Genomic DNA, 228373 nt, shown 5'->3' with positions numbered 1-228373 from the left:
GGTTGGTGATCACCACGTCGGCCTCCGGCACCTGCTGCATCATCCGCCGCTCGGCCATCTGCCGCTGCAACTGGCGGATCTTCGACTTGACCTCGGGCTTGCCCTCGCTGTCCTTGTACTCGTCGCGCACTTCCTGCTTGGTCATCATCAGCTTCTGCTTGGCATCCCAGAGCTGGAACGGCACATCCACGGCGGCAATCAGAATCAAGCCACAGGCCAGCCACAGGGTGCTCTGGCCGACGATCAGGGCGCCATGCAGGATGGCCGATTCGACCGGTTCATTGGCCAGCGCCAACAGATCGTCCTGATCCGCCGAGAGCACGGCCAGGCCCACCAGCAGGATGATCACGAATTTGGCCAGGGCCTTGAGCAGCTCGACCAGCGCCTTGGTCGAGAACATGCGCTTGAGCCCTTCCCAGGGATTCATCCGGCTGGCCTTGGGTTGCAGCGCTTCGATGGAGAACAGCCAGCCGCCCAGGGCGATGGGGCCGATGATGGAGGCAATCAGCAGCACGATCAGGAACGGCTGCATCATTTCCAGCGCGGCCTGGCCCGCCGCCAGCAGGTACAGCGCCATGCTGCGGTCATCCAGCAGCACCTCGCGCGGCAAGGCGAAATTGGCGCGCATGATGTCGAGCAGGGCATCGCCCATCTGCCCGCCGTACATCAGCAACGCCACGGCACCGGCGAGGGTCACCGCGAGGGTGTTGAGCTCCCGGGAACGGGCGATCTGGCCCTTCTTGCGCGCCTCTTCCAGGCGCTTACTAGTGGGTTCCTCGCTTTTGTCGGCACCGCTCTCGCTTTCAGCCATGCGTTACCTCACCCGCGCCAGTTCGCGCAGCAGTTGCAGGGCCTCGCTGGTGAACACCTGGAAATGGGCGAGGAAATCGGCGGTGCCCAGCCAGAAAATGACCAGCCCCAGCACCAGGGTCAGCGGAAAACCAATGGAGAAAATGTTCAGCTGCGGCGCCGCACGGGTCATCACGCCGAAGGCCAGGTTGACCACCAGCAGGGCGATCACCACCGGCAGCGACAGCAACAAGCCCGCAGCCAGCACCCAACTGAGCTTGCCGGCCAGTTCCCAGTAATGATCGACCAGCAGACCCTGCCCCACCGGCAAGGTGACAAAACTTTCGGCGAGCACCTCGAACACCACCAGATGGCCATTCATGGCGAGGAACAACAAGGTCACCAGCATCAGCAGGAACTGGCCGAGTACCGGTACCGACACGCCATTGGCCGGATCGACCATGGAGGCGAAGCCCAGGCCCATCTGGATAGCGATGATCTGCCCGGCCACGGCGAACAGGTGGAAGTACAGCTGCAGGATGAAACCGAACATCACCCCGATCAGCACCTGCTCGCCAATCAGCAGCATCGACTGCAGGCTCACCGAGTCGACCTGCGGCATCGGCGGCAGGGTCGGCGCCAGCACCAGGCAGATCGCCAGCGCCAGGTACAGGCGCACCCGTGCGGGCACCAGCTGGGTACCGATCACCGGCATGACCATCAGCATCGAGGCGATACGGAACAGCGGCAGGAGGAACTGCCCCAGCCAGCCGCCGATCTGGGCGTTGGTCAGTTCGAGCATCAGCCGATCAACAGCGGGATGTTCTGGATCAGGTTCTGGGTGTACTCCATCAGCTGGCGCACCAGCCAGGGTCCGGCCCAGATCAGGGTAAGCAGCATCACCAGCAGACGCGGGACGAAGCTCAGGGTCTGTTCGTTGATCTGCGTGGCGGCCTGGAACATGGCCACCAGCAGGCCCACCAGCAGGCTGGGCATGACCAGCAGGCCGACGATCATGGCAGTCAGCCAGAGCGCTTCGCGGAACAGGTCAACGGCAATTTCCGGAGTCATGTCAGCCTCGCTATAGGGTGCCGAAACTGCCGGCCAGGGTACCCATGATCAACGCCCAGCCATCGATCAGGACGAACAGCATGATCTTGAACGGCAGCGAGATGATCAGCGGCGAGAGCATCATCATACCCATCGCCATGAGGATACTGGCCACCACCATGTCGATGATCAGGAACGGGATGAAGATCATGAAACCGATCTGGAACGCGGTTTTCAGCTCGGAGGTGACGAACGCCGGGATCAGGATGGTCAGCGGCGCCTGCTCCGGCGAAAGGATGTCGGTACGCTTGGACAAACGCACGAACAGCTCCAGATCGGAGGCACGGGTCTGCGCCAGCATGAACTCCTTGATCGGCCCCTCGGCCTTGGCAATCGCCTGCTGCGCCGGCAACTGCTCGTTGAGGTAGGGCTGCAGGGCATCCTGGTTAATCTTGTCGAATACCGGGGCCATGATGAACATGGTCAGGAACAAGGCCAGGCCGATCAGGATCTGGTTCGACGGCGTCTGCTGCAGGCCCAGGGCCTGACGCAGAATGGAAAACACGATGATGATCCGGGTGAAGCTGGTCATCAGCATGACGAACGCCGGGATGAAGCTCAGCGCGGTCATGATCAGCAGGATCTGCAGGCTGACCGAATACTCCTGCTGCCCTTCGGCGTTGGTGCTCAGGGTAATCGCCTTGAGCGACAACGGATCATCGGCGCCGAACGCCAGCGGTGCCGCCAGTGCCAACAGCAGGGTCAGCAGAATGCGCCAGACGCTCATGTCTTGTCCTTGTCCTTGGGGCCCTGCTGATCCTTGCCGAGCAGCTCCATCAGGCGCTGGGCAAACTCCGGGGTGGCCGGTTCGGCCTCACTGAGCAGCACCGGCTCCTTGAGCACATGCAGCGGGGTGATGCGCCCGGCACTGAGGCCGAGGAGAATCTGCTCGCCGCCCACCTGCACCAGCAGCAAACGGTCACGCGGACCGAGTGCCTGACTGGCCACCAGTTTGATCGCCTGCCCACCGCGCGGGCCGAACTGCTGCACCCGGCGCATGACCCAGGCCAGGGCGAAGATCAGGCCGATCACCAGCAGTAGGCCGAGCAACAGTTGCACCAACTGGCCGCCGATTCCGGCGGCGGCCATCGGCGTCACCGCTGGAGCAACGGGGGTAGCCGGTGCTTCAGCCAGAGCCATCAATGGCAGGGCCAGCAGCAACCCGAAGAGTCTGTGCATGGTCGCCTCAGCGCAGCTTCTTGATGCGCTCGCTGGGGCTGATCACGTCAGTCAGGCGGATGCCGAACTTCTCGTTGACCACCACCACCTCGCCATGGGCGATCAGCGTGCCGTTGACCAGAACATCCAGCGGCTCGCCCGCCAGGCGATCGAGTTCCACCACCGAGCCCTGGTTGAGCTGCAGCAGGTTGCGGATGGAAATATCGGTGCTGCCGACCTCCATGGAGATCGACACCGGGATATCCAGGATCACGTCCAGGTTCGGTCCGTCCAGGCTGACCGGGCCATTACCGAGCTTGGGCCCGGCGCCGAATTCTTCCATCGCCACCCGCGGTGCCGCCGGTTCTGCCGCGCCACCGCCGCCCTGAGCCATCAGCGCATCGATATCGTCCTGCGCGGCGTCATCGCCGGATTCGGCCAATGCCGCAGCCCATTCATCGGCCAGTGCCTGCTCCTCGGGGGAGGTGCCTTCTTCTTCGTCTGCCATCGCTATTCCTCGGCGGGCTATTTATTAGGACAGGCCTGGTCATACCAGGCCCTGGCGCCTGCTTAACGCAAACGCTCGATAGGTTCGATTACCTGCATGGCCAGGTTGCCTTTGTGCGCGCCCAACTTGACCTTGAACGCCGGCACGCCGTTGGCGCGCATGATGATGCTTTCCGGCAGTTCCACCGGTATCACATCGCCCGGCTGCATATGCAAAATGTCGCGCAGCCTGAGTTCGCGGCGGGCCACGGTGGCGCCCAGCGGTACATTGACGTCGAGGATGTCCTCGCGCAGGGCCTTGATCCAGCGCTCGTCCTGATCGTCGACATCGGACTGGAAACCGGCGTCGAGCATCTCGCGGATCGGCTCGATCATCGAATACGGCATGGTGATGTGCAGGTCGCCACCGCCGCCATCCAGCTCGATATGGAAGGTCGACACGACCACCACTTCGCTGGGGCTGACGATGTTGGCCAGCGCCGGGTTCACTTCCGAGTTGATGTACTCGAAGTTGACGTCCATTACCGCGTGCCAGGCTTCCTTGAGGTCGACAAAGGCCTGATCCAGCACCATGCGTACCACGCGCAGCTCGGTCGGGGTGAATTCGCGGCCTTCGATCTTGGCATGACGGCCATCGCCGCCGAAGAAGTTGTCGACCAGCTTGAACACTAGCTTGGCGTCGAGAATGAACAGCCCGGTGCCACGCAGCGGCTTCATCTTCACCAGGTTGAGGCTGGTCGGCACGTACAGCGAGTGCACGTACTCGCCGAACTTCATCACCTGCACGCCACCCACGGCCACATCGGCCGAGCGGCGCAGCAGGTTGAACATGCTGATGCGGGTGTAACGGGCAAAACGCTCGTTGATCATCTCCAGGGTCGGCATGCGCCCACGGACGATGCGGTCCTGGCTGGTCAGGTCATAGCTTTTGACGCTGCCAGGCTCAGCCTCGTCTTCGGTCTCGACCAGGCCGTCGTCGACGCCATGCAGCAGCGCATCGATTTCGTCCTGTGACAGCAGGTCTTGTACGGCCATGTGTAACTCCCGCCTACTGCAACACTAGATTGGTGAACAACACCTGTTCGACCACCATTTTCCCGGTTTCCTTCTGCGCCAACTCCTGCACCGTGGTGGTGGCCTGTTGGCGCAGCATTTCCTTGCCCAGCGGGGTGAGCAAGGTAGCGAAGTCCTGACCGGAAAACATCATCACCAGACGGTTGCGCAGCACCGGCATATGCACTTTCAGGGCATCCAGTTCAGCCTGATCACGGGCCATCAGGGCCACACTGACCTGCATGTAGCGTTGCCGGCCCTGGTGGTTGAAATTGACGATGAAAGCCGGCGCTATCTGCTCATAAATAGCCAGCTTCTTGACGGGGGCAGCAGACTCGGCAGCGCCTTCCTCGGCAACCTCCCCCTCTTGCGCCTTGCTATCGCCCTTGCCCAGCAGGAACAGCGTGGCCCCCACGGACAGGCCAATAGCCAGCAGCAGCGCCACCCCGATCAGGATGATGAGCTTCAACTTGCTCTTGCCAGCCGGTTTGTCGCCATCTGTTGTAGGTTGCGGCGCTTGTTTCTTTGCCATGCCAAAAATCCGTCGCTGATCAGGGTTTTGTCTGCGGTCAAAGGCTTAGGAGCAAGTGTTATGCCATCTTGTAAACAAAATAGCTGCTCAAGCGCCCGCCGACACAGCCTGCCGATATACCAAGGCACAGACCGCGTGTCACCCGAAAACGACGGCGCCCGGTGCTTTTCTCAGCACCGGGCGCAATTTTTTACCGTGAAGCGAGGTGCAACAGGTCAGGCGTAGTAATCCACCAAACCACGCGGAGCGCTGCTAGTGGGGCTGCGAACCTCGCTGATGCCACTGAGCAATTCATCCTCGCCCTCCCCGCCGGAACCACCGGAGCGGCCGGACTGACGCTGTGAGTCCTCCCCCCCGCCCTGCCAGCCGCGAGCCAGCGACTGATCGGAAACGTTGACATCCAGTTGCCCCATGCCCTGCTGGGTGAACATGTCACGCAGGCGCTGCATCTGCCCTTCCAGCTGGTCACGCACGTTGGCGTTGGCACTGATGAAGGTCACCTGGGCGGCCTGATCCTTGTTCATCTCGATGCGCACTTCCAGGCGCCCCAGCTCAGCCGGGTCGAGCTGGATCTCCGCCGACTTGAGGTTCTGACTGGACAGCCACATGACCCGGTCGACCACCGCCTCACTCCATGCGCCTTGCTGCATGGCGACTGCCTGTCCCGGTACCAGCGGCAAACGCTGTGCACCCGTGCTCTGTTGGGAAATCGCCTGACTCAAGGCGCTGAGCTTGCTGGCCAGGGCATCGGCGCGTGCGTCCGTCTGCCCCTCACGCACACCCGGCAGGCTGCTTTCCACAGTCTCGCCCAGCAGTTCCGCCGCATCCAGCTCGCTGCCTTCGCCCTCTTCGGCGGGTACGGCGTCACCTGCCATTGCCGCCAGAGCATTGGCAAAGCCCTCACTCGGATTGACCGCTTGCTGCGCCGCCAGGGCGCCTGGGCTCAACTGCTGCTGAGCCGCCGCCTGATTTTGCGCCCCTATCTCCAGCGCCATACGCACGCCAGGCAGACTGTTGAGCATATCCAGCTCGGGATCATGACTGGCCTCGGTGAGTGTTGCCGGCGCGGCGCTGTTCACCGTCGGGGTGGTAGGCAGCAGGGTTGGCAGCGCTGTATCGCTGGCGGCCTCGCCTTCAGGGACCACCAGGCTCCCACCCTCCACCACTGTTTCTGCAACCTCCTCTACTGGTAGCTGGCCTGCCATGGCCATCAACAGCAGCGGGTCGAGGGTCGACGCTTCCTCTGCCACCCCCTCCTCCGGCAAGGCCTTGCCGCTATCGGCAACGACTGGCTGCTCCGTGACCGCCTCCTCAGCCGCTGGCTCTGCCGACTTGCCCTCGTCAGCCGACTGCGCGCCAGACTTGGCCGCTGCCTCCTTGCGCTCAGCCACCTTGCTCTGACGCTCCTTGGCATACACTTCGGCAAAGCTGGAAGCCTCATTCTTGACGGGTTCTGGCGCATTAGAAGGAGGCTTGGGCACGGCGGCCTTGGGCCGCACATCGGGCGCGGTCTGTAACAGGAAATCCGGTGCAACGGACATGGGTACTCTCCGTTTTGGTTGGGTCGTACCGGGATATAGCAAGCAGCGGGCCAGATTCTTGGTAGGCCACCGAGAACATGCCAAAGAGGGAGAAATAGAGAGCGGAAACTAGCGGTAACGCTGGCGCTCGGCGCGAAACAGGATGCGCACGATGGCGAACTCGCGCTCGACCTGCTCGATCAGCCCTGGCGCCACATCCAGTTGTTCGCGACGCGCAGCCTCTTCCAGCTGCTTGCACAGGCCAGCCAGTAGCGGCGCGCCCATGTTGCTGCAACTGCCTTTGAAGCTGTGCGCGGCCAGGCGCAGGGCCTGTGCATCTGCAGCCTGCTGGGCATGCTTAAGGCTGCGCAGGCGCTCATCGGAGTCGGCCAGAAAAGTATCCAGGAGCACCGGATACTCGTCTTCCATGACATCCTGCAGGGCTGCCAGCACATTGTTGTCGAGGTGGAGGTCGGACACCAGCTCACTCCTTGATCACGAGCGGCGATTATGCCTGAGCCGACCAGCAGAACTCCACGCTTACCCCGCGACCGTCCGCCGACCACTCGCAATGCTGGGTCAGTTGGCGCACCAGGCGCAAACCCCGACCACTGAGCCCGGCGCTCAGCTGCGTGCAATCCAGCGCACCGGCGACATCGAAGCCACAGCCACTGTCTTCGACCCGCACCCGCAAACGCCCGCCATCGGCCTGCGGCACGAGCTCCAGATGAAAGCGCACATAGCCGTCCTCCAGTGCGGCCAGGCGCGTGGCGCGCTGCTGGTAGTACCGGGCAAAGCCCTCTGCATTGCACTTGAGCGCCGAGTCCAGGCCCAGCACACCATGTTCGAGGGCATTCGAGTACAGCTCGGCCAGCACCGTATACAGCGCCCCGCCCTGGGCGCGCAGGCCCTGCACTTCGAGCAGCAGCTGCAACAGGAAAGGCAGCGGGTTGAAGCGCTTGAGGGTTTGCGCGCGGAACTCGAAACTGGCCGACCAATCCAGCGGGCTGCTCAGGCCGCTATCGGAGAACGCCAACGCTGGCCGAGTCAACCCGACCTCCTCGATCAGGCTGAGTTCGATCATGCTCACATCGTCCTGAGCCTCACCCCGGAACGCCGTCAGCGCCAGCTGGATCTCGTCGAACAGGCGCTCGGCAGGATGCTGCCCCTCGAAAACCGCCTGCAGGCGCTCCTCGCCGAACAGTTGCCCGTCCCTGTCGCAGGTTTCCAGTACCCCATCGGAGAACAGGAACAGCCGATCGCCCAAGGCCAGCGGATGCACCTCGTAGTGGTCATTGAAACTGGCAGACTCCAGCACCCCCAGCGGCAGGTGGCGCGAGACCAGGGCGGTGCGCTCGCCAGTAGCCGTGTGGTACAGATAGCCATCGGGCAAGCCACCGTTCCACACTTCCACCACCCGGCGCTGGAAGCTCAGGTTGAGCAGGGTCGCGCAGCAGAACACGCCCACCGGCAGGATGCGTTTGAGCTTGGCATTCATCTCGCGAAGGATTTCCGCCATGGAAAATCCCTTGGCGGTCATGCCGTAGAACACTTCGGCCAGGGGCATCGCACCGATGGCCGCCGGCAAGCCATGGCCGGTGAAATCGCCGAGCAGCACATGCATGCCACCCGAAGGTTTGAAGGCTGCCAGCAGCAGATCCCCGTTGAACAGGGCAAAGGGCGACTGCAGGTAGCGGATGTTTGGCGCATTCAGGCAGCCCGAATGCGCCACCTTGTCGAATACCGCCTTGGCCACCCGCTGCTCGGTGAGCAGGTGCTCGTTGTGCTTGGCGATCAGGTCGCGCTGACGCATGACCGTATCCTGCAAACGGCGCAGGCGATCCATGGCGCGGATCTTGGCTTCCAGAATGACCCGGTTGTAGGGTTTGGCGAGGAAGTCGTCGCCCGCCTCCAGACAGCGCACCAGCGCTTCGCTCTCGGTCAGCGAGGTGAGGAAGATGATCGGCACCAGTGACTCGCCGGCGCATGCCTTGATCCGCCGCGCCGCCTCGAAACCATCCATCACCGGCATCAGCGCATCCATCAGCACCAGCTGCGGACGCTCCTGCTCGAACAGCATGACCGCCTCCAGACCATTGCTGGCGGTCAGCGCGCGATGCCCCTGACGGTTGACGATGGTGGACAGCAGCATGCGATCCGCAGCGTTGTCCTCGGCAATCAGAATGGACAAACGCGTCGGCATGCGGGCTCAGCCGATCTGGAACAGCTGTTCGAAGTTGGAAATCGACAGAATCTTGCGCACGTCCGGATTGCAGTTGACCAGGCTGATGCGCGCATGGTCGCCACCGGCATGGTCACGCAGCAGCAGGAGCATGCCCAGCGCCGAACTGTCGAGGTAAGTGGCGGCCTTGAGATCCACCACATAGCGCTTGGGAGTCAGATTCACGCGCTCGTAGGCGTCGCGGAACTCCTGGTGCGCCGAAAAATCGAAGCGCCCCTGAATCTGAATGGTCAGTTCCTGTCCGTCATTCGAGGGCAGTGCGCTGATGCTCATGAAGCACTCCTTGTTATTTGTATGTGCTGTGCTGCGACAGATTTAGCACCGGCTGTCACAGCGAGCAACCGCGATCATCGTTGATCACGCATAGGCAGGCGTTGGGCCAGCTCGTCGAGCAGTTTCTGCTCGCGCTTGTCTTCAGCCAGGCGCGCCTCATCGAGGTAACGTTGCACCAGCTTGCGTAGGCCTTCCAAACGAGCATAGCGCTGTTGCCAGATGCTGCGCGCCTTGGCCAGATTTTCGCGGTGCCAGTTGACGCTCTGATGCTGCTGACCAATGGCGGTTTCCAGTTGCGAGAGGAAGCGCTGGTAGTTCATCAGCCACTGCCCGGACACGCCCTGGCGGCCTTCGGTGATCCATTGCTGCTGGTAGTCGCCACGGTAGCGTTCGAGTTCGCCGAGTTGCGCCTCGGCCTTGCCCAACAGGCCCTGGCAATGGCCCAACTGACGGGCGGCCTCGCGCTCGGCCCGCTCGGCCATCTCAACCACCGGCGCCAGGCGCGCGGCACGACTATTGGCCATTTATCAGGCCTGCGCCGTGGGATTGAAGACCTGGCTCAACTGCATGGCGCTGGCGTCGAGCCCTTCGCTCTCGTGCAGGCCCTGACGCAGATAGCGCGCCATGGCCGGTTGGCGCGCGATGGCCAGATCGGTATCGGCATCACCGCCCGGCACATAGGCGCCGACGCTGATCAGGTCGCGACTTTGCTGATAACGCGACCACAGCTGCTTGAAACGCTGGGCCTGGCGCATGTGTTCCGGACTCACCACCTGCGGCATGACCCGACTGATCGAGGCTTCGATATCAATGGCCGGGTAATGCCCCTCCTCGGCCAACCGACGTGACAGCACGAAGTGACCGTCGAGCACGCCACGGGCGGCGTCGGCAATCGGGTCCTGTTGGTCATCACCCTCGGAAAGCACGGTGTAGAACGCGGTAATCGAACCGCCGCCGGCTTCGGCATTGCCGGCACGCTCCACCAGTTTGGGCAGGCGGGCGAAGACCGAGGGCGGATAGCCCTTGGTCGCCGGCGGCTCGCCGATGGCCAGGGCGATTTCGCGCTGGGCCTGGGCGAAGCGGGTCAATGAGTCCATCAGCAGCAGGACGTTCTTGCCCTTGTCGCGGAAATATTCGGCGATCCGCGTGCAGTACATGGCGGCGCGCAGACGCATCAATGGCGCGTCGTCGGCGGGCGAAGCGACCACCACCGAGCGCTTGATGCCCTCCTCGCCGAGAATCTCGTCGATGAATTCCTTGACCTCGCGACCGCGTTCGCCGATCAGACCAACGACGATGATGTCGGCCTCGGTGAAGCGGGTCATCATGCCCAACAGCACCGACTTACCCACACCGGTACCAGCAAACAGGCCCAGACGCTGGCCGCGGCCGACGGTGAGCAGGCCATTGATCGAGCGGATGCCGACATCCAGCGGCTCGCTGATCGGGTGGCGATTAAGCGGGTTGATCGCCGGGCCGTCCATCGGCACCCAGTCCTCGGCCTTCATCCCGCCCTTGCCATCCAGGGCGCGCCCGGCGCCATCGAGCACGCGGCCGAGCATCGACATGCCCATCGGCAGGCGCCCAGCATCCGGCAGCGGCACCACCCGTGCGCCCGGGGCAATCCCCGCCAGGCTGCCGACCGGCATCAGGAAGATCTTGCCGGCAGAGAAGCCCATCACCTCGGCCTCCACCTGCACCGGGTGGTAACTGTCGTCGTTGATCACCAGGCAGCGGCTGCCCAACGCCGCACGCAGGCCTTCGGCCTCCAGGGTGAGACCAACCATGCGCAGCAGCCGCCCCTCGACCACCGGCTGGCTCGGCAGCTCGACGGCCTCGCTGTAGCCAGCCAGACGCTTGGCGAAGCTGATCCGCTCAAGGCGCATCGGCTATGTCCAGGTCCACATGGATATCCGCCTCGGGCGGGCTGGTCACTTGCGTGCGCTGCTGCTCGAAGAGCTGCTTGAGCGCCAGCGCCATACGCGTCTCGATACTGGCGTCGATGCGGCTGTGCTCGCTCTCCACCCGGCAACCGCCAGGCAGCAGGGATTCGTCCTCGACAATCCGCCAGTTTTCTTCATGGCGCTCGCGCAGGGCTTTGACCAGCTCGAAATCCTGCGGATGAATATGAATGCGAATATTACTGGCGCCCATCGGCAGCAGAACCAGGGCCTCGCGCAGCACGCTGCGAATCTGACTGGAGTCGGTCGTCAGCTCGCGCTGGATCACCTGGCGGGTCATCTGGCTGACCAGGTTGATCAAGGCCTGCTCCAGCTCCTGATCCTGGTTGGCGATCGGCTCCAGCAACTGGCTCATCAGCTGCTCCAGGCTCTTGACCTTGAGCGCCAGGGCTGCCTCGCCCTCTTGCTTGGCCTTGAGCTGGCCGGCGTGGAAGCCGTCCTTCTCGCCCGTGGAAAAACCTTCGTTATAGGCATCCTGGCGGATCGCCTCGACCTCATCGAGCGTCAGCGGTTTGACTTCCTCGATGGCGACTTCTTCCATCTGCGGCTGTGACTCCGGCTCGGCAACCGGTTCAGGCTCCGGCTCGGCCGGCACTTCCACGGCGGGATCGAAGCTGGGCAAGGCCCAGCGATCGAAACCGCCGACATCCTTGGCGCGAATCAGCTCGCTGGGGGCTTCCTTGGGGGCCATGCCGGTATCCGCCGCTTAGATCATCGCTTCGCCGCCCGCGCCGCCGAGAACGATCTCGCCAGACTCGGCCATGCGACGGGCAATGGTGAGGATTTCCTTCTGCGCGGTCTCGACGTCGCTGACGCGAACCGGCCCCTTGGCGTCCAGGTCGTCGCGCAGCAGCTCGGCTGCACGCTTGGACATGTTCTTGAAGACTTTTTCCTTGATCGCCTCGTCGGCGCCCTTGAGCGCCAGCACCAACACATCGGACGACACCTCGCGCAGCAGCGCCTGGATGCCCTTGTCGTCGACATCGGCGAGGTTGTCGAAGACGAACATCAGGTCTTCGATCTGGGTCGACAGGTCTTCGTCGACTTCGCGGATCGAATCCATCAGCTGGCCTTCGATCGAGCTGTCGAGGAAGTTCATGATATCCGCCGCCCGCTTGACCCCACCTAGGTTGGCGCGGGTGGTGTTGGAGCTGCCGGAGAACTGCTTCTCGAGGATCAGGTTGAGTTCCTTGAGCGCCGCCGGCTGTACGGTATTCAGCGAGGACACGCGCAGGACGATGTCCAGGCGCACCTTGTGGTCGAAGTGGCCAAGCACTTCGCCGGCCTGATCCGGGTCGAGGTAGGCCACCACAATGGCCTGGATCTGCGGGTGTTCGTAACGGATCACGTCGGCCACCGCGCGCGGTTCCATCCACTTCAGGCTGTCCAGACCACTGGTGCTGCCGCCGAGGAGGATACGGTCGATCAGGTTGCCGGCCTTGTCCTCGCCCAGGGCGGCGGTGAGCATCTTGCGGATATAGGCATCGGAGCCCACCCCCAGACTGGTCTGGTCGCCGACGATGTCGACGAACTCGCCCATCACTTGCTCGACCTGCTCGCGCTGGACATTGCGCATACCGGCCATGGCCACGCCGACCCGCTGTACTTCCTTCGGTCCGAGGTGACGCAGCACCTGCGCGGCATCGGTTTCACCGAGGGACAGCAGAAGAATGGCGGCTTTCTCGACCTTGCTCAGTTTGGTGAGGCGGACGTTTTCGTTACTCATCGGCGTTGATCCACTCTTTCACGACCTGGGCAACGCGGCCCGGATCTTCTGCCACCAGACTCTTGATGGCGTTCAATTGTGCATCATACCCCTCGGAGGGGCTCGGCAGCAGGATGCTCTGCGGACCACCGAGGCTGACGCGGTCGGCCGACAGTTCACCGTCCAGCCCGCCCATGTCGCCCAGATCGACATCGCCATCGGCACCAGACCCGCCTTTGTTCGGGTTGGCGATGTTCTTCATCACCGGGCGCAGGACGAACCAGACCAGGATGAAGATCAGCAGCGCGGGCACCAGCTGTCTCAGCCCACCCATGGCCATCAGGAACAGCTCGTTCTGGTACCAGGGCAGCTCGACGATATCGGCCAGGTCGGTGGTGAACGACGTGTTGATCACGCTGACACTGTCACCACGGCTGGCATCGAAACCCACGGCATCCTGTACCAGGCGGGTAAAGCGCGCCAGTTCCTCGGCACTCCAGGGCGCACGCGTGGTTTCCCCGGTTTCGCCGTTGATCTTGACCTGATCGTCGAGCACCACCGCCACCGACAGGCGCTTGAGGCGACCCTGCTGCTGCTTGGTGTGACTGATCGAACGGTCCAGCTCGAAGTTGCGGGTGGACTGCTCGCGCTTGTCCGCCGGATAAGGTGCCAGCATCGGCAGGCCGGTCGCCGGATCCATGACCTGTTGACCATTGGCATCCAGCAGTGGCTGGCCCGAGGCTATCGGACCGGGCGGCGCCGGCGCCGCTGCGGCCTGCTCCGGCGCGGCGGCGGCGCCCGGCGGCTGATTGCTCAGGGCACCCGGCACGCCTTGCGGCGGCAGGCTGCTGGAGCGCTGTTCGTTGACCTGCTGCTCGCTGCGCAGGGCCGGTTGGTCCGGGTTGAACATTTCCGAGGTCGATTCGACCGCGCTGAAATCGACATCCGCCGACACTTCCGCCTTGTAGCGCCCCGTACCCAGCACCGGCTGCAGGATGTTGTGCACGCGCTGGGTGAACAGGCTTTCCATGCGCCGGCTGTAGTCGAACTGCTTGCCGGCCATGGTCAGCTCGGACATTTCCTGCTGATCGGAGAGCAGGTTGCCTTTCTGGTCGACCACGGTGATCTGCGATTTGCTCAACTCCGGCACGCTGGTGGCGACCAGGTTGACGATGGCCATGACCTGGCTCGGTTCCAGGGTACGCCCCGGGTACAGCTCGACCAGCACCGAGGCGCTCGGCTTGCGCTCATCGCGCACAAACACCGAACTCTTCGGAATGGCCAGGTGCACGCGGGCACCTTTGACATTGTTCAGGCTGGAGACGGTGCGCGCCAGTTCGCCTTCCAGGCCGCGACGGTAACGCGTGGCCTCCATGAACTGGCTGGTACCCAGGCCCTGCTCCTGATCGAGGATCTCGAAGCCGATGTTGCCATCGCTCGGCGCTACGCCGGCACCGGCCAGCTTCAGCTGCGCGCGGCCATAGTCTTCGGACTTGACCAGCAGCGCGCCGGAGTTCGGCTCGATGGTGTAGGCGATATCGGCAGCGGCGAGGGTCTCGATGACCTGGTTGGTGTCCATCCCCGCCAAGCTGCTGAAGAGCGGCCGATAATCCGGCTGTTGCGACCAGAGCACCACGGCGAAACCGATCGCCACGCTGGCGGCCAGGCCGACCAACAGACCGATCTGCCGCAGCATCGACATGTCGGAGAGGTTTTCCAGGAACGACAAACCGAGCAAGGGTTTCTTCGGTTCTGCCGCCGTGGTGGCGGGCATATTTACAGCGACTGCTTCAGCCATGACTCAATTCCGCTCTGTTAAACCGGCATCTGCATGATGTCTTGGTAAGCCTGGACCAGTTTGTTGCGCACCTGGGTCATGGCCTGGAAGGAAACGCTGGCCTTCTGCGAGGCGATCATCACGTCGGTGATGTCGACGCCGCCCTGGCCCATCTCGAAGGCAGTGGCCAATTGGTTCGAGGCCTGCTGGGTTTCGCTCACCTTGCCCACCGCCTGACCGAGCATTTCCGAGAAACTCGGCGCACCCGGCTCCGGCGCGCTAATGGCAGGCGGCTTCTGCTTGGCCATGGCCTCCATCTGCATGGAGCGCATTTCCAACATCAGGCGATTGAACTCGACACCTTGACTCATGATCGTTCTCCGGCGGCCGCGGTTTTTTGACGCTGCGCGGCTCTGTAGAGAGGTATCTGCAACAAGGGTGCCAAAAAGAAAGGCCCGCACGGGGCGGGCCAAAGAGGGGTCTAGCGTGAAGCGTTCAGCCAGAGAACTTGCTGACTACTTAAGGGGCTATAGGCTCCTAACTGGCGAACAGATAGGCCTCGACATCCATGCCGGCATCACGCATCTGCGCGAGCTTGTAACGCAGGGTGCGCGGACTGATGCCCAGGCGCTCGGCAGCCTCCTTGCGGCGGCCACGCTCGGAGCGCAGGGTATCGATGATCATCTGGAACTCACGGCGACGCAGGTCGTCCCCCAGGGCGCCGGATGCCTCTGCCGGCGACTCCTGCTCCAGTGGGGCCGGACTGTTGATCACCAAACTGAGCGGTGGCGCAGTCATGGGCAGCGGCGCCATGCCGATGGGTGCCGTCAGACACAGGTCATGGGGCTGGATCAACCCGCCCTGCTGCAGGATCAGCGCACGCTGAATGGCGTTATCCAGTTCGCGCACATTACCCGGCCAGGGGTGGGCAATCAGGCAGGCACGCGCCTGCGGGGAAAGCTGCACGGCGCCATGATTCATTTTTTTGACGTGCTTGGCCAACAGGCGCTCGGCCAGCGGCAGAATATCGGCGGTACGCTCGCGCAGGGCCCGCCAGGCCAGCGGAAATACCGACAGGCGATAGTAAAGGTCTTCACGGAAACGCCCGGCGGCGACCTCGCCAGCCAGATCCCGGTTGGTGGTGGCCAGCACGCGGATATCCAGGTTGATCGGCTTTCGCGCCCCTACCCGCTCCACCTCGCGCTCCTGCAGAACGCGCAGGAGTTTGGCCTGCAGCGCCATGGGCATCTCGGAAATTTCATCGAGCAGGATGGTGCCACCTTCGGCCAGCTCGAACTTACCCGGCTGAGCGGCGATGGCGCCGGTGAACGCGCCCTTTTCGTGACCGAACAGCGTGGCCTCCAGCATGTTGTCCGGAATCGCCGCACAGTTGATGGCGATGAACGGCTTGCCGGCCCGTGGCGACTGCTGGTGGATGTAGCGCGCCAGCACCTCCTTGCCGGTGCCGGACTCGCCGGAGATCAGCACGGTCGAATCGCTGCGCGCCACCCGCGCGGCCAGTTCCAGCAGTTGCAGGCTGGCCGGCTCGCAGGCAATCGGGCCATCGCAGTCACTGGCACTGAGGCGGCCAAGCGCGTGACGAGCGACCAGATCCAGCAGGGCCTTGGGTTCGAAGGGCTTGACCAGGTAATCCGCGGCGCCCTGGCGGATCGCATCCACCGCGCGCTCCACGGCGCCATAAGCGGTCATCAGCAGCACCGGCAGTTGCGGGTAACGGCTACGGATCAGGCCGAGCAACTGGTGGCCATCCATGCCCGGCATATTGACGTCGCTGACCACCAGGCTGAAGGCCTCCTCGGTCAGCGCTATGAGCGCCTCTTCGGCGCACGCCACGGCGCGCAGATCATGGCCGCCGAGCAGCAGGGTGTCGGCCAGTGCCTCGCGCAACGCGCGGTCGTCTTCGACCAGCAGAATTTTGGCAGTCATGGCGTTACTCCTGAGAAACCAGATGCGCTGCGGGCAGCAGCGGCAGAACGAGGGTGGCACAGGTGCCACGCCCCACCCGCGAGCGCAGTTGCAGCTCGCCCTGGTGGGCACGTGCCACCGCCTGAACCACGGCCAGGCCGAGGCCCGTGCCGGTGGTCTTGGTGGTGAAGAAAGGTTCGCCGAGGCGCGCCAGGGTCGTCGGATCGATGCCCTCGCCGTTGTCGCTGACACACAGGCGCAAGGTGTTGCCACGGGCGTACAGGTGGATCTTCAAACGCGCCTCGCGGCCGGCCGCCTGGATCGAGTTCTGGATCAGATTGAGCACCGTGCCGACCAGGGTGTCGCGGTTACACAGCAACTCGCCGGCGCGGGCATCGCATTGCCAGCGCACACTCATGTCCTGCACATGCACTTCGGCGGCGGCGCGCAGGGCATCGAAAAATACCGACGGCGCGATACGGTTGGGTAAAGGCAACTCGCCGCGGGCAAACACCAGCATGTCGCGCACCTGGTGTTCCAACTCATGCAGACGCTCCTTGAGACGCCCGGCGAAGCGCTGCTGCTGCTCCAGAGATAAGGCCTGCTCGGTCAGATGGCTGGCATACAGCAGCGCCGCGGAAAGCGGCGTACGAATCTGATGAGCCAGCGACGCGACCATGCGCCCGAGGGCCGAGAGGCGCTCATGACGGGAGAGTTGATCCTGCAGGCGACGGGTTTCCGTCAGGTCGGTGAGCAACACCAGCTGCCCCGGCTCGCCATGCAACGAGCGGGTGGCAATGGATAGCCGGCGGCCATCCTTGAGGGAAATCTCATGGCCATCATCTTCACGCGGGGCAAAACTGCGGCTGATGACTTCACGCCAGAGCATGCCAACCAGTGGCTTCACGAGCAGAGTGCGCGCCACCGGATTGGCCTCGCGGACCACGCCCTGGCCGTCGATGACGATCACCCCACCGGGGAGCAGATCGAGCAGGCTTTGCAGGCGATGAGCCAGTCGCTCCTTCTCCGCCAGCTCCTGCATGCGCTGGGCGCTGACCAGAGCCAGCTGGCCCTTGAGCTCGGTAACCCGCGCTTCAAGCATGCTGTAGGAGGCCGTGAGCTGCGTCGACATCTGGTTGAACAGCTCGAACGCCTGCTCCAGGCTGGCGCGACTGGCCTGTTCAACCGGCGCGGCAGCAGCGGCTTGAGGATTCGGGGATGGTTGGGCAGCTTGGCTCATGTTCTTCTCTCGCTTGGCAAACCGTCAGAAGACGGTCAGTCAGAAGAGTCATAGCAATCGCCGTGCCTAAAAAAATATCGTTTATTTTCAAATACTTGAAAAATAAAGCCGGAGGCTGCGTCAAAGCTCCGGCTTTATTGGCTGGGTGAAGCGGACTTGTCAGTCCTCTTCCCCACCCTCCTCGTCCCGGCGACTCATGCCGTACTTGCGCATCTTCTCCACCAGCGTGGTACGGCGGATACGCAGACGCTCGGCAGCCCGTGCGACGACGCCACCGGCGTCATCCAGGGCCTGCTGGATCAGCCCCTGCTCGAGGTTACCCAGGTAGTCCTTGAGGTCGAGGCCTTCCGGCGGCAGCATCGCCGCCGTGGATACGCCAGGCAGTCCCGCACCAATGGCAGCACGCTCCTCGAACTCCTCGCGAAGACTGGTCGCCAGCTGTTCGTCTTCGTCATCGACATGGCGGAATTTCTTCGGCAGTTCGCCGACGCCGATCACCCCATAGGGATGCATGATCGCCATGCGCTCGACCAGGTTGGCCAGCTCACGGACGTTACCCGGCCAATCGTGGCGGCACAGCGACATGATCGAGGCCGAGTTGAAACGAATCGAGCCGCGCTTTTCGAACTCCATGCGCGAGATCAGCTCGTTCATTAGCAACGGGATGTCTTCCACCCGCTCGCGCAGTGGCGCCATCTCGATGGGGAATACGTTGAGGCGATAGTAGAGGTCCTCGCGGAAGGTGCCCTCTTCGATCATTTTTTCCAGATCTTTGTGGGTGGCAGCGATGATGCGCACATCGGCACTTTGCGTCTTGTTACTGCCGACGCGCTCGAAGGTACGTTCCTGCAGCACCCGCAGCAGCTTGACCTGCATAGGCAGCGGCATGTCGCCGATCTCGTCGAGGAACAGGGTGCCGCCATTGGCCAGTTCGAAACGCCCGGCGCGGCTGGTGATGGCACCGGTGAACGCGCCCTTCTCATGGCCGAACAGTTCGCTTTCCAGCAGTTCGGCGGGAATCGCCCCGCAATTGACCGGCACGAACGGCGCTTCGCGGCGCTTGGAGTGGTAGTGCAGATTGCGCGCGACCACTTCCTTGCCGGTGCCGGACTCGCCGAGGAGGAGCACGCTGGCTTCGGTATCGGCCACCTGCTGCATCATCTGCCGCACCTGATGGATGGCACGACTGGTGCCCACCAGGCTACGAAACAGATTGGGCTCGCGCTGCCGGCCGCGCTCGCGCGCCTGGTCGTACATCTCGCGATAGACCTGGGCGCGGTGCAGGGAATCGAGCAGCTTGTTGTAGCTGGCCGGCATCTCCAGGCTGGCCAGCACACGCCGACGCAGATCCTCCGACCAGTCGGCCGGGGCGGCTTCGCCAATCAGCAGCAGCGGCAGGTTCTCGTCCCAGGCCGTCAACTGCTTGAGCAGCTCCAGGGCACTGCCCTTGACCTGCACGTCGCCCAGCAGCACGCAGAGCACAGTGCGGCTGGAATCCAGCGGCGCTACCGCTTCACGCCATGTGGCGCTAGCGCAGGAAAAGTGCTCTTCGCCGAGAAAATTGAGGATCACCGCCAGATCACGGCGGCGCTCGCTGTTGTCGTCAATCAGCAGGATCTTGGTTTCACGCCACATCTTATTAGGGTCTGACTCGCGAGCTGAAAATGAAGTTGCTCACTAAAGTCGTGGGCAACACCGGCAATTGGCCACTAGTAAAGTCAAAAATCAGGCATGAGTCAATTTTATGACGTGAATTTTCTGCTTTTTAGCGATAAAAATTCGCTGCGCGGGGAGAAAGAATGAAAAAAGCCCGCAGAGCGGGCTGGATCAGGTGAACAGCTGGTAAACCTTGGCGCCTTGCTGTGACTGGTTGAGCTGCACCAGTTCGCCTGCCAGACGACGCTGCTCGCTCTGACACATCATCACCAGTTCGCGATAGAGGTCGAGCAACTCTTGCATGCGCTCGCGCAGCACACCTTCATCGTGCACCGCCTCGACCATGGCCTCGTCAACCGCTTGCCGGCATTGCGCATCAAGCTCACCGATAGCGGTCCAATCCTGGCGAGCCAATGCGTCACGCAAGGCACTGCCGGTAGCTTCGAGACGCTGCACAGATGAACTCATGAGATTTCCCCTCGGTTACGGAAAGCCTTAGTGGCTGATGGCATCCCAACCGGATTTCACATTACGCAGCAGCCCCGCCACTTCATCGACCAAGGCCACATCATTGTTCAGGTTAGCCTCGATCAGACGAGAAACCATGTATTCGTAGAGCCGATCGAGGTTGGCAGCGACTTCGCCACCCTGCTGCAGATCCAGCCCTTCACGTAGGCCGCCGATGATACCAATAGCCTTGCTGATCAGCTCGCCCTTGATTGCCACCTGACCATGCTGCATGGCACCACGCGCCTGTGCCAGACGCGACATGCCACCTTCCATCAACATCTGGATCAGTCGGTGCGGACTGGCATCGCCAACCTGCGCTTGGGTATTGACGGTTTGATACTGCTTGAGGGCCGCCATCGCGTTCATGATCTCTCCACTGAACATTGCCTGGATACATCAAATGTATCGGCAACACGGTGGACAGCTTTAACGCTAAAGACGCAGGAAAGGACGAAAAACGCAAATTATCCCGCGGTCGCCGCAGGCTCTACCTCGGGGCCGATAGCATCCCAAGCGGTCTTGATCTGGGTCAGCAGCGCATGCACTTCATCGAGGCTGCGCGGGGTGCTATCCAGTGCCACGCCGGCCAGCTGGCGCGTCATGTAATCGTAGAGCGCATCGAGGTTCTCGGCGATTTCGCCGCCCAGATCCTTGTCCAGACCCGCCTGCAATACCCCGAGGATGGTGATGGTGCTGCCTACCGCCAGGCCACGAATCTCGGTATCACCTTCCGCCTGGGCATGGCGCGCCAGACGAACACGCTCAAGGGCGCCATCGAGCAGCATCTGCACGGTGCGGTAAGGCGATACTTCCTGGCTGGTTTTGACCTGTTTGTAGGTATCGATGGGTTTCTTGCTCATCTATCAATCCTTTTTCACGAAGCCTGGCAGGCTCGCCAGTTGACTGGTCAGACTCTCGCTGGTCTTTTTCAAGCGCGCAACCAGACTGTCCATCGCGGAGTACTGCGCCACCAGACGCGCCTGAACTTTCTCGATGCGCATATCCAGCGCTTCGCGCTGATCATCGATATTGGACAGGGTGCTGGAAAGCGACTTGGTGCGCTGATCGAGCACCCCATCGCTCTTCAGATAATGGCTGACATTGCTCTCAAGCCGCGTCATCAAACCATTGCTGCCACTGAAGTACTCGGCCACCCCTTCGAAGTTGTTATCCAGGGCAGCACTCAGCGTCGTGTCATCGATCTTCAGCGTACCGTCCTTCTGCGTGGTGATGCCCAGTTCAGCCAGGGCCCGAGCACCATCAGGACCGGTCATCTTAACCAGCTCGCCACGGATTCCAGACATCAAGCCACGTACCGTGACATCACCCACCAACGGCCCAGTTACGGGATTTCCGTCGGTTACCGGTACCACGGCGCTCAGCTGCCCCACCGTGCTGATAAGGCTGTTATAGGCATCGACAAACTTCTGCACATTGCTTTTCACCGTGCCCTTGTCGACACCGACCGTGATATCGACGGTCTTGCCGGCCAGAAGATCGGCACTGCTTTGGGCACTGACCAGATTGAGGGTCAGACCATCGATCGCCGTGGTCACCGTGTTGCTATCACTGGTGACCTGCAGGCCGTCGACGTAAAGAATGGCGGACTGCGCCCTGCTGATTACCCCGCCTGCTCCGGTGGTGGAATCGGGCCCGGTGCTAGTCGCCGTGGCGCCAACAGCAGGATTAAGAGCGGTCAGCGCATTGGTGCCCGTCCCCCCCGTGGAGGTGGCCGCAACCGTAAGATCGTCACCATTGGTTGAGCTCAGCACCAGGCGAGCGCCCGAACTGTCGGTCTCGATGACAGCCGAAATGCCCTGCGGATTACCATTGATGTTGATCATGTCGCGAACGTCTTCGAGCGTGAAGCCATCAGCGATGCTCACGTTCAGATTGACGCCACCGGAACTGATTGCAATATCACCGGCCTGGAAAGTGGCGGTGCTACCACCGGCAATGTTGCCCAGTTCCAGGTTGACGGTGGGCTGGAACGCCTGAGTGGTCAGGGCCACAGTACCCGTAGTGACGCCATCCTCGGTAACCGCTACCTGAATATCGTTGCCCTCGCCGGTCTTGCTGGAGCTGAGCACCAGGCGCGAACCCGAGGCATCGGTGACGATGGTGGCACTGATCCCGGCACTCTTGCCTTCTTCGTTGATGCTGTCGCGAAGGCCGCTGAGGGTATTGTTGCCTGCCGTGACATCGACTTCGATACTGGACGAGCCGGCCGAGATGGTCATCTTGCCGCTATTGAAGGTGGTGCCTGAGGTGCTGGACACAGACTGCAAGGCAACCTTGCTACTGGACGCGAGCTGCTGCACCTGCATGCTGTACTTGCCGGCATCTGCCGAGGCGGCAGCTTTGGCGGTGAGCACGCTGCTACTGCTGGATGAGGCCGTACGCGTCTCGAAGACAGACGCCTTGCTCAGGCCCTGGATGGCTGTCTGCAGGCCGCTCAGCGAGCCCTTCAGGGTGCCAAGCGCAGAGAAGCGCGAGGTGGTGACCTTTTCCAGTCGATCCAGTTGCAGGGTCTTCGGAGCTTTCTCCGCGTTCACCAGCGCTGTCACGATGCTATCGATATCGATACCCGATCCGATACCCAGAATTCCAGCCATGTTACACCTCGCCAAAAATATGACTACAAACGCCTCGTGAGCGTTTAATAGTCAAAAGCCATGCCAAAACTTGACGTCAGGCTTCGGCCTTGAACAGCAGACTGCGAACCTCTTCCAGGCTCTCTGCCAACTGCAGAGCCTCTTCCGAGGGAATCTGGCGGATGATGTCGCCGGAGGTGGCGTCGGTAACTTTTACCACCACCCGCCCGGAACCATCTTCCAGGGAAAAATTGATATTGCGGCGCGCCGATTGCACGAACTCTTGAATGGTTGAAACAGCAGTTTCAACCTGTTCGCGCGAGATGCTAGCGGTTTCGCCTGGTGCTGCTTGGGCCGCTCGCTCTTCGCCGGCCGGCTCAGCACCTACTACCTGCTTGCGCGCAGCGTCCACGGAGGCGGAACGCCCTGTGGTAAGCGCCGGATTCAGCGAATTCTTGATTGAGCCAACGTCCATAAATTTCTCCTCACAATGAGGGAACGGGGAGAAGAGCTGTGCCCTTCTCCCCGCAGTCTAGCGCGTTTACCCTTACTGCAGCAGGCTGAGCACAGCCTGCGGCAGCTGGTTGGCCTGGGCCAGGATTGCGGTACCGGCCTGCTGCAGGATCTGGTTTTTAGTCAGTTCCGAAGTTTCCGCAGCGTAGTCAGTGTCGCGAATCCGGCTACGAGCAGCCGAGGCGTTCTCAGAGATGTTCTGCAGGTTCGAGATGGTGTTCTCGAAGCGGTTCTGCACAGCACCCAGTTGAGCACGCTGGCTGTCGATGTTGGAGATCGCCGCGCTGACGATACCCAAGGCATTCTGCGCGCCGATGGCAGTGCCAATGTCGATTTCATCGACCGACTCCAGGGTGCTGAACACGCTAGCTGCCTGAATGGTGGTATCGATGGTGTCGAAGTTCTCAACCTCGAAGGAGTCCGCCGACTCGAAGCGCACCTGACCTACGGCCACGGCGCCATCAGCACCGGTACCGGCCAGCGCCTGCGCTGCACCTACCGTATCACTGGCATCTTCGGTATCGGCAACCCCATTGTCGCCATTGAAAGCCATGCTTTGCAGCTCAGCCGTCACGGCCGCTCCAGCTGCATCACTAGCGGTATATCCATCGATGACAATATTGTCACCGCGCTCACTGACCATTTCCAGGGCGCCGCTGTTGGTCACCCGGGCACTGATGCCGGTACGACCGGTTTCCTTGTTGATCGCATCCGCCACACCGGACAGATCTTTCCAGTCGGTCATGGCCACGGAAATCGCCACACCATCATCTTCCTCGGCGTTATTCGAGCCGTAAAGGGTGAAGCTGATATTGCCTTCGACATCGGTATTGGTGAAGCCACCACCGTCTGAATCCTGCTGCAGGCGCACTACGGTACGCGCGGCGGAAGTCACACCGGTAGATCCAGATGCACCATTCACGGCATTGGACAGTTCACGCGCCGAGCTGCCATCTGCCAGAGAAATCGAAGCGGTACCCAGTTTACCTTTGATGGTCAGACCGTCGGTACTGGCCGGAGAAGAGGCATAGCCGATATCGGTAGAGGTCAGATCGGCGAAACCAGTAATCTGGCTAGCGGCAAGACCACTCTGGGCATCAGTGTCACTGGCGACGCTGCTGTTGAAGCGGCTGGCACCGATACGCGAGGCAGAAGCTGCACCGACGGAAACGCTGATGGTTTCGAAAGCGTTGGCGCCGACCTGGAAGCTCTGCGAACCGAAGGTACCGTCGAGGATCTTGCGACCACCGAAGGTAGTGGTTTCGGCGATGCGGTCCAGTTCCTGTTGCAGCTGAGACACTTCACCCTGGAGGGCTGCACGTTCAGTTGCGCCGTTGGAACCGTTGGCCGATTGCAGGGCCAGGTCACGCATACGTTGCAGAATGCCGGTGGACTGCTGCAGGGCGCCTTCAGCGGTCTGCGACAGGGAGATACCGTCGTTGGCGTTGCGAGTCGCAACGTTCAGGCCATTGATCTGGCTGGTCAGACGGTTGGAAATCTGCAGACCAGCAGCGTCGTCTTTGGCGCTGTTGATACGGAAGCCGGTGGACAGGCGCTGAAGCGAAGTGTCCAGGCCTTTGGCAGAAGTGTTGAGGTTACGCTGAGTGTTCAGCGACGCTACGTTGGTGTTGACTGTCAGGGCCATGGTATTTGCCTCCAAAGGACCGTACTAACTGGGTTTGCCTGAGCTTGCGAGCTTTGGGCCTGCTTTGCTCAGACGCCCCATAAAGTTCGCATTCGATCTTTGTATCGGCGCTACCCGGCGCAACTTTAGGTGGCTTTAGCGAGGAAAAACCAATTTTTTTCTTTCAGTCAAAACAACGATTTAGAAAATTTAACCAGCGAAAAGCGGGGTTTCAATGGAAGTTTGACGCGCCACAGCAGGCTAACTGCAGTGGCGCATCGCCACTTTCTATCATTTAGACCCGTTTCAACCAGGCATCCGGCCAGTGGGTGATGTTCTTGCTCAGCGTGCTTTCATTGAACGGCCAGGCCGGCTGCTCGATGACGAACTGCGGATTGGCCGCCGCGAAATCGATAGCCGCGTTGGACGGGTTGTCAGTGCCCCAGTCCTTGCCGGCACGGGGTACATCCTTGACTTCCTTCATCACCCCATCGGTAGAGACAATATAGGAGCCCTTGGTCACCAGCGGCGAATACAGACGCAGCTCTTCGGCCACATGGGCATAGGTGTGATTCGAGTCAAGGATGACCAGCACGGTCTCACCGGGTTTGATCAGCGACTTGACCTGCGCCACCACGTCATCGGCAACCGAGCTGCCTTCGATCAGCGTCAGGTAGCTGAACAGCTCATGCTCCTCGATAGCCTTGCGGTTGTGCGGGCGGATCTCGATGTCAATGCCGATCACCCGGCCCTTGCCCATGGCCTGGAACAGGCTGGCGTAATAGATCAGGGAGCCGCCGTGGGCCACACCGGTCTCGACTATCACGTCCGGTTTGACCTTATAGATCACCTCCTGCATGCGGATCATGTCTTCCGGCAGCTGGATTACCGGGCGACCCATCCAGGAGAAGGTATAGGGGTATTTCTGGTTCCAGCCGAGGTTGACCCATTGCTGGGACAGTAGCTCGAAGGCCTCGTCGGTGTAGAGCTCCAGCTCGCGAACCACTCCGTTCTCGTTCAGGGTCAGTTTTTTGTTATCGGTATCGACTGTCAGTTTCACGTCCTGCTCCTTTCTGAGTATTAAATCTGCCCACGCCACCAGGCCAGGGCATCATTCAAACCACTGTGTAGATCGAATCGCGGCTGCCAGCCGGTCGCCAACAGGCGCTGGTTGTCGGCGATCAGCAACGGGGGGTCGTTGGCCGCTACAGGCACAACCCCAAATTGCAGCAGGTGTTCGGCATCCAATTGCCTAGCCAGGTACTCGATGACCTCACGCAGGCGTGTCGGCTGTCCGCTGCCGATATTAAATGCGCCCCGGGCATCGACACGCAGCAACTGGACCAACGCTGCGGCCACATCCGCCACATGCAGCAGATCACGCAGTTGCTCGCCATGGGAGCAACGCGCCGACTCGCCTTTGAGTAGCGCACCGATTACCGCAGGCACCAAACGCGCCGGCGCTTCATACGGCCCATAGGCATGGAAGATCCGCGCCCAGGCCACTGGTATGTCATGCAACTCGCCGAACAACTCGGCCAACTCGCGGGTAGCATTCTTGCTACGCCCGTAGGGAGTTGCTGGCTTGATCGGCGTTTGGTATTCACGGCAAACACCCTCACCAGACCAGTCGTATTCCGCGCAGCTGCCTACCAGTACAGCCTGTTCGCCACCATGGTGCTGGAAGGCTTCCAGCAACTCCACGGTGGCCCGCACCCAGCTCAGATTTTCCGGCGAGGTCCAGTACCCACCCGGCTTGGCACACCAAGCCAGATGCAACAAACACTGCGGCCTTACCGTTTTGCACAAAGACTCAGCAGCCCCAGGCAACAACAAGTTCACGGCATGATGGGCTGTTTTTTCATTGTCTGCCGCGTAGGTATGACTTTGACTATAAACGGCATGCACCTCCCAGCCAGCGTCACGCAATTGACTGAGCACATGGCGGCCAATAAAACCACCGGCTCCCGTCACCAGAACACGCCTGCGAGCACTAGACATGTTCAGAGCTTAACCAGCAGGCCTTGACCGGTAGGCAACTCTAAAATGCGCTCATAATGACGCTGACTGAGCCATGCATCTTCAGCATGTTGCTGAGCCCCGTACCACAACCAGCCATAGTCATCGAAAACTATCATGCCGCCGGGCACCAGACGTTCATAAAGCTGATCGAGAACCGCTACTTCTGCGTCGGCATTATTCATATCGATATGCATGAATGCGATTTTTTCCGGCATACCCTTCACAAAGGAATCAGGCACAAGGCCTTGCACCACCTTGACTCGCGGATAATCGCGTAAGCGCTCGCAGACCTGCGTATAAAGCTGATCGCTGTGACTCGACAAAGCATGATGTTTCATATCGGGCGTGTGGTAGAAAACATCGTACAAATAGTAATCACGTGCCAGGTCATTGAAGCCCAGGTAATCACAGAGCACCTTGACAGTGAAGCCCTTATAAACACCCGCCTCAACAAAATCACCCTCTAGCCTGCTGCATTGTCGAGCCGCCCAGCACAAGGTGTGCAAGCGCCAGATAAGGGACTCCTCCTGCAAGTCAGGGTTGTTATCCTTAATCGCGGAGATGAATTTATCATCCCGCAAAAAACCCATATTTTTATTCCACGTTATAAGGTTATCACCGGCAAAAATACCATCCGACTGCAAGGTATTAAGCGCATGCGAGACGCCATCGACGAAACGCTCTTTATCGCCGACACCGTAAAACAGATCCGTAATGTAATTAGCCATGCTTCCCTCCTTAAAACTCAGCGCTGTACTGCACATCAAGCTCGCGCAACTTGGGTACAGCCACCACGAAGCGGCCACCCCATGAGCTGATTGCAGCCTGCTGTTCCCTCACCTCGGCCAGCAGGTTCCACGGCAGCACCAGCACATAGTCCGGCTTCTCAGCCGCAATGCGCGCCGGCTCGACGATTGGAATGCGGCTACCAGGCAGAAACTTGCCCTGCTTGTGCGGGTTGGCATCGGCCACCCAGGCCAGCAAGTCGCCACGCACGCCAGCGTAGTTGAGCAAGGTGTTGCCCTTGGCTGCGGCGCCGTAGCCCACCACTTTCTTGCCATCGGCCTTGGCCTGCAGCAGGAAGCGCAACAGCTCGTGCTTGATGCGTTCGGCGGCTGGCGCCAGGCTGGCGTAAAACTCTGCGGTACGCACCCCACTCGCCTCTTCCTGCGCCAGCAGCGCTGCGACCGCTGGGGCAACAGACCGGCCACCACTTACCCGTTGCACGAAGACGCGCAACGAGCCGCCGTGAGTCGGCAACTCCTCGACATCGAAGATGGCCAGGCCATTGCGCACGCAGAGGTTCTGCACGGCGGTCAGCGACAGGTAGGAATAATGCTCATGGTAAAGCGTGTCGAACTGGTCCTCGGCCATCAGCCGCAGCAGATGGGGGAACTCGAAAGTAGCCACGCCATCAGCCTTGAGCAGGGTGGCGAAGCCCTTGAGGAAATCGTTGATGTCCGGCACATGGGCCAGCACGTTGTTGGCCGCCATCAGGTCGGCGCTCCAGCCATCCGCAACCAAGCCCGCAGCCACCGCCTCACCGAAGAACAGCTCGCGGATCTCCAGGCCCTTCTCACGCGCCGCCTTGGCCGTGCTGGCCGTGGGTTCAATGCCCAGGCAGGCGATGCCGCGCTGCGCTACGTATTGCAGGAGGTAGCCATCGTTGGCGGCAATTTCCACCACCCGACTATGCGCCGTCAGCCCGAAACGCTCGACCATCTGCGCCACGTAGCGCTCGGCATGCTTGAGCCAGCTGCTGGAGAAGGAACTGAAATAGGCGTAGTCAGCATCGAACAGGCTATCGGCTGCGCGATAGTCCTCGGTCTGCACCAGCCAGCAGCCATCGCACACCAGCACCCGCAGCGGCACCCATTGCTCGGCCTGGTTCAGCTGTTCGCTACTGACATAGGCGTTCGACGGCGGCGCGGTGCCCAGGTCGATCAACGGCAGGTGCAGGTGTGCACCACAGCCTCGGCAGTTCATAGACGTACTCCTTGGAAATCTTCGCCCAGCAAGGGGTGACCGGCATCGCGCGCCGACAGGCCCAGCACCGGCAACGGCCAGTCGATAGCCAGGCGCGGATCACTGACAGACAAGCCCCCCTCAAAACCCGGGGTGTAATCGGCACTGTGCAGGTAGAGCAGTTCGGCATCCTCGCTGAGAGCTTGGAAGCCATGGGCGAATCCGGCGGGCAGCAGCAAGCTGCGACCATCGCCCGCCTCCAGGCGCTCGGCGTGCCAGCAGAGAAAAGTCGGCGAACCCTGGCGCACATCCACCGCCACATCCCACACCGCCCCGCGCAGGCAGGTAATCAGCTTGCTTTCGGTATGCGGCGGATACTGGAAATGCAGCCCGCGCACTGTGCCGCGTTGAGCGGTGCGCGAATGGTTGATCTGACGGATATGCAGCGGCTGACCGAAAGCCTGCAGGCTGCCTTCGCAGAACAAACGGGCGAAACGCCCGCGCTCGTCCTCATGCACCTTGTGCTGCAGACTGAACAGCCCGGCCAGCGGTAGCTCGCGCAGGTGCAAATCGCTCATGCCGCCCCCCAGTAGCCGGCCAGCTGCGCCAGGCTCACCGCGCGCATATCTTCGCCGCGCTGCCAGGCCTGGTGCCAGTCGAGGGTCTGCTGCAGGCAGTCATCCAGCGACCAGCGTGGCTGCCAGCCGAGCAACTGGCGGGCCCGGCTGCTGTCCAGGCGCAGCAGGCCGGCCTCGTGCAGTTCACTCTGCTCAATATTCAGGCCCGGCGCCTGCGGCCAGCGCGCCGCCATGCGCCCGACCACGTCGCCGACATTGCAGGTATCGGCATCGGCCGGGCCGAAGTTCCACGCACCGGCCACGGCCGGGCCCTGCTCATACAGGCCCTGGGCCAATTGCAGATAGCCCGTAAGCGGCTCCAGGGCATGCTGCCAGGGGCGCACGGCCTGGGGGTAACGCAGGGTCACCGGCTCGCCACGCGACCACGCAGCCAGCACATCCGGCACCAGGCGATCAGCAGCGAAATCACCGCCACCCAGCACATTGCCGGCCCGCGCGGTAGCCATGGCCAGGCCGTGCTCGGCATAGCGCGCCACAGGGAAATAGGAGGCAGCAAAAGATTTCGCCACCAGCTCGCAACAGGCCTTGCTGCTGCTGTAGGGATCATGGCCGCCCAGGGGTTCGTTTTCCCGATAAGGCCAGGCCCACTCGTGGTTGGCGTAGACCTTGTCGGTGGTGACCACCACACAAGCCCGCACACCACCGACCTGGCGCATGGCTTCGAGCAGATGCAGGGTGCCCATCACGTTGCTGGCGTAGGTACCCAGCGGATCACGGTAACCCTCGCGCACCAGGGGCTGCGCCGCCAGGTGCAGGATGATCTCGGGGCGCACTTCGGCCATCACGCGCTGCAATTCGGCAAGATCGCGCAGGTCGCCGATATGGCTGTCGATGCCCTCGCCGACCCGCGCCAGTTCGAACAGGCTCGGCTGGGTCGATGGCGCCAGGGCGAAACCACTGACCTTGGCACCCCAGTTCTGCAACCAGAGCGCCAGCCAGCCACCCTTGAAGCCGGTATGACCGGTCAGCAGAACACGCTTGCCCTGCCAGAAGGCCTGGTTCAGCTCCACTGCTTCCACGGCGCCTCCCCGCTCTGCCACAGCTGCTCGAGGTAGTTTTTGTCGCGCAGGGTATCCATCGGGTGCCAGAAGCCTTCGTGCTGATAGGCCATCAGCTGCCCCTCGCTGGCCAACCGGTCCAGCGGCTCGGCTTCCCAGGTGCTCGTGTCCTTGTCGATATAGGGCAGCACCTTGGGCGACAGGACGAAGAAGCCGCCATTGATCCAGCCACCATCGCCACGCGGTTTCTCGACGAAACCGGTGACCTGGTCACCTTCGCGGGCCAAGGCGCCGTAACGCCCCGGCGGCTGCACCGCGGTAACGGTGGCGAATTTGCCATGCTCTTTGTGGAAGGCCACCAGGGCACTGATATTGAGGTCGGAAACGCCATCGCCATAGGTGAAACAGAACGCCTCATCCTCCTCCAGGAAACGCCCGACGCGGCGCAGACGTCCACCGGTCATGGTTTCCTCACCGGTGTCTACCAGGGTCACCCGCCAGGGCTCGCTGTAGTTCTGGTGCACTTCCATCTGGTTGCTGCGCATGTCGAAGGTGACATCCGAGGTATGCAGGAAGTAGTTGGCGAAGAAATCCTTGATTGCATAACCCTTGTAGCCCAGGCAGATGACGAAGTCCTGGATACCGTGGGCCGAGTACTGCTTCATGATGTGCCAGAGAATCGGCTTGCCGCCGATCTCGATCATCGGCTTGGGCTTGAGGTGCGATTCCTCGCTGATCCGCGTGCCGAGGCCACCGGCCAGAATCACCGCTTTCATTATTGTTCTCCTTGTTCGCAATAGCGTTGCCACATCTGCCGGTAGGTTTCCTCCATCCGCCGGGTGAAGTCCACCGCATCGCAGAGTTTAGAGGCCAGCATTTCATCACGCAGACCGGCGCGGATCTTCGCCAGCGCCGGCACATCGTTGGCCAGCGCCACCAGTTTGTCGAGGTACTCCTGTACCGTATCGGCAATCCATTCGTCACGCCCCATACCGTGCAGAATCAGCGCGCCGACCCGGCCCATGGACGGACGATCACGCAGGCTGACCACCGGCAAGCCCATGTACAGGCTTTCATACAGCGTGGTGCCGGAGTTGTGCGGGAAGCAGTCCAGGGCGATATCCATCTGCGCCAACGCCTCAGTGGCAGGCGAGGTATAGCCGATTAGTAGGCGCTCGGCAGCAATGCCTTGCTCGGCAAACAGGGCAAAGTAATGCTCACGCAGGCTTTCATCGCTGAAGGCGTTGCTGTCGAGCAGCAAGCGCGAGTTCGGCACGCGCTTGAGCAACGCCGACCAGACCTCGATGACCTTATAGTTCAGGCGCACCGGGCGGGTCAGACTGCCGAAGGTGATATAGCCGTTGCTCAGCGCCGGTAACGCGCTGATCTCGACCTGCATGCGCTCCGGCGGCACATAGGCCACGGCTGGCGCGGGCATGCGCCAGAGGCTTTCGGCGAAGGATGATTCGCAGCCGACTGGCAGCATCTGCTCGTCGGCGAGGAAGTAGTCCACCTGCTCCAGGCCCGTGCCGAAGGCGAATCCCATCCACCAGCTGATCTGTACCGGCGCCGGCTTCAGGGCGAACACCTGCAGGCGACTGTTGCCGGTATGCCCGGCTAGATCGACAAGGATATCGATGCCATCTTCACGAATGCGTTCGGCGATTGCCTTGTCACTCAACCCGACGCAATGGCGCCAATGGTCGACATGGCCGATGAAGCGCTCGGTCATCGCATCCTCGCGGCGCACCAGCGAGTAGGCAAACACCTCGACCTGCTCGTGATCGTGGTGGCTGAGCAGCGGCTCAATGAATATCGCGCAGACGTGGTGACGGAAATCCGGCGACACATAGCCGATGCGCAGGCGGCGCTTCTCTGTACGCGGATTGTCGTAGTGGAAATACTGCCGGGCCGGATAGCGATCGGTAACCTCGCGGTAGAGCTGGTACACCTGCTCACCGCTCCAGTCCGGATGGTAGTTGGCAAAGAACAGCAGATTGGTGCGCGCCCCCGGCAAGTCGAGCACCTGGCGCAACAGGGCAATGGCACGGTCGAGGTTGCCAAAATGCGACTCGACACCCGCCAGGTTGATCAATACCGGCTCATAGCCCGGCATCAGCTCCTGGGTCTTGCGATAGGCAACCAGGGCTTCCTTCAGGCGCTTGTCGGCGCTGAGGATGTTGCCCAGGTTGTTCCACAGGCTGGGGTCACCGGGATTGAGCTCCAGCGCCACGTGCATGACTTTCTCGGCTTCCTCCAGCGCGCGCCAGTCCAGGTAGGTATTGGCCAGGTTGTTCCAGGCCAGGGCCTGCAGCGGCGAAATGGCCAGGGCGCGCATGAAGCAGCCCTCCGACTCATGCTGACGACCGACCGACTGGTACACCCCGCCGAGCATGTTCCAGCCCGCCTGGTAATCAGGCTTGAGTTGCAGACCGCGCATCAGGTATTCCAGCGCCTTGTGCGGGTTCTGTTCCTGCTGATAGGACTGGCCCATCCAGCAAAGGGCTTCATGATGGGACGGAGCCAGCTGCAGGGCCCGCTCCAGGTATTCACGCCCGTTTTGGAACTGCTGCATCATCACCGCCGACATGCCGCGATGGCACCAGGCATCCGCATTATCGGGGCAACGTTCGGTCCATTCGCCCATAGTCGCCAGGTCATCGTCGAGACGCATGGACTTGCGCAGGAAGTTGCTCAAGCGCTGCCAGGCCAAGGTGCAATCCGGGTTGTGCTGCAACAGCTCGCGCAAAGTCTTTTCGGACTGTGCAGGTGAACCTTGGCGGGAATGCACGGCGGCCAGTACCAGGCTGGCCCGCCACTGCCGTGGGTCGGCAGACAGGGTGGCCTCGGCCAATCGTTTCGCCTTCGCCACATCATGATCGAGTTCGAGATCGGCCAGCGCCGCGCGCAGCTCCAGATCATCCGGCCACTCGCGATACGCCGCCTTGACCAGCGGGTAAGCCGGCTCGCGCTGGCTCAACTGGTAGCGGGCCAGGGCCGTGGCTCGGCGAATCTGCGGCGATGTACCGCGCAACTCTTCACCCAAGGACACCACCTGCTGCCACTCCTGCGCGGCAAACGCCTGCTCGAAGCGCTGCAGAATCAGGGTTTGCGAGCTTTTCTCCAGGCAGCATTTCTTGTATTTCAGGCCGCTACCACAGGGACAGGGATCATTGCGCCCCGGCTGATTCGCCGGCAGTTGTTCGAGGATATTCAGGCGTTCCTGCAGCTGCGCAATCAGCGCCAGCGCTTCGTTCGCCCCGGCATGCTCGGGCTGCAGTTTAAGGACCTGATTGAAGGCGGTAACAGCAGCCGGCCAGTCCTGCGCCTGCAGGCAAGCCTGGCCGAGCTTCATCGCATGCTCGGGATTGTCGGGCTCGAGATCAACCAGATGGTCAAACGCTCGCAAAGCCGTGACAGGGTCGCGACTGGCCAGCGCCGCCTCGCCCAGCAGCGCCCAGGAGGGGGCGTCTTCCGGCACATACTGCAGCACCTCGCGGCAACTGTTGCGCGTGCGGGTGTAGTCACCCTCGTCAAAGCCCAGGCGCGCCTGCCCGCGGAAGAACTCAACCAGCCACTCGGTATCAACTGCCATGCCTGCTTCCGTCAATTTTTCAGCATCGTCTGAGCAAGTTAGCAATTAATACGCCAGAAGAAACGGAAAAAGCGCTGAACCGGTCTGAGGCCCAGCCAAGACAGATACGGCGATGTGTATCAGCGCAACTGGTTGAACAGATTGAGCCCGGAGATCTTCACATAGCTCTGCTGCGCAGCTTCCAGAATCACGGTCTGGAAAGACAGCCGGGAAAGCGCCTCGGCATAGTCCAGCTCACTCAGCTCGGCCTGGACTGCCTTGTTGACCAGGGTGACGTCTTCATTGTCGACCTCGGTGGAGTCAACCAGATTCAGGCGGGCACCGATCTCGGTCTGCACTTCCAGGACCTGGCCGATGCCGTTGTCCAGGTTGGTCAAGGCAATGGCCACCTCATCGCGGATCGCCAGGTTGCCAACCGTGGTGGTCGGTGACGACTCCAACGCCTGGCGTAACCGGGAAATGCTGTTGAGAATGCTGCGCTTTTCCTGGAACTGCGGCTGCACGCCGAACTCGTCACCGGCAGCCGCCGCCGCACTCAGACTGAAGTCCACACCGAAGACGCTGACCGTTGCCGGATACGGCCCAGGAGCCGAACCGGTGGCGATCGGCGTACTGCTCGGCCCAACCGGTTGTGAGTAGACGTCGTAGTCAGTGGCGTTGGTAAAGCGCAACACCACACCCGAGGTCGGGAACTGCGAGTTGAAGACGGCCTGGTTGCTGATGGTACCGCCGCTGATCACGGCCGTGGACGGGTTGGTCGAGGCGCGTGTCACCGCGAACTCGGTAGGCGCCGACTCCAGGGTGAAGCTGTGCGTGCCGATGCCCGGAGAGCCCGCCACGGCAGGCGGCTGGATATCCGCCAGGAGGTTATCCAGGTCCTGTTCGTTATCGCCCTCCTGCAGCACCACGTCCAGCTGGAAACGCATGCCACGGAAGTTGATCACGTTGCCACCATTGGCCAGCGGATCGATCACCCCACCACCCGGAACCTCCGAGGTTACATCCGCCCCGGCGGCGTCATAGATGCGGAACTCATTGCCGCTGACAAAGGCCAGGGAATAAGGCTCGCCCGCCCGGAAGGTGCTGTTGAAGGCATCGTTATCATTGACCAGCCCCGTCGACATGAAGACGCGCTGATCGGCACTGGCGACCGGCGGAATCGTCGTCGCCGGCAATGGCGGCACCTGACCAGCCAGAGCGGCATTGTCGATACCCCCGGTACTCAGCACACGGTTGGCGTTGGTCACATCCTCGAACAGGCGCTTGCCGTTGTCGTTGATTGCGACTGTGGTCGAACTGGCGACCTGCAGGCTGCGCTGCCCTTCGTCACCGAAATACGAGTAGGTGCCATCCGGATTGCGCACGAAAGGCTCGGTCTTGCCGAGGAAACCGGCAAACAGGTACTCACCGCGGGCGTCACGGCTGTTCATCAGGTTGAGCAGTTCACCCTCGCGCTCTTCCAGTTCCTTGGCGATCGACTGCCGATCCTCCGCCGACAGGGCACCGCCACCGGCCTGTACGGCCAGCTCGCGGATACGCTGCAGCACCGTATTGACGGAGTTGAGGGTGGTCTCTTCCTGGGTCAGGCTGTTCTTGGCCGCAGTCAGGTTTTCCTTGTACTGCCCGAGCAACGACTGTTGCTGCTGCAACTGCAACAGGCGCACCGAAGCCACCGGGTCGTCGGCCGGAGTCAGGATGCGCTTGCCGCTGCTGATCTGCTCCTGGGTGCGGATGACATTGGAATAGTTGCGGCCAATGCCGTTGACACCGTTATTGAAAGCCTGGATGGAAGAGATACGCATGACCATGATGGCTGTCCGGCTTTAGAAGGTGTTGATAAGGGTATCGAACAAGGACCGCGCGACTTGAATGATCTGCGCCGAAGCCTGGTAGTACTGTTCGAATTGAATCAGCTTTGCCGCTTCCTCATCCAGGTTCACCGCCGATACCGAATCGCGGTTGTCGGTCGCCTGCTTGAGGATTGAGGTAGTCGCCTCGCCATCGACCCGCGCCTGGCTGGTCAGGGTGCCGACCCGCTCGACCAGGTCACCGTAGGTATCAGTAAAACTCGTACCGGTGGTTGCCGGGAAGTTCGGATCGATACCGACCGTCGTCTTGTTCTGCAGATCCGCCAGTTTCAGCGCATTGCGGTTGTCGGATACGCCATTGGTGTTGAACGAGATGGTGAAGTTGTCCCCCGTCTCCGGGCGGCCGCTGATGGTGAAGTCGAAGGTGAAATCATCCGGCGCAATACCGGCGGTAATCTGTTGGGTGTTGTTCTGCCCCGGCACGATGGTGTTGCTGCTGAGCACCGCACCGGTGGTATCGACCACATCGTAGTCGGTGGTCGAGGTGAACACGATACGCAGCGGCGGCGCGGTACGCAGGCTGTTCTCCAGGCCGGCCTGGGCCACCGGATCGTAGATATTGATCTGAGTGATCAGGCTCGGTTGGGTAATGGTGCCATTGCCGATATTGGCCGGGCTGGTTTCTGCCTTCAGCGGCGAGGCGAACGCCAACTCCTGGGCGTTGGTCAGGTCGGAGCGAATGTAGCTGCCTTCGTTGCGGGTCGGCATGATGCGGAACTTGTCGCCGGCCGCGAAGGTGCCGGCTGCCACATTCATCGAGAAGCCATCGAAGATCAGCGGCGTGCCGCTGGTGATGTCGTAGGGTGCCGGCGCCGCCACCAGCGGGGTATCCGGATCGGCATCGTCGTCATAGAGGGCAGAAACCATCTGCCCGTCAGAAATGCGGCGCACCGTGTACTCGGTGGCACTGGTGAACTCCACTTCATAATCGCTGGTGGTCAGCGTGGTGGTGTCCTCGATAAGCACGTTCAGGTTGGCCGTGCCATCGCTGTTGCCAACCCGCGCCAGGCTGCGCTGGGTCAAAAGGGTCGGGTCATTGATGTCGCGAAACAGCGGCTCGCCAAAGTTGCCCTTGAGATCGAGCCCCTGCCCCAGCTGGGTATTGATCTGGTCGGCAACGGACAGCGCCAGGCGCCCCACCGAATTCAGCGTCTCGTCGAGCACGTCTTCGCGGTAGCGAATCAGCCCGCCCATCTCGCCACCGGTGATCAGCGAGGTGATGCCCTGGCGCGAGTTGCCGCTGATGAACTCGACTTCACTGCGCAGGGGGTCCGCCTGCCCTTGCACTACAGCCAGTTGCGAGGCAGTAGAACCCACTACCAGCGGCTGGCCGGAGCCAATGAACAGGTTGTAGGTATTGTCATCCTGCGGCACCACGGTGACACCGATGAACTCTGAAAGCTGGCGCACCGCCTCTTCGCGGGCATCCAGCAGGTCGTTCGGCTGCTGGCCATTGGCACCTGCGACGGCGATGGCATCGTTGTAGCCGGCAATCGAGTTGGCCAACTGGTTGACCTGATCAGTCACGGCCTCGAGCTGTTTGTTGATGAACGCATTCTGCTCATACAGGCGGTCATAAATCGTATTGAACCGCTTGGCCAGGCCTTCGGACTCGGACAGCACCAACTGCCGCGCCGGGATGTTGGCCGGGTCTTCCGCCGCCGTCTGCAACGCCGCGAAGACCCTTTGCAGCCCCGGCGTGATGCCGGTGGTGCTGCCGGCCAGCAGCGAGTCAAGTTGGTTAATTTGACTCAGGTAGGCGTTCACGTCGCTGTTCAGCGCCGTGCTGGTACGCACCTGGGTGGTGAGGAACTCGTTGTAGATACGCCGCACGTCGACCAGCGTGGTACCCGAACCGATGTAGCCGGCACCACTGAACTGCGGGACGCGCGTGGCCTGGATCGTGTCCTGTCGGGAAAACCCAGGCGTATTGACGTTGGTGATGTTGTGGCCGGTGACCGCCAGCGAAGTCTTGTTCGCCGAAAGCCCGGACAGGCCAATACTCAGTAGGTCAGCCATAACTCAGCCTCAGGTCCTCGTGGTCGAGCTGTCGACGGCAGCTACAGCTTGATAGGTCTGCATCTTGCGGGCGATCTGGTTAATCTTGCGGGCGTACTGCGGGTCGGTGGCATAACCGGCCTTTTGCAGCTCGCGCACGAAGCTTTCCGGGTTGTCCGTAGACGCCAGTGCTTCCTGATAACGGCCGTTACCCTGCAGGAAGCTCACATAGTCGTTGAAGCTGTGCTGGAAGGATTCGTAGGTACGGAACGACGCCGCTTCCTTGACCGCCTCCCCGCCCTTGTACTCGGTGGTCAGCACCCGCGCCGAATCGCCCTGCCAGCCGCCATGAGCCTTGATGCCGAACAGGTTGTGACTGCTGCTGCCATCCTGCTGGCGAATGATCGACTTGCCCCAGCCAGTTTCCAGCGCGGCCTGGGCCACCAGGTAGCGAGCATCGACGCCAATCTTCTGCGCGGCCTCTTCAGCCATCGGCAGCATGGTGGCGATGAACTCTTCGGCCGAACGGAACGCCGACTTACCCGGCGCCAGCGGCGGCTGGGCGATACGCCGACCACTGATGGCATCGCTATCTGCCAGCTTCAGCGTCTCACCCTTGGCTACCTTGCCGGTTTGCCCAACCAGCCAGTCGGCGCCCGCCAGGGGCTGCGCCTCGGCCTCGGCGCTGGCCGGGACGATGCCAGCCAGCAGGCGATCGGTGAGCTTGCTCGGCAGGCTCAGGCGACGCTGATTGAGCATTGAGGTGTCATCACGCCCAGACGCTGCCGCCTCGTTGTTGAAACCTTGGGCCGTGGCGCTCGCAGACGCCTGCTCGGCAACCTGGGCGAAGGGATTCGGGCGGGCCTTGTCGCCGCCTTTCATCTTCGACAGCTGGCGCTCCAGCACATCGGCCAGACCGATACCGCCACCACTTTTCGACATGGTCACGGCCAACTGCTGGTCGTGCATGTCCTGGTAGGTCTTGCTCTCGTTGCTGTTCATGAAGTTGCCTTCGGCGAACACCGCGTTCGCCGAGCGCATGGCCTTCATCATCTCGTTGAGGAACAGCGACTCGAACTCCTGCGCCACCTTCTTGATGTTGCCATCGCTGTCGCCGCCGACCTTGAACTGGTTGAGCCGGTTCAGGTCGGTGTAGGCGCCGCTGTCGTAGGGTTTGCCGCTGACCAGGCCGGCGGCTGCAAGTTTGGAATCCATGGCCGCCTCCTTTAGATCACGATCAGGTCAGCCTGGAGTGCGCCGGCTTGCTTGAGCGCCTCGAGGATGGCCATCAGGTCGGAAGGTGCGGCGCCTACTTCGTTCACCGCACGGACAATTTCATCCAGGGTGGTGCCGGGGCCGAACTTGAACATCGGCTTGGCTTCCTGCACGGCATCCACCTTGGAGTTCGGCACCACCGCCGTTTGCCCGCCGGAGAAGGCCTCGGGCTGACTGACAATGGGGTCTTCGCTGATGGTCACGGTCAGGCTACCGTGGGTCACCGCAGCCGGCTGTACGCGCACGTTCTGGCCGATGACGATGGTGCCGGTGCGCGAGTTGATGATGACCTTGGCCACCGCCTGCCCCGCCTCCACTTCGATGTTTTCCAGCACCGACAGGTAATCCACGCGCTGATTGGGGTCCAGCGGCGCACTGACGCGAACCGAACCACCATCGATGGCCTGCGCTACGCCTGGGCCGAGCAGACCGTTGATCTGGTCGACGATATTCTTCGCCGTGGTGAAGTCCGGGCGGTTGAGGTTGAGCGTCAGGCTGTTGCCCTGCTCGAAGCCACTCGGCACCGGCCGCTCCACCGTGGCGCCGGCAGGAATACGTCCGGCGGACGGAACGTTGACGGTAATGCGCGAGCCATCGGCGCCGCCGGCATCGAAACCGCCTACAACCAGATTGCCCTGGGCTACGGCGTAGACGTTACCGTCGATACCCTTCAGTGGCGCCAGCAGCAGGCTGCCGCCGCGCAGGCTCTTGGAGTTGCCGATCGAGGAAATGGTTACGTCGATGGTCTGCCCCGGCTTGGCAAACGGCGGTAGCTCGGCGTGGATGGACACCGCGGCAACGTTCTTCAGCTGCACGTTACCGCCACCCGCCGGCACCTTGATGCCGAACTGCGCCAGCATGTTGTTGAAGGTCTGCAGGGTGAACGGCGTTTGCGTGGTCTGGTCACCGGTACCGTTGAGGCCGACCACCAGGCCGTAGCCGATCAACTGGTTGGCGCGCACGCCCTGGATGCTGGCCAGGTCCTTCAGGCGCTCGGCCTGCACGGTGCTGGCGGCAAGCAGCAGGCAGAGGGCGGAAATCAGTCGCTTCATGATCGATACCTGGTCAGAACGGGAACAGCGGGTTCATGAAGAAACGATCGAACCAACCCGGCTGGCTGGCATCGGCAAAGGTGCCGGTGCCTGAGTAGGTGATCCGGGCATTGGCCACGCGGGTCGAGGATACGGTGTTGTCGGTGGCGATATCGTCAGCGCGGATCAGGCCGGCGATGCGTACCAGCTCATCGCCGGTATTCAGGGTCAGCCACTTCTCGCCACGCACGGCGAGGATGCCGTTGGGCAGCACTTCAGCGACGGTTACGGTGATCGAACCGGACAGGCTGTTGCTCTGGTCCGCGGCGCTGTCGCCTTCAGTCTCGCGGGTGCCGCTGTAGCTGGCATCCAGACTGAGCCTGGCAGCATCGAGTGGATTCAAGCCACTGCTGGGGTTATCAACGGACACTCCGCCGCCAAACAAAGACGTCAATCCGAGACTGGTGGTGCTGTCCTTGGACATATTCGAGCCAGCCGACTTGCTCGCCTGGGTCCGCTCGCTGAGGCTGATGGTGATGATGTCGCCCACACGATAGGCCTTGCGGTCGTCATACAGATTGGTTTCGAAACCCGCCTGATAGATCGCGCCGCTGGTTTGCGCAGCCGGCAGCGGGGTGCGCGGCAGCACCGGGGCATAGTAGGGATCGTCCGGCTTCGGTGGTGGCGACACACAGCCGCTCAGGGCGGTGGCGCTCAGCACGGTAAGAAGAATCATCAGCCGGTTCATAACCACTACCTCACGGCGTTCTTGTTGCTTTAGACGCTTGCCGAGCCAGGCCCGGAAACGCGTGTTAAAGATTCTGGGTAATAAAGGACAGCATCTGGTCGGAGGTGGAGATGACCTTGGAGTTCATCTCGTAGGCACGTTGGGTGGTGATCATGTTCACCAGCTCCTCGACCACGCTGACGTTGGAGTTTTCCAGGGTGTTCTGCAGCATCACGCCGAGACCGGTCAGGCCTGGGGTACCGACTTGCGGCGCGCCGCTTGCCGCAGTTTCCAGGAACAGGTTGTTGCCGATGGACTGCAGACCCGCCGGGTTGACGAAGTCGGCAGTCTGGATATTGCCGATCACCTGCGCCGCCGGGTTGCCGAAGGTGGTGACCGAGACAGTGCCATCCTCGCCCACGGTAAAGGTCTGCACCTCGGCCGGCAGGACGATGGCCGGCTCCAGGGCTAAGCCCTGGCTGGTAACAATCTGGCCATCGGCGTCCAGGTGGAAACTGCCGTCACGACTGTAGGACACGGTGCCATCCGGCAGCAGAACCTGGAAGAAACCACGGCCATTGATGGCCATGTCGAGCGGCTGCTCGGTGGTCTGCAGGCTGCCCTGGGTATGGATCTTCTGGGTGCCGGCAATCCGCACACCGGTACCCAGTTGCAGGCCGGTAGGCAGCTCGCTGTCCTGGCTGGACTGGCCACCGGGCTGGCGACGGATCTGGTAGAGCAGGTCCTCGAACTCGGCGCGATCGCGCTTGAACCCGGTGGTCGAGACGTTCGCCAGGTTGTTGGAAATGGTCGTCAGGTTCATGTCCTGAGCGGACAGGCCGGTTTTGCTGACCCAGAGTGCCGGAAGCATAGTGTTCTCCTCGAGTGCCGGTTTTACGGCACTTCGCGTTGGTAATTAGCTGAGTTGCATGACCCGTGCCATGGCGGTAGCGCCTTCTTCGGCGGTACGCATCATCTTCACGTGCAGTTCGAATTGGCGAGACAGCGAGAGGATCGCCGTCATCTCTTCCACGGCATTGACGTTGCTCGCTTCGAGGAAACCGGAAGTCATGCGCACGTTGGCATCGGCCAGCTGTGGCTGGGTGGCGTCCTTGACGCGGATCAGGCCATCGGTGCCCTTCTCCATGTTCTGCAGGTCCGGTTTGACCAGCTTGATGCGGTCAACCTCGGCCATCACGCTCGGCGCCTCGCCGAGGGCGCGGATGCTGATGGTGCCATCCTGACCGATCTCCACCTTCTGCTCCGGCGGCACGGCAATCGGCCCGCCATTGCCGAGAACCGGCAAACCATTGCCGGTGCGCAGCTGGCCCAGGGCATCGATCTGCAGGCTGGCGGTACGTATGTAGGCTTCGCTGCCATCGGCAGACTGCACGGCGATCCAGCCCTGGCCATCGACTGCGACATCCAGCTCGCGTCCGGTCTCCTGCAGGGTGCCCGGCGTGAAGTCGGTGCCGGGGCGCTCGCTCATGGCGAACACCCGCGCCGGGTAGCTCTCGCCGAACACCGGCATGGAACGCGCCTGCTCGAAGTCGCGTTGAAAGCCATTGGTGGAAATGTTCGCCAGGTTGTTGGCGTGGGCACGCTGGGCCAGGGTGTTCTGGCTGGCACCGGTCATGGCGACGTACAGCATCTTGTCCATGGTGTTCTCCGAGGGTCGGCGCTTGCCGCTCGCTACTCTGTTGCAAGCTATTCAGCAAACGCCGTGCCACACTCGAAAAACAATCGTATATATCTGATAACAAAGGAATTATTAAAAGCAAAAAGGCTCCCGAAGGAGCCTCTATTGAAGACAGACGGCGACGGCTTGCCGCTGGCGGCAAGCCGTCGCCCGAGCCACATCGATCAACGCAGGTTGATGATGGTCTGGGTGATGGCGCTTTCGGTCTCGATGGTCTTGGCGTTGGCCTGGTAGTTGCGCTGCGCCACGATCAGGTTGACCAACTGATCCGACAGCTCGACGTTGGAGTCTTCCAGCGCGCCGGACTGCAGGGCGCCCAGGGTGCCCGTGCGCGGCGTACCAATGACCGGCTCGCCGGAGGCAAAGGACTGCACCCAGGCAGTCTTGCCTACCGGCGTCAGCCCTTGCATGTTGGCGAAGCTGGCCAGTATCACCTGCCCTTGAACGGTGGACTGACCGTTGGTGTAGCGAGCGAAGATCACGCCCGTATCGTCGATCTCCAGACCGGACAGCTGGCCAGTGGTGAAGCCATTCTGACTGACGCTGCTGACGGAAAAGGCACTGGCATTCTGGGTCGTGCCGCGCGGATCGAAGGTGATGTTGTCGGTACTGCCCAGGGCACCGTTCCAGACAAAGCCGGTAGGTGAAGCACCGGTGGTATCGACAGTGGCCGGAATCCAGCCGTCACCCGCCGCACCCGTGGTATCGGAGAGGAAGGTGATTTCGTTGGTCAGCGGGTCAATCGAATAACCGGTGCCTGCAGTGCCGCCCACGGTGTCGGTAATGGTGCTCAACTGCCCCGAAGTATCGAACGCCACGTTGAAGGACATCGGCGTGTTGGCCGCGTCCTGCGGATCGAGCGGGTTGAGGCCATCGATCAGCACATGCATGACCCAGGTGTTCTGCCCGCCGGAGACCGCAGTGGCATCGTCCTTGACGAAGTACTGGGTCATCACGTGGGAGTTGCCCTGGCTGTCATAGATATTCAGCGAGGTCGACGAGTTGTAGGTCAGCGGATCGGACGGGTCAAAGGTCGGCGCCGCCGAGGTACCGGCATTGCCTGGGCGCACATTGGTCGAGTTGAGGTTGAACACCTGAGTAATCGACGAAGTCGCCTGTGGCTGCTGACTGGCTGTCTGGATACGCAGGTCATCCACCACGCCATTCTGCAGATTGCCATTGGCATCCACGGTATAACCCTGCAGGCGATAGCCGAAGTTGTTGACCATGTAGCCGTCGCGATCGGTGCCGAAGTAACCGGCACGGGTGTAGCTGATCTCGCCATTGTTGCTGGTCTGGAAGAAGCCGTTGCCGTTGATGGCCAAGTCCAGGGAGTTCTGCGTGTAGTTGATGTTGCCCTGGTTGAACAGCTGCGACACATCGCCCAGCAGCACGCCACTGCCCTGCGGGTTGGAGCCGCTGCCCAGCACCGAGGCGGCATACACGTCGGCAAACTCTGCCCGCGACTGTTTGAAACCCGCCGTGCCGGCGTTGGCAATGTTGTTACCGGTGACGTTGAGGTCACTGGTGGCCGCGCGCAAGCCGCTGAGACCGATATTGAAACCCATGGAAGACTCCTTTGCCGTTACTGCCGGCGCTTACGATCTGTGCGTTATTGACCGATCATCTGGACCTGCGACAGCGGCACGCTGCCCAGACCAGCGAGGTTGAGTAACATTTCACCACCGTTCTGACCGAGGGTGACGCTATCGACGTTGGCCGGCAGCAGGGTGTAGAGCCCCTTGGTGCCATCGGCATAGCTGGCCTGCGCCTCGAACTTGTAGGTGCCAGGCGGCATGACCTTGCCGCTGGCATCCTTGCCGTCCCACATGAAGGTGACACTGCCGGCCGCCTGCTGGCCCAGGTTGATCCGATTCACGCTGGCGCCTGCGCTGTCATAGACGTTGACGTAGACGTTGCTGCTGGTGACCGGCAGAACCAGGCTGGCCTTGAAGGTTTCCGCGGTATCCACCACGGCCTTGTCGGTCGGCACTATCACCTTGTGCCCGACCAACGACGAAGCCTGCAGAGCCTGCGAGGACTGATAGCCGGACAGCAGCGAGCCCATGCTGGTGTTGAGCTTCTCGATGCCCTCGACCTGGCTGAACTGCGCCAACTGGGCGATGAACTCGCTGTTGCCCTGCGGCTCCAGCGGATTCTGGTTATTCAACTGAGCCACCAGCAGATTAAGGAACTCGTTCTTGCCAAGCTCCTTGTTTTGGGTGGTGTCCTGCTTGATCTGGTATTGATCCAGGGCCGAACTGACGCCACTAACGCTCATGGTCTTGCTCCTCGTTCGCGGCTTACTGGCCCAGGGTCAGTACGCGCTGCATCATCTGCTTGGCGGTATTCATCATTTCCACGTTGGTCTGGAAGGCGCGACTGGCAGAAATCATGTCGGCCATCTCCTCGACCACGTTGACGTTCGGGTAGTACACGTAACCTTTTTCATCGGCTGCCGGATGGTTCGGCTCGTAGCGCGGCATCAGGCTGCTCTGGTCCTCGACAATGCCCAGCACCTGCACGCCGCGCCCTGCTTCGTCCTGGTCGGCAAACAGCGAACCACGGTCGCCCTGCATGCTCGACTCGAACATGGTGGCGAATACCGGGTGGCGCGCACGGTAGGTCTGGTTGATGCTGGAAGACACCGTCTCGGCGTTGGCAATGTTGCTGGAGATGGTGTTCAGGCGAGTGCTCTGCGCGCTCATGCCGGTTCCGGCAATGTTGAAGACACTGGCAAGTGACATGTTAGGTATCTCCCTTATTCGCCGCGCAGGGCGCCGACCAGCCCTTTGAATTTGCTGTTGAGCAGGGTGAAGCTGGCCTGGAACTGCACCGCATTCTCGGCGTAGCTGGCTTGCTCCTGCTGCATGTCGACGGTGTTCTGATCGATGGACGGGTGGAACGGGGTACGGAAGCGCAAGGCCGGGTCGGCCAGTTCGATGCCCGCAGCCGAAATGTGCTGACTGTCGGTACGGCTGAGACCGACCTGCTTGCGCGAGGTTTTGTCATTCTGCTCAGCCAGCACGGCGGCGAAGTCCAGATCGCGGGCTCGGTAGTTCGGCGTATCGCCGTTGGCGATATTGTTGGCCAGCACCTCGGCGCGCTGGGCGCGAAAGCCGAGTGCCTTTTCATGGATGCCGAGTGCGTTGTCGAAACTGATGCTCATGACCTTGAACCTTTGCCGTTAGGCGATCTGGTGGTGCCGTGCCAGATATTTAGCAAAGGCTATGCCAATATTTATTTCCCTTATTTATCAATAAATTAGAATAAATATGGCAATCAAAAGAGCGGCAAGCGGCAAAGCTTTTCCGCTATGGGCAAGGCAAGCGGCAATCCCGGACAGATCATTTGCCGCTCAAACGAAAACGGGAGGCCACTGGCCTCCCGCTTGCTTCCCGCTACCACTCCGCTGCTATTTCACCTTGTAGATGATCCCCGGACTGCATTGCACCATCTGATACAGATCCGGCAGAGCATTCAACGCCTCGGACGCACCGAGGAACAGATAGCCCCCTGGCTTCAGCGTGGCATGGATGCGCGTGAGGATGTCCTTCTTCACCTCGGCGGAGAAGTAGATCAGCACGTTGCGGCAGAACACGATGTCGAACTTGCCCAGTGCCGCATAGCTTTCCAGCAGGTTTAGCGGGCGGAACTCCACGCGACTCTTGATCGGTGCCTTGATGGCCCAGCGTCCCGGACCTTTAGGGTCGAAATAGCGCTGCAGACGCTCCTGCGACAACCCGCGGCCCATTGCCAGACTGTCGTATTCACCCGACTTGCAGTTGGTCAGCATCGATGGTGACAGATCGGTAGCGACAATCTGCACACCCGCCTTGAGCTGCCCCAGGTTGCTCTTCTCGAACTCATCGATGGTCATCGACAACGAGTAAGGCTCCTGCCCAGAAGAACAGGCTGCCGACCAGATGCGCAGACGCTGGTTCGGCGAGGCCTTGATCATCTCCGGCAAGACCCTGTTCTTCAGTACTTCGAAGGGGTAGGTATCACGGAACCACAGGGTTTCGTTGGTGGTCATGGCATCCACGACCTGCTCGCGCAGGCCACCGCGCGGCTGCGTCTGCATTTTCTGCACAAGCTCGCCAAGCGTCTTGATGCCTTGCTGTTCCATCAGCTTGTTGAGACGGCTGGAAACCAGGTACTGCTTATTGCTACCCAGCAAAATACCGCACGCCTTCTCCAGGAAGGTCCGGAACTGCTCGAAATCCAAATTGCCTGAAGACACTAATGCCGCCTCACCATACATAGTTACTACCGAAGGCAGCGCCCTCAGCCCCCATCTGCGACACGGATGCGTTCAACCACACGGGAAGCCAGGTCATCCGGCCGGAACTTCGCCAGGAAGTCATCCGCCCCCACCTTCTTGACCATCGCCTGATTGAACACACCGGACAGCGAAGTATGCAGAATCACATGCAGCTTCTGCATCCTTGGATCGGCACGAATCTCCGCCGTCAGGGTATAGCCGTCCATTTCCGGCATCTCGATATCGGAAATCAGCATGAGAAATTCTTTCTCCGGCTGCTTGCCCTCGTCGACCAGCTTGCGCAGGTAATCATAGGCCTGTCGCCCGTCATTGAGCGCGACCACTTCGACACCGATGCTTTCCAGGCAACGGGACACCTGCTTGCGTGCCACCGAGGAGTCATCACAGATCAAGACACGCAGCGACACCGCCTTGGCCTGAGTTTCGACATCCACCACACCCACGGAAATGGCTTCGGACATGGGCGCGACTTCGGCGAGGATTTTCTCCACGTCGATAATTTCCACCAACTGATTGTCCACGCGCGTCACTGCCGTCAGGTAATGGTCGCGCCCGGTACCCTTGGGTGGCGGATGAATTTCTTCCCAGTTCATGTTGACGATGCGCTCGACCGAACGCACCAGGAATCCCTGAACTTTAGTGTTGTACTCAGTGATGATGACGAAACTGTTCTTCAGGTCATCCAACCCGGCACGTCCGGTCGCCATGGACAGATCCATGATCGGGATAGTGCCGCCGCGGATATTGGCAACACCGCGCACCACCCGACTGGACTTGGGCATGATGGTGAGCTTGGGGCATTGCAGCACCTCCTTCACCTTGAATACGTTGATCCCATACAACTGCTGCCCCTCAAGACGGAACAGCAGCAACTCCAATCGATTCTGCCCGACTAACTGAGTACGTTGGTTAACCGAGTCCAATACTCCGGCCATGCCCAGACTCCTTTTATTGTATGTAACCGGACGCCTTGCTCTAGCGTAGCAGGCGGCACGAGCCTTGCTTTGCAGTCAGCATGAACGCGATAACGACACTTTTCCGACACCTGATGGCAAAACGCCGCACTCTTGCTGGAGTTTTACCTGCTTTGTGCCTGCTCGGCTACAGCTCGCTGCAGGCCGGGTCATACACGCTACCTGAAGAACTTATCGGCGCCAGCGAAGGCTTTCTTGAGTTCACCGTAGAAGACTATTTAGAGCGTAGCGAAATCCAGGCGCGTTATGAGATTCGTATCAATCCGCTCGACCCACGGCTACGCCTGGCAGCTTGCGACAGTGATTTGACGCAAACATTGGAAAGCCCAGCGCAGCCGGTGGGTCGCGTTACCGTCAAAGTCAGTTGCGAAGGCAGTTCACCCTGGACGGTATTCGTCCCCGCCCAGGTGCGCCTGTTCCGCCCAATCGTCGTGGCCACCCGCCCCCTCAAGCGCGATCAAGTACTGGAACCGGCGGACGTGAGCATGATGGAACAGGACATCGGACCTCTCAGCCGAGGCTATCTGACCGACGCCGCGCAGGCCATCGGCAAAAAACTGACACGCCCCCTGCAGGCCGATCAGGTTTTGACCCCTACGACCCTGGAAGTGGCTGAGTCGATTCGCCGTGGCGATCAGGTTGTGATCACCGCACGTAGTGGTACGATCAGCGTACGCATGCCTGGCGAAGCCCTCTCCGATGGGGTTCTCGGCGAGCAGATCAACATTCGTAACCAGCGCTCGCAACGCACTGTCAGGGCGCGTGTAGTGGGGCCCGGACAGGTTGAGGTAGAGATGTAGGCATGATTCTTGTAGCGCTATTGGCCAAGGGTTTCCTACACTGTTAAAAAACGCACACAAAGCACCCTAAAGTTTCGACGGGTCCAGCCGACAAGCTTGGCAAGCGTCCAGATACCGTCCGAGGTTTGAATCATGGTTATCGACTTCAACCGGCTGAACAATGCCACCACACCCGCCAATGCAGGGCGGACCGGTAGCACCCAGTCCAGCGGCCGTAACGAAGCCGTAAACAATCAGCCCACCGCCCTGCCGACTGCTGAAGAGCAGGCCAGCACGGCGAAAACCGGCGAGTCCGTACAGCTCAGCCGCGAGGCTCAGCAGTTGCAAAAAGTCAGCGACAAGCTGCGCGACCTGCCGACCGTCGATAAAGAACGCGTGGCCAAACTCAAGCAAGCGATTGCCGAGGGCAGCTACCAGGTCGACAACCAGCGCGTTGCCGGCAAACTGCTCGATTTCGAATCCCAGCGCTAGTCCAAGGGCTGCGCTGGGGAGACTGGACGCCCAATCCCCAGAGCCAGCGATGCACGACACCAATCTGCTCCAACTTGTCACCGAGGATATCGACAGCGCCCAGCAGCTGCTTGAGCTGATCGATGCCGAATACCAGGCCCTGGGTCAACGCGACCTGTCCCGCCTGCAGGAAATCCTCGCCAGCAAACTCCCACTGCTTAGCCTCCTGGATCAGCACAGCACCGCGCGCAGCAAAATTCTGCTCGATCAGCAGCTGAGCGCAGATCGCGCAGGCCTGCAGGCCCTGGCAGCACGCAGCCCGGATGGTGAGATACTGCTTGCCCGCAGCGACGCACTGAATCAGCTCCTGTCCAACTGCCGCGACGCCAACCAGCGCAACGGCCGCGTCATACGTGCCAATCAGGCCTCACTGACCAGCGTGCTCGGCATTTTGCGCGGCGGCGAGACACCGGGCCTCTATGACAGCCGTGGCGGGGCCGCTAGAATCGGCCAGCAGCGCCCGCTCAGCCAAGCCTGAACTAACGATTCAGTACGGCAGGACATACCGGCAATATGCCAGTATTCTACTGCCGCAATAATTTGTGCCTGGAGATTTTTGGACCGTGTCCAATGCATTCAACGAGGAAGATGGCCCACAACCTCCCAAGGTGCTCACCGCGCCCCTGGAAGTCTTTGCCAACCTGCGCCTGCTGCAACAGAGCCACGACCCGCTGATCATCACGTTCAAGGATCGCAGCCAGCGCTTTCAGAGCTATCTGATCGAGGTGAATCGCGAGCGCGGCGTACTGGCCTTCGACGAACTGGTGCCAAATGACGGCGAACGGTTTTTCGCTGCCGGCGAGACCTTTCACGTCGAAGCCCTCCACGACGGCGTGCGGATTGCCTGGGAATGCGAAGACCCGGTAAAGATTGGTGACCTACAAGGTGCCCGCTGTTACTGGGGGCATCTGCCAGAGCGGATCATCTACCATCAGCGGCGCAATGCATTCCGTGCCCACCTCAGCGCCGGCCAACTGCTCAGCGTAGAACTATCCGGCAGCAAGCTGACGCCAGCCCTCAAGGGGCAGGTACTGGATATCTCCGCCACCGGCTGCAAACTGCGCTTCCAGGGCGACATCACTTCACGCCTGCAACCGGGCCAGGTGTATGAAGGCTTGCGCATACAATTGCCGTTCGGCGCGATGACCACCTCGGCAGAGTTGCGTCACCTGTACTTCGATGAAAAAACCGGCATGAGCTTCACCGGCATGCGCTTCTACCGCATGAGCGGCCTGGAGCAACGCCAGGTTGAACGTTTCGTCTACCAGCTGCAGCGCGAGGCCCGCCGCAGCGACGATTAGCGGCTCTGCGCGCAGAGCCGCCAAGCGCGAACTAAACCTGCCCCGCCAGCACGCGACGCTCCCACGGGGTTATCTCATCGAGGAAGCTGCTCAGCTCCAGCGTCTTGCTGGCGATATAGCCCTCGATGAACTCCTGACCAAACCACTCCCGCGCCAACTGACTGCCTTGCAGGCGCACCAGTGCCGCATGCAGGGTGCACGGCAGGCTCTGCCCTTCCGGTACCTCGAACTCCCCCTGAATCGGCGCAGTCGGCTGCACCTGCTCGCGCAGGCCATGCAGCCCGGCAGCCAGGCTTGCCGCCAAGGCCAGGTAGGGGTTGGCATCCGCACCCGGCAGACGGTTCTCCACCCGCCGCGCCACCGGTGCGCTGGCCGGGATGCGCAAACCCGCCGCACGGTTGTCATTCGACCAGCAGGCGTTGTTCGGTGACGCGTAGGGGTGACAGAAACGCTGGTAGGAGTTCACGTTGGGCGCAAAAAGCAGGGCAAACTCGGCCAGCGCTGCCTGCTGCCCGCCAATGAAGTGATAGAACGCTGGTGTCGCCTCGCCGACGGCATCGGTGAAGATATTCCGCCCCGCCACCTGCTCGACCACACTCTGGTGAATATGCATCGAGCTGCCGGGCGTATGCGCCAGCGGCTTGGCCATGAACACCACATTGAGGCCATGCTTGAGCCCTACTTCGCGCAGCAGGTGCTTGAACAGGAAGGTCTGATCGGCGATCAGCAAGGCATCGCCATGCAGCAGATTGATCTCGAACTGACTGACGCCCATTTCATGCATGAAGGTATCGCGCGGCAACCCCAGGGCCGCCATGCTGCTGTAGACCTCATCGAGGAACGGCCGCAACCCGTTGGCAGATGACACACTGAACGCAGAGCAGCCGCTCTCGCGGCACCCATCCAGGCCCACGGGCGGCTGAAAAGGCTGACAGGGGTCGCTGTGCTTGTCGAAGATGAAAAACTCCAGCTCGGTAGCCACCACAGGCTCCCAGCCGTGCTCGGCATACGCCGCCAGGACTCGCTTGAGCAGGCCGCGGGTAGACAAGCCGGAGCTGCGTCCATCCAGCTCGTCCGCATCACAGATCGCCATGGCCCTTGGCGGATTGCTCCAGGGCAAGCAGAACACCCGCTCCGGCGCGCTACTGAGCTGCAGGTCGCCATCATCACTGCCGTAGAAGCGTGCGGGCGGGTAACCGCCCATGATGCACTGCAGCAACACCCCACGGGCCAGCTGCAGCCGACGCCCTTCGAGAAAACCCTCGGCTGTCATGACCTTGCCTCGCGGCACGCCATTCAGGTCCGGGGTTACACATTCAACTTCGTTGATGCCGGTCAAGCGCTCTAGGAGCGAACTGCAGCCGTCGGTGGTCATGACTCTGGTCCTTGTTATTCACGGGGCGTGTGTACTGCACTGCGTACAAAATACGCATCACCCGTTTTAAATATCAAGCACACAAGTGACCACGACAGAGCTAACGCAGGAAGTGCGCCACCTGCTCGGCCTCGAATGGCCAATCCAGCTCGGCGCCGTTGTCGCAGCGGCGCAACACGGGGATACGCAGACCATAGTCTTCGACCCAGTCTTCGCGATCGGCGATATCCACCAGCTCGACCAGCAGGCCGTGTTCAACGAAAGGCATCAGCACTGCTTCTGCCACCTCACAGAGGTGGCAGCCCAGGGTGCCGAAAAGTTGGCATTCGGGAATCATGGCAGGTGTCTCTTGCAGCACTCAGAGCTGCAAGTTTACACCGCCATCAGGCAACGACGGGGTCGGCCTCAGGCGACAGAAGGCCTTGCAGGCCATCCAGCAAGCGCTCATTGAGCGCCTTGGCCTTGTCCAGCAGGGACTCGCCGAAACGTTCGTCGAGGCTGAAACCACCGTCGAGCAACTGCTGCAGAGTGCCCTTGGCATCGTCAGCAATCTCGTTAGCGCTGCGCAAGGCATCCAGCAGACCCTGGGCGTAATCGACCAGCGCACCGTTGACTGCGCTGGCGGGCTGGCCACCCTGCTCGGCCACGGCACTGTAGGCATCGGTAGCCTGGCGCACACTGGTCTGGGTCAGGCTCAGAGACATCGAGGCCAATTGCGTGCCATCCATGTCCAGCTGCATGGCCCGATCGAAAGCACCGGCGAGATCGCCCGCGTAAAACTTGCTGGACAGGTCCTGTACCTGACCGAACAGATCCTCCAGGGCTGCACGCTCTTCAGCATCCAGCTCGCCCTCGACTGTCACCTGCCAGGCCCCGATCTGCATGCTACCGGACTGGTTGCTGGCCACCAGCGCAGAACCGTTGCCATTGCTCGCCGCGGCTACACTCGTCTGCGACCAGCTGGCCGATGCCTGGGCGATGGAAATACTCAGTCGATCACCGTCACGGGTGGTCACCTGCATATCGAAGGTTTCCGCCATAGCAGCGAAACGCTCGCTGTAACCCGCCACCGCCACGGCACCGCCGCTATTGGCGGCCGGGGTGGACAGCAGCCCGTCCTGCAGGCCCTGCAAACCGGCCTGGATCTTGTCGTAGGTCGTATCGATATCTTCGGCGACCTGACCTTGCAGCACGCCCATCCCCTCGAGAATCTTGCGCGCCTCGGCAAAGCCCTTTTCCACACCTTCGCGGGCCTGGTCGAGCACGGCTTGCAGCTCCTGCGGGTCTGCGCCCGCAGCTGCTTCGCGCTTCAGACGCTGGTCGATGAAGCCGATGACCCGCTCCGTCACCTTGTCTGGGCTGAAATCATCACGCTTGCCATTCAGCGCCCCTGGCTGCAGGCCCAGGCGTTCGGCAAGACGATTGGCCAGCGTGTTCTGCGCATTATTAGCCGCAGAGCGCGAGCCGGACTGGTTATTCAGCGGCGAAGAGCCGGAGAAAGAGGGTGACAGCGAGGCCAGACCATTCATGGCGGTGTACCGGTGTAGGACATTCAATCCGTTGACGGCCCGGCAGAAGAAAACTTGAGCCGCCCGCGACAAACGGTCTGGCTTGCCCTGGATCAACAGACGCGGCTGTTGTCATGGACGCCGACCAATGGCTTGGGCATGCTCGCTGGCAACCAAGGGAGAAGTATCTTGTTCGCCGACCTGCTGATCATTCTCGCCTGCTCACTGGTGGTTATCGCCCTGTTTCGCCGCCTGCGCCTGCCACCAGTACTCGGCTATCTGTGTGTCGGCTTGCTGATCGGGCCGACAGCATTGAACTGGATCAGTCACTCGCAAGACCTGCCCCGCCTGGCCGAACTGGGCGTAGTGTTCCTGTTGTTCACCCTGGGCTTGGAGTTTTCCCTGCCGCGCATGCTCGCCCTGCGCCATACCGTGTTCGGCCTGGGCAGCGCGCAGGTGCTGCTGTGTGGCGCCGCCTTGAGTGGCACGCTGTATCTGTTCGGCCTTTCAGCGGCCATTGCAGGGCTGCTGGGGCTGGGCCTGGCGCTGTCATCCACGGCCATCGTCAGCAAGGAGCTGAGCAGCCTGGGTGAGATATTCAGCGGCCACGGGCAGAACGCGATCGGCGTGCTGCTGTTCCAGGACCTGGTTGCCGTACTGCTGCTGACCCTGGTGCCCGCCATCGCCGGTAGCAGTGACGATCCCTGGTACTGGGCCCTGCCGCTGACCCTGGGCAAGACCGCCCTGCTCTTTTTCGGCCTGTTGCTGGCCAGTCGCTGGCTGCTGCCGAAGTTGTTCCACGAAGTCGCCGAGGCTCATTCGGCGGAACTCTTCGTCATGCTGGCCCTGGTCATCGTCCTGCTGACTGCCTGGCTCACCCACCTGCTCGGGCTGTCCATGGCACTCGGCGCCTTTCTCGCTGGCATGCTGCTCGGTGAGAGCCATTATCGCCACCAGATCGAAGCGGATATCCGCCCCTTCCGCGACATCCTCCTCGGTCTGTTTTTCGTCAGCGTGGGCATGCTGATTGATCTGCGCCTGTTCGCCGAGCATGGCTGGACAATTCTCGGCGTGACCCTCAGCCTGCTGGCCATCAAAGGTCTGCTGATCGCAGCACTGGTCAAGCTACGCGGTGAGGATGGCGAAACCGCCTGGCGCACAGGACTGTCCCTGGCCCAGGCTGGCGAACTCTTCTTCGCCCTGGTTGCCCTCATGCATCAGGTAAAACTGCTGGATGAGCGCAGTGGCAGCCTGCTCCTGGCCGCCGCCTTCTGCTCGATGGCACTCACGCCCCTGCTCATGCGCAGCGCCCCGCTGCTAGCCAGGCGCCTGCACGCCGGCACGAGCCGGCAAAGCCAGATCGAAGAAATCGCCCGCAGTAGCAGCGAACTCCGCGGCCACGTAGTGATCTGCGGCTATGGCCGGGTTGGCCAGTCGATTGCGCGCTTTCTGCAGCGCGAGCATCTGCCGTTTATCGCCCTCGATGACGACCCGGTACGCGTCGAGGAAGCCTGTGCCGGTGAGGAGAACGTGCACTACGGCGACTCACGCCGCCGCGAACTGCTCGAAGCGGTCGACATCGCCCGGGCGCGCCTGGTGGTGGTGGCGGTAGACAAGGCTGACGCGGCCCTGGCGATAGTCGAGCAGGTACGCCTGCAATGCGCCACCTTGCCGATTCTGGTGCGCACCCGCGACGACAGCCGGCTGGCAGAACTGCAGGCCGCGGGCGCCACCGAAGTGGTGCCGGAAGTCCTGGAGTCGAGCCTGATGCTGGCCTCCCACGCCCTGGTACTGCTGGGCGTAGCCGAGCATCGGGTACAGATGCACATGGATGAAGTGCGCCGCAGCCGCTATCGCCTGCTGCACGGCTTCTATCATGGCGCCCAGGCCAACCTGCTGGATGCCCAGGGTCAACCACGGGTGCTGCTGCATGCGGTAAACCTGCCGACCAGTGCCCATGGCTGCGGCCAGCACCTGCAAAGCCTGGCCTTGGAAGCACTGGGCCTGGAAGTACAGGCCGTACGCCGCGATGGCAACAACCTGTCACTAGACAGCGACCCGCTACTGCAGGAAGGCGATGCGGTACTGCTCTCTGGCCCGCTGCAGGCGATCGAAGCCGGAGAGTCGCGTCTGCTGGGCGGAAACGATTGAATCAGGCGCCGGCAAGAGCGAGCAGCGCCTCGGCAGCGGCCTTGGCCTCCTGCGCCTGATCAGCCGGACCCTGCAGGTGCGCCATGCTCAAGGCGCCCTCCAGCAGGAACTGCAACTGATTGGCCAGTTGCTGTGGCTGAGCAACCGCCATGGCCTGTAGCAATTGCCGGAAGTGGTCGGCAAATTCCGCTTTGACCTGCGCCGCCTGGCGGTGAATGGGATGCTCGCGCGCCTGGAACTCGGCCGCCGCGTTGATGAAGCTGCAGCCGCAGAAATCCTCCTGATGGATCCAGGCATGCAGGCCATCGAAGGTCGCCAGTAGCGCCTCACGCGGCGGCAGGTTGAGGCGCAGCGCCTGCAACTGCTCGAGCATCACCTGCTGGCGCGCAGCCAGCACAGCCAGAATCAGCTCATCCTTGGAGCGGAAGTGCTTGTACAGGGTCATCTTCGCCACCCCGGACTCGGCCAGAATTCGATCAATGCCGGTGGCGTGATAGCCCACCCGATAGAACAGCTCTTGGGCGGTAGTGATCAATTGCTCGCGTTTGCTCGATGCCAAGCGCAGTTCCTCCGAGGGCAAAAAGATAATGCTGGAATATACAGACCTGTCTATCTATTATCCAGCACAAGCGCTCACCCGCTGCCCCTGCAAATCGCCCCGCACAAGGAATCCAACATGCGTGCCCTGGCCATTCTCCTGCTCAGCAGTCTCAGCCTCATCAGCCTTCCTACGCATGCCGCCGGCCTGCGCTTTGCCCTGGTCAAGACCGCCGAGACCGAAACCCGCGACGCCTTCACCATCGAAGACGGTGCCTGGGGCGAGAAGGTGATCGCCAACCATGTTGCCGTGCTGATCGAACATCACGCCGCCACCCTGCTGCTCGATACCTCGCTCGGCCGCCAGGTCGACCAGCAGTTCGACGCGGAAATGCCCTGGTGGGACAAGCCCTTGCTGCAGTACGGCACGGTCACCCCCGTGCGCGATCAGATCGAGCGCGACGGCATCCGCATCGACCGCATCCTGCTCACCCACACCCACTGGGACCATGCCTCCGGCCTGGCCGACTTCCCGGAAGTGCCGGTCTGGGCACCCTATGAAGAGATCGAGTTCAGTCAGATTTCCACCCCGCCGGCCGTATTGCCCAGCCAGTTCAAACACCCGATCAAGTGGGTACCGTTCACCTTCGCTGCCCATCCGTTCATGGGCTTCGAGCAGAGCCACGACCTGTTCGGTGACGGCAGCCTGGTGCTGGTTCCGCTGACCGGCCATACCCCCGGCTCGGTCGGCCTGTTCCTCACCCTGGACGACGGCCGCCGCTTCTTTTTCACCGGCGATGCCAGCTGGCGCCTGGAAGGCTTCACCGGGCCCAAGGAGAAATTCTGGATCAGCCGCCGCATGGTGGATAACGATCGCGAGGGCACCCGCGCGCAACTGGAAAAAGTCCACCAGCTGTTGCAGCGCGAACCCAACCTGCAGGTGATCCCCGCTCACGATGAAGCCGTGCAGCGCAAACTCGGTTACTACCCGCAGTGGGTGGAGTGACTCGACCAAGGTCTAAAGGTCGCCAAGGTTACGAAATGTTTTAGTCGCCTCGCTGCAACAGGACGGTTATCCGCCCTGCCACCACCAGCCGAGGAAACAATAACAATGAGCACGTCCCCACTCGCCCGCGCCGTGGCCCTCGCCACCCTAGGCACCAGCCTCACCCTGCCAGGCCTGGCCCAAGCCGCCTTCATCGACGACAGCAAGGCCAGCCTGGAACTGCGCAATTTCTACATGAATCGCGACTTCCGCCAGGAAGGCGGCAATGCCAGCAACGGCCACTCCAAGGCCGAGGAATGGGCACAGGGCTTCCTCCTGCGCTACGAGTCCGGTTTCACCGAAGGCACTGTCGGCTTTGGTGTCGACGCCATCGGCACACTGGGCCTGCAACTCGACTCTGGCCAGGGCACCAGCGGCACCGGGCTGCTGCAACTGGATCGCGATACCGGCCAGGCCCAGGACAGCTACGGCGACCTGGGTGCGACAGCGAAGATCCGCGTCTCGAAGAGCACGCTCAAGGCCGGCACCCTGATGCCCAAGCTGCCAACCGTGCAAGCCAACGACTCGCGCCTGCTGCCGCAAAGCTTCCAAGGTGGCTGGCTGAATTCCATGGAGATCGATGGCCTGACCTTCGACGGCGGCCAGCTGAGCCGGGTCAACCAACGCGATTCCTCCGACCATGAAGTGATGACCCTGACCAGCGGCACCGCTCGCGGCTTCACCGGCATCAGCGGGGTCACCAGCGACGAGTTCAACTTTGCCGGCCTGAGCTACAAGTGGAACGACCAGCTGACCACCGCCTACAACTACGGTGCTCTGGACAACCTCTACCAGCAGCACATCGTCAACGCCACCCACCTGCTGCCACTGGCTGACAAACAGAGCCTGAAGACTGACCTGCGCTTCGCCCGCTCCACTGACGACGGCAGCAGCAACGTCGACAACCAAGCCTTCGGCGCGATGTTCACCTACGCCTTGGGCTTCCACAGCTTTGGCCTGGGCTACCAGAAAATGAGCGGCGACACCGGCTACGCCTACATCGGCGGTACCGATCCGTTCCTGGTCAACTATGTGCAGATCGGCGACTTCGCCTTCAAGGACGAAAAGTCCTGGCAAGCCCGCTACGACTACAACTTTGCCGGCCTCGGCATCCCCGGACTGACCTTCATGACGCGCTACCTCAACGGCGACAACGTCGACCGCGGTGCCGGCCTCGCCGAGGGCAAGGAATGGGAGCGCAACACCGACATCGCCTACGTGATCCAGGACGGGCCGCTGAAGAACGTCGGCATCAAATGGCGCAACGCCACGACCCGCTCCAACTTCGGCAACGATCTGGACGAGAATCGCCTGATCCTCAGCTATGTGTTGCCGCTCTGGTAGAACCCCTTAGCCCGGATGCAATCCGGGAATCCGGCCACTCCGCCCCGGTTTGTATCCGAGCGAGCAACCCCATGAAAAAGCCCGCCAATTGGCGGGCTTCTTTAATTACAGGTGGACTCAGTCCTGGGTCGTAGCGCCAATCTTGTGGATCGACAGATCGGCACCGTAAAACTCCTGTTCCTGGCTCAGGCGAATGCCCACTACCAGGCGCAAGACCCCGTAGATCAGGAAACCACCCGCCAGCGCCACCAGCACACCCAGTGCCGTACCCAGCAGTTGGCTGATCATGCTGACGCCTCCCAGGCCGCCCAGCGCCTGCTGGCCGAAGATGCCGCAGGCAATCCCACCCCATACGCCGCACAGGCCATGCAGCGGCCAAACCCCGAGCACGTCGTCGATTTTCCACTTCACCTGGGTCGCGGTGAACGCCCAGACGAACAGCGCACCGGCAATCGCGCCAGTGGCCAATGCGCCGACCGGATGCATCAGGTCCGAACCCGCGCAGACCGCCACCAGGCCAGCCAGCGGGCCGTTGTGCAGGAAGCCCGGGTCATTGCGACCGATCAGCAGGGCCGCCACGGTACCGCCGACCATCGCCATCAGCGAGTTGACCGCGACCAGGCCGCTGATGCTGCCCAGGGTCTGTGCGCTCATCACGTTGAAGCCGAACCAGCCGATGATCAGGATCCACGAGCCCAGCGCCAGGAATGGGATGTTCGACGGCGCGAACGCCACCAGGCGACCCTCGCGATAGCGGCCATCACGCCGCCCGAGCAGGATCACCGCGCCGAAGGCCAGCCAGCCGCCGACCGCATGCACCACCACCGAACCGGCAAAATCATGGAAAGCCGCGCCGAACTGCTCGGTCAGCCAGGCCTGGAAACCGAAATTGCCGTTCCAGATCAGCCCCTCATAGAAGGGATAGACGAAGGCCACGATCAGCACCGTGGCGCAGATCTGCGGGCCGAACTTGGCGCGCTCGGCGATCCCCCCGGAGATGATCGCCGGAATCGCTGCAGCAAAGGTCAGCAGGAAGAAGAACTTGACCAGTCCGTAGCCGCTGCCGGCGGTCAGCACCGAAGCCGGTTCGAGGAAGGTGACGCCATAGGCCACCCAGTAGCCGACGAAGAAGTACGCCAGAGCCGAGACGGCGAAGTCGGAAATGATCTTCGACAGCGCGTTGACCTGGTTCTTGTGGCGCACCGTGCCCACTTCAAGGAAAGCGAAGCCCGCATGCATGGCCAGCACCATGATCGCGCCCAGCAGGATGAACAGGGTGTTGGAGCCGTGGATCAGGGTTTCCACGGCACTGTTGAGGTTTTCCATCGCAACGAAAACTCCAGCGTTCTGGAAAAGCACCAAAGCAGTTCATCACCACCAACAATCGCACCATCCTGATGCCACATTGCACCAGATAAGGCCCCTTACGAGACCTCAAATGGCGCAGCGTGTATTGGCAGAACAAACAGTTTTTTAGCGTTTTTCTATATTTATCATTGAGTTGAGGTGCAAGCCGAACGCTCCATCCTTGGCAGGAAACGCACGCTAAAAGAGCACCGCAACAGCTTTTCGCACCAAGCAAATGCAATAGCTATACCAGCCGCGCCATCCAAGACTCGCCAGTCATCCCGCAACGGCCACCCGCCGGCGTTACTGGCACCAGCGCAGTGCGCCATCACCCCCTGATCCACTAAGCCGCACCGACGACTACAGAGGAGGCCTCACAAGTGCCGAGCCAGACCGATCGGCACCCACGACAAGCGCTAAAAAAGTTGTCCATCTGAACAACTGGCCACAATCTTGCTTTAGCTGCACGTCCTCATACCGCCCGCCACCCGCGCCCTGCGCCACCTACCAAGGAATACACCGTGATCGACGGGCAACCGCTCGCCTCTTTTCAGCCGTTCATTGATACCGCCACGGGGCGCATCGCCGGTGTCGAGGCGCTGGGGCGCCTGCGCCAAGCAGACGGGCGCCTGCTCTCGGTCGGTCCATTGTTCGTCGACCCCAAAATGTCTCCCAGTGTGTTGCGGCGCCTCGATCGACAGATTCGTGATGACGCCCTTTCACGCCTGCCCGAAGTCCCCGAGGACTGGTTTCTCAGCATCAATATCTCGCCGCGCTGGATCAGCCGGCTGCGCCCCAACCAGTCACTGCCCAGCCTCAAACAGCTGGAAAGGCATGGCGTGGCGCCGGAGCGCGTGGTCTTTGAAATCACCGAACTGGGCGGCGGTAACCAGAAGCTGCAAGACGTCGTGGCCCGCTACCGCGAAGCCGGCGCACGGATAGCCATCGACGATTTCGGTGCCGGCTATTCACAGCTCGACCGGGTACTGGCGCTGCAGCCGGACATCCTCAAGCTGGACATGCGCCTGTTCCAGGCAGCGGCTCGCGGCGGTCCCAGCGGTGAAGTGGTCAAGGCGCTGGCACAGATGGCCGAGAAGACCGGCTGCTGGATCATCGCCGAAGGTGTGGAAACCGAAGCCGAACTGGATTTTGCCCTGGAGTGCGGGGCGCGCTATGTGCAGGGTTACCTGTTCGCCAAGCCCGAACTGCAGTTCCCCGCGGCCGATGCCTTTGTCGCCCGCTTCGCTACCCTGCGCGACCAGTATGTACAGCACAAGCTGGCCGAACGGGCACGCCTGATGACCCTGCGCCAGCAGCTGACCGAGCTGATGAACCTGGTCAAGGACTGGGCCGAAGGCAACGCACCGAGCACCGCGCTGCCGAACCCTGCCGGCTACCCCTGGCTGCTGCGCCTGTACCAGTGCGACCGCCACGGCACGCAGATCACCCCGAACCTGCAGTGGAACGGCAATACCTGGCTGGAAGACCCACGCTACCTGGGCCACAACTGGTCATGGCGCCCCTACTTCTATCAGTTGCTGGCCGAAGGCTGGGAAGAGCGTCGCCTGACGCTATCGAGCACCTACCGGGATGCCACCACCAACCAGTACTGCCTGACAGCCGGGCAGTTCATCGACAACGGCCGCCGCCTGCTATTGCTGGATATCGACGCGGCCGGTCTCTGAGCTGCGTCAGGCGAGCTGCTAGATCAGAATCGGCCGGGTGAAAGGCGCCAGTTCCATGCGATTGCGGCCATTCTGCTTGGCCCGGTACAGCGCCTTGTCAGAGCGCTCGATCAGACCGGGAATACCTTCCTGCAGGTAGTACTGCGCCACACCGATCGACGCGGTAACCCGGAAGTCTGGCGGCAGGCCCTCGAAGCGGGTGCCAGCCAACGCCTCCTGGATACGCTTGATGCAGTGCTGGGCCATCTCCAGCGAGGTCTGCGGCAGGAACAGCAGGAACTCCTCGCCGCCATAGCGAGCCAGGAAGTCGGTACTGCGCAGCAAGGGCTCGATGGTCGCGGCAAAGGTTTTCAGCACCGTATCGCCAGCCGCATGGCCATAGTTGTCGTTGACCCGCTTGAAGTGGTCGAGGTCGAACAGGCACACGCAGAAGCCACCGCCGCCACGGTCGGTGCGGTTTTTCTCGTGACCGAGCATTTCCAGCAGGTAACGGCGGTTGTACACGCCGGTCAGCTCGTCATGGGTAGCCAGCTCGGTAACCTGCTGCAGCACTTCCTGCAGCTGGGCATTGCTGGCCATCAGCTTCTTGCGCAGGTCACTGATACTGCCACCGAGAATGGAGATGAACGGCAGGAAGGCGGAGAAGCTGCACCAGAGGATGACTTCCACCGCTAGATTGAAGCGCTCTCCTTCAATCTCGCGAACCAAGGGCATAGTCAGGGCATAGGCGAGGATAGTCAGCAGGCTGAGGATTAGCAGTTGACGGGTATGCAGCTTGAAGCAACCGAACACCATGATGATCACCAGCACTACCAGATAGGCACCGCGCGCTTCGCCGGCATAGAGCTGGGTGAACAGCACCAGGATGATCGCCGCGACCATCTGCGCCATGGTCATGCTGGGATCCCTGAAGCGCAGGCTGAAATTGCTGCGGATTGCCAGGTAAAAGCCCAGGTTGAACACCACGGCGTAAGCGGCCCAGGTGTACATGACCCAGGCCGGAGAAATGCCGTTATAGAGAGAAACGCCTTGTGGCACGGCACTCAGGACATACATGGCGACGCTCATCAGCAAGCGACGGATGCGCAATTGCTGGTGCGAATCCACGGGCAAGGCAGTGCCTGGGGTCACGACTGATATCTCTTGTTATTGGTTTTATAGGTAGCTTTCTGACCATAGCATTCTGCCCGCAATCTTCAAACGCTCGCTTCAATACCACCCGTCGCCCACCCGGCAGCAGCGGGAAAAACGCTCTGGTACAGGCCCGCTACTTGCAGCCGCCTCGCTGAACAACGAAGCTAGCCCTCACCCCACCGGCGAGGACAGCCCTTGGACTGGCAAACACTGCTCACCCGCGAACGGCTCGGCAAACCGGTACACAGCCCGGACGAGCTGGGCCGCAGCCCGTTTCACAAAGACCACGACCGCATCATCTTCTCCGGCGCCTTTCGCCGCCTGGGACGCAAGACCCAGGTGCATCCGGTCTCCAGCAATGACCATATCCACACCCGCCTGACCCACTCACTGGAAGTCAGCTGCGTCGGCCGTTCGCTGGGCATGCGCGTCGGCGAGATGATCCGCGACGAGCTGCCGGACTGGTGCGACCCGGTCGATCTTGGCGTGGTCGTGCAGTCTGCCTGCCTGGCCCATGACATCGGCAACCCGCCGTTCGGCCATTCCGGCGAAGACGCCATCCGCCACTGGTTCCAGCAGGCCGCCGGGCGCGGTTGGCTGGATGCCATGAGCGAGGCCGAACGCTGTGACTTCCTCAATTTCGAGGGCAACGCCCAGGGCTTTCGCGTGCTCACCCAACTGGAATACCACCAGTTCGACGGCGGCACCCGGCTGACCTACGCGACCCTCGGCACCTACCTTAAGTACCCCTGGACCGCACGCCACGCCGAGGCCCTGGGCTACAAGAAGCACAAGTTCGGCTGCTACCAGAGCGAGCTGCCGCTGCTCGAACAGATCGCCAGCAAGCTCGGCCTGCCCCTGATCGAGGACCAGCGCTGGGCGCGCCACCCGCTGGTGTACCTGATGGAGGCCGCCGACGACATCTGCTACGGCCTGATCGACCTGGAAGACGGCCTGGAAATGGAGCTGCTCGACTACCCGGAAGTCGAAGCCCTGCTGCTCGATCTGGTCGGCGACGACCTGCCGGAAACCTACCGCCTGCTCGGCCCGCGCGACTCGCGCCGACGCAAGCTGGCGATCCTGCGCGGCAAGGCCATCGAACACCTGACCAATGCCGCCGCCCACGCCTTCGTCGCCCAGCAACCGGCACTGCTGCGCGGTGACCTGCCCGGCGACCTGGTCGAGCACATGCACGGGCCGGCCAAGCGCTGCGTGCAACAGGCCAAGGCCCTGGCGCGGGAAAAAATCTTCCAGGACAAGCGCAAGACCCTGCACGAGATCGGGGCCTACACCACCCTGGAAATCCTGCTCAACGCGTTCTGCGGCGCGGCCCTCGAACAGCATGGCGGCGGCAGCCTGTCGTTCAAGAACCAGCGCATCCTCGACCTGCTCGGGCACAACGCGCCAGACCCGAGCTGGCCACTGCATCGGGCCTTCCTGCGCATGATCGACTTCATCGCCGGCATGACCGACAGCTACGCTACGGAAATGGCCCGGGAAATGACCGGGCGTTCCAGCCCGGTATGACGAGACCATGAAGAAACCGCAACAGCGCAAGCTGGCCTGGCATTCCGGGCCACCGGAATGGGGGCCAGGCATCATTGCCGGGCTGGGCTGCGCTTTGCCGCTGTTGCTGGGCCTGCTCAGCGGTCACCCGGGGTTTCTTTGGGCCTCGATCGGCGCCTTCCTGGCCGCCCAAGCCAACCCGCTGCACCGCTTCGGCATGTTCCGCCTGTTGCTGCTCACCCTGCTCGGCGCCCTCAGTGCCGGGCTGGGCTTCTGGTCGGCGACCGAGCCGGTACTGAGCTTTGTCCTGTTCGCCCTGTACGGTTTCATCCTCGCCTGGTTGCAACGCTTCGGCAGCGAAGCCGGCAAGCTGGGCATCTCGTTGGCCGTGTGCCTGTGCCTGGGCCAAGGCCAGTTCGGCATCCTCAACCTGAAGAATGCCGATGCAGTCGCCGCCCTGTTCATCCTCGGCGGTCTCTGGGTCGCCCTGCTCGCCTTCGGCCTGCGCGGCCTGCATGGCCTGCGCATGTGGCCGTACATGCCGCGTTTCGTCAGCCTGTTCCGCGTGCTCAGGCGCTATGCCAAGCGCCTACCCGAACAGCGCTGGCGCCTGCACGCCCTGCGCTGCACCCTGGCCTGTGGCGCGGCCGGGCTGATCGTCAACCTGGCCGACCTGCCCCGTGGCTACTGGCTGACCCTGGCACTGATCGGCACCCTGCAACTGGAGTTCAAGGGCAGCCTGGTGCGTGCCCTGCAGTCCAGCCTGGCCAGCCTGGCCGCCGCCGCGCTGCTGATTTACCTCGGCTATAGCCTGCAAAGCCCGCCACTGATGGTCGCCACCCTGCTGCCGCTGATCGTGCTCAGCCGCACCCTGCAAGCTCACAGCTACAGCCTGTTCGTGCTGCAGGTGACGCTGAGCTTCGTGCTGCTGGCGGAAAGCCTGTCTACCGACTGGCAACTGGCGCAGATGCGCCTGTTCAACAGCCTGATCGGCGTGGCCCTGGCACTACTGGTGGCACTCTTGGTCTATGGACTGGAGCAGCACCTGCTGCGCCGCCAGGTAGCGGCACCCAGCTGAAAACTTGTACCGAGTGAGCCGCGCCCACGACAGCCAGGGCAAGGCTTCACTATGCTTTGCCCAGATCAACATGCAGTCGACGGAGTGAAGGCAACATGCGGGCACCCAGCCAAGGCCAAAAGCGTCGTTTCCCCCTTCACGTGCATATCGGTGTGCTATTCACCCTGCTCTTGGTCAGCACGGGGGTAGTACTGGGGATTTTCAACTACCGCCAGACCAGCCAGATCATTCTCTCCAGCAGCAATCAGCTGTTCGAGCAAATCCGCCAGGAGGTCGAATCCGACCTGCGGTACACCTACCAGCCAATTCGTCACCTGCTCAGCCTGCTGGTGCTCAACGAGCAAAATCAGGCCAGCGATGCCTACCAGCGCATGGACCTGCTGCCGGCCTTCGCCCAGGCTTTGCGCGACAACCCGAAACTGGCCTCGTTGTACCTCGGCTATGAGGATGGCGACTTCTTCATGGTGCGCCACCTGCGCACCGCGGCGCTCAAGCAGCGCTTCGATGCCCCGGCCAATGCCGCCTACCAGGTCTGGACCATCGACCGCAGCGGCGAGGCCCGCCCCGTTTCCGAGTCGCAGTATTTCGATGCGGACCTGCAATGGATCAGCCGCCGGCAGAACCTCAAGGAGATCTTCGACCCGCGCACCCGCCCCTGGTACAACAGCGCCGTTGCCGATGGCGAACAGATCACCACCGAGCCCTATGTGTTCTTCTCCACCGGTGTGGTCGGCACCACCCTGGCCCGCCTGAGCCGCAACAAGACCGTACTGGCGGCCGACCTGACCCTCGCCGACCTCTCCGAGACCCTGGCCAAGCACAAGGTCACGCCGTCCACCGAAGTGGTGCTATACCGTCCGGACGGCGCGGCGGTGGCCTATCCCGATATCAACCGGCTGATCGTCAAGAATGGCACCACCCACCTGGCCCAGGTCGAGCAGCTCAGCCCGGCACTCGGCGAACTGTTCGCCCGTGGCCTGCAACAGGACAAGCAAGGTGCCATGCAACTGGCCAAGCGGCGCTGGCAGGTGTCCTACACCCAACTCGCTGAAGGTGGTCCCAACGGCCTGCGCCTGGCCCTGCTGGCGCCGGAAGACGAGCTACTGGCCGAGGCTTACCGCATCCGCTGGCAGGGCGCGATGCTCACTCTGACCATCCTGCTGCTGTGCATTCCTCTCGGCTGGCTGATGTCGCGCATTCTGGTGCGCCCGCTGCGCGCCCTGGTGCTGGAGGCCGAAGCGATCCGCAGCTTCAATTTCGACTACCCGGCCAGCGGCCGCTCGCCGGTGCTGGAGGTGGACCAACTGGCCGTGGCCATGGCCAAGATGAAGGACACCATCTCCAGCTTCCTCGACATCACCGCCAGCCTCTCCGCGGAAACCCGCTTCGACGCCCTGCTACGCCGGGTACTGCGGGAAACCGTCGACCTCAGTGAAGCCAGCGGCGGCCTGCTCTACCTGCGGGACAGCAGCAGCGGCCGTCTGGAGCCCCACGGCCTGTTCCTCGGCGGCGAGCAACACAACGTCGAGGAACACCGCATCCCCGGTTTCGATCAGGGCGATCAATCCATACCAGCCTGGCTGGAACAACCGGCCCAGGGCGGCGACAGCCGGGTCGCGTCGATCGGTTTCGACCAGGCCGGTGGCTTCCACAGCCTGCTGCACACCCTCGACAGCCCGCGCGTGCACCTGGTCTGCACCGGCCTGCACAATCGCCAGGGTGAAACGGTTGGCGTGCTGATGCTGCTGCACCGCGATACCGGCGATGAGGCCGAGCTGGCCATGTTGCGCCCGGAGCGCATTGCCTACGTCGAGGCGGTGTCCGGAGTGGCGGCGCTGTGCATCGAGAGCCAGCGTCTGCTCGATCAGCAGAAGAAACTGCTGGACGCCTTTATCCAGCTGATCGCTGGCGCCATCGACGCCAAGAGCCCCTACACCGGCGGCCACTGCCAGCGCGTGCCGGAACTGACCCTGATGCTCGCCCGCGCCGCCGCCGAGAGCGAGGCGGAGCCGTTCCGCCACTACCAGCCTGACGACGAGGAGTGGGAGGCCCTGCATATCGCCGCCTGGCTGCACGACTGCGGCAAGGTCACCGTACCCGAGTACGTGGTGGACAAAGCCACCAAGCTGGAAACCATCTATGACCGTATCCACGAAGTACGCATGCGCTTCGAAGTGCTCAAGCGCGATGCCTGGATCGCCTACTGGGAGGGGCTGGCCAAGGGTGCTGACGAGGCGCAGCTGAGCAGCCTGCGCGATGCCACCCTCGCCGCGCTGGACGACGAATTCGCCTTTATCGCCCGCTGCAACCTGGGCGGCGAAGCCATGGCCGAGGCCGATCTGGAACGCTTGCGTAGCATCGGCACACGCACCTGGACGCGCACCCTGGATGATCGCCTCGGTGTGTCCTGGGAAGAGAACCAGCGCCAGGCGCGCACCCCGGCGCCGAGCCTGCCGGTGCAGGAGCCACTGCTCAGCGACAAGGCCGAACACCTGCTGGAACGCCCGGCCAGCGAGCTGATCGCCGACGACAACCCCTGGGGCTTCAAGCTCGAGGTGCCGCAGTACAAACACAACCGCGGCGAGCTCTACAACCTGGGGATCGCCCGCGGCACCCTGACCAACGAAGAACGTTTCATCATCAACGGGCACATGGTGCAAACCATCCGCATGCTCAGTTACCTGCCCTTCCCCAAGCACCTGGCCAACGTCACCGAGATCGCCGGCGGCCACCACGAGAAGATGGACGGCACCGGCTACCCGAAACGCCTGAAGCGCGAGGACATGAGCCTGCCGGCACGGATGATGGCCATCGCCGACATCTTCGAGGCGCTGACCGCAGTGGATCGCCCCTACAAGAAGGGCAAGACCCTGACCGACTCACTCACCATCATGGCCGGCATGTGCCGCGGCGCCCATGTCGACCCAGAGCTGTTCGGCCTGTTCGTCAGCGCCGGTATCTACCAGAGCTACGCCGAGCGCTACCTGCGCCCGGAGCAGATCGATGAGGTGGATGTCGCGGCGATCCTGGCCAAGGCGGGTCTGGCCTGAGAACCTGTCTACGATCTCTTGATCGTCGGCCATGCTGCGTTGCAATGCAGTAGAAGCCAAAGGCTGGTCAATTAGGCTCGGAAAGTCGCTTGCGACTAACGCGCTTCAGCGCGGCCCGAAGGGCGAGTGAAACGAGTCCTGCTCATTTACAGCTCGTAAACTCCGCACCCTCGCCCAATTGATTCGCTGGCGCTTACCCTTCGGGCCAGCCTGCGGCTGTTACTCCCGCTGGTCGTTGCGCCTTGCCTGGCTCTAGCTCAAAAGATCGTAAACAGGCACTGAGAACCTGTTTTCGGCCTCGGAAACTCCCCTCTCCCACTTGTGGGAGAGGGGCTGGGGGGAGAGGGCATTGGCCCTGCCACCCCCTCCCCAACCCTTGGAGTTGGCTTCCTGCGTTGTAGCCCGGATGCAATCCGGGAGCGGAGCTGCCTGTTTCCCGGATTGCATCCGGGCTACGACTGCGCAGCGCGTTTCAGGCAAATCCCGCGCAACAAAAAGCCCGACCTGAGTCGGGCTTTTTTTGGCTGGCAGATCACCCTGCCGAGCAGGAAAATCAGGCCGGGTTGACCGAATTTTCCGGGTACCACACGTCCATCAGCGGGCTCAGGGTGAAGCCGGTCAGGTCGCTACGGCCTTTCAGCCAGGCTTCCAGCTTGTCACGCTGCTCGGCGCTGACCGAGCCGCGTTCGGCCAGGCAGACGAAACCGTAGTCATCGCCACCGACATAACCCAGGCCGTTGCTTTCGACGGCATCACGCAGGAAGGCTTCGACGAAGCTGTCCATCTCGGCGTCGGACAGGCCGTCGCGGAAGCTCAGGGTCAGCTCGCAGCCCAGCTCCTGGAATTCATCGACGCAGAGTTTCTTGCGCAGACGACGGGAACGGTTAGTGGCCATGTAAAACTCCTCAAAACTCATAGAAATAACCGGCGGCACTCTAGCAGCTTGGCGTCATTCCCGCCTGTCTAACCGACGCAAAGCGGGAAAAAACCATAACAAGCGGTCAGTTTCACCTTAGTGCAGAAGCCACGGTGCGCTGCCTTGGGGCATAATGCGCGTCATTCTCAGCACACTTGCAGTGGCCTGGCTAAAGGCTCTGCGCATTTTTTCGCCCCAGTCTCCGGGCCTGCCAAATGATCAAATCACTGCGTTCCCTGCTTCTCGTCAGCGCTCTGCTGCCACTCGCCCTACCCACCTTCGCCGCCACCAGCACAGTGCTGCCGCCCAAGGTGCAAAAAGCCATGAAAGCCAACAAGCTGGGCAACAACAGCCTGTCGCTGGTGGCCATTCCGCTCAACGGCCCCGGCACCAGCATCGTCCACAATGCCGATGTCTCGGTGAATCCGGCCTCGACCATGAAACTGGTCACCACCTACGCCGCCCTGGAACTGCTCGGCCCCACCCACCAGTGGCAGACCGAGTTCTACACCGACGGCCCGCTGAAAGGTGGCGTGCTCAACGGCAACCTCTACCTCAAGGGTGGCGGTGATCCCAAGCTGAACATGGAAAAACTCTGGCTGCTGATGCGCGACCTGCGCGCCAATGGCGTGCAACAGGTCACCGGTGACCTGATCCTCGACCGCAGCCACTTTGTTCACCCGCAGCTGCCCAGCTTCAACGACGACGGTGGCGACAAGAACAAGCCATTCCTGGTCGGGCCGGACTCCCTGCTGGTCAACCTCAAGGCCGTGCGCCTGATCACCCGCACCTCCGGCGGCAAGGTCAGCGTGATGATGGAGCCGCCGTTGACCAACGTGCGCATCGACAACCAGGTCAAGGCCTTGCCGGCCAGCAAGTGCCCCGGCTGGCCGGATGTGCGCTTCAACCCGGTGACCCAGTACGACGGCACCACGCTGATCGTCAGTGGCAAGCTGGCCGAAGGTTGCAGCGCGCAGAGCTATCTGGCCCTGCTCGATCACCCCGCCTACGCCGCCGGCGCCGTGCGGGCCATCTGGCAGGAGCTCGGTGGCAGCATCCTCGGCAAGGACCAGGTCGCCAATGTGCCCAAGAGCGCCCGCCTGCTGGCCCGCGCCTATTCGCCAGACCTGGTGGAGATCATTCGCGACATCAACAAGTACAGCAACAACACCATGGCCCAGCAGCTGTTCCTCAGCCTGGGCGCGAAGTTTCGTGATCGCGTCGATACCGACGATGCCAAGGCCGCCCAGCGGGTCATCCGCAACTGGCTGGCGCGCAAGGGCATTACCGCGCCGCACCTGGTGATCGAGAATGGCTCCGGCCTGTCGCGCGCCGAACGGGTCAGTGCGCGGGAGATGGCCGCCATGCTGCAAGCTGCCTGGCAAAGCCCCTATGCCGCCGAGTTCATTGCCTCGATGCCCCTGGTCGGCATGGATGGCACCATGCGCAAACGCCTAAAGCGCACCGGCATGGAAGGTCTGGCTCATATCAAGACCGGCACCCTGAACAACGTACGCGCCATCGCCGGCTATACCCGCGACGCCAAGGGCACCACCTGGGCCGTGGTGGCGATTCTCAATGACCCTCGCCCCTGGGGCGCTTCAGCGGTGCTCGACCAGGCGCTGCTGGATATCTATGGTCGCTGAGTAAAGGGCCTGTTGAGTAAAGGCCTAGGGCATGACCTGCAAACGGTCGCGCCCGGCCGCCTTGGCCTTGTACACCGCAGCATCCACACGACTCAGCAGGGCCGCACTGCTTTCGCCAATGCGCCAGGCTGTTACGCCGAAGCTGGCCGTGACGATGCCGACTCCATCCACTGGCTCATTGCGCAGTATCTGCCACAGTGCCTCAGCCAGAATCAGCGCCTGATCCTCACTGGTAGCTGGCGCCAGCACGATGAACTCTTCGCCACCCAGGCGACAGAACACATCGATGTTGCGCAGGCGCTGGCGGATGCGTTCACACACCGCCTTCAATACCCGGTCGCCGGTGTCATGACCGAAACGGTCATTGATCAACTTGAAGTGATCAATGTCCAGCATCACCACGGCAGGCCCCTGAGCGGACTGTCGTTTAGCCCGGGAAATCTCCATTTCCAGGCGCTCCTGAAAATAGCGCCGGTTGTAGGCCCCAGTCAGGGTGTCGGTGATCGACAGGGTACGCAGCTCCTGCTCTACCAGTTTCGGCCCGGTAACATCGGTCAGGTAGCCATGCCAGAGAACGCGGCCATCACTCAAGCGCTCAGGTGAAGCCTCGCCACGCAACCAGCGCAAGCCCTGACGCGGCAACAGCACACGGTACTCCTCGCGCCAGGGAGTCAATTGCTCCGCCGAGGTCAGCACACTGCGCTTGACCCCATCGAGATCCTCCGGGTGAATGCGCTGGAAGACCCCCTCGCCGTTCTGCCGCAGGCTTTCCGGCTCGATCTCATAAAGCGCACGCAGGCCCAGGCTGGCATAGGGAAAACAGGACGTACCATCGGTGTTGAGCTGGTACTGGTAAATGGCTCCCGGCACGTTGGCAGTCAGCTTTTCCAGCAACTCATCACGCGCCTCAAGTGCCTCGCGGCTATGTCGCGCCTCGGTGATGTCGATGGCAATACCGAGATAGCCCACCAGTTGTGCATCGGCATCGCGCACTCCGGTGACGATCAGATTGACCACCAGCTGGCTACCATCCTGGCGCACATAGGTCCATTCACGTTCCACATGGCCCTGCTGGCCAGATGCTTCGGCGACAAACACTTCGAAACCGGAAACGGGCCGCCCGAGCTTCAAGCTGATATCCCGGGAACGCTGCTGCACTTCTGCTGCCAGGTGGATGCGCTCCGGGGTAGTCTGGCCGATCATGTCCTCGGCGCGGTAGCCGAGCATACGTTCGGCGCCGACATTGAAGGTCTGGATGATGCCGTCCAGGTCGGTCGCGATGATGGAAACCTGGGTGGCCGAATCCAGTACACCACGCAACTGGCTGTTTACTTGCGCCAGCTCGCTTTCGCGCTGACGCAATGCTGCCGTCTTCTCACGCACCAGCAGTTGGGCGCGCTGGCGCTGGCTGGCCAGGCTGAACAACAACGCAGCCAGCAGCAGGGTCAGCAACATCCCGGAAGTCAGCACGATGGCCAGGCCACCGAGGGTGGTATTGGCCTGCAGGAAAACCTCGCTCGGGCGGATACTCAGGGTGTAGCGGCGATCCGCCAGTTGCAGCTCACGGGTGTGCAGCAAGCGGCTCTCTGGTGCAGGTTCCTGGGCCGAGCGATAGTGCAATATTTGCCCATCCAGCCCACTGATATCGCGCAGTTCCAGGCTGAGGCTGAGGGCATCCTCGCTGTTCTCATGACCGCTCAGCAGTTGCTGGAGACTGAAGGAGGCCAGTACATAGCCACGCAGCGCTGCGCCGGATCCTCCGGCATGGCGCCACGATAGACCGGTGCGGCCAGAACCAGACCATCTTCGGCAACAGACGTGGCAAGAAAGCGGAGAACCCCAGAGGCCGCCATGTTGCCGCCCTGGCCGGCCCGCTGGAGGGTATTCAGCCGTTCGGGTAATGCGGCGACATCCAGGCCCAGAACCTGCTCAGCCTTCAAGTGCACGGAGTCAATGAACAGGATAGGGAAGTACTCGGCACGTCGCCCAGCCACCTTTAAAACCCCGCGGCTGACCAGGTCACGGATCTGCAAGTCAGGCACGCCCAGCGCCACTGCGCCGGTCTCGAACGCCTGCCGCTGTGAGTCAGTGACCCGAGGCACCCAGGTGTAGGAGAAGGCGTGCTGCGGCAGATCACCGACATAACCGCTGAATTCGCTATGGGTCACCTGATCGGCATTGACGAAGAAGCGCCGAATGCCATCGAGCTCATGCGCGCGCGCAGCAAAGTCGTCCTGCATCGAGCGATGCCCGATCCTTGGCGACTGCATCGAAGCGCTGCTCCAGCTGGTGCTGGTAGAAATTGCTGAGCAGGGCACTCAGGCCGAGGGTCAGCGCCAGGCCGCCCAGGCAGACGATGCCGGCCAGCAGCCAGGCCAGGGATGTATCCCGCAGGGGTTGGGTACCTTCGGGCGAGTTACTGCGCCATGCCAACATGCAAGCTCGCTCATCTGAGATTGACAGTCCCTGTCAATAAGCTGTCAGTGCAGCCTTGAGGTGCCAATAACCCTGAGACTAGCGTGCCATTAGCTTCCAGGCACGGTGAATTTTCGGGTTGCGCGCGAAATCCTGGTCGATCGTACTGGCACTGATCTCCTCGACGGAGTAACGCGCTGCCAGTCCTTCATCGAGCTGGAACTTGCGGAAGTTGTTGGAGAAATACAGCACGCCGCCCGGCGCCAAACGGTTCATGGCCAGGTCGAGCAGTTGCACGTGATCACGCTGCACGTCGAACACCCCTTCCATGCGCTTGGAGTTGGAGAAGGTCGGCGGGTCGATGAAGATCAGCTCGTATTCACCGCGATCGGCCGCCAGCCAGGCCATCACGTCGCCCTGCTCCAGCTTCTGCTTGTCGGAGAAACCGTTCAGGCTGAGGTTGCGCCGCGCCCAGTCGAGGTAGGTTTTCGACAGGTCGACGCTGGTGGTGCTGCGCGCACCACCCTTGGCCGCGTGCACGCTGGCCGTGGCGGTGTAGCAGAACAGGTTGAGGAAGCGCTTGCCGGCCGCTTCCTTCTGGATGCGCAGGCGCAGCGGACGGTGGTCGAGGAACAGGCCGGTATCCAGGTAATCGGTGAGGTTGACCAGCAGCTTGATGCCGCCTTCGTTCACCTCCATGAACTGGCCCTGGGTCGCCTGGCGCTCGTACTGTTTGGTGCCGCTCTGGCGTTCGCGGCGCTTGATAACCACCCGGTCCTGCGGCACGCCGAGGGCCACGGGAATCGCCGCCAGGGCATCGAGCAGGCGGGTCTGGGCCTTTTCCGGGTCGATTGAGCGCGGCGGTGCATATTCCTGCACATGCACCCAATCCTGGTACAGGTCGATGGCCAGGGCGTACTCGGGCATGTCGGCGTCATACAGGCGATAGCACTGGATATCCGCCTTGCGCGCCCACTTGCCGAGGGTCTTGAGGTTTTTCTGCAGGCGGTTGGCGAACATCTGCCCGCCTTCCGACAGGCGCGCCGCCTGGTTGGCCTGGGCCACCAGCGGCTGCTGCTCGTCGCTGTCGCCGGCCTCATTGGCACGACTGGAGCGACGCTCACCGGTCACGAACTGCTCCGGCAAGATCTTGAACAGCAGCAGCTTGCACGGCAGTGCGCCGTTCCAGAAAGCGTACTGCTTGTGGCTGCGCAGGCCCATGCGCTTGCCCAGCTCGGGCGCGCCGGTGAACACCGCCGCTTCCCAGTTCAGGCAGCTCTGGCGCAGACGCTCGCCGAGGTGCTGGTAGAGATAGAGCAGGCTCGCCTCGTCGCCCAGGCGCTCACCATAAGGCGGGTTGCTGACCACCAGGCCGGTCTGGTTCTGGTCTGGGCGCGGCTCGAAGGTGGCCAGTTCGCCCTGGTAGACCTTGACCCAGTCGCTCAGGCCGGCCCGTTCGATGTTGTTGCGCGCCGGCTGGATCAGTCGCGGATCGGCCTCGTAGCCGCGAATCCACAGCGGCGGCTTGCGCAGACCGATGGCCGCACGCTCCTCGGCCTCGGCATGCAGTTTCTTCCACAGCGCCGGCACATGGCCCAGCCAGTAACTGAAACCCCACTGCTCGCGGCGCAGGTTGGGCGCCTGATCGGCAGCGATCATCGCCGCCTCGACCAGAAAGGTGCCGACGCCGCACATGGGGTCGGCCAGGGCGCCGCCGGCAGCGGCAATGCGCGGCCAGCCGGAACGGATCAGCACCGCCGCGGCCAGGTTTTCCTTGAGCGGCGCGGCGCCCTGCTGCAGGCGATAACCGCGCTGGTGCAGGCTGTGCCCGGACAGGTCCAGCGACAGCACCGCTTCGCCACGGTCCAGGCGCAGATGAATGCGCAGGTGCGGGTTGATCTTGTCGATCGACGGTCGCGTACCATCGGCGGTACGCAGCTTGTCGACGATCGCATCCTTGACCTTCAGCGCGCCGAAGTGGGTGTTGTCGATGCCCGAGCCATTGCCGCTGAACTCCACGGCCAGGGTGCCGGAAGGCTCCATATGCTCGGCCCAGTCCACGGCCAGCACGTCCTGGTACATGGACTCGGCATCCACTACCGGGAAACGCCGCAGCACCAGCAGCACCCGGTTGGCCAGGCGCGACCAGAGGCACAGGCGGTAAGCCGTTTCCAGCCCGGCGAAACCGCGTACAGCCGCGGTCTGCTCACGCACCTCTTCCAGGCCCAGGTCTGCGGCTTCTTCGGCCAACAGGCTTTCCAGGCTCTTGGGGCAGGTAAGGATCAGTTCGTAACGGTCCGACATGTGACTTCCAGTAAAAAGTGGCGGCTTGCTAGCCAAAATATGTGACAGAACGTCGCTATGCGACCCTTCGTCGGAACAAGCACTGCTCGCAGACACGACGAATTCGCAATGGCAAAACGCCGCAGTCCCCTGGCGCGACTCCCACAGCATGGGGGCTGGGGCAAAAAGCACGAAAAAACTGCTGGGACCTTATGGCCCCTTAACCAAATGCGTTACGCCCTTATGACAAAACGATCATTCACAGGCCACGACGCATTCGTTAGAAATCAACTCAGGTTGATGCCGCAACGGCATCGACAGGCAGTCCGCCACGCCGGCAGCGGACTCCAATGGCAGAGCATTTCTGCCTGGCTCCAACTTGGAGCTCAAGGACATAACAGTCAACAAGTGAGGGCAACACCCTATGAGAAGACTTAAGCGTGATCCGATGGAACGAGCTTTCCTGCGCGGCTATCAGCACGGCATTCATGGCAAATCCCGCGACATGTGTCCTTTCACCCACCCCACCACACGTCAAGCCTGGATCAACGGCTGGCGCGAAGGTCGCGGCGACAACTGGGACGGATTGACCGGCACCGCTGGCATCCACCGACTCAACGAACTGCACGCCGTCGGCTGAACTAGGATCACCACCCGACTTCACCAGGCCGTCCCATCCGGACGGTGGGCGCAAGCCCAGGGGCCCCTCCGGGGCCCTTTTTATTGCCTGTAGGAGCGAGCTCTGCTCGCGAAACAGGCCGCGCAACAACTTCGCGAGCAGAGCTCGCTCCTACAGGTCAGGCATTCCCTCTCGGCAATGCGGCGATGGCATCCACCGCCTCACGAATCAGCGCCGGCCCCTTGTAGATGAAGCCCGAATAGATCTGCACCAGGCTGGCCCCGGCGGCGATCTTCTCAGCCGCGTGCGCGCCTTCGGTGATGCCACCCACGGCGATAATCGGCAGGCGGCCCTTGAGCTCACCAGCCAGCACCTTGACCGTGTGTGTGCTCTTCTCGCGCACCGGCGCGCCGGACAGGCCACCGGCTTCGTCACCGCATGGCAGGCCTTCGACGCCTTCGCGGCCGAGCGTGGTGTTGGTGGCGATCACCGCATCCATGCCGGTTTCCACCAGCGCCAGGGCGACCTGCACGGTTTCCTCGTCGGTCATGTCCGGGGCGATCTTGATCGCCAGCGGTACACGTTTGCCGTGCTGCGCGGCCAGGTCTTCCTGGCGCTGACGCAGGGCTTCGAGCAATTGCTTGAGAGAGTCGCCGAACTGCAGGCTGCGCAGCCCAGGCGTGTTCGGCGAACTGACATTGACGGTGACGTAGCTGGCGTGGGCGTAGACCTTGTCCAGGCAGATCAGGTAGTCGTCCACCGCCCGCTCGACCGGAGTATCGAAGTTCTTGCCGATATTGATACCCAGCACGCCCTTGTACTTCGCCGCCTGCACCCGGGCCAGCAGATGATCGACACCCTGGTTGTTGAAGCCCATGCGATTGATGATCGCTGTGGCCTGCGGCAGACGGAACAGACGCGGCTTGGGGTTGCCCGGCTGCGGGCGGGGCGTTACGGTACCGATCTCGACGAAACCAAAACCGAGCTGGGCAAAGCCATCGATAGCATCGCCATTCTTGTCCAGGCCAGCTGCCAGGCCGACCGGATTTGCGAAATCGAGGCCCATGACCCGCACTGGCAGGCTCGCCGGAGCCTTGCTCAGCAGGCCATTGAGGCCTATGCGACCGCCTGCACCGATCAGGTCGATGGACAGTTCGTGGGAAGTTTCCGGGGACAGTTTGAACAGCAGCGCGCGGGCCAGGTCATACATGGGCGAGTCGGCTCGGATAGAGTGGCGGTGGGAAGCAGGCCGCGATTATAGCCGTGCCCACTAGCCTCAGGCGAGGCAAGCAGGTAATAAGACAGGTAATGATGGCGCTCAGAACCTGTTTACGATCTTCTGGACTAGAGCCAGACAAGGCAAAAACAGCCGAGGAAGCGGAGTTTACGAGTTGTAAATGAGCATGACTCGTTACACTCGCCCTTCGGGTCGCGCTAAAGCGCGTTAGCGGCAAGCCGCTTTCCGAGGCTGTTTTTAACGCCGTATGGCCGACGGCCAGGAGATCGTAAGCAGGTTCTTATTGCAGTTGGCGCAGCTCCAGTAGCTCGCCAGCCACGCTGAATTCGAGCTCGAACACCCCATAGATACCGTTGTGGCGCAGGAAAGGCCGCAAATGATGGGCCGGCAAGCTAACCTTGCGACCATCGCGACTGAACAATAACACTCGGTTGGCGCGCCCCTGATAAACGGCGCGAAAACGCTCTGCAGACAGGGCGATATCCAGCACGAGGCTGGGCATGGAGGCTACCTCATCGTGATTTACCCGATTCTGCCACAGCTGCTGTGGCTTGCAGAGTCCGAACAGGCCGGTCTTGAGCGCCTGACTAGTGCGCGCCGGCAACAGCTCTGCCACACTGGCACCAACGTACCAGGAATGCACTGCGGCTCATGAGTCTGTCCGAATCCACCACCAACCTGGCATCCCGGCTTACCGCCCTGGCTCAGCGCCTGGGTCTGAGCGGACGCGTAGCCCGCATGGTATTCGAGCGCTCGCGCACCCTGCAGCTGCCCTTCCAGCCCCTGCCGGCCACAGCGGACAGCATCTGGTGGCTGGCCGGCCCGCCGCTGCACCGCCTGGTCAACCTGCCGCGCGACGCCCTCTCCGGCCCGGTCCAGGAAGACAAGGCCGAAGCCCGCGCCGTACTGATGCGCGTGGTCGAACAGGAGCAACTGAGCTTCGCCGATTTCGACCTGCGCCGCATCGACGGCCTGTGTAGCCCGCCGCCGGAAATTGGCGGGATGTTCAGTACCTTCGAAGAGTTTGCCGCGACCCAGACCTGCCGCAGCGTGCGCATCATCAGCTACAAGGACTTCCTCAAGACCATCAGCACCGCGCTGCCACGCTTTCTCGCGGGCGAACCGATCGAGCTGTGCCAGGCCAGCTGGTATGGCGAACGGTTGTTCTGGGCCTCGGAGCAATACGGCGAATCCTTCGCCTGTGCCATCGCCTATGCCCGCCTGCGCGGCCTGGAAGTAAATCTGCCGGCGCAACTGACACGCTACCGCATCAGCCAGTACGGCCTGGCCGAGCTGAAACAGCACTACCACGTGCTGGCCATGCCGGTGCAGGCCTGGAGTGACCCATCGTTCATGGGCCTGCTGCTGGACAACCAGCTGCCCTACGCGCGCCTGTCGCTGCTGCGCAACCCCGGCGCGCCGGAGTTCCTCCTGCTGCCCAAGGCCTCCGCCGAAGCCAATGCACTGGGCGAAGGCTTGCGCCTGTCCGGCGCCCCCGACGTGATTGCCCACCTGGAACAGCTGCACAAGCGCACAGGCGGCTAAGGCAAGCTCGCGCCTGAGAACCTTTTTACGATCTTTTGGACTAGAGCCAGACAAGGCAAAAACAGCCGAGGAAGCAGAGTTTACGAGCTGTAAATGAGCATTCCGAGGCTGTTTTTAACGCGGTATGGCCGACGGCCAGGAGATCGTAAACAGGTTCTGAGCCACTGCACACGAAAAAATAAGGGAAGAAACTGGACACCGGCCAACCCTTGGGTCAGCCGGCGTGGAGGCACTGGTATCTAACGCGGACTGGCGCGGACTTCCTGCGTCACGCCCCAGCCATCCAGCACACCGCCAAGCGGTACGACCAGCGACTCCAGGTCTTGCTCGAAATCACCAATGCCTGCATGGGTGGCGTACATCACCTTGCTCACCTGCAGGTGCCAAGCCCCGTCATCGCGCACACTGACCTGGGCATTCAACGACTCACCACGAAACGTACCTGCCACCTGCCGGGCCCGCTCCTCGTCGGGAAAGATGGCGTAGAACTCGATGGGATGGACCCGAGCGAAATCGAACCCCCCTTCCTTCATACGGCGCAGAACATTGTTGCTGACATCTTCCTGAATGACTGTGCTCATCTAACGACCTCCTCTCAGGCGATTGATAGACCGCAGCCGGCACAACAGACCGGCTTGGCAGCACCAGACGGTGCCGCACGAGACCCACGTCGGGCATCAAGCCCAACGGTGACGCACACAGAGACAGAAGCGTGTTGCACTCAAGGGCTGGTTTGGCAGAACGCCAACCGGAACCCTCACCTGCAGAGTAGTCCCCGCCTTGAGCGGCTGTCGCCTGGATAATCGATCAAATTGTTACCGCGGCGACAAACGGGGCAGCGGGTCTCATTCCCGGCTAATCCGGCGCATCATCAGGCGATTGACCCAGGCCGGTGAAACCTGGCCGCTCCAGTACATCAGCTTGAACAGCCAGTGGATCGGCCGATGTACCTGCGACTGCCCGGCCTGCAGCCAGACGGCCGCGGCGATGTCCTCGGCGCGCAACTTGACGCCGAGACGGCGCAGCGCCGGCGGCTCGAAGTGCTGGCTGTCGACCATCGGCGTGCGCACGAACGGCGGCATCAGGTCGCCAACGCGAATGCCATGGCGCTGCCACTCCAGCTCCAGGGCTTCGGTCAGGCCGCGCACGGCAAACTTGGATGCCGAGTAGCTGGCCATGTGCGGCGTGCCGTACAGCCCCGAGGCCGAGCCCATGTTGATCACCTGCGCCCCGCTGGTCGCCTTCAGATAGGGAAAGGCCGCGTGGGTCATCTGCAGCAGGCCGAGCACATTGATCTGCAGGATGCGCGCATGCTCCTCCAGGCTGATTTCTTCGAAGTGGCCTAAACGCAGCAGCCCAGCGCAATTGAACAGCAGCCGCAGCTGACCGCCATGCAGCGCGGCAAAATCGGCCAGGGCCTCGCGCACGGCGCCGGGGTCGGCCACATCCAGCTCGGCATGCCAGACCCCGCCCAGCTCGGCGGCAAGCTCAGCCAAGGCACTGTGATTGATATCCAGCAGGCCGACTTTCCAGCCGCGCGAGTGAAACAGCCGCGCCGTGGCCGCACCGATACCGGAAGCCGCGCCTGTGATCAGGATATTGTTCATGGGCAACCTCGCTGACGAAGAAAGCCGAGCACCCGCTGCAGAGCCTGATCGGCACTGGGCAGCAGCCCGCAATTGATCTGGAACACATGCCACTGGCGCCGATACAGCTCAAGCTCGCAGTCAACCCCCGCCGCCAGCGCATGCTCGGCCAGCAGCTGGCTCTGGCGCAGGAGGATCTCGTCCTCGCCGACCTGCACCAGCAACGGCGGCAAACCCTGCAGATCAGCATAGAGCGGCGACACGGCGGGATCACGCCGATCCATGCCCGCCGGGCAGTAAGCGCCTATCCCCTGCTCCAGCCAGGCCTCATCCAGCAGCGGATCGCCGGCGGCTGGCTGATGCAGGGTGGCGCCGCTGACATCGGTTAGCGGGGAGAAACACACCAGCGCTGCCGGCAAGGGCAGACCCAGCTCGCGCAAATGCAGCGCGGTGACCAGGCACAGGTTGCCGCCAGCCGAATCGCCCGCAATGACGATGCGCTCGGCCGGCTGGCCCTGGGCGAGCAACGCGCGATAGGCCGCCAGCGCATCGTCGCGCGCCGCCGGAAACGGCTGCTCCGGCGCCAGGCGATAGTCCAGGGCGCAGACCGCCAGGTTCCCGTGCCGGGCCAGGTAACTGGTGAGGCTGCGATGGGTCTGCGGCGCGCCGACGATAAAGGCACCGCCATGCAGATAGAGCAGCACCCAGCCGTTGTCCTGGGCCGGCCGCAACCACTCGCAAGACACGCCAGCCAGCTCGCCCGGTTCGATACGCACGCCAGGGGAAACCGGCGTGATGCGGGTAAACAGGCGCAGCAGGCGGCGCTGGACCTGAGCACTCAGCCGCGGCTGGAAAAAGCTGCGGAACAGCAGCCAGGTCATGCCGCGCAACAGTGGCGCCAGCCAGCACTGACGCCGCCCGGTTGGTGCCGCCAGTTCAACGGACCCGGTCATAGTCGCTCCAGTCCGGCTGGCGGGTGTGCTGGCGATAGCTGAAGGTGAAGCCGGACCAGTTGTTGGTGTGCTTGCCCGCGGCATTCTTGTACCAGCTGTTGCAGCCCTGTTCCCACACCGAATGCTCGATGGCGTGCTGCAGGCGCTGGTTCCAGGCCTGCTGCACCGGCGCGCGCACGTCGAGGTAACGCACGCCCTGTTGCAGTTGCTGCAGGCAGCTCAGCACATAAGGGAACTGACTTTCGAGCATATAGATGATCGAGTTGTGGCCCAGGTTGGTGTTCGGACCGTAGAGGATGAACAGATTGGGGAAGCCGTTGACGCTGATGCCCTTGTAGGCCTCGGCGCCCTCCTTCCAGGCCTGGTTCAGCTCAAGGCCGCCGAGGCCACGAATGCGCATGGGCGCAAGAAAGTCGCTGGCGGCGAAACCGGTGCCGTAGATCAGCACGTCCACCGCATGCTCGCGGCCATCAGCGGTGATCACCCCCCGCTCGCTGACTTCGCGGATCGCCTGGTTGACCACTTCCACCTGCGGTTGCGTCAGCGCCGGGTAGTAATCGTTGCTGATCAGGATGCGCTTGCAGCCCAGCGGGTAATCCGGGGTCAGCCGGGCGCGCAGCTCGGGATCGGTGACCTGGCGCTGCAGATGGCGGAGGAAACTGCCGCGGTACAGCTTCATCAGCCCCGGCAGGACGAAGAAGGCCACGCCACGCGCCTCGTGATAGAGGTACTGCAGGGCCCGATCAAGTTTCTGCGTCCAGGGAAACCGCTGCATCAGCGCCAGTTCGAAGCGGCTATAGGCGCGATCCGGCTTGGGCAACACATAGGCCGCCGTGCGCTGGAACAGAGTCAGGTGCTGCACCCTGGGCACGATCTCGGGGACGAACTGGATGGCGCTGGCGCCGGTGCCGATCACCGCCACGCGCTTGCCACTGAGATCGATGTCATGCCGCCAGCGCGCCGAGTGGAAACTCTCACCGGCGAAGCGCTCGATACCGGCAATCTGCGGATACAGCGGGCGGTTGAGCTGACCACAGGCACTGACCAGCGCCCGCGCACTGAACTGCGCACCATCGACAGTAGTCACCCGCCACAGCCCTGCGGGCTCGTCGAACCAGGCCTCGCTCACTTCGCTGTTGCAGCGGATACGTGAGTGCAGCCCGTATTTGGCGATGCACTGCTGCACATAGGCGAAGATCTCCGCCTGCGGGGCGAAGCGCCGAGTCCAGTCGGTCTTCGGCTCGAAGGAGAAGGAATACAGGTGCGAGGGCACGTCGCAGGCCGCGCCGGGGTAATCATTGTCACGCCAGGTGCCGCCAGCTTTGGCGGCCTTTTCCAGGATCAGGAAGTCATCGCTGCCCTGCTGGCGCAGGCGCATGGCCAGGCCCAGACCGGCAAAGCCCGAACCGATGATCAGCACGCCCAGGGGGGCCTGCTCAGGAGTGTTGTTATGCATTCTTGTCTCCGTAAACCGCGATAAAGCGATGAGCAGATCCTACGTACTGCACGGCCCACGAGTTATGGCATAGTCGGCCATAAAGTTGTGACTTTCGGACAAACTTGCATGACTGCCACACCCCACTGGCCCGCCCGGCGCAGCGCCATCAGCGTGCAACTACTGGCCCAGTTCGGCCTCGACCAGGGCCTGTCACTCGACGCCTGCCTGGCTGGCACCGGCCTGAGCTGGCACCTGCTGGCCGACCCGGCCTGCGAAATCGCCGCCGAGCAGGAGCTGCTATTGATTGGCAACCTGGTTCGCGCGCTCGGCGAGCGGCCAGGCATCGGCCTGCTAGCCGGCAAACGCTACCAGCTCAACACCTATGGCATCTGGGGCTTTGCCCTGCTCAGCAGCCCGACCTACCGTGACGCCGCCCGCCTCGGCCTGCGCTACCTCGACCTGACCTATGCCTTCCACGGCATGCAGCTGGAGGAGCATGACGACGAAGCGCACCTGCTGCTCGACGACCGCGCCATCCCCCTGGAACTGCGCCGCTTCATCCTCGAGCGCGACCTGGCCGGCATGCTCAACGCCCAGCGCGAGCTGATCAACGCAGCGCCACCGATTCGCCGTGTTGACCTGTGCATCCCCACCCCCGCCGACCCCAGCCTGTACCTCAGTGAAATCGGCGTGCTGCCGAGCTTCGGCCAGCCCTGCAACCGCCTGGTGGTCGATCGGCAACTGCTCGACCGCCCGCTGCCCGGTGCCAATCCACGAACAGTGGAATTGTGCGAACAACAGTGCCAGCTCTTGCTGGACAAGCGCCGCCAGCGCAGCGGCCTAGCCGCACGGATTCGCAGCCTGCTGCTCAGCCGCCCCGGTCGCGTGCCGGATATGGAGGAAGTTGCCACCAGCCTGCACATGAGTTCGCGCACCCTGCGCCGGCGCCTGGACGACGAAGGCAGCAGCTTTCGCAACCTGCTGGAAGAAGTGCGCCAGGCCCTGGCCGAAGAACTACTGGCCACCGGCGGCCTGAACCTGGAGGAGATTGCCGAGCGCCTGGGCTATGGCGAAGTGTCCAACTTCATCCACGCCTTCAAACGCTGGAAAGGCGTACCGCCGCGCCAGTACCGCAGGGCCTGAAGGCCAGTGCAGTTCTAGCGCAGGGTACGCCCTACAAAAACCCTGAGCACTTACTCGGGCTTGCTGTCCCGCACCCCGGCGGTGTTATCCAGCAGGCTCTGGGTCGCGACCTGCAGGAACGCTTCCAGACGCTGCTGCAGCTCGGCCTGCGCCGGGTCGTTGGTGAGCAGATCGACCTTGGCTCCGGCACCCAGCTGGTAGTCGTACAGGCGCGGCGCCAGGCCCTTGGGCTGCACCAGGATCTTCGAGCCGCTGACGATGGCCACGGTCTGGTCACTGCCGGATGGCTTGATCACCCCGACACCCTCGTCGCCCGCCGGCAGGCTGAGCAGATCGCGGCCCCAGCATTGTTGACGCACCGGGCCACCGAGGCGGCCCATGATGGTCGGCACTACATCGACCTGGGTGCCCACGGTGTCGCGCTGGGCGCCGAATTTTTCGCGGATGCCCGGGGCGATCAGCAGCATTGGCACATGGTGGCGGAACAGGTCCATCTCGGTGAGCTGTTCACTGCTGCCGAATCCATGATCGCCAACCACCACGAACAGGGTGTCTTTGAAATACGGCTGCTGGCGCGCCTTGGCGAAGAACTGGCCCAGCGCCCAATCCGAATAACGCATGGCGGTCAGGTGTTCGTTGGACGAGCCCTGATCGGTGACCGGCTCGACCGGCAGCTCCTTCGGCAAGGCATAGGGCGTGTGGTTGGACAGGGTCTGCAGCAGCGCATAGAACGGCTTGCTCGGGTCCAGCTTGGCCAGCTCGGCGGCACCGCGATCGAACATATCCTGGTCGGAAACGCCCCAGGTCGGGTCCATGAACACCGGGTCGACGAAGTCTTCGCGGCCGATGAAGTTGCGCATGCCCTGGTTGCTGAAGAAGCCGGACTGGTTGTCCCACTGGAAGTTGCCGTTGTAGACGTAGAGATCGTCGTAGCCACGCGCGCTGAGCAGTTGCGGCAGGCCGGAGAACTGGTGGCTGCCTTCCGGCGTGCGCATCAGGTACTCGAAGCCCGGCAGGTTGGGGAAACAGGCCATGGTGGCGAACATGCCCTGGTGGGTGTGGGTACCGTTGGCGAAGATGCGACTGAACAGCAGCCCCTCCTCGCTCAGGCGGTCGAAGTTCGGCGTGATGCCGGCATTGCTGCCCAGCGCGCCGACCCAACGCCCGGCGAAGCTTTCCATCAGGATCACCACCACATGGCGGATCGGCAAGGTACCGGCCTGTGGTGGCTGGAAGTCGCGGCGCACGGCGGCGCTATCGGCATCGACCAACGTGTCGTGCTCGCCGAGCAGCATGCCACGCACGGTCTGCAGGGCTTCTGCCGGCGGCTGGGTGGCCTTCCAAGTATTGTCGCGGTGACTGGAGAAGCTGTTCTTCGCCGCATCGACCAGGGTCAGGGTGCCATTCAGCCCCAGGTGGTTGGCAAACATCGAATCGGTGGTGAAGGCATCGCCCCAGCGCAGCGGCGGCCCCTGTTTGAGCGTGCCGCGCGCGGCGATCACCGCCAGCAGCAGGCAGACCATGAATACGCCGATCCGCCAGTACCAGAGTGGCGCCGACTGCGTGGTGGCCGCGCGGGTGCTGTGTTCGATCAGCAGGAACAAGCCGGCCAGCGCCAACGTGGCCAGGCACCAGGCCAGCAGGTAGCGCAGCACCGGGAAGCCATGCCAGAGCATGCTCAGCACGGTGCCCAGGTCCTCTTGCAGATACTGGAACACCAGGCTGTTGAGGCGCTGATGGAACTGGCGGTAGAAGTCCAGCTCGGTCACCCCGAGGAACAGGGTCAGGCTGGCAAACAGGGTCAGCCAGGCCACATGCAACCGCCGCGCGGCCATGGCCCGTGGGCTCAGCAGCGACAACAACAGCGGCGCGCAGGCATACACCACCAGACGCAGGTCGAAGCGCAGGCCGTTGCAGAAGGCTTCGGCAAGCACCCATGCCGAGGTATCGCCGATCTGCTCCTGGTTATAGAGCAGCAGCCCCAGGCGCAGCAGGGAATACATCAGCATCAGCAGCACGGCACTGGCGCCAGTGAACGCCAGATGGCTGGTCAGCGTGGTTTGATAGAAGCGAGCAGGCACAGCCTGCTGATCGTGGGTATCCGCATAAGACATGGAAGAGGCAATCCAGACGAAAAATGAGCGAGCAGCCGGGCCAGAGCACGCGGCACAACTATTGGCCTAGGTTGCGTGATGGCCCGTGAATTTTTTGTCGAACGGACTGACAGACCCCATACGCGCCTGTTAGGTTCAGCCCCTCAAACGGATCAGCTCTTCAGCAAGGAAGCCCCATGCGCAATACTATTCTCCTGCTCGCACTCCTGGGCGCGTGCAACCTGGCCAGCGCCGACGGCCTGCAGTTGCAACGTCAGGACGGTTTCCAGAGCTATTACAGCGGCACCCTGACGGTTTCCGGCCAGTTCCAGTTTTTCGCCGAAGACGAGTTCAACCACGGCCTGTGCTTCTACCCGCAAGGCAGCAGCGCCGCAAAGATCCCGCGCAGTGCCGACGATGAGCGCATGCCCTGGTTCTGTTTCAGCAATCAGCCGCAGGCCTTCGCCTTGCTCCAGGTCCCCTCCTCGTTGCCTGCTGGCTTCTGCAGCGCCGAGGGCAGCGCGCAACTGAGAGTTTCTCAGTACATGACCGATACCACCCCTTCGGAGGTCTCGGACATGGCCCACCTGGAAAGCGTCCTGCAAAGCAAACCGACACGCCTGCAGCCCTGTGAGACGCCTGACTGAGTGCCCGTCAGCGGCTAGCATGAGTCGCTGATTCCCGGAGTACCGCCGCCGGATATAAGCGCTGTAGAGCAGATGCCGATTGCGCCTTTCCTGCAGGCTTTTCGGCCAGACGCTCGGCAGCATCACGCGAAGCCGCGTGGTTACTGGCTTGCGCGCTCAAGGCAGGACACGTGCTTCGTCGCCAATAGGTCGTCGCCAAGGCCTTGGCGCTGTACTCTCGACGCAGGCCATGTGCCATCACTCGAATCGCCCGAACTGCGCGCCGCACACCCGCCCACGCTCAAGTGGCGAGTGTCAGCGGCCGATAGTGTCGGCAATCAACAAGAACGGAGCCCCCCATGCAACAGGGCCTTTTAGCGACCTTCATGCCGCAGACCAAACTCAACCCCAGCGAAGAGCTACTCAGCCGCATGCTGGCGTTCTTCGCCTTTTGCGGCCTGACCATTGGCTTGTACAGCGGGATCAAATGGGGCCGCCTGGGGAACGACGCGCTGATGCAGAGCTCCTTCCTGCTGATCATCGGCATGCCGTTGGCCCTGCTGGTGCTGCGCAACGCCTGGCTGCCGACACGGGGCGTAGCCCACTTGGCCATGGCGCTGATCAGCAGCTACGCCATGATCCTTATCTATCAGCTGGGCGGCCTGCACTCGGCGCATATCTTCTGGCCACTGGTGGTCATCGGCTTCGCCTACCTGTTGCTCGGTGGTCGCAGTGCGACCTTCTGGGCCGTGTGGCAGATCGTGTTCGTGTTCTGGCTGATTCGCCTGCAGCGCAGTGGCGTCGAACTGCCGAACTTCGAGTTGAGCCCACGGGACGCCATGCTCAACGAATATTCGGGCTACATGCTGCCGGTGCTGACCATGTGGATGGCCCAGTGGTACAGCTCCAAGGTGCGCCAGCAGGCCCTGGACGGTGCCCAGCGGAACCTCGACGAGGCCGAGCGTGTGGGCAAGGCCGCCACCGCCGGCAGCCAGCAACTGGCCGCCCTGCTCGATGAAGTACGCCACGGCGCCGCCGACCTGCGTCAGCTCTCCGTGCAGCTGTACCAGACCCTGGACAGCATGCGGCAGCGCTGCCAGAGCATCGACGGCGACGTGCAACAGCAGTCCGACGCCATGCACCAGCTCGACCTGGCCGTGCATCAGGTGCTGGAAAATCTTGCCGACAGCACCGCGCAGATGCAGCAGCTGAGCCAGGACACCCAGCACAGCAGCGGCCAGGTCACCACCTGCGCCCAGCGCATGCAGGAGGCCCAGCAGAGCATGCAGGCCATCCAGCAGAGCAACCAGCGCATCGCCGAATCCATGCAGATGATCAGCGCCATCGCCCAGCAGACCAACCTGCTGGCGCTCAATGCGGCCATCGAGGCAGCCCGCGCCGGCGAGCACGGACGTGGCTTTGCCGTGGTCGCCGACGAAGTGCGCAGCCTGTCGCAACGCAGCAACCAGACGGCCGACACGGTACAGAGCGTGCTCGGCCAGTCCGAGAAGATCGTCAACACCGGCGCCGATCAGGTCTGCAGTGTCGGTGAGGCACTCAGCGAGAACGCCGCCCTGACTGCCAACCTGTCCGGCGCCATCCTCCAGCACAGCCAGGCCCTCGACCAGGCCCACCGCCAGTTGGCCCAGGTGCGCGACAACAGCGCCGCCCAGCGCGAAGCCAGCCTGCGCCAGCGCCAGGCCAGCGCCGAGCTGCTCAACGCCCAGGAATCACTGGTGGGTTTGGGAGAACGCCTGGAACAGCTGTCGCAACAACTGCACCAGCGGGTAGCCGCGCAGCAGTAAGGCAAGCCCCTGTCGAAAAGAGCCCGCCGCATGGCGGGCTCTTTGGTTCAGGGCGCCGGCTGGCGCAGGTAACGCCTGCTCAGATCCGCGCCGAGCTGTTGGCGTTGCTCGGCCACGGCTCGCCAGAAGCCCTCGGCCAACTCGGGATGAGTGCTGTAGAACTGGTGCGACAGCGGCAGATACCAGTCGGTTTCCAGCAGCGGCTGGGGCAGAAACATCAATTGCTCCTGCAGTTGCAGGCGCTCGATCAGCTCAAGGGCGATCTCACGCTCCAGCACATAGCCATCCAGGCGCCCCGCCGCGACCAGCCTGAGCGCCGCGGCCTGCGCCAACGACTCGCTGGCGAGCACGCCGAGTTCACGCAAACGCTGACTGGTGGCATAGCCCAGCGGCGCCCCAACACCATGGCGTACGCCGGAAAAGCGCTGACCATCCCACTGCAGGGCGCCACCCGGGCGCACGATGATCGGGTACTCGACGCGCCACAGGCGTTGGTTTGCATCCACCGGGCTCTGGCGCTGGGGATCTCGACCCGGGTAACGCCCCCAGGTGTCGCGATCAGGCTGCCACACGGCGATGAACAGGCCATCGCTGTGGCCCTGCTGCACCTCATGTACGCAGCGTTTCCAGGGTTGCTGATGCAGATCCAGACGCAGCTTGGCCTGGTAGGCGGCCTGCTGGATCAGCTCGATGATCAACCCTGGCTCTTCTGCCGCAGTCTCGGCCGGTGAGTGGGTGTAGGGCGGTAGACCGCCAAGCTCATAACAGAGCCTGAGCCGCGGCCACTCCTCCTCAGCGGCAGTAACTGCGCAGGACAAGCCGCCAAGCACCAGCAGAATCAATACGCGCAGGCTCGCCATGACGCCTCTCTCTTGAGCACCTGGATTAAGCATGGCGGTACAAGCCGCCAACGTCCAGAAGCGCGCCGGCCAATTCCAGCGCGCCGGAACTGCTGGCGTTCAGTCGTTGCTCGGCTTGTTCACGGCCTGCAGCACGTACTGCGGCAGAGCGAAGGCGCCCTGATGGATTTCCGGGTTGTAGTAGCGCGTCACGATGCTGCTGCCGGCAAAGCGCTGACGCAGGGTTTCCAGCGGCAGCTTGCGGTACTCGGCATAGGTGGAGCCCCAGGCGAAGGTCATGCTGCCACCGATATAGGTGGGTACCGCCGCCATGTAGAAATGCCAGTCGGCGAACAGGCCATCCATGCGGCTGGCAGTGTTCTGTACTTCGCCGAGCTGCATGAACGGCGTGCCGTTCTGCGTGACCAGGATGCCGCCATCGTTCAGGCAACGGCGGCAGGCCTGGTAGAAGTTCTCGGAGAACAGCACCTCGCCCGGGCCGATCGGGTCGGTGGAGTCGGAGATGATCACGTCGAACTTTTCCGTGGTGCTGGCGACGAAGTTCATGCCGTCGTCGATCACCAGGTTCAAGCGCGGATCTTCATAGGCGCCGCAGGAGTGGTTGGGCAGGAACTCCTTGCACATCTCGACCACGGTGCCATCGATCTCGACCATGGTGATGCTTTCGACGCTGCGGTGCTTGCGCACCTCGCGCAGCATGCCGCCGTCGCCGCCGCCGATGATCAGCACGCGCTTGGCGCTGCCGTGGGCGAGGATCGGCACATGGGTGAGCATCTCGTGGTAGATGAACTCGTCGGCCTCGGTGGTCTGGATCACGCCGTCCAGCGCCATCACCCGCCCCATGCGGGCGTTCTCGAAGATCACCAGATGCTGGTGCTCGGTGCGTACTTCATGCAGCAGCTTGTCCATGCGAAAGCGCTGGCCATAGCCGTCGTAGAGAGTTTCCTGGTAATCGCTCATGGGTAGTCCCCCGTCGAAGTGGTGGATGCGGACGGACTGAGAACCTGTGCAAAGACATGCGAGCTAGAGCCAGACAAGGCGAAATCGAGCGAAGAAGCGCAGTTTACGAGTGCTAAATGAGCATTCTGAGTTCGATTTCAACGCCGTATGGCCGACGTGCAGCAGGCTTTGGACAGGTTCCGTCACCCGCCCATGAAAAGGCGCGCATTGTAAGGGCATAACCGGGGTGGCTCCACCGCCAGGCTGCAAGCGGATGTGTGAAGACGCCTTCCTGCGGTAGACGCCGACAGGAAGGACGGGGTTCAGAAGCCTGAGGGGTTTATAGACGAACGTTGCCACGCGGCCCGGCCAGGGCCCAGATGATCAGGCCGAGCACGGGAAGGAAGACGATCAGCAGCACCCAGACCACTTTCATCGTGGTTTCCGCGTTGCTTTTCACCACATTGATGATCGCCCAGATATCCAGGACCAGAATGACGAGACTGAGAAGACCGCTCAAGGTAGAGCCCATGGAAACACTCCTGTGTGGTGGGATTGCCTGCTTAGGATAAACAGAATCCGCCGATGTTCCATTTTCCCCGTCACTCTTGGGCAAAAGTGCCTGAAAACGGGAACATGCGACATATTTCTATGTTTTTACGCCAGCATGTGACTTTCCAGTCAGGTTTCGCCATCAACAGTGCACAGGCCGCGGCAATAAGCGCTTTCGTCGGCCAGATCGCATATTGGGCAGCCTCTGGAGAAACAGACCCATGAACACCATGCTCCGCGTCAACGAAGCACTTTTGATTGCCGGCCGCGCCTTCCAGCCGTTCCAGTGTGTCGCCTGGACCCAGCAGGATGGCAGCGGTGAACTCAACCTGACCGTGATTGACCGCACCAACACCCGCGTCGGCCAGGCCCGCCTCACCAGCAGCACCTACCGTGACCCGGCGCAACTGGCCGATGTACTGATCCAGTCGCGCGAGCAGCTGAGCCGCCAGGGCTTTGCCCTGGAACCCTGGAGCATGCCGGAGTAACACTCCGCGCCCCGGCCTGCCGCTACCCCGAAGCCCCCTCTGCCGCAAGGCGAGGGGGTTTTTATTGCCTGTGAATCGGGTCTTGCCGAGCCCGCTATGTCCATATCTGTGGGTTTATTGTCATTGTCGCCAAGTAGGGCCGAGCGCAGACTGCGCTCATCTTCTTGCGAGAGTCGCCCATGGACCCGCTACGCACCATTGCCTGCCTGATCTACCCGGACTTCATGAGCCTGGATGTCACCGGCCCGTTGCAGGTATTCGCCTCGGCTAATGTTGAGCGTCAACGCCAGGGCCTGCCAAGCGCTTACCGTCTGCTGGTGCTGGCCGAACAACCCGGCCCCGTGGCCACCTCGGCGGGTTTCCAGCTGGTTGCCGAGCAGGCCTGGCGCGACAGCAATCCAGCCGAACTGGATACCCTGCTGATTCCCGGCGGCCTCGGCGAAGTGGCGCAATGCCAGAACCCAGCGCTGCTGGCGTGGCTAAGAGCAGCCGAACCCAAAGTGCGCCGCCTCGGTTCGGTATGCTCCGGAGCCCTGATTCTGGCGGCCGCCGGTCTGCTCGATGGGCGCCGGGCGACCACCCACTGGGCGGATGTCGAGGCCTTGCGCACCTATCCGCAGATCGAGGTGGACGGCAATCGCCTGCATACCTACGACCCCAGCGCTCGTGATGGCGAGGCCCATGTCTTCACCTCGGCCGGGGTCACTGCCGGCATCGATCTGGCCCTGGCCCTGGTCGAAGCCGATCTCGGTCGCCCACTGGCCCTGGCCGTGGCGCGGCGTCTGGTGATGTTCCTGCGCCGCCCTGGCGGCCAGGCGCAGTTCAGCGCCCTGCTCACCCCACAGGCCAATCGCACGCCACGCCTGCTTGGCCTGCTCGAGTGGATGGCACAGAACCTCTCGGCCGACCTGTCGCTGGAGGCCCTGGCCAGCCAGGCCAACCTGTCCAGCCGCAGCCTGTCGCGTCTGTTCGTCCAGGAGCTGGGCATGGGCCCCGGTCGCTACGTGGAACGCTTGCGCCTGGAGGCGGCGCGCGCCCTGCTGCAGGACAGCGGCGCGTCGATCAGCACGGTGGCGCGCCTGACCGGCTTCAACCACCCGGAAAACCTGCGCCGCACCTTTCACAAGCACCTGGCGGTCAGCCCCCAGGACTACGCCGAACGTTTTGCCTAATCAGGAGAGATACGCATGCTGCAACTACGCCCCGGTTGCGAATGCTGCGACCGCGACCTGCCGCCCGACTCGCCGGACGCCATGATCTGCTCGTTCGAATGCACCTTCTGCCGCGACTGCACGGAACAGCGCCTGCACGGTCACTGCCCCAACTGCGGCGGTGAGCTGCTGCGCCGACCGATTCGTCCCGCCGCCAAACTGGCCGCCAATCCCCCTTCCAGCACGCGCATCCACAAGCCAGGCGGCTGCGCCTGAGGACGTCACCATGCTGCTTCTGCGCAACCCCACCCTGCTGAAACTGTTTATCGCCCAGGCCCTGTACTGGAGCTGCGCGATGATCGGCATCACCCTCACCGCGCTGGTCGGCCTGCAGCTGGCACCCAGCAATACGCTGGCCACCCTGCCGCTGGCCCTGCTGGTGCTGGGCAATCTGCTGGCGACCCAGCCGCTGTCGCTGTTCATGCAGCGTCATGGGCGGCGGCCGGGGTTGATGCTCGGTGCCGGCGCGGGTGCAGCGGGCGGCCTGCTCAGCGCACTGGGCGTGTGGCAGGCGGACTTTTTGCTGTTCTGCCTGGGCGCAATGCCGATTGGCGTCTACCAGGCCTCGGCGATGTACTACCGCTTCGCCGCGCTGGAGGCGGTCGACACGGCACACCAAGGCCGGGCAACCGCCTGGGTGGTCGGCGGTGGTGTATGCGCCGCCCTGCTCGCGCCTAGCTTGACGCTGTGGTCGCGCCATCTCCTGAGTACGCCCTTTGTCGGCGCCTACCTGTTGCTGGCCGTGCTGGCCATCGCCGCTGTATTGCTGCTCGCCAGTCTGCGCGAAGGGCGCTTGCCGGCCCCGGCCAATGGCGGCTGGCAGGCGCTGCGCCAACTGCTGAGCCGGAGCCCGGTGCGCGCCGCGATGGCGACCACTGCCATCGGCCACGGTCTCATGTATCTGGTGATGAACGCCTCGCCGCTGGCCATGAGTTTCTGCGGCCTGTCGCTGGAAGCCAGCGCTCAGGTGATCCAGTGGCACATGCTCGGCATGTTTCTGCCGGCCTTCATCGCCGGGCCCCTGGTCGATCGCCTCGGCAGCCGCCGCGTGGCACTGCTCGGCATCGCTCTGGTCAGCCTCAGCGCCGGCATTGCGTTGAGCGGCCAGGCACAGGCGCACTTCCTGATCTCCTCCTGCCTGCTGGGCATGGGCTGGAACCTGATGCTGGTGGCTGGCACCACCTTGCTCGGCACGGGTCACACGCCGGGCGAACGTGGCCAGGCCCAGGGGCTGATGGAGTTGGGTAACGGCACGATGGCGGCGCTCGCCTCGTTCGCCTCCGGCGCGCTGATCAGTGGCATCGGCTGGAACCCGGTCAACCTGGCCATCCTGCCATTGCTGGCGCTAGCCCTGCTGGCCTTGCGCAGACCGGCAGAGCCGGAGCCCGTCGAGGCGAACTCCTGACTCAGGCGCCGTGCACGCTGACCTGATTACGCCCATTGCGCTTGGACTGGTACAGCGCATGGTCGGCCCACTCGATCAGTTGCTGGTGGTCGTTGCTGCTCTGCGTCAAATCGGCGACGCCCAGGCTGATGGTGAAGGGAATCAGCTGGCCGTCGTAGTCGACCTGCAGCGCCTCGGTCTTCTGCCGCAAGCGCTCGGCAAACAGGCGCGCGCCGGCGCTGTCGACGTCTGGCAGGAGAATGACGAACTCCTCGCCGCCGTAGCGCCCGGCGATATCGGTATCGCGCGCCTCCTTACGTACCACGTCGGCAACCGCCTGGATCACCTTGTCACCCGCCTGGTGACCATAGGTGTCGTTAACCTTCTTGAAGTGGTCGATATCGAACATCACCAGCGCCGCCGTGCTGCCGTAGCGGCGATGGCGCGAGTACTCGCGCTTGAGCTCTTCTTCCCAGTGCCCGCGGTTGTTCAACCCGGTCAGGCGATCGGTGCGCGACAGGTGCTTGAGCTGGTCGTTGGCCGACTGCAACTGGTGCTTGTTCACCGCGACATTGGTGACGTCGTAGATGATCAGGCAGACATGTTCAACCACGCTGTTGGTCGCCTGCAGCGGCAGGATAGTGGTGTTCTGGTACATGAACTCTTCCTGGCCGGTGATCGGCTGGTAGTTCTTGAAGCGCACCAGGTAGGGTCGCTGCTCCCAGATGGTGAATGCCGGCGTGCCGAGGGTCACCACGCTTTCCACCTTGTGGCGGAACCACGGCTCCTCGACCTCGGGAAACAGGCTGAAGAAGGACTTCTGCACCGCATCGTGGGCCGTGCGGCCGGAACGGTTCTCCATGAAGCTGTTCCACACCTCCACGCGGTACTCGCGATCGAGCACCACCACGCCGACGTCGATGCTCTGCACGATGGCCAGCAACCAGTGAAACTCGTTGAGATCCATGCCAGCCATGTCTTACATCATCCCATCAGGTAAGCGAGTTTGTGGGTCAACAGCGGTACCGAGTCTTCGGTAAACAGTAGCAACAGGTCGAAGTGGATGTCGTGCCCCTCGATGCTGTAGCTGACCTCGACTGCCAGGGTCTTGCGCCAGCGCTGTTGATTGAGGCGGATCAGCTCGTCGATCGAGGCATGTTCGCCGAGTATCTGCGGATGGCCCTGGGAAAACTTCACGTTGATCTGCTCGGCGATGCCGCTGAGGCAGGCACCGATCACCACGCTGGACATGTCCAGGAGCATTTCCATCGGCTGGTAGTCATGTTCGTGGCGCTGCATCAGCCTGGCCATGTCGGCCACTTCCGAGTCATGGAACAACAGTAGCGCTTCACCGCAGATGCCACCGCCAATATAGCCCTGGCACACCGCTGTTAGACGATCACCCTGCTGGGCATCGATCAGCGCCATGTGCAACTCGCCGACCTCGAGGATGTTGACGTTGGGCACCGGCAACTGCACGAACACCCCCAGCACCCGCGCCAGCAGTGCAGCGGCGCGGCCCATGGCGACGTTGATCACCTCACGGAAAGCATCGCGGAAAGTCACCTGGGGTTCGCTGAGGCTGGCCGGCGCCAGCGCACCACCGGTCACAGTCAGCAGGCCCAGGCGCTGCAGGGTCTCTTGCAGCAGCGCCGGCTCGGCCGGTTTTTTCAGGAAGGCCAGCGCGCCCAGCTCGGTAACCCGGCGCAGCGCCTCGTCCTGCACGTCGCCGGAAACCACGATCACCGGGCATTGCAGGCCTTCGGCGCGGATCGCCGTGAGCACGCCGTAGCCGTCCAGCACCGGCATGGTCAGGTCGAGCAGGAGCAGATCGAAGTGCTGCGTGCGCAGCAACTCCAGCGCCTCCTGGCCGTGGCTGGCCTGGCTGACCGTCACCGGCCAGTCGGCAGGTAATGCACGCAGCAGCTGCTTGCGCGCCATGTTGGAGTCGTCGCAAACCAGTAGGGAGAACGTTGGCATTTCCTTCCCTCGTGACTAGCACGCGAAATGACGGGCTGCGCTGATCGCCCAAGGTCATCGCTTCAGCCATGCCAGAAGTCCGGCGATGGCCATACAAAATGCGCGGCATAAAGAAACATTTTTTCCCCGCGCACGCCATAGCAATGTGCCATTACTTTGTCGACTAGACGACACTTTCTATGCAAACGCCTGCTGCAGAAACGCACAAGGCGACCGAAGTCGCCTTGTTGAAACTCAACCGTGCCTATCAGTAATAGGCGTTCTCGCGATTACTGTGGTCGGTCACATCACGCACGCCTTTCAGCTCCGGGATGCGCTCGAGCAGGGTCTTCTCGATGCCTTCCTTGAGGGTCAGGTCGGCCTGGCCGCAGCCCTGGCAACCACCGCCAAACTTGAGCACAGCAATACCCTCATCGACCACATCGACCAGGCTGACCTGGCCGCCGTGGCTGGCCAGGCCCGGGTTGATCTCGGTCTGCAGGTAGTAGTTGATGCGCTCGTTGATCGGGCTGTCTTCGTTGACCATCGGCACCTTGGCGTTCGGCGCCTTGATGGTCAGCTGGCCGCCCATGCGATCGGTGGCGTAATCGACCACGGCGTCTTCGAGGAACGGCTCGCTGACCGAGTCGATCCAGGCGGTGAAGCTGGCCAGGCCGACGGCGGTGTCTTCCGGCTTCTGCTCGCCCGGCTTGCAGTAGGCAATGCAGGTTTCCGCGTACTGGGTACCCGGCTGGGTGATGAACACGCGAATACCGATGCCTGGGGTGGTCTGCTTGCTCAGCAGATCAGCCAGGTAATCGTGGGCCGCGTCGGTAATGGTGATGGCGCTCATGGCAACTCCTCGCAAACATGGGCGCAGTGTACGCCAGTCGGCTGCATCGATAAAGTCCTACCAATTTAGTAGGAATAATTCCCAGCCCGCCGATGAACAAGCTCACCGACGGGTTCCGTCACAGATTCTGGTAGCGATTCATGTCCAGCACGCCCGCCTCGACCGGCTCGGTTTCGCGGATATAGGCCGACAGATCGTGAAAATAACGCCAGAACTCGGGATGACTACGACGAATGCCCCAGCGCTCGACCAGCTTGTCGAACGCGTTGGGATCGCGCACCTGCTCCAGGGCGCTGACAAATTCGGGCACCTGGCTGGCCGGCACATTGAACAGGAAATTCGGGTAGCTGGTCAGCACCCCCGGATAGACCGTCAGGGTGTCCAGCCCCGGCTGGTAACGCAGCGACTCGCCAGCGATAAAGGCCACGTTGCTGTGCGCACGGTTGCGCAGCAGGCTGTAGATCTCGCGCCCGCCATCGGCCAGTTCGACGCGCAGCAGGCTGGCTTCCGGCAACTGGTCGATCACCTTGAGCCCCGCCGCCGGCTTGCCAGGCAAACGGCTGAGCGCCTGTTCGGCATCCTCCAGCTCGGCGGGCAGGCCTGGGCGATAGCATTCGGCCGTGGTACAGCGATTGAGCGGGTCGGGCCGCGCATTGATATCCGCGTAGCGCTCCAGCAAGGCCTGGGCAAACCCGCGCTTGGGGTCGCGGCCCTCGAGCTTGAGGGCGGTCGGCGTGTGCAGATCGGCATCCACATAAGCCAGCCACATCTTCAGCTTGGCACTGCCCTGATACCAGTCATCCAGATAGGCCTGGCGCGACTCGGCCGGTAGCAGGCGGAGGAAGTTCAGCTCGGCGCCGTTGCGGATCAGGTCGAAGTACAGCCGGGTCTGCGCCTGGTGCGAGACATTGCCGAACACGTCGAAGTTGACCACCAGTTGGTAGTAGGTCCGCTCGAACAACGGAAAGTCCATCAACCACAGGGTCTGCGGGATTTCGCCGATCAGCCCCTTGCGCACCGAAGCGCTGTCGCGCTGGCGAAAGATCGACAGCAGCGCATTGTCGTTGCCGACCCAGATGCTCGACCAGCTAGGGGCCGGCGCATCGGCATAGGCCTGCTGGCGCAGGTCTTCATACTGGTTGCGCTTCTTCAGGTAGCTGCGCCACAGCACCGGCAGCTCGCCGATCTCGTCGAACTGCCCGGGCATGGCCAGCAGCGGCGTGGCTTCGGCACGGTAGGCGGCATCGGTGAGGTAAAGGTCACGCTCCGGGGCCTGGAACAGCGCCCAGAAGTTGTCGCGAATCACGTCCGTGGCGATCTGCCCGCGGCACACCGGGCCGCGGATAAAGGTGCGCACGAAGTACTCGGCGTTATCCAGCATGAACTGGTAGCGCGCCTGCGGCGGGATGGCGGCGAAGGTCTCGAAGGGGTTTTCCCGGCGTTGGGCGCCGTAGCCGGGCACCGCATCGGTGGTCCAATCCGTGCCGTAAAACAGCTCATTGACCCGCGCCAGCTTCTTCGCGCTGAGCGGATAGGTGATGTGGGTCTTGTGCACGATCACGCCCTGGATCGGCCACAGGCGGTAATACACCTGGGTGCCTGGGTCTTCGTTGGGCCGCCGGGTGGCGATTGCATCGATCGGCTGGCCGCTGGGCGTGCGCGAACGCACCAGCTGGAAGAAATGCCCCGGCTCGCCGCCCTCGAAATACAGGTGGGCGAGGAACAGGTGCTCGAACAGCCAGCGCCCGACCAGCGCCTCGCGGGCACCGGGGGCATTCAGCAGCCCTTCCCACTCGGCGATCTGCTTCTGTTCGACCAGCGATGGCTGCAACGCCTGCTCATCCACCGGCGCGCCTTGCGCCAGCCATTGCTGCAGCGTGGCGTATTCGGCATCGCTGAGGCCGGCCACGGCGAATGGCATGCCGGCGTGGGCGAACTGCTTCTGGTAGGCATCGAACTCGCCCGGCAGCGGGCATTGGTTGTCACGGGCGAGGGAGATATCCAGCTCGGCCGGCAGCTTGGCATTCGGCGTGGGCGGATTGCTGCGGCCCAGCTCCAGCATGCGCGCCATCAGCGCGGCCTGACCATTCTGGGGGTTCAGCACCGACTCGAAGCCCTTATCACGCCAGGCCGCCTCGCCCTGGGCGTCGAAATACAGGCGCGTGGTGGCTTGGGCCTTGGTTCGCCCGCCGTCATACACCGGCAGCTTACTGGCCCCGCGCAGCACGCCTTCGCCACTGCCCAGGTTGAGCTGGCACGGCGCGTCATAACAGGCGTGGCAGGCCACGCACTTCTGCGTGAGGATGGGCTGGATGTCGCGGCTGTAGGAAACCGCTTCGCTGGCGCCGGCGAGGCCGGACAAGATGAAACCGAAGAAGAGAACTGCAAATCCCTGGCGCGACATAAACCTGTCCTGTGTAGGCGGATGGCGATTCTAGCGCCACCAGCTCGGCAAAGAGAGTCATTAACATGAGCGAAATTCATGAGAATGCTCAACATGCGGAAAAACCTTGCAGCTTTGCTATCATCGCGGCCTCTGTTTTCGCTCTCTCCAGGTAGCTCTCCATGTCCGATCGCAACGTCCGCCTCCAAGCCCTGCAGAAGGCCCTTTCCGAGCGCATCCTGATCCTCGATGGCGGCATGGGCACCATGATCCAGAGCTACAAGCTGGAGGAAGAGGACTACCGTGGCGCACGCTTCGCCGACTGGCCGAGCGACGTGAAGGGCAACAACGACCTGCTGCTGCTCAGCCGCCCGGACGTGATCCAGGCCATCGAGAAGGCCTACCTGGATGCCGGCGCCGACATCCTGGAAACCAACACCTTCAACGCCACCCAGGTGTCCCAGGCCGACTACGGCATGGAGTCGCTGGTGTACGAGCTGAACGTCGAAGGCGCGCGCCTGGCCCGTGAAGTGGCCGACGCCAAGACCCTGGAAACCCCGAACAAGCCGCGCTTCGTCGCCGGCGTACTCGGCCCAACCAGCCGTACCTGCTCGATCTCCCCGGACGTCAATGACCCCGGCTACCGCAACGTCACCTTCGACGAGCTGGTGGAAAACTACGTCGAGGCCACCCGTGGCCTGATCGAGGGCGGCGCCGACCTGATCCTGATCGAGACCATCTTCGACACCCTCAACGCCAAGGCGGCGATCTTCGCCGTGCAGCAGGTGTTCGAGGACGATAACGTCGAACTGCCGATCATGATTTCCGGCACCATCACCGACGCCTCCGGCCGCACCCTGTCCGGGCAGACCACCGAGGCCTTCTGGAACTCGGTAGCGCACGCCAAGCCGATCTCCGTAGGGTTGAACTGTGCTCTCGGCGCCAAGGACCTGCGCCCGTATCTGGAAGAGCTGTCGACCAAGGCCGGCACCCATGTCTCGGCGCACCCCAACGCCGGCCTGCCGAACGCCTTTGGTGAATACGACGAGACCCCGGCCGAGATGGCTGCGGTGGTCGAGGAATTCGCCGCTTCGGGCTTCCTCAACATCATCGGCGGTTGCTGCGGCACCACCCCGCCGCATATCCAGGCGATTGCCGAGGCCGTGGCCAAGTACAAGCCGCGCGCCATTCCGGACATCCCCAAGGCCTGCCGCCTGTCCGGCCTGGAGCCGTTCACCATCGACCGCAACTCGCTGTTCGTGAACGTCGGTGAGCGCACCAACATCACCGGTTCGGCCAAGTTCGCCCGGCTGATCCGCGAGGAAAACTACACCGAGGCCCTGGAAGTCGCCCTGCAGCAGGTGGAAGCCGGCGCCCAGGTGATCGACATCAACATGGACGAAGGGATGCTCGATTCCCAGGCGGCCATGGTCAAGTTCCTCAACCTGATCGCCGGTGAGCCGGACATCTCGCGCGTGCCGATCATGATCGACTCTTCCAAGTGGGAAGTGATCGAGGCCGGCCTCAAGTGCATCCAGGGCAAGGGCATCGTCAACTCGATCTCGATGAAGGAAGGCGTCGAGCAGTTCAAGCACCACGCCAAGCTGTGCAAGCGCTACGGCGCCGCCGTGGTGGTGATGGCCTTCGACGAAGTCGGCCAAGCCGACACCGCCGCGCGCAAGCGCGAGATCTGCCAGCGCAGCTACGACGTCCTGGTCAACGAAGTGGGCTTCCCGCCGGAAGACATCATCTTCGACCCGAACATCTTCGCCGTCGCCACCGGCATCGAAGAGCACAACAACTACGCCGTCGACTTCATCGAAGCCTGCGCCTATATCCGCGATCATCTGCCGTTCGCCCTGTCGAGCGGCGGTGTGTCCAACGTGTCGTTCTCCTTCCGTGGCAACAACCCGGTGCGCGAGGCGATCCACTCGGTATTCCTCTATCACGCGATCCAGAACGGCCTGACCATGGGCATCGTCAACGCCGGTCAGCTGGAGATCTATGACGAGATCCCCAAGGAGCTGCGTGAGAAGGTCGAGGACGTGGTGCTCAACCGCCATGAAGGCGGCACCGAGGCCCTGCTGGCCATCGCCGACAACTACCGCGGCGACGGCAGCGTCAAGGAAGCCGAAACTGAGGAATGGCGCGCCCTGCCGGTTGGCAAGCGCCTGGAACACGCGCTGGTCAAGGGCATCACCGCCTTTATCGTCGAAGACACCGAAGAATGCCGTCAGCAGTGTGCGCGCCCGATCGAGGTCATCGAAGGCCCGCTGATGAGCGGGATGAACGTGGTCGGCGACCTGTTCGGCGCCGGCAAGATGTTCCTGCCCCAGGTGGTCAAATCCGCCCGCGTGATGAAGCAGGCCGTGGCCCACCTGATCCCCTTTATCGAGGCGGAAAAAGGCGACAAGCCGGAAGCCAAGGGCAAGATCCTCATGGCCACGGTCAAGGGTGACGTGCACGACATCGGCAAGAACATCGTCGGCGTGGTGCTCGGCTGCAACGGCTACGACATTGTGGATTTGGGCGTGATGGTGCCGGCGGAGAAGATCCTGCAGACCGCCATCGCCGAGAAGTGCGACATCATCGGCCTGTCCGGCCTGATCACCCCCTCGCTGGACGAGATGGTGCACGTCGCCCGCGAAATGCAGCGCCAGGGCTTCAGCCTGCCGCTGATGATCGGCGGCGCCACCACCTCCAAAGCCCACACCGCGGTGAAGATCGAGCCCAAGTACCAGAACGACGCGGTGGTCTACGTCACCGACGCCTCGCGCGCGGTGGGCGTGGCCACCCAGCTGCTGTCCAAGGAGCTGAAAGCCGGCTTCGTCGAACGCACCCGTGCCGACTACGTCGAAGTGCGTGAACGCACCGCCGCGCGCAGCTCGCGCACCGAGCGCCTGCCCTACGCCGCCGCCGTGGCCAACAAGCCGAAGTTCGACTGGAGCAGCTACCAGGCCAGCAAGCCGAGCTTCACCGGGGTGAAGGTGCTGGACGATATCGACCTGTCGGTACTCGCCGAGTACATCGATTGGACGCCGTTCTTCATCTCCTGGGACCTGGCCGGCAAGTACCCGCGCATCCTCACCGATGAAGTGGTGGGCGAAGCCGCCACCGCGCTGTATGCCGATGCCCAGGCGATGCTGAAGAAGCTGATCGACGAGAAACTCATTCGCGCCAAGGCAGTCTTCGGTTTCTGGCCGGCCAACCAGGTCGACCACGACGACATCGAAGTCTACGGCGCCGACGGCCAACCGCTGGCCAAGCTGCACCACCTGCGCCAGCAAACCATCAAGCCGGACGGCAAACCCAACCTGGCCCTGGCCGACTTCGTCGCACCCAAGGACAGCGGCGTGACCGACTACGTGGGCGGCTTTATCACCACCGCCGGCATCGGTGCCGAGGAAGTGGCCAAGGCCTACCAGGACGCCGGCGACGACTACAACTCGATCATGGTCAAAGCCCTGGCCGACCGCCTCGCCGAGGCCTGCGCCGAGTGGCTGCACGAACAGGTGCGCAAGAATTACTGGGGCTACGCCCAGGACGAGCAGCTGAGCAACGAGGAGCTGATCAAGGAAGCCTACAAGGGCATCCGCCCGGCCCCCGGCTACCCGGCCTGCCCGGACCACACCGAGAAGAAGACCCTGTTCACCCTGCTCGACCCTGCGGCCGAGTTCAACAAGGCTGGTGACAGCGGCGTGTTCCTCACCGAGCACTACGCCATGTTCCCCGCCGCCGCCGTCAGCGGCTGGTACTTCGCCCACCCCGAGGCGCAGTACTTCGCCGTGGGCAAGGTAGATAAGGACCAGGTGGAGAGCTACACCGCGCGCAAGGGCCAGGAGCTGGCGGTCAGCGAACGCTGGTTGGCGCCGAATCTGGGTTACGACAACTGATCAGCAGTCTATCGGGGGGCGTACCCATGCAACGAATCAGCATCATCGGCAGCGGTTTCTGCGGCACAGCCCTTGCCATCCATCTGCTGCAAAAGGCTGATCGCCCGCTGCATATACGCCTGATCAATCGCACGGGCCCGCTCGCACGCGGACTGGCCTATGGCACTCGCTCGGCCAGCCACATCCTCAATGTGCCGGCCGAGCGCATGAGCCTGTTCGCCGACAAGCCAAGCGACTTTCTCGACTTCGCTCGCCAGGAACTGCCCGACGCGCAACCCGGCGATTTTCTGCCACGCCGTCTCTTCGGAGACTACCTGCAGCAGCGCCTCACCGAAGCCCTCGCCAATCGCCCTCCGGTGGTCACCTTCGACGGCATGCACGCCCATGTGATCGACCTGCGACGCGAGGACAACCAGTACCGACTCTGCCTCAAGGATGGCCGGAAGATCGACAGCGATAACGTCGTGATCGCTACCGGTAACTTCACGCCGGCCACCCCAGGCGTCCTCACCCATCTGCTTGGGGACAGTCGCTATATCGATGACCCCTGGCGCACCGGTGCCCTGCAGGGCATAGCGGCAGATGCCCGCATCCTGCTGCTGGGCTCCGGGCTGACCATGTACGATATGGCGCTGGCGCTGCAGGAGCGCCAACACCGCGCGCCGCTGCTGGCCATTTCGCGGCGGGCCCTGCAGCCCCATGGCCATCGCGACAATGCCGAACATCCGCGCCTGCCCCAGCTCCCCAGCAATCTGCTGGTCGAAGGCAGTGCGCGCCAATTGCTCGCCCGGATTCGCACCTTCGTTCGCGACGCCGAAGCCGATGGATTCGACTGGCGTGACGCGGTAGCCGCCCTACGCCCCGTTACACCGGCACTCTGGCAGAGCCTGGACACCCACGAGCGGGGGCGTTATCTCTGCCATCTGCAGCCCTACTGGGATGTGCATCGCCACCGTGCGGCACCGATCATCGCCTCTCGCATCGAACAACTGCGACAGGCTGGACAGCTCCGCACCCAGGCCGCTCGCCTGGTATCGGCGACCTCGACCGGCGCTGCCCTGCAGCTGCAGATCCGCCCGCGTGGCCACCAGGAGCTGCGCACGCTGGAGGTCGATCACATCATCAACTGCACGGGCCCGTGCAATGATCTGCGGCACCTGGACGAGCCCATGCTCAGTGCGCTGCAGGCTCGTGGCGAGTTGGTTCAGGACGACAATCGCATTGGCCTGAGGGTCGATGACCACTACCATCTGCTGGATGCTGCAGGACGCGCTCAATCCGGGCTCTACTTGCTGAGTCCGATGCTCCGCTCGCACTACTGGGAAAGCACGGCCGTGCCGGAACTGCGCCAGCACGCCGAAACCCTGGCGCGCCAGCTTCTCGGCTGATCCGGTAGACTGCGCCCGCCTCGAACCGAGCCGGGCGCCCCCCCCGGAGCGGTTGCCGCACTTCCTTCATCGCCACCGACCTCGCCCATGACGCCCCTGGAAATCATCGCCTCCGCCCTCGGCATCACCTCCGTCTGGCTGACCGTGCGGCAGAACCCGCTGTGCTGGCCCATCGGTCTGGTGATGGTGCTGCTCTATGCCTGGTTCTTCTTCGATGCCCGCCTGTATTCCCTGGTGTTGCTGCACGGCGTGTTCGCTGCCATGCAGCTGTACGGCTGGTGGCAGTGGCGCCAGGACGTGGATGCCAACGGCAAACGGCCGGTCAGCGGAGCGGGCCGCAACGAGATTCTGATCGGTCTGGGTGTGGCGCTGCTGTTCGGCGTGCTGCTGGGGCTGGCCATGGATCGCCTGACCGAGGCCATCCATCCCTGGCCGGACGCCCTGCTCACCGCCTTCAGCCTGCTCGCCCAGTTGTGGATGGCGCTCAAGCGCTGGCAATGCTGGGTGCTGTGGATTGTGGTCGACGTGCTCTATGTCGGCTTCTTCGCTTTCCAGGGCTACTGGCTGACAGCCGGGCTGTACGCGGTGTTCACCATGCTGGCCGTGCTCGGCCTGCGCGAATGGCGTGCCTCGCGGGTGCAGCCGGCATGAAGGTCGTGGTGCTCACTGGCCCCGAGTCGAGCGGCAAGACCTTCCTCACCGAGCGTCTGCAGCAGCGCTTCGGCGGTCTGGTGGTCGGCGAATACGTGCGCCACTTCATCGAGCAGGAGTGTCGTGACACCTGTCTGGCGGATATTCCAACCATCGCCCGTGGCCAGCTGGCCTGGGAAGACTCGGCACGCGCCCAGGCACCCGGGTTGCTGATCCTCGACACCCACCTGCTGAGCAATATCCTCTGGAGCCAGGCCCTGTTCGGCGACTGCCCGGCGTGGCTGGAACAGGCACTGCTGGAGCGGCACTACGACCTGCACCTGCTGCTCTCGCCGCAGGGCGTGGACTGGCACGACGACGGCCAGCGCTGCCAGCCGCAACTGGCCGACCGCCAGCGCTTTTACCAGGATTGCCGCGATTGGCTGCAGCGGCATGCCCGCCCCTGGACGGAAGTCGACGGCGACTGGCTGCAGCGCGAGGCCCAGGTCATCGAACAGGTACGCCGACTGCTCGGCTAAAACTGCGGGCACCTGCCCCGATACGGTCCCCTAGCAGCCGTCCAGTTCGCTGCATTACAAGGTGTCAGCGACGCCCCCGCACCAAGCCCATGCGCGCGCGAATGCGCGACAACGCCACATTGGTGATACCCAGATAGCTCGCCACATGGTGCAGCGGGATGCGCTCGGCCAGCTCGCCACGCTGCTCGAGGAAGGCCCGATAGCGGGCCTCGGCATCCAGCAGCAAGAGCTCGGCCTCGCGCTGGGCGCTACGGGCCAGCACGGCGCGAATGGCGTCGCTGAGCAGTTCCTGCACCAACGGCAGTTCGGCCTGCCACAAGCGCAGCTCGGCATAGCCCAGCTCCAGCACCTGGGTCGGTTCCAGGGCGAAGATATCCACCGGGCTGGTCGTGGCGAAGGGCGGCGTGCCCCAGCCGACCCAACTGCCTTCGGCATGGAAGGCGGCATTGCGCTCGACGCCCTGCGCTGACAGGTGCGCCACCCGCACCAGGCCACGGGCGATGAACCAGACCCGCTCGACCGCCTGGCCGGCCATGAGCAAGGGCTGGCCGGCCGCGTACTCGCGGCGTGGCAGGGTTTGCCAGCGCGCGGCCAGCTGCGGATGGCGGTCGAGTTGACCCAGCAGGTGCGGCGCACAGGCCAGGCAATCGTACAGAGAGTCGTCGGTCATAAACCCAGGTTAATGCAGCCGCAGGACGGGAGGCGAAAACTAGCATCCCCACCCAATGGAAGACAGCCCGCATGCACACTCTCCCTCCTCTCAACTGGGCCCACCTCGGCGCCCTGCTGCTGGCAGCCGGTTGGGCCGCGCTGGTGCTGCAACTCCACTGGGGCAGTATGCCCCTGCTGCTCGGCGGCCTGTTGCTGGTGCTGGCCTGGTTCGCCTTCTGGGAATGGCGCTGGCCCTACCGCGAAGACTGGCGCGCCCAACCCGCAGACCGCCGCCGCGACGCCCTGTTCGCCATCGCCCTGCTGGGCGCCGACGCGCTGGCCGATCTGCTGATCCGTGGCCTGGTGATGCACCTCAACGCGCACGGCGCCGGCCCCGCCGCCGCGCTGCCGCTGTGGCTGGCGGTACCGTTCGCGGCCCTGCTCGGAGAATTCGGCGACTACTGGCTGCACCGCCTCAAGCACCGAGGCGGCTGGTTGTGGCGCGTGCATTTCGTCCACCATCGACCCAGCGCGCTGAATGTGACCAACAACTTCACCACCCACCCGCTGGATCTGCTGCTGCGCAAGACCGTGCATGTGCTGCCGCTCTGGCTGCTGGGCTTCGATCCGCTAGCCATCGCCCTGGCCGGACTGTTCAGCCAGACCCAGTCGTTCGCCACCCACGCCAACAGCCGCGGCACCCTGGGTTGGCTGAACTACCTGATCGGCAGCGCCGAGCTGCACCGCTGGCATCACAGCGTCAACGTGGACGAAGCCCTCAACTTCGGCACCGCCCTGCCACTCTGGGACCAGCTGTTCGGCACCTACCGCCGCCATGGTGCGCCCGCACGGGTCGGCGTAATCGCGCCACAAGCGCCGGCGGAACAGGACACCCTCGGCTTGCTGCTGCACCCACTGCGCCGAGCCGTGCCTGGGCCAAGCGTGCAGCCGCAGGCCTGATCAGGCCCTGCTGCTGGGCGCTGGCGATTCGGCTAAGCTGCGCCCCCACCACCTGCCAGCAGAGGGATCTCATGGCCACGCCCCACTCGCGCGCACGACTGCTGCGTAGCCCCCTGTTCAGCCTCGCCCTGCTGGCCAGCCCCGCCTTCGCCGACTGCCGCGAAGACGCCGAGCTGGCCGTGGCCTTCATGAACCAGTACCTGGTGCTGATCGTCGAGACGCCGGAGCGGGACGTGACACAGTGGCTGCGGGAACAACCGTTGGCCAGTGCCGAGCTCGCCGAGGCCTATGCCGCCGAACAGGCGCGCGGCCGCGCTATCGATGCCGAAATGGGTTGGGGCGTCGACCTCCTCCTCGACGCCCAGGACTCGCCGGATCAGGGATTCACCCTGGCCCAGTGCGGCCCCGCGCCAGACCATGTGCAACTGCGCGGCATCGACTGGGCGGAATTCCGCGTCACCCTGCGCCTGGCCGAGACGCCCCAGGGCCGCCGGGTGGCTGGGGCCGGTCGGATCAACATCGGCGAGGCAGAGCGGGCTCCCCGTTGACCGCCCGCCACGATCCGCAGGCACACTGGGCACATCCGGGCATAATGCCGGCAGCCTTTTGCGCACGTGCCGGTTCCGAATTGATGCCTTAACTGCTACTGATCACCCTGCTCACCGGCCCCCGACTCCAGCAGCACTTCGACGGCCGGGTGGTCGGCGCGTACGTACGCCGACTGCTCGACTAAAACAGCGGACACCGCCCCCTACACTTGCCCCATTATCCCGAGACAACGCAGGAAGCCCATGTCGCCCATCACCTATATCCGTCTGCATCCCTCTGCCGGCCTGCTGTTCGTGCAGCTGCTCGGTGTGCTGCTCTACCCCTGGATGGAAGCCACCGCGCTCGGCCGTGCGCTGTTCGGTGCCTTCGGCCTGGTGGTGCTGGGCATGGCCTTACATGTGGTCAAGCGCAGCCCGACACAGACCTGGGTCGCCGTACTGCTGGCCCTGCTGGTGCTGGCGCTATCGTCGATCAACATCCTGTTACCCAGCCCCGTACTGGAATGGTTGATCGCCATCCTGGAAGCCGCCTTCTACTTCTATGCGGCAGCCAGCCTGATCGCCTACATGACCGCCGACCAGCACGCCACCACCGATGAGCTGTACGCGGTCGGCGCGACCTTTACCCTGCTGGCCTGGGCCTTCGCCCACCTGTTCACCTTCTGCCAGCTGCTGCTGCCCGGCAGCTTCACCGCGATGCTCGAGCCACAGGCGGCACGCACTTGGATGGAGCTGTTGTTCCTCAGCTTCACTACCCTGTCCGGCGTCGGCCTGGGCGATATCGTGCCGGTGACGCCCATGGCCCGTTCGCTGGTGATGATCGAGGAATTCGCCGGGGTCATGTACCTGGCGCTGGTGGTGTCACGGCTGATCAGCCTGTCGGTGATCAAGCGCTGAAACCTTATAACCGGAACAAAAAAGCCCGCAGATGCGGGCTTTTTCTTGCCTGATGGGCGGGGTTACTTCTTCACCTCGAAATCGCGCCCCCACAGACGGATCGACTGCACGCCCTCGACCGGCCCCTCGAAGACGAATTTCTGCCGCACGCCGGTCAGCGCTGGAATGGTCACGTCGTCCGGGTTGACCAGACCCGGCAATGGCGCACTGGAATAGCCCTCCTGGTCGATGGCCAGCAGGGCGCCGGTCATGCGCAGGTTGATCAGGCGCAGCGGCTTGTCGGTGGTGTTCTTGAACCCCAGCAGCGCATTCAGGTTGTCACCTTCGGCAGTCTCGACCTTGAGCAACTGCACGCTGACCTGGCCATCGAGCTGCTCCAGGCTGGAGACGACGATCGAGCCATCGGTGCCCTGGGCTTCCACCCGGCCTTCGGTAACGCCGTCCGACACGCCACCCAGCAGGTTCTTGCCGGCGGTAATCGCCGTAGACACGGCCGCCTTGGCGGAGTCCTTGATCGTGCTCGAATCGGTTGCTGCTTCGTCGGCGAAAGCAGCTGGCGCGGCGAGCGCGAAAGCCAAGGTGATGGCCAGCGGTGAAATCCTGCTCATGGTCGTACTCCTGTAATGACGACGGCTGAAAAGAGCCACAGAGTGACCGCAGGCCATCGGAAAAGCGAGCCGGCGAGCGGGAAACTCCCAACTGGCTAACGATTTTTCTGTGCGCGCCGCATCAACTGCAGCAGGCAGGAACTCGCGCCGGCGAACCAGCGTTGCCCCGACATGGCAGTTAGCGGGGCTCAGCGGTGATCACTGCTAGGCTGCCTTCATCAGTCCACCGACACAGGAAGCCACCATGCCCACGACCCACGCGCCCTTCGTGCTCGAAGCCGGGCATGGCCCCGCAGTGGTCTGCCTGCACGCCAATGCCAGCACCTCCAGCCAATGGCGCGACCTGGGCGAACGCCTGGCGCCTACCCACCATGTCCTGGCACCGGACTCCTATGGCTCGGGCAAAAGCCCGGACTGGTCGTCGGATCGGCTCATCAGCCTGCGCGATGAAGTCGAGTTCATCGAACCGGTGCTGGCCCGGGCCGGCTCCCCCTTCGTCCTGATCGGTCACTCCTACGGTGCCGCCATCGCCCTGCTGGCCGCCCTCAAGCATCCGCGCCGGGTACGCGCCCTGGTGCTGTATGAGCCGACCCTGTTTGCCCTGATCGAAGCGCAGACGCCGCCGCCCAACCGCGCCGATGGCATCCGCGCGACCGTGGCGGCAGCCAGTAGCGCCCTTGACCAGGGCCAGCCGGAACGCGCCGCCGAGTGCTTTATCGACTACTGGATGGGCGCCGGCAGCTGGGCCCACATGCCGGAGCAGCGCAAACCGGCGATAGCCGCCTCCACCCGCAATGTACGGCGCTGGGCCCATGCGCTATTGACCGAGCCCACGCCACTGGCGGCCTTTGCCCAGCTCGACATGCCGGTGCTCTATCTGCTCGGCAAGCATTCGCCCGATGCGGCCCATGCCGTGGCCGAATTGCTGCTGCCAGTATTGCCCCATGCAGAGCGGCGCCAGTTCGAGGAACTGGGCCACATGGGGCCGGTCACCCACCCGCAGATCGTCGACAAGGCCATCGTGCGCTTCCTGCAACGGCTCTGAGCAATGCCGCCGAATCTGCGTAAACAGAACAGGCTAGGCAGTTACGCCCAGGTTTTCACTGCACCAGGGGATCGTCGGGGTTGATGGCTTTCAGCTCATCGCGCAGAACCTGCACTTCATCAGTACGGCCCTGCGCTCCCAGGTAGCCCGCCAGTGCCATACGCACCGCGCGGTTGTCCGGGTGAGCCTGCAGCTGTTGCCGCAGCAGCTCGATGGCCTCTGCCGCACGCCCGCTGTCATGCCAGGCAACGGCCAGGACATAGGCATATTCGCTGTTGTCTGGCTCTAGTCTGCTGGCCTGTTCCAGCACCGGCAGTGCCTTGTCTTTCTCGCCCTGACGCACCAGCAGCAGCCCGAGAGCGTGCTGCAGGGAGGCGTCCTGGGGATAGTCGCGTACCCCTTCCTGCAGCTCCTCCAGCGCTGCCCTGGTCAGCCCAGACTGCTCCAGATGCTGCGCCAGCATCACCCGCGCCGGATGGAAATGCGGATCGCGCTGCAGGGTCTGGTGCAACAGACTGCGCACCTGCGTGCCGCGCCCGGTCAGCAGGTACAGGCTGGCCAGATTGCTCAGCGCCTCGGCACGATCCAACTGGGCGCGCTGACTGGCCTCATAGTCATTCAGGGCCGCCTGCCAGGCTCCGCCCACGGGTCGCAGTGATTCAGGCAACTGCAGCAGCTGCCAGGCCGCCGCCTGGCGTACCGCCCGCCGCGAATCATGCAACAACGCAGGCAGCAACTGGGCCAGCTGTTGCGGCGCAGCCAGGGCCGCTAAAGCATCGACGGCCGCCAAACGGACTGCCGGATCAGGGGCCTGCAGACCTTGCTGCGCCGCATTGAGCGCTGCCGTCGAGGGATAGCGCGGTAACTCGGCGAGCAGTGCCGCCCTGCGCAGCCCCGGTAGATCCTCACGCGCGAGCTGCTTGTGCAAGCCCAGCGCAGCACCGGGCCGGGCCGCACGCGCGGCAGCCATGGCCCTGGCATAGCCGCCGTCGCGGGGTTCTGGCTGGCCATACCAGTCGTTGAAGGCCTGGATGATCACCTGCGGCTTGTCCTGCACATGGCAGCCCAGACAGGCATCGCTGTGCCCCAGGGCCTGCGCTTGCGCCGGATCGGGCACCGAGAAACTGTGATCGTGACGGTAGTCGACCTGCATATACCACTTGCCGGGCATATGGCAACTGCTGCACTGCGCACCGGCCGAAGCCGTGGCATGGCGGTGATGGGCCGGACTTTCGTAGTCCTTGCGGCGCAGGCCGCTGCTCTGGATAGCGGCCCTACGTGGCTGGGCCTGGGGGTTGTGGCACTGGGTACAGAGCGCATTGCCACTCAAGCGCAACTCGGCGCTGTGTGGCTCGTGGCAATCGGAGCAACGCACCCCGGCGGCCTGCATGCGGCTCTGGGCGAAGGAGCCGTATTCGAACACTTCCTCCTTGATCTTGCCGTCGACCTCATAGAGCTGCGCGCTCAGGCCAGCAGGCAGATAGGCGTTGTACAGCGGTGCGCCAGGCGCCGGCTCGCCGCCCAGCTGGCTGCGGCGGCTGTGGCAACGGGCACAGGTTTCCACTTCGGCCTGGTTATCGGCACTGCGCAGGTCGAGCGCAAATCCGTGATTGGCCGACACCGAGCGCTCAGCATTGGCCTCCTGCAGGTGATTGGACGCCGGGCCATGGCAACTCTGACAGCCCACGCCCAGGGCCTGCCAGCGACTGGCAAAGCGCTGCTGGCTAGCATCGAAGCCACGCGCAAAGCCCGTGGTATGGCATTCGATGCACATGGCGTTGGCGTTCTGCTGAGCGCCGCTCCAGTGCAGCGGATGGCGATGGTCGACAGCCTGGTTCGGGTACAGATCAAACCAGCGCCGCTTGTCCGTATCCCAGGCCGCGACATGGGCCTGCAGACGTCCGTCGGGCAGCGCCAGCAGGTACTGCTGCAAGGGTTCGAGGCCAAAGGTATAGGCCACCTTGAAGTCGGCGCGCTGGCCATCCGCGCCCTGGGTATTGATCCAGAACTCATCGCCAGCCTGGCGAAACTGCGTACTCTCGACATCGTTCTGCAGGGGCGCAGCACTGAAATCACCGAGCACCGTACGCGCCGTGGCCGGCTGCATGGCCAGTTGGTGGTGCGAGCCTTGCCAGGCCTTTACCGCATTGGCGTGGCACGTCTGGCACTGCTGCTCATCCACCCATTGCGCCGGGGCGAGCGGCGCGGGCACTGGTGGCCGCAGCCACCACCAGCCGCCCGCGGCGCAAGCACCGAGCACAATCACCGCCAGCGCCAGCCACCAGAAGAACCGACGCGGGCGCGACGGCGATGAAAGGGGGCTGGCTGGTCGGGACATGCGCACAATCCGTGGTGGCAACTATGGAGCCGGGCAGTCTAAAGCAGCGGCCGTAGAAAACCAGGCAGGCCCGCCATCCGGCGCGACAGAGCCCTCGGGCACCTGCGCCCAGAGCCGCGCAGCGCGGGCTTATTGGGGGAACAGCTGAGTAATGGCCGCGCGGGGCAGCCCGAATGGTCGTTAAGCAACTACCGAGCCCCAACTGCTTGAACGGCGCAGGCATAATGCCACCCATCTTCGGCTCTCCAACGGGCTCCAGCAGCCCTGAACCAGCAAAATGCCCTTGATCATCCTTGCCCTCGCCGCTGCTCTGCTTCTTATATTCCTGCTGACCCGCCTGCTGCGCCGTGAGCACCAGGCTCGGCAACGGCTGGCACTGCACGATCAGTTATTCGACAAGCTCAGCGACGGCGTACTGCTGATCGACCGCAACGGGCATATTCGCCAGCACAACCAGGCCGCCGCCCGTCTGCTGGGCAAGGCCGACAGCGAGTTGCTTGGCTCCCCCCTGACGGACGCCGTGCCGCAGCTGGCGCAAGCCGAACCCCTGGCAGCCGGGCAACGCCTGCACATAGTCAGCGCCACGGGTAGCCGCCTCGCGCTGGCAGTCTGCCGCCTCGACGAAACCGCAGAGAACCTCGTCCTCCTGCAGCCGGCCAGTGAAGCGGAGCGCTCCCTGGAAGACATCGAGCGCTTCAAGCACAGCCAGTATTTCGCCCGTATCGGCACCTGGGACTGGGATATCGACACCAATCGCCTGTACTGGTCCGAGGCCATCTACGCCATGTTCGGCCATGCGGTCGGCGCCGTGACGCCCAGTTACGAGCTGTTCTGCGCCAGCCTGCATCCGGATGATCGCGAGCGGGTGCGTGCCGGCGAGCTGCGCTGTATCGAGACGGGCGAGAACCACGACGAGGAATACCGGGTCATCTGGCCGGACGGCAGCCTGCATTGGCTGCGCGAGACCGGCAACGTGGTGAAGAACGCAGAGGGCGCGGCGGTGAAGATGCTGGGCGTGGTGCGCGACATCACCGAGGAGAAGGTCTGGGCCAACCAGATGCACCAACTGGCCCACCACGATGCGCTGACCGGCCTGCCTAACCGCCTGGTCTTCGAGGACCGCCTGCGCAATGCCCTGGAACGTGCGCGGCGTAACGCGACACGAGTGGCACTGGTGTTCATCGACCTCAATGGTTTCAAGGCGATCAATGATGCCCACGGCCATGCCGCCGGCGACCAGGTGCTGGTCGCCACCGCGCAGAAGCTCAAGGGCGCGCTACGCGAGTCGGACAGCGTGGCACGGATTGGCGGCGACGAGTTCGTCGTCATCCTTGAAGGCTTGGCGTTGGACTGTGTCCTGGAAGAAGAGGCGCGACAGATTGGCGAGAAGATTCTCGCCGCCCTGGCCACACCGTTCGGCAGCGAAAACCCGCAGCGTATCGGTGCCAGCCTGGGCATCGCGGTGTTTCCGGATCATGCGCCGAGCATGGACCGACTCATCCATAGCGCTGACCTGGCGATGTACGAGGCCAAGCGCAGCGGCGAAAACCAGTACCGCCTGGGCAGCCCCGGCCAACAGCGCGCCAGCGTCGAGTAACGCCGGTGAATCAGCTCAGGCTGGAGCTGGAGCGACGGATGATCTTGATCGAATGTTTCAGCGCCGGCTTGCGCGTTACGCTGATCGCGCGGCGGGTTACCGTGTCGATGGTGATGTTCCAGAAGCCGCTGTTGGGCACGGTGATCTTCGCCGGGAACTTGTCGAACGCGCCGCCGTGGTAGGCATGGCGCCCGCCATTCTTGAAGCTGCGAAAGTTCGCATCGCTCATCAGGCGGATATTGCAGGGCTGCGAGCACTCGATGACGACGATGTCGTCTTCGTTGAGGTGTTCGCGCTGGTGTATGTATTTCATCTGTGTGTCCCCACACTTTTTCCGGCGCGCACCATAGCACAGACGTACCCCGGCCCGCTGATGCATCGCCATGCTAACCTTAGCCAGCCGGCCGCATGCGGTCGGCAATCGTCACGCCCCCGCCACCGGACAAGGATGCCCAGCATGCATCGTCGGTTCTTACTGCTTCTGCCCCTGCTGCTCACTGCCTGCAGCAGCCCCACCTACTTCCAGGCCGTACCCCCCTCCAACCCTGATAATGCCGTGCTCTACCTGTATCGCCCCGAAGCCAGCAATCCGGGTCTGATGCAACCCCTGCGCTTCGACTACCCGGAAGTGTTCATCGACGGCCAGAGCATCGGTGCGTTGAAGTTCAACCAGTATCGGCATCTCGAACTGGCGCCGGGAACCCACAGCGTGCGGATTACCGGTCTGAGCCCGGCAGCCAAATGGCCGGTTCGCGATATCGAGCAGAAGGTCACCCTCAGCCCGGCAGAGGTCAAATACCTGAAGCTGAATGTGCAGTACAACCTGAACGAAATGGTTATCGGCCAGCCTTCGCCCAGCTACTCGATTCACCTGACGCCAATGCGCAGCGAAGACGCCCTCTACGAAATCCGCCACACCAAGCCCTAAGACCCATCAGGAGAATGTCCATGCCCACCATCAATAATCTTGGTTTTTTGCTGCTCAGTGCTTCGCTGCTCGGCGCTTGCAGCAGCCCGGCACAAAATGAACCGCTGAGCCGCGACGTGGACACCAGTCAGGTCACCATCGAGGGCGTACCCGGCGGCGTGGCAACTCAAGTTCAAGAGATCAACGCGGTGGTCAGCGCCATCAACTACGCCACCAGCAGCGTCACCCTGGAGGATGCGCAAGGTAAGCAGCACAGCTTTACCGCCAGTCCGGAAATGATCAACTTCCCGCAATTGAAAGTCGGCGACAAGGTCAATGCCACGGTCGTTCTGGAACAGATGGTGTACCTGCGTGAGCCGGGCGCTGCCAGTGAAGATGGTGCCGCCGGGCTGGTTGCCGCGCCGCCGGCCGGTTCCAAGCCAGGCCTGCTGGTGGCCGATACTGTCGAGGTCACGGCCGTGGTCAAGGTTCTCGACACCAAGCAGCGCACTGCCACCCTGGAGTTCGCCGACGGTACCCGCAAGACCGTGCAGGTGCGCCCGGACGTGCAGCTCAAAGACGAGTACCTGAACCGCCAGGTGGTGATTCGCCTGAGTTCGGCACTGGCCATCCGCGTAGAACCCCAGTAACCGACTGCGCTCGGCGGGCCAGGCCCGCCGAGCCGGCCGCGCTTCGCCGCTACCGCGCGCAGTGGTAGCATGCGCGCCCCATGCGCATCCCCGACATCCACCAACGCCTTGCCGACCTCGGCGCCCTGCCTGCCCACAGCGGCCGGGTGGTGCGTGCCTGGCTGCAGGGCAAGCCGCTGAACACCGGCACCCGCCGCCAGCAGAGCGAGAACTTCCTGCCGCTCTCCGTGCGTGCCGGCCTGCCGCAACTGAGTGATGACCTCGACAACCTGGTGCGCCTGCGCTCCGAACATCCTGGCGCCGACGGCTCGGCACGCCTGCTGGTTGAGCTCGCCGACGGGCAGATGATCGAGAGCGTGCTGCTGCCACGCGGCGGTCTGTGCGTATCCAGTCAGGTCGGCTGCGCGGTTGGCTGCGTGTTCTGCCAGACCGGCAAGAGCGGCCTGCTGCGCCAGGTCGGCAGCGCCGAGATCGTCGCCCAGGTGGCCCTGGCGAGGCGCTTCCGGCCGGTGAAGAAGGTGGTATTCATGGGCATGGGCGAGCCGGCGCACAACCTCGACAACGTGCTGGAAGCCATCGACCTGCTCGGCACGGAAGGTGGCATCGGCCACAAGAACCTGGTGTTCTCCACCGTTGGCGACCCACGGGTGTTCGAGCGCCTGCCGCAGCAGCGAATCAAGCCGGCCCTGGCCCTGTCGCTGCACACCACCGATGCCGAGCTGCGCCAGCAACTGCTGCCGCGCGCACCGCGCATCGATCCCGCGGAGCTGATGGAGCTGGGCGAGGCCTACGCCCGCGCCGTCGACTATCCGATCCAGTACCAGTGGACGCTGCTCAAAGGCATCAACGACAGCCAGGAGGAGATGGACGAGATCCTCCGGCTGTTCAAGGGCAAGTACGCGGTGCTCAACCTGATCCCCTACAACAGCCTGGAAGCCGACGAGTTTCAGCGCCCCGACGGCGACCGCATCGTGCAGATCGTGCGCTACCTGCATAGCCGCGGCGTGCTGACCAAGGTGCGCAACAGCGCCGGCCAGGACATCGACGGCGGCTGCGGCCAGCTGCGCGCGCGAGCTGCCGAACTGGTCGAGCGCAAACGTCAACAGCGCCATTCTGCGGACTGAAACGGCGCCCGGGCTTGCCAGCGGCGGTGGCGCCGTGCACCAATCGGCGCACCCCCCGCCAGGAGCCGTGCCCATGTCCGCCCTCGAACTGAAGATCCCGCCACCGCTGGTACTGTTTGTCTGCGGCCTGCTCATGTGGCTGCTGGCCTACCTGCTGCCGAGCCTGGGCTTCGATTTGCCGGGGCAACTGGCGCTGGCCGTGCTACTGGTGATCTGCGGCCTGGGCGTGGCCGGCGCCGGTGTCCTGGCCTTTCGCCAGGCCAGCACCACCATCAACCCGACCCGCCCGAGCGCCACCAGCAGCATCGTCAGCAACGGCGTATATGGCTTCACCCGCAACCCCATGTACCTGGGCATGCTCCTGTGCCTGGGCGGCTGGGCGATATTCCTCGGCAACCCACTGAGCCTGCTCGGCCTACCGCTGTTCGTCGCCTACCTCAACCATATGCAGATCGGCCCGGAGGAACGCGCCCTCGGCGCCAAGTTCGGCGAACCCTACGCGCAGTACTGCAGCCGCGTGCGCCGCTGGCTGTAGAAACCCTGTGAGAACGCTGCGCGGTTTTCCACGGAGTGGCCATCGACCCACGGACTGGCAAGCTGCGTAGGGTGGATGTCGCCTTTTACATCCACCAGGGCGCCACTCGGTGGATCGGTGAAGCGCGATCCACCCTACATCAGCCTGCCACCCCTCGGTCCCGCTGCAGGCTTGTGCCTTGATGGAACAGAGGTTCAATGCATTCGCCATCCCCTGAAGCATGACTGCCGGACCGTCGGCAAAATGCTACCCTCTGCGACCTTTTCCAGCCGCCCTGCCGACCCGCATGCACACCCTCGAACAACTCCGCCGTGGCGAACTGGCCGGCGTCACCCGTCTGGACCTGTCCGCCGAGCTGCGCGAATTCCCCCAGGAAATCTTCGACCTGGCCGACAGCCTGGAAGTGCTCAACCTGTCCGCCAACCAGTTGAGCAGCTTGCCCGCCGACCTGCCGCGCCTGCACAAGCTCAAGGTGCTGTTCTGCTCGGACAACCCCTTCACGGAAGTGCCGGAAGTTCTCGGCGACTGCCCGCAACTGGAGATGGTCGGCTTCAAGGCCAATTGCCTGCGTCACCTGCCCGCCGCCGCCCTGCCCAAGGCCCTGCGCTGGCTGATCCTAAGTGACAACCAGCTCAGCCAGCTGCCGCAGGAGCTGGGCGACTGCCCGCGCCTGCAGAAGCTGATGCTGGCCGGCAACCAGCTCACCGGCCTGCCGGACAGCCTGGCCGCCTGCAGCAACCTGGAACTGCTACGCATTGCCGCCAACCGCCTCGACAGCCTGCCCGACTGGCTGCTGCAGCTACCGCGCCTGAGCTGGCTGGCCTTTGCCGGCAACCCCTTCAGCGACCGCGAAGAAGCCCTGGCCCTGGCTCGCCATCCGCACCCGCCGATAGCGCGCACGCAGCTGGATCTCGGCGAACTGCTCGGCCAGGGCGCCAGCGGCATGATCCACCGCGCCCAGTGGTCGCGCCCCGGCCAACCACCCCAGGCGATGGCGGCCAAGCTGTTCAAAGGCGCGCTGACCAGCGACGGCCTGCCCCACAGTGAAATGGCCGCCTGCCTGGCTGCCGGCGCCCACCCCAACCTGATTCGCGTGGCCGGCCCGCTGGCCGAGCAACCTGGCGCACCGGCCGGCCTGCTGCTGGAACTGATCGAACCGAGTTACCGGGTACTGGCGGGCCCGCCCTCGCTGGCCAGCTGCACCCGCGACCAGTACCCGACCGAGCGCCGCTTCAGCCGCGCCGAAGTCCTGCGCATCGCCCGCGGCGCAGCCGCAGCCGTGGCCCATCTGCATGCCCAGGGCATCCTGCATGGCGACCTGTATGCGCATAACCTGCTGGTAAACCCGCAGGGTGACTGCTTGCTCGGCGACTTTGGTGCCGCCTCGTTCTTCGCCCCGCGCAGCACGACAGGCGCGGCGCTGCAGCGGATCGAGGTGCGCGCCTTCGGCTGTCTGCTCGAAGAATTACTGGAGCGCTGCATGGACGCTGAGCTGCCCGCGGCCCTCACCCAGCTGCGCGATCGCTGCCTGAGCGAGCAACCGGCGCAGCGCCCCGCTTTCGAAGAAATCCACGCGACGCTGCAAGCCCTCTAACCACCTGCACAAGGTCATTGGTGCGCACCGCGCACTCTGAATGAAGCAACACCCTGGCAAGGCAGGCGAGTGGGATGCCCCTGCAAAAGATGCAGCAGCCCCCAGGAAACTTGGATACGCCGACAAGGCTGTCAGAAAAGGTTCTTCTGGCGTTAACGGTGCCGACATCTGCAGCCAACATGCTGAGCAGCCCTTTTCGCCTCCAGGACTGCCCCATGCGCCTTACCCGCCTTGCCTCGGCCCTCACCCTCGCCTCGCTGCTGGCCACTCCGGCTATCGCCGGCAACTCGCCGCACACGCTCAAGATCAGCCCGCTGGGTACTTACCAGAGTGGCCTGTTCGAGCAGGGCGCGGCAGAAATCGTCGCCCATGATGCGCGCAGCCAACGCCTGTTCGTGGTCAACGCCGCCAGCGGCAAGCTCGACGTCCTGGACATCCGCGACCCGGCCCAGCCCAAGCTGCTGTTCAATATCGACCTGTCGGCCTATGGCAGCTCGATCAACAGCGTGGCCGTGCACAAGGGCCTGGTTGCCGCCGCCGTGGAAAACAGCGTGAAGACCGAACCGGGTCAGGTGGTGTTCCTCGATGCCGATGGCCAGATCCGCGGCCGGGTCCAGGTCGGCGCCCTACCCGACATGCTGATCTTCAGCCACGACGGCCAGCGCGTGCTGGTGGCCAACGAAGGCGAGCCGAGCGACGACTACCAGGTCGACCCGGAAGGTTCGGTGAGCATCATCGACCTACCCAAACGCCTCAGCCGCCTGAGCCAGGCCAACGTGCGCACCGCCGACTTCCGCGCCTTCAGCCGCGAGCAGCTGGACCCGTCGATCCGCGTGTTCGGCCCCAACGCCAGTGTGGCCCAGGACTTCGAGCCGGAATACATCACCCTCAGCAAGGACGGCAAACGCGCCTGGGTGACCCTGCAGGAGAACAATGCCATCGCCGAAATCGACGTGCGCCGCGCCCGGATCAAGGCGGTACACGGCCTGGGCTACAAGGATCATCAGCTGGCCGGCAACGAACTGGACGCCAGCGACAAGGACTCGGCAGTGAATATCCGCAACTGGCCGATCCGCGGCCTCTACCAGCCGGACGCCATCAGCAGCTTCAGCCAGCGCGGGCTGACCTACCTGGTCACCGCCAACGAGGGCGATGCCCGCGCCTATGGCGGCTACAACGAGGAAATCCGTGTCGGCAGCACCGCCTACCTGCTCGACCCGGCCGTCTTCCCCGACGCCGGCACGCTCAAGCAAACCGCCAACCTCGGCCGCCTGACCGTGAGCAAGGCCAGCGGCCTGAATCCGCAGACCGGCACCTACAACGCCATCTACGCCTTCGGCGCCCGCTCCTTCTCGATCTGGAGCAGCGAGGGCGCGCGCCTGTATGACAGTGGCGCGGACTTCGAGCGCATCAGCGCCGAGCGCCTGCCCGCCCTGTTCAACAGCAACCACAAGGAAAACACCCCGGACGGACGCAGCGACGACAAAGGCCCGGAGCCGGAAGGCGTGACCATCAGCACCTTGTGGGGCAAGCCCTATGCCTTTATCGGCCTGGAGCGCATCAGCGCGGTGATGGTCTACGACCTGAGCAACCCCAAGGCACCGCGCTTCGTCGAGCTGGTCAGCAACCGCAATGCAGCTGCCACGCCGCCTGCCGCCGAAGCTGGCGACCTCGGCCCGGAAGGGGTCATGGTCATTCCCGCCGAGCGCAGCCCGCTGGCGGGCGTGCCGCTGCTGGTGGTGGGTAACGAGGTCAGTGGCAGCACCACGCTGTACCGCATCGACCGCCAGTAAACGCGCAACGCCTAGCAAAAGGCCGGGTAATCCCCGGCCTTTTGCGTTAGCGCCTGTCCAGAGGCTTAGACGCCTCAGGTCCCGCTCTTGACCTTGCTCCAGATGCGCGTGCGCACCCGATCGATCTTCAGCGGCATGGCCTGCAGGGTGTACAGCTTGCTCAGCACCGCTTCCGGGGGATAAACCTTGTTGTCGGCCTTGAGCGCCGGATCGACCAGGCCATCGGCCTTGGCATTGCCGTTGGCGTAGTGCACATGGTTGCTGATGCCGGCCATCACCTCGGGCTGCAGCAGGTAGTTCATGAAGGCATAGGCCTCGGCCTCGTTCGGTGCGTCGGCCGGCATGGCCACCATGTCAAACCACATGGGAGCGCCTTCCTTGGGGATCACGTACTCGATCTTCACCCCATTACCGGCCTCGGCGGCGCGGCTGCCGGCCTGCATGACATCGCCGGAGAAGCCCACCACCAGGCAGATATCGCCGTTGGCCAGCTCGCTGATGTACTTGGAGGAGTGGAAATAGCGCACGTTCTGGCGCATCTCCAGCAACAGTTTCTCGGCTTTCTTGTAGTCGTCGAGGTTCTGGCTGTGGTGCGGCAGCCCCAGGTAATGCAGGGCGATCGGCAGCAGCTCCGGGCCGTTGTCGAGTACCGCTACCCCGCACTGGCTGAGCTTGGCCATGTTCTCCGGTTTGAAGAGCAGATCCCAGGAGTCCAGCACCACCCCGTCGCCGAGCACCGCCTTGACCTTGTCGACGTTGTAGCCGATGCCGGTACTGCCCCACAGGTAGGGGAAACCATACTGATTGCCCGGGTCGTTGACCTGCAGCGCTTGCAGCAGCACCGGGTTGAGGTTCTGCCAGTTGGGCAGCCGGCTCTTGTCCAGCTTCTTCAGCGCGCCGCCCTGGATCTGCCGGGCCATGAAGTGGTCCGAGGGGAACACCACGTCATACCCGGAGTGGCCGGCCATCAGCTTGGCATCCAGGGTTTCGTTGCCGTCGTAGACGTCGTAGTGGCTGGCGATGCCGCTGGCCTTCTCGAAGCTCTTCAGCGTATCCGGGGCGATGTATTCAGCCCAGTTGTAGATGCGCACGCTCTCTGCGGCCTGGCTGACCGATGCCAGCAGCATCAGCGGGAGGATTTTCTTCAGCATGGAATTACCTCGGTAGTTGTTCTTGTTGGCAAGGATGGAGGGGCAGCGGGTTCAGAAAATCAGCACATAGCTCTTGCGCAGGGTTTCCTGGATATCCCAGATACCGGTGGTATTGGCGGGAAAGAGGATGGCGTCGCCGGCCTGGATCGCGATCGGCTCGCCCACGTCGGGGATGAAGGTGCAGCGCCCGGCGATGAAGTGGCAGAACTCCTGCTGCACGATTTGCCGGCGCCAGCGTCCTGGTGTGCACTTCCACACGCCGGTTTCCACGCCGTCGCTGCGCTCGACGCTGGTCACCGAGGTGACCGCAACCGGCTCGCTGAGCGGCACGGCCACCGGGTTGGATTCCTCCAGCAGCAGGCTGGCGGTGTTCTTGAAATGACTGATATTCACGTTTTTCTCCGGATCGATTAACGCTAACTAACGCATGAAACTTTCCATGAAGCCCGCCATGTTTTGCGCCAGGCGGCGGCGCCAGGGCGCGCTGTGCGGATCGGCCAGCACCCGGTCCTCATGCACGAAGCTCTGGATGATGGCGTTGTAGCCGAGCCAGCGGCACGGCTCCGGCTCCCAGCTGCGCAGCTGGCTCAGGTGGCCGTCGCGCATGACCCAGGGTTGGCGGGTCAGCTCGCTGTCCTGGCCGAGGATTAGCGCGGCCAGGGTGCGGCCACCGAGGTTGCTCGCCCCGACCCCTTCGCCCCCGTAGCCACCGGACAGGGCGATGCCGTTGCGCCGGTCCGCCAGCATGTGCGGGTGAAAGCGCCGGGCCATGCCCAGGTTGCCGCCCCAGGCGTGGCTCAGGCGCACCTCGCGTAGTTGGGGGAACAGCTCGCCGAACAGGTAGCGGCGCAGCTGGCGCTCATCGCTGGTCAGATTGAAATCCGTGCGCAACTGGCCACCGAAGCGGTAACCGCCGCGGGCGCCAAAGACCAGACGATCATCGGCCGTGCGCTGGCCGTAGGTGACCTGGCGACTGGCCTCGCTGAAGGCCTGGCCACGCTCCAGGCCGATCTGCGCCCAGGTTTCGGCCGGCAAGGGTTCGGTGGCCACCAGCAGGCTCTGCACCGGCAACTGATAGCGACCCAGCGGCGGCAGGCTGGCGGCGTAGCCTTCCACGGCCGGCACGATCCAGTCGGCGCGAACGCTGCCGTGGGCGGTGCGTAGCAGGCCCGGTTGCCAGTCGAGCACGCGGCTCTGCTCGTAGATTTCCACCCCAAGGGACTCGACGCAGCGGGCCAGGCCACGCACCAGCCTGGCCGGCTGCAGGGTCGCGCAATGCGGGGTAAACAGCGCGCCGTAGGGGTTGGCCATGCGCAGTTGTTGGGCCAGCTCGGTGGGCTCCAGCCAGCGGTAATCCTCCTCGCCCAGACCCAGCGCGCGCAGGCCTTGCAGCTGCTCACGCAAACTGGCCTGCTGCTCCGGATAGCGCGCCGCGCAATACAGCACGCCGCTCTTGCGGTAGTCGCAGGCGATGCCTTCGCGCTGCAAGACCGCGCCGACTTCATCGGGAATGCCGTGCAGCAGGTCGAACGCGGCCTTGCGTTGTGCGGCCGGCAAGTCGCCCAGCAGGCGGTCTTCGCCGAGCAGGTTACCCATCAGCCAGCCGCCATTGCGCCCGGATGCGCCGAAACCGGCGGTCTCGGCTTCGAGGATGACGATGCGCAGCTGCGGTGCCTGGCGCTTGAGGTAATAGGCGGTCCACAGCCCGGTGTAACCAGCGCCGATGATCGCCACGTCGGCCTGCAGCTCGGCGCCCAGGGCGGGCCGTGGCTCAAGGGGCTCGTCGAGCTGATCCATCCACAGACTGAGGGTGCGCCAGTCGCTCATTGCATGCTCCACAAAGGGGGAATGCGCAGAGCCTAGTCAGTCGCCTCAGGGCTTGTCGTGCGTGCGGGCCCGCAAGGAAATCTGTTTGAGATAGGCCTTGGGTGACAGGCCGGTATGCCGGCGGAAGCAGCTGTAGAAGGCCGACAGCGAATTGAAGCCGGCGGCGAACGCCAGCTCATCCACCGGACGCGAATCGCTGCCGGCCGCCAGGCCATCGAGCAGGTGCTGCAGGCGCGCCTGGTTGACGTAGCGGTAGAAGCTCTGCCCGAGCACCTGGTTGAGTAGGTGGGAAATCTGGTTGCGGCTGTAGCCGGTGGCCGCAGCGACCTGCTGCAGGTTGAGCTCGGGGTCGAGGAAAGGCTGGTGCTGCTGGAAGTACTCCTGCAGGTCCTGGGCGAGCTGACCGAGCTGGCGTGCCGACAGGCCCAGGCGACTGATGGCCGGGCGCGCGGTGCCACCGGCACTGACCGCCCGTTCCTCGCGCAGCAAGGTCGCGTACTCGTTGATCCGCCAGATCAGCCCATCGCGCACGGTGATCGCCTCGCCGCTGCGAAACGACACCAGGCCATCGCTGCCCTGCAGGCACAGGCGGTACTGGATGAACGCGGTGTGACCGTCGATACGGATGCGGTCGCTGTGTTCCAGCGCCTCGCCGGGCTGGCGCGGCAGGTTGTGCTGCACGTACTCGCGCAGCTCGGCCAGGCGCATGCAACGCTGCTGGAAGAAGTCGTTGTATTCGATATCCGGGTGATACAGCGCCAGCACCGCCTCGAGGTCGCGGTGCTTCCAGCTCAGGTGGTAACGCAGGATGACTTCGCGGGTGCGTTCGCTCTGCTGCGCGTCATCGGGGAAGTCGCTGTCGGACATGCCGGGCTCGGTAGTGATCAATCCTGGCAGCTTGCCCTAGTGCCGGCAGCGGCTCAATCCAGAACTAACCGGCAAACAAGCGCACGCCATGAGGGTGTGCCAGCACGGCAGACGGAGTCATGCCGATGATGCTGCGGAAGGTGTGGCTGAAATGCGCCGAATCGGTGAAGCCGGCGGCCACCGCCGCTTCGGTCAGGCTCATGCCGCGCGCCACGCCAACCGAGGTAACGAACAGGCGATGCCACTGACGGTAGCGCCGAATCGGAATACCGATCTTCTGGCGGAACAATTGCGTCAGGCGCGGCACCGACAGGCCGACCTGCTGGGCCAGGTAATCGATGGACTGGTTGCACGACACATCGGCCTTGATTAGCTCGATGGTACGCACGATGCGCGAATCGAGGGAGAAGCCGTCCGGCACCTGCTGCTGCGGATTGATCAGCTCATCCATCCAGGCGTAGAGCAACTCTGGCGATGCGCTGCTGCGGTGCAACTGGTCGAAACGCTGGATGCAGGCACTCTCGCTATCCAGGCCGTGCAGCACACTGGCCTGGCAGGAGGCCATGCGCGGCGCCAACAGCGCGAAATCTTCGCCGAAAACGTCGAGATAACAGATCGCTACGCGTGAGCAGCGACTATCCACGCTCAAATCCAAACCGGCCGGCAACAGCGCGCTATGACACACCACCTGACTGCCCTGGGACTCCAGATAGAGCGGGCCATCCAGGCCAAACAGCAGCATCGCCGCAGCCTGTGAAAGCTGCAGTGACTGGTGGAACTGACCGAGATGAAAGGTGCGTTTGTCCCACAGATAGAGCAGGACCGGCGCGTCGATAGGCAGCATGAAGATCCCCACCTGGCAGTCGGCTGATCACCGCTGCTCTTATTGTTTTTGTTGGCGAAGGGTTACACAGGGACGAATTTTTCGGCTAGCCGACGCCGCCTCAGCGTGACGTGTATCACATTTATTTTATCGCCAGGCACTGGCTTTCATCAGTTCTTACAAGCCGTACCGGCGTTGCGGTGGTCTGATAACCGCCACCTCCGCTGCTGTGTGCGGGGCCACAACAAAAACAAAAACAGATCCACACAGGTACCCTCCATGAAAAAGCTGCTCGTCTCGACACTGGCTGCCGCCAGCCTTTGCACGACCCTCACCGCCACAGCTGGTACTACGGCACAAACCAAACACCCCGTCGTCCTGGTGCCTGGCATCTTTGCCTTCGACACCATTGCCTTCATCGACTACTGGTACAAGATTCCCAGCGCCCTGCAGGGCGAAGGGGCCAAGGTCCATGTACCCAAGATCAACGCCTTCGACAGCTCGGCCAAGCGCGGCGAAGCACTGATCGCCCAGCTTGAGCAGATCCGCGCCGCCTCTGGCGGTACCGTGAAGAAGTTCAACCTGATCGGCCACAGCCAGGGCGGTATCACCGCGCGCTACGTGATGAACACGCGGCCGGACATGGTCGCCTCGGTCACCACCCTGAATACACCCCACAAGGGCACGCCAATCGCCGACGTGGTCACCGGCATCGCGCCATCCGGCACCCTGCAGGGCGTAGCCTTCGACGTATTCGCCAACGCCGTGGGTGACCTGGTCAACCTGATGTCGAACAACAAGAAGAGCCAGTCGGACATCCGCGCCATGCTCGCCGAGTTCAACAAGAACGGCTCCGCAGCCAACAACGCCAAATTCCCGACCGGCATCCCCACCACCTCCTGCGGCGCTGGCCCGGAAACCGCCAGCATTGCCGGCAACAGCGTGCGCATGTACTCCATGAGCGGCACCTGGAAGCTGACCACCGGAATAGATATCTCCGACCCACTGTTCGGCATCACCTCGCTGGCCATCAGCGAATCCAACGACGGTGTGACCGGGCGCTGCTCCAGCCACTTCGGCAAGGTGCTCAAGGACAACTACATGATGAACCACCTGGACGTCACCAACCAGGTTCTGGGGCTGGTGTCGTTGTTCGAAACCAATCCGAAAAGCCTCTACGTGAATCAGGCCAATCGCCTGAAAAATCTCGGCCTGTAAGTTGTAGGCGGGCATGCCGGCTCCCCTCCGCGCATGCCCGTCGTCAGGAGCTATCGATGTCCACCAGATTTCTTCTGAGTGCCTTGGCCGTCGCCGGTTTCAGCGCACTCGGCATTTGCACCACGCTGCTCCTCAGCGATGCCACACCGCCCACTGCCCAGGCCCAGAGCGCGCCCAGCAGCGCGATCCCGACTGACCCGCGCAGCCAGCAGGCCAGCACCCTCAACCAGCAGCTGCAACAGACGCCAGCAGCCCAGTTGAGCGACCCCGGCCCACTGCCTGCCTCCCTGCAGGGCAGCCATCACGGCGTGCAACTGCGCCAGAATGCCCAGGGCCAGTTATTGATCGAAGCAACACTGGTAAAACTGTTCGAGTTCTACCTCGCCGGGCTGGAAGAAGAAGGGGTCGACAAGGTTCTGCGGCGCATCCATCGCGAGTTGGCCTCCCAGCTGCAAGGTGTTGCCCTGGACCAGGCGCGTGACCTGCTGCGCCGCTATGTGGATTACCGCATCGCCCTGCAGGTGCTGCCCCGTCACGACAACACCCTGGACCCTGACACCCTGCGCCAGCGCTACGAAGCGCTCAACGCCATACGCCAGCAGTTCTTCTCCACCGAGGAATACCAGGCATTCTTCGCCCGCGAAAACGCCGAAGACGAGTACATGTTGCAGCGCTTGGCCCTCAGCAAGCAGCAGGGTTTGAGCGACAGTCAGCAACAACAGGCGCTGAGCGAACTGGAAGCACAATTACCCGAAGACGTGCGCCAGGCTCGCAGCGAAAGCACCCGTTATGGCGAACTCTATGCGACGACCCAGGCCATGCAGGCCGAAGGTGCCAGCGCCGAAGAAATCCGCCTGCTGCGCGAACAGACCCTGGGCAGCGAAGCGGCGCAGCGCCTGGCCGAGCTGGATCAGCAACAGGCAGAGTGGCAGCAGCGCCTCAGCGACTACGCCAGCGAACGTGACCGCCTGCGTGCCGCCGGGCTTAGCCAGACCGATTTGCAGAACGCCCTGAGCGAACTGCAGGCCAGCCGTTTTGACGAGTTGGAGCGCAAGCGTGTGCAGGCGCTGGATGCCGACCTGTAGTTGAACCCCGAGCCAGTGGCCTGGCTTGCGGCTACGCTGTGGGAAAGGAGGTGCCCATGAGCGACGAGCAAAACGACAAGCCCCTGACCTTCGGCGAGATGCTGCAAAGCGTGCTGGCCGCAGCCTTCGGCGTGCAGAGCGGCAAGCGCCGCGCCCGCGATTTCAGTCGCGGCAAACCGAGCCACTTCGTGATCCTCGGCGTGCTGTTCACCGCCATCTTCGTGCTGGTGATCTTCAGTGTGGTGCAGCTGGTGCTGCACTTCGCCGGAGTCTGAACTCAGCGCAACAAGGCATCGATGGCACAGGCATATTCCCGCATCTGCGGATTACCCTCGGCACTGAAACGTCTGAAGTCCAGCCCTTCACCGGGCTTGTGCATGTACGCCAGCAGGTTCTGCGCCTCACGCTGATCCAGCAGGCGCAAGAGTCTTGCCTGCTGCTCCGTACCGCCGCGCGCTCGGCGAAATCCAGGCCCCGCGCATGATCATGCAACAGCACCATGGCACAGCCCCCAAGGATGGTATGGCCGCCGACCAGGACCTCGATCCGTTTATCAATCCGCGCCTGCAACACCCGCTCAGAAGTGTTCAGGCCCGCGTAATGCAGCTTGCGCCCCTGCTCCCGAGCCGCCCGCATCACACCGAAGGCCATCTCGTCATTAGCCGCCCACACCAGATGGAGAGTCGGGTAGCGCGGTAAAAGGGCCTTGGCCTGCTCGTAGGCACGCTGTTCCTTCCATTCACCAAACAGCACCTGGCGCAGACGCACCTGCGGGTGCTCGGCCAGAGCCCGCTTCAAGCCCGCCTCACGCAGGGTGGCCGACGGCGTCTGCTTGATGCCGGAGAACGCCACCATCTCGCCCTGAGGGTCCAGCTCGATCAACGCCTTGGCCATCAGGTAGCCGGCCTCTTCGTCATTGGTGACCAGGCTACCTATCCAGTTACGGTACTTCTCCCGAGGTCCCCCCAGACGCGCTCGCTGCTCAGGCGTCAGGGTGCTGTGCAGGGCCAGCAGCTTGATTCCGCTGTCGGCATACAGGCGGAGGATCTCCGGCCCCACATACTGTTCGTTGACGAAGATCAGGTAGTCGGGTTTCTCCTCGCGTTGCAGCACCGCATGGGCATTGGCCAGGATGGTTTGCGTATCCCGCGCGCCATAGAGCACATGCAACTGCATGCCCAGATCATCTGCAGCGTCCTGCATGAAGGCCGTGTAATCGACCCAGAAGCGCTCGTGGGCATAACCAGGATTGAGAAAGACCACCGAAGCCGCGTGGGCCGGCAGCCAAGTCAGCAGAAGGCAGGCAGCGAGAAAGATGCGCAAAAGAGCACTCATGAATCGTTATTCAGGGAAATTTGCCGCGCAGTATACCGAGCCGAGCCGAGCATTCGGCCCCCCTCGACCCTGCGCCACAAAAAAGCCAGCGCTGGCTGCCCATCGCTGGCTCTTGTTGCCCTCACAGGCTACTGCTGGCTAACCCAGAACACCGCAGTGGTGACGACCAGCACTATCAGTACGAAAATGGCGCGGGCGTCGGCGAGGCTGTCCTGGCTGTCTGGTTCGGAATGGTCGGTCATGGCTTCCCCCTTTATTGTGGTTATGGGTGGTTCGCCATGACAGTTAAGACCAGGCAATCCATCACCTCAAGGTAAAAGGTCATATTCGCCGTTCTTCTTAGTATCTTTAGTTCTTGCCTTATACAAAAACATCACTTTTGCGCATAAACCTTAGCTGGTATCTTGCCCCCGCTCTTTAAGGAGCGCGCTGCCGTGTGCGCAAAAGCCCTAGCTGTCTGAAAAAGCAGTAGCCTGAACCACAGGACATATATGTACGTATACGACGAGTACGATCAACGGATCGTCGAGGACCGCGTCAAGCAGTTCCGCGACCAGACCCGCCGCTATCTGGCCGGCGAACTCTCCGGTGAGGAGTTCCGCCCCCTGCGCCTGCAGAATGGCCTGTATATCCAGCGCTTCGCGCCCATGCTGCGCGTGGCCGTGCCTTACGGCCTGATGTCTTCGGCCCAGGTACGCATGATGGCCAAGATCGCTCGCGACTACGACAAGGGTTACGCGCACATCAGCACCCGGCAGAACGTGCAGTTCAACTGGCCGGACCTCGAAGACGTGCCGGACATCCTCGCCGAGCTGGCCACCGTGCAGATGCACGCGATCCAGACCAGCGGCAACTGCATCCGCAACACCACCACCGATCAATTCGCTGGCGTGGCCAAGGACGAACTTATCGATCCGCGCCCCTGGTGCGAGATCATCCGTCAGTGGTCGACCTTCCACCCGGAGTTCACCCACCTGCCGCGCAAGTTCAAGATCGCCGTCAACGGTGCAGTGAGCGACCGCGCCGCCATCGAGGTGCATGACATCGGCCTGGAGGCTGTGCAGAACGCCGCCGGCGAGCTGGGCTTCCGCGTTTCCGTCGGTGGTGGCCTGGGCCGTACGCCGATCGTCGGCAGCTTCATCAACGAATTCCTGCCGTGGCAGCATCTGATCAGTTATCTCGACGCCATCCTGCGCGTGTACAACCGCTATGGCCGTCGCGACAACAAGTACAAGGCGCGCATCAAGATCCTGGTCAAGGCGCTGACGCCTGAGGTGTTCGCCGAGCGCGTGGACGCCGAGTGGGCCCACCTCAAGGATGGCCCGACCACCCTGACCGAAGCCGAGGTCGCCCGTGTGGCCGCCCACTTCATCGACCCGGCCTATGCGGCCCTGGCCGACCAGGATGCTGCCCTCGCCCAGCTCGACGCCGAGCATCCGGGCTTCGCCCGCTGGCGTCAGCGCAACACCTTCGCCCACAAGCGCCCCGGCTATGTCGCCGTGACCCTGTCGCTGAAGCCTACCGGCGTGGCACCGGGCGATGTCACCGACAAGCAGCTGGATGCCATCGCCGACCTGGCCGATCGCTACAGCTTCGGCGAAGTGCGCAACAGCCATAACCAGAACATCATCCTCGCCGACGTCGAGCAGGCGCAGCTGTTTACCCTCTGGGGCGAACTGCGCGAGAACGGTTTCGCCACGCCGAACGTCGGCCTGCTGACCGACATCATCTGCTGCCCGGGCGGCGACTTCTGCTCGCTGGCCAATGCCAAGTCGATCCCGATCGCCGAAGCCATCCAGCGTCGCTTCGATGATCTGGACTACCTGTTCGACATCGGCAATATCGACCTGAACATTTCCGGTTGCATGAACGCCTGTGGCCACCACCACGTCGGTCACATCGGCATCCTCGGCGTGGACAAGAAAGGCCAGGAGTTCTACCAGGTGTCCCTCGGCGGCAGCGCCGGCCGTGACGCCAGCCTGGCGCAGATCCTCGGCCCCTCCTTCGCCGAAGCGGACATGGCCGACGTGATCGACAAGATCATCAAGGTCTACGTCGAACAGCGCACCGATGAAGAAAGCTTCCTCGACACCTTCCGCCGCGTTGGCGTCGACCCGTTCAAGGAGCGTGTATATGCAGCGAATCATTAAGAACGGCCAGGTGCTCGACGAAACCTGGCACCTGCTGCCCAAGGACGCCACGCTCGATGGCATCTCCAACTGCGACGACCTGATCGTGCCGCTGGCCCTGTGGCGCGAGCATGCTCATGCGCTGAAGGCCCGCGATGGCGGCCTCGGCGTATGGCTGGAAGCCGGTGAGGAAATCGAAGAGATCGCCGACCAGCTGGACAACTTCCAGGTGATCGCCCTGAACTTCCCCGCCTTCACCGACGGCCGCCACTGCTCCAGCGCCTACCTGCTGCGTACCCGCTACGGCTACAAGGGCGAGGTGCGAGCGATTGGTGATGTGCTGCGTGACCAGCTGCTTTCCTACCAGCGCGTCGGCTTCGATGCCTTCGCCCTGCGTGCAGACAAAGACCCGCTCGATGCCCTGAAAGCCTTCGAGGAATTCTCCGAGGTCTACCAGGCGTCTGCCGACCAGCCGCAGCCGCTGTTCCGCCGCCGGGCCTGAGCACGGCCAGCAGCATGAAAAGCCCCGCCACGTGCGGGGCTTTTTTATTCCAAACCCGCCGTAGCCCGGATGCAATCCGGGAGCGGAGCCGCCTGCTTCCCGGATTGCATCCGGGCTACTGAACCTGTCGTGCCTAGCGCGCTCCTACGGATTGGCGCGTACCGACTCCCAGGCCACCTGCGCCAGCAATTGGCGGCAGTCGGCCAGTTCGGTCTGAGTGCGCCCGGCCAGCCAGTTGCGGGCAAAGTCATGGGTCGGGCCGATGATCACCGAGGCGAAGCAGTCGGCCGGCATGACTTTGAACAGGCCCTGCTCCCGATAGCCGGACAGCGCCTCGAAGATCCGCTGGAAATGCAGGCGGTTGGCCTCGCGCAGTTCATCGCCGCGCTCACTGGCCTCGACCCGGCCGCGACTGTGCAGGATGAAGCGCGCCCAGTCCGGATTGGCCGCCACCCAGTCGATGTAGCTGGTCACCAGCAGCTTGACGCAGGCCTCGGCGCTATTGGCCGTGCTGAAGCCCTGCTCCAGCAGCTCGGCATACTCGCCCGTACCGGCCAGATAGAGCGCCGCGATGATGCGTTCCTTGTTACCGAAGTGGTGATACAGGCTGCCGATGCTGGCGCCGGAACGGTCGCGAATCATCTCGATGGTCGTGGCATCCACGCCAAACTCGGTAAAGCAGGCCAGGGCAGCCTGGAGAATTTCGTTTTTGCGCGAGGGACGGGCCATGGGATTCCTTAACACTCAGCACTAGAATATTCTTCTAGAATTTAATTCCAATAACCGTATACTGCCTCGGCGCGCGCTTCTCTTCAATGTATTTGCCATTCCAGGAGCACCCATGAGTCAGATGATGCAGATGTACCAACAAGCCGGCCCGGCGCAGTTCAGTGCCATGATCGGTCAGGTCGCCCCCTACTTCGCCAGCATCGCCCCGCAGTTCGTCGAGCTGCGCGCGGGTTACGCCGAAGTGACCTTCGCCAAGCGCCGTGAGGTGCTCAACCACCTGGGCACCGTGCATGCCATCGCCCTGTGCAACGCCGCCGAACTGGCCGCCGGCACCATGACCGACGCCTCGATCCCCAAGGGCTGCCGCTGGATCCCACGCGGCATGACCGTGGAATACCTGGCCAAGGCCGATGGCGACATTCGCGCCGTGGCCGACGGCAGCGCCATCGACTGGAGCCAGCTGGGCGATGTGAAAGTGCCGGTAATGGCCTATGTTGGTGACAAGCCGGTGTTTCGCGCCGAAATCACCATGTATGTCAGCCAGGCCTGATCGCCTGAAACGCAAAGGCCCGGCATAAGCCGGGCCTTCTGTCACGTCACGCCGATCAGCCGAGATTGACCAGCACCCGACCGACCTGCTTGCCCGCGAGGATCTGCTCGATCTCCTGCGGCAACGCTTGCAGCCCCACTTCCCGCGCCAGGGCCTCGAGGTTGCCGAGCTTCCACTGCACGGACAGCTTGTCCCACATGGACGCCTTGACCACCAGCGGTAGTTCCACCGAGTCCACGCCCAACAGGTTGGCGCCACGCAGGATGAAGGGCATGACATTGGCCTTGAAACCGACCCCGGCAGTCAGCCCGCAACAGGCCACGCTGGCGCCATAGCGCAGCGACTTGACCACGTTGAACAGGATGTCGCCACCCACCGTATCCACCGCGCCAGCCCAACGCTCCTTGAGCATCGGCTTGTCGATGCCTTCCTGCAGTTCACTGCGCGGCACGATCTGCTGCGCCCCGAGCTGGCGCAGGAACTCGCCCTGCTCGACCTTGCCGGTGGCAGCGGCCACGCTGTAGCCCAGACGCGCCAGCAAGGCCACGGCAACACTGCCCACCCCTCCAGTGGCGCCGGTCACCAGCACCGGGCCTGCCTCAGGGGTCAAACCGGCCTGCTCCAGCTTGTCCACGCACAGCGCGGCGGTCAGCCCAGCCGTACCGAGCAGCATCGCTTCACGCAGGCTGAGCCCGGCCGGGCGTTTGATCACCCAGGCCGCCGGCACACGGATGTACTGGCCAAAACCACCGGCGGTATTCATGCCCAGGTCGTAGCCAGTGACGATCACCTCATCGCCCACCGCAAACTCGGGCACCCGCGACTCGGCGACCACCCCGGCGGCATCGATGCCGGGCGTATGCGGATAGCTCCTGGTCACGCCACGGTTACCACTGGCGGACAAGGCATCCTTGTAGTTGAGCGAGGAGTACTGCACACGGATCAGCACATCGCCGACTGGCAGATCAGCGGTGTCGCGCTCCGTCACCTGAGCCGAGAACGCGCCTTCGTTTTCGCTGACCAGCAGCGCCTTGAACTGAGTCATGCAGCCTCCCGTTACCAGAAACGTTGTTGATGGAGCCGGTTCCACCAGTTCAGTAGCACCCGGTCGAGCGCCACGCTGGCAGCCAGACCGAAACGCTCCGACAGGCTCTTCTTCTCAGCGTAATGCAGGTGGAACAGATTGGCTTCGCGGGCGCGTTCGGCCAGGTACTCGTCACTGGTCTTGAGTTCATCAACCAGCTGTTTCTCCAGCGCGGCGATGCCCAGCCAGACCTCACCGGTGGCGATCTCGTCGATCACCAGTTGCGCGCGATAGCGGGCCACGAAGTTCTTGAACAGCACATGGGTGGTTTCCAGGTCTTCCTGGAACTTCTCCCGGCCCTTGTCGGTGTTCTCGCCGAACACGGTCAGAGTGCGCTTGTATTCACCGGCGGTCAGCACTTCGAAATCGATGTCGTGCTTCTTCAGCAGGCGGTGCACGTTGGGCAGCTGCGCCACCACCCCGATGGAACCGAGGATGGCGAACGGCGCAGCCAGAATCTTCTGCCCGACGCAGGCCATCATGTAGCCGCCGCTGGCCGCCACCTTGTCCACGCAGATGGTCAGCGGTATGCCGGCGTCACGAATCCGCGCCAGCTGCGACGAGGCCAAGCCATAGCTGTGCACCATGCCGCCACCGCTTTCCAGGCGTACGACCACTTCGTCGGTGGCGCTGGCCATGCTCAGCAAGGCGGTCACCTCGTGGCGCAGGCTGTCGGTGGCCGAAGCCTTGATATCGCCATCGAAGTCGAGGACGAACACCCGCGGCTTGCTGGTGCCGGCCTTCTTGTCGATCTTCGCCTGCTTGGCTTCGGCCTTGTGCCGAGCCTTCAGCTCAGCCTTGTCGAGCAATGCATGCTCGAGGCGCTCGCGCAGGGCTTTGTAGAAATCGTTCAGCTTGTGTACATCGAGATGGCCGCTGCCTTTGCCGCGACCTTTACTGCGCAGCGCCGCGATGGTCACCAGTACCACGATCACCGCCACCACCAGGGTTACGGTACGGAGCAGAAACTCCGCATAGTCCATCAGAAACTCCACAGCTCCCCCTTATTCGTACCCGTCCAGGAAGCCGCCAGCGGCCCCTGCCAGCCTCAAGCATACCGAGGCAGGCAGGCAGTGTCCGCAGCGGAAATATCTGTTCATGCTTGGACAAGTAATTAACTGCCAGAAGCAGCGGCACTATCAGCCTCGGCTATGGCGCCTCATACCCCCACAAGCACGCCGAAGCGCAATGGCCCAGTGGGCGAGCAAAGCCGCACATCGGTAGCCCTCAGACAATTCAAACAAGCGTATGTTTTTTCGTTGACAGCGGCCCGGCTCTGCCCATAACCTCGCGAAACTTCCACTGCCGGGATCGACTGCAGACGTGGGCAGCATCTACCTGATTCGCCATGGCCAAGCCTCTTTCGGTGCAGACGACTATGACGTGCTGTCGCCGACCGGTATTCGCCAGGCAGAAGTACTCGGTGATCACCTGGCACACCTCGGCCTGAGCTTTGATCGTTGCGTGAGTGGCACCCTGCGCCGTCAGCAACATACCGCCACTGCCGCTCTGCAGCGCTGCGTCGCGGCGGGCCTGCCGGCGCCAGAGCTGGAGCTGGACGCCGGCTTCAACGAATTCGATGCCGAAGCGGTGATCCGCGGCTTGCTGCCAGCCATGCTGCCGAGCGAGCCGGATGCCCTCGACATCCTGCGCAACCCAAAAGACAACCGCGCCGCCTTCCAGCACCTGTTCGCCCGCATCATCCAGCGCTGGGTCAGCGGTGAACACGACCAGCCCGGTCATGAAACCTGGCAAGGTTTTGTCGGTGGTGTACAGTCAGGGCTTGAGCGCCTGCTCGCCCAGGCTGATAACAAACAGAACATCGCCGTGTTCACTTCCGGCGGCACCATTACCGCCCTGCTCCACCTGCTGACCGGCGTACCCGCCCACAAGGCGTTCGATCTCAACTGGCAAATTGTTAACACCTCGCTGTCGCGCCTGCAGTTTCGCGGCAGCCAGGTGACCCTGGCTTCCTTCAACAGCCGTGTGCATTTGGAGCTGTTGAAGGCGCCGGAACTCATCACCTATCGCTGAGTTCCAGCCCACTGCGGCCCGCAAGGCCGCCAGAAAACCCTCGATAACAAAGGATAGAAACCATGAGCTCCGTTGCCGACACCATCAACACCATGAAGTCCAAGTTCAACGCCAGCGCTGCTGCCGGCCTGGACCTGGTATTCCAGTTCAACATCGAAGACGGTGAGAACTACGCGCTGATCGTCAAAGACGGCACCTGCGACGTGCAGCAAGGCGACAACGCCAATGCCAACGTCACCCTGATCATGGACAGCGCCACCCTGGCCGGTATCGCTTCTGGCGAAACCGACGGCATGCAAGCTTTCATGGGCGGCAAACTGCGCGCCGAAGGCGACATGATGCTGGCCATGAAACTGGCCGAACTGTTCCCGGTGTAAGACCCAACGTCTACGCTGTGGTAACACGAAAAACCGGAGTCCTCGACTCCGGTTTTTTTTCGCCCGCATTAGGGGCTGTTGACGTTTCGGCGCAAGCCGCGTTGCTGCGCCAAATGGCGCCAGGCTAGGCGCGGGACGTAGGAAATGGTGATCCCTTGCCAAGGCCCGCAACGACGCATGGCACCATTTGCCGCGCAACCCGAAGGGACGGGCCAGTTTTTGCGCGGAACGTCGTTACTCGACGGCTCATTTGGACGACCAAACTTCGCGTCTCGCGCCTAGCTCCGCGCAAAAACTGGCGCCGTCGCGGTCGCGCCGAAACGTCAACAGCCCCTACTGATCAGGGCTCTTGATTGCACGGCAACACCCAGATCTATAACGCTGTGCTTAGCTTGTTAGGCCAGCCCGGCAACATTAGATTAGCCAATAATTAGTGCCACCCATCATAAGCAGAAGGGATAAGCATGACGCTTACAGACCAATCTACCGGGATCCGTGATGGCGAAGAACTCGACGCCGCCACCATTGACCAGTACCTCAAGGCACATATCCCCGATCTGACCGGCGAGCCGCGCATCAGCCAGTTCCCGGGCGGCGCCTCGAACCTGACCTATCTGCTGGAATACCCGAACCAGGAATTCGTCCTGCGCCGCCCGCCGTTCGGCCACAAGGCCAAGTCGGCGCACGATATGGGTCGCGAGTACCGCATCCTCAATCAGCTCAAGGCCGGCTTCCCCTACTGTCCCAAGGCTTACGTGCATTGCACCGACGAATCGGTGATCGGCGCAGAGTTCTATGTGATGCAGCGGGTCAAGGGCATCATCCTGCGCTCCGACATGCCAACCGAGCTGAACTTCAGCGCCGAGCAGACCCGCGCGCTATGCAAGAGTTTCATCGACAAGCTGGTCGACCTGCACAACGTCGATTACCAGGCCTGCGGGCTGGCCGATCTGGGCAAGCCGGAAGGCTACGTCAAGCGCCAGATCGAAGGCTGGAGCGATCGCTATGAGAAGGCCCTGACCCCCGATGCGCCGACCTGGGAGCCGGTCAAGGCCTGGCTGCGCGAGAAGATGCCGGCCGACCACAGCAAGCCGGGCATCGTGCACAACGACTACCGCTTCGACAACGTGATCCTCGACCCGAGCAACCCGATGCAGATCATCGGCGTGCTGGACTGGGAACTGACCACCATCGGCGACCCGCTGATGGACCTGGGCAACACCCTCGCCTACTGGATCGAGGCGGCCGACCCGGCGCCAGTACAACTGATGCGCCGTCAGCCGAGCAACGCCCCCGGCATGCTGACTCGCCAGGAGTTCGTCGACTACTACGCCGAGCGCTCGGGCATCCAGATCGACAACTTCGACTTCTACTACACCTACGGCCTGTTCCGCCTGGCCGGCATCGTGCAGCAGATCTACTACCGCTTCTTCCACGGCCAGACCAAGGACAAGCGCTTCGCCCAGTTCGTTCACATGAACAAGCTGCTGGAGCAGATGAGCCTGCAGGTCATCGGCAAATCCACCCTCTAAACCGGATCAAGGTAAACCAGAATGTCCAAGACCAACCTGTTCGACCTCGACGGCAAGATCGCTTTCGTCTCCGGTGCCAGTCGTGGCATCGGTGAAGCCATCGCCAAGCTGCTGGCCCAGCAAGGCGCCCACGTGATCGTTTCGAGCCGCAAGATCGACGACTGCCAGAAAGTCGCCGACGCCATCCTCGCCGACGGCGGCAAGGCCACCGCCGTGGCCTGCCATATCGGCGAGATGGAGCAGATCAGCAACGTCTTCGCGATGATCCGCGAGCAGTTCGGCCGCCTCGACATTCTGGTCAACAACGCCGCCACCAACCCGCAGTTCTGCAACGTGCTGGACACCGACCTGAGCGCGTTCCAGAAGACCGTCGACGTCAACATCCGCGGCTACTACTTCATGTCCATCGAAGGCGGCAAGCTGATGAAGGCAGGCGGTGGCGGCAGCATCATCAACGTCGCGTCGATCAACGGCGTCTCGCCGGGCGAGTTCCAGGGCATCTACTCGGTGACCAAGGCGGCCGTGATCAGCATGACCAAGGTCTTCGCCAAGGAATGCGCGCAGTTCGGCATCCGCTGCAACGCCCTGCTGCCGGGCTTGACCGACACCAAGTTCGCCTCCGCGCTGACCAAGAACGACGCCATCCTCAACCTCGCCCTGCAGCGCATCCCGCTCAAGCGCGTGGCCGCCCCGAGCGAAATGGCCGGCGCCGTGCTGTACCTGGCCAGCGAAGCATCCAGCTACACCACCGGCGTGTCGCTGAACGTGGATGGCGGCTTCCTCTCCTGAGGCCCTGCTCTTTCACAAAAGCATCAGCCATGAAAAAGGGACCCTCGGGTCCCTTTTTCATTGTTTGGATCTTGGAGCCTGTTCACGATCTTCTGGATTAGAACCAGACAAGGCGCAACGTTAGTAACAGCCTCCGGCTGGTCAAAATGGCCGAGGAAGCGGAGTTTACGAGCTGTAAATGAGCATGACTCGTTTCACTCGCCCTTCGGGTCGCGCGGAAGCGCGTTAGCCGCAAGCGGCTTGCCGAGGCCATTTTTAACGCAGGATGGTCGACAGCCAGGAGATCGTGGACAGGTTCTTACTGCCAGTCTTTCAGGGCCTGATTGGCCGCCTGGTTCATCGGCTGGGCCAGCAGACCGGTCGGGCTCAGACTGACGCTGAACATCGCACCGTCGGCAATCGGCAGGTAGGTCACGCGCGCCGCCTCCGGATCGAACAGGAACAGGTCATGCTGGCCCAGGCGCAACCAACGCCACAGATCGATGCCGTAGGGGCTCTGCGCCAGGGCCACCTGGGCGTGGCGCGCGCTTTCCTGCTGCTCGATGGCGAGGAAACGCCCGGAGAGTTTTTCCAGGCGATAACCCGGCTGCAAACCAATCAGCGCGGCCAGGCCTTTCCAGCGCAACAGGCGACCATCGAGCTGCCACAGATCGCCTTCCAGGGTGACCTGACGTTCTTCGCCACCCTCCAGCAGGCTGACCTGGAAACGCTGCGGGCCGTCGGCATTGAAGCTCAGCGTCAGCAGCGGCTTGCCTTCCGGCAGCGGGCTATAGCTGAGCAGGTCATAGGCGACCACGCCGACCAGCCCGGCCAGGCCGACAAAGGCCAGCCCAACAGTGCCGCGCAGCCAGCCAAGGAACCAGCTACGCGACAACAGAATGCGCGCGGCAATAAACAGCGCCAGTATCGCCAGAAGGCCAATGAACCAGGCCAGGCCGTCATACTGCATGGGTGTAATTCCTTCTCCGTGAAATTGCCGGCATTATGCGCAGCAGGCAGACGGACAGGCCAGTCGCCACCCCGCACAATTGAATCCACGTCGAGTTTTTTATGCCTTTTGCTTTTGAGTTGGGTGTCGAACCGCTCACTCTGGCGATTCTCGCCCTGGTCGCCTTCACTGCCGGCTTTATCGACGCGATTGCCGGTGGTGGCGGCCTGCTGACCATCCCCGCCCTGCTCACTGCCGGCCTGCCGCCACATCTGGTGCTGGGCACCAACAAACTATGCGCCACCTTCGGCTCAGCCACGGCCAGCTACACCTTCTACCGGCGCAAGCTGTTCCATCCCCGGCAATGGCGCAATGCCCTGCTGGCCACGGCGGTGGGCGCAACCCTGGGCGCCATTCTGGCCCATTGGCTACCCGCCGCCTGGCTGAACCAGATGCTGCCGGCGGTAGTGTTCGGTTGCGGTCTGTACCTGCTGTTCGGCAAGACGCCGGAGACCCATGGCCCGCAGGATGCGCCCATTGCCCAGCAGCGCCAGTGGCCACAGGGGCTCGGCCTGGGCTTCTACGATGGCGTGGCCGGCCCCGGCACCGGAGCCTTCTGGACGGTCAGCACGCTGCTGCTCTACCCACTGGACCTGGTACGCGCCAGCGGCGTGGCACGCAGCATGAACTTCGTCAGCAATGCCATGGCCCTGACGGTGTTCATCATCACTGGCCAGGTGGCTTGGCTGCTGGGTATCTGCATGGGCCTGGCGCTGATGGCCGGAGCTTTCTTCGGCGCGCGCACGGCGATCCGCGGCGGTTCGAAATTCATCCGCCCGGTATTCATTCTGGTGGTGTTGGCGCTGACCGCGCGCCTAGCTTGGCAGCACTGGTTCGGCCAGGCGTAGGCTGAGCTGCGTTAGGCTGGATGGGTAAAGCGCCAGCCCCCTACTCGACTAGCGTGCCAGCTGCGGCTCGGGCTGGCCCAGACGGCGAGCCACATAGAGGTCGATCAGGTAACGGGCAATCGAGCGCGTCATCGGCAACGGTGGCAGCTGCTCGATATGAAACCAGCGCGCATCCTCGATCTCGTCGGCCTGCGGAACGATCTCACCGCCAACGTATTCGGCATGGAAACCGAGCATCAGCGAATGCGGGAAAGGCCAGCCCTGGCTGCCGAGATACTGCAGGTTGCCGACCTCGATGCCGACCTCCTCATGCACTTCGCGCAGCACACACTCCTCCGCCGACTCACCCGGCTCGACGAAACCGGCCAGGGTGCTGTACACGCCAGGCACGAAGCGCGGCGAACGAGCCAGGAGAATCTCGTCGCCACGGGTCACCAGCACGATCATGCTCGGCGAAATACGCGCATAGCCATCCAGGCCGCAGGACGGACAACGCATGCAGCGTTCGCCCGGCACCTGCTGGGTCGGCGTACCGCAGCGCCCGCAGAAGCGATGCTGGCTCTGCCAGGTCGCTACCTGCTCGGCGAACGCCAGCATGCGAAACGTCGGGTAATCGGCCTGCAGCATGAACTGACGCATGCTCTGCCAGGAACAACCTGGCAACTCAGCGGGCTGCTCCAGCTGCAGCAACCAGACGGCCTCGCCATTGAAATAACCCAAGCCCTGCTCGCCACGCAGCGGCAGATCCTGGCGCTTGAGCCATTCACGGGGAAACAACACGCCATTGCTGTCGGCCAGGAAACCCTGGGCGCCATGCACCAGCGCCCAGCCACCGGCCTGGCTGTTATCCAGCGGCGGCGTGGTCTGCCAACCCGCTGGCATCAGGCGGCTACCGGCAGGCCCAGGGCGCGCACGCTTTCCTCGGCGAGGTCGAGCACACTCGGGCTGGTTTCCGGACGCAGCACGGCGCCACCTTCCAGGTAGTACTCCAGGCTGCTGAGGGCATCGGCCAGGGTTTCCAGCATCTGCTCGGACGGCATCTGCTGGGTTTCGATCATGCGTGTCTGGATATAGTCGGCGCACAGGCCGATCAACTTGGCCGCACGCTCCTGACCGAGGAACCACAAGCCACCGCGCACCGCCTGCAGGCTGATCGGCACGTTAGCCAGATGCATGCGGTCACCGTCGGATTCCAGGTAGGAGGTGATCGCCCGCTTGGCCAGCGCCAGACCGCCCTGAGCCTCGTCGACCACCACGATGCGCGCCTCAGTCAGCTGATGGGCGGCAAAGGCCTCGCCTTCATCGCCCGGCTGAATCTGCGCAGGACGCTGATCACGGCGCTCGCCACGCTCGAGGCTGGCGACCATGCTTTCCACATAGAGCACGGCTTCGGCCAGCTTGTGCAGGTCCTGCATTTGCGCCGGGCTGGCTTCGCCCCAGCCCGCTACCACCGGCAGCTGCACCTGCAGGGCATTGGCCGCCGAGCTCAGGCCAACCATGCCGAGGGTCTTGGCCAGCTTGCCCAGCAACGCATGCAGGTTGCCGAAGCTGTCCGGCTGGGCTGTGCCGCGCTCAATCAGGTCGAGCAGATCCTTGACGCTGGCCAGCTCCTCGCGAATCGCCGAGGACAGCGAACGCATCACGCCCTGCCCCGGCCCGGACAGGCGCTGGTATTCCTCATCGAGCAGATGGTCGGTGAACGGCAGCGCATTGAGGCCGAACACTTCGCGCACCGCGCTGGCCTGCTCGCCCTTGCTGTCGGCCAGAGCCACCAGGTACAGCAGCTCCTTGAGCAGGCTGCGCGGCGCCTCGTAGGCGCTGTTGCCCAGGGCCTGCTTGAGTTCGCGATCGAGGCGGGAGAACAACTGCTTGCGTGACTTGCGTGGCAACAGCTGACCATCCAGCTGCGCTTCCACGGCGGCAGCACCGACCCAGCACAAGCGCCCGCGCGAGTCATCACCGAACAGACTGTCGAGGCGCGCCAGGGCACGCAGCATCAACTTGAGGCCGGCCTGGGGGTTGTCCTCGCGGATAAAACCGAGCAGGCCGACCTGATACATGTGACGCAAGCGCCGGGTATCCTCGGCCGATACGTCGCCGGGAACCATGCGCGCAGCGCGCTGCTGATCGAGCCGCACGCTGAAGAAGAAACTTTCCGGCAGCGGCGGCTGGGCACCGGCCTGCCGCAGCTCGTTGATCGCCGGCAGCAGCAGCTCGGGCATTTCCTGGCGATGGGCGTCGACGTTTTCCAGATAACGGCGCAGCACGTACAGCGCATTGCTCAGCGCCGAGAGCTGCACGTCGCGCTCTTCGCCAGCGCCGGCGGGGATATCGGTGGCCTGTTGCAGGACTTCCTGGGCCAGCAACTCGGCCCCGGCCAGCTCGATCAGGTTGAGCGTGCCGCGGACCTGCTGCAGGTTTTCCACGGCCTGCTGCAACAGGCTGCCGTTGTGCCGTTCGGCAATGAAGTGTTCGAGACTCTGCTCGGTCTCTTCCATGGTGGTGAACAATTCGTCACGCACCAGACTCAGGGATGTCGCTCCAGTGACCATAGGTCTACTGCACCTCGCTAGGCTGGTACTGCATCAGTCGGCAAATTCGGCTTTCTGCTTGCTCATGTGCGCGGCCATGGCCACGCGCAGGTCAGCAGATTGCAGCATCGCGGCATTCCAGTTGGCCACGTACTCCAGGCCGTCATCGACGCGGTGATCGCGCATGTAGCGAATCATGTGTTTGGTGCCACGGATGGCAATTGGCGACTTCGCCGCAATCTCGCCGGCCAGTGCCAGCACGCCGGCCAGCAGTTCTTCCTGGCTGGCGTAGGTACGATTGACCAGACCGATACGCTGGGCTTCGTCGCCATCGATGGTGCGGCCGGTGTAGGCCAGTTCACGCATCATGCCGTCGCCGATGATGCGCGGCAGACGCTGCAGGGTGCCGACGTCGGCCGCCATGCCCATGTCGATCTCCTTGATCGAGAACTGTGCATCGACAGTGCTGTAACGCATGTCGCAGGCGGCGATCAGGTCGATGGCGCCGCCCAGGCAATAGCCCTGGATAGCCGCCAGCACCGGTTTGCGGCAGTTGTCGACGGCATTGAAGGAGGCTTGCAGCTGAAGAATTTTACGCCGCAGGGCTTCGGCATTACGGCCGACATCCTTGCCCAGCGCGCTGCCGGCCTGGGCGAGCAGCATCAGGTCGATACCCGAGGAGAAGTGTTTGCCGGCGCCGGAAAGCACCACCACGCGCGCTTCATCGGTGTCGTCGATCCAGCGGAAGATATCGACGATCTCCGCCCAGAAGTCCGCGTTCATCGCGTTGACCTTTTCCGGGCGGTTGATCTGTACGTGGGCAATCTTGTCGTTCAACTCGACACGGAAGGCTTTGTAGTCCGGCACGCAGATCATCCTCGAAGGCGTGGCGCCAGGCGGCGCGCATAGAAACATTGTTATGGGTTTAACCGCCCAACTATAACAAGCATGCAATAAATGTCGATGCTGGCCACTGTGATGGACAACACGCTCACAAAGCTCAGGTTATTTCTGAGTGTGCTCGTTAAGCGATTGATCTGTTTAAACCTTAGCCCAAAAGCTAGGCGCTGACCGCAACGTGCTCTGCGGCCAGGCCGAAACATCGGGAAAATCACCGAGCCACATCACTGCGGCCCGGCGCGTCAGGTTTTGAGGCAATCCACTGCGTATTGCCCATCTTCCTGCTTCTGCAGGCCATGCACATCGGCATCGAAGCCGGGGAACTGGCGGTCGAAGGTGCGGGCGAACTGCAGGTAATCGATGATCGAACGAGTCTCGGCAGTGAAGCGCTCACCCGGCATGATCAGCGGAATGCCTGGCGGATAAGGCACCAGCATCACCGCGGCGATCCGCCCTTCCAGCTGTTCGATCGGCACCGCCTCGACCTCGCCACGCACCAGCTGGTTGTAAGCGTCGGCCGGCTTGATCGCTACCTGCGGCAGCACCGTGTACATGCGCTTGAGCGCCTTGGCCGTGGCGTTTTCGCGGTAGCAGGCATGCAGCTGGTCGCACAGATCGCGCAGGCCCATGCCGGCGTAGCGCGCGGCATCCTCGCGGGCGATCGAGGGCAAGGCATCGATCAGCGCGACGTTGGCGTCGTAGTGGCGCTTGAACTCCAGCAGTTCGGTAAGCAGGGTGCTCCACTTGCCCTTGGTGATGCCCATGGAGAACAGCACCAGGAAGGAATACAGGCCGGTCTTCTCCACCACCAGGCCGCGCTCCCAGAGGAACTTGCTGACCACCGCCGCGGGAATGCCCGACTCGGCCAGCGCGCCCTCGGCGGACAGCCCCGGCATCACCAGAGTGACCTTGATCGGGTCGAGCAGTACATAGTCCTCGGCGATCTCGCCGAAACCGTGCCAGGCGGCGTTCGGTTGCAGCAGCCAGTCGCCGGTCTGCACGCCCTCGGCTTGCGGCGGCTGCCAGATGCTGAACCACCAGTCATCGGCCTTGAGGTTCTGCCGCAGGTTGGCCAGGGCGCGACGGAAGCTCAGCGCCTCGTCGAAGGTTTCCTGGATCAGCGAGCGCCCGGCTGGGCCTTCCATCATTGCCGAGGCCACGTCCAGCGAGGCGATGATGCCGTACTGCGGCGAGGTGGAGATATGCATCATGAAGGCTTCGTTGAAGCGTTCACGGTCCAGCTGACGCGCACCGCCGTCCTGCACATGGATCATCGAAGCCTGGCTGAAGGCTGCCAGCAGCTTGTGGGTGGAGTGGGTGGTGAACACCAGCGGGGTCTTCTCGCCGCACTCGGTGCCCATGCCATAGCGCCCGGCATAGAACTCGTGGAACGCCGCGTAGGCGTACCAGGCCTCGTCGAAATGCAGCACCTCGACGCTATCGGCCAGGGTGCGCTTGATCAGCTCGGCGTTGTAACAGAGGCCGTCGTAGGTGGAGTTGGTCACCACCGCCAGTTTGACCTTGGGCGCACGGCCCTTGGCCAGCGGGCTGGCGTCGATCTTGGCCTGGATCGATTCCTTGCTGAACTCGCTCAGCGGAATCGGCCCGATGATGCCCAGCTCGTTGCGCTCCGGACACAGGTACAGCGGGATGGCGCCGGTCATGATGATCGAGTGGAGGATCGACTTGTGGCAGTTGCGATCGACCAGCACCAGGTCGTCGCGGCCGACCATCGAGTGCCAGACGATCTTGTTCGCCGTCGAGGTGCCGTTGATCACGAAGAAGGTGTGGTCGGCGCCGAAGTTGCGCGCGGCGCGGGCCTCGGCCTCGGCCAAGGGGCCGGTATGGTCGAGCAGCGAGCCCAGCTCGGGCACCGACACCGAGAGGTCGGAGCGTAGGGTGTTCTCGCCGAAGAACTGATGGAAGGCCTGCCCTACCGGGCTCTTGCGGTAGGCCACGCCACCGCCGTGGCCGGGCGTGTGCCAGGAATAGTTGGACTGCTCGGTGTGCTGCACCAGGGCCTTGAAGAAAGGCGGCAGCAGGCCGTCGAGGTAGTTGTGCGCGGCGCGCGCCACCTGGCGGGCGAGGAAGGACACGGTGTCTTCGTACAGGTAGAGGATGCCGCGCAGGTGGTTGAGATCGGCCATGGCCTCGGCCGGCGCGTTCTCGATGGTCACCTGCTCGCCGAGGGCGAAGATCGGCAGCTGCGGCGCCCGTACGCGGGCGATGCGGATCAGCTCGACCATGTCCTGCAGCAGGCGCTGATTCTCCCCCGCCCCTTCGGCGGCGACCAGGATGCAGGCCAGGCCATGGTGGGTGGAGGCAACGATGCGCCCCTCGGCGGAGCTGGCGGTAGAAAGGATGGTGAAGCCATCCTGGCTCAGTTCCTCGGCAATCGCCCGCACGCGTTCGCCGGCTACGGTGTCGGCCTTGATGTCGCGATGGACGATGAGGACGGGGAATTTCAGGTCTTTGTACATTATGAATTCCTGAGGGGCCGGCAGCGGCCTATCCCCTCAGGTTAGAAGCTCGCCCGGACGGGCGGAACCCCCTGTGCAGCAAGCTGTAAGAAAAGGTCGCCTGGACAACCTTTGCCCTAGCCTCAGCTTTCTTTCGGCGTTTCCAGCTGCGCCCACAGCGACGGCGCTCCGGCGGACTTTTCGATCACCGCCAGGCGCGCAGCATGGGCAGCCAGTTCGGCCTCGCTGGCGCGGATGATGCGGGTTGGCGCCCGGTTGGCATCCAGGCGAATGATCGGGCTGGGCATCTGCCGGCCACTGCCATCGCCACCCTCGCCGGCCAGCGACAGGTGGGTCTGGCCGCCGGTCATGGTCAGGTAGACGTCGGCGAGGATCTCGGCGTCGAGCAGCGCGCCGTGCAGGTCACGGCCGGAGTTGTCAACGCCATAGCGTTTGCACAGGGCATCGAGGTTGTTGCGCTGCCCCGGATGACGCTCGCGGGCCATCAGCAGGGTATCGAGGATGCCGCAGTAGTCGCTGACTTCGGCGCGCTCGCTCTGCCCGAGCAGGGCGAACTCGTTGTTGATGAAGCCGACGTCGAACGCCGCGTTGTGGATGATCAGCTGGGCGCCGTTGATGAACTCGAAAAACTCATCAGCGACATCGCGAAAGCGCGGTTTGTCGGCGAGGAATTCGCTGGTGATGCCGTGCACCGCCACCGCGCCTTCGTCGATCTCGCGATCCGGCTGCAGGTAGACATGGAAATGCCGCCCGGTCAGGCGCCGACCTTCCAGCTCGACACAGCCGATCTCGATGATGCGGTGCCCATCGGTCACCGGCATGCCCGTGGTTTCAGTATCCAACACCACACTACGCATGTTTCATTGCCCTCACTTCATCGACGCCGCGGTTGGCCAACTGGTCGGCCTTCTCGTTGCCGGGGTGGCCGGTATGCCCGCGCACCCACTGCCAGGTCACGTTATGGCGGTTGACCTGCTCGTCCAGCGCCTGCCACAGGTCGGCGTTCTTCACCGGCTCCTTGGCGGCCGTCTTCCAGCCACGCTTCTTCCAGTTCGGCATCCATTCCTGGATACCCTTCATCACGTACTGCGAGTCGGTCACCAGGCGCACGGAACAGGGACGGGTCAGCGCGATCAGGGCACAGATCGCCGCCATCAGTTCCATGCGGTTGTTGGTGGTATTGGGCTCGCCGCCCCAGAGCTCTTTTTCAGCGCCCTTGAAGACCAATAGCGCGCCCCAGCCGCCTGGGCCGGGATTGCCCTTGCAGGCGCCATCGGTGTAGATCTCGACTATTTCTTCGCTCATTGACTACTTATCTACTGCTCGGAATCGCGGCGGCTGACTTTGGCCACCGGCATTGGCAGCAACTTGCCCATGGTGGCCCGTTGCACAGGTCGCAGCGGCCGCAAGCCGACCACCAGCTTGCGCGCTACCAACAGATAGAAGCCCGCACCCGGCATCTGCCAGGCACCGCCCCAGGTCTCCAGCCGGGCCAGGCGCGATTGCCAGGCCGCTGAAGCAAGAGGCGGACGATAGCACCCGAAGCGGCGTTTCTCCAGCGCGAAGCCGAGCAGGCTGAGCCAGTCGCTCATGCGTGCCGGCGAGATGCAGCGGGCCTGGCGAAAGCCATCACGGGCGAAGTAATGACGCAGGCCCCAGGCACTCCACGGGTTGATCCCGACAATCAGTAGATGGCCGCCCGGGCGCACGCTGTGCGCCGCCTCACGCAGCAGGCCGTGGGGCGACAGGCAGAAATCCAGACCATGCTGCAGCACCACCACATCGGCAGCGTGCTCACCGAGCGGCCAGGCCTGCTCTTCGCAGGCGATGTCCACGCCGACCAGCGGCGCGCCAAGGCGTACGTTGCAGCGGATCTGCGGCGCCTTGGGTGGCTGGGCCGCCGCCGGGCCGTAATGCACCAGGTAGCCACCAAAATAACGCACCAGTTCTTCATCCAGCGCGCGGCGCTCTTCTTCCAGCAACAGCTCGCCGAGCGGCGAAGCCAGCCACTCGCGGGCCGCCTGGGTGAGGTCCAGCCAATCGCCATCGGCCTGGGCGAAAGGTTGCTCGTTCATCGGGAACCTCCAGTGACACAAGCAGGGCTTTGCCGCTTAAGATGCGCCAATGCCCCTCACTTGGCGACCCCGAAAAATGTTTCAGATCGACGCCCTGCCCGCCTTCAGCGACAACTACCTGTGGCTCCTGCAGGACCATGCCCAGCGCCGCTGCGCCGTGGTCGATCCGGGTGACGCCGCGCCGGTACTGGCTTGGCTCGCCGCCCATGCGGACTGGCAACTCAGCGACATCCTGATCACCCATCACCACCCGGACCATATCGGCGGCATTGCCCAGCTCAAGGCCGCCACCGGCGCCCGCGTGTACGGCCCGGCGCAGGAACGCATCCCGGAGCGCGACGTAGCCTTGGCTGAAGGTGATCGCATCAGCGTGCTCGACCGCGAGTTCGTCATCCATGAGGTGCCCGGCCACACCCTCGGCCATATCGCCTACTACCACGCCGATCCCGCGCAGCCCTGGCTGTTCTGCGGCGATACCCTGTTCTCCGCGGGCTGCGGACGCCTGTTCGAAGGCAGCCCGGCGCAGATGCATGCATCGCTGAGCCGGCTGGCCAGCCTGCCGGATGCCACGCTGGTCTACTGCACCCACGAATACACCCTGAGCAATCTGCACTTCGCTCGCGCCGTGGAGCCGCACAATGCGGCCGTCGCCACCCACTTTGCCGCAGTCAGCGCATGGCGTACGGCAGGACGCATCAGCCTGCCCTCGACCATCGCCCTGGAAAAAGCCATCAACCCCTTCCTGCGCTGCGCCGAAACATCCATTAAAGAAAAAATAGACGAGCGGGAAGGCCCCCAGCAGCGCTCGCCGGACGAGGTGTTTGCCAGCCTGCGCAGGTGGAAAGACAGCTTCAGGCCTGGTTAAAAAGTGACCAATGGACTGGTGAAAACTTGACCACCCCAGGGGGCGTTCCTAGAATCCCCCAACTTTTTAGCGCCGCCAGGTACTAGCGCCTAATGTTTTTATTACCTTTCAGCTCCCTTGATTCAGCTGCATTGGCACAAAGAGCAAGGGCTCTGGCGGTGTTGGCCTGTCTGTTTATTGCCGGTTGCCAGAACATGGCGCCGTCCACCCCGGAGAACGACCGCGATACCGATCGCGCCGTCAGCCTGCAGCAGGAGCCGGAGTGGCTGAGCCAGGAAGCCGAACCCGAAGAACCACGCGACATCTGGGAGCGCATGCGCGAAGGCTTCCAGCTGCAGGACGAAATCGGCGTCAATCCGCGTATTGAGCAGCAACGTCTGTGGTTCGCCAGCAACCCCTCCTTCCTGGAAAACGCCAGCGACCGCGGCAGCCGCTATATCCATTACGTGGTCGAGCGCCTGGAAGAGCGCAATATGCCGATGGAGCTGGCTTTGCTGCCGGTCATCGAAAGCGCCTATAACCCGTTCGCCTACTCGCGCAGCCATGCCGTGGGTATCTGGCAGTTCATTCCCTCTACCGGTCGCCACTTCAACCTGCGCCAGACCAACTGGTACGACGGCCGCCGCGACATCGTCGCCTCGACCAACGCCGCAATGACCTACCTGAGCCGCCTGCACGACATGTTCAACGGCGACTGGCTGCTGGCCCTGGCGGCCTACAACGCCGGCGAAGGCACCGTCAGCCGGGCCATCGAACGCAACCAGAAACTCGGCCTGCCGACCGACTACTGGAACCTGCCGCTGCCCAAGGAAACCCAGGCCTACGTGCCCAAACTGCTGGCTCTGTCGCAGATCGTCATGTCGCCTGAGGCCTACGGCGTGCGCCTGGACCCAATCGCCAACGAGCCCTATTTCGAGCAGGTGGCGAGCAAACCGGGCCTCGACCTGGCACGGGTGGCAGCCCTGGTCGACATGGAAGAGGACGAACTGCAGAGCCTCAATCCGGCCTTCAAGAAAGGCATCACCATGGACGGCCCGCAGCACCTGCTGGTGCCCACCGGGAAAGCCGAGCTGCTCAACGCCAACCTGGCCCTGATGAAGCCCCAGCAGGTGGTGAGCTGGCAGGAATACCGCGTGCGCAACGGCGACAACCTGCACAGCATTGCCAACCGCTACCACCTGACGGTCAATACCCTGAAGGACGTCAACAAGCTCAAGAGCAACAGCCTGCGAGTTGGCCAGATCCTCAGCATTCCCGCCGCCGGTGATCGCGAGCCGAGCCAGCCGCTGCACCAGCAGGTTGCCAAGGCCACGCCGAGCGCCGGGCCGCGCAATTACAAGGTAAAGAGTGGCGACACCCTTTGGCAGATCGCCAACAGCAACAATGTCTCGCTTAAAGACCTGCAACGCTGGAACAAGCTCAATGCGCGCAGCAAGCTGAGCCTCGGTCAGTCCCTGGTGATCCATGGGGGTAGCGGGGCCAGCGGTGGCACCGGCAACTCGGTGGCTGCCGCCAAGCCCGCCAGCCGCCAGAACGTCACCTATTACCGGGTCAAGTCAGGCGACTCGCTGTATCTGATCGCTCAGCGCTTCAAGGTCGACCTGAAGCACCTGCAGCGCTGGAACCCGCGCAGCAACAGCAACTCGCTGAAACCGGGACAGACCCTGACCCTGTATCTCAACTGAGACTTGTAGCCCGGATGCAATCCGGGGAGCGGAGTTGCCTGTTCCCGGATTGCATCCGGGCTACCTACGCCTGCAACGTCTCAGCGCTTGGTTAGCGCCTCCAGGCAACGCCCGGTCAGCTGGGTAAAGCGCTGGAAAGCCACGAACTGCTCATGCTTGAGCGCCCGCCCGGATACTCGGCTGTCGGCATACAGCACACCGATTTCGCGGGTTCCAGCCATGATCGGGGCAATGAAGAACATGCCCTGGCCGAGTAGCTGGCGCATCGGCAGGGTCACCAGTTCGGCCAGGTTGTAGCTGGCCGGCACCCCCATCCACAAAGCCTCACGGTTACGCAGGGCGTAGCTGAAGATATGCGGCTGCTCGATTTGCGCCGCCGGCAACTGGAAGTCCGTCAGCCACTGCTCGGTGCCCTCGCCCACTGCCCGCTTGGCACGGAAACGGCTCTGTCCGTCAGCCAGCACTGCCAACATCACCCGTTCCAGCCCGGCGCCCTGATGCAGGCCCTTGAGCAGGGTATCGAGGATCTGGCCGACATCGCCCTTCTGGCCGATCATCATGCCCAGGTCCTGCAGCGCCTGCTGCAGCGCCAGCAGGTCCGGCTGCAGCAGGCGCGCCTTGCGCTCCTGCTGTTGCAGCTTGATCTGCTCGGGGTCGGTATTGGGAATCAGCCGGCACAGCTGGCTAGCGCCGAAGGTGGCAGCCACCTCGACGGTCTCTTCCGCGCTCTCCAGCACCTGCTTCAAGGCATCTTCCGGGCTGACCCCGGTGAAGTCTGCCAACTGCTGCACCAATTTTTCCATCTCCGGCGAGTCCCAGCCGTTCAGAGCCGCCTCGCTGATTTTCACACCCAGGTTGATCGCCCGCACCGCCGGATCATGCTGGTTGCCGCTGCCGTGGGCGAAGGTTGCTAACTCGCCCAGGTTCCAGCTTTTCACCAGGCCCAGAGTAAGCTGGCGGAAGCTGGTGCCGAGCACCTGGCGCACCGCCTCGTCGGCATCCACATTGGGCTGCTCCAGGGCATCGGCCAGCTCGTCAGCCTGATCACCACCACAGGCCCAGAACGCCAGTTCGCCGACCGTGTGCAGCAGCGCAGCGATAAAGACCTCTTCCTGGTTCTTGGTCAGCACGTAACCGGCGATGTTGCGCGCCTGTACGGCGGCATGAAAAGAGCGCGCCAGCAGCATCTGCAGCTGCTCGCGCGGCACCTTGGTCAGCAGGCTGTCGATCAGGCTGACCGACATGCCGATCAGCCGCACATTGTCGAAGCCAATCAGCACGATGGCTCGGGAAATAGTGCGGATGCCTTCCTGGGAGGGGTTGTAATAGACGCTGTTGCCGACCCGCAGCACCTTGGAAGTCAACGAGGCATCACGCAACAGTACATCGGCCAGTTGCTGCACCGAGGCCTTGTCGGCCTGGGAAAGTCGGTGCAAATCCTGCACCACCGCAGCTAAAGCGGGCAATTCGGCCTGATTCAGGCGGTCTATCCATGCCTGCACACCCACACTGCGCTCCACCAAGATGCCAACCTCTATTTCAATTTATTTCAGTGTAATCATATTGATGGGACATGCCCTGAAAAAGGCACTCTTTTTCCTGCGGATACAAGCTGTTACTGTACCTACTGAGAAGCCCAAAGCCGCCATGGACTGGATCTTGCGCCCAATGCGTTCCCTGCTCCTGCTGATTGTTGGTCTGGCCCTGAGCTTTCCCGCCTTCGCGACCCTTAGCGAAAGCCACGGCTACGCCCAGTTCGGCACCCTCAAATACCCCGCCAGCTTCACCCACTTCGACTGGGTGAACCTCGACGCACCCAAAGGCGGCACGCTGCGAGTCATGGCCTATGGCACATTCGACACGCTCAACCCTTATAGTTTCAAGGGTAGCAGTCCATCCGCCGCGCCCAACTTCATGCAGTACGGCGTCAGCGAGCTGAATGAACCGCTGATGGCTGGCACCGGCCAGTACGACCCCTCGGGCGACGAATCGGCCACCAGCTATGGGCTGATCGCCAAGAGCGTGGAGTACAGCGAGGACCGCAGCTGGGTGGTGTTCAACCTGCGCGAAGAAGCGCGCTTCCACGATGGCAAGCCGATCACCGCCTATGACGTGGCCTTTTCCTATCGCCTGCTGGTCAAGGATGGCCACCCGCAGTACCGCACCAACCTGCAGGAAGTACAGCGGGTCGACATCCTCAACCGTCATCGCATCCGTTTTGTCTTCAAACGCGCCGGCAACCCGCTGCTAATCCTGCGGCTTGGCGAACTGCCGGTACTGCCGCAGCACTATTGGAAGAAGCGCGACTTCAAGGCCACCAGCTTTGACGTGCCGCTGGGCAGTGGACCGTACAAGGTCAGCGCGATCAGCCCCGGACGCAGCCTGGTGTTCGAGCGGGTCAAGGACTGGTGGGGCGAGAAGCTGCCGGTCAACCGTGGCAAATACAACTTCGACCGGGTCGAGGTGGAGTTCTACCGCGACAGCAGTGTCGCCTTCGAAGCCTTCAAGGCCGGCGAGTTCGACTTCTATATCGAGCACCAGGCGAAAAACTGGGCCACCGGCTATCGCTTCCCCGCCATCGCCCGGGGCGAGGTGATCCGCGCCGAAATTCCGCACCAGATCCCGACCCAGACCCAGGCGCTGTTCATGAACAGCCGCCGCGCCATCTTCGCCGAACGCAAGGTGCGCGAAGCCATGGGCCTGATGTTCGACTTCGAATGGACCAACCGCGCGCTGTTCAACAGCGCCTACAAGCGCACCAGCAGCTACTACCCGAACAGCGAGTTCGCCGCCAGCGGCAAGCCGGAAGGCCGCGAGTGGCTGCTGCTGTCGCCGTACCGCAAGCAACTGCCGGCATCCTTGTTCAAGGAGCCGTTCAGCCTGCCGGAAACCGACGGCCGCGGCATTCCGCGGGACACACTGCGCAAGGCCATGGGCCTGCTGGGCGAGGCCGGCTGGAAACCCTCCGGACACAAGTTGGTCAACAGCAAGGGCGAGCCGCTGCGCTTCGAGATCCTGCTGGTCAACCCGAACCTTGAGCGCATTCTCCAACCCTACACCGAGAACCTCGCCAGCATCGGCATCCAGGTCAACCTGCGTACCGTCGACCGCGCCCAGTACAAACAGCGCCTGGATCACTTCGACTACGACATGATCCTCATGACCCTGCCACAGAGCCTGAGTCCAGGCCTGGAGCAAGTGCAGTACTTCCATTCCAGCCAGACCGATGTCAAAGGCAGCAAGAACTACGCGGGCGTCACCCACCCGGTCGTCGATGCACTGCTGGAAAAACTCCTGGAAGCGCAGAGCCGCGACGAACAGGTGGCCGCCAGCCGCGCTATCGACCGCGTACTGCTCTGGCAGCACTACAGCATTCCTAACTGGTACATCAATCATCACCGCCTGGCGTACCGTAACCGGTTCGCCTTCGTCACCACCCCGCCCTACACCTTGGGGCTGCGGGCCTGGTGGCTGAAGCCCACGGAGACCGCTCGATGACTAACCCCCTGCGCGCCCTGGGCGCCGGCCTGCTGCTGATAGCCGGCCTGGCCCAGGCCGCTCCGCAACACGCCCTGACCCTGTATGGCGAAGCCCCAAAATATCCGGCCAACTTCCAGCACTTCGACTATGTGAACCCGGATGCGCCCAAAGGCGGCATCCTGCGCCTGCCGGGCCTGAGCGGCTTCGACAGCTTCAATCCGTTCATCACCAAGGGCAATGCGCCGGCGCAGATCGGCCTGATCTACGACAGCCTGACCTACCACTCGCCAGACGAACCCTTTACCGAGTACGGCCTGCTCGCCGAGAAGATCGACAAGGCACCCGACAACAGCTTCGTGCGCTTTATCCTCAACCCCAAGGCCCGCTTCCATGATGGCACCCCGGTCACCGCCGAGGACGTGGCCTTTACCTTCAACACGCTGATCGAGAAAGGCACACCGCAGTACCGCCACTACTACGCCGATGTGGCGCAGGTGGTGGTCGAGGACAAACTGCGCGTGCGCTTCGACTTCAAGCACCCGGATAACCGTGAGCTGCCACTGATCCTCGGCCAGTTGCAGATCCTGCCCAAGCACTGGTGGGCCGATCGCGACTTCACCAAGAGCAGCCTGGAGCCACCGCTGGGCAGCGGCCCCTACCAGATCACCAAGGTCGAGCCGGGCAGCGCCCTGCGCTTCGAGCGGATCAAGGACTGGTGGGCCAAGGACCTGCCCGTGGCGCGCGGCCAGTACAACTTCGACACCATCCAGATCGAGTACTACCGCGACAGCGCAGTCGCCCTCGAGGCCTTCAAGAAAGGCAGCTTCGACGTCAACCTCGAGTACTCGGCCAAGGACTGGGCCACCGGCTACGACTCCCCGGCCCTGAGCGCCGGCAAGTTCGTCCAGCAATCCATCACCAACCACAACCCGGTCGGCATGCAGGGTTATGTGTTCAACCTGCGCCGCCCGCTGTTCCAGGATGCCCGCGTGCGCGAGGCCATCGCCCTGCTGTTCGACTTCGAATGGGCCAACAAGCAACTGTTCTACGGTGCCTACAAGCGTACCCACAGCTATTTCGAGAACTCGGAAATGGCGGCCAGCGGCCTGCCGGATGCCGACGAGCTGAAGCTGCTCGAGCCGCTGCGGGCACAACTGCCACCGGCAGTCTTTACCCAGGCCTTCAAACCGCCGGTCAGCGATGGCAGCGGCATCATTCGCGAGCAGAGCCGGCGCGCCTACCAGTTGCTGACCGAAGCGGGCTACCGCATCGACAACGACAAGATGGTCGATGCCAATGGCCAGCAGCTGAGCTTCGAATTCCTCAACTTCCAGGCCAACCTGGAGCGGGTGATCCTGCCGTTCAAACGCAACTTGGCCGAGCTGGGCATCGATCTGCAGATCCGCCGGGTCGACGTGTCCCAGTACATCAACCGCCTCAACTCGCGCGACTTCGACATGACTTCGGCCATCTGGTCGCAGTCCAACTCACCGGGTAATGAACAGCGCGAGTACTGGCACTCCAGCAGCGCCGACAACCCCGGCAGCCGCAACTACATGGGCCTGCGTGATCCGGCCATCGACAAGCTGGTGGAGGGTCTGATTCGCGCCGACTCGCGCAAGGCGCTGATCACCCATGCCCGCGCCCTCGATCGCGCCTTGCTCTGGGGCCACTACGTGGTGCCCAACTACTACGTCGACACCTGGCGCGTGGCCTACTGGAAGCGCTTCGGCCGCCCAGCGGTCACGCCGCTGTATGACTACGGCCTGCTGACCTGGTGGGAAGAAGCGCAGGCCAGCGCGCCCGCCGCCGCGCCAGCCGAACCTGCGCAGGAAGCCAACTGATGCTCGCCTATATCCTGCGCCGCCTGCTGCTGATCATTCCCACCCTGCTGGGCATCCTGCTGATCAACTTCATCATCATCCAGGCCGCGCCCGGCGGGCCGGTCGAGCAGATGATCGCCAAGCTGGAAGGCTTCGATGCCGCCTCCGGTGGCGCCACCGGGCGCGTTTCCGGTGGTGGCGGCGAAGTGGCGGTGGCCGGTTCGACCTACCGTGGCGCCCAGGGCCTGGACCCCGACCTGATCGCCGAGATCGAGCGCATGTACGGCTTCGACAAGTCGGCGCCGGAACGCTTCTGGATCATGCTGAAGAACTACGCCCAGCTGGATTTCGGCGTCAGCTTCGCCCGTGATACCCAGGTCATCGACCTGATCATCGAGAAGATGCCGGTGTCGATTTCCCTCGGCCTGTGGAGCACCCTGATCACCTACCTGATCTCCATACCTCTGGGCATCGCCAAGGCCACCCGCCACGGCAGCGCCTTCGATGTTTGGACCAGCTCCGCGATCATTATCGGCTACGCCATCCCGGCCTTCCTCTTCGCCATCCTGATGATCGTGCTGTTCGCCGGCGGCAGTTACTGGGACTGGTTCCCGCTACGCGGGCTGACCTCGAACAACTTCGACGAACTGAGCCTCGGCGGGCAGATCCTCGACTACTTCTGGCACCTGGTCTTACCGGTAACCGCGCTGGTGATCGGCAACTTCGCCACCCTGACCCTGCTGACCAAGAACAGCTTCCTCGACGAGATCAGCAAGCAGTACGTGATCACCGCCCGCGCCAAGGGCCTGAGCAACCATCAGGTGCTCTACGGCCATGTGTTCCGCAACGCCATGCTGATCATCATCGCCGGTTTCCCCAGCGCCTTCCTCGGCATTTTCTTCACCGGCTCGATGCTCATCGAGGTGGTGTTCTCCCTCGACGGCCTGGGCCTGCTCGGCTTCGAGTCGATCGTCAATCGTGACTACCCGGTGGTGTTCGGCACCTTGTTCATCTTTTCCCTGTTCGGTCTGCTGGCCAAGCTGCTCAGCGACGTGTCCTACACCCTGGTCGACCCGCGCATCGACTTCGATAGCCGGGAGAATTGATGATGACGCTCTCCCCTCTCAATCAGCGGCGCTTTGCCCGCTTCAAGGCCAACAAGCGCGGCTGGTGGTCGCTGTGGCTGTTTCTCGCCCTGTTCACCCTCAGCCTCGGCGCCGAACTGATCGCCAACGACAAGCCACTGGCGGTGCGTTACGACGGCGAGTGGTACTTCCCGGTGTTCAAACGCTATGCGGAAACCACCTTTGGCGGCGAATTCCCGCTGCAGGCCAACTACAAGAGCCCCTATATCCGCGAACTGGTCGCCGCCAAGGACGGCTGGATGCTCTGGCCGCTGATCCCCTTCGACTACAGCAGCATCAACTACGACCTGCAGGTGCCCTCGCCCGCCCCGCCCTCGGCGCAGAACTGGCTGGGCACCGATGACCAGGGCCGTGACGTGCTGGCGCGAATCATCTACGGCTTCCGCATCTCGATCCTGTTCGCCCTGGTGCTGACCGTACTCAGCTCGATCATCGGTGTGATCGCCGGCGCCCTGCAGGGCTTCTATGGCGGCTGGATCGACCTGGTCGGGCAACGCTTCCTGGAAATCTGGTCGGGCCTGCCGATGCTGTTCATGCTGATCATCCTCTCCAGCTTCGTGCAACCGAGCTTCTGGTGGCTGCTGGGGATCATGCTGCTGTTCTCCTGGATGACCTTGGTCGACCTGGTACGTGCCGAATTCCTCCGTGGGCGCAACCTGGAATACGTGCGCGCCGCCCGCGCCCTGGGCATGCAGAACGGCGCCATCATGTTCCGCCACATCCTGCCCAACGCCATGGTCTCGACCCTGACTTTCATGCCCTTCATCATCACCAGCGCGATCGGCACCCTGACCTCGCTGGACTTCCTCGGCTTCGGCCTGCCCGCCGGCGAGCCCTCGCTCGGTGAACTGGTGGCCCAGGGCAAGTCCAACCTGCAGGCCCCCTGGCTGGGCATCAGCGCCTTCGTCGTACTGGGGTTGATGCTGAGCCTGCTGGTCTTCATCGGCGAAGCGGCTCGCGATGCCTTCGATCCGAGGAAATAAGATGAGCGAATCGAACAACCTGATCGAAGTGCGCGACCTCGCCGTCGAGTTCGTCACCGGCGACCTCAAACAGCGTGTAGTCGAAGGCGTCAGCTTCGACATCCGCAAGGGCGAAACCCTGGCTCTGGTCGGCGAAAGCGGCTCCGGCAAATCGGTCACGGCGCACTCGATCCTGCGCCTGCTGCCCTATCCGCTGGCACAACACCCGGCCGGCAGCATCCTGTTCCAGGGGCAGGACCTGCTCAAGCTCGACGAGGCCAAGCTGCGCGGCATCCGTGGCAACCGCATCGCCATGGTGTTCCAGGAGCCGATGACCTCGCTCAACCCGCTGCACAGCATCGGCAAGCAGATCAACGAAGTGCTCGGCCTGCACAAGGGCCTCACCGGCAAGGCCGCCACCGCACGCACCCTGGAGCTGCTGGAGCTGGTCGGCATTCCCGAGCCGCACAAGCGCCTGCATGCCTATCCCCATGAGTTATCCGGCGGCCAGCGCCAGCGCGTGGTGATTGCCATGGCGCTGGCCAACGAGCCGGAACTGCTGATCGCCGACGAACCGACCACCGCCCTGGACGTCACCGTCCAGCTGAAAATCCTCGAATTGCTCAAGGAGCTGCAAGCCCGCCTAGGCATGGCCCTGCTGCTGATCAGCCACGATCTAAACCTGGTACGAAGAATCGCCCATCGCGTATGTGTCATGCAGCGCGGTCGCATCGTCGAACAGGCGTCGTGTGAAGAATTGTTCCATGCGCCGCAGCATCCCTATACCCAGGAACTGCTCGGTGCCGAGCCCAGCGGCGAACCGGCGGATAACCCCGCCGGCGTACCGCTGTTGGAAGTGGACGACCTGCGAGTGTGGTTCCCGATCAAGAAAGGGTTGCTGCGGCGCACGGTCGACCATGTGAAGGCGGTGGACGGCATCAACTTCAGCCTGCCCCAGGGCCAGACTCTGGGCATCGTCGGCGAAAGTGGTTCCGGCAAGTCCACCCTCGGTCTGGCGATCCTGCGCCTGCTTGGCAGCCAGGGCGCCATTCGCTTCCAGGGCCAGGCATTGAACGGGTTGTCGCAGCAGGCCGTGAGGCCATGGCGACGGCAGATGCAGGTGGTCTTTCAGGACCCCTTCGGCAGCCTCAGCCCGCGCATGTCAGTCGGGCAGATCGTTGGCGAAGGCTTGCGCATCCATCGCATGGGTACGCAGGCGGAGCAGGAACAGGCAGTCATCGACGCGCTCGTGGAAGTAGGTCTGGATCCGGAAACCCGGCATCGCTACCCCCATGAGTTTTCCGGCGGGCAGCGGCAGCGAATTGCCATTGCCCGGGCACTGGTGCTGAAACCGGCGCTGATTCTGTTGGACGAGCCCACGTCGGCGCTCGACCGCACGGTACAGCGCCAAGTGGTGGAGCTACTGCGCTCGTTGCAGGCCAAGTACAACCTGACCTACCTGTTCATCAGCCATGATCTGGCGGTGGTCAGGGCCCTGAGCCACCAGCTGATGGTGGTCAAACAGGGCAAGGTAGTGGAGCAAGGCCAGGCTGACGCGATCTTCGCCGCACCGCAGCACACTTATACCCGGCAGTTGCTGGAAGCCGCCTTCCTGGCTCCCGCAACTCCTGACTAACCAGAAGAGGAACAACGCACATGGGTTTTCTCACCGGTAAGCGCGTACTGATTGTTGGCGTGGCCAGCAAGCTGTCGATTGCCTCGGGCATCGCCGCCGCCATGCACCGCGAAGGCGCCGAGCTCGCCTTCACTTATCAGAACGAAAAGCTGAAAGGCCGCGTCGAGGAATTCGCCGCCGGCTGGGGCTCCAGCGCCGAGCTGTGCTTCCCCTGCGACGTCGCCAGCGATGAAGAGATCGCCAGCGCCTTTGCCGCCCTCAGCCAGAAATGGGACAGCCTGGACTGCATCGTCCACTCGGTCGGTTTCGCCCCCGGCGACCAGCTGGATGGCGACTTCACTGCGGTCACCACCCGTGAAGGCTTCAAGATCGCCCATGACATCAGCGCCTACAGCTTCGTCGCCCTGGCCAAGGCCGGTCGCGAGCTGATGCAGGGCCGCAACGGCAGCCTGCTGACCCTGTCCTACCTGGGCGCCGAACGCACCATGCCCAACTACAACGTGATGGGCATGGCCAAGGCCAGTCTGGAAGCCGGCGTACGCTACCTGGCCGGCAGCCTCGGCCCGGAAGGTACCCGCGTCAACGCCATCTCCGCCGGGCCGATCCGTACCCTCGCCGCCTCGGGCATCAAGAGCTTCCGCAAGATGCTCGCCGCCAACGAGAAGCAGACCCCCCTGCGCCGCAACGTCACCATCGACGAAGTCGGCAACGCCGGTGCCTTCCTCTGCTCCGACCTGGCCTCGGGCATCAGTGGCGAAATCCTCTATGTCGACGGCGGTTTCAACACCACCGCCATGGGCGCCATGGAAGACTGAGTTTCACCCAGCCACAAAAAAGGCCGCTGATAGCGGCCTTTTTTGTGGCTGGCTAGCTGCCCCGCAGGGCAGCACCTCGATCAGTACCGCTCGATATCAGCCTGTTCTTTCAGTTCCGCACGGAAGGCATTGAAGTCCTGCTGCCCCAGGCGCGAAGCCAGGAAGCGGCGGTACATGCTCTTCTCTTCTTCGCTCAGCTCGGCTTGCGGCTGACCGACGCCGTTCAGGCGCAGCAGCACGTAGTCACCGTTGCCCTGGCTGACGCCTGCGAAAGTCGGCGTACCATCTTCAGCAGGTTTTGGCATACGGAACAGCGCCTGCAGCAGCACGGGCTCGATGCCCTCCTGACTGCGGGTAGCCGCCTCGACGACCTTCCAGCTCTGCCCGTCCTCAGCCTGCTCGACCGGCGTCTTGCCTTCACGCAGGCTGACCAGTAGCGCCTCGCCCTTGGCCTTGACCGCCTCATTGGCGCGTTGCAAGGTCAGGGTGTCACGAATGCTGTTCTGCACCTGATCGAAGGGCAGCAGTTCGGACTTTTTGTGCTCCTTGACTCGGATGACCACCACGGTGGCCGGATCCAGCTCGATGGCAGTGCTGTTGGCGCCGCCTTCCAGAAGGTCCTCACTGAAAGCCGCCTGGATCACCTGACGATTGGCCGCCAGACCTTCGCTGCCACCCTCGCGGCCAAAGGCTGCCGTGGTTTGCACGGTAAGCCCCTGCTCCTGAGCCGGCTGGGCCAGGTCAGAGGCCTCATAGGCGGCATCTTCCAGGGCCTTGGCCGCTTCGACGAACAGCTGCTCGACACGCGGCGCCTTGTTGTCGGCAATCAGCTTGTCTTTCAGGCTGTCAAAGCTCGGCACATCGGCCGCTTGCACACCGAGCAGCTTGACCAGGTGCCAGCCAAACTGGCTGCGTACCGGAGCGGAGACTTCGCCCTCTTTGAGGCTGTAGAGCGCCTCCTCGAAGGCCGGGTCGTAGACACCCGGACCGGCGTAACCCAGATCACCGCCATTGGCAGCCGAACCCGGATCCTGCGACAGCTCCTTGGCCAGGGCGGCAAAGTCTTCACCCTGCTGCAGCCGCTTCTTCACGTCCTCGAGCTTGGCCTTGGCCTGCTCGTCGCTGAGCTTGTCGTTGACCTCCAGCAGGATATGCGCCGCCTGGCGCTGTTCGGCCAAACCGGCGATTTCCTTCTGGTACAGCTCCTGCAGCTCGTCGTCCTTGATTTCGACGCGGTCGAAGAAGGCTTCTTTCTTCAATTCGACGTAGTCCAGAACCACCTGTTCAGGGCTCATGAACTGATCGGCATGCTCTTCGTAGAACTTCTTGAGCTCTTCATCCTGGAGCTGCACAGCGCCGGTGTCAGCCTTCAGGGTCAGCGTGGCGAAATCGCGAGTCTGCTTGTCCAGACGGACGAAAGCGCTGAGCTCGGCGTCGGTGAGGAAACTGCTGCCCACCAGACCGGCTTGCAGCTGGCTGACCAGCACATCCTGCTCCAGGCGCTCGCGGAACTGCATCCGGGTAAAGCCCTCCTGTCGAATGACCTGGTCAAAGCGGGCGGCATCGAACTTGCCGTCTTGCTGAAACAGCGGCATGCCGAGGATCAACTGATCGAGTGCAGCCTGGGAAAAGGCCATGCCGGAATCTTTGGCGCCCTGCAGCAGCAGGTTGCGCTCGATCAAGGCATTCAGCGCCGATTCGCGCAGCAGCTTGTCGTCCAGCATCGAGACATCGAAGTCTTTGCCGAACTGCTGAATGTACTGGCGGCGCTGCATATCAACAGCACGACTAAGCGTGTCCTGGGTGATTTTCTCACCGTTGACGTCGGCAGCATTCTTGCTGTTGCTGGCGGAGTTGACGATGGCGTCGAATCCGGTGAAAGCCATCAGCGCGACGATAACGCCGACGATGGTCTTGGCAATCCACCCCTGTGAATTGTCCCTGATGTTCTGCAGCATGCATCCCCCGAAACGGCTGCGCTGAACAAGCAGCCATGCAGCGTGGGTAAAATCCGGATAAAAGAAAGGCGCATCCTAGGATGCGCCTTCTCGGTAACTGGTGGAGTGGCTCTGGCTCGACTGAACCACCACTCCGACCAGGTCGGGACCAGCCCGACCTGGAAGGGCAAGGCCAGAGAGACGCTTAGTTGACGGCGTCTTTCAGGGCTTTACCAGCTTTGAAGCCAGGGATCTTGGCAGCAGCAATGCTGATCGGCTTGCCGGTCTGCGGGTTACGGCCAGTGCGAGCAGCACGCTCTTTGACAGCGAAAGTACCGAAGCCAACCAGCACCACGGAATCACCAGCCTTCAGGGCGCCAGTGACGGATTCGATCACTGCGTCCAGCGCGCGGCCAGCAACAGCTTTCGGGATATCAGCAGATGCGGCGATGGCATCGATCAGTTCCGACTTGTTCACTCTAAGTCCCCTTATCTCTGTTGAGTTGTTTCTTAATTGTTTGGTGTAAGCAAAGCGGGTGCTGAAGGGCCTGGCTGACACGTAAGAGCCGCTTTATAGCAAGGGCTCGAAAAATGTGTCAAGGAAGCCCTACGGCTAATGCGTGCTGATTCGCTCCTTGGAATCAGACTCGCGCTTGTCATCCTTTGCAACCATCTCGGGAGCCGCATCGGGCAAGGGCTCCGGGGCGTATTGCAGCGCAATTTGCAGGACCTCGTCAATCCATTTAACCGGCTTAATGGTCAGGTCTTGCTTAATATTTTCGGGAATTTCCTTCAAATCGCGCACATTTTCCTCAGGAATGATCACCGTCTTGATTCCACCACGGTGAGCAGCCAGCAACTTCTCCTTCAAGCCGCCAATCGCCAGTACCTGACCACGCAGGGTAATCTCGCCGGTCATGGCCACATCGGCACGCACCGGAATTTGCGTCAGCGCCGACACCAGAGCCGTGCACAAACCGATACCGGCACTCGGGCCATCCTTCGGCGTTGCACCTTCCGGCATGTGAATGTGCACATCACGCTTCTCGTGGAAGTCCAGCGCAATCCCCAGGCTTTTGGCCCGGCTACGCACTACGGTGAGCGCGGCAGTCATCGACTCGGCCATCACGTCACCCAGCGAGCCGGTCTTGATCAATTGCCCCTTGCCGGGCACCACAGCGGTCTCGATGGTCAGCAACTCACCACCCACCTGGGTCCACGCCAGACCTGTGACCTGACCGATCTGATCCTGCTGCTCGGCCAGACCATAGCGATAACGACGCACGCCGAGGAAATGCTCGAGCAACTCGTCGGTCACCAACACCTTGAAACGTTTTTCCTTGGAGTGCTCCTTCACCGCCTTGCGGCAGACCTTGGCGATCTGTCGCTCCAGGCTGCGCACACCAGCCTCGCGGGTGTAGTAACGAATGATGTCGCGAATCGCCGCTTCCGCGAACTCGATCTCGCCTTTCTTCAGGCCATTGGCCTCGATCTGCTTGGGTGCCAGGTACTTGACCGCGATATTGATCTTCTCGTCCTCGGTATAACCGGGCAGACGAATCACCTCCATGCGGTCCAGCAGCGGGCCGGGGATATTCATGGAGTTGGCGGTACAGATGAACATCACATCCGACAGGTCGTAATCGACCTCCAGGTAATGGTCATTGAAGTTGTGGTTCTGTTCCGGATCGAGCACTTCCAGCAGCGCCGAAGCCGGATCGCCACGCATGTCCTGGCCCATCTTGTCGATTTCGTCGAGCAGGAACAGCGGGTTGCGCACGGCAACCTTGGTCATCTTCTGGATCAAGCGACCCGGCATGGAGCCGATGTAGGTCCGCCGATGCCCACGAATCTCGGCTTCGTCACGCACGCCACCCAGCGCCATGCGCACGAACTTGCGGTTGGTCGCACGGGCGATGGACTCGGCCAGGGACGTCTTGCCCACACCAGGCGGGCCAACCAGGCACAGCACGGGCCCCTTGAGCTTCTTCACCCGCTTCTGCACGGCGAGATACTCGAGGATGCGATCCTTGACCTCATCCAGACCATAGTGATCGGCATCGAGGATGTCTTCGGCTTTGGCCAGGTCCAGACGGACCTTGCTCTCGGCCTTCCACGGCACATTCACCAGCCAGTCGATGTAGGAGCGCACCACCGTGGCCTCGGCCGACATCGGTGACATCTGCTTGAGCTTGTTCAGCTCAGCATTGGCTTTGGTCAGGGCTTCCTTGGTCAGGCCGGCGTTGTCGATGCGCTTTTTCAGCTCATCGATTTCATTGTGGCCTTCGTCGATGTCGCCCAGCTCCTTCTGAATGGCCTTCATCTGCTCATTCAGGTAGTACTCGCGCTGGCTGCGCTCCATCTGCTTCTTGACCCGACCACGGATACGTTTTTCCACCTGCAACAGGTCGATTTCCGCATCCAGCAGCGCCAGCACATGCTCAACGCGGGCCGGTAGCTCGGTAATTTCGAGAATTTCCTGCTTCTGCTCGATCTTCAGCACCATGTGCGCGGCCATGGTGTCGACCAGGCGGCCCGGCTCATCGATGCTGTTCAGCGAAGACAGCACCTCAGCAGGAACCTTCTTGCCCAGCTGCACATACTGTTCGAACTGGCTGAGCAGGCTGCGCGAGAAGACTTCCGACTCGCGCTCGGCGACTTCCATCTCGTCGATTAGCTGCACTTCGGCGCGGCAATGGCCGTCCACCTCGATGAAGCGTTCGATGCTGCCGCGCTGTTCGCCTTCGACCAGTACCTTGACCGTACCGTCCGGCAATTTCAGCAGTTGCAGCACCGTAGCCACGGTACCCACGCGATACAGGGCATCTTCGCCCGGATCGTCATCGGCAGGATTGCGTTGCGCCAGCAGGAGAATCTGCTTGTCGCCGGTCATTGCAGCCTCGAGGGCCTCAATGGATTTCTCACGCCCGACAAAGAGCGGGATGACCATGTGTGGGTAGACCACAACATCACGCAGGGGCAGGAGAGGCAGTTCGATGGTTGTCTTCATGATTTCAGCTCTACGGCGGCCATTTGGCCGTAAACGAACGGGAGACCCTTGAACCTAAGATGGGGCCAGCCTCCGGAAAAAACAAGCAAGGACACCGGAAAAACAAAGGGCCCCGCAGGGCCCTTTATTTCATCAAGTATCTGACATCACGCGTCAGGAGCTGCCTTGGCGGGCGGCTCGCTGTTTTCGTAGATGAGCAGCGGCTTGGAATTACCCTCGATCACGCTTTCGTCGATCACCACCTTGCTGACTTCATTCTGCGAGGGGATCTCGTACATGGTGTCGAGCAGCACACCTTCGAGGATGGAACGCAGGCCACGGGCACCGGTCTTGCGCTCCAGCGCACGATGAGCCACGGCTTTCAGGGCGTCCGGACGGAACTCCAGATCCACGCCTTCCATTTCGAAGAGCTTGCCGTACTGCTTGGTCAGCGCGTTCTTCGGTTCGGTGAGGATCTGCATCAGCGCCGCCTCGTCGAGCTCGTCGAGAGTCGCGATGACCGGCAGACGACCAACGAACTCAGGAATCAGGCCGAACTTGACCAGATCATCCGGCTCAACCTCACGCAGCGCCTCGCCAACCTTCTTGCCCAGCTCCTGGCTACGCACTTCGGCATTGAAGCCGATGCCACCCTTGGTCGAACGACCATGGATGACCTTCTCCAGACCAGAGAACGCACCGCCACAGATGAACAGGATGTTGCGCGTGTCCACCTGCAGGAACTCCTGCTGGGGATGCTTGCGCCCGCCCTGCGGCGGAACCGAAGCCACGGTACCTTCGATCAGCTTCAACAGCGCCTGCTGCACGCCCTCGCCCGAAACGTCACGGGTGATCGACGGGTTGTCCGACTTGCGCGAAATCTTGTCGATTTCGTCGATGTAGACGATGCCCATCTGGGCCTTCTCGACATCGTAGTCGCACTTCTGCAGCAGCTTCTGAATGATGTTCTCGACGTCCTCACCCACATAACCAGCTTCGGTCAGGGTGGTGGCATCGGCGATGGTGAACGGCACATTGAGCAGACGCGCCAGGGTTTCGGCCAGCAGGGTTTTACCCGAGCCAGTCGGACCGATCAGCAGAATGTTGCTCTTGCCCAGTTCGACATCGTCTTTCTTGTCACGCTGATTCAAACGCTTGTAATGGTTGTACACCGCGACGGAGAGCACCTTCTTGGCGCGCTCCTGACCGATGACGTACTGATCCAGAATGCCGCTGATCTCTTTCGGCGCGGGCAACTTGTGCGCGCTGCTTTCGGCCTGTGCTTCCTGCACCTCCTCGCGGATGATGTCGTTGCACAGGTCGACGCACTCGTCGCAGATAAAGACCGAGGGGCCGGCAATCAATTTGCGCACTTCATGCTGGCTTTTGCCGCAGAAGGAGCAATAAAGCAGCTTGCCGTTGTCCTCGCCATTGCGGGTGTCAGTCATTCGATCAATCCAAATCCGATAGGCATGAAACACAAGATGGAGGCAATTGCAGGCATTTTCAAGCCTGCATGACGGCCGGACACGCCAAACCGCCCTATTTTGAGCTGCCTATATTAAGCGGGGCGCTGTTCAATCACTGCGTCGATCAACCCATACTCACGAGCGGCTTCGGCGCTCATGAAATTATCACGATTGGTATCGCGCTCGATTTCTTCCAAAGTGCGTCCACTGTGCTTAGCCATCAGTATGTTGAGACGCTCACGGATGAAGAGGATTTCCTTGGCGTGAATTTCAATGTCCGACGCCTGACCTTGGAAACCGCCCAGCGGCTGGTGAATCATCACGCGCGAGTTCGGCAGGCAGTAACGCTTACCCTCAGCGCCAGCGGTCAGCAGGAAGGCGCCCATGCTGCAAGCCTGACCAATACAGGTGGTCGACACGTTTGGCTTGATGAACTGCATGGTGTCGTAGATCGACATGCCAGCGGTCACCGAACCACCTGGGGAGTTGATGTAGAGGTGGATGTCCTTGTCCGGATTTTCCGCTTCAAGGAACAGCAACTGGGCTACCACCAGGTTGGCCATGTAGTCCTCGACCGGACCGACCAGGAAGATCACCCGCTCCTTCAACAGGCGCGAGTAGATATCGTAGGCACGTTCGCCGCGGGCGGACTGCTCCACCACCATCGGCACCAGGCCACCGGCGGCCTGGATATCAGGCATTTGCTGCATAAATTGATTACGCGACATATCCAGCGATCTCTCCATAAATGTTCATATCCCAAAGACGCATAAGCCAGCTCGAAGGCTGGCTTATGGTGTGCTCAAACGAGGCGAGGGATCAGGCTGCTTGCGGAGCTTCCGCCGGCTTGACCGCTTCTTCGTAGGAGACCGCTTTATCGGTCACTTTGGCCTTCTGCAGAACAGTATCTACAACTTGTTCTTCCAGTACAACCGAACGCACTTCGTTCAGCTGCTGGTCGTTCTTGTAGTACCAGGCCACAACCTGCTGCGGCTCCTGATAGGCCGAGGCCATTTCTTCGATCACTTCGCGTACGCGGGCGTCGTCCGGCTTCAGTTCGAACTGCTTGACCACTTCGGCAACCAGCAGACCGAGAGAAACGCGGCGCTTGGCCTGCTCTTCGAACAGCTCGGCCGGCAGCTGATCAGGCTTGATGTTGCCACCGAACTGCTGAACAGCCTGCACGCGCAGACGATTCACTTCGTTGCCGATCAGCGCCTTCGGCACTTCAACCGGGTTGGCGGCCAGCAGGCCTTCCATTACCTGGTTCTTGACCTTGGACTTGATGGCCTGGCGCAGTTCGCGCTCCATGTTCTTGCGCACTTCGGCACGGAAGCCTTCCAGACCGCCTTCCTTCACACCGAACAGGGTGAAGAACTCGTCATTCAGCTCCGGCAGTTGCGGGGCAGCAACGGCAGTCACGGTAACAGTGAACTCGGCAGCTTTGCCGGCCAGATCGAGGTTCTGGTAGTCAGCCGGGAAAGTCGGGGTGATCACGCGCTCTTCGCCAGCCTTGACGCCAACCAGAGCATCTTCGAAGCCCGGGATCATGCGACCGGAACCCAGCACCAGCTGCGTGCCCTTGGCGGAACCACCGGCGAAGACTTCACCGTCAACCTTGCCAACGAAATCGATGGTCAGCTGGTCGCCATTCTCGGCAGCACGATCGCTGGCCTCGAAACGGGTGTTCTGCTTGCGCAGGATTTCCAGCATGTTGTCGACATCGGCGTCAGCGACTTCAGCCTGCAGGCGCTCGATGGCGATGCTGTCGAGGCCGGCAACCTGGATTTCAGGGATGACCTCGAAGATCGCAACGTATTCCAGATCCTTGCCCTTCTCGAAGGACTTCGGCTCTACAGCCGGAGCACCAGCCGGGTTCAGCTTCTGCTCAACGATGGCTTCGTAGAAGGTGGCCTGGATCAGGTCGCCCAGGGCTTCCTGACGAGCGGAGTCTTCGTAACGCTGACGGATCACGCTCATCGGCACCTTGCCGGGGCGGAAACCAGCGACCTTGGCACGACGGGCAGTCTGTTGCAGACGCTTGGTCACTTCGGTCTCGATGCGCTCGGCCGGGACACCGATGGTCATGCGGCGCTCAAGAGCGGAGGTGCTTTCAACAGAAACTTGCATGGGTATTCCTCGTTGCACAGACGTAAGCCGGCCGTTCCGGCCCAGAATCAAGGGCATGCATTCTAGTGGGTCGAATAGCAGAAGTCACCTGCGGAAAAGACGCAGGAACGGCGAGGTATATATAAGGAAGAAAAGATGGTGCGGACGGAGAGACTCGAACTCTCACACCTTGCGGCGCCAGAACCTAAATCTGGTGTGTCTACCAATTTCACCACGTCCGCGTGGTATAGCGCTGAAACAAAAACGCCAGGCCTAGTGGCCTGGCGTTTTCTCGAATATGGGGTGGACGAAGGGAATCGAACCCTCGACACCAGGAGCCACAATCCTGTGCTCTACCAACTGAGCTACGCCCACCATATTGCGATGCTTGTGCCTGACTGCCAGATGGCACGCCCGGCAGGACTCGAACCTGCGACCATCCGCTTAGAAGGCGGATGCTCTATCCAGCTGAGCTACGGGCGCTTGTTCATCTGCTAGCGCAGACTTGAAGCTTCGGCTTCGGCTAGGCCCGGAGGCTTCGCTTTTGCCGTCTTACCCAGCGACTGGCTGTGCTCGACAAGCGGGGCGAATCTTATAGAGGCGCCGCCATAGCGTCAACACTAAAAGTTAAAAAAATTCAGCGAGATAAAGGAGTTACAGGAAATTCGCCGGGTGGCGCCTTTGCCCAACCGCCCCGCCGTGCGAGAATGCACGCCCTTTTTCAATCCTTCCTGATGGTTAACCACGCGCCATGACCGCACAACTGATCGACGGCAAAGCCATAGCCGCCAGCCTGCGCCAGCAAATTGCCCAACGCGTTGTCGAACGCCGCCAGCAAGGCCTGCGCGCCCCAGGCCTGGCCGTGATCCTGGTCGGTAGCGACCCCGCCTCCCAGGTTTATGTCTCGCACAAGCGCAAGGACTGTGAGGAAGTCGGCTTCGTCTCCGTGGCCCACGACCTGCCCGCCAGCACCAGCCAGGGCGAGCTGCTGGCCCTGATCGATCACCTGAACGACGACCAGGCCATCGACGGCATCCTCGTGCAACTGCCGCTGCCGGCCCACCTGGACGCCTCGCAACTGCTCGAGCGGATCAGCCCGGACAAGGACGTGGACGGTTTCCATCCCTTCAACGTCGGCCGCCTGGCCCAGCGCATCCCCCTGCTGCGCCCCTGTACGCCGAAAGGCATCATGACCCTGCTGCAAAGCACCGGTGTCGACCCGCACGGACTGAATGCAGTGATCGTCGGCGCCTCCAACATCGTCGGCCGACCGATGGCCCTGGAACTGTTGCTGGCCGGCTGCACCGTGACCGTCACCCACCGCTTCACCAAGGATCTGCCGGGCCACCTGGCCAATGCCGACCTGGTAGTCGTGGCGGCCGGCAAGCCAGGACTGGTCAAAGGCGAATGGATCAAGCCGGGCGCCATCGTCATCGACGTCGGCATCAACCGCCAGGCCGACGGCAAGCTAGTCGGTGACGTGGAGTTCGACGTCGCCGCCGAACGCGCCGGCTGGATCACCCCAGTACCAGGCGGCGTGGGCCCGATGACCCGCGCCTGCCTGCTGGAAAACACCCTCTACGCGGCAGAACACCTGCACGTGTAAGGGCATCGCCTGCCTGAACAGGTGATATCCAAAAAAACGGCACCCGCGGGTGCCGTTTTCTTTTCAGTTGTCGAGCGAGGCAGGCTACGCCGGCAACTGCGTCCTCTGGGCAAACGCCATGAACTCCTGGGCAGGCAGCGGCCTGGCAAACAGGTAGCCCTGCCCCTGATCACAACCCAGCTCGGCCAGCAGCCGCCGAATCGAGTCATCCTCGATGCCTTCGGCCGTGGTCAGTAGGTTAAGGCTCTTGGCCATCTGGATGATCGCCGTGACGATGGCCTGATCCTGTGTATTGCCCAGCAACGTGCGCACGAAAGACTGATCGATCTTCAGCTTGTCCACGCGAAACCGCTGCAAATAGGCCAGGTTGGAATAGCCCGTACCGAAATCATCGATCGACAGCTTCACGCCTAGCGTTTTGAGGCGGTAGAGCATGTCGATGAACGCCGCCGAATCCTGCAGCAGGATCGACTCGGTCAACTCCAGCTCGAGACAGCTGGGATTCAAACCGAAGCGGCTCAAGGCCGAACCGATCAACGCCTCCAGATTGCCCCGGCGAAACTGCACCGCAGAAAGATTCACCGAGACCACAAAGCGCGGCAGACCGGCAGCTTGCCAAAGCATCATCTGGCGACAGGCCTCGTTCAGCACCCACTCGCCAATCTCGACGATCAACCCCGACTGTTCGGCCACCCGAATGAACCGATCCGGCGCGATCATCCCCAGCACCGGGTGCTGCCAGCGGACCAGCGCCTCGGCCGCCAGCAGACGCCCGTTGTGGATGTCGACGATGGGCTGGTAGTGCAAGACGAACTCACCGCGCACCAGCGCCTGGCGTAGATCCAGCTCCAGACTCAGGCGCTCACGGGTGTCGGCGTTCATTTGCGCATCGAAGAAGCAGAAACCGTTACGTCCCGCCGACTTGGCCTGGTACATGGCCATGTCCGCATGCTTGAGCAGCGTATCGAAGTCGTCGCCATCCTCGGGAAACAGAGCGATACCGATGGAGATCGAGGTGACGATCTGCATCCCCTTCAAAGCAAAGGGGCGCGCCAGCTCGGCCTGCACCTGCGTCGTCATGGCAGAAATCGTTGCCGGGTCATCCACATCGGCCAGCGCCATGAGGAACTCATCACCACCCTGGCGACTGACCGTATCCGTGTCACGCATCACCCCTTGCAGGCGTAGCGCCACTTCCTTAAGCAGCTCGTCGCCGGCGGCATGCCCCAGCGAATCATTGATGGTTTTGAAGTTGTCCAGATCGAGAAACAGCAAGGCCACGCGCTTCTTGTAGCGCCTCGCCTGACCGATGGCCTGCTCCATGCGGTCACTGATCAACAGGCGATTGGGTAGATTGGTCAGCGCATCGTGCCGGGCCAGATGGGTGAAGCTGGCCTGGGAATCTTTCACCCGCACAATTTCCTGCTGCAGGCGCAGCAAGGTGCGGCGCAGGTCATTGGCCAGCAGCCACACCGCCATCGCGCACATCACCAGGATGCAGCTGACATTGATCATCCGCCCGACCCCGATCGGCCAGGGCTCGAACACCAGCAGACCGCTGAGTGAGGCGTAGGTCATGCCGGCCACCGAAGCCAACATGCTCAGCAGCAGACCGATGAACAGCCGCAGCGACGCCACCATGCCGGCCACGATGAGGATGGCCGGATAGGCCAGCAGCACTCCACTATAGAGCCCCTGACTGAACCACAGGGACACCGTGACCAACCCCGTCAGTGAGACCAGCACCAGCACGATGGCCGCCGCGGTTGCCCCGCGCCGGTTCAGCTGTTGGCCAACCAGCACCAGGATCAGCGCCAGCAGCACCAGCACGGTGTTCAGCCAGCTCTGCGCCAACACGGTCTGCAGGCCGATCAGCAGCAGCACGACGCACTGCACATTGGCGATCTGGCCGAGGCGCCGCGCCTGCAAACGCCGATCCAGTGGATCGTTTTGCTCGTACAGGGCTTGCGAATCTTGCGGGCACGTCATCTCTACTTCTCTTCCATGATGCGACTACTGCGAAACGGTCGTAGCTCGGCGAAAAGATTGCAAGCTAACGAAAACCGCGCGCCAGCGGCAAGTTTTTGTGCTGCGGCAAAAGGCTGCGGCAGGGGCCCCTGCGAATGCCACACGATTACTGGATGCATTCCAATCTGGGCGTTACGCGCGCTTGCAGGTATCTTCAGCGACCTGTACTCACCTTCAGCCGAGACACGCTTTTGATCAGCACCACCCTCCGCAGCGCCCTGCTCGCCACTGCCACGCTCTACTCGACAGCCACGTTCGCACAAGTCGAAGTCCAGCCCGTGCAGCACACGACTGTCGGCCGGATCCTGGCGGTCAAGATCTTCGAGGAGATCGCCCCGAACGACTACGAGACCCTGCTCAAGGGGCTCCGGCAGAATCCGGGCAAGTTCGCCAAGAAGATCGTGGTGCTAGACAGCATAGGCGGCAGCGTGCAGGAAGCCATCCGCATGGGCCGCCTGCTGCGGGAAACCGGTTTCGATGCACTGGTGCCCAGCAATGGCATCTGCCAGGGCACCTGCGTCTACCTACTGGCTGCCGGGCGCGACAAGAACGTACGTGGCTATGTCGGCTTGCACCGCCCCTACTACCCGAGCGGCGACTCGGCCCTATCCGAGCGCAGCAGCAGCGCTGCACGCTACAGCCCGAGCGCCTACTGGCGTGAGATGAACATCCCGACCAGCCTGGCCGAAGACATGAGCCGCATTGAACCGAGCAAGATGCGCGTGCTCTCGCCCCAGGAACTGGCCCGCTACCGGCTCGACTGAGCCACCATGTAGAAAAGAAAAAGGCCGCTCTAGAGCGGCCTTGCTCATTACAGCGAACAGCTTACTCGGCCAGGCGCCAAGTGGTGCCGCCCTTGCCGTCTTCAAGCACCACACCCATGGCGGTGATCTGGTCGCGAATGCGGTCGCTTTCTGCCCAGTTCTTCTCGGCACGCGCCTGCAGGCGCGCAGCGATCAGTACCTCGACTTCGGCGGCGTCGACCTTACCCGTGGCACCGGCCTGGAGGAAAACATCCGGCTCCAGCTGCAACACACCGAGCACACCCGCCAACTGCTTGAGCTGAGCGGCCAGGCCTTCGGCGGCAGGCAGATCCGACTCGCGCAGGCGGTTGACCTCGCGAATCATCTCGAACAGCACGGCGCAGGCTTCCGGCGAGTTGAAGTCGTCGTCCATGGCCACGGCGAAGCGCTCGACGAACTCCTCACCACCGGCCGGCGCAGCCTCGGGCAGACCTTTCAGGCCATTGTAGAAGCGCTCCAGGGCGCCCTTGGCTTCCTTGAGGCTGTCTTCGGAATAGTTGATCGGGCTGCGGTAGTGACTGGACACCAGCAGGTAGCGCACCACCTCCGGGTGGTACTTCTCCAGTACCTCGCGGATGGTGAAGAAGTTGCCCAGGCTCTTGGACATCTTCTCGCCATCCACGCGCACCGCGCCGGCGTGCATCCAGGCGTTGGCGTAGAGCTTGCCGGTGGCCGCCTCGCTCTGCGCGATCTCGTTTTCGTGGTGCGGGAACACCAGGTCCGGGCCGCCGCCATGGATGTCGAAGGTCTCGCCCAGGCAGCAGGTGGACATCACCGAGCACTCGATGTGCCAGCCCGGACGGCCCTTGCCCCAGGGCGAATCCCAGCTCGGCTCGCCCGGCTTGGCGCCTTTCCACAGGACGAAGTCCAGCGGATCTTCCTTGATCTCGTCGACCTCGATGCGTGCGCCGATCTTCAGCTCGTCGATCTTGCGGCGGGACAATTTGCCGTAGCCTTCGAACTTGGTGACGCGGTAGTACACGTCGCCATTGCCCGGGGCGTAGGCGAAGCCCTTGTCGATCAGGGTCTGGATCATCTGGTGCATGCCGGCGATATGCCCGGTGGCACGCGGCTCGATATCCGGGCGCAGCACGTTGAGACGACCTTCGTCCTCGTGCATGGCGGCGATCATGCGCTCAACCAGGGCTTCGAACGGCTCGCCGTTCTCTTGGGCGCGCTTGATGATCTTGTCGTCGATGTCGGTAATGTTGCGCACGTAGGTCACGTCATAGCCGCGCTGACGCAGCCAGCGGGTGACCACATCGAACGCCACCATCACGCGGGCGTGGCCAATGTGGCAGAAGTCGTACACGGTCATGCCGCACACGTACATACGTACCTGGTTGCCTTCCAGCGGCTGGAAGATGTCCTTGGTCTTGCTCAGGGTGTTGTAGATGGACAACGCCATAGATCAGGCTCCCCAGGAGTCGCGCAAAGTGACGGTGCGGTTGAATACCGGGGCGCCAGGCTTGGAATCCTTCAGATCGGCAACGAAGTAGCCTTCGCGCTCGAACTGGAAGCGCTCTTCCGCCGCGGCGTTAGCCAGCGACGGCTCGGCGCGGCAGCCTTGCAGCACCACCAGCGAATCCGGGTTGATGTTATCGAGGAAGCTGCCGCCCTCCTCGTCCTTCTCCGGGTTGGCGGAGCGGAACAGGCGGTCGTAGAGGCGCACTTCGCATTCCACGCTCTCGGCGGCCGGCACCCAGTGGATCACGCCCTTGACCTTGCGGCCTTCCGGGTTCTTGCCCAGGGTGTTCTCGTCGTAGGAGCAGCGCAGCTCGACGATATTACCGGCGGCATCCTTGATCGCCTCGTCGGCGCGAATCACGTAGCTGCCACGCAGGCGCACTTCGCCACCGGGGATCAGGCGCTTGAAGCCGTCCGGCGGGGTTTCCTCGAAGTCGCTGGCGTCGATGTAGATCTCGCGGCTGAACGGCAGCACGCGCACGCCCATGTCCTGCTTGGGATGGCGCGGCAGTTCGAGGTTCTCGACCTGGCCTTCTGGATAGTTGCTGATGACCACTTTCAGCGGCTTCAACACGCACATGGCGCGCGCAGCGTTGGCATCGAGGTCGTCACGGATGGCGAATTCGAGCATGCCGACATCGACCACGCCGCCGGCGCGATTGACGCCGATCATGTCGCAGAAGTTGCGGATCGACGCCGGCGTGTAGCCGCGGCGACGGAAGCCGGACAGGGTCGACATGCGCGGATCGTCCCAACCATTCACATGCTTTTCATCGACCAGCTGCTTGAGCTTGCGCTTGCTGGTGATGGTGTAGTTCAGGTTGAGGCGGGCGAATTCGTACTGGCGCGGTTGCGCCGGCACCGGCAGTTGTTCGAGGAACCACTCGTACAGCGGGCGGTGATCCTCGAACTCCAGGGTGCAGATGGAGTGGGTGATGCCCTCGATGGCGTCCGACTGGCCGTGGGTGAAGTCGTAGCTCGGGTAGATGCACCACTTGTCACCGGTCTGGTGGTGATGGGCGTGGCGGATGCGGTAGAGGATCGGGTCGCGTAGATTGATGTTCGGCGAGGTCATGTCGATCTTGGCGCGCAGCGAACGGGCGCCATCGGCGAACTCGCCGGCCTTCATGCGGGCGAACAGGTCGAGGTTCTCTTCCACCGAACGCTCGCGGAACGGGCTGTTCTTGCCCGGCTCGGTCAGGCTGCCGCGGTAGGCGCGCATTTCCTCGGCATTCAGGTCGCAGACGAAGGCCTTGCCGGCCTTGATCAGCTCGATGGCCCAGGCATGCAACTGGTCGAAATAGTTGGAGGCGTAGCGCTCCTCGCCGGCCCATTTGAAGCCCAGCCACTCGACGTCGCTCTTGATCGCGTCGATGTATTCCTGGTCTTCCTTGGCCGGGTTGGTGTCGTCGAAGCGCAGGTTGCACTCGCCGCCGAGGGCCTGGGCCAGGCCGAAGTTCAGGCAGATCGACTTGGCGTGGCCGATGTGCAGGTAGCCGTTGGGCTCCGGCGGGAAGCGCGTGATGATCTTGGCGTGCTTGCCGCTGTCCAGGTCAGCCTGGACGATGGGCAGCAGGAAGTTGGCAGCTTTTTCGACGGTGGGCTTGCTCATGATGTCCTTAGGTGCGAATGCGCGGCTCAGAGCCTGTTTCGGATCTCGCGAGCTAGAGCGAGACAAGGCAAAAGCAGCCGAGGAAGCGCAGTTTACAAGTTGTAAATGAGCATTCCGAGGCTGCTTTTAACGCCGTATCGCCGACGCGCAGCAGATCCGAGACGGGCTCTCAGGGTAGGCCGGTCAAAACAAAGCCCGTATGATACCCAACCCGTCAACCCCCTGACAGCCGCAAAGCGACCGGGCGTGACCCTATGGCGCGAAAACAGGCCCCGCCTGCTCCGCTGCCGCACCATTCTGGCCGTTTTGCCCGTAACTCAAGAGTGAATCCCATGATCAAGCTGCACACCAACCACGGCGTCATCACCCTGGAACTCTTCGAAGACAAGGCCCCGGAAACCGTGGCCAACTTCAAGGAATATGTGAAGAGCGGTCATTACGACGGCACCGTTTTCCACCGCGTGATCAGCAACTTCATGATCCAGGGCGGCGGTTTCGAGCCGGGCATGAAGCAGAAAGCCACCCGCGCCACCATCAAGAACGAAGCCAACAACGGCGTGGCCAACAAGGTCGGCACCGTGGCCATGGCCCGCACCATGGAGCCGCACTCGGCTTCCGCGCAGTTCTTCATCAACGTTGCCGACAACAGCTTCCTCAACCACAGCGCGCCGACCGTACAGGGCTGGGGCTACGCGGTGTTCGGTGAAGTGGTCGACGGCATGGACGTGGTCAACAAGATCAAGGGCGTGGCCACAACCATGAAATCCGGCCACCAGGACGTACCGGTAGACGACGTGATCATCGAGAAAGCCGAAATCGTCGAGTAAGTCGATGATCCTGCTGATCTCCGATCTGCACCTGGAAGAGCAACGCCCGGACCTGACCCGGGCGTTTGTGCATTTCCTCGCCGGCCGCGCCAGAGCGGCCGAAGCCCTGTACATCCTCGGTGACTTCTTCGAGGTATGGATCGGCGATGATGGCATGACGCCCTTCCAGCACGAGATCGCCCGTGCCCTGCGCCAGCTGAGTGACAGCGGCACGCAAATTTTCCTCATGCATGGCAACCGCGACTTCCTGATCGGCAAAGCCTTTTGCCGCGAAGCCGGCTGTACCCTGCTGAAAGACCCAAGCCTGGTGCGTTTCGATGGCGAGCCGGTGCTGCTGATGCACGGTGACAGCCTGTGCACCCAGGACCTGGCCTATATGAAGCTGCGCCGCTGGCTGCGCAACCCGCTTAGCCTGTTCATCCTACGCAACCTGCCGCTCGCCACCCGCCACAAGCTGGCGCGCAAGCTGCGCAACGAAAGCCGCGCGCAGACCTCCATGAAAGCCAGCGAGATCGTCGACGTGACCCCGACCGAAGTGCCGCAGATCATGACCGAGTACGGCGTGCGCACCCTGATCCACGGTCACACCCATCGCCCGGCGGTGCATGAGCTGCAGGTCGCTGGCCAGGCCGCCCGGCGCATCGTCCTCGGTGACTGGGACAAGCAGGGCTGGGCCTTGCAAATCGACGAAAACGGCTACCAGCAAGCGCCCTTCCCGCTCGCCTGAGAACCTGTTTACGATCTTCTGAATTAGAGCCAGACAAGGCAAAAACGGCCGAGGAAGCGCAGTTTACGAACTGTAAATGAGCATTCCGAGGCCGTTTTTAACGCGGTCTGGCCGCGAGTCAGGAGATCGTAAACAGGTTCTAAACAATCTGCGCGAGGCACGCCACATACTGGCCAGCCGCCACTTGACGCCCCCGCGACGGCTCAGCAGCATTCGCGTTCTCTTCCCGCAGTCAAGGACAGATCATGGAAATCTCCAACGGAGCCTCAGCAAAACTCTCCCTCATCAAGTACGTCGGCGTGCCCGTACTGGTCGCCGCCATCGGCTTCGTCACCTTCAACGGGGTGTTCTTCTATAACGAGGCCGGTTTCGCCACCCATGTGCGGACCATCTTCGGCGAAGAGAAAGTGGTCGATGACGTCGGCTACGCCACCAAGTGGTTCGGCCGCGCCACCGCGTGGAAGAAGGCCCTCAGCGTGCAATCGGTACTCACCGAGGCCCTGGCCATCGACGACAGCAGCGACAACGACTCGCTCGGCGCCACCATCGAAGCCTTCCCCATCGTGTTTCTCGGCAACGTCGACGCCAAGGTCGAATCCTCGGCGCGCTTCCGCCTGCCGGCTGGCGAGCAGTTCCTGAAGATCGCCCAGGAGTACCGCAACCCGGAAAACTTCATCAAGACCGCCCTGGTTCCGGCGATCAAGGAAACCCTGCAGGCCACCGCCTCGCTGATGAGCGCCGACGATTTCTACGCCGGCGCGCGCAGCGAGTTTGCCGCCGAGTTCGAGAACCAGCTCAACGACGGCCTGTACCTGATCAAGCGCAAGGAAGTGCGTGGCCCGCGCGGCCACCAGCCGAGCCAGACCGCGATCCTCCAGGCCGGCACCGAACAGGGCAGCTTCGGCGACAACAATGCCAGCCAGTTCGTGACCGAGAAGGTCATGGACAACAAGGGCATCCCGGTACGCAAGCAGCAGCAGTTCCGCAAATACGGCGTGGAAGTGGTCGAGGCGCGGATCACCAACGTCGACCCCAACCCGCAGTACAAGCAGCGCATGGTCAAGGTTCAGCAGGCCCTGGCCGAGCTGGCCGTGGCCCGGCAGAACCGCCTGAAAGAAGAAGAAGAGAAGCTGCTGGTCACCGCCCGCGGTGAGAAGGAAGTGGAAGCCCGCCGCCAGGAAACCCTGCGCGACCAGATCGAGCGCACCACCCAGGCCGAGACCGAGAAGCAGCTAGCGCGGATCAACGCCGAGCGCGAAAAAGGCCGCGCCGAGATCGAGAAGCAGACCGCCGAACTGCTGCGCGACAAGGCAGCGATCACCGCCGACGCCACCAAGATCACCGCCGATGCCGAAGCCTATGCACGCAAAGCGGTAATCGAGGCGGACGGCGCCCTGCAACCGAAACTGGAGGCGCTGATCTCGATCAACAAGGTCTGGGCCGAAGCCGCCGCACAAGCGCCGGTACCCGGTGTGATGATGGGTGGCTCGGGCACTGGCGCCAGCGCCAGCCGCCAGGACGAGATCGGCCAGCTGATGGGCATCCTCGCCACCAAGGCCGCCCGCGACCTGTCGCTGGACATGAAGGTCAAGGAATAAGCTTCAGGCAGAACTGAAAACGCCCCGCACTGAGCGGGGCGTTTTTGTTTAGACCAGAACCTGCATGCCCAGTAGGTGATGCCCGGCGGAGGAAACTGCTTCGCAGTTTTCCACGGGGTGGCCATCCACCCTACGCGAACCTGCCAGCACTGTAGGGCGGGTGAAACCCGCGGGTTTCACCCGCCCTACGAACTACGAGTGGCCTGCCCCCTCTCCCCCGGCCCCTCTCCCGTGAACGGGAGAGGGGAGCAAAGCGCTTAAGTGCACGGTATTACCCGCATTGTTTCAGCTCTGTAGGGTGGATAACGCTTTGCTTATCCACCTTGGGCCGTACTCAGCGAAACTAGGCCGCCGGGCACGCCGGTTGGCGCAAGTCGCCGAACGCCAGTTGCAGCCAGTGCCGATAGAAGCCCTCCGCCACCCGATTGAGCGCCGCCACCCGTGCCGGCAGGTCGACCAGCATCTGCCGCAGGCCCTGCTGGCTGGCCTGGGTTTCGTCGAGCAGGTGCGCCCAGTCACGCAACCAGTCGGTTACCAGCGCCTCGGTCATTTCCGGGTGACCCTGCAGGGCCAGCACCTTGTCACCCCAGGCGAAAGCCTGGTTCGGGCACCAGGGGCTGGAGAGCAGCCACTCGGCACCGGCCGGCAGTCCGAAGGTGTCGCTGTGCCACTGATAGACCGGGAACTCGCTCGGCAGATGGGTCAGCCAGGGATTGGGGCTGGCCTTGTCGCGGCGTACCAGCGGTTGCCAGCCGACTTCGGTATAGGGCATGCGATGCACCGGCGCGCCGAGGGCACGGGCAATCATCTGCCCACCCAGACAGTGGCCGATCAGGGGAATATCGCGCTGGATGATGTGCTGCAAAGCGGCAACTTCTGCACCGATCCAGGGCAGATCGTCGTTGACGCTCATCGGCCCGCCCATCACCGCCACGGCATGCGGGCGGTCAAGGTCGTAGCCGTCGAGTTCACCGAGGTCGCTGCGCACCACGGTGTAGTCGAGCTGATGGGCCTCCAGCACTGCTGCCAGGTGGCCCGGAGGACAATAATCGACGTGCGTTAGAATTAGAATGTCGGTCATGACTACTTCTCCGGTGTCCGCTGGAAAAGGCAAGCCCCGTGCCGAAACACGGAACTCTGCGGCGATTCTGCGAACTTTTTTACGGAGGCTAACCGAGTCGTCCGTGACCGGCCAGTGCCGGCACGGACAAACCTGCAGCATCAGGCAATGCTGACCGCCTGCTGATCGCTACGCGCCAGATCCATCAGCTCGCGGTTGGCCACCGCATACATGGCGTAGTCGGTGCCGGTGGCCGCCCGCAGTTCAGCGAGCATCGCCAGCCAGCGCTGCACCAGTGCCTTGTGCTGTTCCAGCCAGAAGCCTACGCGCTCTTCCACATCAACCGGGCCGTCGGCCATCTGCAGCACGGCGATGGTGATGGCGCGTTGCTGCCAGTCCAGGTCGTCGCGGAACGCCTCGCGGGCCAGGGCCTGCCAGTTGTTCTCCACCGGCAGGCTGGTGATCTGCTGCAGGTACCAGGACAACTCCAGCGCCCCGCCCACGGCGAAGTAGGCGGTGGCCACTTCCGAGGCCGGCTTGCCGGTGACATCCGCCGCTTCGATGATCGGCAGCAGGGTATACAGATGACTGGTACCGGCGACCACGCGGGCCAGCTCCTCCGGCGTACCGGCTTCGACGAAGCCCTGGTAGCGCGCCAGCCACTGCTCGCGGGCCGGGCCTTCCAGCAGTTCGTCCAGACGCCCGGCCAGCTCGGCCACGCGCGGGCCGAAGTGGCCGACATCGCGCGCCGCATCCAGCTCGTTGCGGCGGCTGCGCAGGAACCAGCGGGTAGCCCGGCGGCCGAGGCGCATCAGCTCGTCCATCAACTGCAGCTGCAGCTCGGCCGGCACCTGGTAGTCCAGCGCCTCGATCTGCTTCCACCAGTGCGGCAGGCGGAACACGTCACGCACGATGACATAGGCGCCGGCGACGTTGGCCGCGCTCATGCCGGTGGACTCCTTCAGGCGCTGCACGAAGGTGATGCCCATGTGGTTGACCAGGTCGTTGGCGATCTGCGTGCTGACGATCTCGCGCTTCAGGCGATGACGGCGCATCGGTTCGGCGAACTTCTTGCTCAGCTGCGCCGGGAAGGCGGTCTCCATCTCGCGAGCCAGATAGTCGTCGTCCGGCACCAGGGATTTCAGCAGGGCTTCCTTGAGGTCGATCTTGCTGTAGGAGATCAGCACCGACAGCTCCGGCCGGGTCAGGCCCTGGCCATTGGCAGCGCGTTCGTTGAGCTCGTCGTCGCTGGGCAGAAACTCCAGGGCACGGTCCAGCTTGCCGGCCGCTTCCAGCGCCGCCATCAGGCGTTTGTACTCGGGCAGGCGTTCGCGGGCGCGGCGCTCGGCCAGCGACAGGGCCTGGGTCTGCTTGTAGTTGTTGCCCAGCACCAGGCTGCCCACCGCATCGGTCATCTCGGCCAGCAGCTTGTTGCGCTGCTTGCCGGTCATGTCGCCGGCGCCGACAATCTCGCCGAGCAGGATCTTGATATTGACCTCGTGGTCGGAGCAGTCCACGCCGCCGGCGTTGTCGATGAAGTCGGTGTTGCTGGCGCCGCCGCTCAGGCCGTACTCGACGCGGCCGAGCTGGGTCATGCCGAGGTTGCCGCCCTCGCCCACCACCTTGGCGCGCAGCTCGTTGCCGTTGACGCGCAGGCCGTCGTTGGCCTTGTCGCCGACGTCGGCGTGGCTTTCCTTGCTCGACTTCACGTAGGTGCCGATGCCGCCGTTCCACAGCAGGTCGACCGGTGCCTTGAGCAAGGCATTGAGCAGCTCGGTGGGCGCCAGCTTGTCGGCGCTGATGTCGAAGCGCGCCTTCATCTGCGGGCTGATAGCGATGCTTTTGGCACTGCGCAGGAAGATTCCGCCGCCCTCGGAGATCAGCTTGGCGTCGTAGTCGGCCCAACTGGAGCGCGGCAGGTCGAACAGACGCTGGCGCTCGACGAAACTCTTCGCGGCATCCGGATTAGGGTCGATGAAGATGTGCATATGGTTGAAAGCCGCCACCATCTGCAGCGTCTCCGACAGCAGCAGGCCGTTGCCGAACACGTCGCCGGCCATGTCGCCGATACCGATGACGGTGACGTTGTCCTTTTGCACGTCGATGCCGCGCTCGCGGAAGTGGCGCTGCACCGAGACCCAGCCGCCCTTGGCGGTGATGCCCATGCCCTTGTGGTCGTAGCCAGCCGAGCCGCCGGAGGCGAAGGCGTCGCCCAGCCAGAAGCCGTAGTCGATGGCGATGCCGTTGGCGATGTCGGAGAAGGTCGCGGTGCCCTTGTCCGCCGCCACTACCAGGTAGGGGTCGTCGTTATCGTGGCGCACCACGTTCTGCGGCGGCACCACGGCGCCGTCCTTGAGGTTGTCGGTGATGTCCAGCAGGCCGCTGATGAAGATGCGGTAGCAGGCAATGCCCTCGGCCAGCACCTCGTCGCGGTTGGCGCCCACCGGCATCTTGCGCGGGATGAAACCGCCCTTGGCGCCCATCGGCACGATCACCGCGTTCTTCACCTGCTGCGCCTTGACCAGGCCCAGCACTTCGGTGCGGAAATCCTCCTCACGGTCGGACCAGCGCAGGCCGCCACGGGCCACGTCGCCGAAGCGTAGGTGCACACCTTCGACACGTGGGCAGTAGACGAAGATCTCGAACTTCGGCACCGGCCGCGGGATGTCCGGAATCAGCCGCGGGCTGAGCTTGAAGCTGAAGTAATGCTTCGGCTGACCATCGGCGTCCGGCTGGTAGAAGTTGGTGCGCAGGGTGGCCTTGATCAGGTCCAGGTAGCGCCGCAGGATGCGGTCTTCGTTGAGCACCGCGACATTGTCGAGGGCGGCGAGAATGGCCTGCTCGAGCTTCTGCTGCTTGTCTTCCAGGTCTTCGCCGACCAGTTTGCGCGCCAGGTAGAAGCGCGTCTTGAACAGGCGCACCAGCTCCTTGGCGATATCCGCGTGGTTGACCAGCGTGGCGGCAATGTAGCTCAGGTCGAAGCCCAGGCGGATCTGCTTGAGGTAGCGCGCATAGGCGCGCAGCAGCGCCACGTCGCGCCAGGGCATGGAGGCGGTCAGCACCAGGCGGTTGAAGCCGTCGTTCTCCGCCGCGCCACCGACGATCTGCACGAAGGCGTCCTGCAGGGTGTCATTGAGCTGCTGGATATCGACCGCCGTACCCTCGGCACTGGTGAAGGCGAAGTCGTGAATCCAGAACTCGCGGCCATCGGCGCGGCGCAGCTTGTAGGGGAACTCGCCGAGCACGCGCAGGCCGAGGTTTTCCAGAATCGGCAAGACGTCCGACAGCGGCAGCGGCGTGTCGGCGTGGTACAGCTTGCAGTGCAGCTCCTGCTCGCCCTGGGCCAGCGGCTGGTAGAAGCTCATCACCAGCGGGCGCTCTTCGGACAGGCTGAGCAGGTGCTGCATGTCGACCACCGCCGAATGCGGGGCGAAGCGCTCGCAATAGCCGGCCGGGAAGCCTTTCGGGAAATCCGCCAGCACCTGAGTGCCCTGGGCCTCGCCAAAGCTTTCCACGACCAGACTGGCGTAGTCGTCCTTCCACGAACGGCAGGCCTGGATGACTTCCTTCTCCAGGCGTACCGGGTCGATCTGCACGCGGTTCTTCGGGTCGACCTTGAGGATGAACTGCACCCGCGCCAGTACCGACTCGGAGAAGTAGGTCCAGAACTCGCAGTCACTGGCGCCCAGGCGCTCCATGAGGATCTGCTGGATCTTCACCCGCGTCTCGGTGGAGTACACGTCGCGCGGCACATAGGCCAGGCAGTAGGCGAAACGACCGTAGGGGTCGCGGCGAATGAACAGGCGCAGCTTGTTGCGTTCCTGGATCTGCACGATGGCGATGGCGGTGTTGAACAGCTCATCGACCGGGGTCTGGAACAGGTCGTCGCGCGGCAGCACTTCCAGAACCTGCTCCAGCTCCTTGCCCAGGTGCGCCTTGCGGTCGAAACCGGAACGTTCGGAGATTTCCGCCACCTTGTGGCGGATATAAGGAATGCGGCTGACGCTTTCGGCGTACACCGACGAGGTGTACAGGCCCATGAAGCGGCATTCCTTGATCACCTTGCCCTTGGCATCCAGCTCGCGGATCGAGACGAAGTCCGGATAAGCCGGGCGATGCACGCGGCTCGGCGTAGCGGCCTTGGCGAAGGACAGCAGACGCGGCTCGCGCAGGTACTCCACGGCCTCCTTCTCGATATGCAACTCGTCCTTCTTCAGGCCCTTGCGCAGGCCGCGCGACAAGCCGAGCAGGGATTTTTCGTCATACAGCAGATGGCCGCCATCCTTCTCTTCGGCCACGGTGAATTCTTCGTAGCCGAGGAAGGTGAAGTGGTTATCCAGCAGCCAGCCGAGGAACACCTTGATCTCGGCCAGCTCGGCGCCGTCGACCTTGAGCTTGGCCTTGTCCAGCCAGGCCAGCAGTTCTTCGGCACGGGCCTTCATCGGCGCAAAATCGGCCACGGCCAGGCGCACTTCTTCCAGCACTTCCTGCAGGGCCTTTTCCAGGGTGCGCAGCTCGCCAACATTGGCGCAGCGGTCGATTTCCAGGTACATCAGCGCTTCTTGCTGCACGCCCTTGGCACTGCTGCCCTTGGCGAGCAGTTCCTGCAGTACGCCGTTCTTCTCACGGCGCACGCTGAACACGCTGTTCTGCAGGGTATGAATGCTGTAGCCGCGGCGGTTCAGTTCCATCCGTACCGAGTCGACCAGAAAGGGCAGATCGACGTGCAGCACTTCCACCGCGGTGTGGGTGGACTGCCAGCCGTGTTTCTCGTAATCCGGGTTGTACACCCGCACCAGCGGCTTGGCCGCGTCGAAGCGCTCAAGCAGGCGCCAGGACGACAGAGTGCAGCCGGCCAGATCGCCGAGGCGGCGTTGGGTGAGTTCGTCGAGGGCGACGATGCCGAAGAATTGCTCGGCGAACAGCGCCACTTGTGGCAACGCCTGATCGCTGACGTGCTGGGCCAGGGCCGCTTGCAGTTGGTGCTGGAAGTCGGCTTTGCTGGCCGCAGTGAAAAACGCCATGGTGATGCTCCGCTGGACTTGTTATTCGTGGAGGCGCCGCGCGTGCTTCCAGGCAGGAGAGCTGCACCGCCGGCTCCAGGCAAGTCTAGGCCATGATGGAAACTCAGCAGTGCGCACAGCGACCCATAGGTCACGGCAAGCTTAGCGAGTGCGTGTGAAACCACGCTTGCAGCCCTGCGACATATTCGTTCATCGCCATGCAGGCCAAGGCTGGCCTTTGTAGGAGCGAGCTCTGCTCGCGAAGCTTTTGACTAATCAGCTGAACCAGCACAACGCGCGCCTACACGCGTCACAACTGAGCTGCTAAGGTGCCGGCTTCCTCGCAGTCTGGTAGGGAAACCATGCAGTACCGTCCCCTCACGCGCTCCCTCGTGCGCAACTTCGGCAACCTGCTGGTCAGCGCCATCGGCCTGTTGTTGCTGGCCCTGGCCTGGTGGCTGGCGCCGCAGCTGATCCCCCTGCTGCTGGCCTGTGGCGTGCTGGTCTACCTGGGCGTCTTGCTGCCGCGCTGGATCGGCCGCAGCGAACGCCTGCGCCGCGCCGAAGCCGCGCGCCAGGCCGGGGTGGCCAAGTGGGGTTTCCACTGCCGCGATCATGCCGGCCCCTGGCTCAACTACATCGACTATCCCCTGCTGCGCCATGAGCCCTGCCTGGCCGGGCGCTTCTTCTATAGCGAGTGGCTGGTGATCCACGACGGCCTGCTGATCGTCAATCCAGGCCCTTCGCGGGTCGACCTGGAACACGGCGAAGTCCGCTATGACTTCACGTGCAGCAACACCTACGCCTGGGACGGCTGCACGCCCAAGGTGCCGTTCTACTGGGTGGCCATCCTCGGCATTCCCGACTGGTGGGAAAAGCTCCATCGCATCCAGCGCCTGCAGCAGGGCCAGGTGCAGGAAAGCCAGGTGTTCTGGCCGCTGGCCCACCCCGCCAGCCTGGTGCATGACGCGCTGTACCAGTACCTCAACGTCGCCCCGCTGGCCAAGCACGAGGCCGACCGGCTATTCATGCGCATGCTGCGCGAGGCCGGCATGGCCTGGCCGCTGGCGTTCGCCTATTACCTCAGCGTGCGCCTGTTCGGCGCCCCGGATATCCGTGGACCGGCGCGCGCCAACAGCACGCTGCGCTGCATCAGCGCCTTGCCGCACAGCACGCCGGCAACGCCAGAGAACTTAGTCGACCTGCCAGGGTCTGCTTGAGCCGCGACCTTTCCACGCGAAAACGGAACTGGCCGGCACTGCACCACCGCGGCTATGCCAGATCGCCGCGCAATGCAGTAGAGTTACCACCCCGATCGGGTGTGTTCGGCTACCCGTCAGTCCCTTTCCAGGAAGATTTTCGATGGAACATCGTGAGGCGCTACTCGCGCTGCGACACTTTCTTGCAACCCAGATTCTCGGCCAGGAAAAACTCATCGAGCGCCTGCTGATCGCCCTGTTGGCGGACGGCCACCTGCTGGTCGAAGGCGCTCCCGGCCTGGCCAAGACCAAGGCGATCAAGGAACTGGCCGAAGGCATCGAAGCCGAATTCCACCGCATCCAGTTCACCCCCGACCTGCTCCCCGCCGACATCACCGGCACCGAGATCTACCGTCCGGAAACCGGCAGCTTCGTGTTCCAGCAGGGGCCGATCTTCCACAACCTGGTGCTGGCCGACGAGATCAACCGCGCCCCGGCCAAGGTGCAGTCGGCACTGCTCGAAGCCATGGCCGAGCGCCAGGTCAGCGTCGGGCGCTGCACCTATGATCTGTCGCCGCTGTTCCTGGTGATGGCCACGCAGAACCCGATCGAACAGGAAGGCACCTACCCGCTGCCCGAAGCCCAGCTCGACCGCTTCCTCATGCACGTCAAGATCGGTTTCCCGGATGCCAGCGTGGAACGCAAGATCCTCGCCCAGGCCCGCGGCGATGCGCTCAACGGCGAAGCCAAGCCGGAACACCGGGTGACCCAGCAGGCGATCTTCGCCGCGCGCAAGGAAATCCTCGGCCTGTATATGGCCGATGCGGTGGAGGAATACCTGGTGCAGCTGGTGATGGCCACGCGCACCCCGGGCAAGTTCGACCCCGAGATGGCCGAGTGGATCGCCTACGGCGCCAGCCCGCGCGGCTCGATCGCCCTCGACCGCTGCGCGCGCGCGCATGCCTGGCTGGCCGGGCGAGACTTCGTCAGCCCGGAAGATATCCAGGCGGTGCTGTTCGACGTGCTGCGCCACCGCATCATCCTGTCGTTCGAGGCGGAAGCCGCCGGCATCGACCAGGACCGGGTGATCCAGCGCATCCTCGATGTGGTGGCAGTGGCGTGATGCAGCGCGCCGCGATTCTTTTCTCCCCTCTCCCATTCATGGGAGAGGGGCCGGGGGAGAGGGCAATTAGCCCAACTGCCCTCTCCCCAGCCCTCTCCCCGCTCTTGATAAAAAGAGACGGGGAGAGCGCGCAACATCGCCCCGTAGCCCGGATGCAATCCGGGAATTTCCACACTTCGTTCCCGGATTGCATCCGGGCTACGCGCTAACCCCATGCACAGCCAACCCACGCAACCCGGTATCCGCGTCAGCCTCGCCGAGCTGATCGAGATGCGTCATCGCGTGCGCGAGGTGCAGCTGTTCTCCACCCCGGCCAAGCGCAGCCCGCTGATCGGCCTGCACCACTCCAAGCTGCGCGGGCGTGGCGTCGACTTCGACCAGGTGCGTGTCTACCAGCCCGGCGACGACGTGCGCACCATCGACTGGCGCGTCACCGCGCGCACCCAGGAACCGCACACCAAGCTGTTCCATGAAGAGCGCGAGCGACCGATCTTCATCATGGTCGAGCAGAGCCGGCGGCTGTTCTTCGGCTCCGGTCTGCAGTTCAAGTCGGTACTCGCCGCCCAGGCCGCCAGCCTGTTCGGCTGGGCCGCGCTGACCCACAACGACCGCATCGGCGGCCTGGTATTCGGCGATCACGAGCACCACGAGATCAAGCCACGGCGCAGCAAGCAGAGCCTGCTGCAACTGCTCAACCGCCTGGCGCGCGCCAACCAGGCCCTGCACGGCGAAGCGCAGAACGGCCGTGACACCTTCGGCCTGGCCCTGCGCCGCGCCCGCGAGGTGCTGCGGCCCGGCAGCCTGGCGATCATCCTGTGCGATGAGCGCACCCTCGGTGATGCCGCCGAGCAGCAACTGACCCTGCTCGCCCGGCACACCGACCTGCTCCTGCTGCCGGTCTCCGACCCGCTCGACCATGCCCTGCCGGCCGCCGGCCTGCTGCGTTTCTTCGAGCACGGCGCGCAGCTCGAACTGGACACCCACAACCCCGACCTGCGCGCCGCCTACCACGCCCTCGGCGAACAGCGCCGTGCGCGCTGGCAGCGTCTGGCACAGAAGCTCGGCGTGCCGCTGCTGCCGCTGTCCACCGGCAGCGACCTGGTCGAGCAACTGCGTGAGCACCTGACCAACCAGCAGCGCGGGGGGAAACGCCCGTGAACCCGCTCGACCAGCTGCAACCGACCATCGCCCCGCCGCCTGTGGCCTGGTGGCCGCCGGCGCCCGGCTGGTGGCTGCTCGTCGTGTTGCTGCCGCTGTTGCTCTGGGGCCTGTGGTACCTGCGCCGCTACCTGCCCAAGAAGAAACAGGCGAAACAGACCGAAATACAGCTCGACCCGCTGCGCCTGGCCGCCCTGGCCGAGCTGGAGCGCCTGAGCAAACCCTACGACGGCGTGCCTGCCGGCCCCTGGCTGCAGCAATTGAATGCCCTGCTCAAGCGCCTGTGCCGTGCCCACTACCCGCAGGATCACAGCCACACCCTGAGCGGCCGCGCCTGGCTGGCCTTCCTCGACAGTCGCTGCCCGGCCGCCGGACTGACGCGCTACATGGTGCTGGTGGAAGGTGGTTACCGCGCCGGCTGCACCCTGGATGACAAGGCAATCGCCGGCCTCAGCCAGGCCGTCGACACCTGGATTCGCAAGCATGTTTGAGTTCGCCTGGCCCTGGGCCTTTCTCCTCGCCCCGCTGCCCTGGCTGCTGCGCCTGCTGCTGCCGGTGGCGGACAGCGGCGAAGCGGCGCTGAAGATCAGCTTCCTCCACGAGCTGGAAGGCCTCAGCGGCCGCCGCGCCCGTGCCAGCCTGCCAGCCTGGCGTCAGCAGGCACCGTTCGCCCTGCTCTGGCTGTTGCTGCTGCTCGCCACGGCACGCCCGGAATGGGTCGGCGAGCCGCTGCCCTTGCCGGCCAGCGGCCGCGACCTGCTGCTGGCGGTGGACGTGTCCGGCTCCATGGAACAGCGCGACATGCAGTGGGACGGCGAGGAAGTCTCGCGCCTGGAGCTGGTCAAGCAGCTGTTCGGCGACTTTATCGAAGATCGCCAGGGCGATCGCGTCGGCCTGATCCTGTTCGGCAGCCGTGCCTACCTGCAATCGCCGCTGACCTTCGACCGCCACACCGTGCGGGTCTGGCTGGATGAGGCGCTGATCAATATCGCCGGCCCGCAGACCGCCATCGGCGACGCCATCGGCCTGGCGGTCAAACGCCTGCGCCAGCGCCCGGCCGACAGCCGCGTGCTGGTGCTGATCACCGACGGCGCCAACAACGGCGGCGAGATCGAGCCACGTACCGCCGCGCGCCTGGCCGCCGAGGAAAGGGTGAAGATCTACACCATCGGTGTCGGTGCCGACCCCGAGCAAAGCGGGATCATGGGCATGCTCGGCCTCAGCCCCGGTATCGACCTGGACGAAGCGACCCTCATCGACATCGCCGAACAGACCGGCGGCAGCTACTTCCGCGCGCGCACCAGCGAGGAATTGCAGGATATCGAGGCCGCCCTCGACCACCTGGAACCGGCCGCCCAACTGCCGACCCGCGCGCGCCCTGCCCTGGCGCTGTACGGCTGGTCGCTCGGCGCGGCGCTGCTGCTCAGCCTGCTGCTGGTGGCCCATGAATTGTGGCCGCACAGCCTGCAGACCCTCAGCCAGCGCCTGCGGAGAAACAGCTGATGGATTTCGCCGCACTCTGGCCACACTGGCTGCGCCCCTGGAGCCTGGTTCTGCTGCCCCTGTGCGCCTGGCTGCTCTGGCAGCTGTGGCACCGCGAGCGGCGCAGCGGGCGCTGGCAACTGCTGCTGCCGGCGCTGTTCCAGAGCGCCCTGCTCACCGGCGGGCGCACGCGGCAGAATCGCCTGCCGTGGATCGCCCTTGGCCTGGGCTGGCTGCTGGCCATCCTGGCCCTGCTCGGCCCCAGCTGGCAGCGCATGGAGCAGGCCAGCCAGAAACGCGCCGACCCGCTGGTGGTGATGCTCGAACTGACCCCGGCGATGCTCGCCGGCGATGCCGCGCCAGACCGCCTGAGCCAGGCCAAGCGCAAGCTGCTCGACCTGCTGCACGCGCGCCAGGATGCGCAGACCGCGATCCTGGTGTATGCCGGCAGCGCGCATACCCTGGTGCCGCTGTCCGATGACCTGGCCACCGCCAGCAACCTGCTGGATGCACTCAAGCCGTCGATCATGCCGGAGCCGGGGCGACGCGCCGACGTGGCCATGAGCAAGGCCATCAGCCTGCTCGAACAGGGCGCCCAGGGCCGCGGCCGCCTGCTGCTGATCACCAGCGAACTGAGCCCGGACGAGCGCAGCGGCATTCAGCGCGTGCTGGGCAAGCGCAGCGCGCAGCTGCGCATCCTCGGCATCGGTACGCCGCAGGGCGCGCCGATCCTCGGCGAAGACGGCAGCTTCCTCAAGGATGCCCAGGGCGCGATCCTGGTGCCGCGCCTGGATGCCGCCGGCCTCAAACGCTTCGCCAGCGAGCTGGGCGGTCAGTATCGCCAGGCCAGCCTGGATGACCGCGACCTGCGCGGCCTCGGCCTGTTCGACGGCCCGCAGAGCCTGCGCGAAGACGGCGAACCAACCCAGCTGACCACCTGGGCCGACCAGGGCCACTGGCTGTTGCTGCCGCTGCTGTTGCTGGCCGCCTGTGCCGGACGCCGTGGCTGGCTGTTCTGCTTGCCGCTGCTGCTGGCCCTGCCACAGCCCAGCTACGCCTTCGAATTCCGCGACCTGTGGCTGCGCCCGGACCAGCAAGGCCAGCGCCTGCTGCAGGCGGAGAAACCCAAGGAAGCCGCCGAGCGTTTTGCCGATCCGCAGTGGCAGGGCGAAGCCCTCTATCGCGCCGGCGACTACCCCGCCGCGGCCGAGCGCTTCGCCCAGAGCGACAGCGCCAGCGCCCACTACAACCGCGGCAATGCCCTGGCTCGGAGCAACGAACTGGAAGCGGCCCTCGATGCCTATGAACAGGCCCTGGAGCAACAGCCGGACCTGCATGCCGCGCAGCAGAACAAGACCCTGGTCGAGCAATTGCTGCAGCAGCAAAAACAGCAACAGCAACAACAGCAGCAATCCGGGCAAGAGGGTGAGCCGCAGCAGCCAGGCAACGAACAGCCGCAGTCGGGCAGCCCTGGCCAGCAGCAACCCTCCTCCGGCGAACCACAGTCGCAGCCGAGCGGAGAAGACGCTGCCGAGCAGCCGACTGCCGAAAAACCCGCCAAGCCGGGCGAGCAACAGAGTGAAGGCTCGGCGCAGAAGCCCGACGAAGGCAGCAGTGAAAACCAGGCCCAGGCCGCGCAGGACGGTGATGCAGCCGAGGCCCAGGGCGGCAGCGGCCAGGCCCTCGGCGACGAGCAGCGCGATGCCCTGGAACAATGGCTGCGGCAGATCCCGGACGAACCCGGCGAGCTGCTGCGGCGTAAATTTCTCTATGAACAGCAACAGCGTCAGGAACAGTCTCGATGAGCCGCCTGCTTTGCGTCCTCTTTCTCAGCCTCTTCGCCCTGCAGGCCAGCGCCGCCAGCCTGACCGCCACGGTCGACCGCGCCCGCCTGAGCGAGGGGGAAAGCCTCGACCTGATCCTCGAATCGGATGATGTCACGGTGTTTGGCAAACCCGACCTGGCGCCGCTGGAGCCATTGTTCGAGGTCATCAGCACGCGCCAGGAAAACCGCCTGGCCACCTTCGATGGCAAGACCCAGGCCACCACCCGCTGGATCGTCACCCTGCTGCCCAAGCAAAGCGGCTATGTGGTGATTCCACCGTTGCAGATGGGCGATGCCAGCAGCCAGGCCATCACCCTGCAAATCCTCAAGGCCGACGGCAGCGACAGTGGCGGCAAGCTGGCGCCGATCTTCATCGACTCCAGCCTGGATCAGGAAAGCGTCTACGTGCAGGCCCAGGCGGTACTGACCCTGCGCATCTACCACTCGGTATCGCTGTATGACGACAGCAGCCTGACCCAGTTGCAGGTCGCCGACGCCCTGGTCGAGCAGCTGGGTGAGCCGCGCACCTACGAGAAGACCATCAATGGCGTGCGCCACGGCGTGATCGAAGTGCGTTATGCGATCTTCCCGCAGAAAAGCGGCGAGCTGAGCATCCCCGCGCAGCTGTTCAGCGCCACGCCGGTGGACCGTTCCGCCGATGGCGACTTCAACCCCTTCGGCCCGCGCCCCGGCCGGCAGACCCGGGTGAAATCGCCGGAAATCCCGCTGACGGTCAAGGCCAAGCCCGCCAGCTATCCCAAGGATGCGCCGTGGCTGCCCGCCCGCGCCCTCAGCCTGGCCGAAGCCTGGAGCCCGGAGCCGAACAAGGTGCGCGCTGGCGACTCACTGACGCGCAACATCATGCTGCGCGCCGAGGGCCTGTCCAGCGCCCAGTTGCCGCCGCTCCCCCCCAGCCAGAGCGACGGCCTGCGCCGCTATCCGGACCAGCCATTGCTGAATAACGAGAGCGGCGAACGCGGCATGATCGGCAGCCGCGAGGAGCGCGAAGCCCTGGTCGCCAGCCGCAGCGGACGGATCGACCTGGCGCCCGTCGAGGTGGTGTGGTGGAACACCCACGAGGACCGCCTGGAACGCACCAGCCTGCCGGCCCGCACCCTGGAAGTCGCGATCAACCCGGCCCTGGAAGTGGACACTCCGGTCGACAGCCCGGCGCCCCTCGGGGTTGGCGAGGTGCCGCTGCTGTGGCTCTGGCAACTGAGCAGCGCCCTGCTCGCCTGCACCACCCTGCTCGGCTTCGGCCTGTGGTGGCGCGCTCGGCGCCAACCGGCGATCCTGCCGACGGCGCAAACCGGCCCCAGCCCACGCACCCTGCTCGACGACCTCAAGCGCGCCTGCCTGGCCAACGACAGCCAGGCCACCCGCCAGGCCCTCGACGCCTGGGCGCGCCAGCAACCGGAAACCCTGGCCGATATGGCCGCCCGCTTCGTGCCGCTGTCCGATGCGCTGGATGGCCTCAACGGCGCGCTGTACAGCGAGAGCGGCCAGCACTGGCAAGGCGAAAGCCTGTGGAAGGCCATCCGCAGCCTGCCAGCCCTGGAAGCCCCAAGCAGCCAGCAGGAACCCAGCCCGCTACCGCCGCTCTACCCCCGCTAACCCCCTCGGGGATTGCCCGCTAACCCTGTAGGAGCCAGCTTGCTGGCGATGCTTTTGACTTGCCAAGATCGCCAGCAAGGACTAGGCGTCCCCCTGGCTCCTACAAACACAAGGAAGAACCCATGACGCTCAAGGAAGAACTGGCGGCCTTCTACCGCCGCTGCGGCTTTGCCGACACCGCCGACCGCCAAGCCTGCACCGTGCCGGTCTACACCGGCTGCCTGCTGGTGCCGCTGCCGAATATCGAAACCCGCCACCGCTACCTCAAGTACCACGACCTGCACCACGTCGCGACCGGCTACAGCACCGGGCGCATCGGCGAGGGCGAAGTCAGCGCCTGGGAACTGGGCACCGGCTCGATGTTCCATTCACCACTGCTCGGCACCATGAACCTGATCGCCCTCTCCACCGGCCTGGTGCTCGAACCCAAACGCATGTGGCGCGCCTTCCGCCGCGGCTGCCGCAGCCGCAACCTCTACCCGCAAGGCATGCGCACGCAGATCGACAGCGAGCACTGGCCCGACCTGCCCGCCCTGCGCCAGGAGCTGCTGGAGAGCCGCCGCGATCCTCTGCCGCTGCCCCTGCGCGCTATCGAATTCGGCGCCTACGCGGCCACGGCCATGCTGATCCACGCGCTGATCGCCATCCCCGCCGTCTGCACCCGCGTGGTGACCGATATCGGTCTGGGCTACAGCTTCTTCCAGGTGATCAAGCCAGCCAAACGCAACGACCTGTACTGACCGCAAGGAAGACCGCCGATGAGCAACCTCAACAGCGTGGAACTCAAGACCCTGGTGCCCGCCAGAGACTTCGCCCGCTCCCAGGACTTCTACCAGGCCCTGGGCTTCAGCATGGCCTGGAGCGACGACAACCTGGCCTATATGCGCCTCAGCAACTGCAGCTTCCTGCTGCAGAACTTCTATGTGCGCGAACAGGCGGAGAACTTCGTTATGCACCTGCTGGTAGAAGATGTCGACGCCTGGCACCGCCACCTGAGCGAATCGGGCCTGGCCGAACGCTTTGCCGTGCGCATGGGCGACCTTGTCGATCAACCCTGGGGGATGCGGGAATTCGTACTGTTCGACCCGAGCGGCGTGCTCTGGCATATCGCGCAGAATACTTAGCGGTTGTCCGCTTCTCGATTTGCGCAGAGGTTGTCGAGAGGCTCAAGGAGCCAAAATCGAGGGGCAGGAGTCGGCCGACTCTGTTGAAAAAGTCGGCCCTGGTTACCGCAGCGGAAAAGTTAACGCCTGACACTGAAATATTAAAAGTCGGCAGAGATTTGCGGGCTCAGATTTCACGTAGCGACGCGCGGAAAAGGCGTTTTCATCGGTCACGACTGGGGCCGTTTTGGCAAAGCGACTTTTTCAACAAAATCGGCCAAAAGCAGTCACTCAGAGATGCATGAAAGTTGTGCTTTTCCTTTAGTATTCTGCCCCAGGCACACAAAATTCTGCACACCTTCTCATCTGAGCCCGCTCAAGCAACCAGTTAGCGAAGGCTATTCTGCATATACGCTCAATCCCAGAGCGCATGTGATATGCACTCCAGTCGCTTTCTGCCCAACTCAAAGGAATGTGCTCACCTAGAAAAAGGGCTCCAGCATGAAGAATCTTTGAGCGATGACCGTATGCACTTTTGTAAAACTTTACTAGCTCATTAGAATCCGAACTGTAACGCTTAAGAAAGTCGGTAAACTTTCTAGTCACAGAGTATCTGGGCGTATTGCATTCCTTACAACTCTCAACCTTACTCCCTCTATATTGATAGTCCACAAGGGACTCGATTGAAGATACGAATGTAGCAAATGATATAGAGGATGATATCGTTTTAATTTTTATAGCGCTATTAAAGATGCTTGCCGCTCTTAAAATAGCATCCCTATCATCCTGCTCAAGAATGTAATAGGAGTCTAAAATTCCCGGCAGAAAGTCAGGAATGGAAAAGTCGTCCCCAATAAATCGAGCGCCAAAATTATAAACCTTGGACGTCTCAACCTGCTCCATGGGAAGGCACCCAGTATCTGTAAATTTGCTTATTTTATGTTGATGCCTTCCATCCTCAACAAAATATGAAAGCTGGCGCCACTGCAAATCCAAATCAGACCCATCCTCCGTATTGATACTCCAGCTATGCCCACCCGACGGGAAAACAAAATTTGACAATGAGTACACACCGAAGAGGGAAGAAATCTCGTGAATAATTTTCCCTTCCCGGTCTTTTTGCTGTATCCAGTCAGGAACAAACTCGCCATCTGGCATCTTTAAATCGGGATCGAATTCAAATTCGTACTTCAGCTCTAACAAACATGGATGATGAGCCTCTAAACAGGGTGCTCGTGGAAAGTCATCTGGAGCCGGAATAATCTGGAACAAATTCTTGTACTTAAATGAACCCTTAACACTTGCATTGGCAAGCATAATGAAGCTCTTAAAAATGACCTCCACCTATTCTCTCCTATCCTTGCTAAGCCGAGAGTTTTTAATACTCCAGCGATTTTCATATTTACTCAGAAAATCCCTCTCTATTCTCTCAAAACTATCGACCTGATCAAAGATGAAGCTAGCCAGCCTAGAGGCCTCTCTAACCAACTTCCCCAAAGTTTTCTCCGTATAAATTGATATTATCGAGTGACCTACATTAGATATCTGATTTCGCCAGATTAAAGTCGCACTACCTACCTCAGCCACCTCCAATTCAACATCATCCTGATGACATTCAAATAGTGCGCCCTGTAAAAATATTACCGGGAAAACTATCTCACAAAGAGGCACCTGTTCCTCGCTCACCTCCAGCGCACCTGTTGTCAGTGATCTAGCGCACTTTGCAACGCTGACACAGGACGAGTATGCATTATCCTTACCACTTGTAAACGCCTCAGTCATTGCATACCCGTTTCGACCACTCAATTTAAAGAACGGAGTATTATGCGCATACTTATTATGAGAAATGCTTTTAAGCAACTCATACCCTAACAAGTTTGCAGGACGCTGAACAACTGCAGCCGGGCTAGAAATTCGCGTATCTTTAGATGAAAACAAAACCCATGGATGTTTCTTAGCCGACTTACACTCAACACATACGGTAATTCTGACAAGCACATTACCTATCATTTTTTGAGTTGAAGCAACCACATCAATTTCCCGACTATCTCCGCTTTCGTGATCGAGAAAATATTCCGACTGCCTAGCTACAAACCCACCCTCCCGGAATCCCTTCGCCACTAACATTTCTAACGGATAACCCTGCTCACCAACCCAACTCCTCACCCGGTCTGCCAGTTCACTCATAATTCCGACCCCCAGATTATTTATGCTTATCTATTTATTGAATATCTACTCTTCAAGCAAGGAAAGAATGTAGAGAGTTATAACTATACATCCAGATTCTGGAATGAAAAGAGGAGTGTCCCAGAACAGGAAAAGGGGGCAGATTTATTAAACAGGCAGATGGGGCGCTTTTGGCTGAAAGCAGTCCCACCAAACCTTAAACCTGGCCAAGCAACGCCGCATCACCTATCCGCGCCGCACACAGCTCACATTCAGCGCCCCGCATGCTCTGCCATCAGCTCCACCACCCAATCGATAAACACCCGCAATTTGGCGCTGACATGTCGGTTGGGTGGGTAAGCCAGATAGAGCGGCATGGGGTCCAATTGCCAGTCTTCGAGCAAAGGCACCAGCGCCCCGCTCGCCCGGTGGGCCTTGGCCATGTAGTGCGGTAGCCAGAGGATGCCCAGGCCCGCGAGGCCTGCGGCGAGGTAGGCGTTGCCGTCGTCCACCGCCAGAGCCGGGCGGCCCTGCAGGCCGATACGTTCCTCGCCGCGTTGCATGATGCCGGCAAAGGCCTTGCGGCTGCGCGCGCCGAGGAAGCTGACGATGTGGTGCGTCGCCAGTTCGCTCGGGTGTGCGGGCACGGCGGCGCGCGCCAGGTAGCCGGGCGCTGCGTACATGCCTAGCTGCAGATCGCCCAGGTGCCTGGCCACCAGCGACTGGTCGCTGATGGTGCCGCCGCGCACCACGCAGTCGACGTTGTCGCCGATCAGGTCGACGTAGCGGTCGCTGACACCCAGGTCGAGCTGGATTTCGGGGTAGCGCTGGTGAAAGGCCGGTAGCGCCGGGATGAGGATCATGCTGGCCAGCGGGCTGGGTACGTCCACCCGCAGCCTGCCCCTGGGCACGGCCGAGGCGGCGGACAGGCTGGTTTCGGCATCGTCCATGTCGGCCAGCAGGCGGATCACCCGCTCGTAGTAGGCGGCGCCGTCGGCGGTGACGTTGACCTTGCGCGTGGTGCGGTTGAGCAGGCGCACGCGCAGTCGCGCCTCCAGCTGCTGCACCAGCTGGGTCACGCTGGTCTTGCTCATGTGCAGGGTGTCGGCGGCCTTGGTGAAGCTGCCGGTTTCCACTACGCGGGCGAATGCCTGCATCGCATCGAAACGGTCCATCGCGGCTCCAGACTGATCGGGATTGTTTGGATTCTACAAACAGTGCTGGAGAGTATTGCTGGTTTATCGATGCCGGCCGTCTTCTTACAGTGACTCCATCGTAAACAACCGGCCGCAATGGCCGCGATGGAGGCATGCAATGACCTGTAGACGTGATGTGGTATTCCCACCTGACCGCCATGCGCTGTACGAGCTGCATCGCTACTCGCCGGCGATTCGCTCCAACGGCTTTCTGTTCGTGTCCGGTCAAGTCGGCAGCCGCAAGGATGGCTCGCCCGAGCCGGACCTGGGCGCGCAGGTGCGCCTTACCTTTGCCAACCTCAATGCGATCCTGGCCGAAGCAGGCTGTAGCTTCGCTGATGTGGTCGATACGACCATCTTCATGGTCGACCCGGACTCGAAATTCGAGACCATCTGGGAAGTAGCCGCCGAGTTCTGGGGCGAAGCACCTTACCCAACGGTGACCGCTATCGGCGTGACCTGGCTGTCTGGCTTCGACTTCGAGATCAAGGTGATCGCCAGGCTGCCGCACATTGCGCAGAACATCTGACAGCTGTACAGACCCCAGCAGCCAACACTGGAAATGCCTGGCGCAGGAAATATCCGTGGCCAACGACCAGGCATCTGCGTGAATTTGCGCTAATACTGCTGGCGCCCCGTCAGATGTAGTTCAGCCGTACTGACCGCCCTGCTCCCCGCAGGCTGATTCCGCTCTTCGGACGGACTTTCCCTTCAGCACGGATGAATGACCCATGAGCCAACCCGACCTGACCGTTACCTTCAAAGGCATGGAAGAGGCCAAACCTGGCCAGGCTTGCTATGACCCGGCACAACCCTGGTTCGCCTATGTCCTTATCAACAACTGCAAGTTCATCGATAAAGAGAAAGGCATTGCGGACACGAAGAATCCGACAGGTCCCAGCGCTCCGTGCAAGGTGCGCCTTGACATCATGAAGGGCGACAAGCTCAGTAGCGGCACCGCCTACAGCGTAGCGGTCGACGTCGACGCCCTGAGCGGATATCCCGGCAGCTCGGACACCAACCCGCACATCCTCGGCCTGTCGATAAAACTGCCGGTACAGGTGAAGAAGGCCGACTTCGGCAGCAAATACGCCTTTCGTATCACCGTCGACAGTGGCAGCGAGGTCACTGAAAGCGAAGAGAACAACAATATCTTCACCTGGGAAAAAGGCACTGTGCCGCAAGCGGCCATCTTTTCCAGCGGCGAGATCTACAACCCGGCACCGCCAGCCGATCAGAACTGGAAGATCATCGACACGGCCGCCAAACCCGACTCGCTGCGTGATGTGCAGGTGCGGATCAAGAACATGGGGGATGCACCCTCCATGGAAGAGCTGGTCACCCTGACGGTGTATGAGGATCCGGTCGCCGGCCAACCCACCGCAGTGGGTTCGATTCAGGCGCTCGGCAAGGTGCCATCCCTGGCCCCCGGCAACAGCACCTGGCTAACCCTGACCGCCGAGCAGGATTTTATTCGCCCACTTCCCGCGCCTACCGTGCAGCCAGCCAGCGAGCCGCAGGCCTACATTCAGCGCAGCCGTGGCGCACAGCAGTTCCAGATTCGCCGCCGCTTCGACCAGGTCGCCAGGATTGACCAGAGCCAACTGCAGGTACACCACTTCACCCAGGTCGAGCATTGCGAATTCGAGGTGCTACGACCGTTCAGCATCCGTATCGGCCATGATCGGGAGAGCGTAGGTTTCGGTAGAGCGCCGATCGAAACCGGCAAGCGAATCCGCATCCCCGGCAAGCGCTGAGCGCACTGGATGCCACAAACAAAAAACGCGGCCATGCCGCGTTTTTTTGCTTGCGGGGCGGCCTTCAGGGCTGTGGGCCGATGGGGAAGAACTCACCGCCGCTCCAGACGCCCAGCCAGGTCTGCCCGTCGATCTGACGGGGCACGGCCAGTTCGACCAGCTGATAGAACACGTTGCGGTGCACCAGTGCTTCCAGGTTGGTGCGCACGTGCAGGTAAGGCGCCGGCTCCTCGGTCGCGGGGTCTATCTCGACCCGCAGCGGGTGCTCGGCACCGGCCTCGATCTCGTCGTCGACATTGCTGGTGAAGCGCAGCACCTGCTGCTCGCCCTCGCCTTCGACCTGCAGGGTCACGGCCACGAACGGTGCATCGTCGACCTTGATGCCGACCTTCTCCACCGGGGTGATCAGGAAGTAATCGTCGCCGTCGCGGCGAATGATGGTGGAGAACAGCTTGACCATCGGCTTGCGGCCGATCGGCGTGCCCAGGTAGAACCAGGTGCCATCGCGGGCGATGCGCATGTCGATGTCGCCGCAGAAATCCGGATTCCACAGGTGCACCGGCGGCAGGCTCTTGCCTTCGCCCTTGGGAATCTGCGCCAGCAGGTCGCCGGCCTTGCCCGGATCACTCATCACGTACTCCTCGTCGCCCCGTTATGCAGTATGCAGCGGCCAGCGCTTATTGCTCACTCACACCGAGCAGGCTACGAGCATACTGCTCGAAAGGCTGCCGCAGCATGTCTTCGGGCTGGTTGTCATAGAACGTCAGGAAACCGCCACGATTGCGGATACTGGCGGTATCCACCAGGTAGCGGGTATTGGTCTCGATCAGCATCAGTTGGATCACGCCGCTATCGATCCCCAGACGATCCAGGGCTTCTTGATCTTCCAACTCCACCACGGTGCCGATACGGTCATCGGCGCCGGCAAAGCGGGTGTACAGCAGGTAATGGGCGCCGGCGCTGCGGGCGTCGTTCATCGCCTCTTCCAGGCCCCGCGGCTGAGCGGCACGGCGCACCAGCGGGAAGTACTCGACGAAGGCCTTGAAGGCCTCCTCGGCCACCACATTGGGCCGCGGATAGGCCTTGCCCGGCGGCACGAAATGGCTCTGGGCGATGAACACGAACGAATCGGCCTGCAGACGCCAGGTGTTGGCGCGGCGGGTGTCGCTGTGTTCCAGCACCCCGGCATCGCGCAGGTGGTACTCGGTACCGGCGGCCATATCGCTGACCTTCATGCAGCCGGTAAGGCCGAACAGGGCCAGCAGCAGAATCAAGCTTCGCATCGCAAATCCTCCCGAGCCGGTGACGGAAAACCGGCGGATAGACGACCACTGCAGCTTCCGCGCCAGCTCAGCAGCCAATCACTCACAGGCCGCGTTGCCACTCCTGGCGCAACCGGGCTTGTTGAGGCTGCTCGATGGCCTGACGCACCTGGGCCAGCAGGCGGGCCTTGTCGGCGCCCAGATTGCCCTTGAGTACCAGGTAATTGGAGGCGTGGTCGCTGCGGAATACCGTGTCACGCAGCTCCAGCCCCTGCAGCAGGCGCTCGACTTCGACGAACAGCTCATGCTGGCCGAGCGGCTCGAAGTCGGCAAAACCTTCGCGAAAACGCGCCTCACCAGTGGGGAAGCTGACCACCAGAGTCGAGAGAAACTCGGGCTGGGCCGCGTTCATCAGGCGTGCCGAATTGTCGGCGTGCTGGGCGCTGAGCGCGGTGCCACCGAGGCCATTGAGGATCATCACCGAGCGGGTGATGCCCGCCTCGCCGAGCTTTTCCAGAGCACTCAGGCTGGACTCGTAGGTCTCGCCCTTGTTGACCCGCGCCAGCACCTCATCGTCGCCGGACTCGCACCCGACATAGGCCATCTTCAACCCGGCGTCAGCCAGCTCCTTGAGCTCACTCACCGACTTTTTGCGCAGGTTGCGCGGCAGGCAGTAGCTGGAAACCCGCGTCACCTCGGGCATGTGCTCGCGGATGGCGGTGAGGATGCTCAGCAGGCGCCGCGTCGGCAGCACCAGGGCATCGCCGTCGGCGAGAAACACGCGCTGGACGATCAGCTGCTGACCGGCACGACGGATCTCTTCCAGCACTTCGGCTTCGTCGCGGGCGCGGAATTTCTTCTGCGGCTGGGTATACATCTCGCAGAAGGTGCAGTGGTTCCACGAGCAGCCGTTAGTCACCGGCAGGATCAGCGAGTGGGCTTCGCTCGGCGGACGGAAGACCGGTTCGATATAGGCGATGGGAAATTCGGCAGACATTTTTGAGATACACGAATAATTGATGATCTCGCGAGCTAGAGCCAGGCTAGGCGAAAAGACGCGAGGAAGCGGAGTTTACTGCAGTAAATGAGCTTTCCGAGCGTGTTTTCAACGACGCATGGCCGACGCGCAGCAGATCATCAGCCGCCGATAATTTTCATCACGGTAACACCGCCCGCAAAGGCAATGTCCTGTTTGTCGCCCAGCGCCCGCACCAGCAGCCGCTGTAGCGCCGGCAAGGCCTGGTGACGCGGCTTGTCGAGCAGGTCACCGACATAGTGGCGGTTGCTCGACGACAGGCAGCCGTGCAGCCAGCCGGTGGACGACAGGCGCAGGCGCGAGCAAGTGCGGCAGAACGGCACGCTTTCGTTGGCGATGACGCCGAAGTAGCCCTGCCCGGGAATCTGGTAGCGCAAGGCGGTGGCATCCAGCGGCGCGTCGGCCTGGACGAACTCATGCTGCTCGCCGATGCGCAGCAGCAACTCGTCCATGCCATAGAACTGCTGCAGGAACGCATTGCCATCACGGGCCAGATGGCCCATGCGCATCAGTTCGATGAAACGCAGCTCGAAGCCGCGCTCCAGGCAGTAATCGAGCATCGGCAAGACCTGCTCGTGGTTCTGCCCGCGCAGCGGCACCATGTTGATCTTGATCTGCATGCCCGCCGCGCGCGCCTCTTCCAGGCCCTGCAGCACGCTGGCCAGATCGCCGCCACGGGCAATGCGCTTGAACGCATCGGGGTCGAGGGTATCCAGGGAGATATTCAGCCGGCGCATGCCGCTTTCCAGCAGCAGCGGCAGCTTGCGACTGAGCAACTGGCCATTGCTGGTCAGACTGATGTCGCTGAGGCCGAGTTGGCTGACTTCACGCAGGAACAGGTCGAGCTTGGGACTGACCAGCGGCTCGCCACCGGTAATGCGCAGACGCTCGATGCCGGCAGCTTCGATCAGGTAGGCAACACCGCGCACCATGGCCTCGGCGGACAACTCGTCCTGGGCCGCGACCAGACGCTTGCCGTCCGGCACGCAGTAGGTGCAGGCATAGTTGCAGGCGGCGGTCAGGCTAATGCGCAGATTACGAAAGCGTCTGCCCTGGCGGTCAACGATCATGGGCAACTCCGACTGGGTATGAGCCGGAGTATATGCCCGCCGTCGACTGCAAAGAACGCATCATAGGCGGGCTGAATAGCATCAGACCGCCGGCGCTTCGCCGTCGCGTTTGCGCTTGTTGCCCATGCGCACGCCGATATCCATGAGGAACTGGAAGAAGCCGTCCTGGTCTTCCAGCACGTTGCTCCAGAACGGCGAGTGGTACAGCGCCACGGCGCCGTGCACCAGGGCCCAGGCTGCACAGTAGTGGAAGTACGGCGGCACGTCTTCGAGCTTGCCTTCGGCGATGCGACCCTTGATCAGCAGGGTCAGGCGCTCGAAGTTGGAGGCACGGATCTTGTGCAGCTGCTCGACCATCTCCGGTACCTGATTGCCCTTGACCACCTTCTCTTCCAGGCGGTCGAACAGACGGTAGCGTTGCGGGTCACGCATGCGGAACTCGAAGTAGGCACGCGACAGGGCTTCCTTGTCGCGGTCGACATCGGCCGAGTGCAGCAGCTCGTTGAGGTCGCGCTCGTAGTCGAGCATCAGGCGCAGGTAGACCTCCGCCTTCGACTTGAAGTGCTTGTAGATGGTGCCTTTGCCGATGCCCACCGCGTCGGCGATCATCTCGACGGTTACGCTGTCTTCACCCTGCTCGAGGAAGAGCTTCAGCGCGGTATCGAGAATTTCCTGTTCGCGACGGCGGAATTCACGGACTTTGCGAGGTTCTTTGTTCATAAAGTGACTACAGGATGAAAAATCAAGGCGCGATATTATGCCTGTTCAACGTCAAATTGCACGGATCATCGCCCATGTCAGTGTTTTCCGATGAGTTTCCCCAGGAACCCGGCCTGTTCTATCTCAACCATGCCGCCGTGGCTCCCTGGCCGAAGCGCGCCGCAGAGGCCGTGCGCCAGTTTGCCGAGCAGAACACCCGGCTCGGCGCCCGCGACTACCCGCAGTGGCTGAAAGTCGAACAGCGCCTGCGTGAACGCCTGCAGCGTCTGCTCAATGCACCGAGCCGCGCCGACATCGCCCTGGTCAAGAATACTTCGGAGGCCCTGTCGTTCGTCGCCTTCGGCCTAGACTGGCGCCCCGGCGACCAGGTCGTCATCAGCGACGAGGAGTTTCCGTCCAATCGCATCGCCTGGGAGGCACTCAAGCCACGCGGAGTCGAAGTGGTTCAGGTCAGCCTACAAGGCCGCGATCCAGAAGCGGATCTGCTGGCCGCCTGTGGGCCGCGCACGCGACTGCTGTCGATCAGCGCGGTGCAATATGCCAGCGGCCTGCGCCTGGATCTCGAACGCCTCGGTGCCGGTTGCGCGGGCAAGGGCGTGCTGTTCTGCGTCGATGCCATCCAGCAACTCGGCGCCCTGCCCTTCGATGTACAGGCCAGCGGCTGCGCCTTCGCCATGGCCGACGGGCACAAGTGGCTGCTCGGCCCGGAAGGCCTGGGCGTGTTCTATTGCCGCAGCGATCTGCGCGAGCAACTGACCCTGCATGAATACGGCTGGCACATGCTGGAACATGCCGGCGATTACGACCGCACCGACTGGCAACCGGCCCGCAGCGCCCGCCGCTTCGAATGCGGCAGCCCGAACATGCTCGGCGCCATGGCCCTGGAAGCAAGCCTGTCGCTACTGGAAGAGGTCGGCATGAGCAAGGTCGGCGCGCTGCTGGAAGAACGCATGCAGTACTTGCAGGAGGGCCTGCAACGCCTACCCGGCGCCAGCCTGCACAGCCCGCTGGAGGCGGCACGCCGGGCCGGCATCATCACCTTCAGCCTGGCCGGCTGGGATAACCAACAGCTGTTTACCCAGCTGCGGGAGAAGCAGGTGATTTGCGCGCAACGGGGTAAAGGTGTGCGCCTTTCGCCACATTTCTACACGGATTTTGCTGTGATCGAGCAGACGTTGGCGCTACTGGGCCAGATGGCACATGGCTGAGTGCTCAGCAGCCATCGCGGTATTCCAAATCTGTTTAAAAAACCGCGGCAACCTGCCTGGACGATGGGGAAACATGACCAATACTTGAGCTTACTGGTGTGCGGCATATCCCCCCAAGTGCCCCGCCAGTCAAGGTACCGTGGACCGCGTATCTTGATTTACTCCTAATGGTCTTAACCCGGATTCATCCCCCAGAATCCGGGTTTTTTTTGCCTGCGATTTGGCAAGATCATCCATCCGCTAGCGGGCTCACTCTCATCAAACTAAAAATAACTCTTTGTTTTACATGTAAAAATTAAATCTGCACGGAGACCTGTAGGAGCCAGCTTGCTGGCGATCTGGGCAGCTCAAAAGCATCGCCAGCAAGCTGGCTCCTACAGAGTTTGCGGCGCGACAGCGCTCCGTCGAAAACGGCGGGCTCACTCCTTACGGGCAATATCTCAGGCTACGCGGGCCAGCGGAAACAAACGCTTGAAGTTGGCCGTGGTCTGCGCGGCCAGATCCTCGAAACGCTCGCCGCGCACCAGCGCCAGGAACTCCGCCACCTCACGCACGTACTGCGGCAGGTTGGCCTTGCCGCGGTAGGGAATCGGCGCCAGGTAAGGCGAGTCGGTTTCTACCAGCAGGCGATCGGCCGGCACCTTGCGCGCCACTTCACGCAGGGCGTCGGCATTGCGGAAGGTGACGATGCCGGACAGGGAAATATAGAAGCCTAGATCCAGCGCGGCCTTGGCCATGTCCCAGTCTTCGGTGAAACAGTGCAGCACGCCGGCCTGGGGCAAGGCGGCTTCGCGCAGCAGGGCCAGGGTATCGGCACGCGCCTCGCGGGTATGCACGATCACTGGTTTGCCGGTGATTCGCGCGGCGTCCAGGTGCAGGCGGAAGGACTGCTGCTGCAGCTCCGCCGCTTCCGGTTCGTAGTGATAATCCAGGCCGGTTTCGCCGATGGCCACCACATGCGGATGGTTCAACTCGGCCAGCAGCCAGTCCAGTACCGGAGCGGCGCCCGGCTGCAGATCCAGCGGATGCACCCCCACCGAGCAATCGACATCGGCGTACTGCTCGGCCAGGCCTTTGACTGCCGCGGCGTTGGCAGCACTCACACCGATGCAGAGGAAATGCGCCACGCCACGAGCGCGCGCCGCGTCGAGGGCGGCATCCAGGGAACCGTTATGGAGAGCCAGGTCGAGGCGGTCGAGGTGGCAATGGGAGTCGATCAGCATGGGCATACCACTTAAACGAAAACGCCACCTTCACAGGTGGCGCAGAGTCACTTGGGACGAATTACATGGTGTGAGTCGGACGATCCGATTTCAGCGCACCGGCCAGGTAGGTCTCGATCTTGTTCCGCGCGGTGTTGTCGCCATCGTTGAACTGCACACCAACGCCAGCGGCGCGGTTGCCCTGGGCACCTTTCGGGGTGATCCAGACGACCTTGCCGGCGACCGGGATCTTCTCCGGTTCGTCCATCAGATTGAGCAACATGAACACTTCATCACCGAGCTTGTAGCTCTTGGCAGTGGGAATGAACAAGCCGCCATTCTTGATGAACGGCATATAGGCGGCGTAGAGCACGGACTTGTCCTTGATAGTCAGGGACAGGATTCCGTTACGCGGGCCAAGATTGGGTGGCAAGCTCATGCGACATTCCTAGCAGACTATCCAATTTTCGATTCTAGCCCGGTCCAGGCAGGCTTGCCCACTGCACCAGCAATGCTTCGAGAAGCAAGACACTGTTCAGGTTGGCCTTGCCGAGCACTTTCTGCCGCTGTTGCAGCAGCCAATCCTGCATGGCCAGCAACTTCGGCTGCGGGGTCTTGTCCGCCAGATACTGCACCACCTTGTGCATATCGGCCAGGCCCAGCCCCGTTTCGTCGCGGGTCAGCTGGTAGCGCAGCATGGCCTGGCTCCAGTCGCAGAACCAGTCGAACAGCATGATCATCGGCATGGCCTTCCATGCCTCGGCCAGTTGACTGGCACTGGCCTGCTGCTTGAGCAGCTTCTTCACTCCATCGACCACCAGGGCACGCTGTTCACGCACGCCCTGCTGATGCAGACGGCGAGCGGCCAGTGGCGAACCGGCAGCCAGGGTGAGCAGCTCGCGACGCTCGTCCTCGCCGCACTCCGGCAGTGCCTCGGCCAGCCAGGCCAGGCTGCTGGCCTGGTCTGGCAGCGGGCAGGCCTGCTGCACACAGCGGCTCTTCACGGTCGGCAACAGGCGGCTGGGCTGATGGCTGACCAGCAGCAGCACGGTGTTGCCGGCCGGCTCTTCCAAACTCTTCAGCAGGGCGTTGGCGGCATTGATGTTCATCGCCTCTACCGGTTCCAGCAGGACGACCTTGCGTCCGCCGAGCTGGGCGGTCTGCACCACGAAGCTGACCAGATCGCGGACCTGGTCGACCTTGATCGCCTTGTCCGCCTCTTCCGGCTCCAGCACATAGTTATCCGGGTGAGTCCCGGCGGCCAGCAGATAACAGCCCTTGCACTGCCCGCAGGCCTCCAGGCCCACCGGCTTGTGACACAGCAGCAGCGCCATCAGGCGCTCGGCCAGGGCACGCTTGCCGATGCCGGCCGGACCATGCAGCAGGTAGGCATGGGCATGCTGCTGGCGACCGGCCAGCTGCTGCCACAGGCCCTGCTGCCAGGGGTAGGCTTCAGCCACGGCAACGCTCCAGGATTTCCGGCAGCAGTCGATCGATGGACTGCTGCACGCCAGCCAGCGACTGCGCGGCGTCCAGCACGCGGTAGCGTGCCGGCGCGGCGGCAGCACGCTGCAGATAGGTCTGCCGCACCGCTTCGAAGAAGTTCTGGCCTTCCTGCTCGAAGCGATCCAGACGACCACGGGCAGCCGCACGAGACAGGCCGACTTCCACCGGCAGGTCGAACACCAGGGTCAGGTCGGGACGCAGCTCGCCCTGCACGAAACTTTCCAGCTGGGCGATACGCGCCGTGGACAGGCCACGCCCGCCGCCCTGGTAGGCATAGGTGGCATCGGTGAAACGGTCACAGAGCACCACCGTACCACGGCCCAGTGCCGGCACTATGACCTGCGCCAGATGCTGAGCGCGGGCGGCAAATACCAGCAGCAGCTCGGTATCGGCGGCCATCTGCTCAGCGCTCGGCGCCAGCAGCAACTCGCGGATACGCTCGGCCAGCGGTGTACCGCCCGGCTCGCGAGTCAGCAGCACCTCGATGCCCTGCTCGCGCAGGCGCTCGGCGAGGTACTCGCGGTTGGTGCTTTTGCCGGCCCCTTCCGGGCCTTCGAGGGTGATGAACAGACCGCTCACGGATGATCCTTATTGGGGTGCTGGACTGGAACGGTAGTCGGCACGACGCTTGAGCTGATACTCGCTCACCGCGCGGTTGTGCTGCTCCAGGGAGTCGGAGAATACATGGCTGCCGTCGCCGCGCGCGACGAAATACAGGCTCTTGCCCGCCACCGGGTGCAATGCAGCATGGATCGCCTCGCGGCCGACCAGGGCAATCGGCGTCGGTGGCATGCCATCGATGGTGTAGGTGTTATACGGCGTCGGCTCACGCAGATGGGCGCGCGTGAGGTTGCCGTTATAACGCTCGCCGAGGCCGAAGATCACTGTCGGATCGGTCTGCAGGCGCATGCCCATACGCAGACGGCGGACGAACACACCGGCGATCTGGCCACGCTCGGCCGGCACACCGGTCTCCTTCTCCACCATGGAAGCCATGATCAACGCATCGTAAGGCTTGCGATAGGGCAGACCCTCGGCGCGCTGCTGCCACTCCTCTTCCAGCACCTCGGTCAGGCGAGCATGGGCCTGCTTGAGCAGATCGAAGTCGCTCATGCCGCGCACATAGCGATAGGTATCCGGGAAGAAGCGCCCCTCGGGGTTGGCACCCGGCTGACCGAGCCTGGTCATCAAGGCGGCATCGTCGAGCCCGGCCAGGGTCTGCTTCAGGGCAACCTGCTTGTGCAGGGCCGCGCGTACCTGGCGAAAGCTCCAGCCTTCGACAAGGGTCAGGCTGTATTGCACCACCTCGCCACGCTGCCAGATGCCGAGCAGGTCCTGGGCAGTCTGGGCTGGCAGCAGGCGGTATTCGCCGCTGTGCAGCGGCTGCCCGGTCAGGTTGAAGCGCCAGTACAGGCGCAACCAGAAGGCGCCATCCAGCACGCCTTCGCCCTCCAGCTGATTGAGCAGGCCGCCAGGCGTAGCACCGGGCTCAACAATCAGCAGGCGTTCCTCACTTAGCTGCAGCGGTTGCTGCAACACCGAATGCATACGCCAGGCCGCCAGTGCCAAAGACAACACGAGCAGCAGCACACCTGCGGCGAGCAGCAGCAAAAACTTGCGAATCACGAATCAGGAATCCAGAAGACTGCGGATAATGGCCTGCAGTTTACGGGTGAGCGGGCCTACCGGCCAGTCGTGGCCCTGCAATTCGCGCACCGGCCAGATGCCGTAGAGGCTGTTGCAGAGAAACACCTCATCGGCGGCGAGCAGTTCTGCGCGGCTGATATCGCGGATGTGCACGACTATCCCGAGCGCTTCGGCCTGGGCCAGCACCTCGGCACGCATCACCCCCGCCACGCCGCAGCGCGATAGATCGGCCGTCAGCAATTGACCATCCCGGCACAGGAACAGGTTGCTGTAGACACCTTCGATCACCCGCCCCGAGCTGTCGCACATCAAGCCCTCGGCATAGGCCGGGTCCTGCCATTCGGCACGGGCCAAAACCTGCTCGAGGCGATTGAGGTGCTTGAGACCTGCCAGCAGCGGCTGCTCGGCCAGGCGGGTGACACAGGGGAACAGGCACACGCCCTGCTCGGCATGCACAGGCGGATAGACCGGCGCGGGATTACCCAACAGAACACGGCAGGGCCGGGTTGGTTGCGGCGGCGCATAACCGCGCAAGCCTTCGCCACGGGTGACGATCAACTTGGCCACGCCTTCGCCCAGCTCGGCACAGAAGGCCAGTAACTCGGCCTGCACGACTTGCAGATCAAGCGCCAGGGACAGGCGTTGCGCGCCCTGCTGCAAGCGCGCCAGGTGCCGCGCCAGCAAGCGCGGCTGGCCGCGCTGCACGGCGATGGTCTCGAACAGACCATCGCCATAGGCCAGGCCGCGATCAAGGATGGAAAGCTGCGTGGCCGGCTGGCCGTCGACCCAGCTCAGCATCAGCCGGCGAACCGGCGGAACACCAGCGAGCCGTTGGTGCCGCCAAAACCGAAGGAGTTGGACAGTACCGCGTCGATCGGCAGGGCCTTGGCCTGATGGGCGACGAAGTCCAGGTCGCAACCTTCGTCCGGCTCATCCAGGTTGATGGTCGGCGGCGCCACCTGATCACGCAGGGCCAGCACGCTGAAGATCGCCTCAACCGCACCGGCAGCGCCGAGCAGGTGGCCGGTCATCGACTTGGTCGAGCTGACCGACAGCTTGTAGGCGTTATCGCCAAATACCGACTTGACCGCCGCCGCCTCGGCCTTGTCGCCTGCCGAGGTCGAGGTGCCGTGGGCGTTGATGTACTGCACCTGATCGGCATTCAAACCGGCATCACGCAGCGCATTCTTCATGCAGCGCGCCGCGCCGGCGCCATCTTCCGGCGGCGAGGTCATGTGGTAGGCATCGCCACTCATGCCGAAACCGACCAGCTCGGCATGGATGGTCGCGCCGCGCGCCTTGGCGTGCTCCAGCTCTTCCAGAACCAGGGCGCCGGCGCCGTCGGACAGGACGAAACCATCGCGCCCCTTGTCCCACGGGCGGCTAGCCTTGGTCGGATCGTCATTGCGGGTCGACAGCGCGCGTGCAGCACCAAAACCGCCCATGCCCAGGCCACTGGTGGCCATCTCGGCACCACCGGCGACCATCACATCAGCTTCGCCATAGGCGATATTGCGTGCGGCCATGCCAATGCAGTGGGTGCCCGTGGTGCACGCCGTGGCAATGGCATAGTTGGGCCCCTGCAGACCCAGGTGGATCGACAGGAAGCCGGAAATCATGTTGATGATCGAGCCAGGCACGAAGAACGGCGAAATGCGCCGCGGCCCCTGCTCGAACAGCGACTTGCAGTTGCTCTCGATGTTGGTCAGGCCGCCGATACCGGAGCCCATGGCCACACCGATGCGTTCGCGATTGGCGTCGGTGACTTCCAGACCGGAATCACGCATCGCCTGGAAGCTGGCTGCCAGGCCGTACTGGATGAACAGGTCAAGCTTGCGGGACTCCTTGGCGCTCAGGTACTCCTCGACATTGAAGCCCCTGACCGAGCCGCCGAAACGAGTGGAGTAAGCGGACAGGTCCATATGCTCGATCAGGCCGATGCCACTGCGGCCGGCCAGAATTCCCTGCCAACTGCTCGCTACATCGACGCCCAAAGGCGACAGCATGCCCATACCGGTAACCACTACGCGTCTACGCGACACTGCGAAATCCTCTTGTTCTGTTTGCCACTAAGCGGCCCATTAAAGAAAAACCGCACGCCTCGTGAGGGGCAGTGCGGCTTTTCCTGGTCCGAAAACCGTCGATTACGATCAATCAGCCGTGGGCGTTGATGTAGTCGATGGCTTCCTGAACGGTGGTGATTTTCTCAGCTTGCTCGTCCGGGATTTCAGTCTCGAATTCCTCTTCCAGAGCCATCACCAGCTCAACGGTGTCAAGGGAGTCGGCACCCAGGTCTTCGACGAAGGAAGCACTGTTGGTGACTTCGTCTTCTTTAACGCCCAGTTGCTCGGCGACGATTTTCTTGACGCGTTCTTCGATGGTGCTCATGTCTAGTTTTCACTCCTATGGAAAAAGATCCGTGCAGCTGAGCCGCAGTGTATAGAAAGGGTTTTCTAACTTTCAAGCCAAACGCCAAGCCCTTCCAGAACAGTTCACAGCGCTGTCTGCCGCTGATTGCACTTTTGTAACGGACTTTAGACAGCTTTTATGACAATTTCCTGAAGCGCCGAGTCACATTCAGCTCATGTACATGCCGCCATTCACCGGCACAGTGGCGCCAGTGACATAGGCTGCGCCGTCGGAGGCGAGGAAACCGACCACCTTGGCGATTTCCTCGGCCTGGCCCAGACGGCCCAGGGGAATCTGGGTCAACAACGCTTCGCGCTGGGCTTCCGGCAGCTCTCGAGTCATATCGGTATCGATAAAGCCCGGCGCCACCGAGTTGACGGTGATAGCACGCGAACCCACCTCACGCGCCAGGGCGCGACCAAAACCTTCCAGACCAGCCTTGGCAGCAGCGTAGTTGACCTGCCCGGCATTGCCCATGGCACCGACCACCGAGCCGATGCTGATGATGCGCCCCCAGCGGGCCTTGGTCATGCCGCGCAGCACGGCCTTGGACAGGCGGAACAGGCTGTTGAGGTTGGTGTTGATGACATCGAACCATTCGTCATCCTTCATCCGCAGCATCAGGTTGTCGCGGGTGATGCCGGCATTGTTGACCAGAATGGCCACGGCACCGAAATCCTTCTGGATCTGCTCGAGAACAGCGGCTACCGACTCATCGCTACCGACATCCAGAACCAGGCCAGCGCCCTGAATACCCTCGGCCTTGAACGCTTCACCAATACGCTCGGCACCCGCAGCGGAGGTGGCGGTACCGACGACCACGGCGCCCTGGCGACCCAGCTCGAAAGCGATAGCCTGGCCGATGCCACGGCTCGCGCCCGTTACCAATGCAACCTTGCCTTGCAGACTCATAGAGGTCTCTCCTTGCTTAATCAAACCAGCGCCGCGCGAACCGCTGCGAAAGCGTCCGGGGTTTCCAGATTGTGAGTATTGATGCCTTTGACGCAACGCTTGTTCAAGCCTGCAAGGACCTTGCCGGGGCCACACTCGACCAGGTCGGTGACGCCTTGCTCAGCCAGCAGCACGATAGTTTCCACCCAGCGGACCGGACTGTAGAGCTGCGCCAGCAGATCACGCTTGAGGCTATCCAGATCGGCCGGCACCGCCGCCGTGACGTTCTGCACCAGGGCAATCTGCGGCGCCTGCCAGTTCAGGGCGGCGACCGCCTCGGCGAATTTCTCTGCCGCCGGGCGCATCAGCGCACAGTGCGACGGCACGCTGACCGGCAGCGGCATGGCACGCTTGGCGCCACGCGCCTTGCAAGCTTCGATGGCACGCTCGACAGCGGCCGCGCCACCGGCAATCACCACCTGACCGGGAGCGTTGAAGTTCACCGCACTGACCACTTCACCATTGGCTGCTTCGGCGCAGGCCGCCAGCACATCGGCATCGTCCAGACCGAGAATCGCCGCCATGCCGCCCTGCCCGGCCGGCACGGCCTGCTGCATCAGCTGGCCACGCAGCTCGACCAGCTTGAGCGCCTCGGCAAAGCCGATGCTGCCAGCCGCCACCAGCGCCGAATACTCACCCAGGCTATGCCCGGCGACGAAAGCGGGCTGCGCGCCACCTTCAGCCTGCCACAGACGCCACAGGGCAATGGAAGCCGCCAGGATGGCCGGCTGGGTCTTGTCGGTCTGGTTGAGTCGCTCTTCCGGCCCTTGCTGGGTCAGTGCCCACAGGTCATAACCGAGGGCATCGGCTGCCTCGTTGAACGCATCGCGGATCAGCGACCGCTGTGCGCCAATCTCGGCCAGCATGCCGAGCGACTGCGAGCCTTGGCCAGGAAAGACAAATGCGAGGGAGGTAGACATCAAAACTTTCCCTTATTTACTGATCGTTTGGGGGATTGCATACCCGGCAGAGCCAGGCACAGGACTGCAGATTGGATGACACGGAAAAACCTGCGGTCACAGACCAGACCGCAGGTTTTCTCAGATGTTCGAATGCGCGCCGTGGAATCGGCTAGAGCAACAGATCTTCGAGACGCCCATGCAGGCGCTGTGGCAGGTTCTCGCGGACTTCGATCAAGGCGCGACGAATGGCACTCTGGAAGCCCTCTACCCCCGCAGCGCCATGGCTTTTCACCACAATCCCCTGCAGACCGAGAAAGCTCGCACCGTTGTGCCGCGCCGGCGTCAAATCGCCCTGCAAGCGGCGCAGCAGCGGCAAGGCCATGCTGCCCACCAGTCGCGCAGCGATATTGGCGGTAAACAGGTTCTCGATCCGCGCCGAGATCATGGCTGCCAGACCTTCGCTGGACTTGAGCAGGATGTTGCCGACGAAACCGTCGCACACCACCACATCCGCCTCACCACGATAGAGGCCGTCACCCTCGATAAAACCGGTGTAATTCAAGCCATGAGCCTGCTGCAACAGACTCGCCGCCAGCTTGACCTGCTGGTTGCCCTTCACCTCTTCGGTACCGACGTTCAGCAGCGCCACTCGAGGATTGGCGACGCCCAATGCTTCGGCCGCTACCGAGCCCATTACGGCAAACTGGTAGAGGTGCTCGGCACTGCAATCGACGTTCGCCCCCAGATCGAGCAACTGACAGCTGCCCGTAGCGGTCGGCACCGGGCTGACCATCGCCGGGCGATCAATGCCCGGCAGGGTTTTCAGCACGTAGCGCGACAGCGCCATCAAGGCCCCGGTATTACCGGCACTGACGCAGGCCTGCGCGCGCCCACTGCGCACCAGTTCCAGCGCCACACGCATGGAAGCATCGGGCTTGCCACGCAGCGCCTGGGAAGGACGCTCGTCCATGCCGATCACTTCGCTGGCATGTTCGACGTGCAGGCGTGCGCGATCCACAGCAGGATGCCGGGCGATCAGTTCTTCAAGAATGGGGGCTTGGCCGACGAGGACCAGATGTAACGAGGGAAACTCAACCAGACAGGCGATGCTGGCTGGAACAATGCAGTGGGGACCGAAGTCCCCACCCATTGCATCAATCGCGATCAGCGGAGCGGACAAGGATTACTCGTCAGCGCCCTTGTCGATCACTTTGCGACCACGGTATACGCCTTCCGGAGATACGTGGTGGCGCAGGTGAACTTCACCGGTGCTCTTCTCGACGGACAGAGTGCTGGCCTCGAGAGCATCGTGGGAACGACGCATGTCGCGGGCAGAGCGGGATTTTTTGTTCTGCTGAACAGCCATAACTGATTAACTCCTAAACGTTTGGGTCACGCTTTAACTGCGCCAAAACACTGAACGGGTTGGACCGCGGTACCTCGTCCTCGCTCGACTCGGGCTCTTCGAGACCGGCCGGCTGCTGGCAATCTTCATGAGCATGGGCCGGAATGATGGGCAGAGCGAGCAACAGCTCATCTTCGACCAACGCCAGCAGATCCAGAGGATCCTCACCCACTTCAAGCGCGTCATAGCCCTGAGGCAGCGACTGGGTATCCGCACCTTCCTTCACCACCGCGTAATCACACTCGCTTTGGATCGGCAGGACGACCAGTTCCAGACAACGCTGGCAAATCATCTTGACCTCAACCTTGAGCTCACTGTGAATACTCACAGCACGTCGCTCACCACGCACGAAGGCTAGCTTCGCGTGCACCATACCGGCGTTATCGACCAGCGGGTCGCAGAGACGCTCGAAACTTGCCAGCGGCATCGACCCTTCGAGGGTAACGCCGCGATCAGCGAGTTTGCGCGGATCAACGTGGGGTGGAATCGGTCCATTCAACATAGGCGCGACATTCTAGGGACGCACCCCCACCCTGTCAAAGGAAATTCAGCCCTGTGCGCCAGGCAGCGCACTGGCTAAAATTCGCTTTTTTCAGGAGAAGCCCATGCTACCCCTGGTACTCGCCTCAAGCTCAGCTTACCGCCGCGAATTATTGACCCGCCTGCGCCATCCTTTTATATGGAGCAGCCCAGACATCGACGAAACGCCGACACCCGGCGAAAGCGCCACAGCACTGGTACGCCGCCTCGCCGAAGCCAAGGCGCGCGCCCTGAGCGGGCAATACCCGCACCACCTGATCATCGGTTCGGATCAGGTCGCCGTACTGGGCGAGCACATCATCGGCAAGCCCCATGACTTTGCCCGCGCCAAGCATCAACTACTGGCAGCCAGCGGCAACAGCGTTACTTTCCTCACCAGCCTGGCCCTGCTCAACAGCAGCACGGGACACTGCCAGGTCGACGCCGTACCTTTCACCGTACATTTTCGCTCACTCGACGAAGCGCAGATCACCCGCTACCTGCAAGCCGAGCAACCCTACGACTGTGCCGGCAGCTTCAAGGCCGAAGGACTCGGCGTCAGCCTGTTTCGCACCACCGAAGGCACGGACACCACCAGCCTGGTCGGCCTGCCACTGATCCGCCTGGTCAGCATGCTGCACAACGAAGGCCTGAGCATTCCCTGAGCCCATAAATGAAAAAGCCCGGCAAGCCGGGCCTCTTCGACAGCAACAGCTCAGCGCAGAGACGCCCCCTGGAAGCCCATTACGATGGCCAGACGCTCCGCCACGCTGGCACCCAGCTTCTTGGCAAAGCGATCGAACGGAGTCTCCTCACGGGTGTAATCGACCAGGTCTTTCGCTTTGATCACTTCGCGCGCGACGAAACTACTGCTACCCAGCGCGTCGACCAGCCCCAGCTCAAGCGCCTGCTCACCCGACCAGATCAACCCGGAGAACAGCTCCGGATGCTCCGCTGTTTTCAGGCGCTCACCACGACCCTTCTTCACGCTCTCGATAAACTGCTTGTGCGTGGTTTCCAGCACACCCTGCCAGAACTGGGTTTCCTCGGCCTTCTGCGGCTGGAACGGATCGAGGAAAGCCTTGTGCTCACCCGAGGTATAGACGCGACGATCCACACCAACCTTCTCCATTACCCCGACAAAACCGAAAGTGGCCGCCGTAACGCCAATGGAGCCCACCAGACTGGCCTTGTCGGCATAGATCTGATCGGCAGCACTGGCAATGTAATAGGCGCCGGAAGCCCCCAGATCGCTGATCACCGCATACACCTTGGTATCCGGATACTCGCCACGCAGGCGCTTGATCTCGTCGTAGATATAGCCGGACTGCACCGGACTACCGCCCGGACTGTTGATGCGCAGCACGATGCCCTTGGTCTTTGTATCCTCGAAGGCGGCACGCAGACTGCTGACCACATTGTCGGCACTGGCCTCCTCATCCGCCATGATCATCCCGCGCACCTCGATCAGCGCGGTGTGTTCCTTGCCAACCCCCGCACTCTGCTGCAGATCCAGCTTGGGAATAAACAGTGCCAGCGCACCGAACAGGTAAATAAAGGTCAGTGCCTTGAAGAAAATCCCCCAGCGCCGCGCACGACGCTGCTCCTGCACACCGGCCAGCAGGGTTTTCTCCAGCAACTTCCAGCTTTTATCGTCACCACCAGCGGCGGCCGATGCTTTCCATTCATCCGACATATTCACCCACCCCAAGCGTCTTTTCATGTATGTGCGCACCCAACCAGGTGCGCAACTCGGAAAACTCATTGATTGCCAGGCGCGGCCCGTGAACCCGCAAACTGTCCAGCGGCTGCGCGCCGAAACCCACCGCCACCGAATCGATACCGGCATTGCTGGCCATCTGCAGATCGAATACCGAATCCCCCACCATCAGCGCCTGCTCGGGCGCCATGCGGCAATGGGTGAGGATTTCCTGCAGCATCAGCGGATGCGGCTTGCTGGCCGTCTCGTCGGCGCAGCGAGTGACATCGAAATAATCCAGCCAGCCACGCCCCTGCAGCACCCGCTGCAGGCCATGGCGACTCTTGCCAGTCGCCACCGCCAGGCGATAGCCCTGCGCACGAAACGCCTCAAGCGACTCGGCTACGCCAGGAAACAGCGCCGAAGGCTCACTCTCCAGCAGCAGATATTGATCGCTGTAAGCAGCGCGAAAGCGCTCGACCAAGGCGTAATCCTCAAGCTGCGGATACAGACTGCGAATAGCCTCGGGCAAACCCAAGCCGATAATGCCCTTGATCGCCGCATCATCAAGCTGCGGCAAGCCGCACTGCTCGGCCGCCAGACGCATGGCCGCCACGATACGACCGATGGAATCCACCAGCGTGCCGTCCCAATCGAAGATCAACAGCCGATAGTCACGCACCGAGCCGCTCCAGGGTACGCACCCACATTTCATCGACGGGCGCCTCCACCTCAAGCACCTGCCCTTCCGGCAGGGTGATCTTCAGTGCATAGGCATGCAGGAACAGGCGCTTGCCACCCAGGTCGCGCACTTCGTGGGAAAAGTCGTCGTCGCCGTACTTGGGGTCACCAGCAATCGAATGCCCGGCATACTGGGCATGCACGCGAATCTGGTGGGTGCGCCCGGTAATTGGACTGGCCTCGACCAGCGTGGCGAACTCGCCGAAGCGGCGCAGCACGCGGAATACGGTCAAAGCCTCCTTACCCTCAGGATTGACCTCGACCATGCGTTCACCCGAACGCAAGTTGCTCTTCAGCAGCGGCGCGCTGATCTTCTTCTTTGCCGTCGGCCAACTGCCACGCACCAGCGCCATGTAGCGCTTGTCGACACCATCACCACGCAAGGCCTCGTGCAGGTGACGCAACATGCTGCGCTTCTTGGCAATCATCAGCAGACCAGAGGTGTCGCGATCCAGGCGATGGACCAGCTCAATATCCTTGGCGTCCGGGCGCAACTGACGAAAAGCTTCGATGACCCCGTAATTCAGGCCACTACCACCATGCACGGCAATCCCGGTCGGCTTATTCAGCACGATCAGCGCCTTGTCCTCATAGACGATGGCCGCCTCCAGGCGCTCAAGCAACCCCTGAGCAAGCGGCACTGGCTCGTCACGCTCAGGCAAACGCAGCGGTGGAACCCGCACGATATCGCCAGCCTGCAACTTGTATTCGGGCTTGATCCGACCTTTATTAACCCGCACTTCGCCTTTGCGCAGAATGCGGTAGATAAGCGTCTTCGGCACACCTTTGAGGCGGGCGAGCAGGAAATTATCGATTCGTTGGCCGGCATGATCCGGCGCAACCTCAAGCAGCTGGACGCCGGAGGTTGGAGAGGCAGGAGTAGTCATGCCCGCGATCATAACAATTTTTTATTGAATTGAAGCACTTAATCATTGCTGATATGCTCGGGAGCGCCGCCAAAAGCGGCCCGGTCAGCGGATGATCGCCACACTGCCATCCCTGCCGAGCGCAACCCATTCAGGACGTGAGGCCGTCCGACGGGGCTTTCGCCGCACAAGAGCGCGAAGATCCCGGAAATAACGCCTTGAGCCATAGACGCGCAAGCCTTCCCTTTGGGAGCTTGCGGAAAATGCTAACCCGCTGCGGATTCTGCGAGCGGCACCCGATTTTAGCGATACGTGTAGGGTGGAGATGCACAACCGTCGGACTGCGTAGCAACAAGCTTTATCAAGACGCTTCACTATCGTCCGCAGCGACTGGTTGATTCCTCCCCTGACTGAGTGCTTCTGTCACCACAGCAAGCAGGAGCGTCGTCGCAACCCAAACGCCACAGGCCAACGGTTGCTAGACACTGGAATGATTTACGCCCATTCCTGACGCGCCCTGACACCGACCGTGAGAGTCGTGTGTGCCAACCGCCGTTTCCGGCAGCTCCGGAAACCATTGGTACAACATGAAAAGAATGCTGATCAACGCCACTCAGCCCGAAGAGTTGCGTGTAGCCCTGGTAGACGGCCAGAAACTCTACGACCTGGACATCGAGTCCGGCGCCCGTGAGCAGAAAAAGGCCAACATCTATAAAGGCCGCATTACCCGCGTCGAGCCCAGCCTCGAAGCGGCTTTTGTCGACTTCGGCGCCGAGCGCCACGGCTTCCTGCCGCTGAAAGAAATCTCCCGCGAGTACTTCAGCAAGTCCCCGGAAGGCGGTCGCGTCAACATCAAGGAAGTCCTCAAGGAAGGCCAGGAAGTCATCGTCCAGGTCGAGAAGGAAGAGCGCGGCAACAAAGGCGCCGCCCTCACCACCTTCATCAGCCTGGCCGGTCGTTATCTGGTGCTGATGCCGAACAACCCACGTGCAGGCGGCATCTCCCGCCGCATCGAAGGCGAAGAGCGCAACGAACTGCGTGAAGCGCTGAACGGCCTCGACGCCCCGGGCGACATGGGCCTGATCGTGCGCACCGCCGGCCTCGGCCGCTCCAGCGACGAACTGCAGCTCGACCTCGATTACTTGGTGCAACTGTGGACCGCGATCAAGGAAGCCTCGCTGGATCGCGCCGCGCCGTTCCTGATCTATCAGGAATCCAACGTGATCATCCGCGCTATCCGCGACTACCTGCGCCAGGACATCGGCGAAGTCCTGGTCGATAGCGTCGAAGCCCAGGAAGAAGCCCTGTCCTTTATCCAGCAGGTCATGCCGCAGTACGCCAGCAAGATCAAGCTGTACGAAGACAGCGTGCCGCTGTTCAACCGCTTCCAGATCGAAAGCCAGATCGAAACCGCCTTCCAGCGCGAAGTGAAACTGCCGTCCGGCGGCTCCATCGTCATCGACCCGACCGAAGCCCTGGTGTCCATCGACATCAACTCGGCGCGTGCGACCAAAGGCGGCGACATCGAAGAAACCGCCCTGCAGACCAACCTGGAAGCGGCTGAAGAAATCGCCCGCCAGCTGCGCCTGCGTGACATCGGCGGCCTGATCGTGATCGACTTCATCGACATGACCCCGGCCAAGAACCAGCGCGCCGTGGAAGAGAAAGTCCGCGAAGCCCTGGAAGCCGACCGCGCCCGCGTGCAAGTCGGTCGCATCTCGCGCTTCGGCCTGCTGGAAATGTCCCGTCAGCGCCTGCGCCCGTCCCTGGGTGAAAGCAGCGGCATCGTCTGCCCGCGCTGCAACGGCCAAGGCATCATCCGCGACGTCGAATCGCTGTCGCTGGCAATCCTGCGCCTGATCGAAGAAGAAGCCCTGAAGGACCGTACCGCCGAAGTCCGCGCCCAGGTGCCGATCCCGGTTGCCGCCTTCCTGCTCAACGAGAAGCGCAACAGCATCACCAAGATCGAGCTGCGCACCCGCGCACGCATCATCATCCTGCCGAACGATCATCTGGAGACCCCGCACTTCGAAGTGCAGCGTCTGCGCGATGACAGCCCGGAAGTGATGACCGGTCAATCCAGCTACGAGATGACCCCGGCCGAAGTCGAAGACGTCCAGCCGGCAGCCGCCACCCGCACCCTGGTGCGTCAGGAAGCTGCGCTGAAAACCACTCCGCCACGCGCTGCTGCTCCGACCCCGGCTGCAGCGCCGGCCCCGCTGGCCCCAGCCGCAGCGACCGCGGAACCGAGCCTGTTCAAGGGCCTGGTCAAGTCGCTGGTCAGCCTGTTCGCCAGCAAGGAAGAGGCCGCCGCCCCGGCAGCCGAAGAGAAGCCGGCCGAACGTAAACCACGCAGCGATGAACAGCGTCGTGGTGGCCGTCCGCAGAACCGTCGCGACGGCAACCGTGGCAACCGCGGCAGCCGTGACGAAGAGCGTAAGCCGCGTGAAGAACGCCAGCCGCGCGAAGCCCGTGAACCGCGTGAGCCACGCGAAGAGCGCCAGCCCCGTGAAGCTCGTGAAGTCCGCGAGCCACGCGAGCCCCGTGAAGAGCGTCAGCCGCGCGAAGCCCGCGAGGGCCAGGAGCCACGCCGCGAGCGTCCGCCACGCGAAGCCCGTGAGCCGCGCGAAGAGCGTCGCCCACGCGAACTGCGCGAACCGCTGGATGCCACCGCCACTGACGAAGTCCGTAGCGAGCAACCGCGCAACGAAGAACGCGCCGAGCGCAAGCCACGTGAAGAGCGCCAACCGCGCCCGCCGCGTGAAGAGCGTCAGCCGCGTGCCGAACAGGCCGCTGCCGTAGCCGAAGAAGAAGTACTGGAAAACGGCGAGCAGCTCGATGATGGCCAGGAAGGTGGTGAAGGTGGCGATCGTCCGCGTCGTCGCTCCCGCGGTCAGCGTCGTCGCAGCAACCGTCGCGAGCGTCAGCGTGATGCTGATGGCAACCTGATCGAAGGCAGCGAAGAAGGTGCCGAAGAAGAAGGCACTGAAGGCGCCGTCGTCGTGACCGCTGCCGTTGCCGGCACCGCACTGATCAGCGCAGAAGCTGCACCGACCAGCGAGCAACCGAACGAAGTCGTGGAAAGCGCTCCGGTCAGCGACAGCCGCAACGAAGCTACTGAGACCGCCGAAGCCGTCGTTGAAACTGCCGTAGCAGTGGAAGCACCGGCCGTGGTGGTTGAAGCCCCCTTCCAGACCGAAGCCCCGGCCGAAGTTGCTGCGGTAGAAATCGCTGTCGTGGAAGCCGCCCCGGTGGTTGCTGAAGCTGCACCGGTCAACGTCAGCACTGAAGAAGCGGCCCCTGCCGCTGCCGAAGTGATTGTCGAGGCAGCCGCCCCGGTTGTCAGCGGTGGCCGCGCGCCGAACGACCCGCGTGAAGTGCGTCGTCGTCAGCGCGAAGCCGAGCGCCTGGCTGCCGAAGCCGCCGCTGCGCCGCAAGCACCAGTCGCGGTTGAGACACCGGTAGCCGAAGTGGCTGAAGCCGCCCCCGTCGAAGCCGAGGCACCTGCCGAAGCTGCCGTGGCGCAAACTCCGGCCATTGAGCAAAGCGAGACCGAGGCAGCAGCGGAAGAAGTTCCGGCCCTGCTCGTCGAGACCGCTCAGCAACAGGACGCGGAAGAAGCCAAGCCGCAAGCCTGAAACTGAGGCAATAAAAAGCCGGACCTAGTGTCCGGCTTTTTTATGCCTGCGATTCAGCCTGCAGGCCGACCTCAAGACAGATCAGAACCTAGCAGTCGAGCGGTACTCCGCTGTGAAAACGGAACTCGCTATCCGGCGACTCGATCAGTTCGCACTCAGCCGCCCTCACCCGCTCCACCGTACGAGTCACATCCGCCTCCTCGCCGTACTGATAGGCCAGCTTCAGATAGCCCTGAAAGTGCCGCGCCTCGGACTTCAGCAAACCGCCATAGAACTTGCCCAGCTCTTCATCGAGATGCGGCACCAGGGCCGCAAACCGCTCACAGGAGCGCGCCTCGATAAACGCCCCCACCACCAGGGTATCCACCAGCTTGTGCGGCTCATGGGTGCGCACCAAGGCGCGCAGGCCTGAGGCATAGCGTGCCGCCGAAACCGGGCGCAGGCCGATCTTGCGCCGCTTCATGATGCGCAGCACCTGCTCGTGATGCACCAACTCCTCGCGCGCCAGGCGCGACATGGCGTTGAGCAAATCGACATGGGAGCTGTACTTGGCCATCAGGCTGAGCGCCGTGGAAGCCGCCTTGAACTCGCAGTTCTTGTGATCGATCAGCAGGATCTCCTGATCAGCCAGCGCCGCACGCACCCAGGCATCCGGCGTAACACAGCCGAGAAAGTCATGAATCTCGGGAAAAATCATGGCGCAACGCCCTCCACCACCACGCCAGCGAATGGCCAGGCAGAAATCAGGTCAACAGGAAGGATTGGTTTTTCAGTCATCACCGGCAATTCCACTACGCAAGCCTGCAACTCTGGCAGGCTTGCCAAGGGCGCGCCATTATACGAGCGGCGGCGCCCAGAGCCAGCGATGTCGTGACGCGGGTCAAGACCGCAGGCGCATCACGCGACTATAGTGACGTCAGAGATAAGCATTCATGTTCAGGGAGACGCTCATGCAAGCTATTCGCAGCATTCTGGTAGTCATGGATCCACAACAGGCCGAGTGCCTGGCACTGAAACGCGCCAAACTGATTGCCGGGGTCACGCAATCCCACCTGCACCTGCTGATCTGCGACAAGAAGCAGGAGCATGCAGCCCATCTCGAAAACATCCAGGCCAGCCTGCTCAAGGAAGGCTACAGCGTCAGCAGCCAGCAGGCCTGGCACGAAAACAGCTACCAGACCATCATCACCGTGCAGCAGGCCGAAGGCTGCGGCCTGGTGATCAAGCAGCACTTCCCGGACAACCCGCTGAAAAAAGCCATCCTCACCCCGGACGACTGGAAACTGCTGCGCTACTGCCCCGGCCCGGTACTGATGGTCAAGACCGACACTCCCTGGACCGGCGGCATCATCCTCGCCGCAGTGGACGTGGGCAACAGCGATGCCGCACACCGCACCCTGCATTCGGGCATTGTCAGCCACGGCTACGACATCGCCACCCTGGCCAAAGGTACGCTGCATGTGATCAGCGCACACCCCTCGCCCATGCTCTCGGCCGCCGACCCGACCTTCCAGCTCAAGGAAACCATCGAAGCGCGCTACCGCGAGCAGTGCAAGGCCTTCCAGGCCGAGTTCGACGTGAGCAATGACCGCCTGCATGTCGAGGAAGGCCCAGCCGACGTACTGATCCCCTACACCGCCGAGAAGCTCAAGGCAGTGGTCACAGTGATCGGCACCGTGGCGCGCACCGGCCTATCGGGCGCCCTGATCGGCAATACTGCGGAAGTGGTGCTGGATACCCTGGAAAGCGATGTGCTGGTACTCAAGCCGGACGAAATCATCGCCCACCTGGAAGAGCTGGTCGCCCAGCACTAGGAGCCAGCTCAAAGACTGCTGTGACAAAAAAGCCGCCCTCGGGCGGCTTTTTCATGCAATCGGATCGATCAGACGCGGATTTCCATGCCTTCGAGGAGAAACCTGGGGGCGATGTAGCGCTCGTAATGCGCCTCGGAAAGCAGAAAGAACTCCCGATCGATGGCCTCGCGCAGCTCTGGCAGCGCCCAGTCACGAAATTCCGGCATCAGCACCACGCCATAGGCATCCAGCCGGTTGATCACCCGCGAGCCCCGGGCAATCAGCTGATAGGCCCAGCAGTAGACCGACTGATCCGGAACGAAGCGCACCTGATGCTGTTCCAGCTGCGCGCGCAGGCGCTGGGGATCGAAAACCTCCAGCTTGCCCTGCATCACCTGCACCAGAAGGATCTCCAGGCGGCGCCAGACGGCGCGTTTCTCATCCTCGGCGTACAGGTTCCAGTTCACCACCTCATGATGGAAGCGCTTGCAGCCGCGGCACACGAGGTCACCGTAAACCGTGGAACAGAGGCCGACGCAGGGCGTCTTGATGCGCTGATTGGACATGACGAGTAGAGTTGGACGCTGAAACAGGCAGGTCATATTAGCCGCTTAGCCTGAGTGGGTCACCCTGACCGGCCAGACGTTTATCGACTTGTGCAGCCAGACCTTGGTCGCAGGTCAGCAGGCCAGTCGCATCGGGCTTTGCGCTTAACTTTAACGTCTTGTTCCAGTAGAATCGGACCGCCATTTTAGGCGTCGATGTCCGTCAGAAGCTGTTTTCAAAGCGTCACGAGCACAGTTAATCCGCCAGGAACGACGTTGGCGCCAGGTTTGCGAGCCCTCCTCACGACCTGCGCCAGCCCTCATCGCCCTTGTTCCTGCGGCGTAAAACTTTGAAAACAGCTTCTTGTATGAGGCTATCGACACACCGGCCAAGGCGCTCAAAAAGCGCTGAAGCGCAGTGTGCGATGGTTTTCTGGATGAGCGTTGCGAGCCACCTCGCAACCACTGATGAGGGTAAAAACTGTGCTTGAAGCCTATCGCAACCACGTAGCAGAGCGTGCCGCTCAGGGTATCGTGCCCCAGCCGCTAAACGCCGAACAAACCGCAGGCCTGGTCGAGCTGCTGAAGAATCCTCCGGCCGGCGAAGAAGCCTTCCTGGTCGACCTGATCACCAACCGCGTACCTGCTGGCGTGGACGAAGCTGCCTACGTCAAGGCCGGTTTCCTCTCTGCCCTGGCCAAGGGCGAAGTCAGCTCCCCGCTGCTGAGCAAGACCCGCGCCGTCGAGCTGCTGGGCACTATGCAAGGTGGCTACAACATCACCACCATGGTTGAGCTGCTGGACGACGCCGAGCTGTCCGCCGTTGCCGCCGAGCAACTGAAGCACACCCTGCTGATGTTCGACGCCTTCCACGACGTCGCCGAAAAAGCCAAGGCCGGCAATGCCAACGCCAAAGCCGTGCTGGCCTCCTGGGCCGAAGGCGAGTGGTTCCAGAACCGCCCTGCCGTTCCGGAAAAAGTCACCCTGACCGTGTTCAAGGTCACCGGCGAAACCAACACCGACGACCTGTCGCCGGCTCCGGACGCCTGGTCCCGCCCGGACATCCCGCTGCACGCCCTGGCCATGCTGAAAATGGCCCGCGACGGCATCAACCCGGACGCTCCGGGCACCGTTGGTCCGATCAAGCAGATGGAAGCCCTGAAAGCCAAAGGCTTCCCAGTTGCCTACGTCGGTGACGTGGTCGGTACCGGTTCTTCCCGTAAATCCGCTACCAACTCGGTACTGTGGTTCTTCGGCGACGACATCCCCAACGTGCCGAACAAGCGCGCTGGCGGTTTCTGCTTCGGCACCAAGATCGCTCCGATCTTCTACAACACCATGGAAGACGCCGGTGCCCTGCCGATCGAATTCGATTGCAGCAACCTGGCCATGGGCGACGTCATCGACGTGTACCCGATCAAAGGCGAAGTGCGCCGCCATGGCAGCGACGAGCTGGTCACCAGCTTCCAGCTGAAGACTGACGTACTGCTCGACGAAGTTCGCGCCGGCGGCCGTATTCCGCTGATCGTCGGCCGTGGCCTGACCGAGAAAGCCCGCGCCGAGCTGGGTCTGGCTCCGTCCACCCTGTTCAAGAAGCCGGAATCCCCGGTTGATAGCGGCAAGGGCTTCACCCTGGCGCAGAAGATGGTTGGCCGCGCCTGCGGTCTGGCGGAAGGCAAAGGCGTCCGTCCGGGCACCTACTGCGAACCGAAGATGACCACCGTCGGCTCCCAGGACACCACTGGCCCGATGACCCGCGACGAGCTGAAAGACCTGGCGTGCCTGGGCTTCTCCGCTGACCTGGTGATGCAGTCCTTCTGCCACACCGCGGCCTATCCGAAGCCGATCGACGTCACCACCCACCACACCCTGCCGGACTTCATCATGACCCGCGGCGGCGTGTCCCTGCGTCCGGGCGACGGCATCATCCACAGCTGGCTGAACCGCATGCTGCTGCCGGACACCGTCGGTACCGGTGGCGACTCGCACACCCGCTTCCCGATGGGCATCTCCTTCCCGGCCGGTTCCGGCCTGGTCGCCTTCGCCGCTGCCACCGGTGTGATGCCGCTGGACATGCCGGAGTCGGTACTGGTGCGCTTCAAGGGCAAGCTGCAACCGGGCATTACCCTGCGTGACCTGGTCCATGCCATCCCTTACTACGCAATCAAGGCTGGCCTGCTGACCGTCGAGAAGAAGGGCAAGATCAACGCCTTCTCCGGCCGCATCCTCGAGATCGAAGGTCTGGACGAGCTGACCGTTGAACAGGCTTTCGAGCTGTCCGACGCCTCGGCCGAACGTTCCGCTGCAGGTTGCACCATCAAGCTGCCGGAAAAGGCCATCGCCGAGTACCTGCGCTCCAACATC

Annotated in this window: 207 protein-coding genes, 3 tRNA genes and 1 pseudogene (2 of these 211 only partly in view); 76 read left to right on the top strand and 135 right to left on the bottom strand. The window is 62.8% G+C overall.

Features of this window, described 5'->3' with window-relative positions; genetic code table 11:
- The 48 genes from flhB to HNE05_RS08945 form a co-directional block, all read right to left on the bottom strand.
- Positions 1 to 811, bottom strand: the 5' portion of a protein-coding gene (gene flhB / locus HNE05_RS09180) for a flagellar biosynthesis protein FlhB (RefSeq protein ID WP_173205970.1). 326 nt of this gene lie to the left of the window's left edge; the window shows 811 of its 1137 coding nt (coding positions 1–811); the start codon lies at positions 809 to 811; the stop codon falls past the left edge of the window.
- Between the two features lie 3 nt (positions 812 to 814).
- A complete protein-coding gene (gene fliR / locus HNE05_RS09175; protein ID WP_173205967.1) occupies positions 815 to 1591 on the bottom strand; it encodes a flagellar biosynthetic protein FliR in 777 nt (258 codons plus the stop codon).
- Entirely contained in the window at positions 1591 to 1860 is a 270-nt protein-coding gene (gene fliQ / locus HNE05_RS09170; protein WP_173205964.1) for a flagellar biosynthesis protein FliQ, read from the bottom strand. Before fliQ ends, fliR begins: the two co-directional genes overlap by 1 nt.
- A gap of 10 nt (positions 1861 to 1870) precedes the next feature.
- Positions 1871 to 2626, bottom strand: a complete 756-nt coding sequence (fliP, locus tag HNE05_RS09165) for a flagellar type III secretion system pore protein FliP (RefSeq protein ID WP_173205961.1) — start codon at positions 2624 to 2626, stop codon at positions 1871 to 1873.
- A complete protein-coding gene (fliO, locus tag HNE05_RS09160) occupies positions 2623 to 3078 on the bottom strand; it encodes a flagellar biosynthetic protein FliO (protein WP_173205958.1) in 456 nt (151 codons plus the stop codon). The genes fliP and fliO overlap by 4 nt, the downstream gene beginning before the upstream one ends.
- A gap of 7 nt (positions 3079 to 3085) precedes the next feature.
- Entirely contained in the window at positions 3086 to 3565 is a 480-nt protein-coding gene (gene fliN / locus HNE05_RS09155) for a flagellar motor switch protein FliN (protein ID WP_173205955.1), read from the bottom strand.
- A 62-nt stretch (positions 3566 to 3627) separates the two neighbouring features.
- Entirely contained in the window at positions 3628 to 4599 is a 972-nt protein-coding gene (gene fliM, locus HNE05_RS09150; protein WP_173205953.1) for a flagellar motor switch protein FliM, read from the bottom strand.
- A gap of 13 nt (positions 4600 to 4612) precedes the next feature.
- Positions 4613 to 5149 (bottom strand): flagellar basal body-associated protein FliL, encoded by a 537-nt coding sequence (fliL, locus tag HNE05_RS09145; protein WP_173205950.1) that lies wholly within the window; start codon positions 5147 to 5149, stop codon positions 4613 to 4615.
- Positions 5150 to 5364: 215 nt separating this feature from the next.
- Positions 5365 to 6690: a flagellar hook-length control protein FliK gene (locus tag HNE05_RS09140; protein WP_173205947.1), complete on the bottom strand. Its 1326-nt coding sequence runs from the start codon at positions 6688 to 6690 to the stop codon at positions 5365 to 5367.
- Between the two features lie 108 nt (positions 6691 to 6798).
- Positions 6799 to 7149 carry an Hpt domain-containing protein gene (locus HNE05_RS09135; protein WP_173205944.1) on the bottom strand — a complete coding sequence of 117 codons (351 nt, stop codon included), beginning with the start codon at positions 7147 to 7149 and terminating at the stop codon, positions 6799 to 6801.
- A 28-nt stretch (positions 7150 to 7177) separates the two neighbouring features.
- Positions 7178 to 8872: a fused response regulator/phosphatase gene (locus HNE05_RS09130; RefSeq protein ID WP_173205941.1), complete on the bottom strand. Its 1695-nt coding sequence runs from the start codon at positions 8870 to 8872 to the stop codon at positions 7178 to 7180.
- A gap of 6 nt (positions 8873 to 8878) precedes the next feature.
- A complete protein-coding gene (locus tag HNE05_RS09125; RefSeq protein WP_173205939.1) occupies positions 8879 to 9184 on the bottom strand; it encodes an STAS domain-containing protein in 306 nt (101 codons plus the stop codon).
- Positions 9185 to 9258: 74 nt separating this feature from the next.
- Positions 9259 to 9708, bottom strand: a complete 450-nt coding sequence (gene fliJ, locus HNE05_RS09120) for a flagellar export protein FliJ (RefSeq protein ID WP_173205937.1) — start codon at positions 9706 to 9708, stop codon at positions 9259 to 9261.
- A 3-nt stretch (positions 9709 to 9711) separates the two neighbouring features.
- On the bottom strand, positions 9712 to 11070 hold the full coding sequence (gene fliI / locus HNE05_RS09115; protein WP_173205935.1) for a flagellar protein export ATPase FliI: 1359 nt from the start codon (positions 11068 to 11070) through the stop codon (positions 9712 to 9714).
- Positions 11060 to 11836 carry a flagellar assembly protein FliH gene (gene fliH / locus HNE05_RS09110; protein WP_173205933.1) on the bottom strand — a complete coding sequence of 259 codons (777 nt, stop codon included), beginning with the start codon at positions 11834 to 11836 and terminating at the stop codon, positions 11060 to 11062. The genes fliI and fliH overlap by 11 nt, the downstream gene beginning before the upstream one ends.
- Before the next feature lie 15 nt (positions 11837 to 11851).
- Positions 11852 to 12871, bottom strand: a complete 1020-nt coding sequence (fliG, locus tag HNE05_RS09105; RefSeq protein ID WP_173205931.1) for a flagellar motor switch protein FliG — start codon at positions 12869 to 12871, stop codon at positions 11852 to 11854.
- Positions 12864 to 14546: a flagellar basal-body MS-ring/collar protein FliF gene (gene fliF, locus HNE05_RS09100; protein WP_420827005.1), complete on the bottom strand. Its 1683-nt coding sequence runs from the start codon at positions 14544 to 14546 to the stop codon at positions 12864 to 12866. The genes fliG and fliF overlap by 8 nt, the downstream gene beginning before the upstream one ends.
- A 119-nt stretch (positions 14547 to 14665) precedes the next feature.
- Complete coding sequence (gene fliE, locus HNE05_RS09095; protein WP_173205926.1) at positions 14666 to 14998, bottom strand: flagellar hook-basal body complex protein FliE; 333 nt, start codon at positions 14996 to 14998, stop codon at positions 14666 to 14668.
- 166 nt (positions 14999 to 15164) lie between these two features.
- On the bottom strand, positions 15165 to 16574 hold the full coding sequence (gene fleR, locus HNE05_RS09090) for a sigma-54-dependent response regulator transcription factor FleR (RefSeq protein WP_173205922.1): 1410 nt from the start codon (positions 16572 to 16574) through the stop codon (positions 15165 to 15167).
- Between the two features lie 4 nt (positions 16575 to 16578).
- Entirely contained in the window at positions 16579 to 17793 is a 1215-nt protein-coding gene (locus HNE05_RS09085; RefSeq protein WP_173205919.1) for a sensor histidine kinase, read from the bottom strand.
- Positions 17794 to 17952: 159 nt separating this feature from the next.
- Positions 17953 to 19428 carry a sigma-54 dependent transcriptional regulator gene (locus HNE05_RS09080; RefSeq protein WP_173205915.1) on the bottom strand — a complete coding sequence of 492 codons (1476 nt, stop codon included), beginning with the start codon at positions 19426 to 19428 and terminating at the stop codon, positions 17953 to 17955.
- A 192-nt stretch (positions 19429 to 19620) separates the two neighbouring features.
- Positions 19621 to 19917 (bottom strand): flagellar protein FliT, encoded by a 297-nt coding sequence (locus HNE05_RS09075; RefSeq protein ID WP_173205912.1) that lies wholly within the window; start codon positions 19915 to 19917, stop codon positions 19621 to 19623.
- A gap of 27 nt (positions 19918 to 19944) precedes the next feature.
- Positions 19945 to 20325: a flagellar export chaperone FliS gene (gene fliS, locus HNE05_RS09070; RefSeq protein ID WP_173205908.1), complete on the bottom strand. Its 381-nt coding sequence runs from the start codon at positions 20323 to 20325 to the stop codon at positions 19945 to 19947.
- Between the two features lie 98 nt (positions 20326 to 20423).
- Positions 20424 to 20819 (bottom strand): flagellar export chaperone FliS, encoded by a 396-nt coding sequence (gene fliS, locus HNE05_RS09065; protein WP_173205905.1) that lies wholly within the window; start codon positions 20817 to 20819, stop codon positions 20424 to 20426.
- A gap of 3 nt (positions 20820 to 20822) precedes the next feature.
- Positions 20823 to 22574 carry a flagellar filament capping protein FliD gene (gene fliD, locus HNE05_RS09060; RefSeq protein ID WP_173205902.1) on the bottom strand — a complete coding sequence of 584 codons (1752 nt, stop codon included), beginning with the start codon at positions 22572 to 22574 and terminating at the stop codon, positions 20823 to 20825.
- A 76-nt stretch (positions 22575 to 22650) separates the two neighbouring features.
- A complete protein-coding gene (locus tag HNE05_RS09055; protein ID WP_173205898.1) occupies positions 22651 to 23028 on the bottom strand; it encodes a flagellar protein FlaG in 378 nt (125 codons plus the stop codon).
- Between the two features lie 72 nt (positions 23029 to 23100).
- A complete protein-coding gene (locus HNE05_RS20560; protein WP_173205895.1) occupies positions 23101 to 24711 on the bottom strand; it encodes a flagellin in 1611 nt (536 codons plus the stop codon).
- Between the two features lie 274 nt (positions 24712 to 24985).
- A complete protein-coding gene (locus HNE05_RS09045) occupies positions 24986 to 25750 on the bottom strand; it encodes a cephalosporin hydroxylase family protein (protein ID WP_173205892.1) in 765 nt (254 codons plus the stop codon).
- 20 nt (positions 25751 to 25770) lie between these two features.
- Positions 25771 to 26664, bottom strand: a complete 894-nt coding sequence (locus HNE05_RS09040) for an NAD-dependent epimerase/dehydratase family protein (protein WP_173205889.1) — start codon at positions 26662 to 26664, stop codon at positions 25771 to 25773.
- A 29-nt stretch (positions 26665 to 26693) separates the two neighbouring features.
- Positions 26694 to 27440: a TylF/MycF/NovP-related O-methyltransferase gene (locus tag HNE05_RS09035; protein WP_173205886.1), complete on the bottom strand. Its 747-nt coding sequence runs from the start codon at positions 27438 to 27440 to the stop codon at positions 26694 to 26696.
- A gap of 10 nt (positions 27441 to 27450) precedes the next feature.
- The gene (locus tag HNE05_RS09030; protein ID WP_173205883.1) at positions 27451 to 28698 is read right to left on the bottom strand and encodes a class I SAM-dependent methyltransferase; all 1248 of its coding nucleotides are present in this window, start codon (positions 28696 to 28698) and stop codon (positions 27451 to 27453) included.
- Entirely contained in the window at positions 28695 to 29255 is a 561-nt protein-coding gene (locus tag HNE05_RS09025) for a dTDP-4-dehydrorhamnose 3,5-epimerase family protein (protein WP_173205880.1), read from the bottom strand. The genes HNE05_RS09030 and HNE05_RS09025 overlap by 4 nt, the downstream gene beginning before the upstream one ends.
- Positions 29252 to 30334, bottom strand: a complete 1083-nt coding sequence (gene rfbG / locus HNE05_RS09020; RefSeq protein WP_173205877.1) for a CDP-glucose 4,6-dehydratase — start codon at positions 30332 to 30334, stop codon at positions 29252 to 29254. The genes HNE05_RS09025 and rfbG overlap by 4 nt, the downstream gene beginning before the upstream one ends.
- A complete protein-coding gene (rfbF, locus tag HNE05_RS09015) occupies positions 30316 to 31089 on the bottom strand; it encodes a glucose-1-phosphate cytidylyltransferase (RefSeq protein WP_173205874.1) in 774 nt (257 codons plus the stop codon). Before rfbF ends, rfbG begins: the two co-directional genes overlap by 19 nt.
- Entirely contained in the window at positions 31089 to 33908 is a 2820-nt protein-coding gene (locus tag HNE05_RS09010) for an O-linked N-acetylglucosamine transferase family protein (RefSeq protein ID WP_173205871.1), read from the bottom strand. Before HNE05_RS09010 ends, rfbF begins: the two co-directional genes overlap by 1 nt.
- Before the next feature lie 119 nt (positions 33909 to 34027).
- Positions 34028 to 35716 carry a flagellar hook-associated protein 3 gene (locus HNE05_RS09005; protein ID WP_240008838.1) on the bottom strand — a complete coding sequence of 563 codons (1689 nt, stop codon included), beginning with the start codon at positions 35714 to 35716 and terminating at the stop codon, positions 34028 to 34030.
- Positions 35717 to 35731: 15 nt separating this feature from the next.
- On the bottom strand, positions 35732 to 37795 hold the full coding sequence (flgK, locus tag HNE05_RS09000) for a flagellar hook-associated protein FlgK (RefSeq protein ID WP_173205868.1): 2064 nt from the start codon (positions 37793 to 37795) through the stop codon (positions 35732 to 35734).
- Between the two features lie 9 nt (positions 37796 to 37804).
- A complete protein-coding gene (flgJ, locus tag HNE05_RS08995; RefSeq protein WP_173205865.1) occupies positions 37805 to 38989 on the bottom strand; it encodes a flagellar assembly peptidoglycan hydrolase FlgJ in 1185 nt (394 codons plus the stop codon).
- Positions 38990 to 39000: 11 nt separating this feature from the next.
- Complete coding sequence (locus HNE05_RS08990; RefSeq protein WP_173205862.1) at positions 39001 to 40101, bottom strand: flagellar basal body P-ring protein FlgI; 1101 nt, start codon at positions 40099 to 40101, stop codon at positions 39001 to 39003.
- A 13-nt stretch (positions 40102 to 40114) separates the two neighbouring features.
- Positions 40115 to 40828, bottom strand: coding sequence for a flagellar basal body L-ring protein FlgH (gene flgH, locus HNE05_RS08985; protein ID WP_173205859.1), 714 nt, complete (start codon positions 40826 to 40828; stop codon positions 40115 to 40117).
- A gap of 64 nt (positions 40829 to 40892) precedes the next feature.
- Complete coding sequence (gene flgG, locus HNE05_RS08980) at positions 40893 to 41678, bottom strand: flagellar basal-body rod protein FlgG (RefSeq protein WP_173205856.1); 786 nt, start codon at positions 41676 to 41678, stop codon at positions 40893 to 40895.
- Positions 41679 to 41723: 45 nt separating this feature from the next.
- Complete coding sequence (locus HNE05_RS08975; RefSeq protein ID WP_173205853.1) at positions 41724 to 42467, bottom strand: flagellar basal body rod protein FlgF; 744 nt, start codon at positions 42465 to 42467, stop codon at positions 41724 to 41726.
- Between the two features lie 203 nt (positions 42468 to 42670).
- Positions 42671 to 44074, bottom strand: a complete 1404-nt coding sequence (flgE, locus tag HNE05_RS08970; RefSeq protein ID WP_173205850.1) for a flagellar hook protein FlgE — start codon at positions 44072 to 44074, stop codon at positions 42671 to 42673.
- Between the two features lie 44 nt (positions 44075 to 44118).
- Positions 44119 to 44787 (bottom strand): flagellar hook assembly protein FlgD, encoded by a 669-nt coding sequence (flgD, locus tag HNE05_RS08965; protein WP_173205847.1) that lies wholly within the window; start codon positions 44785 to 44787, stop codon positions 44119 to 44121.
- A 22-nt stretch (positions 44788 to 44809) separates the two neighbouring features.
- The gene (gene flgC / locus HNE05_RS08960; protein WP_160079313.1) at positions 44810 to 45253 is read right to left on the bottom strand and encodes a flagellar basal body rod protein FlgC; all 444 of its coding nucleotides are present in this window, start codon (positions 45251 to 45253) and stop codon (positions 44810 to 44812) included.
- A gap of 14 nt (positions 45254 to 45267) precedes the next feature.
- Positions 45268 to 45675, bottom strand: coding sequence for a flagellar basal body rod protein FlgB (gene flgB, locus HNE05_RS08955; protein ID WP_173205843.1), 408 nt, complete (start codon positions 45673 to 45675; stop codon positions 45268 to 45270).
- Positions 45676 to 45921: 246 nt separating this feature from the next.
- Positions 45922 to 46749, bottom strand: a complete 828-nt coding sequence (gene cheR, locus HNE05_RS08950) for a protein-glutamate O-methyltransferase CheR (protein WP_173205840.1) — start codon at positions 46747 to 46749, stop codon at positions 45922 to 45924.
- Positions 46750 to 46793: 44 nt separating this feature from the next.
- On the bottom strand, positions 46794 to 47726 hold the full coding sequence (locus HNE05_RS08945; RefSeq protein WP_173205836.1) for a chemotaxis protein CheV: 933 nt from the start codon (positions 47724 to 47726) through the stop codon (positions 46794 to 46796).
- 80 nt (positions 47727 to 47806) lie between these two features.
- On the opposite strand from HNE05_RS08945, the gene flgA reads away from it, so the two are divergent.
- From flgA to HNE05_RS08925, 4 genes are all read left to right on the top strand, one after another.
- Positions 47807 to 48565 carry a flagellar basal body P-ring formation chaperone FlgA gene (gene flgA, locus HNE05_RS08940; RefSeq protein WP_173205833.1) on the top strand — a complete coding sequence of 253 codons (759 nt, stop codon included), beginning with the start codon at positions 47807 to 47809 and terminating at the stop codon, positions 48563 to 48565.
- A 132-nt stretch (positions 48566 to 48697) separates the two neighbouring features.
- The gene (gene flgM / locus HNE05_RS08935) at positions 48698 to 49036 is read left to right on the top strand and encodes a flagellar biosynthesis anti-sigma factor FlgM (RefSeq protein ID WP_173205830.1); all 339 of its coding nucleotides are present in this window, start codon (positions 48698 to 48700) and stop codon (positions 49034 to 49036) included.
- Positions 49037 to 49085: 49 nt separating this feature from the next.
- Complete coding sequence (locus HNE05_RS08930; RefSeq protein WP_173205827.1) at positions 49086 to 49553, top strand: flagella synthesis protein FlgN; 468 nt, start codon at positions 49086 to 49088, stop codon at positions 49551 to 49553.
- A gap of 85 nt (positions 49554 to 49638) precedes the next feature.
- A complete protein-coding gene (locus tag HNE05_RS08925; protein WP_173205824.1) occupies positions 49639 to 50376 on the top strand; it encodes a flagellar brake protein in 738 nt (245 codons plus the stop codon).
- Between the two features lie 31 nt (positions 50377 to 50407).
- Here HNE05_RS08925 and HNE05_RS08920 read toward each other — a convergent pair whose 3' ends face one another.
- From HNE05_RS08920 to HNE05_RS08910, 3 genes are all read right to left on the bottom strand, one after another.
- Complete coding sequence (locus tag HNE05_RS08920; protein ID WP_173205821.1) at positions 50408 to 51751, bottom strand: glutamine synthetase family protein; 1344 nt, start codon at positions 51749 to 51751, stop codon at positions 50408 to 50410.
- 100 nt (positions 51752 to 51851) lie between these two features.
- Complete coding sequence (locus HNE05_RS08915) at positions 51852 to 52088, bottom strand: glutaredoxin family protein (RefSeq protein WP_173205818.1); 237 nt, start codon at positions 52086 to 52088, stop codon at positions 51852 to 51854.
- 46 nt (positions 52089 to 52134) lie between these two features.
- Positions 52135 to 53280 (bottom strand): DUF5610 domain-containing protein, encoded by a 1146-nt coding sequence (locus HNE05_RS08910; RefSeq protein ID WP_173205815.1) that lies wholly within the window; start codon positions 53278 to 53280, stop codon positions 52135 to 52137.
- Between the two features lie 168 nt (positions 53281 to 53448).
- Between HNE05_RS08910 and HNE05_RS08905 the strand changes: the two genes are divergently transcribed.
- Positions 53449 to 55410, top strand: coding sequence for a monovalent cation:proton antiporter family protein (locus tag HNE05_RS08905; protein WP_173205812.1), 1962 nt, complete (start codon positions 53449 to 53451; stop codon positions 55408 to 55410).
- A 1-nt stretch (position 55411) separates the two neighbouring features.
- Here HNE05_RS08905 and HNE05_RS08900 read toward each other — a convergent pair whose 3' ends face one another.
- Positions 55412 to 55969 carry a TetR/AcrR family transcriptional regulator gene (locus tag HNE05_RS08900; protein WP_173205809.1) on the bottom strand — a complete coding sequence of 186 codons (558 nt, stop codon included), beginning with the start codon at positions 55967 to 55969 and terminating at the stop codon, positions 55412 to 55414.
- Between the two features lie 117 nt (positions 55970 to 56086).
- Between HNE05_RS08900 and HNE05_RS08895 the strand changes: the two genes are divergently transcribed.
- Together HNE05_RS08895 and HNE05_RS08890 are read left to right on the top strand one after the other, a co-directional pair.
- Complete coding sequence (locus HNE05_RS08895) at positions 56087 to 56953, top strand: MBL fold metallo-hydrolase (RefSeq protein WP_173205806.1); 867 nt, start codon at positions 56087 to 56089, stop codon at positions 56951 to 56953.
- A 105-nt stretch (positions 56954 to 57058) separates the two neighbouring features.
- Positions 57059 to 58336: an OprD family porin gene (locus HNE05_RS08890; protein WP_173205803.1), complete on the top strand. Its 1278-nt coding sequence runs from the start codon at positions 57059 to 57061 to the stop codon at positions 58334 to 58336.
- A gap of 117 nt (positions 58337 to 58453) precedes the next feature.
- On the opposite strand, the gene HNE05_RS08885 is transcribed toward HNE05_RS08890, so the two are convergent.
- Positions 58454 to 59662, bottom strand: a complete 1209-nt coding sequence (locus tag HNE05_RS08885) for an ammonium transporter (protein ID WP_173205800.1) — start codon at positions 59660 to 59662, stop codon at positions 58454 to 58456.
- A gap of 542 nt (positions 59663 to 60204) precedes the next feature.
- Between HNE05_RS08885 and HNE05_RS08880 the strand changes: the two genes are divergently transcribed.
- Positions 60205 to 61368, top strand: coding sequence for an EAL domain-containing protein (locus tag HNE05_RS08880; RefSeq protein WP_173205797.1), 1164 nt, complete (start codon positions 60205 to 60207; stop codon positions 61366 to 61368).
- 18 nt (positions 61369 to 61386) lie between these two features.
- Here the strand turns inward: HNE05_RS08880 and HNE05_RS08875 are convergent, their stop codons facing one another.
- A complete protein-coding gene (locus tag HNE05_RS08875; protein WP_173205793.1) occupies positions 61387 to 62499 on the bottom strand; it encodes a GGDEF domain-containing protein in 1113 nt (370 codons plus the stop codon).
- 198 nt (positions 62500 to 62697) lie between these two features.
- Here HNE05_RS08875 and HNE05_RS08870 point away from each other — a divergent pair, with 198 nt between their 5' ends.
- The 3 genes from HNE05_RS08870 to HNE05_RS08860 all read left to right on the top strand — a co-directional run bounded on the left by HNE05_RS08870 (position 62698) and on the right by HNE05_RS08860 (position 68136).
- A complete protein-coding gene (locus HNE05_RS08870) occupies positions 62698 to 64029 on the top strand; it encodes a deoxyguanosinetriphosphate triphosphohydrolase (RefSeq protein ID WP_173205790.1) in 1332 nt (443 codons plus the stop codon).
- Between the two features lie 7 nt (positions 64030 to 64036).
- The gene (locus HNE05_RS08865; protein ID WP_173205787.1) at positions 64037 to 65086 is read left to right on the top strand and encodes an FUSC family protein; all 1050 of its coding nucleotides are present in this window, start codon (positions 64037 to 64039) and stop codon (positions 65084 to 65086) included.
- Between the two features lie 95 nt (positions 65087 to 65181).
- Positions 65182 to 68136: an HD domain-containing phosphohydrolase gene (locus tag HNE05_RS08860; protein WP_173205785.1), complete on the top strand. Its 2955-nt coding sequence runs from the start codon at positions 65182 to 65184 to the stop codon at positions 68134 to 68136.
- Positions 68137 to 68689: 553 nt separating this feature from the next.
- Here the strand turns inward: HNE05_RS08860 and HNE05_RS08855 are convergent.
- Positions 68690 to 69031, bottom strand: a complete 342-nt coding sequence (locus HNE05_RS08855) for a YggL 50S ribosome-binding family protein (protein ID WP_173205783.1) — start codon at positions 69029 to 69031, stop codon at positions 68690 to 68692.
- Between the two features lie 236 nt (positions 69032 to 69267).
- Between HNE05_RS08855 and dacB the strand changes: the two genes are divergently transcribed.
- Positions 69268 to 70698 (top strand): D-alanyl-D-alanine carboxypeptidase/D-alanyl-D-alanine endopeptidase, encoded by a 1431-nt coding sequence (gene dacB / locus HNE05_RS08850; RefSeq protein ID WP_173205781.1) that lies wholly within the window; start codon positions 69268 to 69270, stop codon positions 70696 to 70698.
- Between the two features lie 24 nt (positions 70699 to 70722).
- Here the strand turns inward: dacB and HNE05_RS20460 are convergent, their stop codons facing one another.
- From HNE05_RS20460 to rlmKL, 4 genes are all read right to left on the bottom strand, one after another.
- Positions 70723 to 72276: a sensor domain-containing diguanylate cyclase gene (locus HNE05_RS20460; protein ID WP_240008837.1), complete on the bottom strand. Its 1554-nt coding sequence runs from the start codon at positions 72274 to 72276 to the stop codon at positions 70723 to 70725.
- Positions 72277 to 72395: 119 nt separating this feature from the next.
- Positions 72396 to 72938 (bottom strand): CHASE domain-containing protein, encoded by a 543-nt coding sequence (locus HNE05_RS20455; protein ID WP_240008836.1) that lies wholly within the window; start codon positions 72936 to 72938, stop codon positions 72396 to 72398.
- A complete protein-coding gene (locus tag HNE05_RS20450; protein WP_240008835.1) occupies positions 72907 to 73134 on the bottom strand; it encodes a hypothetical protein in 228 nt (75 codons plus the stop codon). The genes HNE05_RS20455 and HNE05_RS20450 overlap by 32 nt, the downstream gene beginning before the upstream one ends.
- Positions 73135 to 73212: 78 nt before the next feature.
- Positions 73213 to 75417: a bifunctional 23S rRNA (guanine(2069)-N(7))-methyltransferase RlmK/23S rRNA (guanine(2445)-N(2))-methyltransferase RlmL gene (gene rlmKL / locus HNE05_RS08840; RefSeq protein WP_173205779.1), complete on the bottom strand. Its 2205-nt coding sequence runs from the start codon at positions 75415 to 75417 to the stop codon at positions 73213 to 73215.
- 403 nt (positions 75418 to 75820) lie between these two features.
- Between rlmKL and rmf the strand changes: the two genes are divergently transcribed.
- Positions 75821 to 76036 (top strand): ribosome modulation factor, encoded by a 216-nt coding sequence (gene rmf, locus HNE05_RS08835; protein ID WP_160489598.1) that lies wholly within the window; start codon positions 75821 to 75823, stop codon positions 76034 to 76036.
- 157 nt (positions 76037 to 76193) lie between these two features.
- On the opposite strand, the gene HNE05_RS08830 is transcribed toward rmf, so the two are convergent.
- Positions 76194 to 77225 (bottom strand): quinone-dependent dihydroorotate dehydrogenase, encoded by a 1032-nt coding sequence (locus tag HNE05_RS08830; RefSeq protein ID WP_173205777.1) that lies wholly within the window; start codon positions 77223 to 77225, stop codon positions 76194 to 76196.
- A 307-nt stretch (positions 77226 to 77532) separates the two neighbouring features.
- The gene (locus HNE05_RS08825; protein WP_173211637.1) at positions 77533 to 77754 is read right to left on the bottom strand and encodes a DUF2835 domain-containing protein; all 222 of its coding nucleotides are present in this window, start codon (positions 77752 to 77754) and stop codon (positions 77533 to 77535) included.
- Between the two features lie 149 nt (positions 77755 to 77903).
- On the opposite strand from HNE05_RS08825, the gene HNE05_RS08820 reads away from it, so the two are divergent.
- Positions 77904 to 78797 (top strand): DUF6685 family protein, encoded by an 894-nt coding sequence (locus HNE05_RS08820; protein WP_173205775.1) that lies wholly within the window; start codon positions 77904 to 77906, stop codon positions 78795 to 78797.
- 239 nt (positions 78798 to 79036) lie between these two features.
- Here the strand turns inward: HNE05_RS08820 and HNE05_RS08815 are convergent, their stop codons facing one another.
- The 4 genes from HNE05_RS08815 to HNE05_RS08800 form a co-directional block, all read right to left on the bottom strand.
- Positions 79037 to 79378, bottom strand: a complete 342-nt coding sequence (locus HNE05_RS08815) for a ribonuclease E inhibitor RraB (RefSeq protein ID WP_173205773.1) — start codon at positions 79376 to 79378, stop codon at positions 79037 to 79039.
- A 264-nt stretch (positions 79379 to 79642) separates the two neighbouring features.
- Positions 79643 to 80404: an SDR family oxidoreductase gene (locus HNE05_RS08810; RefSeq protein WP_173205770.1), complete on the bottom strand. Its 762-nt coding sequence runs from the start codon at positions 80402 to 80404 to the stop codon at positions 79643 to 79645.
- Positions 80401 to 81336 (bottom strand): alpha/beta hydrolase, encoded by a 936-nt coding sequence (locus HNE05_RS08805; protein ID WP_240008834.1) that lies wholly within the window; start codon positions 81334 to 81336, stop codon positions 80401 to 80403. The genes HNE05_RS08810 and HNE05_RS08805 overlap by 4 nt, the downstream gene beginning before the upstream one ends.
- The gene (locus HNE05_RS08800) at positions 81320 to 82792 is read right to left on the bottom strand and encodes a flavin-containing monooxygenase (protein WP_173205767.1); all 1473 of its coding nucleotides are present in this window, start codon (positions 82790 to 82792) and stop codon (positions 81320 to 81322) included. Before HNE05_RS08800 ends, HNE05_RS08805 begins: the two co-directional genes overlap by 17 nt.
- A gap of 108 nt (positions 82793 to 82900) precedes the next feature.
- On the opposite strand from HNE05_RS08800, the gene HNE05_RS08795 reads away from it, so the two are divergent.
- Positions 82901 to 83917, top strand: coding sequence for an AraC family transcriptional regulator (locus HNE05_RS08795; RefSeq protein WP_173205764.1), 1017 nt, complete (start codon positions 82901 to 82903; stop codon positions 83915 to 83917).
- Positions 83918 to 83967: 50 nt separating this feature from the next.
- Here HNE05_RS08795 and HNE05_RS08790 read toward each other — a convergent pair whose 3' ends face one another.
- Entirely contained in the window at positions 83968 to 86031 is a 2064-nt protein-coding gene (locus HNE05_RS08790) for an LTA synthase family protein (protein WP_173205761.1), read from the bottom strand.
- A gap of 176 nt (positions 86032 to 86207) precedes the next feature.
- Here HNE05_RS08790 and HNE05_RS08785 point away from each other — a divergent pair, with 176 nt between their 5' ends.
- Positions 86208 to 86657, top strand: a complete 450-nt coding sequence (locus HNE05_RS08785) for a hypothetical protein (protein WP_173205758.1) — start codon at positions 86208 to 86210, stop codon at positions 86655 to 86657.
- Positions 86658 to 86995: 338 nt separating this feature from the next.
- Positions 86996 to 88441: a methyl-accepting chemotaxis protein gene (locus HNE05_RS08780; protein ID WP_173205754.1), complete on the top strand. Its 1446-nt coding sequence runs from the start codon at positions 86996 to 86998 to the stop codon at positions 88439 to 88441.
- 47 nt (positions 88442 to 88488) lie between these two features.
- On the opposite strand, the gene HNE05_RS08775 is transcribed toward HNE05_RS08780, so the two are convergent.
- The 3 genes from HNE05_RS08775 to HNE05_RS08765 all read right to left on the bottom strand — a co-directional run bounded on the left by HNE05_RS08775 (position 88489) and on the right by HNE05_RS08765 (position 90772).
- Complete coding sequence (locus HNE05_RS08775) at positions 88489 to 89301, bottom strand: substrate-binding periplasmic protein (RefSeq protein ID WP_173205751.1); 813 nt, start codon at positions 89299 to 89301, stop codon at positions 88489 to 88491.
- Between the two features lie 99 nt (positions 89302 to 89400).
- Entirely contained in the window at positions 89401 to 90261 is an 861-nt protein-coding gene (speE, locus tag HNE05_RS08770; protein WP_173205747.1) for a polyamine aminopropyltransferase, read from the bottom strand.
- A 319-nt stretch (positions 90262 to 90580) separates the two neighbouring features.
- Positions 90581 to 90772 (bottom strand): PLDc N-terminal domain-containing protein, encoded by a 192-nt coding sequence (locus HNE05_RS08765; protein WP_173205745.1) that lies wholly within the window; start codon positions 90770 to 90772, stop codon positions 90581 to 90583.
- Between the two features lie 241 nt (positions 90773 to 91013).
- On the opposite strand from HNE05_RS08765, the gene HNE05_RS08760 reads away from it, so the two are divergent.
- From HNE05_RS08760 to HNE05_RS08745, 4 genes are all read left to right on the top strand, one after another.
- Positions 91014 to 91280 (top strand): hypothetical protein, encoded by a 267-nt coding sequence (locus tag HNE05_RS08760; RefSeq protein ID WP_173205743.1) that lies wholly within the window; start codon positions 91014 to 91016, stop codon positions 91278 to 91280.
- A 179-nt stretch (positions 91281 to 91459) separates the two neighbouring features.
- Positions 91460 to 92452 carry a GlxA family transcriptional regulator gene (locus HNE05_RS08755; protein ID WP_173205741.1) on the top strand — a complete coding sequence of 331 codons (993 nt, stop codon included), beginning with the start codon at positions 91460 to 91462 and terminating at the stop codon, positions 92450 to 92452.
- Positions 92453 to 92467: 15 nt separating this feature from the next.
- The gene (locus HNE05_RS08750) at positions 92468 to 92707 is read left to right on the top strand and encodes a DUF1272 domain-containing protein (protein WP_173205739.1); all 240 of its coding nucleotides are present in this window, start codon (positions 92468 to 92470) and stop codon (positions 92705 to 92707) included.
- A gap of 13 nt (positions 92708 to 92720) precedes the next feature.
- Positions 92721 to 93896, top strand: coding sequence for an MFS transporter (locus HNE05_RS08745; protein ID WP_240008849.1), 1176 nt, complete (start codon positions 92721 to 92723; stop codon positions 93894 to 93896).
- 1 nt (position 93897) lies between these two features.
- On the opposite strand, the gene HNE05_RS08740 is transcribed toward HNE05_RS08745, so the two are convergent.
- The 4 genes from HNE05_RS08740 to HNE05_RS08725 all read right to left on the bottom strand — a co-directional run bounded on the left by HNE05_RS08740 (position 93898) and on the right by HNE05_RS08725 (position 99091).
- Positions 93898 to 94851: a sensor domain-containing diguanylate cyclase gene (locus tag HNE05_RS08740; RefSeq protein WP_173205733.1), complete on the bottom strand. Its 954-nt coding sequence runs from the start codon at positions 94849 to 94851 to the stop codon at positions 93898 to 93900.
- An 8-nt stretch (positions 94852 to 94859) separates the two neighbouring features.
- Positions 94860 to 95855 (bottom strand): response regulator, encoded by a 996-nt coding sequence (locus tag HNE05_RS08735; RefSeq protein WP_173205730.1) that lies wholly within the window; start codon positions 95853 to 95855, stop codon positions 94860 to 94862.
- 247 nt (positions 95856 to 96102) lie between these two features.
- The gene (gene nfuA, locus HNE05_RS08730) at positions 96103 to 96687 is read right to left on the bottom strand and encodes a Fe-S biogenesis protein NfuA (RefSeq protein WP_173205727.1); all 585 of its coding nucleotides are present in this window, start codon (positions 96685 to 96687) and stop codon (positions 96103 to 96105) included.
- Between the two features lie 118 nt (positions 96688 to 96805).
- Entirely contained in the window at positions 96806 to 99091 is a 2286-nt protein-coding gene (locus tag HNE05_RS08725) for a fatty acid cis/trans isomerase (protein WP_173205725.1), read from the bottom strand.
- A 161-nt stretch (positions 99092 to 99252) separates the two neighbouring features.
- On the opposite strand from HNE05_RS08725, the gene metH reads away from it, so the two are divergent.
- The 4 genes from metH to HNE05_RS08705 all read left to right on the top strand — a co-directional run bounded on the left by metH (position 99253) and on the right by HNE05_RS08705 (position 105520).
- Positions 99253 to 102963 (top strand): methionine synthase, encoded by a 3711-nt coding sequence (metH, locus tag HNE05_RS08720; RefSeq protein ID WP_173205723.1) that lies wholly within the window; start codon positions 99253 to 99255, stop codon positions 102961 to 102963.
- A gap of 26 nt (positions 102964 to 102989) precedes the next feature.
- On the top strand, positions 102990 to 104351 hold the full coding sequence (locus tag HNE05_RS08715) for an FAD/NAD(P)-binding protein (protein WP_173205721.1): 1362 nt from the start codon (positions 102990 to 102992) through the stop codon (positions 104349 to 104351).
- Positions 104352 to 104438: 87 nt separating this feature from the next.
- The gene (pnuC, locus tag HNE05_RS08710) at positions 104439 to 105002 is read left to right on the top strand and encodes a nicotinamide riboside transporter PnuC (RefSeq protein WP_173205719.1); all 564 of its coding nucleotides are present in this window, start codon (positions 104439 to 104441) and stop codon (positions 105000 to 105002) included.
- Positions 104999 to 105520: an AAA family ATPase gene (locus HNE05_RS08705; protein ID WP_173205717.1), complete on the top strand. Its 522-nt coding sequence runs from the start codon at positions 104999 to 105001 to the stop codon at positions 105518 to 105520. The genes pnuC and HNE05_RS08705 overlap by 4 nt, the downstream gene beginning before the upstream one ends.
- A gap of 64 nt (positions 105521 to 105584) precedes the next feature.
- Here HNE05_RS08705 and HNE05_RS08700 read toward each other — a convergent pair whose 3' ends face one another.
- Positions 105585 to 106190, bottom strand: coding sequence for a Crp/Fnr family transcriptional regulator (locus HNE05_RS08700; RefSeq protein ID WP_173205716.1), 606 nt, complete (start codon positions 106188 to 106190; stop codon positions 105585 to 105587).
- 71 nt (positions 106191 to 106261) lie between these two features.
- Here HNE05_RS08700 and HNE05_RS08695 point away from each other — a divergent pair, with 71 nt between their 5' ends.
- From HNE05_RS08695 to HNE05_RS08685, 3 genes are all read left to right on the top strand, one after another.
- The gene (locus tag HNE05_RS08695) at positions 106262 to 107131 is read left to right on the top strand and encodes a sterol desaturase family protein (RefSeq protein ID WP_173205714.1); all 870 of its coding nucleotides are present in this window, start codon (positions 106262 to 106264) and stop codon (positions 107129 to 107131) included.
- Positions 107132 to 107202: 71 nt separating this feature from the next.
- Positions 107203 to 107679 (top strand): hypothetical protein, encoded by a 477-nt coding sequence (locus tag HNE05_RS08690; RefSeq protein ID WP_173205712.1) that lies wholly within the window; start codon positions 107203 to 107205, stop codon positions 107677 to 107679.
- Between the two features lie 243 nt (positions 107680 to 107922).
- Positions 107923 to 108576, top strand: a complete 654-nt coding sequence (locus HNE05_RS08685; RefSeq protein WP_173205710.1) for a potassium channel family protein — start codon at positions 107923 to 107925, stop codon at positions 108574 to 108576.
- A gap of 62 nt (positions 108577 to 108638) precedes the next feature.
- Here the strand turns inward: HNE05_RS08685 and HNE05_RS08680 are convergent, their stop codons facing one another.
- Entirely contained in the window at positions 108639 to 109184 is a 546-nt protein-coding gene (locus tag HNE05_RS08680; protein WP_173205708.1) for a hypothetical protein, read from the bottom strand.
- A 244-nt stretch (positions 109185 to 109428) separates the two neighbouring features.
- Between HNE05_RS08680 and HNE05_RS08675 the strand changes: the two genes are divergently transcribed.
- On the top strand, positions 109429 to 110229 hold the full coding sequence (locus tag HNE05_RS08675; protein WP_173205706.1) for an alpha/beta fold hydrolase: 801 nt from the start codon (positions 109429 to 109431) through the stop codon (positions 110227 to 110229).
- A gap of 55 nt (positions 110230 to 110284) precedes the next feature.
- Here the strand turns inward: HNE05_RS08675 and HNE05_RS08670 are convergent, their stop codons facing one another.
- Positions 110285 to 112567, bottom strand: coding sequence for a tetratricopeptide repeat protein (locus tag HNE05_RS08670; RefSeq protein WP_173205704.1), 2283 nt, complete (start codon positions 112565 to 112567; stop codon positions 110285 to 110287).
- A gap of 277 nt (positions 112568 to 112844) precedes the next feature.
- Between HNE05_RS08670 and HNE05_RS08665 the strand changes: the two genes are divergently transcribed.
- Positions 112845 to 114164 (top strand): sensor domain-containing diguanylate cyclase, encoded by a 1320-nt coding sequence (locus tag HNE05_RS08665; protein ID WP_173205701.1) that lies wholly within the window; start codon positions 112845 to 112847, stop codon positions 114162 to 114164.
- A gap of 10 nt (positions 114165 to 114174) precedes the next feature.
- Here HNE05_RS08665 and HNE05_RS08660 read toward each other — a convergent pair whose 3' ends face one another.
- Positions 114175 to 114477, bottom strand: coding sequence for a DUF1883 domain-containing protein (locus HNE05_RS08660; protein ID WP_173205684.1), 303 nt, complete (start codon positions 114475 to 114477; stop codon positions 114175 to 114177).
- Positions 114478 to 114621: 144 nt separating this feature from the next.
- Between HNE05_RS08660 and HNE05_RS08655 the strand changes: the two genes are divergently transcribed.
- The 6 genes from HNE05_RS08655 to HNE05_RS08630 all read left to right on the top strand — a co-directional run bounded on the left by HNE05_RS08655 (position 114622) and on the right by HNE05_RS08630 (position 120767).
- Complete coding sequence (locus tag HNE05_RS08655; RefSeq protein WP_173205681.1) at positions 114622 to 115092, top strand: DUF2846 domain-containing protein; 471 nt, start codon at positions 114622 to 114624, stop codon at positions 115090 to 115092.
- Positions 115093 to 115112: 20 nt separating this feature from the next.
- Complete coding sequence (locus tag HNE05_RS08650; RefSeq protein WP_173205678.1) at positions 115113 to 115721, top strand: hypothetical protein; 609 nt, start codon at positions 115113 to 115115, stop codon at positions 115719 to 115721.
- A gap of 80 nt (positions 115722 to 115801) precedes the next feature.
- A complete protein-coding gene (locus HNE05_RS08645) occupies positions 115802 to 116845 on the top strand; it encodes an RNA methyltransferase (protein WP_173205674.1) in 1044 nt (347 codons plus the stop codon).
- A gap of 73 nt (positions 116846 to 116918) precedes the next feature.
- Positions 116919 to 117380, top strand: a complete 462-nt coding sequence (locus HNE05_RS08640) for a methyltransferase family protein (protein WP_173205670.1) — start codon at positions 116919 to 116921, stop codon at positions 117378 to 117380.
- Between the two features lie 286 nt (positions 117381 to 117666).
- The gene (locus tag HNE05_RS08635; protein ID WP_173205667.1) at positions 117667 to 118974 is read left to right on the top strand and encodes a leucine-rich repeat-containing protein kinase family protein; all 1308 of its coding nucleotides are present in this window, start codon (positions 117667 to 117669) and stop codon (positions 118972 to 118974) included.
- 215 nt (positions 118975 to 119189) lie between these two features.
- Positions 119190 to 120767 (top strand): choice-of-anchor I family protein, encoded by a 1578-nt coding sequence (locus tag HNE05_RS08630; protein WP_173205662.1) that lies wholly within the window; start codon positions 119190 to 119192, stop codon positions 120765 to 120767.
- Between the two features lie 74 nt (positions 120768 to 120841).
- On the opposite strand, the gene HNE05_RS08625 is transcribed toward HNE05_RS08630, so the two are convergent.
- The 5 genes from HNE05_RS08625 to HNE05_RS08605 form a co-directional block, all read right to left on the bottom strand.
- Positions 120842 to 121918 carry a polyamine ABC transporter substrate-binding protein gene (locus tag HNE05_RS08625; RefSeq protein ID WP_173205659.1) on the bottom strand — a complete coding sequence of 359 codons (1077 nt, stop codon included), beginning with the start codon at positions 121916 to 121918 and terminating at the stop codon, positions 120842 to 120844.
- A gap of 51 nt (positions 121919 to 121969) precedes the next feature.
- Positions 121970 to 122311, bottom strand: a complete 342-nt coding sequence (locus HNE05_RS08620) for a cupin domain-containing protein (protein WP_173205656.1) — start codon at positions 122309 to 122311, stop codon at positions 121970 to 121972.
- Positions 122312 to 122338: 27 nt separating this feature from the next.
- Positions 122339 to 123745 (bottom strand): NAD(P)/FAD-dependent oxidoreductase, encoded by a 1407-nt coding sequence (locus HNE05_RS08615; RefSeq protein WP_173205654.1) that lies wholly within the window; start codon positions 123743 to 123745, stop codon positions 122339 to 122341.
- A gap of 45 nt (positions 123746 to 123790) precedes the next feature.
- Positions 123791 to 124612, bottom strand: a complete 822-nt coding sequence (locus HNE05_RS08610) for an AraC family transcriptional regulator (RefSeq protein WP_173205652.1) — start codon at positions 124610 to 124612, stop codon at positions 123791 to 123793.
- Positions 124613 to 124676: 64 nt separating this feature from the next.
- Complete coding sequence (locus HNE05_RS08605; protein ID WP_173205650.1) at positions 124677 to 125456, bottom strand: AraC family transcriptional regulator; 780 nt, start codon at positions 125454 to 125456, stop codon at positions 124677 to 124679.
- 258 nt (positions 125457 to 125714) lie between these two features.
- On the opposite strand from HNE05_RS08605, the gene HNE05_RS08600 reads away from it, so the two are divergent.
- The 3 genes from HNE05_RS08600 to HNE05_RS08590 are packed head-to-tail and all read left to right on the top strand — an operon-like array spanning position 125715 to position 128013.
- Positions 125715 to 126653 carry an esterase/lipase family protein gene (locus tag HNE05_RS08600; RefSeq protein WP_173205648.1) on the top strand — a complete coding sequence of 313 codons (939 nt, stop codon included), beginning with the start codon at positions 125715 to 125717 and terminating at the stop codon, positions 126651 to 126653.
- Positions 126654 to 126709: 56 nt separating this feature from the next.
- A complete protein-coding gene (locus HNE05_RS08595; protein WP_173205646.1) occupies positions 126710 to 127738 on the top strand; it encodes a lipase secretion chaperone in 1029 nt (342 codons plus the stop codon).
- Between the two features lie 56 nt (positions 127739 to 127794).
- On the top strand, positions 127795 to 128013 hold the full coding sequence (locus HNE05_RS08590; protein WP_173205644.1) for a DUF2970 domain-containing protein: 219 nt from the start codon (positions 127795 to 127797) through the stop codon (positions 128011 to 128013).
- A gap of 2 nt (positions 128014 to 128015) precedes the next feature.
- On the opposite strand, the pseudogene HNE05_RS08585 reads toward HNE05_RS08590, so the two are convergent.
- Positions 128016 to 129073 (bottom strand): annotated as a pseudogene (locus tag HNE05_RS08585) (ABC transporter substrate-binding protein).
- A 491-nt stretch (positions 129074 to 129564) separates the two neighbouring features.
- Here HNE05_RS08585 and HNE05_RS08580 point away from each other — a divergent pair.
- Together HNE05_RS08580 and HNE05_RS08575 are read left to right on the top strand one after the other, a co-directional pair.
- Positions 129565 to 131223, top strand: a complete 1659-nt coding sequence (locus HNE05_RS08580) for a nitrite/sulfite reductase (protein WP_173205638.1) — start codon at positions 129565 to 129567, stop codon at positions 131221 to 131223.
- Entirely contained in the window at positions 131207 to 131704 is a 498-nt protein-coding gene (locus HNE05_RS08575; protein WP_173205635.1) for a DUF934 domain-containing protein, read from the top strand. Before HNE05_RS08580 ends, HNE05_RS08575 begins: the two co-directional genes overlap by 17 nt.
- 144 nt (positions 131705 to 131848) lie before the next feature.
- On the opposite strand, the gene HNE05_RS08570 is transcribed toward HNE05_RS08575, so the two are convergent.
- Entirely contained in the window at positions 131849 to 132433 is a 585-nt protein-coding gene (locus HNE05_RS08570; RefSeq protein WP_173205633.1) for a TetR/AcrR family transcriptional regulator, read from the bottom strand.
- A gap of 112 nt (positions 132434 to 132545) precedes the next feature.
- Here HNE05_RS08570 and HNE05_RS08565 point away from each other — a divergent pair, with 112 nt between their 5' ends.
- Positions 132546 to 132983, top strand: coding sequence for a hotdog fold domain-containing protein (locus HNE05_RS08565; RefSeq protein WP_173205630.1), 438 nt, complete (start codon positions 132546 to 132548; stop codon positions 132981 to 132983).
- Positions 132984 to 133038: 55 nt separating this feature from the next.
- Here HNE05_RS08565 and HNE05_RS08560 read toward each other — a convergent pair whose 3' ends face one another.
- Complete coding sequence (locus HNE05_RS08560) at positions 133039 to 134028, bottom strand: YhdH/YhfP family quinone oxidoreductase (protein WP_173205627.1); 990 nt, start codon at positions 134026 to 134028, stop codon at positions 133039 to 133041.
- An 11-nt stretch (positions 134029 to 134039) separates the two neighbouring features.
- Positions 134040 to 135062 carry a protease SohB gene (gene sohB, locus HNE05_RS08555; RefSeq protein WP_173205624.1) on the bottom strand — a complete coding sequence of 341 codons (1023 nt, stop codon included), beginning with the start codon at positions 135060 to 135062 and terminating at the stop codon, positions 134040 to 134042.
- Positions 135063 to 135390: 328 nt separating this feature from the next.
- Here sohB and HNE05_RS08550 point away from each other — a divergent pair, with 328 nt between their 5' ends.
- From HNE05_RS08550 to HNE05_RS08535, 4 genes are all read left to right on the top strand, one after another.
- Complete coding sequence (locus tag HNE05_RS08550; RefSeq protein WP_173205621.1) at positions 135391 to 136101, top strand: histidine phosphatase family protein; 711 nt, start codon at positions 135391 to 135393, stop codon at positions 136099 to 136101.
- 62 nt (positions 136102 to 136163) lie between these two features.
- Complete coding sequence (locus HNE05_RS08545) at positions 136164 to 136478, top strand: SCP2 sterol-binding domain-containing protein (RefSeq protein WP_137972692.1); 315 nt, start codon at positions 136164 to 136166, stop codon at positions 136476 to 136478.
- Positions 136479 to 136942: 464 nt separating this feature from the next.
- A complete protein-coding gene (locus HNE05_RS08540; RefSeq protein ID WP_173205617.1) occupies positions 136943 to 138010 on the top strand; it encodes a phosphotransferase family protein in 1068 nt (355 codons plus the stop codon).
- 21 nt (positions 138011 to 138031) lie between these two features.
- Positions 138032 to 138799 carry an SDR family oxidoreductase gene (locus HNE05_RS08535; RefSeq protein WP_173205614.1) on the top strand — a complete coding sequence of 256 codons (768 nt, stop codon included), beginning with the start codon at positions 138032 to 138034 and terminating at the stop codon, positions 138797 to 138799.
- Between the two features lie 298 nt (positions 138800 to 139097).
- On the opposite strand, the gene HNE05_RS08530 is transcribed toward HNE05_RS08535, so the two are convergent.
- Positions 139098 to 139748: a hypothetical protein gene (locus tag HNE05_RS08530; protein ID WP_173205611.1), complete on the bottom strand. Its 651-nt coding sequence runs from the start codon at positions 139746 to 139748 to the stop codon at positions 139098 to 139100.
- Between the two features lie 101 nt (positions 139749 to 139849).
- On the opposite strand from HNE05_RS08530, the gene HNE05_RS08525 reads away from it, so the two are divergent.
- A complete protein-coding gene (locus HNE05_RS08525) occupies positions 139850 to 140635 on the top strand; it encodes a TSUP family transporter (protein WP_173205608.1) in 786 nt (261 codons plus the stop codon).
- Positions 140636 to 140683: 48 nt separating this feature from the next.
- On the opposite strand, the gene nudC is transcribed toward HNE05_RS08525, so the two are convergent.
- The 7 genes from nudC to HNE05_RS08490 form a co-directional block, all read right to left on the bottom strand.
- Positions 140684 to 141517: an NAD(+) diphosphatase gene (nudC, locus tag HNE05_RS08520; RefSeq protein ID WP_173205605.1), complete on the bottom strand. Its 834-nt coding sequence runs from the start codon at positions 141515 to 141517 to the stop codon at positions 140684 to 140686.
- The gene (locus HNE05_RS08515; RefSeq protein WP_173205602.1) at positions 141517 to 143187 is read right to left on the bottom strand and encodes a FimL-related protein; all 1671 of its coding nucleotides are present in this window, start codon (positions 143185 to 143187) and stop codon (positions 141517 to 141519) included. Before HNE05_RS08515 ends, nudC begins: the two co-directional genes overlap by 1 nt.
- Before the next feature lie 33 nt (positions 143188 to 143220).
- Entirely contained in the window at positions 143221 to 144033 is an 813-nt protein-coding gene (locus tag HNE05_RS08510; RefSeq protein WP_173205599.1) for a crotonase/enoyl-CoA hydratase family protein, read from the bottom strand.
- 275 nt (positions 144034 to 144308) lie between these two features.
- Entirely contained in the window at positions 144309 to 146546 is a 2238-nt protein-coding gene (locus HNE05_RS08505) for an Orn/Lys/Arg family decarboxylase (RefSeq protein WP_173205596.1), read from the bottom strand.
- 122 nt (positions 146547 to 146668) lie between these two features.
- Complete coding sequence (dnaQ, locus tag HNE05_RS08500; RefSeq protein WP_173205593.1) at positions 146669 to 147403, bottom strand: DNA polymerase III subunit epsilon; 735 nt, start codon at positions 147401 to 147403, stop codon at positions 146669 to 146671.
- Positions 147396 to 147851 carry a ribonuclease HI gene (gene rnhA, locus HNE05_RS08495; protein ID WP_173205590.1) on the bottom strand — a complete coding sequence of 152 codons (456 nt, stop codon included), beginning with the start codon at positions 147849 to 147851 and terminating at the stop codon, positions 147396 to 147398. The genes dnaQ and rnhA overlap by 8 nt, the downstream gene beginning before the upstream one ends.
- A gap of 11 nt (positions 147852 to 147862) precedes the next feature.
- Complete coding sequence (locus HNE05_RS08490; RefSeq protein WP_173205587.1) at positions 147863 to 148621, bottom strand: class I SAM-dependent methyltransferase; 759 nt, start codon at positions 148619 to 148621, stop codon at positions 147863 to 147865.
- A gap of 76 nt (positions 148622 to 148697) precedes the next feature.
- Between HNE05_RS08490 and gloB the strand changes: the two genes are divergently transcribed.
- A complete protein-coding gene (gloB, locus tag HNE05_RS08485) occupies positions 148698 to 149486 on the top strand; it encodes a hydroxyacylglutathione hydrolase (RefSeq protein ID WP_173205584.1) in 789 nt (262 codons plus the stop codon).
- A gap of 92 nt (positions 149487 to 149578) precedes the next feature.
- On the top strand, positions 149579 to 151171 hold the full coding sequence (locus HNE05_RS08480; RefSeq protein ID WP_173205581.1) for a lytic transglycosylase: 1593 nt from the start codon (positions 149579 to 149581) through the stop codon (positions 151169 to 151171).
- An 80-nt stretch (positions 151172 to 151251) separates the two neighbouring features.
- Here HNE05_RS08480 and HNE05_RS08475 read toward each other — a convergent pair whose 3' ends face one another.
- The gene (locus HNE05_RS08475; protein WP_420827004.1) at positions 151252 to 152673 is read right to left on the bottom strand and encodes an HDOD domain-containing protein; all 1422 of its coding nucleotides are present in this window, start codon (positions 152671 to 152673) and stop codon (positions 151252 to 151254) included.
- A gap of 166 nt (positions 152674 to 152839) precedes the next feature.
- On the opposite strand from HNE05_RS08475, the gene HNE05_RS08470 reads away from it, so the two are divergent.
- The 6 genes from HNE05_RS08470 to fabI are packed head-to-tail and all read left to right on the top strand — an operon-like array spanning position 152840 to position 161032.
- Positions 152840 to 154669 carry an extracellular solute-binding protein gene (locus HNE05_RS08470; protein WP_173205574.1) on the top strand — a complete coding sequence of 610 codons (1830 nt, stop codon included), beginning with the start codon at positions 152840 to 152842 and terminating at the stop codon, positions 154667 to 154669.
- Positions 154666 to 156495, top strand: coding sequence for an extracellular solute-binding protein (locus tag HNE05_RS08465; protein ID WP_173205570.1), 1830 nt, complete (start codon positions 154666 to 154668; stop codon positions 156493 to 156495). The genes HNE05_RS08470 and HNE05_RS08465 overlap by 4 nt, the downstream gene beginning before the upstream one ends.
- On the top strand, positions 156495 to 157580 hold the full coding sequence (locus tag HNE05_RS08460; protein ID WP_173205567.1) for a microcin C ABC transporter permease YejB: 1086 nt from the start codon (positions 156495 to 156497) through the stop codon (positions 157578 to 157580). The genes HNE05_RS08465 and HNE05_RS08460 overlap by 1 nt, the downstream gene beginning before the upstream one ends.
- Before the next feature lie 2 nt (positions 157581 to 157582).
- On the top strand, positions 157583 to 158602 hold the full coding sequence (locus HNE05_RS08455; RefSeq protein ID WP_173211635.1) for an ABC transporter permease: 1020 nt from the start codon (positions 157583 to 157585) through the stop codon (positions 158600 to 158602).
- A gap of 1 nt (position 158603) precedes the next feature.
- Complete coding sequence (locus HNE05_RS08450) at positions 158604 to 160217, top strand: ABC transporter ATP-binding protein (protein WP_173205564.1); 1614 nt, start codon at positions 158604 to 158606, stop codon at positions 160215 to 160217.
- Positions 160218 to 160237: 20 nt separating this feature from the next.
- Positions 160238 to 161032, top strand: a complete 795-nt coding sequence (fabI, locus tag HNE05_RS08445) for an enoyl-ACP reductase FabI (RefSeq protein WP_173205561.1) — start codon at positions 160238 to 160240, stop codon at positions 161030 to 161032.
- Between the two features lie 80 nt (positions 161033 to 161112).
- On the opposite strand, the gene HNE05_RS08440 is transcribed toward fabI, so the two are convergent.
- The 9 genes from HNE05_RS08440 to HNE05_RS08400 form a co-directional block, all read right to left on the bottom strand.
- Positions 161113 to 162990, bottom strand: coding sequence for a SurA N-terminal domain-containing protein (locus HNE05_RS08440; RefSeq protein WP_173205558.1), 1878 nt, complete (start codon positions 162988 to 162990; stop codon positions 161113 to 161115).
- A 184-nt stretch (positions 162991 to 163174) separates the two neighbouring features.
- The gene (gene hupB / locus HNE05_RS08435) at positions 163175 to 163447 is read right to left on the bottom strand and encodes a nucleoid-associated protein HU-beta (RefSeq protein WP_003239952.1); all 273 of its coding nucleotides are present in this window, start codon (positions 163445 to 163447) and stop codon (positions 163175 to 163177) included.
- 135 nt (positions 163448 to 163582) lie between these two features.
- Complete coding sequence (gene lon / locus HNE05_RS08430; RefSeq protein WP_173205555.1) at positions 163583 to 165979, bottom strand: endopeptidase La; 2397 nt, start codon at positions 165977 to 165979, stop codon at positions 163583 to 163585.
- Positions 165980 to 166125: 146 nt separating this feature from the next.
- Positions 166126 to 167406 (bottom strand): ATP-dependent Clp protease ATP-binding subunit ClpX, encoded by a 1281-nt coding sequence (clpX, locus tag HNE05_RS08425; protein ID WP_173205552.1) that lies wholly within the window; start codon positions 167404 to 167406, stop codon positions 166126 to 166128.
- A 113-nt stretch (positions 167407 to 167519) separates the two neighbouring features.
- Positions 167520 to 168155, bottom strand: a complete 636-nt coding sequence (gene clpP, locus HNE05_RS08420; RefSeq protein WP_173205549.1) for an ATP-dependent Clp endopeptidase proteolytic subunit ClpP — start codon at positions 168153 to 168155, stop codon at positions 167520 to 167522.
- Positions 168156 to 168246: 91 nt separating this feature from the next.
- The gene (gene tig, locus HNE05_RS08415; protein ID WP_173205546.1) at positions 168247 to 169557 is read right to left on the bottom strand and encodes a trigger factor; all 1311 of its coding nucleotides are present in this window, start codon (positions 169555 to 169557) and stop codon (positions 168247 to 168249) included.
- A 136-nt stretch (positions 169558 to 169693) separates the two neighbouring features.
- Positions 169694 to 169778: transfer RNA gene (locus tag HNE05_RS08410), tRNA-Leu, on the bottom strand.
- 57 nt (positions 169779 to 169835) lie between these two features.
- Positions 169836 to 169911: transfer RNA gene (locus HNE05_RS08405), tRNA-His, on the bottom strand.
- 31 nt (positions 169912 to 169942) lie between these two features.
- A tRNA-Arg gene (locus HNE05_RS08400) sits at positions 169943 to 170019 on the bottom strand.
- Positions 170020 to 170287: 268 nt separating this feature from the next.
- Here HNE05_RS08400 and folD point away from each other — a divergent pair.
- Positions 170288 to 171142, top strand: a complete 855-nt coding sequence (folD, locus tag HNE05_RS08395) for a bifunctional methylenetetrahydrofolate dehydrogenase/methenyltetrahydrofolate cyclohydrolase FolD (RefSeq protein WP_173205543.1) — start codon at positions 170288 to 170290, stop codon at positions 171140 to 171142.
- A gap of 84 nt (positions 171143 to 171226) precedes the next feature.
- Here folD and HNE05_RS08390 read toward each other — a convergent pair whose 3' ends face one another.
- Complete coding sequence (locus tag HNE05_RS08390) at positions 171227 to 173131, bottom strand: putative bifunctional diguanylate cyclase/phosphodiesterase (protein ID WP_173205540.1); 1905 nt, start codon at positions 173129 to 173131, stop codon at positions 171227 to 171229.
- A gap of 230 nt (positions 173132 to 173361) precedes the next feature.
- On the opposite strand from HNE05_RS08390, the gene HNE05_RS08385 reads away from it, so the two are divergent.
- A complete protein-coding gene (locus HNE05_RS08385) occupies positions 173362 to 173934 on the top strand; it encodes a COG3904 family protein (RefSeq protein ID WP_420826995.1) in 573 nt (190 codons plus the stop codon).
- A 61-nt stretch (positions 173935 to 173995) separates the two neighbouring features.
- On the opposite strand, the gene cysS is transcribed toward HNE05_RS08385, so the two are convergent.
- Together cysS and HNE05_RS08375 are read right to left on the bottom strand one after the other, a co-directional pair.
- Positions 173996 to 175381: a cysteine--tRNA ligase gene (cysS, locus tag HNE05_RS08380; protein ID WP_173205537.1), complete on the bottom strand. Its 1386-nt coding sequence runs from the start codon at positions 175379 to 175381 to the stop codon at positions 173996 to 173998.
- A 3-nt stretch (positions 175382 to 175384) separates the two neighbouring features.
- A complete protein-coding gene (locus HNE05_RS08375; protein WP_173205534.1) occupies positions 175385 to 177052 on the bottom strand; it encodes a glutamine--tRNA ligase/YqeY domain fusion protein in 1668 nt (555 codons plus the stop codon).
- A gap of 332 nt (positions 177053 to 177384) precedes the next feature.
- On the opposite strand from HNE05_RS08375, the gene HNE05_RS08370 reads away from it, so the two are divergent.
- The 3 genes from HNE05_RS08370 to HNE05_RS08360 all read left to right on the top strand — a co-directional run bounded on the left by HNE05_RS08370 (position 177385) and on the right by HNE05_RS08360 (position 180204).
- On the top strand, positions 177385 to 177879 hold the full coding sequence (locus HNE05_RS08370) for a peptidylprolyl isomerase (protein ID WP_173205531.1): 495 nt from the start codon (positions 177385 to 177387) through the stop codon (positions 177877 to 177879).
- Between the two features lie 4 nt (positions 177880 to 177883).
- Positions 177884 to 178606, top strand: a complete 723-nt coding sequence (lpxH, locus tag HNE05_RS08365) for a UDP-2,3-diacylglucosamine diphosphatase (RefSeq protein ID WP_173205528.1) — start codon at positions 177884 to 177886, stop codon at positions 178604 to 178606.
- Positions 178607 to 178851: 245 nt separating this feature from the next.
- Positions 178852 to 180204 (top strand): SPFH domain-containing protein, encoded by a 1353-nt coding sequence (locus tag HNE05_RS08360; protein ID WP_173205525.1) that lies wholly within the window; start codon positions 178852 to 178854, stop codon positions 180202 to 180204.
- Between the two features lie 343 nt (positions 180205 to 180547).
- Here the strand turns inward: HNE05_RS08360 and HNE05_RS08355 are convergent, their stop codons facing one another.
- Positions 180548 to 181285: a type 1 glutamine amidotransferase gene (locus HNE05_RS08355; protein WP_173205522.1), complete on the bottom strand. Its 738-nt coding sequence runs from the start codon at positions 181283 to 181285 to the stop codon at positions 180548 to 180550.
- A gap of 140 nt (positions 181286 to 181425) precedes the next feature.
- The gene (locus HNE05_RS08350) at positions 181426 to 186288 is read right to left on the bottom strand and encodes an NAD-glutamate dehydrogenase (protein WP_173205519.1); all 4863 of its coding nucleotides are present in this window, start codon (positions 186286 to 186288) and stop codon (positions 181426 to 181428) included.
- Positions 186289 to 186629: 341 nt separating this feature from the next.
- Between HNE05_RS08350 and HNE05_RS08345 the strand changes: the two genes are divergently transcribed.
- From HNE05_RS08345 to HNE05_RS08305, 9 genes are all read left to right on the top strand, one after another.
- Positions 186630 to 187487 carry a DUF1353 domain-containing protein gene (locus HNE05_RS08345; RefSeq protein WP_173205516.1) on the top strand — a complete coding sequence of 286 codons (858 nt, stop codon included), beginning with the start codon at positions 186630 to 186632 and terminating at the stop codon, positions 187485 to 187487.
- 142 nt (positions 187488 to 187629) lie between these two features.
- The gene (locus tag HNE05_RS08340) at positions 187630 to 188589 is read left to right on the top strand and encodes an AAA family ATPase (protein WP_173205513.1); all 960 of its coding nucleotides are present in this window, start codon (positions 187630 to 187632) and stop codon (positions 188587 to 188589) included.
- 213 nt (positions 188590 to 188802) lie between these two features.
- On the top strand, positions 188803 to 189747 hold the full coding sequence (locus HNE05_RS08335) for a DUF58 domain-containing protein (protein WP_173205509.1): 945 nt from the start codon (positions 188803 to 188805) through the stop codon (positions 189745 to 189747).
- Complete coding sequence (locus tag HNE05_RS08330) at positions 189744 to 190238, top strand: DUF4381 domain-containing protein (RefSeq protein WP_173205506.1); 495 nt, start codon at positions 189744 to 189746, stop codon at positions 190236 to 190238. The genes HNE05_RS08335 and HNE05_RS08330 overlap by 4 nt, the downstream gene beginning before the upstream one ends.
- Complete coding sequence (locus HNE05_RS08325; protein ID WP_173205503.1) at positions 190231 to 191250, top strand: vWA domain-containing protein; 1020 nt, start codon at positions 190231 to 190233, stop codon at positions 191248 to 191250. Before HNE05_RS08330 ends, HNE05_RS08325 begins: the two co-directional genes overlap by 8 nt.
- Positions 191250 to 193034 (top strand): VWA domain-containing protein, encoded by a 1785-nt coding sequence (locus HNE05_RS08320; RefSeq protein ID WP_173205500.1) that lies wholly within the window; start codon positions 191250 to 191252, stop codon positions 193032 to 193034. The genes HNE05_RS08325 and HNE05_RS08320 overlap by 1 nt, the downstream gene beginning before the upstream one ends.
- Positions 193031 to 194668: a BatD family protein gene (locus HNE05_RS08315; RefSeq protein WP_173205497.1), complete on the top strand. Its 1638-nt coding sequence runs from the start codon at positions 193031 to 193033 to the stop codon at positions 194666 to 194668. The genes HNE05_RS08320 and HNE05_RS08315 overlap by 4 nt, the downstream gene beginning before the upstream one ends.
- A 122-nt stretch (positions 194669 to 194790) precedes the next feature.
- Positions 194791 to 195408: a hypothetical protein gene (locus HNE05_RS08310; RefSeq protein ID WP_173205494.1), complete on the top strand. Its 618-nt coding sequence runs from the start codon at positions 194791 to 194793 to the stop codon at positions 195406 to 195408.
- A gap of 18 nt (positions 195409 to 195426) precedes the next feature.
- On the top strand, positions 195427 to 195792 hold the full coding sequence (locus HNE05_RS08305; protein ID WP_173205491.1) for a VOC family protein: 366 nt from the start codon (positions 195427 to 195429) through the stop codon (positions 195790 to 195792).
- Between the two features lie 300 nt (positions 195793 to 196092).
- Here the strand turns inward: HNE05_RS08305 and HNE05_RS08300 are convergent, their stop codons facing one another.
- From HNE05_RS08300 to HNE05_RS08290, 3 genes are all read right to left on the bottom strand, one after another.
- The gene (locus tag HNE05_RS08300) at positions 196093 to 197115 is read right to left on the bottom strand and encodes a HEPN domain-containing protein (RefSeq protein WP_173205488.1); all 1023 of its coding nucleotides are present in this window, start codon (positions 197113 to 197115) and stop codon (positions 196093 to 196095) included.
- Positions 197116 to 197958: a hypothetical protein gene (locus HNE05_RS08295; protein ID WP_173205484.1), complete on the bottom strand. Its 843-nt coding sequence runs from the start codon at positions 197956 to 197958 to the stop codon at positions 197116 to 197118.
- A 251-nt stretch (positions 197959 to 198209) separates the two neighbouring features.
- Positions 198210 to 199112 carry a LysR family transcriptional regulator gene (locus tag HNE05_RS08290; RefSeq protein ID WP_173205481.1) on the bottom strand — a complete coding sequence of 301 codons (903 nt, stop codon included), beginning with the start codon at positions 199110 to 199112 and terminating at the stop codon, positions 198210 to 198212.
- 139 nt (positions 199113 to 199251) lie between these two features.
- On the opposite strand from HNE05_RS08290, the gene HNE05_RS08285 reads away from it, so the two are divergent.
- The gene (locus HNE05_RS08285) at positions 199252 to 199662 is read left to right on the top strand and encodes a RidA family protein (protein ID WP_173205478.1); all 411 of its coding nucleotides are present in this window, start codon (positions 199252 to 199254) and stop codon (positions 199660 to 199662) included.
- A 202-nt stretch (positions 199663 to 199864) separates the two neighbouring features.
- Positions 199865 to 200890: a hypothetical protein gene (locus HNE05_RS08280; RefSeq protein WP_173205475.1), complete on the top strand. Its 1026-nt coding sequence runs from the start codon at positions 199865 to 199867 to the stop codon at positions 200888 to 200890.
- A 64-nt stretch (positions 200891 to 200954) separates the two neighbouring features.
- Here HNE05_RS08280 and HNE05_RS08275 read toward each other — a convergent pair whose 3' ends face one another.
- From HNE05_RS08275 to HNE05_RS08255, 5 genes are all read right to left on the bottom strand, one after another.
- Positions 200955 to 201521, bottom strand: a complete 567-nt coding sequence (locus HNE05_RS08275; protein ID WP_173205472.1) for a DUF1285 domain-containing protein — start codon at positions 201519 to 201521, stop codon at positions 200955 to 200957.
- Between the two features lie 46 nt (positions 201522 to 201567).
- A complete protein-coding gene (locus HNE05_RS08270) occupies positions 201568 to 202173 on the bottom strand; it encodes a DUF4823 domain-containing protein (RefSeq protein ID WP_173205469.1) in 606 nt (201 codons plus the stop codon).
- A gap of 82 nt (positions 202174 to 202255) precedes the next feature.
- Positions 202256 to 203149: a radical SAM protein gene (locus HNE05_RS08265; protein WP_173205466.1), complete on the bottom strand. Its 894-nt coding sequence runs from the start codon at positions 203147 to 203149 to the stop codon at positions 202256 to 202258.
- 140 nt (positions 203150 to 203289) lie between these two features.
- Positions 203290 to 204258, bottom strand: a complete 969-nt coding sequence (locus HNE05_RS08260; RefSeq protein WP_173205463.1) for a GTP 3',8-cyclase MoaA — start codon at positions 204256 to 204258, stop codon at positions 203290 to 203292.
- Positions 204259 to 204339: 81 nt separating this feature from the next.
- Positions 204340 to 204978: a TetR/AcrR family transcriptional regulator gene (locus HNE05_RS08255; RefSeq protein WP_173205460.1), complete on the bottom strand. Its 639-nt coding sequence runs from the start codon at positions 204976 to 204978 to the stop codon at positions 204340 to 204342.
- A gap of 74 nt (positions 204979 to 205052) precedes the next feature.
- On the opposite strand from HNE05_RS08255, the gene HNE05_RS08250 reads away from it, so the two are divergent.
- Positions 205053 to 206186 (top strand): aminotransferase class V-fold PLP-dependent enzyme, encoded by a 1134-nt coding sequence (locus tag HNE05_RS08250; RefSeq protein WP_173205457.1) that lies wholly within the window; start codon positions 205053 to 205055, stop codon positions 206184 to 206186.
- Between the two features lie 440 nt (positions 206187 to 206626).
- On the opposite strand, the gene HNE05_RS08245 is transcribed toward HNE05_RS08250, so the two are convergent.
- The 13 genes from HNE05_RS08245 to HNE05_RS08185 all read right to left on the bottom strand — a co-directional run bounded on the left by HNE05_RS08245 (position 206627) and on the right by HNE05_RS08185 (position 216710).
- Entirely contained in the window at positions 206627 to 207409 is a 783-nt protein-coding gene (locus tag HNE05_RS08245; protein ID WP_173205454.1) for a TatD family hydrolase, read from the bottom strand.
- A 61-nt stretch (positions 207410 to 207470) separates the two neighbouring features.
- Positions 207471 to 207827, bottom strand: a complete 357-nt coding sequence (locus HNE05_RS08240) for a PilZ domain-containing protein (protein WP_110682561.1) — start codon at positions 207825 to 207827, stop codon at positions 207471 to 207473.
- 34 nt (positions 207828 to 207861) lie between these two features.
- Positions 207862 to 208848 (bottom strand): DNA polymerase III subunit delta', encoded by a 987-nt coding sequence (locus tag HNE05_RS08235; RefSeq protein ID WP_173205450.1) that lies wholly within the window; start codon positions 208846 to 208848, stop codon positions 207862 to 207864.
- Positions 208841 to 209473 (bottom strand): dTMP kinase, encoded by a 633-nt coding sequence (tmk, locus tag HNE05_RS08230; RefSeq protein WP_173205447.1) that lies wholly within the window; start codon positions 209471 to 209473, stop codon positions 208841 to 208843. The genes HNE05_RS08235 and tmk overlap by 8 nt, the downstream gene beginning before the upstream one ends.
- A gap of 9 nt (positions 209474 to 209482) precedes the next feature.
- Positions 209483 to 210520 (bottom strand): endolytic transglycosylase MltG, encoded by a 1038-nt coding sequence (gene mltG, locus HNE05_RS08225; protein WP_173205444.1) that lies wholly within the window; start codon positions 210518 to 210520, stop codon positions 209483 to 209485.
- Between the two features lie 3 nt (positions 210521 to 210523).
- The gene (gene pabC, locus HNE05_RS08220) at positions 210524 to 211339 is read right to left on the bottom strand and encodes an aminodeoxychorismate lyase (protein ID WP_173205441.1); all 816 of its coding nucleotides are present in this window, start codon (positions 211337 to 211339) and stop codon (positions 210524 to 210526) included.
- Positions 211339 to 212583, bottom strand: coding sequence for a beta-ketoacyl-ACP synthase II (gene fabF / locus HNE05_RS08215; RefSeq protein WP_173205438.1), 1245 nt, complete (start codon positions 212581 to 212583; stop codon positions 211339 to 211341). Before fabF ends, pabC begins: the two co-directional genes overlap by 1 nt.
- A 112-nt stretch (positions 212584 to 212695) precedes the next feature.
- The gene (gene acpP / locus HNE05_RS08210) at positions 212696 to 212929 is read right to left on the bottom strand and encodes an acyl carrier protein (RefSeq protein WP_160081363.1); all 234 of its coding nucleotides are present in this window, start codon (positions 212927 to 212929) and stop codon (positions 212696 to 212698) included.
- 189 nt (positions 212930 to 213118) lie between these two features.
- Positions 213119 to 213862 carry a 3-oxoacyl-ACP reductase FabG gene (fabG, locus tag HNE05_RS08205; protein ID WP_173205435.1) on the bottom strand — a complete coding sequence of 248 codons (744 nt, stop codon included), beginning with the start codon at positions 213860 to 213862 and terminating at the stop codon, positions 213119 to 213121.
- A 20-nt stretch (positions 213863 to 213882) separates the two neighbouring features.
- A complete protein-coding gene (gene fabD / locus HNE05_RS08200) occupies positions 213883 to 214821 on the bottom strand; it encodes an ACP S-malonyltransferase (protein WP_173205432.1) in 939 nt (312 codons plus the stop codon).
- Between the two features lie 151 nt (positions 214822 to 214972).
- A complete protein-coding gene (plsX, locus tag HNE05_RS08195) occupies positions 214973 to 215983 on the bottom strand; it encodes a phosphate acyltransferase PlsX (protein WP_173205429.1) in 1011 nt (336 codons plus the stop codon).
- Positions 215984 to 215986: 3 nt separating this feature from the next.
- On the bottom strand, positions 215987 to 216169 hold the full coding sequence (rpmF, locus tag HNE05_RS08190) for a 50S ribosomal protein L32 (RefSeq protein ID WP_003245185.1): 183 nt from the start codon (positions 216167 to 216169) through the stop codon (positions 215987 to 215989).
- A gap of 13 nt (positions 216170 to 216182) precedes the next feature.
- A complete protein-coding gene (locus HNE05_RS08185) occupies positions 216183 to 216710 on the bottom strand; it encodes a YceD family protein (protein ID WP_173205426.1) in 528 nt (175 codons plus the stop codon).
- A gap of 103 nt (positions 216711 to 216813) precedes the next feature.
- On the opposite strand from HNE05_RS08185, the gene HNE05_RS08180 reads away from it, so the two are divergent.
- A complete protein-coding gene (locus HNE05_RS08180; protein ID WP_173205423.1) occupies positions 216814 to 217392 on the top strand; it encodes a Maf family protein in 579 nt (192 codons plus the stop codon).
- 50 nt (positions 217393 to 217442) lie between these two features.
- Here the strand turns inward: HNE05_RS08180 and sppA are convergent, their stop codons facing one another.
- Genes sppA through rluC form a run of 3 tightly spaced genes read right to left on the bottom strand, consistent with a single transcriptional unit; the run spans position 217443 to position 220054 of the window.
- On the bottom strand, positions 217443 to 218423 hold the full coding sequence (gene sppA / locus HNE05_RS08175) for a signal peptide peptidase SppA (protein WP_173205420.1): 981 nt from the start codon (positions 218421 to 218423) through the stop codon (positions 217443 to 217445).
- Positions 218413 to 219141, bottom strand: coding sequence for an HAD-IA family hydrolase (locus tag HNE05_RS08170; RefSeq protein WP_173205417.1), 729 nt, complete (start codon positions 219139 to 219141; stop codon positions 218413 to 218415). Before HNE05_RS08170 ends, sppA begins: the two co-directional genes overlap by 11 nt.
- Positions 219101 to 220054: a 23S rRNA pseudouridine(955/2504/2580) synthase RluC gene (gene rluC / locus HNE05_RS08165; RefSeq protein WP_173205414.1), complete on the bottom strand. Its 954-nt coding sequence runs from the start codon at positions 220052 to 220054 to the stop codon at positions 219101 to 219103. Before rluC ends, HNE05_RS08170 begins: the two co-directional genes overlap by 41 nt.
- A gap of 566 nt (positions 220055 to 220620) precedes the next feature.
- Between rluC and rne the strand changes: the two genes are divergently transcribed.
- The gene (rne, locus tag HNE05_RS08160; protein WP_173205411.1) at positions 220621 to 223671 is read left to right on the top strand and encodes a ribonuclease E; all 3051 of its coding nucleotides are present in this window, start codon (positions 220621 to 220623) and stop codon (positions 223669 to 223671) included.
- Positions 223672 to 223759: 88 nt separating this feature from the next.
- On the opposite strand, the gene HNE05_RS08155 is transcribed toward rne, so the two are convergent.
- Complete coding sequence (locus tag HNE05_RS08155; RefSeq protein WP_173205408.1) at positions 223760 to 224368, bottom strand: MiaE family protein; 609 nt, start codon at positions 224366 to 224368, stop codon at positions 223760 to 223762.
- A gap of 253 nt (positions 224369 to 224621) precedes the next feature.
- Between HNE05_RS08155 and HNE05_RS08150 the strand changes: the two genes are divergently transcribed.
- Positions 224622 to 225485: a universal stress protein gene (locus HNE05_RS08150; RefSeq protein WP_173205405.1), complete on the top strand. Its 864-nt coding sequence runs from the start codon at positions 224622 to 224624 to the stop codon at positions 225483 to 225485.
- A gap of 68 nt (positions 225486 to 225553) precedes the next feature.
- Here HNE05_RS08150 and HNE05_RS08145 read toward each other — a convergent pair whose 3' ends face one another.
- Positions 225554 to 226030, bottom strand: a complete 477-nt coding sequence (locus tag HNE05_RS08145; protein WP_173205402.1) for a DUF1289 domain-containing protein — start codon at positions 226028 to 226030, stop codon at positions 225554 to 225556.
- A 462-nt stretch (positions 226031 to 226492) separates the two neighbouring features.
- Here HNE05_RS08145 and acnB point away from each other — a divergent pair, with 462 nt between their 5' ends.
- A protein-coding gene (gene acnB, locus HNE05_RS08140) for a bifunctional aconitate hydratase 2/2-methylisocitrate dehydratase (protein ID WP_173205399.1) crosses the window boundary here: on the top strand, positions 226493 to 228373 show its 5' portion. The gene runs 729 nt beyond the window's last position; only the first 1881 of its 2610 coding nucleotides appear in the window; it begins with the start codon at positions 226493 to 226495; its stop codon lies beyond the right edge, outside the window.

The organism is Pseudomonas campi (genome assembly GCF_013200955.2).
GTDB classification, from domain to species: Bacteria; Pseudomonadota; Gammaproteobacteria; order Pseudomonadales; family Pseudomonadaceae; genus Aquipseudomonas; species Aquipseudomonas campi.
Note: the sequence above shows the minus strand (reverse complement) of the source record. Positions and strands in the feature narration are given on the sequence as shown.

Excerpts from the sequence above, each read along its gene's own strand:
- HNE05_RS08635 (WP_173205667.1), top strand. The coding sequence starts at position 117,667 with ATGCACACCCTCGAACAACTCCGCCGTGGCGAACTGGCCGGCGTCACC.
- flgC (WP_160079313.1), bottom strand. The coding sequence starts at position 45,253 with ATGTCACTTGCCAGTGTCTTCAACATTGCCGGAACCGGCATGAGCGCG.
- HNE05_RS08490 (WP_173205587.1), bottom strand. The coding sequence starts at position 148,621 with ATGAACGAGCAACCTTTCGCCCAGGCCGATGGCGATTGGCTGGACCTC.
- HNE05_RS09085 (WP_173205919.1), bottom strand. The coding sequence starts at position 17,793 with ATGAGCCAAGCTGCCCAACCATCCCCGAATCCTCAAGCCGCTGCTGCC.
- HNE05_RS08785 (WP_173205758.1), top strand. The coding sequence starts at position 86,208 with ATGCGCAATACTATTCTCCTGCTCGCACTCCTGGGCGCGTGCAACCTG.
- HNE05_RS08560 (WP_173205627.1), bottom strand. The coding sequence starts at position 134,028 with ATGACTCAGTTCAAGGCGCTGCTGGTCAGCGAAAACGAAGGCGCGTTC.
- HNE05_RS08255 (WP_173205460.1), bottom strand. The coding sequence starts at position 204,978 with ATGAACAAAGAACCTCGCAAAGTCCGTGAATTCCGCCGTCGCGAACAG.
- HNE05_RS08990 (WP_173205862.1), bottom strand. The coding sequence starts at position 40,101 with ATGAAGCGACTGATTTCCGCCCTCTGCCTGCTGCTTGCCGCCAGCACC.
- HNE05_RS08295 (WP_173205484.1), bottom strand. The coding sequence starts at position 197,958 with ATGAGTGAACTGGCAGACCGGGTGAGGAGTTGGGTTGGTGAGCAGGGT.
- HNE05_RS08790 (WP_173205761.1), bottom strand. The coding sequence starts at position 86,031 with ATGTCTTATGCGGATACCCACGATCAGCAGGCTGTGCCTGCTCGCTTC.
- HNE05_RS08375 (WP_173205534.1), bottom strand. The coding sequence starts at position 177,052 with ATGAGCAAGCCCACCGTCGAAAAAGCTGCCAACTTCCTGCTGCCCATC.
- HNE05_RS08675 (WP_173205706.1), top strand. The coding sequence starts at position 109,429 with ATGCCCACGACCCACGCGCCCTTCGTGCTCGAAGCCGGGCATGGCCCC.
- fliJ (WP_173205937.1), bottom strand. The coding sequence starts at position 9,708 with ATGGCCAATAGTCGTGCCGCGCGCCTGGCGCCGGTGGTTGAGATGGCC.
- flgK (WP_173205868.1), bottom strand. The coding sequence starts at position 37,795 with ATGGCTGACCTACTGAGTATTGGCCTGTCCGGGCTTTCGGCGAACAAG.
- HNE05_RS09010 (WP_173205871.1), bottom strand. The coding sequence starts at position 33,908 with ATGGCAGTTGATACCGAGTGGCTGGTTGAGTTCTTCCGCGGGCAGGCG.
- HNE05_RS08805 (WP_240008834.1), bottom strand. The coding sequence starts at position 81,336 with ATGACCGGGTCCGTTGAACTGGCGGCACCAACCGGGCGGCGTCAGTGC.
- HNE05_RS08830 (WP_173205777.1), bottom strand. The coding sequence starts at position 77,225 with ATGTATGACCTGGCCCGCGCGCTGCTGTTCAAACTGTCCCCGGAAACT.
- HNE05_RS09035 (WP_173205886.1), bottom strand. The coding sequence starts at position 27,440 with ATGGCTAATTACATTACGGATCTGTTTTACGGTGTCGGCGATAAAGAG.
- HNE05_RS09130 (WP_173205941.1), bottom strand. The coding sequence starts at position 8,872 with ATGCCGACGCGTTTGTCCATTCTGATTGCCGAGGACAACGCTGCGGAT.
- HNE05_RS08540 (WP_173205617.1), top strand. The coding sequence starts at position 136,943 with ATGACGCTTACAGACCAATCTACCGGGATCCGTGATGGCGAAGAACTC.
- HNE05_RS08625 (WP_173205659.1), bottom strand. The coding sequence starts at position 121,918 with ATGCTGAAGAAAATCCTCCCGCTGATGCTGCTGGCATCGGTCAGCCAG.
- fliO (WP_173205958.1), bottom strand. The coding sequence starts at position 3,078 with ATGCACAGACTCTTCGGGTTGCTGCTGGCCCTGCCATTGATGGCTCTG.
- HNE05_RS08575 (WP_173205635.1), top strand. The coding sequence starts at position 131,207 with ATGCAGCGAATCATTAAGAACGGCCAGGTGCTCGACGAAACCTGGCAC.
- HNE05_RS09140 (WP_173205947.1), bottom strand. The coding sequence starts at position 6,690 with ATGTCCGTTGCACCGGATTTCCTGTTACAGACCGCGCCCGATGTGCGG.
- HNE05_RS08335 (WP_173205509.1), top strand. The coding sequence starts at position 188,803 with ATGCACAGCCAACCCACGCAACCCGGTATCCGCGTCAGCCTCGCCGAG.
- HNE05_RS08765 (WP_173205745.1), bottom strand. The coding sequence starts at position 90,772 with ATGGGCTCTACCTTGAGCGGTCTTCTCAGTCTCGTCATTCTGGTCCTG.
- fliS (WP_173205905.1), bottom strand. The coding sequence starts at position 20,819 with ATGAGCAAGAAACCCATCGATACCTACAAACAGGTCAAAACCAGCCAG.
- HNE05_RS08450 (WP_173205564.1), top strand. The coding sequence starts at position 158,604 with ATGAGCGAATCGAACAACCTGATCGAAGTGCGCGACCTCGCCGTCGAG.
- HNE05_RS08650 (WP_173205678.1), top strand. The coding sequence starts at position 115,113 with ATGCCCACCATCAATAATCTTGGTTTTTTGCTGCTCAGTGCTTCGCTG.
- HNE05_RS08185 (WP_173205426.1), bottom strand. The coding sequence starts at position 216,710 with ATGTTGAATGGACCGATTCCACCCCACGTTGATCCGCGCAAACTCGCT.
- HNE05_RS08530 (WP_173205611.1), bottom strand. The coding sequence starts at position 139,748 with ATGCAGTATGACGGCCTGGCCTGGTTCATTGGCCTTCTGGCGATACTG.
- HNE05_RS08655 (WP_173205681.1), top strand. The coding sequence starts at position 114,622 with ATGCATCGTCGGTTCTTACTGCTTCTGCCCCTGCTGCTCACTGCCTGC.
- HNE05_RS08145 (WP_173205402.1), bottom strand. The coding sequence starts at position 226,030 with ATGTCCAATCAGCGCATCAAGACGCCCTGCGTCGGCCTCTGTTCCACG.
- HNE05_RS08180 (WP_173205423.1), top strand. The coding sequence starts at position 216,814 with ATGCTACCCCTGGTACTCGCCTCAAGCTCAGCTTACCGCCGCGAATTA.
- lon (WP_173205555.1), bottom strand. The coding sequence starts at position 165,979 with ATGAAGACAACCATCGAACTGCCTCTCCTGCCCCTGCGTGATGTTGTG.
- fabG (WP_173205435.1), bottom strand. The coding sequence starts at position 213,862 with ATGAGTCTGCAAGGCAAGGTTGCATTGGTAACGGGCGCGAGCCGTGGC.
- HNE05_RS08565 (WP_173205630.1), top strand. The coding sequence starts at position 132,546 with ATGAGTCAGATGATGCAGATGTACCAACAAGCCGGCCCGGCGCAGTTC.
- HNE05_RS09025 (WP_173205880.1), bottom strand. The coding sequence starts at position 29,255 with ATGAGCGATTTGCACCTGCGCGAGCTACCGCTGGCCGGGCTGTTCAGT.
- gloB (WP_173205584.1), top strand. The coding sequence starts at position 148,698 with ATGTTTCAGATCGACGCCCTGCCCGCCTTCAGCGACAACTACCTGTGG.
- HNE05_RS08690 (WP_173205712.1), top strand. The coding sequence starts at position 107,203 with ATGGCCACGCCCCACTCGCGCGCACGACTGCTGCGTAGCCCCCTGTTC.
- HNE05_RS08665 (WP_173205701.1), top strand. The coding sequence starts at position 112,845 with ATGCCCTTGATCATCCTTGCCCTCGCCGCTGCTCTGCTTCTTATATTC.
- fliG (WP_173205931.1), bottom strand. The coding sequence starts at position 12,871 with ATGAGTAACGAAAACGTCCGCCTCACCAAACTGAGCAAGGTCGAGAAA.
- HNE05_RS08890 (WP_173205803.1), top strand. The coding sequence starts at position 57,059 with ATGAGCACGTCCCCACTCGCCCGCGCCGTGGCCCTCGCCACCCTAGGC.
- flgA (WP_173205833.1), top strand. The coding sequence starts at position 47,807 with ATGAACGCGATAACGACACTTTTCCGACACCTGATGGCAAAACGCCGC.
- HNE05_RS08265 (WP_173205466.1), bottom strand. The coding sequence starts at position 203,149 with ATGTCTGCCGAATTTCCCATCGCCTATATCGAACCGGTCTTCCGTCCG.
- HNE05_RS08245 (WP_173205454.1), bottom strand. The coding sequence starts at position 207,409 with ATGCTGATCGACTCCCATTGCCACCTCGACCGCCTCGACCTGGCTCTC.
- HNE05_RS08755 (WP_173205741.1), top strand. The coding sequence starts at position 91,460 with ATGGACCCGCTACGCACCATTGCCTGCCTGATCTACCCGGACTTCATG.
- rlmKL (WP_173205779.1), bottom strand. The coding sequence starts at position 75,417 with ATGTCGGACCGTTACGAACTGATCCTTACCTGCCCCAAGAGCCTGGAA.
- HNE05_RS08735 (WP_173205730.1), bottom strand. The coding sequence starts at position 95,855 with ATGCCAACGTTCTCCCTACTGGTTTGCGACGACTCCAACATGGCGCGC.
- fliP (WP_173205961.1), bottom strand. The coding sequence starts at position 2,626 with ATGAGCGTCTGGCGCATTCTGCTGACCCTGCTGTTGGCACTGGCGGCA.
- flgJ (WP_173205865.1), bottom strand. The coding sequence starts at position 38,989 with ATGGATTCCAAACTTGCAGCCGCCGGCCTGGTCAGCGGCAAACCCTAC.
- HNE05_RS08515 (WP_173205602.1), bottom strand. The coding sequence starts at position 143,187 with ATGGTCACTGGAGCGACATCCCTGAGTCTGGTGCGTGACGAATTGTTC.
- HNE05_RS09075 (WP_173205912.1), bottom strand. The coding sequence starts at position 19,917 with ATGAGTTCATCTGTGCAGCGTCTCGAAGCTACCGGCAGTGCCTTGCGT.
- HNE05_RS08285 (WP_173205478.1), top strand. The coding sequence starts at position 199,252 with ATGACCTGTAGACGTGATGTGGTATTCCCACCTGACCGCCATGCGCTG.
- HNE05_RS08865 (WP_173205787.1), top strand. The coding sequence starts at position 64,037 with ATGAAGAAACCGCAACAGCGCAAGCTGGCCTGGCATTCCGGGCCACCG.
- HNE05_RS08545 (WP_137972692.1), top strand. The coding sequence starts at position 136,164 with ATGAGCTCCGTTGCCGACACCATCAACACCATGAAGTCCAAGTTCAAC.
- tig (WP_173205546.1), bottom strand. The coding sequence starts at position 169,557 with ATGCAAGTTTCTGTTGAAAGCACCTCCGCTCTTGAGCGCCGCATGACC.
- HNE05_RS08390 (WP_173205540.1), bottom strand. The coding sequence starts at position 173,131 with ATGACGTGCCCGCAAGATTCGCAAGCCCTGTACGAGCAAAACGATCCA.
- acpP (WP_160081363.1), bottom strand. The coding sequence starts at position 212,929 with ATGAGCACCATCGAAGAACGCGTCAAGAAAATCGTCGCCGAGCAACTG.
- HNE05_RS08595 (WP_173205646.1), top strand. The coding sequence starts at position 126,710 with ATGTCCACCAGATTTCTTCTGAGTGCCTTGGCCGTCGCCGGTTTCAGC.
- fliL (WP_173205950.1), bottom strand. The coding sequence starts at position 5,149 with ATGGCAAAGAAACAAGCGCCGCAACCTACAACAGATGGCGACAAACCG.
- HNE05_RS08465 (WP_173205570.1), top strand. The coding sequence starts at position 154,666 with ATGACTAACCCCCTGCGCGCCCTGGGCGCCGGCCTGCTGCTGATAGCC.
- HNE05_RS08910 (WP_173205815.1), bottom strand. The coding sequence starts at position 53,280 with ATGAATGGTCTGGCCTCGCTGTCACCCTCTTTCTCCGGCTCTTCGCCG.
- HNE05_RS09005 (WP_240008838.1), bottom strand. The coding sequence starts at position 35,716 with ATGGTCATGCGTATCTCTTCCATCCAGGCTTTCAATAACGGTGTCAAC.
- HNE05_RS08320 (WP_173205500.1), top strand. The coding sequence starts at position 191,250 with ATGGATTTCGCCGCACTCTGGCCACACTGGCTGCGCCCCTGGAGCCTG.
- HNE05_RS08600 (WP_173205648.1), top strand. The coding sequence starts at position 125,715 with ATGAAAAAGCTGCTCGTCTCGACACTGGCTGCCGCCAGCCTTTGCACG.
- HNE05_RS08760 (WP_173205743.1), top strand. The coding sequence starts at position 91,014 with ATGAACACCATGCTCCGCGTCAACGAAGCACTTTTGATTGCCGGCCGC.
- fliS (WP_173205908.1), bottom strand. The coding sequence starts at position 20,325 with ATGAACGCGATGGCGGCCCTCAAGCAGTATCAAACCGTCAATACCCAA.
- HNE05_RS08695 (WP_173205714.1), top strand. The coding sequence starts at position 106,262 with ATGCACACTCTCCCTCCTCTCAACTGGGCCCACCTCGGCGCCCTGCTG.
- HNE05_RS20455 (WP_240008836.1), bottom strand. The coding sequence starts at position 72,938 with ATGCAGGACGACTTTGCTGCGCGCGCGCATGAGCTCGATGGCATTCGG.
- HNE05_RS08480 (WP_173205581.1), top strand. The coding sequence starts at position 149,579 with ATGTTTTTATTACCTTTCAGCTCCCTTGATTCAGCTGCATTGGCACAA.
- HNE05_RS08455 (WP_173211635.1), top strand. The coding sequence starts at position 157,583 with ATGACGCTCTCCCCTCTCAATCAGCGGCGCTTTGCCCGCTTCAAGGCC.
- flgG (WP_173205856.1), bottom strand. The coding sequence starts at position 41,678 with ATGCTTCCGGCACTCTGGGTCAGCAAAACCGGCCTGTCCGCTCAGGAC.
- HNE05_RS08860 (WP_173205785.1), top strand. The coding sequence starts at position 65,182 with ATGCGGGCACCCAGCCAAGGCCAAAAGCGTCGTTTCCCCCTTCACGTG.
- HNE05_RS08800 (WP_173205767.1), bottom strand. The coding sequence starts at position 82,792 with ATGCATAACAACACTCCTGAGCAGGCCCCCCTGGGCGTGCTGATCATC.
- HNE05_RS08315 (WP_173205497.1), top strand. The coding sequence starts at position 193,031 with ATGAGCCGCCTGCTTTGCGTCCTCTTTCTCAGCCTCTTCGCCCTGCAG.
- flgE (WP_173205850.1), bottom strand. The coding sequence starts at position 44,074 with ATGGGTTTCAATATCGGTCTCAGCGGCTTGCGCGCGGCCACCAGTGAC.
- HNE05_RS08915 (WP_173205818.1), bottom strand. The coding sequence starts at position 52,088 with ATGATTCCCGAATGCCAACTTTTCGGCACCCTGGGCTGCCACCTCTGT.
- HNE05_RS08250 (WP_173205457.1), top strand. The coding sequence starts at position 205,053 with ATGTCAGTGTTTTCCGATGAGTTTCCCCAGGAACCCGGCCTGTTCTAT.
- clpX (WP_173205552.1), bottom strand. The coding sequence starts at position 167,406 with ATGACTGACACCCGCAATGGCGAGGACAACGGCAAGCTGCTTTATTGC.
- rmf (WP_160489598.1), top strand. The coding sequence starts at position 75,821 with ATGAGAAGACTTAAGCGTGATCCGATGGAACGAGCTTTCCTGCGCGGC.
- rpmF (WP_003245185.1), bottom strand. The coding sequence starts at position 216,169 with ATGGCTGTTCAGCAGAACAAAAAATCCCGCTCTGCCCGCGACATGCGT.
- HNE05_RS08535 (WP_173205614.1), top strand. The coding sequence starts at position 138,032 with ATGTCCAAGACCAACCTGTTCGACCTCGACGGCAAGATCGCTTTCGTC.
- HNE05_RS08775 (WP_173205751.1), bottom strand. The coding sequence starts at position 89,301 with ATGGCGAGCCTGCGCGTATTGATTCTGCTGGTGCTTGGCGGCTTGTCC.
- HNE05_RS08610 (WP_173205652.1), bottom strand. The coding sequence starts at position 124,612 with ATGTCCGACAGCGACTTCCCCGATGACGCGCAGCAGAGCGAACGCACC.
- HNE05_RS08780 (WP_173205754.1), top strand. The coding sequence starts at position 86,996 with ATGCAACAGGGCCTTTTAGCGACCTTCATGCCGCAGACCAAACTCAAC.
- HNE05_RS08325 (WP_173205503.1), top strand. The coding sequence starts at position 190,231 with ATGTTTGAGTTCGCCTGGCCCTGGGCCTTTCTCCTCGCCCCGCTGCCC.
- fliH (WP_173205933.1), bottom strand. The coding sequence starts at position 11,836 with ATGGCCCCCAAGGAAGCCCCCAGCGAGCTGATTCGCGCCAAGGATGTC.
- HNE05_RS08820 (WP_173205775.1), top strand. The coding sequence starts at position 77,904 with ATGAGTCTGTCCGAATCCACCACCAACCTGGCATCCCGGCTTACCGCC.
- HNE05_RS08290 (WP_173205481.1), bottom strand. The coding sequence starts at position 199,112 with ATGGACCGTTTCGATGCGATGCAGGCATTCGCCCGCGTAGTGGAAACC.
- fabI (WP_173205561.1), top strand. The coding sequence starts at position 160,238 with ATGGGTTTTCTCACCGGTAAGCGCGTACTGATTGTTGGCGTGGCCAGC.
- folD (WP_173205543.1), top strand. The coding sequence starts at position 170,288 with ATGACCGCACAACTGATCGACGGCAAAGCCATAGCCGCCAGCCTGCGC.
- HNE05_RS08275 (WP_173205472.1), bottom strand. The coding sequence starts at position 201,521 with ATGAGTGATCCGGGCAAGGCCGGCGACCTGCTGGCGCAGATTCCCAAG.
- HNE05_RS08360 (WP_173205525.1), top strand. The coding sequence starts at position 178,852 with ATGGAAATCTCCAACGGAGCCTCAGCAAAACTCTCCCTCATCAAGTAC.
- HNE05_RS08920 (WP_173205821.1), bottom strand. The coding sequence starts at position 51,751 with ATGACCACCGACGGCTGCAGTTCGCTCCTAGAGCGCTTGACCGGCATC.
- HNE05_RS08270 (WP_173205469.1), bottom strand. The coding sequence starts at position 202,173 with ATGCGAAGCTTGATTCTGCTGCTGGCCCTGTTCGGCCTTACCGGCTGC.
- HNE05_RS08685 (WP_173205710.1), top strand. The coding sequence starts at position 107,923 with ATGTCGCCCATCACCTATATCCGTCTGCATCCCTCTGCCGGCCTGCTG.
- HNE05_RS08975 (WP_173205853.1), bottom strand. The coding sequence starts at position 42,467 with ATGGACAAGATGCTGTACGTCGCCATGACCGGTGCCAGCCAGAACACC.
- rluC (WP_173205414.1), bottom strand. The coding sequence starts at position 220,054 with ATGACTACTCCTGCCTCTCCAACCTCCGGCGTCCAGCTGCTTGAGGTT.
- HNE05_RS08525 (WP_173205608.1), top strand. The coding sequence starts at position 139,850 with ATGCCTTTTGCTTTTGAGTTGGGTGTCGAACCGCTCACTCTGGCGATT.
- HNE05_RS08350 (WP_173205519.1), bottom strand. The coding sequence starts at position 186,288 with ATGGCGTTTTTCACTGCGGCCAGCAAAGCCGACTTCCAGCACCAACTG.
- HNE05_RS08615 (WP_173205654.1), bottom strand. The coding sequence starts at position 123,745 with ATGAGCGACTGGCGCACCCTCAGTCTGTGGATGGATCAGCTCGACGAG.
- nfuA (WP_173205727.1), bottom strand. The coding sequence starts at position 96,687 with ATGAGCGCCATCACCATTACCGACGCGGCCCACGATTACCTGGCTGAT.
- HNE05_RS08460 (WP_173205567.1), top strand. The coding sequence starts at position 156,495 with ATGCTCGCCTATATCCTGCGCCGCCTGCTGCTGATCATTCCCACCCTG.
- nudC (WP_173205605.1), bottom strand. The coding sequence starts at position 141,517 with ATGCCAGCGGGTTGGCAGACCACGCCGCCGCTGGATAACAGCCAGGCC.
- pnuC (WP_173205719.1), top strand. The coding sequence starts at position 104,439 with ATGACGCCCCTGGAAATCATCGCCTCCGCCCTCGGCATCACCTCCGTC.
- HNE05_RS08740 (WP_173205733.1), bottom strand. The coding sequence starts at position 94,851 with ATGGCTGGCATGGATCTCAACGAGTTTCACTGGTTGCTGGCCATCGTG.
- HNE05_RS08945 (WP_173205836.1), bottom strand. The coding sequence starts at position 47,726 with ATGGCCGGAGTATTGGACTCGGTTAACCAACGTACTCAGTTAGTCGGG.
- HNE05_RS08715 (WP_173205721.1), top strand. The coding sequence starts at position 102,990 with ATGCAACGAATCAGCATCATCGGCAGCGGTTTCTGCGGCACAGCCCTT.
- HNE05_RS08670 (WP_173205704.1), bottom strand. The coding sequence starts at position 112,567 with ATGTCCCGACCAGCCAGCCCCCTTTCATCGCCGTCGCGCCCGCGTCGG.
- HNE05_RS08355 (WP_173205522.1), bottom strand. The coding sequence starts at position 181,285 with ATGACCGACATTCTAATTCTAACGCACGTCGATTATTGTCCTCCGGGC.
- fliQ (WP_173205964.1), bottom strand. The coding sequence starts at position 1,860 with ATGACTCCGGAAATTGCCGTTGACCTGTTCCGCGAAGCGCTCTGGCTG.
- HNE05_RS08305 (WP_173205491.1), top strand. The coding sequence starts at position 195,427 with ATGAGCAACCTCAACAGCGTGGAACTCAAGACCCTGGTGCCCGCCAGA.
- HNE05_RS09125 (WP_173205939.1), bottom strand. The coding sequence starts at position 9,184 with ATGAGCATCAGCGCACTGCCCTCGAATGACGGACAGGAACTGACCATT.
- HNE05_RS08680 (WP_173205708.1), bottom strand. The coding sequence starts at position 109,184 with ATGAGCAGGATTTCACCGCTGGCCATCACCTTGGCTTTCGCGCTCGCC.
- HNE05_RS09055 (WP_173205898.1), bottom strand. The coding sequence starts at position 23,028 with ATGGACGTTGGCTCAATCAAGAATTCGCTGAATCCGGCGCTTACCACA.
- HNE05_RS08640 (WP_173205670.1), top strand. The coding sequence starts at position 116,919 with ATGTCCGCCCTCGAACTGAAGATCCCGCCACCGCTGGTACTGTTTGTC.
- HNE05_RS08750 (WP_173205739.1), top strand. The coding sequence starts at position 92,468 with ATGCTGCAACTACGCCCCGGTTGCGAATGCTGCGACCGCGACCTGCCG.
- fliR (WP_173205967.1), bottom strand. The coding sequence starts at position 1,591 with ATGCTCGAACTGACCAACGCCCAGATCGGCGGCTGGCTGGGGCAGTTC.
- HNE05_RS08605 (WP_173205650.1), bottom strand. The coding sequence starts at position 125,456 with ATGCTGCCTATCGACGCGCCGGTCCTGCTCTATCTGTGGGACAAACGC.
- HNE05_RS08440 (WP_173205558.1), bottom strand. The coding sequence starts at position 162,990 with ATGCTGCAGAACATCAGGGACAATTCACAGGGGTGGATTGCCAAGACC.
- dacB (WP_173205781.1), top strand. The coding sequence starts at position 69,268 with ATGATCAAATCACTGCGTTCCCTGCTTCTCGTCAGCGCTCTGCTGCCA.
- HNE05_RS08310 (WP_173205494.1), top strand. The coding sequence starts at position 194,791 with ATGACGCTCAAGGAAGAACTGGCGGCCTTCTACCGCCGCTGCGGCTTT.
- HNE05_RS08700 (WP_173205716.1), bottom strand. The coding sequence starts at position 106,190 with ATGACCGACGACTCTCTGTACGATTGCCTGGCCTGTGCGCCGCACCTG.
- dnaQ (WP_173205593.1), bottom strand. The coding sequence starts at position 147,403 with ATGCGTAGTGTGGTGTTGGATACTGAAACCACGGGCATGCCGGTGACC.
- HNE05_RS08155 (WP_173205408.1), bottom strand. The coding sequence starts at position 224,368 with ATGATTTTTCCCGAGATTCATGACTTTCTCGGCTGTGTTACGCCGGAT.
- rfbF (WP_173205874.1), bottom strand. The coding sequence starts at position 31,089 with ATGAAAGCGGTGATTCTGGCCGGTGGCCTCGGCACGCGGATCAGCGAG.
- sppA (WP_173205420.1), bottom strand. The coding sequence starts at position 218,423 with ATGTCGGATGAATGGAAAGCATCGGCCGCCGCTGGTGGTGACGATAAA.
- cysS (WP_173205537.1), bottom strand. The coding sequence starts at position 175,381 with ATGGCGTTGTCCATCTACAACACCCTGAGCAAGACCAAGGACATCTTC.
- fliM (WP_173205953.1), bottom strand. The coding sequence starts at position 4,599 with ATGGCCGTACAAGACCTGCTGTCACAGGACGAAATCGATGCGCTGCTG.
- HNE05_RS09030 (WP_173205883.1), bottom strand. The coding sequence starts at position 28,698 with ATGAACTGCCGAGGCTGTGGTGCACACCTGCACCTGCCGTTGATCGAC.
- flgM (WP_173205830.1), top strand. The coding sequence starts at position 48,698 with ATGGTTATCGACTTCAACCGGCTGAACAATGCCACCACACCCGCCAAT.
- lpxH (WP_173205528.1), top strand. The coding sequence starts at position 177,884 with ATGATCCTGCTGATCTCCGATCTGCACCTGGAAGAGCAACGCCCGGAC.
- flgD (WP_173205847.1), bottom strand. The coding sequence starts at position 44,787 with ATGAGCGTTAGTGGCGTCAGTTCGGCCCTGGATCAATACCAGATCAAG.
- HNE05_RS20450 (WP_240008835.1), bottom strand. The coding sequence starts at position 73,134 with ATGTTGGCATGGCGCAGTAACTCGCCCGAAGGTACCCAACCCCTGCGG.
- HNE05_RS09080 (WP_173205915.1), bottom strand. The coding sequence starts at position 19,428 with ATGTGGCGTGAAACCAAGATCCTGCTGATTGACGACAACAGCGAGCGC.
- flgH (WP_173205859.1), bottom strand. The coding sequence starts at position 40,828 with ATGAACCGGCTGATGATTCTTCTTACCGTGCTGAGCGCCACCGCCCTG.
- pabC (WP_173205441.1), bottom strand. The coding sequence starts at position 211,339 with ATGCTGAGCTGGGTCGACGGCCAGCCGGCCACGCAGCTTTCCATCCTT.
- HNE05_RS08150 (WP_173205405.1), top strand. The coding sequence starts at position 224,622 with ATGCAAGCTATTCGCAGCATTCTGGTAGTCATGGATCCACAACAGGCC.
- HNE05_RS08260 (WP_173205463.1), bottom strand. The coding sequence starts at position 204,258 with ATGATCGTTGACCGCCAGGGCAGACGCTTTCGTAATCTGCGCATTAGC.
- HNE05_RS08240 (WP_110682561.1), bottom strand. The coding sequence starts at position 207,827 with ATGAGCTTGCCACCCAATCTTGGCCCGCGTAACGGAATCCTGTCCCTG.
- HNE05_RS20560 (WP_173205895.1), bottom strand. The coding sequence starts at position 24,711 with ATGGCCCTGACAGTCAACACCAACGTAGCGTCGCTGAACACTCAGCGT.
- HNE05_RS08810 (WP_173205770.1), bottom strand. The coding sequence starts at position 80,404 with ATGAACAATATCCTGATCACAGGCGCGGCTTCCGGTATCGGTGCGGCC.
- HNE05_RS08570 (WP_173205633.1), bottom strand. The coding sequence starts at position 132,433 with ATGGCCCGTCCCTCGCGCAAAAACGAAATTCTCCAGGCTGCCCTGGCC.
- HNE05_RS08505 (WP_173205596.1), bottom strand. The coding sequence starts at position 146,546 with ATGTACAAAGACCTGAAATTCCCCGTCCTCATCGTCCATCGCGACATC.
- fliF (WP_420827005.1), bottom strand. The coding sequence starts at position 14,546 with ATGCTGCGGCAGATCGGTCTGTTGGTCGGCCTGGCCGCCAGCGTGGCG.
- HNE05_RS08930 (WP_173205827.1), top strand. The coding sequence starts at position 49,086 with ATGCACGACACCAATCTGCTCCAACTTGTCACCGAGGATATCGACAGC.
- fliN (WP_173205955.1), bottom strand. The coding sequence starts at position 3,565 with ATGGCAGACGAAGAAGAAGGCACCTCCCCCGAGGAGCAGGCACTGGCC.
- rne (WP_173205411.1), top strand. The coding sequence starts at position 220,621 with ATGAAAAGAATGCTGATCAACGCCACTCAGCCCGAAGAGTTGCGTGTA.
- speE (WP_173205747.1), bottom strand. The coding sequence starts at position 90,261 with ATGAGCGATTACCAGGAAACTCTCTACGACGGCTATGGCCAGCGCTTT.
- rnhA (WP_173205590.1), bottom strand. The coding sequence starts at position 147,851 with ATGAGCGAAGAAATAGTCGAGATCTACACCGATGGCGCCTGCAAGGGC.
- HNE05_RS08370 (WP_173205531.1), top strand. The coding sequence starts at position 177,385 with ATGATCAAGCTGCACACCAACCACGGCGTCATCACCCTGGAACTCTTC.
- fabD (WP_173205432.1), bottom strand. The coding sequence starts at position 214,821 with ATGTCTACCTCCCTCGCATTTGTCTTTCCTGGCCAAGGCTCGCAGTCG.
- HNE05_RS08795 (WP_173205764.1), top strand. The coding sequence starts at position 82,901 with ATGACTGCCACACCCCACTGGCCCGCCCGGCGCAGCGCCATCAGCGTG.
- HNE05_RS08590 (WP_173205644.1), top strand. The coding sequence starts at position 127,795 with ATGAGCGACGAGCAAAACGACAAGCCCCTGACCTTCGGCGAGATGCTG.
- HNE05_RS08825 (WP_173211637.1), bottom strand. The coding sequence starts at position 77,754 with ATGCCCAGCCTCGTGCTGGATATCGCCCTGTCTGCAGAGCGTTTTCGC.
- HNE05_RS08630 (WP_173205662.1), top strand. The coding sequence starts at position 119,190 with ATGCGCCTTACCCGCCTTGCCTCGGCCCTCACCCTCGCCTCGCTGCTG.
- HNE05_RS08855 (WP_173205783.1), bottom strand. The coding sequence starts at position 69,031 with ATGGCCACTAACCGTTCCCGTCGTCTGCGCAAGAAACTCTGCGTCGAT.
- fliD (WP_173205902.1), bottom strand. The coding sequence starts at position 22,574 with ATGGCTGGAATTCTGGGTATCGGATCGGGTATCGATATCGATAGCATC.
- clpP (WP_173205549.1), bottom strand. The coding sequence starts at position 168,155 with ATGTCGCGTAATCAATTTATGCAGCAAATGCCTGATATCCAGGCCGCC.
- HNE05_RS08895 (WP_173205806.1), top strand. The coding sequence starts at position 56,087 with ATGCGTGCCCTGGCCATTCTCCTGCTCAGCAGTCTCAGCCTCATCAGC.
- HNE05_RS08725 (WP_173205725.1), bottom strand. The coding sequence starts at position 99,091 with ATGTCGCGCCAGGGATTTGCAGTTCTCTTCTTCGGTTTCATCTTGTCC.
- HNE05_RS08660 (WP_173205684.1), bottom strand. The coding sequence starts at position 114,477 with ATGAAATACATACACCAGCGCGAACACCTCAACGAAGACGACATCGTC.
- HNE05_RS08345 (WP_173205516.1), top strand. The coding sequence starts at position 186,630 with ATGCAGTACCGTCCCCTCACGCGCTCCCTCGTGCGCAACTTCGGCAAC.
- HNE05_RS08580 (WP_173205638.1), top strand. The coding sequence starts at position 129,565 with ATGTACGTATACGACGAGTACGATCAACGGATCGTCGAGGACCGCGTC.
- metH (WP_173205723.1), top strand. The coding sequence starts at position 99,253 with ATGTCCGATCGCAACGTCCGCCTCCAAGCCCTGCAGAAGGCCCTTTCC.
- HNE05_RS08645 (WP_173205674.1), top strand. The coding sequence starts at position 115,802 with ATGCGCATCCCCGACATCCACCAACGCCTTGCCGACCTCGGCGCCCTG.
- HNE05_RS08340 (WP_173205513.1), top strand. The coding sequence starts at position 187,630 with ATGGAACATCGTGAGGCGCTACTCGCGCTGCGACACTTTCTTGCAACC.
- HNE05_RS08170 (WP_173205417.1), bottom strand. The coding sequence starts at position 219,141 with ATGAAATGTGGGTGCGTACCCTGGAGCGGCTCGGTGCGTGACTATCGG.
- fliE (WP_173205926.1), bottom strand. The coding sequence starts at position 14,998 with ATGAGTCAAGGTGTCGAGTTCAATCGCCTGATGTTGGAAATGCGCTCC.
- HNE05_RS08815 (WP_173205773.1), bottom strand. The coding sequence starts at position 79,378 with ATGAGCACAGTCATTCAGGAAGATGTCAGCAACAATGTTCTGCGCCGT.
- HNE05_RS08885 (WP_173205800.1), bottom strand. The coding sequence starts at position 59,662 with ATGGAAAACCTCAACAGTGCCGTGGAAACCCTGATCCACGGCTCCAAC.
- HNE05_RS08470 (WP_173205574.1), top strand. The coding sequence starts at position 152,840 with ATGCGTTCCCTGCTCCTGCTGATTGTTGGTCTGGCCCTGAGCTTTCCC.
- flgB (WP_173205843.1), bottom strand. The coding sequence starts at position 45,675 with ATGAGCATCAGTTTCGACAACGCACTCGGCATCCATGAAAAGGCACTC.
- fleR (WP_173205922.1), bottom strand. The coding sequence starts at position 16,574 with ATGACTGCCAAAATTCTGCTGGTCGAAGACGACCGCGCGTTGCGCGAG.
- HNE05_RS08280 (WP_173205475.1), top strand. The coding sequence starts at position 199,865 with ATGAGCCAACCCGACCTGACCGTTACCTTCAAAGGCATGGAAGAGGCC.
- fliI (WP_173205935.1), bottom strand. The coding sequence starts at position 11,070 with ATGCGCCTTGAGCGGATCAGCTTCGCCAAGCGTCTGGCTGGCTACAGC.
- HNE05_RS08705 (WP_173205717.1), top strand. The coding sequence starts at position 104,999 with ATGAAGGTCGTGGTGCTCACTGGCCCCGAGTCGAGCGGCAAGACCTTC.